The sequence below is a fragment of the Dactylosporangium sp. CA-233914 genome (assembly GCF_050942935.1).
In the GTDB taxonomy this organism is placed as follows: Bacteria; Actinomycetota; Actinomycetes; order Mycobacteriales; family Micromonosporaceae; genus Dactylosporangium.
The window spans coordinates 3,236,279-3,465,779 of sequence record NZ_CP192030.1 but is presented as its reverse complement, the minus strand read 5'-3'; the positions used below and the strand labels follow the sequence as shown (position 1 = coordinate 3,465,779).

197 protein-coding genes and 6 pseudogenes (2 of these 203 cut by a window edge) are annotated in these 229,501 nt (G+C 71.6%); 89 read left to right on the top strand and 114 right to left on the bottom strand.

The genetic code is table 11. The annotated features are described in order from the left end of the window. Both ACQPY0_RS16005 and ACQPY0_RS16000 read left to right on the top strand, forming a co-directional pair. On the top strand, positions 1–654 hold the 3' portion of the coding sequence (locus tag ACQPY0_RS16005) for a sensor histidine kinase (RefSeq protein WP_432989450.1). Its footprint begins 516 nt before the window's first position; 654 of the gene's 1,170 nt are visible here — the last part of the coding sequence; the start codon falls outside the window, past its left edge; it ends in the stop codon at positions 652–654. After that, the gene (locus ACQPY0_RS16000; protein ID WP_432989448.1) at positions 651–1,304 is read left to right on the top strand and encodes a response regulator; all 654 of its coding nucleotides are present in this window, start codon (positions 651–653) and stop codon (positions 1,302–1,304) included. The genes ACQPY0_RS16005 and ACQPY0_RS16000 overlap by 4 nt, the downstream gene beginning before the upstream one ends. 38 nt (positions 1,305–1,342) lie before the next feature. Here the strand turns inward: ACQPY0_RS16000 and ACQPY0_RS15995 are convergent, their stop codons facing one another. From ACQPY0_RS15995 to ACQPY0_RS15955, 9 genes and pseudogenes are all read right to left on the bottom strand, one after another. Next, positions 1,343–2,521 carry a glycoside hydrolase 5 family protein gene (locus ACQPY0_RS15995; protein WP_432989446.1) on the bottom strand — a complete coding sequence of 393 codons (1,179 nt, stop codon included), beginning with the start codon at positions 2,519–2,521 and terminating at the stop codon, positions 1,343–1,345. Beyond that, a complete protein-coding gene (locus ACQPY0_RS15990; protein WP_432989444.1) occupies positions 2,518–3,489 on the bottom strand; it encodes an acetylxylan esterase in 972 nt (323 codons plus the stop codon). The genes ACQPY0_RS15995 and ACQPY0_RS15990 overlap by 4 nt, the downstream gene beginning before the upstream one ends. Positions 3,490–3,563: 74 nt before the next feature. After that, positions 3,564–4,451 carry a carbohydrate ABC transporter permease gene (locus ACQPY0_RS15985; protein ID WP_432989442.1) on the bottom strand — a complete coding sequence of 296 codons (888 nt, stop codon included), beginning with the start codon at positions 4,449–4,451 and terminating at the stop codon, positions 3,564–3,566. Continuing rightward, positions 4,448–5,404 carry a carbohydrate ABC transporter permease gene (locus ACQPY0_RS15980; protein WP_432989440.1) on the bottom strand — a complete coding sequence of 319 codons (957 nt, stop codon included), beginning with the start codon at positions 5,402–5,404 and terminating at the stop codon, positions 4,448–4,450. Before ACQPY0_RS15980 ends, ACQPY0_RS15985 begins: the two co-directional genes overlap by 4 nt. A 70-nt stretch (positions 5,405–5,474) precedes the next feature. After that, a complete protein-coding gene (locus ACQPY0_RS15975) occupies positions 5,475–6,839 on the bottom strand; it encodes an ABC transporter substrate-binding protein (RefSeq protein WP_432989438.1) in 1,365 nt (454 codons plus the stop codon). 56 nt (positions 6,840–6,895) lie between these two features. Continuing rightward, a complete protein-coding gene (locus ACQPY0_RS15970; protein WP_432989436.1) occupies positions 6,896–8,167 on the bottom strand; it encodes an enolase C-terminal domain-like protein in 1,272 nt (423 codons plus the stop codon). After that, entirely contained in the window at positions 8,164–9,060 is an 897-nt protein-coding gene (locus ACQPY0_RS15965) for an NAD-dependent epimerase/dehydratase family protein (protein ID WP_432989434.1), read from the bottom strand. The genes ACQPY0_RS15970 and ACQPY0_RS15965 overlap by 4 nt, the downstream gene beginning before the upstream one ends. 173 nt (positions 9,061–9,233) lie before the next feature. Beyond that, complete coding sequence (locus ACQPY0_RS15960) at positions 9,234–9,905, bottom strand: substrate-binding domain-containing protein (protein ID WP_432995266.1); 672 nt, start codon at positions 9,903–9,905, stop codon at positions 9,234–9,236. A gap of 228 nt (positions 9,906–10,133) precedes the next feature. Continuing rightward, positions 10,134–10,229: pseudogene (locus ACQPY0_RS15955) on the bottom strand (hypothetical protein); the annotation flags it as partial. A gap of 143 nt (positions 10,230–10,372) precedes the next feature. Between ACQPY0_RS15955 and ACQPY0_RS15950 the strand changes: the two are divergent. After that, complete coding sequence (locus ACQPY0_RS15950; protein WP_432989432.1) at positions 10,373–13,906, top strand: hypothetical protein; 3,534 nt, start codon at positions 10,373–10,375, stop codon at positions 13,904–13,906. A gap of 61 nt (positions 13,907–13,967) precedes the next feature. Here the strand turns inward: ACQPY0_RS15950 and ACQPY0_RS15945 are convergent, their stop codons facing one another. From ACQPY0_RS15945 to ACQPY0_RS15925, 5 genes are all read right to left on the bottom strand, one after another. After that, the gene (locus tag ACQPY0_RS15945; RefSeq protein WP_432989431.1) at positions 13,968–15,596 is read right to left on the bottom strand and encodes an FAD-dependent oxidoreductase; all 1,629 of its coding nucleotides are present in this window, start codon (positions 15,594–15,596) and stop codon (positions 13,968–13,970) included. Positions 15,597–15,702: 106 nt separating this feature from the next. Then, positions 15,703–16,719: a LacI family DNA-binding transcriptional regulator gene (locus ACQPY0_RS15940; protein WP_432989429.1), complete on the bottom strand. Its 1,017-nt coding sequence runs from the start codon at positions 16,717–16,719 to the stop codon at positions 15,703–15,705. Positions 16,720–16,913: 194 nt separating this feature from the next. Beyond that, the gene (locus ACQPY0_RS15935) at positions 16,914–17,483 is read right to left on the bottom strand and encodes a hypothetical protein (RefSeq protein ID WP_432989427.1); all 570 of its coding nucleotides are present in this window, start codon (positions 17,481–17,483) and stop codon (positions 16,914–16,916) included. Positions 17,484–17,690: 207 nt separating this feature from the next. After that, the gene (locus ACQPY0_RS15930; protein WP_432989425.1) at positions 17,691–18,362 is read right to left on the bottom strand and encodes a response regulator; all 672 of its coding nucleotides are present in this window, start codon (positions 18,360–18,362) and stop codon (positions 17,691–17,693) included. After that, complete coding sequence (locus ACQPY0_RS15925; RefSeq protein WP_432995264.1) at positions 18,326–19,636, bottom strand: sensor histidine kinase; 1,311 nt, start codon at positions 19,634–19,636, stop codon at positions 18,326–18,328. The genes ACQPY0_RS15930 and ACQPY0_RS15925 overlap by 37 nt, the downstream gene beginning before the upstream one ends. A 143-nt stretch (positions 19,637–19,779) precedes the next feature. On the opposite strand from ACQPY0_RS15925, the gene ACQPY0_RS15920 reads away from it, so the two are divergent. Next, on the top strand, positions 19,780–20,751 hold the full coding sequence (locus ACQPY0_RS15920) for an alpha/beta fold hydrolase (RefSeq protein ID WP_432989423.1): 972 nt from the start codon (positions 19,780–19,782) through the stop codon (positions 20,749–20,751). Between the two features lie 69 nt (positions 20,752–20,820). Here the strand turns inward: ACQPY0_RS15920 and ACQPY0_RS15915 are convergent, their stop codons facing one another. Beyond that, positions 20,821–21,780 (bottom strand): NADP-dependent oxidoreductase, encoded by a 960-nt coding sequence (locus tag ACQPY0_RS15915; protein WP_432989421.1) that lies wholly within the window; start codon positions 21,778–21,780, stop codon positions 20,821–20,823. 146 nt (positions 21,781–21,926) lie between these two features. Between ACQPY0_RS15915 and ACQPY0_RS15910 the strand changes: the two genes are divergently transcribed. The 4 genes from ACQPY0_RS15910 to ACQPY0_RS15895 all read left to right on the top strand — a co-directional run bounded on the left by ACQPY0_RS15910 (position 21,927) and on the right by ACQPY0_RS15895 (position 25,233). Then, complete coding sequence (locus ACQPY0_RS15910) at positions 21,927–22,796, top strand: LysR family transcriptional regulator (protein WP_432989419.1); 870 nt, start codon at positions 21,927–21,929, stop codon at positions 22,794–22,796. Between the two features lie 78 nt (positions 22,797–22,874). Further along, complete coding sequence (locus ACQPY0_RS15905) at positions 22,875–23,810, top strand: DUF6282 family protein (protein ID WP_432989417.1); 936 nt, start codon at positions 22,875–22,877, stop codon at positions 23,808–23,810. Then, on the top strand, positions 23,807–24,376 hold the full coding sequence (locus ACQPY0_RS15900; RefSeq protein ID WP_432989415.1) for a carboxymuconolactone decarboxylase family protein: 570 nt from the start codon (positions 23,807–23,809) through the stop codon (positions 24,374–24,376). Before ACQPY0_RS15905 ends, ACQPY0_RS15900 begins: the two co-directional genes overlap by 4 nt. Next, entirely contained in the window at positions 24,373–25,233 is an 861-nt protein-coding gene (locus tag ACQPY0_RS15895; RefSeq protein ID WP_432989413.1) for an N-acyl homoserine lactonase family protein, read from the top strand. Before ACQPY0_RS15900 ends, ACQPY0_RS15895 begins: the two co-directional genes overlap by 4 nt. Here the strand turns inward: ACQPY0_RS15895 and ACQPY0_RS15890 are convergent. Genes ACQPY0_RS15890 through ACQPY0_RS15880 form a run of 3 tightly spaced genes read right to left on the bottom strand, consistent with a single transcriptional unit; the run spans position 25,202 to position 28,355 of the window. Continuing rightward, positions 25,202–26,644, bottom strand: a complete 1,443-nt coding sequence (locus ACQPY0_RS15890) for a flavin-containing monooxygenase (protein WP_432989411.1) — start codon at positions 26,642–26,644, stop codon at positions 25,202–25,204. The genes ACQPY0_RS15895 and ACQPY0_RS15890 overlap by 32 nt on opposite strands. Positions 26,645–26,661: 17 nt before the next feature. Further along, the gene (locus ACQPY0_RS15885; protein ID WP_432989409.1) at positions 26,662–27,573 is read right to left on the bottom strand and encodes a hypothetical protein; all 912 of its coding nucleotides are present in this window, start codon (positions 27,571–27,573) and stop codon (positions 26,662–26,664) included. Between the two features lie 11 nt (positions 27,574–27,584). After that, positions 27,585–28,355, bottom strand: a complete 771-nt coding sequence (locus tag ACQPY0_RS15880; protein WP_432989407.1) for an HpcH/HpaI aldolase family protein — start codon at positions 28,353–28,355, stop codon at positions 27,585–27,587. A 157-nt stretch (positions 28,356–28,512) separates the two neighbouring features. Here ACQPY0_RS15880 and ACQPY0_RS15875 point away from each other — a divergent pair, with 157 nt between their 5' ends. The 3 genes from ACQPY0_RS15875 to ACQPY0_RS15865 all read left to right on the top strand — a co-directional run bounded on the left by ACQPY0_RS15875 (position 28,513) and on the right by ACQPY0_RS15865 (position 31,397). Beyond that, the gene (locus ACQPY0_RS15875) at positions 28,513–29,178 is read left to right on the top strand and encodes a GntR family transcriptional regulator (protein ID WP_432989405.1); all 666 of its coding nucleotides are present in this window, start codon (positions 28,513–28,515) and stop codon (positions 29,176–29,178) included. Positions 29,179–29,295: 117 nt separating this feature from the next. Beyond that, entirely contained in the window at positions 29,296–29,721 is a 426-nt protein-coding gene (locus ACQPY0_RS15870; RefSeq protein ID WP_432989403.1) for a carboxymuconolactone decarboxylase family protein, read from the top strand. Continuing rightward, entirely contained in the window at positions 29,718–31,397 is a 1,680-nt protein-coding gene (locus tag ACQPY0_RS15865; protein ID WP_432989401.1) for a thiamine pyrophosphate-binding protein, read from the top strand. The genes ACQPY0_RS15870 and ACQPY0_RS15865 overlap by 4 nt, the downstream gene beginning before the upstream one ends. Before the next feature lie 22 nt (positions 31,398–31,419). Here the strand turns inward: ACQPY0_RS15865 and ACQPY0_RS15860 are convergent, their stop codons facing one another. After that, positions 31,420–32,247: an SDR family NAD(P)-dependent oxidoreductase gene (locus ACQPY0_RS15860; RefSeq protein WP_432989399.1), complete on the bottom strand. Its 828-nt coding sequence runs from the start codon at positions 32,245–32,247 to the stop codon at positions 31,420–31,422. A gap of 212 nt (positions 32,248–32,459) precedes the next feature. Here ACQPY0_RS15860 and ACQPY0_RS15855 point away from each other — a divergent pair, with 212 nt between their 5' ends. The 10 genes from ACQPY0_RS15855 to ACQPY0_RS15810 all read left to right on the top strand — a co-directional run bounded on the left by ACQPY0_RS15855 (position 32,460) and on the right by ACQPY0_RS15810 (position 41,951). Then, complete coding sequence (locus ACQPY0_RS15855; RefSeq protein ID WP_432989398.1) at positions 32,460–33,251, top strand: IclR family transcriptional regulator; 792 nt, start codon at positions 32,460–32,462, stop codon at positions 33,249–33,251. Positions 33,252–33,365: 114 nt separating this feature from the next. Continuing rightward, positions 33,366–34,418: an extracellular solute-binding protein gene (locus tag ACQPY0_RS15850; RefSeq protein ID WP_432989396.1), complete on the top strand. Its 1,053-nt coding sequence runs from the start codon at positions 33,366–33,368 to the stop codon at positions 34,416–34,418. A gap of 5 nt (positions 34,419–34,423) precedes the next feature. After that, complete coding sequence (locus tag ACQPY0_RS15845; RefSeq protein ID WP_432989394.1) at positions 34,424–36,136, top strand: ABC transporter permease subunit; 1,713 nt, start codon at positions 34,424–34,426, stop codon at positions 36,134–36,136. Further along, entirely contained in the window at positions 36,133–37,254 is a 1,122-nt protein-coding gene (locus tag ACQPY0_RS15840) for an ABC transporter ATP-binding protein (protein WP_432989392.1), read from the top strand. The genes ACQPY0_RS15845 and ACQPY0_RS15840 overlap by 4 nt, the downstream gene beginning before the upstream one ends. Positions 37,255–37,307: 53 nt before the next feature. Then, complete coding sequence (locus tag ACQPY0_RS15835) at positions 37,308–38,249, top strand: DUF6282 family protein (protein WP_432989390.1); 942 nt, start codon at positions 37,308–37,310, stop codon at positions 38,247–38,249. Beyond that, a complete protein-coding gene (locus ACQPY0_RS15830; protein ID WP_432989388.1) occupies positions 38,246–39,064 on the top strand; it encodes an N-acyl homoserine lactonase family protein in 819 nt (272 codons plus the stop codon). The genes ACQPY0_RS15835 and ACQPY0_RS15830 overlap by 4 nt, the downstream gene beginning before the upstream one ends. After that, entirely contained in the window at positions 39,061–39,960 is a 900-nt protein-coding gene (locus ACQPY0_RS15825) for an NAD(P)-dependent oxidoreductase (protein ID WP_432989386.1), read from the top strand. Before ACQPY0_RS15830 ends, ACQPY0_RS15825 begins: the two co-directional genes overlap by 4 nt. Beyond that, a complete protein-coding gene (locus tag ACQPY0_RS15820) occupies positions 39,957–40,325 on the top strand; it encodes a cupin domain-containing protein (protein ID WP_432989384.1) in 369 nt (122 codons plus the stop codon). Before ACQPY0_RS15825 ends, ACQPY0_RS15820 begins: the two co-directional genes overlap by 4 nt. Further along, positions 40,318–41,184 carry an NAD(P)-dependent oxidoreductase gene (locus tag ACQPY0_RS15815; RefSeq protein ID WP_432989382.1) on the top strand — a complete coding sequence of 289 codons (867 nt, stop codon included), beginning with the start codon at positions 40,318–40,320 and terminating at the stop codon, positions 41,182–41,184. The genes ACQPY0_RS15820 and ACQPY0_RS15815 overlap by 8 nt, the downstream gene beginning before the upstream one ends. After that, positions 41,184–41,951: a carboxymuconolactone decarboxylase family protein gene (locus ACQPY0_RS15810; protein ID WP_432995262.1), complete on the top strand. Its 768-nt coding sequence runs from the start codon at positions 41,184–41,186 to the stop codon at positions 41,949–41,951. Before ACQPY0_RS15815 ends, ACQPY0_RS15810 begins: the two co-directional genes overlap by 1 nt. 48 nt (positions 41,952–41,999) lie before the next feature. Here ACQPY0_RS15810 and ACQPY0_RS15805 read toward each other — a convergent pair whose 3' ends face one another. The 3 genes from ACQPY0_RS15805 to ACQPY0_RS15795 all read right to left on the bottom strand — a co-directional run bounded on the left by ACQPY0_RS15805 (position 42,000) and on the right by ACQPY0_RS15795 (position 45,406). Further along, positions 42,000–42,791: an SDR family NAD(P)-dependent oxidoreductase gene (locus ACQPY0_RS15805; protein ID WP_432989380.1), complete on the bottom strand. Its 792-nt coding sequence runs from the start codon at positions 42,789–42,791 to the stop codon at positions 42,000–42,002. A gap of 111 nt (positions 42,792–42,902) precedes the next feature. After that, positions 42,903–44,216 carry a glycosyltransferase gene (locus ACQPY0_RS15800; protein ID WP_432995260.1) on the bottom strand — a complete coding sequence of 438 codons (1,314 nt, stop codon included), beginning with the start codon at positions 44,214–44,216 and terminating at the stop codon, positions 42,903–42,905. Continuing rightward, positions 44,216–45,406 carry a glycosyltransferase gene (locus ACQPY0_RS15795; protein WP_432989378.1) on the bottom strand — a complete coding sequence of 397 codons (1,191 nt, stop codon included), beginning with the start codon at positions 45,404–45,406 and terminating at the stop codon, positions 44,216–44,218. Before ACQPY0_RS15795 ends, ACQPY0_RS15800 begins: the two co-directional genes overlap by 1 nt. 56 nt (positions 45,407–45,462) lie before the next feature. On the opposite strand from ACQPY0_RS15795, the gene ACQPY0_RS15790 reads away from it, so the two are divergent. Then, the gene (locus tag ACQPY0_RS15790) at positions 45,463–45,732 is read left to right on the top strand and encodes an acyl carrier protein (protein ID WP_432989376.1); all 270 of its coding nucleotides are present in this window, start codon (positions 45,463–45,465) and stop codon (positions 45,730–45,732) included. On the opposite strand, the gene ACQPY0_RS15785 is transcribed toward ACQPY0_RS15790, so the two are convergent. From ACQPY0_RS15785 to ACQPY0_RS15775, 3 genes are read right to left on the bottom strand one after another with little or no spacing between them, the layout of a single operon-like run. Next, positions 45,714–46,610 carry a 2-hydroxy-acid oxidase gene (locus tag ACQPY0_RS15785; protein ID WP_432989374.1) on the bottom strand — a complete coding sequence of 299 codons (897 nt, stop codon included), beginning with the start codon at positions 46,608–46,610 and terminating at the stop codon, positions 45,714–45,716. The two genes, ACQPY0_RS15790 and ACQPY0_RS15785, sit on opposite strands and share 19 nt — an antisense overlap. 19 nt (positions 46,611–46,629) lie before the next feature. Beyond that, the gene (locus ACQPY0_RS15780; RefSeq protein ID WP_432989372.1) at positions 46,630–47,559 is read right to left on the bottom strand and encodes a 3-oxoacyl-[acyl-carrier-protein] synthase III C-terminal domain-containing protein; all 930 of its coding nucleotides are present in this window, start codon (positions 47,557–47,559) and stop codon (positions 46,630–46,632) included. Then, positions 47,556–48,914, bottom strand: coding sequence for a condensation domain-containing protein (locus ACQPY0_RS15775; protein ID WP_432989370.1), 1,359 nt, complete (start codon positions 48,912–48,914; stop codon positions 47,556–47,558). The genes ACQPY0_RS15780 and ACQPY0_RS15775 overlap by 4 nt, the downstream gene beginning before the upstream one ends. 164 nt (positions 48,915–49,078) lie before the next feature. Here ACQPY0_RS15775 and ACQPY0_RS15770 point away from each other — a divergent pair, with 164 nt between their 5' ends. The 4 genes and pseudogenes from ACQPY0_RS15770 (at position 49,079) to ACQPY0_RS15755 (ending at position 53,164) form a co-directional block, all read left to right on the top strand. Continuing rightward, on the top strand, positions 49,079–50,740 hold the full coding sequence (locus tag ACQPY0_RS15770; RefSeq protein ID WP_432989368.1) for a class I adenylate-forming enzyme family protein: 1,662 nt from the start codon (positions 49,079–49,081) through the stop codon (positions 50,738–50,740). 432 nt (positions 50,741–51,172) lie between these two features. Further along, positions 51,173–51,793 (top strand): dihydrofolate reductase family protein, encoded by a 621-nt coding sequence (locus tag ACQPY0_RS15765; RefSeq protein WP_432989366.1) that lies wholly within the window; start codon positions 51,173–51,175, stop codon positions 51,791–51,793. Positions 51,794–51,847: 54 nt separating this feature from the next. Then, positions 51,848–51,997: a hypothetical protein gene (locus tag ACQPY0_RS15760; RefSeq protein ID WP_432989364.1), complete on the top strand. Its 150-nt coding sequence runs from the start codon at positions 51,848–51,850 to the stop codon at positions 51,995–51,997. Next, positions 51,955–53,164: pseudogene (locus tag ACQPY0_RS15755) on the top strand (RNA polymerase sigma factor). The gene ACQPY0_RS15760 and the pseudogene ACQPY0_RS15755 overlap by 43 nt, the downstream one beginning before the upstream one ends. An 87-nt stretch (positions 53,165–53,251) precedes the next feature. Here ACQPY0_RS15755 and ACQPY0_RS15750 read toward each other — a convergent pair. Beyond that, complete coding sequence (locus ACQPY0_RS15750; RefSeq protein ID WP_432989362.1) at positions 53,252–54,010, bottom strand: SDR family NAD(P)-dependent oxidoreductase; 759 nt, start codon at positions 54,008–54,010, stop codon at positions 53,252–53,254. Positions 54,011–54,205: 195 nt separating this feature from the next. Then, the gene (locus ACQPY0_RS15745) at positions 54,206–54,901 is read right to left on the bottom strand and encodes a hypothetical protein (protein ID WP_432989361.1); all 696 of its coding nucleotides are present in this window, start codon (positions 54,899–54,901) and stop codon (positions 54,206–54,208) included. Between the two features lie 54 nt (positions 54,902–54,955). Between ACQPY0_RS15745 and ACQPY0_RS15740 the strand changes: the two genes are divergently transcribed. The 3 genes from ACQPY0_RS15740 to ACQPY0_RS15730 all read left to right on the top strand — a co-directional run bounded on the left by ACQPY0_RS15740 (position 54,956) and on the right by ACQPY0_RS15730 (position 59,250). Continuing rightward, positions 54,956–55,501: a MarR family winged helix-turn-helix transcriptional regulator gene (locus ACQPY0_RS15740; RefSeq protein ID WP_432989359.1), complete on the top strand. Its 546-nt coding sequence runs from the start codon at positions 54,956–54,958 to the stop codon at positions 55,499–55,501. Between the two features lie 43 nt (positions 55,502–55,544). Continuing rightward, positions 55,545–57,761, top strand: coding sequence for an SF1B family DNA helicase RecD2 (recD2, locus tag ACQPY0_RS15735; RefSeq protein WP_432989357.1), 2,217 nt, complete (start codon positions 55,545–55,547; stop codon positions 57,759–57,761). 97 nt (positions 57,762–57,858) lie between these two features. Beyond that, positions 57,859–59,250, top strand: coding sequence for a DedA family protein (locus ACQPY0_RS15730; protein WP_432989355.1), 1,392 nt, complete (start codon positions 57,859–57,861; stop codon positions 59,248–59,250). Here the strand turns inward: ACQPY0_RS15730 and ACQPY0_RS15725 are convergent. The 3 genes from ACQPY0_RS15725 to ACQPY0_RS15715 form a co-directional block, all read right to left on the bottom strand. Further along, positions 59,156–59,878, bottom strand: coding sequence for a DedA family protein (locus tag ACQPY0_RS15725; protein ID WP_432989353.1), 723 nt, complete (start codon positions 59,876–59,878; stop codon positions 59,156–59,158). The two genes, ACQPY0_RS15730 and ACQPY0_RS15725, sit on opposite strands and share 95 nt — an antisense overlap. A gap of 116 nt (positions 59,879–59,994) precedes the next feature. Next, positions 59,995–60,630 carry a response regulator gene (locus ACQPY0_RS15720; RefSeq protein WP_432989351.1) on the bottom strand — a complete coding sequence of 212 codons (636 nt, stop codon included), beginning with the start codon at positions 60,628–60,630 and terminating at the stop codon, positions 59,995–59,997. A gap of 8 nt (positions 60,631–60,638) precedes the next feature. Further along, entirely contained in the window at positions 60,639–61,826 is a 1,188-nt protein-coding gene (locus tag ACQPY0_RS15715; RefSeq protein WP_432989349.1) for a sensor histidine kinase, read from the bottom strand. A gap of 133 nt (positions 61,827–61,959) precedes the next feature. On the opposite strand from ACQPY0_RS15715, the gene ACQPY0_RS15710 reads away from it, so the two are divergent. After that, a complete protein-coding gene (locus ACQPY0_RS15710; RefSeq protein ID WP_432989347.1) occupies positions 61,960–62,700 on the top strand; it encodes a class I SAM-dependent methyltransferase in 741 nt (246 codons plus the stop codon). Positions 62,701–62,810: 110 nt separating this feature from the next. Here the strand turns inward: ACQPY0_RS15710 and ACQPY0_RS15705 are convergent, their stop codons facing one another. From ACQPY0_RS15705 to ACQPY0_RS15695, 3 genes are all read right to left on the bottom strand, one after another. Beyond that, positions 62,811–63,446, bottom strand: coding sequence for an SIMPL domain-containing protein (locus tag ACQPY0_RS15705; protein ID WP_432989345.1), 636 nt, complete (start codon positions 63,444–63,446; stop codon positions 62,811–62,813). A 194-nt stretch (positions 63,447–63,640) separates the two neighbouring features. Continuing rightward, complete coding sequence (locus ACQPY0_RS15700) at positions 63,641–63,859, bottom strand: helix-turn-helix transcriptional regulator (RefSeq protein WP_432989343.1); 219 nt, start codon at positions 63,857–63,859, stop codon at positions 63,641–63,643. A 12-nt stretch (positions 63,860–63,871) separates the two neighbouring features. Continuing rightward, the gene (locus ACQPY0_RS15695; protein ID WP_432989341.1) at positions 63,872–64,279 is read right to left on the bottom strand and encodes a hypothetical protein; all 408 of its coding nucleotides are present in this window, start codon (positions 64,277–64,279) and stop codon (positions 63,872–63,874) included. A gap of 76 nt (positions 64,280–64,355) precedes the next feature. On the opposite strand from ACQPY0_RS15695, the gene ACQPY0_RS15690 reads away from it, so the two are divergent. Further along, positions 64,356–65,600 (top strand): alpha/beta hydrolase family protein, encoded by a 1,245-nt coding sequence (locus ACQPY0_RS15690; RefSeq protein ID WP_432989339.1) that lies wholly within the window; start codon positions 64,356–64,358, stop codon positions 65,598–65,600. Here ACQPY0_RS15690 and ACQPY0_RS15685 read toward each other — a convergent pair. Continuing rightward, the gene (locus ACQPY0_RS15685) at positions 65,565–66,149 is read right to left on the bottom strand and encodes a DUF998 domain-containing protein (protein ID WP_432989337.1); all 585 of its coding nucleotides are present in this window, start codon (positions 66,147–66,149) and stop codon (positions 65,565–65,567) included. The genes ACQPY0_RS15690 and ACQPY0_RS15685 overlap by 36 nt on opposite strands. Between ACQPY0_RS15685 and ACQPY0_RS15680 the strand changes: the two genes are divergently transcribed. The 4 genes and pseudogenes from ACQPY0_RS15680 (at position 66,150) to ACQPY0_RS15665 (ending at position 68,074) form a co-directional block, all read left to right on the top strand. Continuing rightward, positions 66,150–66,578: a sensor histidine kinase gene (locus ACQPY0_RS15680; protein ID WP_432989335.1), complete on the top strand. Its 429-nt coding sequence runs from the start codon at positions 66,150–66,152 to the stop codon at positions 66,576–66,578. A 2-nt stretch (positions 66,579–66,580) separates the two neighbouring features. Beyond that, positions 66,581–67,218, top strand: a pseudogene (locus tag ACQPY0_RS15675) (response regulator); the annotation flags it as partial. 257 nt (positions 67,219–67,475) lie between these two features. Then, positions 67,476–67,811 carry a hypothetical protein gene (locus ACQPY0_RS15670; RefSeq protein ID WP_432989333.1) on the top strand — a complete coding sequence of 112 codons (336 nt, stop codon included), beginning with the start codon at positions 67,476–67,478 and terminating at the stop codon, positions 67,809–67,811. Next, on the top strand, positions 67,808–68,074 hold the full coding sequence (locus ACQPY0_RS15665; protein ID WP_432989331.1) for a hypothetical protein: 267 nt from the start codon (positions 67,808–67,810) through the stop codon (positions 68,072–68,074). Before ACQPY0_RS15670 ends, ACQPY0_RS15665 begins: the two co-directional genes overlap by 4 nt. A gap of 42 nt (positions 68,075–68,116) precedes the next feature. On the opposite strand, the gene ACQPY0_RS15660 is transcribed toward ACQPY0_RS15665, so the two are convergent. Together ACQPY0_RS15660 and ACQPY0_RS15655 are read right to left on the bottom strand one after the other, a co-directional pair. Next, positions 68,117–68,563 carry a hemerythrin domain-containing protein gene (locus ACQPY0_RS15660; protein WP_432995257.1) on the bottom strand — a complete coding sequence of 149 codons (447 nt, stop codon included), beginning with the start codon at positions 68,561–68,563 and terminating at the stop codon, positions 68,117–68,119. Positions 68,564–68,569: 6 nt separating this feature from the next. After that, a pseudogene (locus tag ACQPY0_RS15655) lies at positions 68,570–70,450 on the bottom strand (heavy metal translocating P-type ATPase); the annotation flags it as partial. A 239-nt stretch (positions 70,451–70,689) separates the two neighbouring features. On the opposite strand from ACQPY0_RS15655, the pseudogene ACQPY0_RS15650 reads away from it, so the two are divergent. Then, positions 70,690–71,499, top strand: a pseudogene (locus tag ACQPY0_RS15650) (universal stress protein); the annotation flags it as partial. A 219-nt stretch (positions 71,500–71,718) separates the two neighbouring features. Here the strand turns inward: ACQPY0_RS15650 and ACQPY0_RS15645 are convergent. The 3 genes from ACQPY0_RS15645 to ACQPY0_RS15635 all read right to left on the bottom strand — a co-directional run bounded on the left by ACQPY0_RS15645 (position 71,719) and on the right by ACQPY0_RS15635 (position 75,158). Continuing rightward, positions 71,719–72,003 (bottom strand): hypothetical protein, encoded by a 285-nt coding sequence (locus ACQPY0_RS15645; protein ID WP_432995255.1) that lies wholly within the window; start codon positions 72,001–72,003, stop codon positions 71,719–71,721. Positions 72,004–73,362: 1,359 nt separating this feature from the next. Next, positions 73,363–74,268 carry a universal stress protein gene (locus ACQPY0_RS15640; RefSeq protein ID WP_432989329.1) on the bottom strand — a complete coding sequence of 302 codons (906 nt, stop codon included), beginning with the start codon at positions 74,266–74,268 and terminating at the stop codon, positions 73,363–73,365. Further along, entirely contained in the window at positions 74,265–75,158 is an 894-nt protein-coding gene (locus tag ACQPY0_RS15635; protein ID WP_432989327.1) for a universal stress protein, read from the bottom strand. The genes ACQPY0_RS15640 and ACQPY0_RS15635 overlap by 4 nt, the downstream gene beginning before the upstream one ends. A gap of 388 nt (positions 75,159–75,546) precedes the next feature. On the opposite strand from ACQPY0_RS15635, the gene ACQPY0_RS15630 reads away from it, so the two are divergent. Next, entirely contained in the window at positions 75,547–76,416 is an 870-nt protein-coding gene (locus ACQPY0_RS15630) for a universal stress protein (protein ID WP_432989325.1), read from the top strand. Between the two features lie 55 nt (positions 76,417–76,471). On the opposite strand, the gene ACQPY0_RS15625 is transcribed toward ACQPY0_RS15630, so the two are convergent. Then, positions 76,472–77,056 (bottom strand): CBS domain-containing protein, encoded by a 585-nt coding sequence (locus ACQPY0_RS15625; protein WP_432989323.1) that lies wholly within the window; start codon positions 77,054–77,056, stop codon positions 76,472–76,474. A 158-nt stretch (positions 77,057–77,214) separates the two neighbouring features. Between ACQPY0_RS15625 and ACQPY0_RS15620 the strand changes: the two genes are divergently transcribed. Next, complete coding sequence (locus ACQPY0_RS15620) at positions 77,215–79,542, top strand: glycoside hydrolase family 9 protein (RefSeq protein WP_432989321.1); 2,328 nt, start codon at positions 77,215–77,217, stop codon at positions 79,540–79,542. Positions 79,543–79,604: 62 nt separating this feature from the next. Here ACQPY0_RS15620 and ACQPY0_RS15615 read toward each other — a convergent pair whose 3' ends face one another. Further along, on the bottom strand, positions 79,605–79,976 hold the full coding sequence (locus ACQPY0_RS15615; protein ID WP_432989319.1) for a hypothetical protein: 372 nt from the start codon (positions 79,974–79,976) through the stop codon (positions 79,605–79,607). A 125-nt stretch (positions 79,977–80,101) separates the two neighbouring features. On the opposite strand from ACQPY0_RS15615, the gene ACQPY0_RS15610 reads away from it, so the two are divergent. Then, a complete protein-coding gene (locus ACQPY0_RS15610) occupies positions 80,102–80,944 on the top strand; it encodes a universal stress protein (protein WP_432989317.1) in 843 nt (280 codons plus the stop codon). 45 nt (positions 80,945–80,989) lie between these two features. Then, a complete protein-coding gene (locus ACQPY0_RS15605) occupies positions 80,990–81,634 on the top strand; it encodes a PhoU domain-containing protein (protein WP_432989315.1) in 645 nt (214 codons plus the stop codon). Here the strand turns inward: ACQPY0_RS15605 and ACQPY0_RS15600 are convergent. Next, positions 81,614–82,669, bottom strand: coding sequence for an NAD(P) transhydrogenase subunit alpha (locus tag ACQPY0_RS15600; protein WP_432989313.1), 1,056 nt, complete (start codon positions 82,667–82,669; stop codon positions 81,614–81,616). The genes ACQPY0_RS15605 and ACQPY0_RS15600 overlap by 21 nt on opposite strands. 91 nt (positions 82,670–82,760) lie before the next feature. Between ACQPY0_RS15600 and ACQPY0_RS15595 the strand changes: the two genes are divergently transcribed. Further along, positions 82,761–86,372 carry a hydantoinase B/oxoprolinase family protein gene (locus ACQPY0_RS15595; RefSeq protein WP_432989311.1) on the top strand — a complete coding sequence of 1,204 codons (3,612 nt, stop codon included), beginning with the start codon at positions 82,761–82,763 and terminating at the stop codon, positions 86,370–86,372. Positions 86,373–86,382: 10 nt separating this feature from the next. Here the strand turns inward: ACQPY0_RS15595 and ACQPY0_RS15590 are convergent, their stop codons facing one another. After that, positions 86,383–87,651, bottom strand: coding sequence for a Gfo/Idh/MocA family protein (locus ACQPY0_RS15590; RefSeq protein WP_432989309.1), 1,269 nt, complete (start codon positions 87,649–87,651; stop codon positions 86,383–86,385). Between the two features lie 81 nt (positions 87,652–87,732). On the opposite strand from ACQPY0_RS15590, the gene ACQPY0_RS15585 reads away from it, so the two are divergent. The 7 genes from ACQPY0_RS15585 (at position 87,733) to ACQPY0_RS15555 (ending at position 98,471) form a co-directional block, all read left to right on the top strand. Continuing rightward, positions 87,733–88,899 carry an ROK family protein gene (locus ACQPY0_RS15585; RefSeq protein ID WP_432989307.1) on the top strand — a complete coding sequence of 389 codons (1,167 nt, stop codon included), beginning with the start codon at positions 87,733–87,735 and terminating at the stop codon, positions 88,897–88,899. A 117-nt stretch (positions 88,900–89,016) separates the two neighbouring features. Further along, a complete protein-coding gene (locus ACQPY0_RS15580) occupies positions 89,017–90,279 on the top strand; it encodes an ABC transporter substrate-binding protein (RefSeq protein WP_432989305.1) in 1,263 nt (420 codons plus the stop codon). A 6-nt stretch (positions 90,280–90,285) separates the two neighbouring features. Further along, a complete protein-coding gene (locus tag ACQPY0_RS15575) occupies positions 90,286–91,266 on the top strand; it encodes a carbohydrate ABC transporter permease (protein ID WP_432989303.1) in 981 nt (326 codons plus the stop codon). After that, complete coding sequence (locus ACQPY0_RS15570) at positions 91,259–92,098, top strand: carbohydrate ABC transporter permease (protein ID WP_432989301.1); 840 nt, start codon at positions 91,259–91,261, stop codon at positions 92,096–92,098. Before ACQPY0_RS15575 ends, ACQPY0_RS15570 begins: the two co-directional genes overlap by 8 nt. A gap of 31 nt (positions 92,099–92,129) precedes the next feature. Further along, complete coding sequence (locus ACQPY0_RS15565; protein ID WP_432989299.1) at positions 92,130–93,974, top strand: spherulation-specific family 4 protein; 1,845 nt, start codon at positions 92,130–92,132, stop codon at positions 93,972–93,974. Between the two features lie 15 nt (positions 93,975–93,989). Continuing rightward, positions 93,990–96,719 carry a fibronectin type III domain-containing protein gene (locus tag ACQPY0_RS15560; RefSeq protein ID WP_432989297.1) on the top strand — a complete coding sequence of 910 codons (2,730 nt, stop codon included), beginning with the start codon at positions 93,990–93,992 and terminating at the stop codon, positions 96,717–96,719. A gap of 9 nt (positions 96,720–96,728) precedes the next feature. Beyond that, the gene (locus tag ACQPY0_RS15555) at positions 96,729–98,471 is read left to right on the top strand and encodes a DUF4832 domain-containing protein (protein WP_432989295.1); all 1,743 of its coding nucleotides are present in this window, start codon (positions 96,729–96,731) and stop codon (positions 98,469–98,471) included. Positions 98,472–98,582: 111 nt separating this feature from the next. Here the strand turns inward: ACQPY0_RS15555 and ACQPY0_RS15550 are convergent, their stop codons facing one another. The 4 genes from ACQPY0_RS15550 to ACQPY0_RS15535 form a co-directional block, all read right to left on the bottom strand. Continuing rightward, entirely contained in the window at positions 98,583–100,586 is a 2,004-nt protein-coding gene (locus ACQPY0_RS15550) for a DUF4118 domain-containing protein (RefSeq protein ID WP_432989293.1), read from the bottom strand. Between the two features lie 139 nt (positions 100,587–100,725). After that, the gene (locus tag ACQPY0_RS15545) at positions 100,726–101,334 is read right to left on the bottom strand and encodes a TetR/AcrR family transcriptional regulator (RefSeq protein WP_432989291.1); all 609 of its coding nucleotides are present in this window, start codon (positions 101,332–101,334) and stop codon (positions 100,726–100,728) included. Positions 101,335–101,501: 167 nt separating this feature from the next. After that, positions 101,502–103,316, bottom strand: a complete 1,815-nt coding sequence (locus ACQPY0_RS15540; protein WP_432989289.1) for a hypothetical protein — start codon at positions 103,314–103,316, stop codon at positions 101,502–101,504. A gap of 173 nt (positions 103,317–103,489) precedes the next feature. Next, positions 103,490–104,365 (bottom strand): helix-turn-helix domain-containing protein, encoded by an 876-nt coding sequence (locus ACQPY0_RS15535; protein ID WP_432989287.1) that lies wholly within the window; start codon positions 104,363–104,365, stop codon positions 103,490–103,492. Positions 104,366–104,519: 154 nt separating this feature from the next. On the opposite strand from ACQPY0_RS15535, the gene ACQPY0_RS15530 reads away from it, so the two are divergent. After that, a complete protein-coding gene (locus ACQPY0_RS15530) occupies positions 104,520–105,425 on the top strand; it encodes an oxidoreductase (protein WP_432989285.1) in 906 nt (301 codons plus the stop codon). Between the two features lie 158 nt (positions 105,426–105,583). Here the strand turns inward: ACQPY0_RS15530 and ACQPY0_RS15525 are convergent, their stop codons facing one another. After that, complete coding sequence (locus ACQPY0_RS15525; protein WP_432989283.1) at positions 105,584–106,927, bottom strand: UDP-N-acetylmuramoyl-tripeptide--D-alanyl-D-alanine ligase; 1,344 nt, start codon at positions 106,925–106,927, stop codon at positions 105,584–105,586. A gap of 339 nt (positions 106,928–107,266) precedes the next feature. On the opposite strand from ACQPY0_RS15525, the gene vanH reads away from it, so the two are divergent. Genes vanH through vanX form a run of 3 tightly spaced genes read left to right on the top strand, consistent with a single transcriptional unit; the run spans position 107,267 to position 109,888 of the window. Then, the gene (gene vanH, locus ACQPY0_RS15520; protein ID WP_432989281.1) at positions 107,267–108,226 is read left to right on the top strand and encodes a D-lactate dehydrogenase VanH; all 960 of its coding nucleotides are present in this window, start codon (positions 107,267–107,269) and stop codon (positions 108,224–108,226) included. After that, positions 108,219–109,259 (top strand): D-alanine--(R)-lactate ligase VanA-Sc, encoded by a 1,041-nt coding sequence (gene vanA-Sc, locus ACQPY0_RS15515; RefSeq protein ID WP_432989279.1) that lies wholly within the window; start codon positions 108,219–108,221, stop codon positions 109,257–109,259. The genes vanH and vanA-Sc overlap by 8 nt, the downstream gene beginning before the upstream one ends. Beyond that, positions 109,256–109,888 (top strand): D-Ala-D-Ala dipeptidase VanX, encoded by a 633-nt coding sequence (gene vanX / locus ACQPY0_RS15510; protein ID WP_432989277.1) that lies wholly within the window; start codon positions 109,256–109,258, stop codon positions 109,886–109,888. The genes vanA-Sc and vanX overlap by 4 nt, the downstream gene beginning before the upstream one ends. A gap of 533 nt (positions 109,889–110,421) precedes the next feature. On the opposite strand, the gene ACQPY0_RS15505 is transcribed toward vanX, so the two are convergent. Together ACQPY0_RS15505 and ACQPY0_RS15500 are read right to left on the bottom strand one after the other, a co-directional pair. Beyond that, a complete protein-coding gene (locus tag ACQPY0_RS15505) occupies positions 110,422–111,504 on the bottom strand; it encodes a sensor histidine kinase (protein ID WP_432989275.1) in 1,083 nt (360 codons plus the stop codon). Positions 111,505–111,514: 10 nt separating this feature from the next. Next, complete coding sequence (locus ACQPY0_RS15500) at positions 111,515–112,210, bottom strand: response regulator transcription factor (RefSeq protein WP_432995253.1); 696 nt, start codon at positions 112,208–112,210, stop codon at positions 111,515–111,517. Between the two features lie 276 nt (positions 112,211–112,486). On the opposite strand from ACQPY0_RS15500, the gene ACQPY0_RS15495 reads away from it, so the two are divergent. The 3 genes from ACQPY0_RS15495 (at position 112,487) to ACQPY0_RS15485 (ending at position 116,097) form a co-directional block, all read left to right on the top strand. After that, positions 112,487–112,909, top strand: coding sequence for a M15 family metallopeptidase (locus tag ACQPY0_RS15495; RefSeq protein WP_432989273.1), 423 nt, complete (start codon positions 112,487–112,489; stop codon positions 112,907–112,909). A gap of 173 nt (positions 112,910–113,082) precedes the next feature. Continuing rightward, complete coding sequence (locus tag ACQPY0_RS15490) at positions 113,083–114,168, top strand: cellulose-binding domain-containing protein (protein ID WP_432989271.1); 1,086 nt, start codon at positions 113,083–113,085, stop codon at positions 114,166–114,168. A 141-nt stretch (positions 114,169–114,309) separates the two neighbouring features. Beyond that, positions 114,310–116,097, top strand: a complete 1,788-nt coding sequence (locus ACQPY0_RS15485) for a hypothetical protein (RefSeq protein ID WP_432989269.1) — start codon at positions 114,310–114,312, stop codon at positions 116,095–116,097. Positions 116,098–116,140: 43 nt separating this feature from the next. On the opposite strand, the gene ACQPY0_RS15480 is transcribed toward ACQPY0_RS15485, so the two are convergent. The 15 genes from ACQPY0_RS15480 to ACQPY0_RS15410 all read right to left on the bottom strand — a co-directional run bounded on the left by ACQPY0_RS15480 (position 116,141) and on the right by ACQPY0_RS15410 (position 131,382). Next, positions 116,141–117,421, bottom strand: a complete 1,281-nt coding sequence (locus ACQPY0_RS15480; protein WP_432989267.1) for a pentapeptide repeat-containing protein — start codon at positions 117,419–117,421, stop codon at positions 116,141–116,143. A 104-nt stretch (positions 117,422–117,525) separates the two neighbouring features. Further along, positions 117,526–118,356 (bottom strand): carbon-nitrogen hydrolase family protein, encoded by an 831-nt coding sequence (locus tag ACQPY0_RS15475; protein WP_432989265.1) that lies wholly within the window; start codon positions 118,354–118,356, stop codon positions 117,526–117,528. Further along, positions 118,353–119,051 carry an NADPH-dependent F420 reductase gene (npdG, locus tag ACQPY0_RS15470; RefSeq protein WP_432989263.1) on the bottom strand — a complete coding sequence of 233 codons (699 nt, stop codon included), beginning with the start codon at positions 119,049–119,051 and terminating at the stop codon, positions 118,353–118,355. The genes ACQPY0_RS15475 and npdG overlap by 4 nt, the downstream gene beginning before the upstream one ends. 4 nt (positions 119,052–119,055) lie before the next feature. Continuing rightward, positions 119,056–120,063: an LLM class flavin-dependent oxidoreductase gene (locus ACQPY0_RS15465; protein WP_432989261.1), complete on the bottom strand. Its 1,008-nt coding sequence runs from the start codon at positions 120,061–120,063 to the stop codon at positions 119,056–119,058. Between the two features lie 16 nt (positions 120,064–120,079). After that, positions 120,080–121,501 (bottom strand): dihydropyrimidinase, encoded by a 1,422-nt coding sequence (gene hydA, locus ACQPY0_RS15460; protein ID WP_432989259.1) that lies wholly within the window; start codon positions 121,499–121,501, stop codon positions 120,080–120,082. A gap of 22 nt (positions 121,502–121,523) precedes the next feature. After that, on the bottom strand, positions 121,524–122,879 hold the full coding sequence (locus tag ACQPY0_RS15455) for an aminotransferase class III-fold pyridoxal phosphate-dependent enzyme (RefSeq protein WP_432989257.1): 1,356 nt from the start codon (positions 122,877–122,879) through the stop codon (positions 121,524–121,526). Further along, the gene (locus ACQPY0_RS15450; RefSeq protein ID WP_432989255.1) at positions 122,876–123,439 is read right to left on the bottom strand and encodes an amino acid synthesis family protein; all 564 of its coding nucleotides are present in this window, start codon (positions 123,437–123,439) and stop codon (positions 122,876–122,878) included. The genes ACQPY0_RS15455 and ACQPY0_RS15450 overlap by 4 nt, the downstream gene beginning before the upstream one ends. 170 nt (positions 123,440–123,609) lie before the next feature. Then, positions 123,610–124,437, bottom strand: coding sequence for a nitrilase family protein (locus tag ACQPY0_RS15445; protein WP_432989253.1), 828 nt, complete (start codon positions 124,435–124,437; stop codon positions 123,610–123,612). After that, the gene (locus ACQPY0_RS15440; protein ID WP_432989251.1) at positions 124,434–125,918 is read right to left on the bottom strand and encodes an NAD-dependent succinate-semialdehyde dehydrogenase; all 1,485 of its coding nucleotides are present in this window, start codon (positions 125,916–125,918) and stop codon (positions 124,434–124,436) included. The genes ACQPY0_RS15445 and ACQPY0_RS15440 overlap by 4 nt, the downstream gene beginning before the upstream one ends. Positions 125,919–125,966: 48 nt before the next feature. Continuing rightward, entirely contained in the window at positions 125,967–126,758 is a 792-nt protein-coding gene (locus ACQPY0_RS15435) for an IclR family transcriptional regulator (RefSeq protein ID WP_432989249.1), read from the bottom strand. 121 nt (positions 126,759–126,879) lie between these two features. Continuing rightward, positions 126,880–128,043 (bottom strand): ABC transporter substrate-binding protein, encoded by a 1,164-nt coding sequence (locus tag ACQPY0_RS15430; RefSeq protein WP_432989247.1) that lies wholly within the window; start codon positions 128,041–128,043, stop codon positions 126,880–126,882. Between the two features lie 43 nt (positions 128,044–128,086). Continuing rightward, on the bottom strand, positions 128,087–128,914 hold the full coding sequence (locus ACQPY0_RS15425) for an ABC transporter permease (RefSeq protein WP_432989246.1): 828 nt from the start codon (positions 128,912–128,914) through the stop codon (positions 128,087–128,089). Next, positions 128,914–129,702 carry an ABC transporter ATP-binding protein gene (locus tag ACQPY0_RS15420; RefSeq protein ID WP_432989244.1) on the bottom strand — a complete coding sequence of 263 codons (789 nt, stop codon included), beginning with the start codon at positions 129,700–129,702 and terminating at the stop codon, positions 128,914–128,916. The genes ACQPY0_RS15425 and ACQPY0_RS15420 overlap by 1 nt, the downstream gene beginning before the upstream one ends. A 32-nt stretch (positions 129,703–129,734) precedes the next feature. Further along, positions 129,735–130,586 (bottom strand): ABC transporter permease, encoded by an 852-nt coding sequence (locus ACQPY0_RS15415; RefSeq protein ID WP_432989242.1) that lies wholly within the window; start codon positions 130,584–130,586, stop codon positions 129,735–129,737. Between the two features lie 571 nt (positions 130,587–131,157). After that, entirely contained in the window at positions 131,158–131,382 is a 225-nt protein-coding gene (locus tag ACQPY0_RS15410; protein WP_432989240.1) for a hypothetical protein, read from the bottom strand. A gap of 92 nt (positions 131,383–131,474) precedes the next feature. Between ACQPY0_RS15410 and ACQPY0_RS15405 the strand changes: the two genes are divergently transcribed. Further along, on the top strand, positions 131,475–131,693 hold the full coding sequence (locus ACQPY0_RS15405) for a hypothetical protein (RefSeq protein WP_432989238.1): 219 nt from the start codon (positions 131,475–131,477) through the stop codon (positions 131,691–131,693). 169 nt (positions 131,694–131,862) lie between these two features. After that, a complete protein-coding gene (locus tag ACQPY0_RS15400; RefSeq protein WP_432989236.1) occupies positions 131,863–133,284 on the top strand; it encodes a DEAD/DEAH box helicase in 1,422 nt (473 codons plus the stop codon). Positions 133,285–133,427: 143 nt separating this feature from the next. On the opposite strand, the gene ACQPY0_RS15395 is transcribed toward ACQPY0_RS15400, so the two are convergent. Continuing rightward, positions 133,428–133,631 carry a cold-shock protein gene (locus tag ACQPY0_RS15395; protein WP_432989234.1) on the bottom strand — a complete coding sequence of 68 codons (204 nt, stop codon included), beginning with the start codon at positions 133,629–133,631 and terminating at the stop codon, positions 133,428–133,430. A gap of 1,187 nt (positions 133,632–134,818) precedes the next feature. Here ACQPY0_RS15395 and ACQPY0_RS15390 point away from each other — a divergent pair. Continuing rightward, positions 134,819–135,439, top strand: coding sequence for a helix-turn-helix domain-containing protein (locus tag ACQPY0_RS15390; RefSeq protein WP_432989232.1), 621 nt, complete (start codon positions 134,819–134,821; stop codon positions 135,437–135,439). 16 nt (positions 135,440–135,455) lie between these two features. Here ACQPY0_RS15390 and ACQPY0_RS15385 read toward each other — a convergent pair whose 3' ends face one another. The 24 genes from ACQPY0_RS15385 to ACQPY0_RS15270 all read right to left on the bottom strand — a co-directional run bounded on the left by ACQPY0_RS15385 (position 135,456) and on the right by ACQPY0_RS15270 (position 161,921). After that, a complete protein-coding gene (locus ACQPY0_RS15385; RefSeq protein WP_432989230.1) occupies positions 135,456–136,514 on the bottom strand; it encodes an alpha/beta hydrolase family protein in 1,059 nt (352 codons plus the stop codon). Next, the gene (locus tag ACQPY0_RS15380) at positions 136,511–137,530 is read right to left on the bottom strand and encodes an LLM class flavin-dependent oxidoreductase (RefSeq protein ID WP_432989228.1); all 1,020 of its coding nucleotides are present in this window, start codon (positions 137,528–137,530) and stop codon (positions 136,511–136,513) included. Before ACQPY0_RS15380 ends, ACQPY0_RS15385 begins: the two co-directional genes overlap by 4 nt. Before the next feature lie 29 nt (positions 137,531–137,559). Further along, entirely contained in the window at positions 137,560–137,883 is a 324-nt protein-coding gene (locus ACQPY0_RS15375; RefSeq protein WP_432989226.1) for a TIGR04076 family protein, read from the bottom strand. A gap of 3 nt (positions 137,884–137,886) precedes the next feature. Continuing rightward, entirely contained in the window at positions 137,887–138,861 is a 975-nt protein-coding gene (locus tag ACQPY0_RS15370) for an NADPH:quinone oxidoreductase family protein (protein ID WP_432989224.1), read from the bottom strand. Further along, positions 138,858–139,238 carry a nuclear transport factor 2 family protein gene (locus tag ACQPY0_RS15365; RefSeq protein ID WP_432989222.1) on the bottom strand — a complete coding sequence of 127 codons (381 nt, stop codon included), beginning with the start codon at positions 139,236–139,238 and terminating at the stop codon, positions 138,858–138,860. The genes ACQPY0_RS15370 and ACQPY0_RS15365 overlap by 4 nt, the downstream gene beginning before the upstream one ends. After that, entirely contained in the window at positions 139,235–140,452 is a 1,218-nt protein-coding gene (locus tag ACQPY0_RS15360; RefSeq protein WP_432989220.1) for an amidohydrolase family protein, read from the bottom strand. The genes ACQPY0_RS15365 and ACQPY0_RS15360 overlap by 4 nt, the downstream gene beginning before the upstream one ends. Continuing rightward, positions 140,449–142,107 carry a hydantoinase B/oxoprolinase family protein gene (locus ACQPY0_RS15355; protein WP_432989218.1) on the bottom strand — a complete coding sequence of 553 codons (1,659 nt, stop codon included), beginning with the start codon at positions 142,105–142,107 and terminating at the stop codon, positions 140,449–140,451. The genes ACQPY0_RS15360 and ACQPY0_RS15355 overlap by 4 nt, the downstream gene beginning before the upstream one ends. After that, positions 142,100–143,776 (bottom strand): hydantoinase B/oxoprolinase family protein, encoded by a 1,677-nt coding sequence (locus ACQPY0_RS15350; protein ID WP_432989216.1) that lies wholly within the window; start codon positions 143,774–143,776, stop codon positions 142,100–142,102. The genes ACQPY0_RS15355 and ACQPY0_RS15350 overlap by 8 nt, the downstream gene beginning before the upstream one ends. Beyond that, a complete protein-coding gene (locus tag ACQPY0_RS15345; RefSeq protein ID WP_432989214.1) occupies positions 143,773–145,809 on the bottom strand; it encodes a hydantoinase/oxoprolinase family protein in 2,037 nt (678 codons plus the stop codon). The genes ACQPY0_RS15350 and ACQPY0_RS15345 overlap by 4 nt, the downstream gene beginning before the upstream one ends. Next, the gene (locus tag ACQPY0_RS15340) at positions 145,806–147,698 is read right to left on the bottom strand and encodes a dipeptide ABC transporter ATP-binding protein (protein WP_432989212.1); all 1,893 of its coding nucleotides are present in this window, start codon (positions 147,696–147,698) and stop codon (positions 145,806–145,808) included. Before ACQPY0_RS15340 ends, ACQPY0_RS15345 begins: the two co-directional genes overlap by 4 nt. Before the next feature lie 10 nt (positions 147,699–147,708). Beyond that, complete coding sequence (locus ACQPY0_RS15335; RefSeq protein WP_432989210.1) at positions 147,709–148,566, bottom strand: ABC transporter permease; 858 nt, start codon at positions 148,564–148,566, stop codon at positions 147,709–147,711. Then, positions 148,566–149,576, bottom strand: a complete 1,011-nt coding sequence (locus ACQPY0_RS15330; protein WP_432989208.1) for an ABC transporter permease — start codon at positions 149,574–149,576, stop codon at positions 148,566–148,568. The genes ACQPY0_RS15335 and ACQPY0_RS15330 overlap by 1 nt, the downstream gene beginning before the upstream one ends. Beyond that, entirely contained in the window at positions 149,577–151,211 is a 1,635-nt protein-coding gene (locus tag ACQPY0_RS15325) for an ABC transporter substrate-binding protein (protein WP_432989206.1), read from the bottom strand. Positions 151,212–151,481: 270 nt separating this feature from the next. Continuing rightward, complete coding sequence (locus tag ACQPY0_RS15320; RefSeq protein ID WP_432989204.1) at positions 151,482–152,474, bottom strand: amidohydrolase family protein; 993 nt, start codon at positions 152,472–152,474, stop codon at positions 151,482–151,484. After that, positions 152,471–152,989, bottom strand: coding sequence for a 3-hydroxyanthranilate 3,4-dioxygenase (locus tag ACQPY0_RS15315; protein WP_432989202.1), 519 nt, complete (start codon positions 152,987–152,989; stop codon positions 152,471–152,473). Before ACQPY0_RS15315 ends, ACQPY0_RS15320 begins: the two co-directional genes overlap by 4 nt. Further along, on the bottom strand, positions 152,982–153,410 hold the full coding sequence (locus ACQPY0_RS15310; RefSeq protein WP_432995251.1) for a RidA family protein: 429 nt from the start codon (positions 153,408–153,410) through the stop codon (positions 152,982–152,984). The genes ACQPY0_RS15315 and ACQPY0_RS15310 overlap by 8 nt, the downstream gene beginning before the upstream one ends. Continuing rightward, entirely contained in the window at positions 153,410–154,132 is a 723-nt protein-coding gene (locus tag ACQPY0_RS15305) for a 2-keto-4-pentenoate hydratase (RefSeq protein WP_432989200.1), read from the bottom strand. The genes ACQPY0_RS15310 and ACQPY0_RS15305 overlap by 1 nt, the downstream gene beginning before the upstream one ends. After that, the gene (gene dmpG / locus ACQPY0_RS15300; protein ID WP_432989198.1) at positions 154,129–155,142 is read right to left on the bottom strand and encodes a 4-hydroxy-2-oxovalerate aldolase; all 1,014 of its coding nucleotides are present in this window, start codon (positions 155,140–155,142) and stop codon (positions 154,129–154,131) included. Before dmpG ends, ACQPY0_RS15305 begins: the two co-directional genes overlap by 4 nt. After that, positions 155,139–156,020 carry an acetaldehyde dehydrogenase (acetylating) gene (locus ACQPY0_RS15295; protein WP_432989197.1) on the bottom strand — a complete coding sequence of 294 codons (882 nt, stop codon included), beginning with the start codon at positions 156,018–156,020 and terminating at the stop codon, positions 155,139–155,141. Before ACQPY0_RS15295 ends, dmpG begins: the two co-directional genes overlap by 4 nt. Further along, positions 156,017–156,817, bottom strand: a complete 801-nt coding sequence (locus ACQPY0_RS15290) for a 2-keto-4-pentenoate hydratase (RefSeq protein ID WP_432989195.1) — start codon at positions 156,815–156,817, stop codon at positions 156,017–156,019. Before ACQPY0_RS15290 ends, ACQPY0_RS15295 begins: the two co-directional genes overlap by 4 nt. 289 nt (positions 156,818–157,106) lie before the next feature. Next, on the bottom strand, positions 157,107–158,561 hold the full coding sequence (locus tag ACQPY0_RS15285) for a 2-hydroxymuconic semialdehyde dehydrogenase (RefSeq protein WP_432989193.1): 1,455 nt from the start codon (positions 158,559–158,561) through the stop codon (positions 157,107–157,109). Next, positions 158,558–159,895: an FAD-dependent oxidoreductase gene (locus ACQPY0_RS15280; protein ID WP_432989191.1), complete on the bottom strand. Its 1,338-nt coding sequence runs from the start codon at positions 159,893–159,895 to the stop codon at positions 158,558–158,560. The genes ACQPY0_RS15285 and ACQPY0_RS15280 overlap by 4 nt, the downstream gene beginning before the upstream one ends. Next, positions 159,892–161,109 carry a kynureninase gene (kynU, locus tag ACQPY0_RS15275; RefSeq protein ID WP_432989189.1) on the bottom strand — a complete coding sequence of 406 codons (1,218 nt, stop codon included), beginning with the start codon at positions 161,107–161,109 and terminating at the stop codon, positions 159,892–159,894. The genes ACQPY0_RS15280 and kynU overlap by 4 nt, the downstream gene beginning before the upstream one ends. After that, positions 161,109–161,921 (bottom strand): tryptophan 2,3-dioxygenase, encoded by an 813-nt coding sequence (locus ACQPY0_RS15270; protein ID WP_432989187.1) that lies wholly within the window; start codon positions 161,919–161,921, stop codon positions 161,109–161,111. The genes kynU and ACQPY0_RS15270 overlap by 1 nt, the downstream gene beginning before the upstream one ends. A gap of 119 nt (positions 161,922–162,040) precedes the next feature. On the opposite strand from ACQPY0_RS15270, the gene ACQPY0_RS15265 reads away from it, so the two are divergent. The 5 genes from ACQPY0_RS15265 (at position 162,041) to ACQPY0_RS15245 (ending at position 166,823) form a co-directional block, all read left to right on the top strand. Beyond that, the gene (locus ACQPY0_RS15265; protein WP_432995249.1) at positions 162,041–162,472 is read left to right on the top strand and encodes an Lrp/AsnC family transcriptional regulator; all 432 of its coding nucleotides are present in this window, start codon (positions 162,041–162,043) and stop codon (positions 162,470–162,472) included. Between the two features lie 276 nt (positions 162,473–162,748). Further along, positions 162,749–163,795, top strand: a complete 1,047-nt coding sequence (locus ACQPY0_RS15260; RefSeq protein ID WP_432989185.1) for a lysylphosphatidylglycerol synthase domain-containing protein — start codon at positions 162,749–162,751, stop codon at positions 163,793–163,795. 47 nt (positions 163,796–163,842) lie between these two features. Beyond that, positions 163,843–164,994, top strand: a complete 1,152-nt coding sequence (locus ACQPY0_RS15255; RefSeq protein ID WP_432989183.1) for a glycosyltransferase family 4 protein — start codon at positions 163,843–163,845, stop codon at positions 164,992–164,994. Beyond that, positions 164,991–166,385, top strand: a complete 1,395-nt coding sequence (locus ACQPY0_RS15250; RefSeq protein WP_432989181.1) for a PIG-L family deacetylase — start codon at positions 164,991–164,993, stop codon at positions 166,383–166,385. Before ACQPY0_RS15255 ends, ACQPY0_RS15250 begins: the two co-directional genes overlap by 4 nt. Before the next feature lie 24 nt (positions 166,386–166,409). After that, complete coding sequence (locus tag ACQPY0_RS15245; RefSeq protein WP_432989179.1) at positions 166,410–166,823, top strand: hypothetical protein; 414 nt, start codon at positions 166,410–166,412, stop codon at positions 166,821–166,823. Positions 166,824–167,873: 1,050 nt separating this feature from the next. On the opposite strand, the gene ACQPY0_RS15240 is transcribed toward ACQPY0_RS15245, so the two are convergent. Together ACQPY0_RS15240 and ACQPY0_RS15235 are read right to left on the bottom strand one after the other, a co-directional pair. Further along, positions 167,874–168,215, bottom strand: a complete 342-nt coding sequence (locus ACQPY0_RS15240) for a phospholipase A2 (protein ID WP_432995247.1) — start codon at positions 168,213–168,215, stop codon at positions 167,874–167,876. Positions 168,216–169,063: 848 nt separating this feature from the next. Further along, positions 169,064–169,696: a phosphatase PAP2 family protein gene (locus ACQPY0_RS15235; protein WP_432989177.1), complete on the bottom strand. Its 633-nt coding sequence runs from the start codon at positions 169,694–169,696 to the stop codon at positions 169,064–169,066. Between the two features lie 114 nt (positions 169,697–169,810). Here ACQPY0_RS15235 and ACQPY0_RS15230 point away from each other — a divergent pair, with 114 nt between their 5' ends. Next, the gene (locus ACQPY0_RS15230) at positions 169,811–170,497 is read left to right on the top strand and encodes a response regulator transcription factor (protein WP_432989175.1); all 687 of its coding nucleotides are present in this window, start codon (positions 169,811–169,813) and stop codon (positions 170,495–170,497) included. A 52-nt stretch (positions 170,498–170,549) separates the two neighbouring features. Beyond that, positions 170,550–171,932 (top strand): AAA family ATPase, encoded by a 1,383-nt coding sequence (locus ACQPY0_RS15225; protein ID WP_432989173.1) that lies wholly within the window; start codon positions 170,550–170,552, stop codon positions 171,930–171,932. A 6-nt stretch (positions 171,933–171,938) separates the two neighbouring features. On the opposite strand, the gene ACQPY0_RS15220 is transcribed toward ACQPY0_RS15225, so the two are convergent. Both ACQPY0_RS15220 and murJ read right to left on the bottom strand, forming a co-directional pair. Further along, positions 171,939–172,148 (bottom strand): hypothetical protein, encoded by a 210-nt coding sequence (locus ACQPY0_RS15220; RefSeq protein ID WP_432989171.1) that lies wholly within the window; start codon positions 172,146–172,148, stop codon positions 171,939–171,941. A gap of 149 nt (positions 172,149–172,297) precedes the next feature. Further along, the gene (murJ, locus tag ACQPY0_RS15215) at positions 172,298–173,818 is read right to left on the bottom strand and encodes a murein biosynthesis integral membrane protein MurJ (protein WP_432995245.1); all 1,521 of its coding nucleotides are present in this window, start codon (positions 173,816–173,818) and stop codon (positions 172,298–172,300) included. Between the two features lie 67 nt (positions 173,819–173,885). Here murJ and ACQPY0_RS15210 point away from each other — a divergent pair, with 67 nt between their 5' ends. Next, positions 173,886–174,941 carry an alanine racemase gene (locus ACQPY0_RS15210; protein ID WP_432989169.1) on the top strand — a complete coding sequence of 352 codons (1,056 nt, stop codon included), beginning with the start codon at positions 173,886–173,888 and terminating at the stop codon, positions 174,939–174,941. Between the two features lie 7 nt (positions 174,942–174,948). Here the strand turns inward: ACQPY0_RS15210 and ACQPY0_RS15205 are convergent, their stop codons facing one another. Further along, positions 174,949–175,230, bottom strand: coding sequence for a hypothetical protein (locus ACQPY0_RS15205; protein ID WP_432989167.1), 282 nt, complete (start codon positions 175,228–175,230; stop codon positions 174,949–174,951). Positions 175,231–175,318: 88 nt separating this feature from the next. Next, entirely contained in the window at positions 175,319–176,254 is a 936-nt protein-coding gene (locus ACQPY0_RS15200; RefSeq protein WP_432989165.1) for a GNAT family N-acetyltransferase, read from the bottom strand. Positions 176,255–176,336: 82 nt separating this feature from the next. On the opposite strand from ACQPY0_RS15200, the gene ACQPY0_RS15195 reads away from it, so the two are divergent. Together ACQPY0_RS15195 and ACQPY0_RS15190 are read left to right on the top strand one after the other, a co-directional pair. Next, positions 176,337–177,788, top strand: coding sequence for a hypothetical protein (locus ACQPY0_RS15195; RefSeq protein ID WP_432989163.1), 1,452 nt, complete (start codon positions 176,337–176,339; stop codon positions 177,786–177,788). 78 nt (positions 177,789–177,866) lie between these two features. Further along, entirely contained in the window at positions 177,867–179,078 is a 1,212-nt protein-coding gene (locus ACQPY0_RS15190) for a hypothetical protein (RefSeq protein ID WP_432989161.1), read from the top strand. A gap of 5 nt (positions 179,079–179,083) precedes the next feature. On the opposite strand, the gene ACQPY0_RS15185 is transcribed toward ACQPY0_RS15190, so the two are convergent. Continuing rightward, positions 179,084–179,662 (bottom strand): TetR/AcrR family transcriptional regulator, encoded by a 579-nt coding sequence (locus ACQPY0_RS15185; protein ID WP_432989159.1) that lies wholly within the window; start codon positions 179,660–179,662, stop codon positions 179,084–179,086. A gap of 85 nt (positions 179,663–179,747) precedes the next feature. Here ACQPY0_RS15185 and ACQPY0_RS15180 point away from each other — a divergent pair, with 85 nt between their 5' ends. The 3 genes from ACQPY0_RS15180 (at position 179,748) to ACQPY0_RS15170 (ending at position 183,455) form a co-directional block, all read left to right on the top strand. Continuing rightward, on the top strand, positions 179,748–180,650 hold the full coding sequence (locus ACQPY0_RS15180; RefSeq protein WP_432989157.1) for an alpha/beta hydrolase: 903 nt from the start codon (positions 179,748–179,750) through the stop codon (positions 180,648–180,650). A 112-nt stretch (positions 180,651–180,762) separates the two neighbouring features. Beyond that, positions 180,763–181,818, top strand: a complete 1,056-nt coding sequence (locus tag ACQPY0_RS15175; protein ID WP_432989155.1) for a saccharopine dehydrogenase NADP-binding domain-containing protein — start codon at positions 180,763–180,765, stop codon at positions 181,816–181,818. Between the two features lie 197 nt (positions 181,819–182,015). Continuing rightward, the gene (locus ACQPY0_RS15170; RefSeq protein ID WP_432995243.1) at positions 182,016–183,455 is read left to right on the top strand and encodes a DUF4407 domain-containing protein; all 1,440 of its coding nucleotides are present in this window, start codon (positions 182,016–182,018) and stop codon (positions 183,453–183,455) included. A 48-nt stretch (positions 183,456–183,503) separates the two neighbouring features. Here ACQPY0_RS15170 and ACQPY0_RS15165 read toward each other — a convergent pair whose 3' ends face one another. The 6 genes from ACQPY0_RS15165 to ACQPY0_RS15140 are packed head-to-tail and all read right to left on the bottom strand — an operon-like array spanning position 183,504 to position 194,609. Beyond that, complete coding sequence (locus ACQPY0_RS15165; protein ID WP_432989153.1) at positions 183,504–186,794, bottom strand: hypothetical protein; 3,291 nt, start codon at positions 186,792–186,794, stop codon at positions 183,504–183,506. Continuing rightward, positions 186,791–188,587 (bottom strand): hypothetical protein, encoded by a 1,797-nt coding sequence (locus ACQPY0_RS15160; RefSeq protein WP_432989151.1) that lies wholly within the window; start codon positions 188,585–188,587, stop codon positions 186,791–186,793. Before ACQPY0_RS15160 ends, ACQPY0_RS15165 begins: the two co-directional genes overlap by 4 nt. Further along, positions 188,584–188,877: a hypothetical protein gene (locus tag ACQPY0_RS15155; RefSeq protein ID WP_432989149.1), complete on the bottom strand. Its 294-nt coding sequence runs from the start codon at positions 188,875–188,877 to the stop codon at positions 188,584–188,586. Before ACQPY0_RS15155 ends, ACQPY0_RS15160 begins: the two co-directional genes overlap by 4 nt. A gap of 9 nt (positions 188,878–188,886) precedes the next feature. After that, positions 188,887–190,311: a hypothetical protein gene (locus ACQPY0_RS15150; protein ID WP_432989147.1), complete on the bottom strand. Its 1,425-nt coding sequence runs from the start codon at positions 190,309–190,311 to the stop codon at positions 188,887–188,889. Beyond that, positions 190,308–191,000: a hypothetical protein gene (locus ACQPY0_RS15145; protein WP_432989146.1), complete on the bottom strand. Its 693-nt coding sequence runs from the start codon at positions 190,998–191,000 to the stop codon at positions 190,308–190,310. Before ACQPY0_RS15145 ends, ACQPY0_RS15150 begins: the two co-directional genes overlap by 4 nt. A 6-nt stretch (positions 191,001–191,006) precedes the next feature. Continuing rightward, positions 191,007–194,609 carry an FtsW/RodA/SpoVE family cell cycle protein gene (locus ACQPY0_RS15140; RefSeq protein WP_432989144.1) on the bottom strand — a complete coding sequence of 1,201 codons (3,603 nt, stop codon included), beginning with the start codon at positions 194,607–194,609 and terminating at the stop codon, positions 191,007–191,009. A gap of 455 nt (positions 194,610–195,064) precedes the next feature. Here ACQPY0_RS15140 and ACQPY0_RS15135 point away from each other — a divergent pair, with 455 nt between their 5' ends. Next, positions 195,065–196,420: a ricin-type beta-trefoil lectin domain protein gene (locus tag ACQPY0_RS15135; RefSeq protein ID WP_432989142.1), complete on the top strand. Its 1,356-nt coding sequence runs from the start codon at positions 195,065–195,067 to the stop codon at positions 196,418–196,420. Between the two features lie 125 nt (positions 196,421–196,545). Then, positions 196,546–197,901: a cellulose binding domain-containing protein gene (locus ACQPY0_RS15130; RefSeq protein ID WP_432989141.1), complete on the top strand. Its 1,356-nt coding sequence runs from the start codon at positions 196,546–196,548 to the stop codon at positions 197,899–197,901. Here the strand turns inward: ACQPY0_RS15130 and ACQPY0_RS15125 are convergent. Continuing rightward, positions 197,882–199,496, bottom strand: a pseudogene (locus ACQPY0_RS15125) (2-isopropylmalate synthase). The gene ACQPY0_RS15130 and the pseudogene ACQPY0_RS15125 sit on opposite strands and share 20 nt — an antisense overlap. Positions 199,497–199,704: 208 nt before the next feature. On the opposite strand from ACQPY0_RS15125, the gene ACQPY0_RS15120 reads away from it, so the two are divergent. Next, on the top strand, positions 199,705–199,953 hold the full coding sequence (locus ACQPY0_RS15120) for a hypothetical protein (protein ID WP_432989139.1): 249 nt from the start codon (positions 199,705–199,707) through the stop codon (positions 199,951–199,953). A gap of 53 nt (positions 199,954–200,006) precedes the next feature. Here the strand turns inward: ACQPY0_RS15120 and ACQPY0_RS15115 are convergent, their stop codons facing one another. Continuing rightward, the gene (locus tag ACQPY0_RS15115; RefSeq protein WP_432989137.1) at positions 200,007–200,621 is read right to left on the bottom strand and encodes a hypothetical protein; all 615 of its coding nucleotides are present in this window, start codon (positions 200,619–200,621) and stop codon (positions 200,007–200,009) included. Between the two features lie 185 nt (positions 200,622–200,806). On the opposite strand from ACQPY0_RS15115, the gene ACQPY0_RS15110 reads away from it, so the two are divergent. From ACQPY0_RS15110 to ACQPY0_RS15100, 3 genes are read left to right on the top strand one after another with little or no spacing between them, the layout of a single operon-like run. Continuing rightward, positions 200,807–201,946, top strand: a complete 1,140-nt coding sequence (locus tag ACQPY0_RS15110; protein ID WP_432989135.1) for a molybdopterin molybdotransferase MoeA — start codon at positions 200,807–200,809, stop codon at positions 201,944–201,946. A 41-nt stretch (positions 201,947–201,987) separates the two neighbouring features. Beyond that, positions 201,988–202,374, top strand: a complete 387-nt coding sequence (locus ACQPY0_RS15105; protein ID WP_432989133.1) for a VOC family protein — start codon at positions 201,988–201,990, stop codon at positions 202,372–202,374. Further along, positions 202,371–202,646, top strand: coding sequence for an ArsR/SmtB family transcription factor (locus tag ACQPY0_RS15100; protein ID WP_432989131.1), 276 nt, complete (start codon positions 202,371–202,373; stop codon positions 202,644–202,646). The genes ACQPY0_RS15105 and ACQPY0_RS15100 overlap by 4 nt, the downstream gene beginning before the upstream one ends. A 20-nt stretch (positions 202,647–202,666) precedes the next feature. Here ACQPY0_RS15100 and ACQPY0_RS15095 read toward each other — a convergent pair whose 3' ends face one another. Continuing rightward, the gene (locus ACQPY0_RS15095) at positions 202,667–204,127 is read right to left on the bottom strand and encodes a M1 family metallopeptidase (protein ID WP_432989129.1); all 1,461 of its coding nucleotides are present in this window, start codon (positions 204,125–204,127) and stop codon (positions 202,667–202,669) included. 235 nt (positions 204,128–204,362) lie between these two features. Here ACQPY0_RS15095 and ACQPY0_RS15090 point away from each other — a divergent pair, with 235 nt between their 5' ends. The 4 genes from ACQPY0_RS15090 to ACQPY0_RS15075 all read left to right on the top strand — a co-directional run bounded on the left by ACQPY0_RS15090 (position 204,363) and on the right by ACQPY0_RS15075 (position 206,929). Continuing rightward, positions 204,363–205,013 (top strand): HEAT repeat domain-containing protein, encoded by a 651-nt coding sequence (locus tag ACQPY0_RS15090; RefSeq protein WP_432989127.1) that lies wholly within the window; start codon positions 204,363–204,365, stop codon positions 205,011–205,013. Further along, on the top strand, positions 205,007–206,020 hold the full coding sequence (locus ACQPY0_RS15085; RefSeq protein WP_432989125.1) for a HEAT repeat domain-containing protein: 1,014 nt from the start codon (positions 205,007–205,009) through the stop codon (positions 206,018–206,020). The genes ACQPY0_RS15090 and ACQPY0_RS15085 overlap by 7 nt, the downstream gene beginning before the upstream one ends. A 61-nt stretch (positions 206,021–206,081) precedes the next feature. After that, the gene (locus ACQPY0_RS15080; RefSeq protein ID WP_432989123.1) at positions 206,082–206,441 is read left to right on the top strand and encodes an ArsR/SmtB family transcription factor; all 360 of its coding nucleotides are present in this window, start codon (positions 206,082–206,084) and stop codon (positions 206,439–206,441) included. Next, positions 206,438–206,929, top strand: coding sequence for an SRPBCC family protein (locus tag ACQPY0_RS15075; RefSeq protein ID WP_432989121.1), 492 nt, complete (start codon positions 206,438–206,440; stop codon positions 206,927–206,929). The genes ACQPY0_RS15080 and ACQPY0_RS15075 overlap by 4 nt, the downstream gene beginning before the upstream one ends. A gap of 21 nt (positions 206,930–206,950) precedes the next feature. Here the strand turns inward: ACQPY0_RS15075 and ACQPY0_RS15070 are convergent, their stop codons facing one another. Together ACQPY0_RS15070 and ACQPY0_RS15065 are read right to left on the bottom strand one after the other, a co-directional pair. After that, positions 206,951–207,436, bottom strand: coding sequence for a hypothetical protein (locus ACQPY0_RS15070; protein WP_432989119.1), 486 nt, complete (start codon positions 207,434–207,436; stop codon positions 206,951–206,953). Between the two features lie 82 nt (positions 207,437–207,518). Next, positions 207,519–207,857: an MmcQ/YjbR family DNA-binding protein gene (locus tag ACQPY0_RS15065; RefSeq protein ID WP_432989117.1), complete on the bottom strand. Its 339-nt coding sequence runs from the start codon at positions 207,855–207,857 to the stop codon at positions 207,519–207,521. Between the two features lie 94 nt (positions 207,858–207,951). Here ACQPY0_RS15065 and ACQPY0_RS15060 point away from each other — a divergent pair, with 94 nt between their 5' ends. Both ACQPY0_RS15060 and ACQPY0_RS15055 read left to right on the top strand, forming a co-directional pair. Then, the gene (locus tag ACQPY0_RS15060; protein WP_432989114.1) at positions 207,952–208,710 is read left to right on the top strand and encodes an endonuclease/exonuclease/phosphatase family protein; all 759 of its coding nucleotides are present in this window, start codon (positions 207,952–207,954) and stop codon (positions 208,708–208,710) included. Positions 208,711–208,915: 205 nt separating this feature from the next. Beyond that, on the top strand, positions 208,916–210,331 hold the full coding sequence (locus ACQPY0_RS15055) for a glycine hydroxymethyltransferase (RefSeq protein WP_432989112.1): 1,416 nt from the start codon (positions 208,916–208,918) through the stop codon (positions 210,329–210,331). Positions 210,332–210,558: 227 nt separating this feature from the next. Here ACQPY0_RS15055 and ACQPY0_RS15050 read toward each other — a convergent pair whose 3' ends face one another. Further along, positions 210,559–211,341 (bottom strand): GNAT family N-acetyltransferase, encoded by a 783-nt coding sequence (locus ACQPY0_RS15050; protein WP_432989110.1) that lies wholly within the window; start codon positions 211,339–211,341, stop codon positions 210,559–210,561. Positions 211,342–211,600: 259 nt separating this feature from the next. Next, positions 211,601–211,879, bottom strand: coding sequence for a DUF2277 domain-containing protein (locus ACQPY0_RS15045; RefSeq protein WP_432989108.1), 279 nt, complete (start codon positions 211,877–211,879; stop codon positions 211,601–211,603). Between the two features lie 142 nt (positions 211,880–212,021). On the opposite strand from ACQPY0_RS15045, the gene ACQPY0_RS15040 reads away from it, so the two are divergent. The 6 genes from ACQPY0_RS15040 (at position 212,022) to ACQPY0_RS15015 (ending at position 225,289) form a co-directional block, all read left to right on the top strand. Further along, complete coding sequence (locus tag ACQPY0_RS15040; protein ID WP_432989105.1) at positions 212,022–212,897, top strand: DUF4132 domain-containing protein; 876 nt, start codon at positions 212,022–212,024, stop codon at positions 212,895–212,897. Continuing rightward, a complete protein-coding gene (locus tag ACQPY0_RS15035) occupies positions 212,894–217,702 on the top strand; it encodes a hypothetical protein (RefSeq protein ID WP_432989103.1) in 4,809 nt (1,602 codons plus the stop codon). The genes ACQPY0_RS15040 and ACQPY0_RS15035 overlap by 4 nt, the downstream gene beginning before the upstream one ends. Positions 217,703–217,873: 171 nt before the next feature. Further along, positions 217,874–219,034, top strand: coding sequence for an ATP-binding protein (locus ACQPY0_RS15030; protein ID WP_432989100.1), 1,161 nt, complete (start codon positions 217,874–217,876; stop codon positions 219,032–219,034). Next, positions 219,018–222,680 (top strand): vWA domain-containing protein, encoded by a 3,663-nt coding sequence (locus tag ACQPY0_RS15025; RefSeq protein WP_432989098.1) that lies wholly within the window; start codon positions 219,018–219,020, stop codon positions 222,678–222,680. The genes ACQPY0_RS15030 and ACQPY0_RS15025 overlap by 17 nt, the downstream gene beginning before the upstream one ends. Next, positions 222,677–224,530 carry a hypothetical protein gene (locus ACQPY0_RS15020; RefSeq protein WP_432989095.1) on the top strand — a complete coding sequence of 618 codons (1,854 nt, stop codon included), beginning with the start codon at positions 222,677–222,679 and terminating at the stop codon, positions 224,528–224,530. Before ACQPY0_RS15025 ends, ACQPY0_RS15020 begins: the two co-directional genes overlap by 4 nt. Positions 224,531–225,001: 471 nt before the next feature. Then, positions 225,002–225,289: an aldo/keto reductase gene (locus ACQPY0_RS15015; RefSeq protein ID WP_432989093.1), complete on the top strand. Its 288-nt coding sequence runs from the start codon at positions 225,002–225,004 to the stop codon at positions 225,287–225,289. 6 nt (positions 225,290–225,295) lie between these two features. On the opposite strand, the gene murD is transcribed toward ACQPY0_RS15015, so the two are convergent. The 4 genes in view from murD to ACQPY0_RS14995 are tightly spaced (at most 11 nt apart) and all read right to left on the bottom strand, a layout consistent with a single transcriptional unit that may run on beyond the window. Then, a complete protein-coding gene (gene murD / locus ACQPY0_RS15010) occupies positions 225,296–226,645 on the bottom strand; it encodes a UDP-N-acetylmuramoyl-L-alanine--D-glutamate ligase (RefSeq protein ID WP_432989090.1) in 1,350 nt (449 codons plus the stop codon). 11 nt (positions 226,646–226,656) lie between these two features. Further along, positions 226,657–227,406 (bottom strand): succinate dehydrogenase/fumarate reductase iron-sulfur subunit, encoded by a 750-nt coding sequence (locus ACQPY0_RS15005; RefSeq protein ID WP_432989088.1) that lies wholly within the window; start codon positions 227,404–227,406, stop codon positions 226,657–226,659. Continuing rightward, positions 227,406–229,343, bottom strand: coding sequence for a fumarate reductase/succinate dehydrogenase flavoprotein subunit (locus ACQPY0_RS15000; RefSeq protein WP_432989086.1), 1,938 nt, complete (start codon positions 229,341–229,343; stop codon positions 227,406–227,408). Before ACQPY0_RS15000 ends, ACQPY0_RS15005 begins: the two co-directional genes overlap by 1 nt. Before the next feature lie 2 nt (positions 229,344–229,345). Continuing rightward, positions 229,346–229,501 carry the 3' portion of a succinate dehydrogenase cytochrome b subunit gene (locus tag ACQPY0_RS14995; protein ID WP_432995241.1) on the bottom strand. It continues 477 nt past the right edge of the window, so only the last 156 of its 633 coding nucleotides appear in the window; its start codon lies off the right edge, out of view; its stop codon occupies positions 229,346–229,348.

Here is a 229,501-nt window from a genome sequence, read left to right as displayed (position 1 = left end):
CGACGCCAATCCTATGAGGAGCGGCTGCGCATCGCACAGGAGGTGCACGACGTGGTTGGTCATGGCCTCGCGGCGATCCACATGCAGGCCGAGATCGCCCTGCACGTGCTGCCCAAACGGCCGGAGCACGCGGAGACGGCGCTGACCGCGATCAGCCGGACCAGCAAAGAGGCCCTCGACGAACTGCGGGCGACCCTCGCCGTGGTGCGCCGCGAGGATCACACCGCCGCGTCGCGCGCACCCGGGTCGGGACTGGCCCGCGTCGGCGAACTCGTCGAGCGGATGTCGGGCACCGGCGTTGCGGTGACGGTCGCCACCACAGGAACGCCGCGAGAGCTGCCGGCCGCCGTCGACCTGGCGGCGTACCGGATCGTGCAGGAGGCGTTGACCAACGTCCTGCGCCATGCCGACACCACGACCGCCTCGGTCCTGATCGGGTACCAGCCGCCGGAACTGACCATCGAGGTGACCGACAACGGCCGCGGAGCGGGCAGGCGCCCGGGCGCCACCGCCGGCGATGCGCATGGCGGGCAGGGCATACCGGGAATGGCCGCGCGGGTCACCGCGCTGGGCGGCGTCTTCGAAGCCGGCCCACGCCCCGGCGGCGGCTTCCGGGTCCACGCCCGGCTGCCGATAGCGCAGGCGCCGGCATGATCCGGGTGCTGCTCGCCGACGACCAGGACCTCATCCGCCTCGGCCTGCGCGTGCTGCTGGACAGTGAGGACGACCTGGAGGTCGTGGCAGACGCCGCGGACGGGCTGCACACGGTGACGCTGGCCCGGCAGCTGCACCCGGACGTGGTGCTCATGGACGTACGGATGCCCGGCATCGACGGCATCGAGGCGACCCGGCGCATCGTCGCCGACCAGAACCTCAGCGCCACCAAAGTCATCGTGCTGACGACCTTCGAGATCGACGAATACGTGTTCGACGCGCTGCGCGTGGGTGCCAGCGGCTTCCTCATCAAGGACACCAAACCGGCGGAACTGCTGCGCGCGATACGCCTGGTCGCCGACGGCGACGCGCTGCTGTCCCCGTCGGTCACCCGCCGGGTGGTCCGCGAGTTCGCCAACCAATCCAGCCGGGCCCTGAAACCCCACCCCCAGCTGGCCACCCTCACCGACCGGGAACGCGAGATCGTCGCGCTGGTCGCCGAAGGGCTCAGCAACGAGGAGGTCGCCGAGCGCCTGGTGATCAGCCCGGCGACCGCGCGTACCCACGTCAGCCGGGCGATGGTCAAACTCGGCGCACGTGACCGCGCCCAGCTGGTGGTCTTCGCCTACCAGTCGGGCCTGGTCCGGTAGGCAGGACCGACGCCCGACGCCGCGCCTGAGCCAACTCGTCAGCCCTGGACATCGGCGTGATCCCTGTGCCCCAGGTCAGGTGGCGTATCGGCCGTTCGCCGTACGATCCGCGGACCGCCGTCGGGGTGCACCCGGTCGAACCATTTCGCCGCGAACTCAAGATCGGGAACCGTTCCGGGTGGCAGCTCCAGCGCGGCGGTGCGGGCCGGCGGAACAGGCCGGGTCCGCAGCTCAGCGATCACGTCGCGTACGCGCTCCCCCACGGGCTTCACGCGGTTGTCCGTATCGATGAGGCCGAGCCCGTACTCCAGCTCGTCGAACCCACGCAGCCGCCGGTCGATGTCGTGGGAGGCCCACCACGTCACCGCGGTCACCTCCGGAATCGCGGCGATGCGCCGCAGCATCCGCTCCGCGAAGTCCGGCACGTTCACCCGGTCCAGCCAGAGCTCGGACACCCCCACCTCCTGCACCCACAGCGGCTTGCGGCGTCCATCGAGGACGGCGAGCGCGACCTGGGCCAGATAGTCCGGTATCGCCCAAGCGCCGCGCTCCCCCTCGCCGAAGCGCGCCAAGGCCCCGGTGAAGTACGGCCAGGCATGGATCGCAACAAGATCCGAGATGTCCACGACCGTCTCCGCGGTGAGCGCGCAGTCCCCGGTCATCCACGGCTCATGATCAACACCAACGGTCACCGGGACGCCGGGAGCACCACTGCGCGCCGCCGCTGCCATGCGTGCCGCCCAGCCATCGCCGGAACCCGGTGCGAGTCGCGCCTGCCGCATGAGGACGTTCGGCTCGTTCGCGATGTCGAGGCACCACACGGCGGGATGCTCCGCGACAGCCTTCGCGACCGAAGTCACGAGTCGCGCCGCCGCCTCGACCGCTTCCGGATCAGCGAAGGGGCTGGCATCCCGCAGCCAGGCGGGACGGAAGTCGAAGCCGCTCAGCCAGCCGTCGAGCACCGTCGGGCAGGCCGACAGCCCGCGCTCACCAGCAAGGTCGAGGAGGCGTACGAGCCGGGTCAGCATCGTCGGGGACACGTAGGCCGGGTTCGGCTGGAACAAGGGCCACAGGCACTGGAGGCGTACATGGTCGAAGCCGAGCCCCATGATGACGTCGAGGTCGCGCGCGATGACGTCCTCGTCCCAGTCCACCCACGCATACCACCAATCGCGGGAGGGCAGGTAGTTGACGCCGTACCGGGTGGGGTTGCTCATGCGCTCAGCCGATCCGCCAGGAAGGACGCCTGCAACGCCCACTGGCTCGCGGCGCCGCCTTCGTGGTCGTTGAACGGATGGACTGTGATCTCCTTCTCGCCGGCGTACGCGTTGTACGCGGCGAACACGGTGGACGGCGGGCACGTCTGGTCGAGCAGTCCGACGGAGAACAGCGCCGCCGCACGGGCACGCGCCGCGAAGGAGACACCGTCGAAGTAGGACAGCGTCTCGAAGACCTGCTCCGTCATGCCTCGCCGGACGGCGAGATACCGGACGATCTCTTGGTACGGGTCACGACCGGTGAACCCTACTGCCCGTTCGAAGTGGCACAGGAACGGAACATCGGGCAGGACCGCCACCAGATCGTCGGTCAGACCGGCGGCGGCCAGTGCGATGCCGCCACCCTGACTGCCGCCGCACACCGACACGCGAGCCGCGTCGACGAGCGGGTGTTCGCGTACCGCGTCGATCGCGCGTACCGCGTCGGTGAAGACCCGCCGGTAATAGTACGTCTCCGGGCTCTCGACGCCGCGGGTCATGAAGCCGCTCGCGGCCGGGCCGCTGCCGTGCGGATCGGACGTGTCACCGCCGACACCCCACATCGCCCCCTGCCCGCGCGTGTCCATGACGAAGAACGCGTACCCGGCGGCGACCCAAGGCAGCCACTCGTGCGGCAGCCCACGCCCCGCACCGTAACCCAGGTACTGCACGACGGTGGGCAGCGGCGCTTCGGCGTCGGCCGGGACGACAAGCCAGCCGGCGACCGTGTCGCCGGCATACCCGGGGAACCGTACATCGAATACGCTGCATGCGGTCAGCGCCGACGCGATGAGCGTGAACGTCGGTTTGCCGTCGGCGGCGCGCGCGTCGGCGATCGTACGCGCCCAGAAGTCGTCGAAGTCCGCGGGCACCCGCAGATCAGGCCGGTACGCGCGGAGTTCCTCGAGGGCGAGGTCGAAGCGGGGCATGCGGGATCCTTCGGATCAGACTGACGGTCCAACGTGGACCGCCAGTGTCGTGACGGAGGCGATGGTCTCCACGCTCATCCCTTCAGGGCTCCGGCATTGCCCGCAGCGCGCAGGAACTGCCGCTGGAACACGAGGAAGAGCACCACCGGGATGATCACGGAGATGAACAGGGCGGCCATGAACTGGGAGAAGTCGAGCGAGCCCTCCAGGCGGGGCAGCGCGACCGAGATCGGCTGATCCTGCGGGTTCGGGAAGGCCAGCAGCGGCCAGAGGAACTCCTTGTACGCACCGACGAGCGTCAGCAGGCTCACCACGCCGAGAATCGGCCGCGACAGCGGCAGGACGAGCGACACGAATACCCGGAACGGGCCTGCCCCGTCGATCCTGGCCGCCTCGAACAGCTCGGCCGGGATCGCCGCGAAGAATCGCTGCATGAGCAGGACGTTGACCGCGTTGGCCGAGGCGGGCAGCCAGACGGCCCACAAGGTGCCGAGCAGGTTGACGTGGACGAGCGGCACGTCCATCACCGTGAGGTAGAGCGAGACGAGCGAGATGACTCCGGGAAGGAACAGGGTCGCGAGGACTGCCGCGAAGACCGCCTTGGCGTACCTCGGCTTGAGCACTGCCAACCCGTAGCCGCCGGTCGTCGCGACGAACACCCCGAAGAACAGCGATCCCGCCATGAGCCAGAGAGTGTTGAAGAAGTAGCGGCCGAAATCGACCTTCGTCCACACCGCGGCGAAGCTGTCCCAGTGAACGCCGCTCGGCCACAGCGAGAAGGGTGCGGACAGCGTCTCGGTCGAGGTCGACGTCGCGGCCTTGAAGAGCCAGAACAGCGGCCCTACGCACAAGACGGCGAGGCCGGCGTAGGTCAGGACGCCCGCGACGCTGATCCCGATTCGCACGGCAGGGCGGCGCCGATCAAGACGGGACAGAATGCTGCGCTCGGATTCAGCGGTCATGACGTGCTCCAGCGCCTGGTTGACCAGAGGTAGATCCCGGACAGCGCGGACAGCGCGATCGCCAGCAGCACGCTGAGCGCCGTCGCGCGCCCGTAGTCGCCCGAGACGAAGGCGTACCGATAGATCAGCATGAGGATCGTGACGGTGCGGTTCTCCGGACCACCGTTCGTCATGATGTAGGGCTCGGTGAACACCTGGAACGTGCCGATCAGCTGGAGCAGCATCATCACGAGCAGCACGCCGCGCATCTGCGGGAGGGTGACGTGCCAGAACCGCTTGAACGCACCGGCCCCATCGGACTCCGCGGCGTCATAGAGCTCGCTCTGCACTCCCATCAGCGTCGCCAGGTAGATGATCGTCGCGGTGCCGAACGACGCCCAGGTCGCCTGCAGCACGATCGACGGCATCGCCAGGTCGCCGTCGTTGAGCCAGGCGAGCGGGCCGAGCCCGGCCCAGCCGAGCACCGTGTTGAGCACTCCGGTCGGGCTTGGATCGAAGAACGCCTTCCACAGCAGCACGGCGACGACGGGCGGGAAGATCACCGGCAGGTAGGCAAGCGCGGAGGCCAGCCCGCGCGTACGGCGCATCTCCGCTATGAAGATCGCGAGGAGCACCGGCAGCGGAAACCCGATCGCGAGCGCGAGCAGAGCGAACCACAGCGTGTTCCAGGCCGCGGTCAGCAGCAGCGGGTCGGCGAGCACCCGGGTGAAGTTGGAGAAGCCGACCCACTCTGTGGTGAGGAAATTGGTTTGCTGGACGCTCAGGGGCAGCGACCGCAGGATCGGCCACCACGAGAAGAGGCCGAACGACAGCAGGAGCGGCAGGAAGAACAGCAGCGTGGACAGCCCGCCACGGCGTACCCAGCCCACGAGCCGGCGCGCGGGGTGCTTCGCCTCGGCCTGGTGCATGCTGGACGCCGGCCGGGACGGGGCCTGGACAGTCAGGGAGATCACCTCGTCTGTTCGGGTGGGGCTCCCCGCCGCGCCGTGGCGGACGCGGCGCGGCGGGGAGCGGGAGTCGAGATCAGCCCGCGTCGATGGTCGCCTGGACCTTGCGCTGGGCGTCGTTGAGGAGCGCGTTGATGTCGGCATCCTTGCGCGTCAGTACCGCTTGGACCACCGTGTCGAGCGTCCCGTATGTTTCCTGCGTCTTCGCCGGCGGCTCGGGGACCAGCGCCATGGTCTGAGCGGAGGCGAAGTAGGCCGCATAGTTCTTCCGCGGCACGTTGACGTAGTCCTTCACCCATTCGAGATAGGTGTCGGTCGTCGCCTGGTCGAACAGCGAAAGCGTCGGTTCACCCACCGGCTGCTTGTCGGCCGCCTTGGCCTTCGCGTCCGCGACAGCCGCCTCCTGGCCGCTGTACTTGCGCAGCCAGAAGTGCTCCACCCACTTGATCGCGGCCTTCACCTGGTCCGCCGACGCACGCGGGTTGATGATCGCGACCGTCCCGCCGCCCAGCGTGCCCAGACCCCGCGCCGTCTGCGGCAGCGGGGCCAGGCCGAACGCGTCGGAGCTCATGCCGAGGTTCGACACCACCGTCTTGTACGCGTCAGCGCCCTGCACGAACATGCCGATCCGGCCGCCCGCGAACGCGTCCAGGGCGTCCTTGTATCCGATGAGGAAGTTCGAGCCGAACGTGTTGTCCTCCCACCGCAAGGCGCGGTAGAACTCCAGAACGCTGCGCGTGGCGTCATTGTCCACGCTCGCGTGCTTGCCGTCCGCCGACTCGATGGTGCTGCCGTGGGCATAGCTCATGGCGGTGAGCGCCCAGCCGCCGGTGTTGTCCTTCGTCATGCTCGCGAAGCCCTGCACGCCCGTGACGGACTGGATCGTCTTGGCGGCCGCGCGCACCTCATCCCACGTCGTGGGCGGCTTGTCGGGGTCGAGGCCCGCCTTCTTGAACAGGTCGCGGTTGTAGAGCAAACCCATGCTGTACGCCTGAACCGGCACCCCGTACGTGTGGTCGCCGGAGTCCTTGACGATCTTCTGAATGGCCGGGTTGATCCGGGCGGCCGTGGAGTCCTTGGGGATGGCAGCGGTGATATCGGCGACCTGCTTCCGAGCGATCAGCCCCTGCATCTCCGTGAAGGGGACGTAGAAGACGGTCGGGAGCTTGCCGCCGGCCAGCAGTGCTTGGAACGTGCGTACGTCGAAGACGGCTTCGTCGCCGGTGACCTTGATGCCTGGATTCGCCGCGGTGAAGTCGGTGATGTTGCGGTTGAAGTTGTTGAGCATCTCGGGCTGCTGGTTGTTCGGCATGCCCGCGACGGTGATCGAGACGGTGCCGGATGAGCCGCCGTCCGACCCGTCGCATCCGGCGACAAGGCCTGGCGCCGCGACGGCCAGGGCCGCTACCGGCGCGAGAAGCCGCATCCTTGTGCGGTTCATGAGTCTCCTTGGGGTGTCGTCGTGCTGGATCGCTCGTGGGAGCGGTGCTGTACGCGTCAGGGAGCGATGAGTCCACCGTCGCGTCCGCGGACCTGTGCGGCCCACGCGTCGTGTCCGGAAAGTCCGGCGGGGAAGCGGGCGGCGGCGGTCTCGTCGAGGTCGATCCCCCAACCGGGCGCTTCGTTGGGGCGCAGCCAGCCGCGTTCGATGCGAAGGGTTCCGGGGAAGACCTCGTGCACCGCATCGGCGTACACGTGTCCTTCTTGAATACCGAACGCCGGGCTGGTCACGTCGAGCGCGACGTTCGCGGCGGCGCCGACGGGCGATGTGTCGCCCGGACCGTGCCAGGCGGTCCGAACCCCGACAAGCTCGGCGGCGGCAGCGATCTTGCGCGCCGCGGTGAGGCCGCCGATGTCCGAGACGTGGGAGCGGATGAAGTCGACGCCGCCGCCGAGTACAAGCCGCGCGGCATCCGACAGCGACGTGGTGAGCTCCCCTACCGCGATGGGGACGGGCGAGGCGGCACGCACCTGCGGCAGGCGGTCCCAGTGCTCAGGTGCGACAACGTCCTCCAGGAAGAACAAGCGGTACGTCTCCAGCGAGCGAGCGAGCACGACGGCCTGTTTCGGCGTGAGCCTCGAGTGGACGTCGTGGAGCAGGGCGATGTCCCCGCCGAGGCGCGCGCGGGCCGCCTCGAAAAGCTCGGGAGTCCGGCGCAGGTACTCCTCGACACTCCAGCCGCCCGCATAGACGTCGTCGGTCTTCGCGGCCTGGGGCACCGCCGGGGCGCCGTAATGACCCGCGCCGGGCTGCCCCGTCTGCAGCCGGATGTGCCGCAGTCCTTCCTCGTGCAGCTTCTCGGCCTGCTCCAGCGTCTCGTCGATGGTCGCGCCGGCCGCGTGCAGGTAGGTGTCGGCGGCGGCGCGGACCTTGCCGCCGAGCAGCTCGTGGACCGGGCGTCCGGCGCGCTTGCCCGCGATGTCCCACAGCGCCTGGTCGAGCCCGGAGATGGCGTTGTTACCGACGGGGCCTTCCCGCCAGTAGGACGAGAATCGGGCGAGGCGCACGAGGTCTTCGATGTCACCCGGGTACCGCCCGATGACCAGCCGGGCGAGGTGCTCCTCCACGTAGGTCGCGACCGCGCGCCAGCGCTGCGTGAAGGTCGCGCAGCCCAGCCCGTACAGGCCGTCGTCGGTGGTCTCGACCTTCACCACGAGCAGCGGTATGCCCTCGGGCGCGGTCGCGATCGTCCGGACGCGCGTGATGCGTACGTCGTCGGGCGCGTCCCAGGGCTGGGCGAACGCTGACGCGGTCTGGGGCGTACTCATGCGGATGCCTCCATGACGGGTGCCTCGCCCTCCACGAGCGAGACGACGGGGGCCCAGCCGAGTGCGCGGCGGGCGGCGGACGTGTCGATGGGCGCCTGGCGAGCGTCGAACCGCTGCCTGCGTTCGACCCCGGCGGCGTAGCGGTCGAGAAGGTCCTCCGTGGACTCCTTCATGATCGTGTCGTCCGCAGCGACCAGGAGGGTGTGCATCCCGGAGAGCGGCTGGGTGAGCCCGCGCACGATCGCGTCGAGCGCATCGGACATCTCCAGGTAAGCCCAGCCCTCGCGGGCCAGCCGCGCCCGTTCGGCGGGAGTGTTGCGCGTCTGCTCCGCCCTGCGCCGCAGGGCGGGAAGGTCGCGGACGAGCGGGAAGCGCAGGGCCACGACGGTCATGTCCCAGCGGCTGCAGGCGAACGCGCCGATCTGTTCGTCCACCCACTTCGACAGCGAGTACGCGTCGTCGTGCGCGACGGGCGACGCCTCGTCGAGCGGGTAGTAGGCGGGCATGACGTCGTGGTGGTTCATCGGTACGCCGAAAGCGTTGATCGAGCTCGCGATGACCGCTCGCCGGACACCCGCCTCCCCGGCGCAGGCGAGGACGGTGAACGTCGCGGAGGTGTTCCCGACGAAAACGGCCCGCGGCGTGTCGAGGAGGGGATGCGCGATCGCCGCCAGATGCACGACGGCATCCACGTCCGCCAGCGCGTCTCGAACGAGCGCCTCGTCGGCGGCGTCGCCCGTCACGACGCGGTCCGCCCCCGTGGGTGCGGACCATGATCGGGACAGCGCCGTAACGGCGATGCCGCGGTCGACGAGCGCCGCGACGGTAGGGCGGCCGACGATACCGTCGGCGCCGGTGACGAGGACGCGGCCAGGTGGGGTGGACTCGGGCACGCGGATGATCCTCACTCTCAGGGAGCGGATTTGCGAAACTGGTTTCGCAGCAGACAAGCACGCCCCGCGAACGGTGTCAATACCCGGACGCGGACGGACTCGTGGGCGCGCACGATGAAGCGACCGCCCCCGCGAGGACGGTCGCCCGGTCGAGCTGGGGCCTTGTCAGGCGCTCAGGAGGAGGGACCGACCACGAGGGTCGGCTCGACGAGGTGCTCGCCCGGCGTGCGCTCGGGCGCCAGCAGGTCGGCGGCGGCCAGCCGGCCAAGCCGCTGCAGTTGCAGGTCGACGGTCGTCAGGCGCCGAATGCCCTGGTCGAGAACGACGCCTTCCCAGTTGTCCACGCCGACGACGGCGACGTCCTCGGGCACGCGCAGGCCCCGGGCGGCACAGACTTCGAGCACGCCCAGCCCGATGTGGTCGTTGCCGCAGAACACGGCGTCGAACGGGGTTCCGGAGTCCAGCAGCTCGATCATCGCCGCAGCGCCCCACCGGCTCGACCAGGACCCATGCAGCGTCTGCCCTGCTTGCACACGCCCGGCCGCCTCCAGCTCGGCGCGCATTCCCCGCTCGCGCAGGCGCACGGCGATGCTGGTGCGATCGCCGGTGATGTGGGCGATGCCCGTCCGGCCCCGTTCCAGCAGGTGGCGCGTGGCGAGGCGACCCGCGGTCTCGTTGTCGGGCAGGTAGACGACGTCCTCGGCATGGTCCGAAGCCGCGAACGCATACGTGACCGGCACGCCGAAATGGTGCGTCACCGAGGGCGAGATGCGCTCGTGACCGTCGCCGACAACGAGAAGGCCGTCGATCCGCCGGACCTGAAGCTCGCGTATGCTGTCCGTCATCTGCCGGGGCACGAGCAGGTCCTCGTCGAACACGAGCGACGCCTGCTGCAGTTCGCCGAGGCGCAGCACCGCGCCGATGAGGACCGGACCCGCGAACGTGCTGGCCGCACGGTAGGTCAGGATGCCCATCGTCCGGCTGCGCCCGAGCGCGAAAGAGCGCGCAAGCGCGTTCGGCTGGAAGTCGAGCCGCGCCGCGATCTCACGCACGCGCGCCCGGGTCTCCTCCGATATCCGGTCACCTCCATTGAGAGCCTTGGATGCGGTGGACAGCGACACTCCGGCGATGGCCGCGATGTCGCTCAACCGGACGCTACGGCTGGACATGCCGCAAGCATACCGGCGCGAGGGCGTTGACAGCGTCCGCCCGCCGAGGGGAGGATGCGGACTTGCGAAACCGGTTTTGCAACACCCCCGGACCTGTTCGCATCGTCTCGCGCATCCACCCCGACTCTCCTTGAGGAGTGCTCGTGCCCTGGACGACCCTCACCGCCACCCTCAAGACCCGACGCCGCGCGCGGCTCGCAGTGCTGGCCGCGCTCGCCGCCGTCATCGCCCTCCTGCCCGCGGCCCAGCCCGCCGCCGCCGGCACGGGACCCGTCGTGATCGGCGACTTCGAGCACGGCACCGATCCGTGGTTCCCCGTGACGACGGGTGCGGCCACGGCGACACTTACCACCACGACCGACGCGCCCGCCGGCGGCACGGCCTCGGCTCGCCTGCAGGCGAATGCGCCGAGCGGGACGGTCGAGATGGCCCGCGGCGTCCCCTCGCTCGACCTCCGGCAACTCGACCTGTCCGTGCGCAGCGCCGAGCTGACCGGCCTCGTCCTGCGCCTGGTCGACGCCACGGGTCAGGCACACCAGCAGACCCTCACGCTCAACCGCGGCACGCAGTGGCAGAAACTCTCGGTCTCCACCTTCGCGGGCGGCGCGCAGTACGTCCACTGGGGCGGCGCCAACGACGGCATATGGCACGGCCCGCTCACCCAGATCTCGCTGCTGATCGACGCGTTCCGCATCACGCCGGGGCCGGCCGTGACGCTCGACGTCGACGATGTCGTCGCGCAAGGGCCGCCACCGCCGCTGGCGATCGTGCCCACGACGCTCGGCAACGCCTTCACCGCCGGCGATCAGGTGTCCTTCGGCGTCCAGACCGCGGCGACATCGCTGCGCTGGTCGGTGCGCGACGCGCACGGCGCCGTCGTCGGCTCAGGCTCCGGCGCCCCGGCACAACTGCGGAACACCATCTCCCTCGGTGCGCTCGGCACAGGGTGGTACACGGTGGATATTGCCGCCGTGCAGCCCGACGGTACGACGGTGAACGGCGGCACGGACATCTCTGTGCTTCCCGCGAGCACGCTGCGGGAACGGCGCATCGGTGCCGCGACCCACTACGGCGGCCGGTGGCCGGGGGCGTCGGTCCCGTTGCTGGGGAAGGCCGGTCTCGGCTTCGCCCGCGATGAGGCGTACTGGTCGGAGGTCGAGCAGGTGAAGGGCGCGTACGCCTTCCCCGCGCGGGTGAACGCGTACACGGCGGGCCTGCGGGCGAACGACGTCGACTTCCTGCAAGTGCTCGATTACGGAAACGCGCTCTACCATCAGGGCGAGGCGCCTGCCACGGATGCCGGACGGGCGGGATTCGCCGGATACGCGCAGGCGTCCGTCGACCGCTTCGGCACGGATCACGCGGCGTACGAGGTCTGGAACGAGTGGAACATCCGTGACGCGAAGGGACCGGCGGGCGCGACACCGCAGAACTATGCGGCCCTGCTCGCCGCAGCGGCCGCGAAGGTGAAGGCCGCGCATCCGGACGCGGTCCTGGCGGGGCCCGCCCTCGCACCGATGAACGACTGGCAGGGCTGGCTCGACGGATTCATCGCCTCGGGCGGCCTGGAGCACATCGACGCGTTCTCAACGCACCCGTATGACTTCACGGCCGAGCCGGAGGCCTTCGAGGCCCACGTGAACGTCCTGAAGCAGAAGCTCACCGCGGCAGGACACCCGAACATGCCGATCTGGTTCACCGAACAGGGCTGGTACACGACCGCGAATCCGCCCGGAGTCGCGCCCGACGTGCAGGCGCGCGACCTGACCCGCGCGCAGTTGCTGGCACTCGGCGACGGGATCGGACGCTATACCGTGTACGACTTCAAGGACGACGGCACCGACCCGGCGGACGCCGAACACAACTTCGGGATGATCCGCAACGAGTCCGACGCCCGGGGCGCGTACACGCCCAAGCCCGCTTTCACCGCGGAAGGTGTACTCACACGTCAGACGGCACAGCGGCCCGTACGCTCGGTCCTGTCGCTGGGCAGTGGGCGCTACGGAGTCGAGTTCGGCCCGCGGTCCGGTGAATCCGCCGGCACGCGGTTGCAGGCGCTGTGGGCGCTGACACCGCAGACGTGGAGCATCCAGGCGACCGGATCGGTGACCGTCACCGACCTCTATGGCGGCAGCACGGTGCTCGCCCCGGACGCCGATGGTCGTGTGCACGTCGCCGTGGGTGTCGATCCGGTCTATGTGCAAGGTGCATTGGGCCAGGTCACGCCGTCCTCGCCGTTCTCGCTGGCGGTGACGGGGTCGGTCAGCGGGGTCGCGCCGGACGCGACATGGCACGTCGCGAACACCGGGACGTCGGCGCGGAGCCTCTCGCTCGTCTCGGACGGACTGACCACTGCGGCGTCGGTTCCGGCCGGCGCCACGCAGAACGTCCCGGCGACCCTGGCACCCGCCGGGGTCGGTCAGCGTACGTGGACAGCGGTTGTCAACGAGGGCGGCCATGCCATCGGCGTCCTCACCGCGACCGCGAAGGTCGTCCCCGCACTTCAGCTGTCCGGCACGCACGCACTGAGCAGCACCGGAGCGGACGTGCTGCGGCTGAGGGTACTCAACCGCAGCAACCACGCGGTACGCCTCGACGGCGTCTCGTGGGCCGTCGGCGCTACGAAGGGGACGGTCCTCGCCGGCGCGGATGTCGCGAGCGGCACCACCGCGGTGGCGGACGTGCCACTCACAGCCTTCGGAACCTGGTCGGCAACCGTCTCCGGCCCGTCATCCGACACCGCGAGCGGCGTTGTCGTGGCTGCGGCCTCGGTGGCGGTGGACGTTGCGTTCCACACGGTCAAGGTCGACGGCGTGGTCGATCGCGACCTGGAGAAGTTGCCCGCGCAGACGCTCGGCGAGGACGAGCAGGTGATCACCGGTTGGAAGGGGCCGCAGGACCTCAGCGGACGACTGTGGATCACGCACGATGACAGCAAGTTGTACATCACCGCCCAGATGACCGACGACGTCCGGTCGCAGCCCGCGCGCGGCGCCTCGATCTGGCAGGGCGACAGCCTCCAGCTCGGGTCCTCGCCCGGCTGGCCCGGCGAGGGCGGCCGTCCTGTCAGTGAGATCGGCACAGCGCTGACCGATGCCGGCCCGGTCGACATCACCCGATGGCTGCCGGTCAGCGGTGGCACGGACGGCGTCACAACGGCTGTGAAGCGGGACGAGAAGACGAAGACGACCACCTACGAGCTCGCCGTGACCTGGGCGGCTCTTGGAGTCGACGCCAAGGACCGCATCATGGCCGCGACCATTGCGATCAACGACAACGACGGCTCCGGACGCCGCGGCTGGAGCACATGGGGCAGGGGCGTCGCCGAGTCGAAGGACCCTGCCCTGTTCCACGCGCTGCGGCTCATGCCAAAGGGTGGCGACGAGGTCGAACTGTCCGCGCACGCGAGGCCGGCCTGCCTTTCGTCCGGCGCCGCCGTTGCGGTCGACGTGACGAATCAGGAGCGCCGGGCCGCCAGCATCCGCATCACGACTCCATGGGGTTCCCAAGAGTTCCGTGGTGTGGCGCCGGGAGCGCGGGTGTCCCACACGTTCCCGGTCGGGGCGGCTTCGCTCGCGGCCGGGAAGGTGACGGTGGACGGTTCGGTTGTCGCGGCAAACGGGAGTCCGTCGTATCAGGTACGGCAGGTGAGGTATTCGCGGATCGTCTGCTCCTGACCTCCGCCGGCCGGGCCGTGGGGCGGCTGCTTCGGCACCGTTCCACGGCCCGGCGTGCGGTTCAGTTGCGGATGGTCCGAGCCCAGACGGGCCAGTGCAGGCCGACGCCCAACTTGGCGGTCAGCACAAGCTGGTAGTCGTGCAGCAGGCCCAGGTCCGCACGGATGCCTCGGGGATCGACACCGTGATCGAGCGCGAAGGCGGCAGCGGCACCGGCGGCCTCGCCGATGTTCCACTCGACCGGATGCAACCGGTAGCAGCCGTTGGTGATGTGCGTGGTGCCGATGTTCTTGCCACCGGCCAGCAGGTTGTCCACCCGCTGCGGGATCAGCGCACCGAACGGGATCTCGAACGGGTAGCTCGACACGTCCACATAGGTGCGGGGCTTGCCGTCGGCGCCGGTCGACGGGTGCAGGTCGATGCGGTAGGAGCCCAGGCCAACGCTGTCGTGGTAACGCTCGGCCCCGTCCGGCAGTCCGGCCAGCGTACGGGCCTTGACGCCGACGTGCGCCTCGACGACCCGGGTTTCGGCGAGGATGCGACGCGATTCGCGGATGTAGGGCCGCATCGCCAGGCCGTCGGACGTTCCGGTGACGTCAGGACGCAGGCGCAGTCCGGGGTATCCGGTCGCTCCGCCCAGGGCCGGTGCCGCGGTCTGCATCCAGTACAGGAACGACAGCGCCTGCTCGCGGGACTGCGCCAGGTGCCGGTCGCGATCCGCAGCGGGGACACCGAGCAGTGGCCCGCCCCAGTAGTCGATCTGCGGCCAGTTGACCACGGTGATGTCGGAGGCGAAGGTCCCGGGCTGGTAGTGGGCCACCGACAGGATACGGCGGTAGTTCCAGCGGTCCTGGTGGACACCGCCGCGCGGCGAGTCCGGCGCGGCGAAGATCGGCTCGGTGCGCTCCTCGAGGGTCATAGGCACCACGTCGGTCCAGCTGAACAGCGGTGCCGGCCAGAAGTCCGGCTGGTACTCGCACCACGTGTCGTATGCCGCCGGCCTGTCGATCGTGTGGTCCTCGCCGGGCCTGTAGTCCAGCGCGAAGCACCAGCTGATCGCCTGCTGGTCCAGAGGCGCGGCGACCCCCTCGACGGCGTGCAGCTCACCGGTGTCCTCGCGCGACTCCGCGCCGATGACGTGTTCGACGCCGCCCAGCTCGATCAGGTCACCGAGCTCGGTCGCGTCGATGAAGTACGGCGCGGTCACGATGATCTCGCCGCCGCCGCGCTTGTCGCGCAGCGTCACCGCGGTGACGCGGTCACCGTCGGCATCCACGCTGATCGGCGCGTGGTCGGTCAGCACGACCAGCTGACCGCCCGAGGCGAACGGGGCGAGCATCTCCTCGATCACCGCCAACGCCACCCGTGGCTCGTGACACAGCGCGCTCACGGCGCCCTGCCCCGGGTTGAGCCGCACATCGGCCCGCGCGTCCGGGATGAGGGGATAACCGCGCTGGTAGTACGCACGGATCCGCTCGCGCAGGTCGGCGTAGGAGCGGGTGCGGCCGATCGCCTCCACCCACGGGTGTTCATCGGGTGGCACGATCTGCGTGGTCAGCTGGCCGCCGAGCCATGGCGACTCCTCGGACAGGATCACCCGACGGCCCAGACGCAGCGCGGCCAAGGCCGCCGCGATCCCACCAAGGCCTCCGCCGACGACGGCAACCTCCGTCTGTCGCTCCCTCACCATCACACCTCATTCACACGAAGCTCTGGATGAGACGTGATAGTAGCGCATTACGTAATGCGCGTAAATTTCCATGCAGCGAGCTACAACGATGTTTCGGCAGCCGGTGTCAGTGCGGCACACGAATCTCGCACGGCAGCGTCGAACGCACCGGCGCGGACTGCGGGTCGTCGAGAAGGCACAGCAGCAGGCGGACGGCTTCGCGGCCCATTTCGCGCCGGGGAATCGCCAGCCCGCTCAACGCGGCACCCTCTTCATCGTCGGGTGCTCCGCCCAAGCCGATCACCTGAACATCGGATCCGCTCCCGCGGACGGCACGCTCCAGACTGGACGCCGTGCGTGCGTTTTCCGCGATCAGGCAATCAACGCCGAGGCCCCGGCCGCGCTCGATCAGCTCGGCGTACTCGCTGTCGGCCGCGTCCGCCGGTAGCGCCAACATGAGCGGCTCGCGTCCCGCCGCCAGCATGGCCGCCCGAAACCCCGCCTGCCGGCCCGGCACCGACTCAATATGATCGACAACGTCGACGTATGCGGGTCGCCGGCCGTGAGTGAGTACCGCCTCGGTCAGCCGCCGGGTCGCACCCTCGTAATCCGCGGCCACGTACGACAGCTCCAGCCCGGCGATGTCGTGCCGACCGAGGTAGACGAAGGGAAAGCCCTCGTCGGCGAGCCGGCGGATCTCCTCGACCCGCTCATCCCACCCGATCAGCACTCCGCCGTCGGCCAGCTGCATCCCATTCGTGCCCTGCGGGAACAACGACCGGCGGCCGGCGGCGTCCTTGGCCGCGGTCAGCAGCAACAGGTTGTACCCGGCCTCCTCGGCCGCCTCCTCGATGCCGACCAGGAATTCGTGGAAGAAGTCCTCGTTCGCCAAGGGAAACAACCGCTGGAACGTGAATACGCCCACCAGCCGATTGGATCCGCCCGCCAGCCCTCGCGCCGCGAGATTCGGCGCGTAGCCGAGCTCCCGGACCGCCTCCATGACCCGCTGCCGGGTCGCCTCCGAGATCCGGATGTTGCCGTACTGCCGATTGTTGATCACCGACGACACGATCCCCACCGACACGCCGGCCCGCCGGGCCACGTCGGACTGCGTCGGACGCTTCCGGCGGGTGCTCGCCCCCATTCCGTCGCCTTGCCCGGAACGCGCCGCCTTAGCCAACCCTCGAACCCCTCACGTGAGCCGTCGCCGCCGCCCGGGCCCGAGCGGCTGACCCATTATCGGCCCGCGGGGTTTCCGATAGGCAGGACCGATGCCCGACGCCGCGCCTCAGCCAACTCGTCGGCCTTGGACATCGGCGTGATCCTCGTGCGTCAGATTCAGGAGGGCAGGGTCAGTGGGAGCGGGACGAGCCGGCAGCGCTGCGCCAGCGGGAAGCGGGCCAACACCTCGGCGATAAGGTCGCCCATCCGTGTGGCGGACGGTCCGTAGAGGTACAGGGCGGTCTCTCGCGGGCCTTGCCAGTACGACTGCATGCTGCCCTCTGCGCCGAGGCTGTCCAGCAGTGCGGCCACGAGGTCGTTGATGTCGCTGGTCGCGTACACCTCGTCCGGCAGGTCGGTGCCGTTGAGATACACGGCCAGTCCTTCGGTCACGCCGAACGTCACCGGCTCGCGCTCGTCGAGCCGAGCCGTCGATCCCTTCGGCGCGCCGGCCTTCTCCAGGGTGGCCGTCACCAGTTCGAGCACCGCGGGCCCGTCACCCTCGACGTCCAGATCGATGTCGCAGCACGTGGGCTCGCGGTCCGCCGTCATCAAGGTGCCGCCACCGGTGACGCAGCTGCCGGGCACCTGAACGTCGAGCACGGTCTGGAGCGGATCCTCATACAGGGCGCCGCGATCCAAGGGACGGAGTCTGGCGTTGAGGGTGATCCACAGTTGGTCCGGCACATTGAGCACGCTACCTGTAGAGATCGCTCGCCGGTGTCCGAGTCGCGCGGAGCGTCTGCCGCTGGGGCGTCGCGTCGCGGTTCGTCGCGTGCCGGCGCCGAGCGTGAGCGGCTGACCCATTATCGGCCTGCGGGGTTCCGAAGCCCGTCAGCCTGGTTGAGGCCGGGCAAGGTCAAAGCCGTCGGCGGGCCCGGCCGCTCAGGGGCATCAGTTGCGCAGATAGGCGAGGACGGCCAGCACGCGGCGGTGATCGGTGTCAGCGGGTGGCAGGTCGAGCTTGATGAAGAGGTTCCCGATGTGCTTGGTCACGGCGGCCTCGCTGACGGCCAATGCTTCGGCGATGGCACTGTTGGAGCGTCCTTGGGCGATGAGCGCGAGGACCTCACGCTCACGAGGCGAGAGACGTTCGAGCGGAGCGCTCCGTCTACCTCTGCGTATCAGCTGCCGGACGACCTCGGGATCGACGACCGCCCGGCCGGCGGCGACCTGCGCCACCGCGGCGGCGAACTCCTCGATGTCACCGATGCGGTCCTTGAGCAGATAGCCCACGCCCGCGCCGCCCGCCTCCAGCAGCTTGGCCGCGTAGGTCTGCTCGACGTACTGGCTGAGCACCAGCACTGCCAGGCCGGGCCGCCGGCGTCGGACGTCGAGCGCCGCCCGCAGCCCCTCGTCGGTGTAGCCGGGCGGCATTCTCACGTCGGTGATCACGATGTCGGGGCTGTGCTCCACGACGGCCTGTTGCAGTGCGTCGCCATCGCCGACGGCAGCGACCACCTCGTGGCCGAACCGGTGCAGCAGGCCGGTGAGACCCTCGCGGAGCAGGACACCATCCTCGGCGAGGACTACTCGCCGACTGACGTGGTCTCGGTCTGATCGCAAGGCAACTCCACGGTGAGCGTCGTCGGGCCGCCGGGCGGGCTCGTCAGGACCAGTCTGCCGCCGACCGTCGAGACCCGGTCCGCGAGCCCCACGATGCCCGTCCCCCGCTGCGGGTCGGCGCCGCCCACGCCGTCGTCCTGCACGGTGAGCATGAGCCGGCCGGAGACGACCTGCCCGGTCACCGACGCGTGCCGGGCGCGGCTGTGTCTGACGATGTTCGCCAGTGCCTCACGTACGACGAAGTACGCGGCCGCCTCGACGGCGGGCGGCAGGCGCCGCGGCACCGGTAGCTCAACGGTGACCGGAATGCCCAGCTGGTCGGCCAGCTCTTCGACAGCCGCCGGCAGACCGTGGTCGGTGAGCACTCGCGGATGGATCCCGTGGATCAGCTCCCGTAGCTCGCTGAGCGTCCGTTTCGCCTCGTCGTGCGCCCGCACGACGAGATCACGGGCCGAACTGGACAGCACACCACCCGGCTCGGGCAGCTCCGTCCGGGCCAGGCCGAGGGTCATCGTCAGGACCACGAGCCGCTGCTGGGCACCGTCGTGCAGGTCACGTTCGATGCGCCGGCGCTCGGCGTCGAACGCCTCAACCAGCCGCGAACGTGATCGGGACAGCTCGGCCACCCTCGCTCGCAGCTCCTCCTCGCGCGGTGCGAGCAGTGTCCGGGCCAGGGTGGCGTGCAGACCGGTGATGGCCAGCAGCAGGTACACCGCGACGACGGCGACCATGAGCCCGATCGGGAGGGCGGCCCAGGCTTGTGGCTCCGTGGCGATCACCCAACCCGGGTAGCCCTGGATCGTGGCGTCCGGCGGGCTGTTGACCAGCAGCGGCCAGGCCGCCACCAGCAGCAACGGCGAGACCACCGCATATACGGTGACCAGCAGTTCCACCGGCAGCAGTACCGCCACCAGCAGCGTGTACGCCAGCTCACGCCAGGTCGCCGGTTCCCGCAAGCGCGTGCCGAGCCAGCCCCGAAGCCCGGCCCGCTGCGGAACCCCATGCGGCGACGCGAGCGGCTCCCGGTCGACCAGGAGCAACCGCCGCCGCTCCACGGCCGCCACCGGCAGGCCCAGCAGCGCCAACGCGATCAGCACGGGCACACCGACCAGGGTCGGGCTCAGCACCACCCCCGTCGCGGCGAGCAGTGTCGCGGCGGCCAGCGCGACCGCCGCGCAGATCACACCGGAGAGCTGGTAGGCCAGCGCCCGCCACGGCCAACCCGACGTCAACAGACGCCACGGTGGTAGCCGCAACGCCTGCCAGGATGTCATCGGGTGCACGTCCACGATGGTACGGGCTGGACACGCCCCGCCCCGGCCGCACGGAGGAGCCCACGAGGTAGACCTGGCTCTACCGCCGGGCCTCCAGCCAGCTCCAGTGCGCCCGGCCCCGGTGCCACGGTTTGCTGATCGCCATGACGACGAGCGACGTGCCGGCCCGCCCTCCTGCAAGGCGACGGCGAATCGTACGGATCGGCATCGTCCTGCTGGCACTGATCCTGCTGGTCACGGTGGTGGGCGCCGGCTACGAGACCCTCTCGGAACGCGGTGACGACAAGCGGTACCCGATGCCGGGACGGCTGGTCGACGCCGGCGGGCACAAGCTGCATCTCAATTGCACCGGCACGGGGGGACCGACGGTCGTGCTCGAAGCCGGGCTGGGTGAATCGTCCGCGGGGTGGGCGACGATCCAGGGACAACTCAGCGGCGGCGGCCGGGTCTGCAGCTACGACCGGGCCGGCTACGCATGGAGCGAACCGGGGCCGGGCCCCCGCACCGCCGGCCGGGCCGCCGATGAACTGCACACCATGCTGCTGGCGGCCGGTGAGCCGGGGCCGTACGTCTTCGTCGCGCACTCCTACGGAGGCCACATCGTGCGACTGTTCGCCGATCGGTGGCCCGAATCCACCCGCGGCATGGTCCTGCTCGACGTGAGCGACGAGAACGCCACCACTGCCCTGAAGGCCGCCAAGACGCCGCTCACCGTGCAGTTCGCGGTCCAGCGGGGCGCCGCACGTCTTGGCGCCGTCCGGCTGTTCGGCGGCCTGCTGATCCCGGACAACGCACCGTCCCTGGCCCGCCGGGCCGCCCCGGTGGTCTACGGCCCAGGATCACTCGCCGCCGGCGGCGCCGAGGTCGCCGCGAGCCTCGACAGCGCCGGCCAGGTCCGCACGACCGTCCGCCCAACCGCCTGGGGCGACCGGCCGGTCGCCGTCATCGCCGCCGGCGGGCAGCCGGCGACGGCGCTCGACCCGCAACGCCGGCTCGCCGAACTGTCCAGCCGAGGCTGCTTCGTCATCGCTGACACCACCGACCACTACATCCACTACGCCGAACCCGACCTGGTCGTCCGGGTGACGCAAGACGTCCGCGGGGGCACCTGCTGACGGACCCGACGGCCATCCGAGCAGGAAGCGCTACCCAGGATCGCGTCAAGGCTGGCGCCTCGGCCGTACTCAGCGCATCCGCAGGACGGTCTTGCCGCGCAATCCGGTGACCTTGCCGCCGCCGGCCAGGGCTCGGGGCCCCTCCTCGAGGGCCAGATTCGTGCCGATGACGGGGCGGACGGCGCCTGCCGTGACAAGGCGCGCGAGTTCGGCGAGGCGCTCGGGCTTGCGATCAAGCCGGTAGTTGGCGGTGCGGATACGCTGGTCGGCAAGGCGTTGCTCGTCGAGGCCGAAGGCGGTCGACAACAGCATGCCGCTGTTGCGCACGGCGCCCGCCACGCCGGGCATGACCGAACGGTCGCCCACCGTATCGAGAACGGCGTCGACGCCCCCGGGCGCGAGCCTCCGCAGCGCCTGGTCGAGCGGCTCCGCGCCGCGGACGACGATCTCGTCGGCGCCGAGGCCGCGTACCTGCTCGGTGATCTGCGCGGATGCCGTCGCGATGACCCGGATCCCACCGGCTGCGGCGACCTGCACGGCGAAGGTGCCCACACCCCCCGTCGCGCCGATCACCAGCAGCGTGCCGCCCTTGGGCACCTCCATGTGATCGATCGCGCCGATCGCGGTCATACCCGCGGTCGGAAGCGCGGCGGCCTCGTGGCTCGGCAATCCGTCAGGGATAGCGGCCAGCGCACCGAACGCGGGCGCCGCCTGTACCACGCAGACCTCCGCGAAGGTGCCGAACTGCAGCGGCTGGCTCCAGAACTGGCCGAAAACGCGATCCCCCACCCGAAACTGCGTGACGCCATCGCCCACGGCGGTGATGACGCCGGCACCGTCCATCCCGAGCGTGAGCGGGAACCGGTACTCGCCAAGCGCCGCCAGCGACCCGGAGGCGATGGCCGCGTCCAGCGGATTCGTCGCCGCCGCCTCGATGGTCACCTGAATCTGGCCACTGCCGGGCTCGGGCACCGGCAGCTCGGTGAGCTTCGGGGTGTCGCCGAAACGTTCGATGGCGATTGCTCGCATGCGCTGTCTCCAATTCCACCGCCGGCCGTTTGCCGTACGCCACACCAGGGTGCGGCCAAGGCCGGCCACAGGGAATGACCGATCCGGCACCGACTATGAACGAAAAAGCACCAATCGCGCTGTCGAGCAGGTAATAGTGTGGAGGCGTGACAGTGGAGTCCCGGCCCGTACGGTACTTCGTCGCGGTGGCGGAGGAAGGCAGCTTCACCCGGGCCGCAGCACGGCTGGGGATCGCCGGCCCCGCGCTCTCACGAGCGATCCGCAACCTCGAGACCGAACTCGGCGTGCGCCTGTTCGAGCGCTCCACCCGCGTCGTGGAGCTGACCGAGCCCGGGGTGGTACTGCTGACCCACGCGCGGCCGGCCCTCGAGGCGCTCGACGCGGCGGCCCGCCGTGCCGTACGCGCATCGGCATCGCAACGCAGCCTGCTGCTCGCCGTCAAGGCCGACGCCGACGGTGGCCTGCTGGAAGACATCCTCGCCGCGGCGGCCACCGAGCCCGATGCCGGGCCGGTCGCCGTGCGCCTGTGCGGCTGGCGGGAGCACACCCGGCTGCTGCGCACGGGCGAGGCCGATGCCGCGCTCATGTTCGAGCCCTACGACCCAGCCGGCATCGACGCGGACGTCGTCGCGGTCGAGCCTCGCGTGGCGGCGCTACCCGCCGACCATCCCCTCGCCACAGCCGCGCGGGTACGGCTGACCGACCTCGGCATCGCCCCCGAGAACGTCACCGAACGGGCCGAGCGCGACATCCACCAGCTCGGCGTGCACGACCTCGCGCAACTGCTTGCGCTCGTCGGCCTCGGCACGACGATCACCGTGCTGCCGAGGTCGGTCGCGGCCAGGTACCCCCGGCAAGCGGTGGCCTACGTCCCCATCGAGGACTGCCCGCCCGCCGCCCTCGTCATCGCCTGGCCGCAGCACTCCCGCAGCCGCGGCGTGGCCGCCCTGGTGCGCGCGGCGACCGCCGTCGCCACGTCCCGCGGCATCGGTACGGCCGTCGAGGCAGAGCGGTGAACGCACGGGCCGGCGTCCAGGATTGCCACAGTCGATCTCGTCGTTGAGTTTGCTGTCGTACAGTCATACAATTCTACGGTGTTCGATCCGCGATCTGACCTGTTCGTGGCCGCCCAACCGGACGCCTTTGATCTCCTGGTGCACGGCGCGATCGACGTCCACGTCCACGGTCAGCCCGACGTGTCGGCCGGACTGCCCAATCGCGGCGCGGACGTTGCCGTGGCCCGGCTGGCGCAGGCGTACGGCATGTCGGGCCTGGTCCTCAAGTCGCACCTGTGGCCGACGATGGACCGGGCCCGGGCCGTGCAGCAGGCGATGGCCGGGACCGAGTTCCGGGTGCACGGCAGCATCACCCTCAACCCGCCGGTTGGCGGGCTGGAGCCCAGCGTGGTCGAACTGGCGGCCGCGCACGGTGCACGGGTGGTGTTCCTGCCGACCTGGGCAGCCGCCGCCGACGTCGCCCGCGGCGGATACATCTCCCGGCTACTGGGGCGGGCTGCGCCATCCTTCGACGAGTACGCCACCCGGTCGGGCGTCGCGTTGTGCGAAGCGGGCGGGACCCTGTCCGGCCGGGCACGGGCGGTTGTCGACGCCTGCCGGGCGCTCAATCTCCCGCTGGCCACCGGACACGCCTCGGCCGCGGAGAGCCGTGCGGTCGCCAGGTACTGCGCCGAGGTCGGGCAGCGCCTGCTGATCACTCATCCGCTGCACTACACCACGGATCCGGCGGAGCTGCGCGAGTTCGCCGACATGGGCGCGTATCTGGAGTTCTGCAACGCGCCGCTGGTGCACCCGGACGGGCATCTGCGCATCCGGGATGTGCACGAGGCACTGGCCGCTGCCGGTCCGCAGCGGGCCATCCTCACCACGGACGTGTTCTCCCGGTGGGTGCCGCCCGAGCCAGAGTGCCTGCGCATGTTCGTCGAGCAACTCGCCTACCTCGGTTGGACGGCCGAGCAGATCGCCACGATGGTGTCCACCAACCCACGCGCCTTCCTCGGAGAACCGGCATGAGAGTAGAGCACGTCGATCCCGCGGACATGACCGACGGCCAACGGGCCGTCTACGACCGGTACGCCACCGGGCCACGCGCCGCGCCGGACAACCCCTTCCTGCTCGTCGGCCCCGACGGGCGGCTCCAGGGCCCGCCCGCGGTCTGGATTCTCAGCCCCGCGTTCGGCCAGGCGCTACAACAGATCGGCGCCGCGGTCCGGTTCGGCTCGCGGCTGCCCGCCCGGGCCTGCGAGATCGCGGTCCTGCTCGTCGGCCACCACCACAACAGCCCCTTCGAGCTGTACGCGCACCGGCGCGCCGGCGCGGCCGCGGGTCTGAGCGAGGCCGACCTGGCGGCGCTGGCCGACGGCAAGGAACCGGCGGCGCTGTCCGAGGTGGAGTGGCGCGTCTTGCGGACGACCCGGTTGATCCTCGACCGGGGAACACTGAACGACGAGCAGTTCCGCGACGCGGCCGGGGTGCTCGGCGAGGCCGGGCTGTTCGAGCTCGTCACGATCGTCGGCTACTACACGATGGTGGCCTGGCAGCTCGCCGTCTTCGACGTCCAGCCACCGGTGGCGTCATGAGCTGGTCGATCTGGATTCTCGAATACGGCTACGTGGACCGGTTCCCGGCGAGCAACCTGTTCGCGGCGCAGCCGAACGAGGGGCACCGGCGGATGCCGTACTGCTTCGGGCTGATCCGCTCGGCGGACCGGTGCATCCTGGTCGACACCGGCTTCGCGGATCCGGCGACGTACCGGCGGCTCACCGCCAAGTACGGCGAGACCCGGTGGTGCGCGCCGGTCGACGCGCTCGCCCGGGTCGGCGTCCCACCCGAGCAGGTGGACACCATCCTGTTGACCCACAACCACTTCGACCACGCCGGCTGTGTCGACGCGTTCCCCGGCGCGCACGTCTGGATCCAGCGGCGGGAGATCGACAGCTACCTCGCCGCGGCCGCCCGGCCCGCCCGGTTCGAGTTCCTGACCCGCTCCTGCCAGGCGGACCTCCCGCAGCACCTCGCGGCTCGGCCGGCGACGCTGGTCGACGGGGAGGCCGAAGCGGCGCCGGGCATCGAACTGCGCCCGGCGCACGACACCCACACGGCCGGCTCGCAGGTGGTCGTGGTCACCAACGAGCCGGACGGCGCCTGGGTGTTCGCCGGCGACAACGTCTACAGCTACGAGAACATCGAGGGCATCCACGGCGACGGCGTCTACGCGCCGATCGGGATGAGCACCGGCAGCGCCGCCACCTGGCTCGATTTCGCCGACGCGATGCTGACCGGCGTCGGCGGGGACACCCGGCGCATCCTGCCGTTCCACGAGGCGGCGGTGTGGGACCGGTTCCCCTCCGCCACGTTCGACGACGGTCTGCACGTGGCGGAGGTTTCCCTGGCCGGTGGGCACCCTAGTGTGGTGTGCGCAGCCCGAACGGGCTGAGCAGGCGGGTTGCGAGGGCGTAGGCGAGGTGGCCGGCCGGCCACTGCGTCACGTTGTGCCCCGCCTGGTCGTGGTAGTAGTTGTGGCAGCCGGCATTCATCGCCGAGGCGCTGGTCGCCATCCGCCGGTCGATCCAGGCCAGGAAGCGCCGCGCCGCGTCCGGCGACGTGTCGACGGTGCGGGCCCCGGTGCGCTCCAGCCGCCGCACGGCCCGCACGACGACTTCGGCCTGCCGTTCGAGCTGGGCGATGACCGAAACGCCGCCGTTGGTGTTCGGACCGTACAGCATGAAGAAGTTGGGGAAGCCCGGCACCGTGATGCCCAGGAACGCGCTGGCGCGCTCCCGCCACACGTCGTGGATGCTGCGCCCGTCGACGCCCTTCACGTCCAGGCTGGACAGGAACTTCGTCGGCTGGAAACCGGTGCTGAGGATCAGCACGTCGGCGTCCCGGTGGGTCCCCGTCGCATCGAGCACACCGGTCGGCGTCACCTTGGCCACCGGGTGCGGTACCAGTTCCACGTTGCCCCGGTTCAGCGCCGGATAGAAGGTGGAGGACAGCACCGGCCGCTTGCATCCCCACGGGTAGTCCGGGGTCACCGCCGCCCGGGTCGCCGGGTCCTGGATGCTGGTGGCGATGAACCGCTCGCACAGCCCGCGCATGCGGCGCTGGTAGCGCGAGCCGACGTCGTAGCCCTTGAACCGGCGGTTGCCTTTGTGGAAGATCCACGCCCGGTTCAGCCGCTGCGCGAGCGGCACGTTGCGGAACACCCAGCGCTGGCGGGGGGTGAACTCCCGCTCGTTCTTCGGCTCGATCCAGCCCGGCTGACGCTGGAAGACGTAGACCTGGCGGGCGGCCGGGGCGATCGCGGGGACGATCTGCACCGCGGTCGACCCGGTGCCGACCACCGCCACGGACTTGCCGGTCAGGTCCTGGTCCTGCCAGCGGGAGGTGTGGAAGCACGGGCCGCTGAAGGTGTCCAGACCCGGCCAGTCCGGGTAGCGGGGCACGTTGAGCAGGCCCAGCGCGGAGATGACGACGTCGAACTCCTCGCTGTCACCGTGCTCCGTGGACAGCCGGTAGGTCTGCGTCGACTCCTCCCACACCAGGTCGGTGACCCGGGTGTTCAGCCGCAGGTGCGGGGTGAGCCCGAACCGCTCGACCACGTGTTGCACGTAGGCGAGCAGTTCGGGCTGGGTCGCGTGGGTGCGCGGCCAGTCGTACTTGAGGAAGGAGAGCGAGTAGGCGTGCGAGTGCACGTCCACCTCGCACCCCGGGTACCGGTTGTCGAACCAGGTGCCGCCGACCCCGGCGGACTGCTCATAGATGACGACCGAGGCCGAGGTACTGCGGCGCAGCTTGATCGCGGCGGCGATGCCACCCACCCCGGCGCCGATGACGGCGACCCGCATGGGTACGCGCCCGCGCTTCATCGGTCGGCCGGCGCCGGGTAGTCGCCGGCGTTGAACACCCAGCCGTCCATGGCGGAGAAGTCGGACCGCGGCGGGCAGAACACGTCGATGAGGTGGTTGGTCCCCGGCGAGACGGCTTCGCTGGTGTGCAGCGAGGGAGGCGGAATCACGGTGACCGACGGTGCCACCACCCGCTGGTGCTCGTCGTCGCGCCAGTTCGCCTTGTCGGTCGTCCAGGGCCAGCGGATGTGGTGTACGTACTCCCCGGCCAGCACGATCGAGCACTGCTCGAAGTCGTCGTGCTTGTGCGGGGACATCTTGGACGGGTCGCGCGGCCCCTGCTTGGGATCGATGAAGTTGACCATGAAGGTGGTGCACCGGTAGAGCCGGAACGGCGGGTTCGCCAGCGGCGGGACGGTCAGGTCGTAGGCGCGGATCCGGTACCCCTCCGGCGGGTCCGGCCAGGGCTGCAACGGCGGGATGTTCTCGTGCGCTTCGGCGTAGGAGCCGGCGTTGGCGGCGAGATCGGCCAGGTCGGTCGAGCGGGTGGTGACCAGCCGCAGCACCCGGCCCTGCCCGGTGACCGTGACCGTGGTGTCGCCGGGCGGCAGGACGAGCATGGTCCTGCCGGACGCGGAGACCTCCTGGCCGGGCGCCTGGGCGCGCGCCGCCAGCGAGTCGTCGGCCAGCAGGAGGACGTACTCGTCCGGCTGGCCGGTCCGGCTGAAGGTGGCGGTGCCGTCGACCTCGCTGTAGCCGACGACGAAGTTCTGCCCGCGGGCGTACCAGGTGGAGACGTCACCGGTCTTCTCCACGGGTGGCAGGTCGCGGAACTGGACGTGCTCGGAGCCGGAGAACCGCTCGGGTGTCGCGGCCGCCGCGGTGGCGGTGGGCAGGGTGGAGCGCAGATCGCTGGAGTCGTACGCCATGGAGGCTCCTTCTAGGCGGGTCGGCTGCGCAGATCGGCGACGACGGACGCCGCGGCGGACCTCAGCAGGCTGGTGTCGTTGCTGACCATCACGTACCGGTAGCCGCGGTCGGCGGCCTGCCGTGCCTGCGCGGCGGTCTGCACCGCCGTGCCGGCCGGCACTCCGCGCGCTTGCGCGGCGCTCAGCAGCCGGTCGACGAGTGTCTGGATCTGGGGGTCGGACTGCGGTAGGCCGGACGACAGTTGCAGGTCGCCCATGCCGAGAAAGACGCCGTTGAGGCCGGGGACGTCGAGGATCTCCTCGACCGAATCGATCGCGGCGCGCTCCTCCAACTGGACGGCGCGCATGACCTCCTCGTCGCCGAAGCGCAGGTATTCGTCGCGGGGTGTAGCACCCCAGCGCCCGGCCCGGGAGGTGGAGCCGAGGCCCCGGTCGCCGCGAGGGGAGAACAGCATCTGCCGGACCGCCGCGGACGCCTCGCCGACGGAGGTCACCCGCGGCACCAGGATGCCGTCGACCCCGACGTCCAGCAGTCGCTGGAGGTGGCTGCCGCTGCGGTCGGGGACACGGACCAGGACGGACAGGCCGGCGCCCTGCGCCACCACCGTCGCCTGGTACGCGAACTCGAAGGTCAGCGGCGCGTGCTCCTGGTCGATCACGATGAAGTCGAAGCCGGCGTCGGCCAGGATCTCCACCGGCTCCAACGCCGGGATCTTGACCCAGGTGCCGACCAGGCACCGGTCGGCCGAGGCCAGCCGGCGAGCGAAACCCAATCGCGCCATGGTGCTCCTCACAAGGGGATTTGGGTTCATGGATTGTAGCATCGTCATACGATCTCAAACAACGGATCGACGCTGGACCCCGCCCGCGGACCCGCCCGGAGTGGGTACGATGTCAGCTACGAACCCGTTGCCACAAGGTGGATGAGGGAGGATGACGGTGACACAGACCAATGTGTTGCGCGTTGAGCGGAACCCGGCCCTGATCCGCTCGCAGGTCGTGGCGAACCTGCGGCAGGCGATCCTCGACCGCCGGCTCGCGCCGGGGCAGCGCCTGATCGAGCGGGAACTGGTCGAGCTGACCGGCGCCTCACGCACCAGCGTCCGGGAGGCACTGCGCGAACTGGCCGCCGAGGGCCTGGTCACCGCGATCCCCAACAAGGGCATGGCGGTCAGCAGCGTCAGCGCCGAGGAGGCCCGCCAGCTCTACCAGGTACGGTCGGCGCTCGAGGCGCTGGCCGGCCGGCTCTTCGTCGAGAACGCGAGCGCCGCCCAGCGCAAGGCCCTGGTTCGGGCGCTGGAGCGGGTCGAGCGACAGGCCGCCAAGGGCGCGCCGATCCTGGCCGCGAAGGACGACTTCTACGACGTGCTCTTCGAGGGCGGCGGCAACGAGGCGCTGCGGTCGATCGTCGGCGGCCTGCACGCCCGCGTGAGCATGCTGCGGTCACTGTCCACATCGGTCCCGGGCCGGCTGGAGCACAGCATCAAGGAGTTGCACGCGATCGTCGACGCCGCGCTGGCCAACGACGCCGAGGCTGCCGCGGCGGCCTGCGCCCGGCACGTCGAGGAGGCCGGCCGCACCGGGCTGAGCGCGCTGTCCGAGTAGGACGGGGCGTAACACCCCCACCCCTCGCCATCCATCGACATCACCGTCGACCGCTTCCCAAGATTGTATGACCGTCGTACGCTGTGGCTGCCCATCGGCGTGAGACAGGAGCGGCCCATGAGTGATGACGAGAGCCGGCTCGAACGCGGCAACCGGGTCCGACGCGAGGTGCTCGGCGACGCACACGTGGACCGGTCGCTGCTGCGGGCCACGGAGTTCACCCGGGTCGTGCAGGAGTACGTGACGGCCAGTTGCTGGGGCGACATCTGGTCCCGCGCGGGGCTCGACCGGCGCACCCGCAGCCTGATCAACCTGGCGATGCTGACGGCACTGAACCGCCCGCACGAGTTCTGCGTGCACATCCGCGGCGCGCTGCGCAACGGCTGCACCGAGTCCGAGATCCAGGAGGTGTTGCTGCAGACCGCCGCGTACTGCGGCGCGCCGGCCGCGCTCGAATCGTTCCGGCTCGCCCAGCGGACCATCGACGAGGTTCGGCAGGAGGCCACCGCCGCCGGGGACTCGGTCGGGACCGTCGCCGGATGACCCGGCGCACCGGCGCCCGGGTCGTCGCGGACATGCTCGACGGCTACGGCGTGACCCACGTCTTCCTGGTCCCGGCGATCCTGCGCCGCACCCTGGCCGAACTGGAACGGCACCACCCGCACATCGACCGCGTCGTCACCCACGGCGAGAAGTCGGCCGCCTACATGGCGGACGGATACGCGCGGGTGTCCGGCCGCCCCGGCGTCGCGGCGGCGCAGGTGGTCGGGGCGCTGAACCTCGCCGCCGGGCTGCGCGAGCCGTTCCTGGCCGGGTCCCCGGTGATCGCCCTGACCGGCGGCCGCTCACCGGCCACCAAGTACCGGCACGTCTACCAGGAGATCGACGACCTGCCGGCGTTCGACCCGGTGACCAAGCTCAACGCGACCGTCGAGCACCCCGACCGGTTCCCGGACATGCTGCGGCACGCGTTCCGGCTCGCCACCACGGGCTCCCCCGGCCCGGTCCACCTGCAGATCCAGGGCAATGAGGGGCAACTCGACACGGAGCCGACCGACGCCGAGCCGATCGTGGAGCCGGCCTTCGCCCGGGTGCCCGCGGTACGCCCGGCGCCGGACGACGAGAGCGTCGCGGCGGTGCTGCGCGTGCTGGCCGCGGCCGAGCGGCCGGTCATCGTGGCCGGCGGCGGCGTGCGGTCCTCCCGCGCCGGCGCGGAACTCGTGGCGCTCGCCGACGCGCTGGGCATCCCGGTGGCCACGTCGGCGAGCGGCAAGGACACCGTCCCGGGCACCCACCCGCGCTCGGTGGGCGTGGTCGGCACGTACTCGCGGGAGTGCGCGAACCAGGTGGTCGCCCGCGCGGACCTCGTGTGTTTCATCGGCACCAGCACCGGCAGCATGACCACACACTTCTGGACCGTGCCGCCGGAGGGCACCCCGGCGGTACAGATCGACATCGAACCGTCCCGCCTCGGGCGCAACTACCCGCCGCGGGCGTCGCTGGCCGCCGACGCGAAGGCGGCCCTCACCCGGATGCTCGCCCTGGCCCCCCGGCACCGGCAGCCGGACCGCACGGCCTGGCTGTCCGAAGTGGACGATCTGCGGGCGGCCTGGCGGGCACGCTACCGCGAGGTGCTGACCAGCGACGCTGTGCCGATCCGGCCTGAGCGCATCGCCGGCGAGTTGACCGCCGGCCTGCCCGGTGACGCCGTCCTGGTGGTCGACACCGGGCACGCCGGGATGTGGATGGCCCAGTTCCACGACGTCACCACAGCCGAGCAGGGCTACCTGCGCAGCGCCGGCCACCTCGGGTGGGCGTTCTGCGCGGGTGTGGGCGCCAAGTGCGCCGCCCCGGACCGGCCGGTGGTGGTCTTCACCGGCGACGCCGGCCTCTACTACCACCTGGGGGAGATCGAGACCGCGGTGCGCCGCGGGGTGAACCTCGTAACCGTGGTGAACAACAACCATGGCGGGAACCAGAGCAGGCGCGGCTTCGACCGGGCCTACGGCGGCGCGGCCACCGAACGGGCCCGCGAACTGTGGACCTACCGCGACGTGGACTTCGCCCGGGTCGCCGAGGAGATGGGCGCGCTGGGCATCCGGGTGGACCGCCCCGGCGACCTGGCGCCGGCGCTGGAGCGGGCGCTGTCCGCCGGCCGCCCGGTCGTGCTCGACGTGCACACCGACATCGACGTCGTCGCTCCCCTGCCGGTCAACTGATCAGCGGCCGGCCGATGAGCGGTCACCCGTAGAGCGTGCGGTCGTACGCGGTGAAGTCCCAGGCGCCCGCGCCACCCGAGGGACGGACGGTGCTCACGATGCTGGCGCCGCCATCCACCGAAACCACTTCCCCGGTCATGTAGGCGGCGTCGTCGCTGAGCAGGAAGGCCACGACGCCGGCGACCTCGTTGCCGGTGCCGGCCCGGCGCAGCGGCGTGCTGCTGGCCCGCCGGCTCATGTCGTCGCGGCCGCCGGCGACGTCCGGCGTCGCGGCGAACAGCTCGGTGGGGACGATGCCCGGGGCCACCGCGTTGACCCGCACTCCCAGCGGCCCGCCGTACATGGCGGCGCCGCGCAGAATGCCGAGCACCGCGTGTTTGGAGGTCTGGTAGGCGAGCAGGTCCGCGCTGCCGCGCAGGCTGCCGATCGAGCCCGTGATGACGATACTGCCGGCCCCGGCCTGTGCGGCGTACCGGCGGAAGGCGGCCCGCACGCCGAGGAAGACACCGCGCACGTTGACCGCCATGACGCGGTCGAACTCGGCCACGGTCAACTCGGGCAGCGAGGCGAACGACCCGGGGATGCCCGCGTTGAGGTGGTGCAGGTCGATCCGGCCGAACCGCCCGACCGCGGCGTCCACGTACGCCGCCACGCCGTCCTCCGTGGACACGTCGGCGCGGACCCCGATCGCCTCGGTGGGCAGCGCCTCGGTGACCTCGCGCAGGCCGTCCTCGTCGAGGTCCACCGCTACGACGCGCGCCCCCTCGTCGGCCAGCCGGCGGACCGTGGCCGCCCCAATGCCACCGGACGCCCCGGTCACCACCGCGACCTTGCCCGCGAGCCCGCGCATGTCCACCTCCGGCTGAGCACGATCGGTATTATTCAGGATTGTAGGTTGATCATACAATGCTGTCATCCACGAAATTTAACGTCCGGGAAGCCCCATCGAAATCTTTCCAGCTCTTGACACCGAGCGGGATGGATCACCTACATTCCTCGGTACCGGATAGACGGACGCTCACCCCGAAATGCGGGACGCCGTCGGAGCGAGGGAGGCACGCCATGACCAGCGCCCTGCGAGGTCCGCGTGGCGCGGCGGACGGACTGGAGATCGCCAGCGGCGACCTTCAGGTGGTAGCCCGGGTGGTCCAACTGCTTCGCCTGCTCGCCGGCAACCAGACCATCGATCTGGTGTCGGCCGCCGAGGAGCTGGGCGTCGGCAAGTCCACCGCCCACCGGTACCTGGCCTCGATGGAGAACCACGGCCTGCTCCAGCGCCGCGACCGCAACCACTACGAGTTCGGCGTGCTGCTCGCCGAACTCGGCACGATGGCCCTGTCCCGGCTGGGCGTCCTCGACCTGGCCGGCCCGGTGATGGACGACATCAGCGCCCGGGTGCGGCACACCATCGTCCTGAGCGTGTGGAACGGCTCCTGCCCCGTCGTGGCGCAGGTGCGCGAGGACCGCAGCCGCACGGCGCACGTCTCGATCGCGGTCGGCAGCCACCTCGGGCCGAGGGCCGCCCAGACGGCCGTCTTCTGGGCCTTCCACAGCGAGTCCTCCTACCGGTTCCGCGACCAGGCACCCCCGGTCGAGGCAACCGACGACGAACTGGCGGAAATTCGCCGGACCGGGATCGCCTTCCGCAAGAGCCCCCGCGACGGCGTCAGCGCCGTGGCGACCCCGATCAGAAATCCGGCCGGCCAGGTGGTCGCGACCCTGGCCGCCGTCGACATCGCGCAATTCGTACCTGAGGAAACCGACAGCCCGGTGGCACAAGCCCTGCTGTGGGGCGCCGAAACGATCAACCGCCGCATGGTCAACCCGCTCGACGGCGGGGCGGACCACCGCTGAGCCCTCCGGCTCCGGCCGGAGCGGGCCTACCGGACGGCACTGGCCGGCAGCGCCGTCCCACCCTTCACCGTGCGGGAACGAGCCACGAGTCCCGATCAAGAAGAGGCGACGAGCATGAAGGCATTACGTACTGTCACGACGATAGCGGCCTGCGCTCTGCTGATCTCCGCCTGCGGCGTGGGCGGCGACTCCGGCGACTCGGGCGGACAGCAGTCCCTGACCTGGGCCAGCACGGGCGGGCAGTTCCAGGAGGACGAGAAGAAGGCACTCCAGGAGCCGTTCACGGCCAAGACCGGCACCAAGTTCGTCAACATCAGCCCGGCCGAGCAGGCCCAGGTGCGCACGATGGTCACGTCGGGCAAGACCATCTGGGACCTGGCGAACATGAGCTGGATCTACGCCGGCGCGTACTGCGGCGAGCTGTTCGAGAAGCTCGACGACCCGGCCATCGACCGCAGCAAGTTCCCGCCCGGCACCACCCACGACTGCTTCGTGCCGACCTACCGCTACGCCAACATCTTCAGCTACAACGCCGACATGTACCCCGGCGAGAAGCCGACCAGCATCAAGGACTTCTTCGACACCAAGAAGTTCCCCGGCAAGCGGGTCGTCTACGACTACCCGAAGGCCGGCCTGCTCGAGGCGGCCCTGGTCGCCGACGGGGTAGCGCCGGAGAAGCTCTACCCCCTCGACCTCGACCGGGCCTTCAAAAAGATCGACACCATCAAGAGCTCAATCGTGTTCGCCCCGAGCTACGGCGCGATCCAGCAGATGCTGGTGGACAAGCAGGCCAGCATGGTCCTCACCGTGACCGCGCGCACGATCGTCTCGGCGCAGAGCGGCGCCAACCTCGTGTCGGTCTGGGACTTCAACACCACCGACATCGGCGTGCTGGTCATCCCGAAGAACGCCCCGCACAAGGCCCTGGCCCAGCAGATGCTCGCGTTCGTCACCGATTCCGCGCAGGCCACGGCCTACGCCAAGCTGACCGGCACCGCGCCCGCCCGGTCCGACATCGACCTCAACTCGGTCGGCTACACCGACCAGCAGAAGAAGTTCAACGCCTTCCTGCCCGACCGCGGCACCACCGTCGAGCAGGACAAGCAGTGGTGGATCGAGAACACCGACGCGCTGATGAAGCGCTGGACGAGTTGGAAGGTTGGCTGACGCACATGGTTGCGCAGACCGCCACGGCCGAGGCACCCGTCCGGCGCCTCGGCCCCGCCTGGATCGGCAGGGCGCACGCCTCCGGGTGGCTGCTCCTGCTGCCGTCGCTGATCACGCTGGTGATCCTGTTCGTCGTGCCGCTGCTGAGCGTCGTCGTGGACAGCTTCACCGAACCGACCAGCGGCCTGGGCAACTACGCCTCGCTGTTCACGGACGGGTACACGCTGCGGGTGCTGGGCCGGACGCTGCTCGTCGCGCTGGTGGTCTCCGTCGTCGGCGCGCTGCTGGCCTTCCCGTACGCGTACGCGATGACCCTGGTCGGGCCCGTCATGCGGGCCGTGCTGGTGACCGTCGCGCTGGTCCCGTTCTGGACCAGCATGCTGGCCCGCAACTTCGCCTGGTTGGTGCTGCTGCAGGACGGCGGCGTGATCCAGCGGATGTTGCGCCCGTTCGGGCTGGGCCACGTCACCCTGCTCGGCACCACGCTGGCCGTCGGCATTTCGATGACCCAGGTGCTGCTGCCCTTCCTCGCGCTGCCGATGTACAGCGCGATGTCGCAGATCGACGGACGTCTCGTGGCGGCCGGGGAGAGCCTGGGGGCGCCCCGCCGGCGGGCCTTCCGCAAGATCTACCTGCCCCTGTCCGCCCCGGGCGTCATCGCCGGTATGTCCCTGGTGTTCGTGCTGGCGCTGGGGTTCTACGTCACTCCGGCCCTGCTCGGCTCCACCCGCAACGCGATGATCGCCCAGGTGATCAACGTACGCACCAAGGAGCTGCTCGACTTCGGCGGCGCCGGGGCGATGGGCGTGTTCCTGCTCGTCGTCACGCTGGTCGTGCTCGGGCTCAGCCGCCGGCTGGCCGGGCAGAACGTCACGGTGGCCGCGGCCGGCGCCCAACCGGCGCGCGCCGGCGCCGGGAAGGACCGGTCGGCGGCCGTGCGGCCCTGGCTCCGGGTGCACACCACGATCGTCGCGATCATCCTGGTGGTACCCACCCTGGTGGTGATCCCGATGAGCTTCTCGTCGGCGCAGACCTTTCAGTTCCCGCCCCACCAGTGGTCGCTGCGCTGGTACGAGCGGCTGTTCACCTCGCCGGAGTGGACCGCCGCAATCCTCAACACCCTCCAGGTCGGCATCTTCACCGCCCTGATCGCGACCGTGCTGGGCACCACCGCGGCCTTCGGCCTGATGCGGCTGCGGCCGCGATGGCGCGGCGCGGTCAACGGCTTCCTGCTCTCCCCGATGATCGTCCCGCACATCCTGGTCGCCCTCGTGGTCTTCGCCGCGTTCCTGCGCCGGGGCCTCAACGGCACACTCATCGGCATCATCCTGGCCCATACGGCGCTGGCCCTGCCGTTCGTGGTCATCGCGGTGACCGCGCGGTTGCAGGGCATGGACACCCGGCTGCCCAGCGTCGCGGCGAGCCTCGGCGCGAGCCCGGTGTCGGCGCTGCGGCGGGTGACCCTCCCGCTGGTGCTGCCCGGCATCCTGTCCGGCGCGGTGCTGGCCTTCGTCACCTCGCTGGACGAGGTGATCATCGCCCTGTTCCTGCAGGCGCCCGGCGCGATCACCCTGCCCGTGCAGATGTTCAACAGCGTCACCGTCCAGATCGACCCGACCATCTCCGCCGCGTCGAGCCTGATGGTCGTCCTGGTCAGCGTCCCCATCCTGGTCGCACAGGTCGCCGGCGCCCGACGCGGAAAGAGAGGCACCCGATGAGTTCATCGACGAAACAGCGGGCGGTCCCGCACACCCCGGGGACCCGCGCCGGCGGCCGGGTCGAACTGGTGGACCTGTGCAAGCGGTACGGCAGCGCCGAACCGCCCGCCGTGGACCACATCGCCCTCGACATCCAGCCGGGCGAGTTCATCACCCTGCTGGGGCCTAGCGGCTCGGGGAAGACCACCACCCTCAACATGATCGTCGGCTTCACCGAGCCGACCTCGGGCCGCATCGTGCTCAACGGCCGCGACATCTCCCGGGCCCCGGCACACAAGCGCAACTTCGGGATGGTCTTCCAGAACTACGCGCTCTTCCCCCACCTGACGGTGGCCCAGAACGTGGCCTTCCCGCTGCGCGAGCGCAAGGTGCCCGCGGCCGAGACCGCCCGTCGGGTCGGCGAGGCGCTGCGCCTGGTGGACCTGGACGGCATGGGCGAGCGCCGCCCGCACGAACTGTCCGGCGGGCAGCAGCAGCGGGTCGCCCTGGCCCGCGCCGTGGTCTTCTCCCCCAGCGTGCTGCTGCTGGATGAGCCGCTCAGCGCGCTGGACCGCAAGCTGCGGCAGTCGCTCCAGCGCGAGATCAAGCGCCTGCACAACGAACTCGGGCTCACGTTCGTGTTCGTCACGCACGACCAGGACGAGGCGATGACCTTGTCGGACCGGATCGCCATCTTCGATCGCGGCCGGATCGTCGCGCTCGGCACCCCCGCCGACCTGTACCACCGGCCCACGACCCAGTTCGTCGCGCGGTTCCTCGGCGAGTCCAACGTCTTCGCCGGCCGGTACCTGGCCGGAGACGTCTACGAGTGGCTCGACCGCAAGTGGGCCGTCCGCGGGCCAACCGCCGCCGGCACCGAGCAGCAGGCGGTGGTCGTCCGGCCGGAGCGCATGAACATCGCCTTCGACGAGGGCTCGGTGCCGGCCGGCAGCAACGCCGCTCCGGCCACGGTCACCGACATCTCCTTCTACGGCACCTACTACCGCCTCGAACTCGCCTTCGCCGACGACTCGGTCGGCTGCGCGGTGCTGCCCGTCGGCGCCCCGGCCGCCGTGGAACCGGGCACCCGGGTGGTCGCCCACTGGCGGCCCGAGAGCCAGGTCCTCGTATCCGAGTAACGCCGTTTCCGAGTCACGCCGTTTTCCGAGTCACGCTCAACCAAGGAGCCAGCATGACGGCAGTGGATTACCCGTTCAACCCCGAGGCCGACGAGGACCGCAAGGTGCCCGACCCGGAGGCCGACGCACTGCTCGCCGGCGCGGTGGACCTTCACCAGCACCCCGGCCCGAGCCCGTTCCCCCGGCGCATGAGCATCCTCGACGCGGCCCGCGACGCCGCCACGGTCGGGTTCCGCGCGATCGTGGCCAAGTCCCACCACCACAGCATGGTCACCGACATCCTGGCGCTGCGCACCGCCGGCCTGGCGGACGTGCCGACCGAGGTGTACGGCGGGATCGCGCTCAACCGGACGGTCGGCGGCCTCAACCCCTACGCGGTCGAACTCGCCCTGCGGATGGGCGGGCGGATGGTGTGGTTCCCCACGCTGTCCTCCGCCGCCCACGTCCGGCACCACGAGCACCACGACACGGGCTTCCCCACCCCGGAGGTCGAGCTGCGCCCCAACGAGATCATCTCGATCCTCGACGAGCGGGGGACGGTCCTGCCCGAGGTGCGGGACATCCTGTCGGTGATCGCCGCCGAGGACGCCGTGCTGACCTGCGGCCACCTGGGCGTCGAGGAGTCCCAGGCGCTCATCGACGCCGCCCTCGAGGCCGGCGTCCAGCGCATCGTGGTCAACCATCCCTGCTTCGTGGTCGGCGCCTCCGTGGACCAGGCGGCGGCCTGGGGCCGGCAGGGCGTCACCATCGAGCACTGCATCATCATGTACTTCGGCCGCCCGGAGCGCCGCCGGGACCTCAACGAACTGCTGACCTTCATCAAGGAGGTCGGCGTCGGGCAGACCATCCTGTCCTCCGACTCCGGGCAGAAGAACAACCCGCTGCCGGTGACCCTGTACCGCCGGGCCGTCCGCGGGCTGCTGGACGCCGGCGTCGCCGAGGTGGACATCCGGCAACTGGTCGGGACGAACGCGGGAAACCTGCTGCTGCCATGACCGCGGCCGCACCCGACCGCTACCGGGTCACGATCGTCAAGTACGGCACCCGGCAGACCGTCCGCAGCGACGTCTACCTCAACCACCACCTCTACGGCGAGCCGGACGGCCCGATCGGGATGGACTACTTCTTCTGGCTCATCCGCAACGCCGAGCGGACCATCGTCGTGGACACCGGCTTCTCCGTGACCGGCGGCGCCCGCCGCCGGCGCACCACCCTGCTCGACCCGGCGGCCGCTTTCGACGCCCTCGGGGTGGACCGGGCCGCCGGTCCACCGGTCGTGATCACGCACGCCCACTACGACCACATCGGCAACCTCGACCTGTTTCCCGCCTCGCCGCTGACCATCGCCGCGGCCGAGTACGACTTCTGGACCGGCCCCTACGCGGACCGGACGCTGCTGCACCACTCGATCGAGGACGCGGAGATCGACCACCTGCGGCAGGCCGAGCGGGACGGCCGGCTGCGGACCTTCGCCGACGAGGTGGACCTGGCACCGGGCGTGCGGGTCATCCGGATCGGCGGGCACACGCCGGGGCAGAGCGTCGTCACCGTGAACACCGACGCCGGCGTCGTCCTGCTCGGCTCGGACTCGGTCCACTACTACGAGGAGTACGAGCGCAGCATGCCGTTCACCCAGGTCGCCAACCTGGTCGACATGTACGCCGGCTTCGAACGCATCCGCGCCATGATCCGCGACGGCGAGATCCAGCACCTGGTAGCCGGCCACGACCCGGACACGCTTGCCCGGTTCACGCCGGTCACCGGGGACCTGGCCGGCCTCGCGGCCACGATCGGAGAGGAACCCCGATGAGGATCGGCTTCGTCGGACTCGGCAACATGGGCGGCCGCATCGCCGCCTGCATCGTGCGGGCCGGGCGGGAGGTGCTCGGCTACGACGTGCGCCCGGAGAACATCGCCGCCGCCGGCGCGCGGGCCGCCGGATCGGTCGGCGAGGCGGCCGACGGCAGCGACCTGCTGCTGCTGTCGCTGCCGGACAGCCACGTCGTCGAGGCGGTCATCCTCGGCGACGACGGGGTGCTCGCGCACGCGCGCCCCGGCAAGATCGTCGTGGACCTCTCCACCGCGGCGCCGGATTCGACCACCCGCCTGCACCGGCTGCTCGCGGAGCGGGGGGCGGCGTACCTCGACGCGGGCATCTCGGGCGGCGCCGCCGCGGCCGAGAAAGGGGCGCTGACCCTGATGGTCGGCGGCGACGCGGCCGTGCTCGACCGGGCCCGCCCGGTCCTGGACCTGTTCTCCGCTCACGTCTTCCACTGTGGATCGAGCGGAGCCGGGCACACGGTGAAGCTGCTGAACAACTTCCTCAACGCGATCGCGCTGTCGGCCACCGCCGAGGTGATGGTCGCCGGCAAGAAGGCCGGCCTGGAGCTGGAAACCCTGCTCGCCGTGCTGAACGCCAGTTCGGGCGTCAACTTCGCCACCCTGAACCGGTTTCCCAAGATCATTCATGGCGACTACCTCAAGGGCGGGCTCACCAACACGCTGATGCTCAAAGACGTGAACCTCTACGTCGAGCTCGCGGCCCGGCTCGGTGTGGTCAGCCCCAACTCCGCCGGCCCGTTGGCCAGCTTCGGCATGGCCCGCGCGCTGGGCTACGCCGACCAGATCAGCAACACCGTCGTCGACGCCATCGGCGACCTCTCCGGGGGCGTCCGACTGCACACGAAGGAGCAACCCGCCTCATGAAGATCGTTCACGGCCGCGCCGAGCGGGTCCCGTCCGAGCAGCGCGGCACGGTCACCGGTGAGGCATGGTTCGACCCGATCCTGCCCGCCACCGACGGAACCACCATCACCACGGTGTTCTTCGCCCCGGGCGCGCGCACGTACTGGCACAGCCACGAGAACGGCCAGATCCTCCAGGTGCTCGCCGGTCGCGGGCTGATCTGCACCGACGGCGAGCAGCCCCGGACCATCGCCGCCGGCGACGTGGTGTGGGTGCCGCCCGGCGAGCGGCACTGGCACGGCGCCGCACCCGACTCGTTCCTGACCCACACCGCCATCTCGCTCGGCGCCACCCACTGGGCGGAGGAGGTCGCCGGCGATGACTGAGCCGGTCGCCTTCATCGGGCTGGGCAACATGGGCGGCCCCATGTCCGCCCGGCTGGTCCGGGCCGGATACCAGGTGCGCGGCTACGACCTCTCCCCCACCGCCCGGCAGGCGCTCGCCGACGCCGGCGGAACGGCCGCCGGGGACCTGGCCGACACGGTCCGGGGGGCGTCCGTGGTCGTGCTGATGCTGCCCAACTCCGCCGTCGTGGCGGCCACTGTCCATGATGAACAGTTCGTTGTGGAGCCCGGCGCGGTCGTCATCGACATGAGCTCCTGCGAGCCGCTGCGCACCCGCGCGCTGGCCGCCGAACTGGCCGGCCGCGGCGCGACCCTGGTGGACGCCCCGGTCTCCGGCGGGGTCTCCCGCGCCCGCACCGGCGAGCTGACCATCATGACCGGCGGCGAACCGGCCGACCTGGAACGGGTCGAACCGCTCCTGTCCCAGCTCGGCACCACCACGCGGGTCGGCGCGGTCGGCAGCGGCCACGCCGTCAAGGCGCTGAACAACCTGCTCTCCGCCACCCACCTGCTGGTCACCTCCGAGGCGATCCTGGCCGGTGAACGGTTCGGCCTCGACCCGCAGACCATGCTGGCCATCTTCAACCGCTCCAGCGGGCGCAGCGGGTCGACCGAGAACAAGTGGCCGAACTTCATCCTCCCCGGCACCTTCGACTCCGGCTTCGAGCTGCGGCTGATGCTCAAGGACATGCGCATCGCCACCGATCTGGCCGACCAGGTCGGCGCGCCCGACCCGCTCGGGCACGCGGCCACCGACCTGTGGGCGCGGGCCGCCGAGGCGCTCGAGGACACCGCCGATCACACCGAAATCGTCACCTGGCTGCGAAAGGACCGGTCGTGATGGCGCTGACCACCCGGCAGGAAGAGATCAAACAGGAGTTCATCCGGGTCCGCGGGGCGTGGAGCGACACGTGGGAGGGCGTGCTCCGGCTCGACCCCGAGTTCCTCAAGGCCTACCTCGACCTCTCCGCCGTGCCCTGGCGCAAGAATCACCTCGACGACAAGGTCAAGGAGTTCATCTACATCGCGATCGACGCGAACGCCACCCACATGTACCTGCCGGGCGTGCGCCAGCACATCCGGGCCGCGCTCAAGCTGGGGGCCACCCCACAGGAAATCATGGAGGTGCTCGAACTCTCCGCCACCCTGGGCATCCACGCCATGAACGTCGGCGTGCCGATCCTCGTCGAGGTGCTCACGGAGAAGGGCCTGCGGACCGGCCCGGCGGCGCTGACCGAGGAGCAGGAGCGGATGAAGGCCGAGTTCACCCGGGCCCGGGGGTACTGGCACGCCTTCTGGGACGAGATGCTCGAACTCGATCCGGAGATGTTCGAGGCGTACACCGAGTTCTCCTCGGTACCGTGGCGCTGCGGCACCCTCGAACCCAAGGTCAAGGAATTCGTCTACATCGCGTTCGACACGGCCGCCACGCACCTGTACGTCAAGGGGCTCAAGCTGCACATCGAGAACGCCCTCGGCCACGGCGCCACCCCTCAGGAGATCCTGGAGGTCATGGAGATCGCGTCGGTGCTCGGCATCCACGGGGTGACCGCGGCCGCGCCCATCCTGCTGGAGGAGATGGAGGACGCCGGCCTGGGCGAGGCATGACGGCCGGACCGGGGCGGGCCCTGAGACAGCCGGTCCGGCCACCGGCGCTCAGCGGGCGATATAACCACCGTCCACGCTCAGGATCGTACCGGTGATGCCGGCCGACTCCGGCCCGGCCAGGAATACGATCGCACGGGCCACCTCATCGGGCGTCAACATGCGCCCGATCGGGTGGTTGGCCAAGGTGACCGCCAAGCTCGCCGCAGGATCCGCGTCCGCCTTGCGAGCCTCAGCCGTGAAGTCGGTATCCACCGCCCCCGGCGCCACGGCGTTGACCCGCACACCGGCACCGGCGCACTCGATCGCGAGCTGCCGCGTCAGCTGCACGATCGCGCCCTTCGTCATCGCGTAGACGCTCTGGTTCGCGATGCCGACCAGCCCCGAGATGGAGGCTGTGTTGACGATGCAACCGCGGGTCTCGACCAGATGCGGCAGGGCTGCCCGCGTGAGCCGGAACACCGACCGCACATTCACTGACAACAATGTGTCGAAGTCGTCGTCCGTCGTGGAGAGGATGGGCCGACGCAAGAACCGGCCCGCGTTGTTCACCAGCACATCAAGCCGGCCGAACTCAGCCACTACCCGGCCGACCACGGCACCCGGCGCCGCGTCCGCGGTCACATCGGCAAGCACCGGCACCACCCGGCCGTCCTCAGCCAGGTCCGACACCGCGGGCGACACGTCGACCGCGACCACCCGGTAGCCCGCGGCCCGCAGCCGCATCACGACACAGCGGCCGATACCCCGGGCAGCGCCGGTCACAACAGCGGTCAACTCCATGGCATGCACCGTCCGCCCAACTATCGCGGCGCGGGTGTTGTCGAAGGCGTCGGCCCGCATCAGCCGGCGCGTTCCGCCCGAACCGGCTCGCAACATTGTACGACAATCATACATTTGAAGCCCTCAACCCCGCAACCCCGGTCGCTGCTGCGGCGCCGGGGCGCGCCGGCCCTACCGGGCCGTGAGCACGGTGAGCCCGTCGTACGTCGCGGTTTCGACCTTGAAGTGGGAGCCCAGCATCTGGGCGACGTAGTCGACGTCAGCGACGAAGGGCAGCGGCAGCAGCGTCACCGGATCGGGCCCGCCGTGCGCCGCGACCAGGTCGATCCGGTCGGACTTGAGGAGCCCTTTGGTCACGAAGAGATTGAGGTCCTCCGGCATGAGGAAGCGCCACAGGTCGATGTTGACGATCCGGTCGAACTGCCCGGTCTTGAAGTGTTGCAGCATGAGCCCGAGCAGGTGCCAGTTGGTCTCGCCGGGCGGGGCGTCGTGGTCGAACGTGTGCGAGCCGTCGCCGAGCGCCAGCTGCGCCACGCCGAACCCGATCGCCAGCGTGCGGCCGGCGGCCAGCTCCTGCCGGATCGGCATCGGCAGGCCGGCCGCTCGCCCCAGGCCCTCGCGCCGGCAGGCGGAGATGGCATCGCCGTACAGCCGAACGCGTCCAAGGAGCTCGCCGAGGGTGCCGGGGCTGTGCATCGCCTCGAAGTCGTAGCGGCGGTGCTTGCGGGTCACATAGTTGATGTTGTCCAGGGTCGCCAGCAACGCGCGGGTCGGACGGTAGTGCGGCAGGTGGTACGCCACCGCGTCGTCGCTGAGCTCGAACAGGTCCGACGCGCCGCCGTGGTGGTGGAAGACCCGGTAGAACAGCTCGGTGTCCTCCAGGCCCCAGCGGACGATCGCCTCGTCGAAGCCGCCCACGGCGTTGAACGTGGCGCGGTCCATGGACACGTTGTGGCTGAAGCCGAGCAGCCACGGCGCGCGGTGGAAGTCGGCGAGGTGCTGCGGCAGGCAGCAGTTGATGTCGCGGGGATCCCCCCGGTACGCGTCCAGCATCGGCTCGGTCAGCGACTCGCCGCGGCGCAGCGTGTCGACGCCCACCCAGTCGATGTCGAACCGCCGGCCCAGCAGTACGCCCGGCCGGCCGGATCGACCCGCGTGGAACGCCCGGTGGTGACTGAGCAGGTCCGGATGCGCCACGGTGTCGGAGTCCAGGAAGACCAGGACGTCCGTGTTCGCCCGCGCCGCCCCGGCGTTGCGGTTGGCCGCCCGGCCCCGGTTCTGATCGGCGCGGACGCAGGTGATGTTCAGGCGGTCGGCGTACGTGTCGACGGCCGGACCGAGCGCGGTGGGCGAGCCGTCGTCGCACACGATCACCTCGAACTCGTCGGCCGGTAGGCTCTGCCGGGTGAGCGAGGCCAGCGTGACGTCCAGCAGGGGGACGTTGTCGAAGGCGGGGATGATCACGCTCAGGCGACGCCGGACCATCACTGGCTCACCGTTCCCTTCCGGTCGAGTGCTGTCCACATCGGACTGATAGCGAGCTGCTCGAGGTGCGCGGCCGCGGCCGCGGCACCGCCGGCCGCCGCGAAGGAGTCCCCGACCCGTCGCGCGCCGGCGCGGTACACCGGATCGTCCAGCACGGTGGTGACAGCCGTGCGGAGGTGCTCCGCGGTCAGGCCGATGAAGGGCACCCGTACGCCCGCCCCGGCCGCGGCGACCTGGTCGGCGACGGTGGGCTGGTCGTAGCGGATCGGCGCGATGACGAGGGGGACGCCGCCCGCCAGCGCCTCGCCGACGATGCCCATCCCGCCGTGGCTCACGACGGCGTGCAGCTGCGGCATCATCCGCAGTGTCGGCACCCGCGCGGCGACGAGGATGTGCTCCGGCGGGTCCGGCACCGCGTCCGCCGGAGCGACCAGCACCGCCTGCAGCCGCTCGCCCAGGTCGGCCAGCGCACGTACCGCGGTGGCGAAGAAGTCGCGGGCGACGCTGTCCGCCAGCGTCCCCACCGTGATCAGCACATGCTGCCGGTGCGGGTCCAGCCAGTCCCATGCGAAGCCCTCGTAGGCAGGCCCACGACCGAGCGCGGGGCCGACCAGCACGCAGGTGTCCGGCACGCGGGCAGCTCCGGTGAGGGCCGCTGTGGTGAAGGCGATCACCAGGTGCGGCGAGAACAGCACGTCGACGTCGTGACCCAGGGGCAGGCCCGCCTTCTCGCGGAGCAGGGCGAGGTGGGACCGTACAAAGGCATCCACCTCCGGGGCATCGCCCGGGCGGCGGGTCAGCTCAAGCGCGCTCGGCGCGAGGGTCGCCCAGCGCAGCCCGTGCCGACGCGCCACGAGGCCGCCCGCGAAGGCGTGCTGGTCGGCGACGAGCACATCGGGCTGGCAGGCCGCCACGGCTCGTTCGACCGCCGGGAGGGTGAACCGGGCCATCGGTACCAGATAGGAGTCCCACACGTGGCGCAGTGCCGCCGGACCGTGCCCGTCCTGCTCGGGATAGAACCGCGAGCCCGTCGGATGGACGACGGCGTCCGGCCCGACGAGCGGCCGCAGGTAGGACTCCGGCCCGCACCAGGCGACCTCGTGGCCGACCGCCAGCAGCGCGTCGCTCACCGCGAGCGGCGCGTTGATGTGCCCGGCGAGTGGCAGCACCACGAACAGGAACCGGCTCATCCGCCCACCCTCCGGTCGCGGTTGACATCCATGTGCGGCACTGCTGTCATGTGGTCATGGTGGAGGTCGATGGGTCGCTGAGGCAGCAGGTGGTGGCGACGATGTCCGACCTGCTCGTGCGGATGCTCCGGCTCGAGCAGCCGGTGACCGAGGGGTCGAACCTGGAGGACGAGCTCGGGATGAGCTCGTCGCAGGGCGTGCAGCTGATCCTGGACCTGGAGCGGGACCTGTCCATCATGGTCGACGTGGAGGATCTCGAGCAGGAGGAGCTGGTCACCGTGGGCCAGCTGGCCGACTACATCGCTGCTCACGCCACGCCCCAGTAGAAGGTCGCGGCACACAGGTAGCGCAGCGACGGCTCATAGTCGGCGAGCACGACAGCCCGCCCCGGGGCCTCGGCGGCCAGTTCCCACCACGCTGCGGTGAGCGGCTGTCCAGCCGGGCCGCGGTGAGCGCCGGCCGGCAGGTCACCCGGGTCGAAGCCGTTACCCGCGACCAGCGTCGTCGCGTCCCCGTGCCTGAGAAGCTGCTCGGCAAATTCCGTCGCGAGCAGCCCGGCCGCCTGCCCGGGCCCGACCTCGGTGCGCACCCGGACCCCGTCCAGCCGGACGGTGCCGGCCGCGCCGGGCCGCCCGGTGCACAGCAGCGCCACGCCCGCGTGCCGCGCCGGAAGTTCCACCGGCCCCGGCACCTGGTAGTGCAGTGTGGTCTGCTCGAGCACCAGCAGCAGGGCCCGCCGGCAGGCGCCTGACCCGACGTACTCGCGGACCAGCCGCAGCCCGGTGTACGCCGCCGCGACGCCCTGGTCGCAGATGGCGAAGGACTGCGGGTTGCCTGGGCAGACGTGGCTGAGGTACGTGGCCGTGGCCCGCCCGGGCCGCACGTCGGGCACATTGAACGCCACGACCAGCAGGTCGACCGGCTCGTCCGCGCCGACGACCGAGCCGACGAGCTCGGCGCCCATCTCCCCGTACGAGTGACCGGCCCCCGCCGCCAGCAGGTCCTCGTTCAGGTCCAGGCCGTGCGGCAGGAGAAGGTCCGACAGGTAGGTCCCGATGGCCGCGCGATGGTGCGGGGCACGCAGAAACTCGCAGTCCCCGTCGAAGGTGCGCCGCTCGACTCGGTTGATGTAGAGGGCGCCGGTGTGACGCGGCGGGACAGCCGCGTGCGTGCGTGGCCGCGGCGCGGCATCTTGGTCCGTCACGTCGATCCCGTATCCATGCCTAGTGTTCGAAGACCATCGCGGAGAACGTCGCGCCGAGCCCGGCCCCGGCGGCGGCGACGAGGTAGCGCTCACCCGGGCGCAGCAGGCCACGCTCCTTCGCCGTCTGGTAGTTGACGAACGCGTCGGCGCAGAACATGTGCCCGGCGCTCAGCACGTTGTCCAGCAGCACGCGGGTCAGCGGGACGCCGAGCAGCTTGCACACCCGTCGCCAGGACACCTGGTTGACGTTGTGCGGCAGGATCACGCTGATCTCGTCGAGTTTCACGCCCGCGTCGTCGAGCGCGGCGTGGATCACGTCGACCATGCCGGCCTTGTATCCTCGCTGGAACCGCGCGGAGACCTCCTCCTGTTCGCCGTCGAAGTCGCCCCGCGGCAGGCTGGCGTAGGCCAGCAGCCGGTCGCGGGGCCCGTCGAGGCTCACCAGGCACGCGGCGGAGCCCTCCGAGAAGATGGATGTGTCGGGCAGCAGCCGCGAGTCGCGGGTGAAGGCCTTCTCGCCCGCGAGGACGAGGGCCAGCGCGTCCGGCTCTGCGCACGCGGCAAGTAGCCGGCCCGCGATGTCGATGGCGAGCAGGCCCGTCGCGCACGACTGCTGGGTCACCGTGAACGCCTCGGCGTGGCCCAGCCCGCTACGGCGGCAGAGCTCGTGCAGCGGGTTGCCGGGGAACGGCACGACCACCGGGAAGGCGCGGGCGTGCAGCACGTACTTCACCCGGTGTTCGTTGCCGCGCAGCGCCGCGAGCCGGTCGGTGGCGGCCAGGAGCAGGTCCAGCAGCGAGCCGTCGGCGTCGCGGCGCACCTCCGTCAGCTTGTGGAAACGCTCGAACATCGCCACCTGGATCGGCGACAGGCCCAGCGCGCCGGCCAGCGCGCCGACCGGCACCCGCTGCTGCGGCACGTACGTGCCGACCGCCTCGATCGCGGTCACTGGTGCTCCGGCTGGACGAGTGCCGCGCCGTGCACCCTGGTCGGCTCCGCCGGGTCGAGCGCCGCCGCGACGGCGACCGCCTCCATCTCGCGCAGCACTGCCTCGAGGTCTCCCGGGGAGAGGTATCGCGTGTCGGTCCAGGCACTGAGCTCTACGACGTCAGTGGCGTCCTCGGCGTGGACGAACAGGCGCTCGTTGGGCTTGTCGGTCCGTGTCCGCCAGGTGAAGGTACTCGTCCCCAACGCCGCCGTGACGTCGGCCGCGGTCGGGACGTCGCCAGTTGTCCGGTTCATCCGGCGATCGTTGAAGAAGCAGTTGAGGTCGAGCTCCTCGCCGCGCTCGCAGGACACGCGGGCGATCAGGCCGGCGCGCTCACGCGGGTCGTAGTACGCGTGCTTGTAGGTGCTCATCGCCCGGCGCCGGCTGCGGCCCAGCGCCTCGGCGACCGTCGTGTCGGCGACGTCGAGGACCCAGAGGCCGGTCTGGTTGACCGGTGCGAAGACGTCGGCCAGGTGCGAGTGGAACCGGTTGCCGACCACGACCTGCGCCACAACTGGGTTGCTGCCGGTCACCCGAGCGAGTGCCACCGCGAACACCGTCAGCAGCGGCGCGGTCGCCCCGGCGGCGCCCGGGGCGATCACCTGCAGGGCCAGGTGCAGGGCCCGCGACCGGAACACCGCCTCCCAGTAGCGTGGGGTACGCGGATCGGCCGACGCTGCGAACCGGCGGGCCGGGATGCGCCGCAGCTGCCGTTCCCAGTACGCCATCGACGCCGTGTTCAGCTTGCGCGCGGCATCGCCGCGTTCCCACTCGGCGAGTTGCGCGGGCCGCATGGCCCCGCCGGGGACGGCACCCCGATCGCGCAGATCACGCAGCATCACCGCCCGGGCGAGGGCGTCCATCACGAGGTGGCAGTACACGCTCACGAGATGGGTCGGCGTGCCGTGGCGCAGCACGACCGCCGTGCGCGCCGGCCAGTCGTGGACGAAGTCGTGGTCCCCGGTGCGGTACTGCTCCCGGACTTCGGCGGCGACCTCGGCCGGGTCAGCGTCGCCGGCCTCGAAGACCTCGAGCACGGTCTCGCCGGCGCCGGCCACGACCTGGCGGGGTTCGCCGCCCGTCCCGAACTCCAGCCTTGTGCGCATCGAGTCGTAGCGCTGCATGCAGTAGCGCAGCTCCGCGGCGACGCCGTCGACCGTGGTGAAAGGTTCAAGCGGCTGGACAAAGAAGATCGGAAGCCAGGACTGCTGGTTCACCATCGCGGTCCAGATCTCGCGCTGGCCCCACGTCAGCTCCTCGACGCCCGAGGTTGCCGCGTGAAACGGCACGACGACCCGGCTCACCGCGCTCACCATCGGTCCGTCTCCTCGCATGCGCCGCATGTAGTGGGACTCACGTCGATGCCGCCGAAGTATGACCGCCGTTCCGGTGATGCACAAGCATATTTACATCTGTTGACCGGCGGTGGTATCAAATAGCGCGCCCGGCCCGACGTCGATAGCGAACGAGGGAGAAGACCGTGGGCACAACGACCCTTCGCACGAAACTGATCGCCGATGCGGACCTCGGCGCCGGCAACGTCCTGGCGAAGCTGCGCGAACACGGCGTCTCGCCCGACGAGCCGACCATCACCTTCGACGTCGATGTCGACGGCCATCCGGCGTGGACCGCGTTGACGCTCGGCGCCCTCGAGGACCGGGTCGCGGCACGCGCGGCATGGCTGAGTGGGCGCGGCATCGGGCGGCGCGACCCCGTCGCCGTCTACGTCGCCTCCGCCGCCGACTGTTTCGTCAGCTACCTCGCGCTCACCTGGCTCGGTGCGATTCCGGCCCTGATGAACGGCAACATGCCCGGCGACGTCGCGGTCGAGTACATCCGGCGGCTGCGGGTGGTCGGCGTGATCGTCGACGTCGCGCACCGGCCGCAGCTGACCGGCCAGAGCCTGGCCGGGCAGGACACCGGCGAACCACCGCTCTTCGACGCCGGCGAGATCGGCACCGGCGACCCGGCCCAGGCGCCCCCGCATTACCGCCACCACGCGGACGACCCGATCGCCGTCACGCACTCCTCGGGCACCACGCGGATGCCGACGCCGGTCGTACACTCGCACAGCAGCCTCTTCGCGGCCATCCGCGCCATCCGCCTGACGGAGCCGCGGTCGCACGAGCCCGTACGACACATGTCGGCACTGCCCGCCGCCCATGCCGCCGGCATCATCACCCTGAACCAGGCGCTGTGCAATCGCTACGAGCTGCTGTGCCTGTCCGCGCAGGGCGGGCCGTTCGGGCGCAACGGGTCGGCGGTCCTCGACGCGATCGAACGCTGGCGCCCCACCGGTGTGTTCGGGTTCGCCGTGACGTGGGCGGAACTCGCCGCGCTGGACCTCGCCCAGCGGGACCTCGACTCGGTGCGCGTGTGGTTCAACACCGGCGACTGCGCGCACGAGGCCCACGTGCGCCGGCTCATCGCCGTGGGCAGCCACCCCACCTGGACGTCGCAGGGCATGGTGACCGTTCCCGGCTCCCGGTTCACCGACGGCATCGGGTCGACCGAGATGGGGCACTCGGCCTTCCACGTCACCCATCGGCAGGGCACCGACCACTACGACCGCTGCGTCGGCAAACCGTACCCGTTCGCCGACGTGGTGTTGCTGGACCTCGAGACCGGTCAGCCGGTGTCCGACGGTCAGGTCGGCCACGTCGGGCTGAGGTCACCCACGCTGGCCCTCGGCTACTGGAACGACTCGGTCAACACCTACCGGACCCGTCTCGGCGGCTACTACCTGACCGGCGATCTGATGTATCGCGACGGCGCGGGCTGCTACCACCATGTCGACCGTGCGGTCGACGCGGTCGAACTGGGCGACGGCCAATGGCTCTACACCGCCCTGACCGAGGAGCGGATCCTCGCCCGCCGCCCAGACGTGCGCGACTGCACGGTCGTGGCGCGCCGCGTCGGCGACGAGGTGATCACCGACGTCCTGCTGATCCTGGCTCACGGCGCCGACCCCGACATCGACCGCACCGCGATGATCCGGGAGGCGATCGGCGGCCCGGCCGGGGAGACCGTGCGACGCGCTCCCGTGGTGAGCGAGGACGACATCGTGCTGGGCCCGACGGGCAAGGTCCGCAAGTTCCTGATGCGCCAGCGCCACCTGGCCGCAGCGCCGCAGTCACACTGATCATGATATCGACCTCGCCCATCGGGGGCCCGTCAGCTGGTACCGGGCGACGGATTTGGGGCTCCGGGCACAGCAAGCGCCGGTAAGGCTGCCTCTGTTGCCCCGTACGACCGGAGGAACGCCAGATGGCCCTCGAGGGCCTGGTCTCCTCCGAGCAGCCCGCTCGCAGCCAGTGTGGCGGCTTCGAAACCGGCGCGCGCCGCGTTCGCGGGGACGGGCATGAGGCGCTGCCGTCGACCGCGGACTGTCGGAGCCCGGCAGCCTACGCCGCCGCGAACTCCAGTTCGTGGGCCGTGGCAATCGCTGACGACCGGCGTCCCGGAAAACTCTATGAAGAAATCCGGGAGGCGGTGTCGGATCGGGACGGTGGTGTTCGTAGCAGGGGTGAGGCCGCCCACAAGGGGGCGGCGCCAAGGTAAAGGGACCGCGATCATGAAGCTGACGACCATGACCCAGGTCACTATCGATGGAGTGATGCAGGGAAACGGTGGCGCGTCGGACGAGGACCGCAGGAACGGGTTCGAGCGCGGCGGATGGGCCCTGGGCAAGGGCGACAACGAGACCAAGGCGTTCATCAACCAGACCTACCAGCGCGCCGACGCGTTCCTGTTCGGCCGGCGGACCTACGAGCTGTTCGCGGGCTCGTGGGGGTCCTTGACGGTCCAGGATGTCCCTGGTTGGGAGCCCGTCATGCGGGCATTGAACACCCGGCCCAAGTACGTGGCATCGGCCACACTCGCCGATCCGGCGTGGTCGGGCACCACCGTCCTGTCCGACGACCCGGCGACCGCCGTCGCGGACCTGAAGGCCAAGCCGGGGGGTGAGCTGCAGGTGCACGGCAGTGGCACCCTGATCCGGTGGCTGCTGAAGCACGATCTGGTTGACGAGATGACGCTGGTTGTCGTTCCCGTGGTGCTCGGCCAGGGCGCACGGTTGTTCCCGGACGCCGGCCCGGATCTCGCGCTCGACCTGGTCGAGTCGCGCGTCGACTCGAACGGCGTGACGATCCAGGTCTTCCGGCCGGCCGGGCGCCCGCAGTACGCAACGGCTTGAAGTCCCTGCCCGGTAGACCACAACTGTCTTGAAACCACCGGAGATGATCTTCAGATGCAGTACCTGATTTCCGTGATCGACGACGGCACCGGCCCGGCCACCCCGAAGGAGGCCCCCGACCTCGGCGTGGCGCTCAAGCTCGCCGCCGACGGGTCGAAGGCCTGCAACCGCAAGATCGAGGTACGGCCGTTTCTGTCCGCGTGATCGCCGCCCTGACCAGGCGTTTCGGTGACCTCGACATCGCCGAGGAGGCGGCCGCCGAGGCGTTCGCGACCGCCGTCGAGCGGTGGCCGGCCGACGGCGTGCCCCCAATCCCGGGCCTGGCTGACCACCACCGCCAACCGCAAGGCAATCGACCGGATCCGGCGCGAGCACAAACGCGACGACAAGCACAAGGAGGCTCAGATGGTGTACGACAACACCCCACCCGAGCCCCTCGGCGCCATCGACGACGACCGGCTCCGGCTGATCTTCACCTGCTGCCACCCGGCCCTCGCCATGCAAGCCCGCCTAGCGCTGACACTGCGCATGCTCGGCGGCCTGACCGTACCCGAAATCGCCCACGCCTTCCTGGTAGCCGACAGCGCCATAGGGCAGCGGATCACCCGCGCGAAAGCCAAGATCAAGGCGGCTCGCGTCCCGTATCGGGTGCCGTCCGGCGAGGACCTCCCGGCCCGCGTCGCCGGCGTACTGACCGTCCTGTTTCTCGTGTTCAACGAGGGCTACCCGGCGACCGGCCCCGACACCGACCCGGTACGTCACGACCTCATCGCCGAGGCGATCCGGCTCACCCGCCTGATCCGTGCCCTCCTGCCGCAGGACGGCGAGGTGGCCGGACTACTGGCGCTGATGCTGCTCATCGAGGCCCGCCGCCCCGCCCGAATCTCGGCCGGCGGCGAACTGGTCCCCCTCGACGAACAGGACCGCGGGGCCTGGGACACGGCGCTGATCGCCGAGGGCCACCAGCTGGTGCGGGACCGCCTGGCCGCCGGCGTGGCTCCAGGCCGCTACCAGATCCTCGCCGCGATCAACGCCGTACACACCTCCGCCCGCGACATCCGCGACACCGACTGGTCACAGGTCCTCACCCTCTACAACCAACTCGCCCGCCTCGACCCCTCCCCGATCATCGCCCTCAACTGGGCCATCGCCCTCGCCGAACTCGACGGCCCGCAGGTGGCACTCGCCACCGTCGACCGCCTCGAGCACAGACTGGCCGGCTACCACCCCTACCACGCCACCCGCGCCGACCTGCTGCGCCGACTGGGCCGCAGCCAGGACTCGCGCGCGGCCTACGACAAAGCCATCGACCTGACGGGCAACACCGCCGAGACCGCCTACCTGACCCGCCGCCGCGACCAACTGCGGTAACGCCCACGGATCCGATCGAAACCCTGCGCGCTGCGGCGACCGCCGCTGGGCCGCCCACTTCATCCACGCCGGACCGGTCTAGGCCGGTCAGGCCAGGACCGACCCGCCGGCGACGTCGAGGGTGACGCCGGTGATCCAGGCCGAGTGCCGCGAGGCGAGGAACACCGCGGCGTCGGCGACGTCCTCGGGGGTGCCGAGGCGCTGGATGGGATGAGCCTGGATGAGCTGCTGCTGGACGTGCTCGGGGATCTGCCCCCGGTTGCGTTCGGTCAGGATCGTCTCGGGCGCGATGCAGGCGGCCCGGATGCCGAAGGGACCGGCCTGCAGGGCGACCTGCCTGGTGAGTACCTCGATGCCGGCCTTGGCGGCGGGGTAGCCGGCGGGCGAGAAGGCGGTCGGGCGGCGGCTGGCCGCCGAGGAGAGGGTGAGCACGACGCCCCGGCGGCGTTGCTTCATGCCGGGCAGGAACGCCTTGACGGTCAGGAAGGTGGCCGTGAGGTTGGCGTCGATGGCCGCACGCCATCCCTGCTCGGTCATCTCCTCGATGGGGCCGGGCGGGACCGGGTTGCCCCCCGCGTTGGCGACCAGGATGTCGACCGGCCCGAGAGCGTCCTCAATGGCCGACCTCATCGCCTCGACCTGCGTGAACTCCGTCAGGTCCGCCAGGACCGTGACCGCTCGGCCCCCGTCCGCCGTGATCTGCTGCTGGACCTCCGCGGCGGCCTGCTGGTCGCGCCCGTGCACGACCACGGCGGCGCCCTCGGCGGCGAACCGTCGCGCGATCGCCGCCCCGATGCCCCGCGTGCTGCCGGTCACCAGCGCGACCTGGCCCGTGAACTCAGTCATCGATCTCCCTCTCTGTTCATTGGTGTTCAGGCCGCACCGCCGTATGCGGTCGCGGCCAGTGCCGGCCCGAAGAGCCGCGCGGCGGTCAGGGCGTGGACGGCCATGCCGGGCAGGATCGACCCGGTCCGAGCCCGCAACCCGCCCGCCGCGAGCCCGAAGAGCCGTCGCGAGCACCGCTGCGTCCGCTGGGACCGCTCACTGGCGGGCCGGGACGTCGTGGCGGGTGCGCGGCAACAGGAACCCGACCGCGGCGAGCCAGAGCAACCCGACGAAGCGGCCGATCGGCAGCAGCACGTCGAAGCCCGGCCACAGCATGCCGAGGAACGACACCTCGCTCGCCGCCGCCAGCACCAGCCCGACCCAGGCCAGCCAGCGGGGAATCAGGCGCACGATCAGCCCGGGCACGGCGATGCCGGCGATGAGCAGGCCGAGTCCACCGACGAAACCGATGCCGCCAAGCGCGAAGACGAGGTCGAGCAGGAGGTGCAGCACCGCCGCCGGTACGTCGGTGGCGGCCTCGCCGAGCGACCAGGCGAGCAGGCCCGACGTGGCGAGCAGGACAGACGCGGAGATCCCGCCGAAGAAGGCGATGTTCGGACCTGGCACCCGGACGCCGAGCCGGAGCAGCCGCGCGTAGACGGTCGCCGCGTAGATCCCGATCGGTGCCGACGCGCCGAAGGTCAGCAGGGCCCCGAGCCTCGACGCCAGCGGGTGGCCGGTGAGGTAGTCCGCAGCCTGCGCCGCCGTCGACGCCGGCGTGGGAAAGCTCGCGCGGGAGAGGGCGAGCGGAACGACGACGGCCGCGATCGACAGCCCGAGGGCGACCGCCGCGACGATGCCGGCGGGCGGGCCGTCGGGCCGGCGAGTGACGCCGCTGGAAGATTCTGTCATGCCAGTAATCATTCATCTGCTGAACGATTCAGTCAATGGTCTACCCTGAGAGGCATGTCTCAGGACCGTCCCGCCCGCATCGGCTTCCTGCTGTCGCAACTCGGCACGCATGCCGCCAAGCTGTTCGCCGACCATGTGCGGGAGCTGGGCATCACGCCCTCGGAGGCGGGAGTCGTGCGCATCATCGGCCGCAGACCCGGGATCAGCCAGCGCGAGCTCGCCGGCCAGCTCGGCGCGGTGCAGAGCCGGGTGGTGGCGCTCGTCGACCGTCTCGAGCAGGCCGGCCTGGCCCAACGGACCCGCGGCACCGACCGCCGTACGCAGCAGCTCAACCTCACCGACGCCGGGCGGGCGCTGCTCGCCTCGCTCCGGCAGGTCGCCGAGGCGCAGGAGGCCGCGCTGACCGACGGTCTGACCGCCGAGCAGAAGGCCCAGCTGTTCGACCTGCTCTCGACGCTGAGTGCGCTGCGCGGGCTGGACCCCGACGTGCACCCTGGCCACCGGCTCGAGCCCTCGCAGCCGGCACCGTCCGCAGCGCCGGCGCGGCCGAGTCGGCCCAACGGGCTGAAGTCGGGTCAGGGCGCCGCCGAAATACCGTGATCGGTCTGGCGGTCCGGGCGGGTAGGCGGGCACGATGGTCGCCGTGACCGCGACCGCTGCCTCGCCCCGCCAGTCGGGGGCTGTGCTCGAGGCGGTGCTGGAGCGGCTGACGTACGTCAACGAGGACACCGGTTACACCGTGGCCCGGGTCGCCACCGCCCGCGGCGGGGACGAGTTGCTGACCGTGGTCGGGGCGCTGCTCGGTGCCCAGCCCGGCGAGAGTCTGCGTCTGGTCGGCCGGTGGTCGAGTCATCCCAAGTACGGCCGGCAGTTCGAGGTCGAGTCCTACACCACGGTCCTGCCCGCCACGATCCAGGGCATCCAGCGGTATCTCGGTTCGGGACTGGTCAAAGGAATCGGGCCGGTGTTCGCCGAGCGGATCGTCGCGCACTTCGGCCTGGACACGTTGCGGGTCATCGAGGAGGAACCCGCCCGGCTGGTCGAGGTCCCCGGCCTGGGCCCGAAACGCACGGCGAAGATCACCGCTGCCTGGGAAGAGCAGAAGGCGATCAAGGAGGTGATGGTCTTCCTGCAGGGCGTCGGCGTGTCGACGTCCCTGGCGGTGCGGATCTTCAAGCAGTACGGCGACACGTCGATCACGGTGGTGCGCACCGAGCCGTACCAGCTCGCCGCCGACGTGTGGGGCATCGGGTTCAAGACCGCCGACACGATCGCCCAGGCGGTCGGCATCCCGCACGACAGCCCCGAGCGGGTGAAGGCCGGTCTGCAGTACACCCTGTCCGAGGCGACCGATGCCGGGCACTGCTACCTGCCGCAGGCCCAGCTGATCGCCGACGCGGTCAAGATCCTCGACGTTCCCGCCGGCCTGACCGGCGCCTGTCTGGACGCCCTCGCCGCCGATGAGGGCGTCGTCCGCGAGACGGTACCCGGGCCGGACGGGCCGGTCACCGCGGTGTATCTGGTGCCGTTCCACCGGGCCGAGACCGCCCTCGCCGGCGCGCTGACCCGGCTGCTGCGCGACCGGGCCGACCGGATGCCACACTTCACCGGCGTCGACTGGCCCAAAGCCCTCACCTGGCTGCACACCCGCACCGGCGCCACCCTCGCCCCGGAACAGGAGCAGGCGGTCCGGCTCGCGCTCACCTCGAAGGTCGCCGTGCTCACCGGCGGCCCCGGCTGTGGCAAGAGCTTCACCGTCCGCTCCATCGTCACCCTCGCCGCCGCGAAGAAGGCCAAGGTCACGCTCGTCGCGCCGACCGGCCGGGCCGCGAAACGCCTCGCCGAGCTCACCGGCCACCCCGCCGCCACCGTCCACCGCCTGCTACAACTACGGCCCGGCGGCGACCCGTCCTACGACCGGGACAACCCCCTCGACGTCGACCTGCTCGTCGTCGACGAGGCGTCCATGCTCGACCTGATCCTGGCCAACAAGCTGATCAAGGCTGTACCGCCGGGTGCGCATGTGCTGCTCGTCGGTGATGTGGACCAGCTGCCGTCCGTCGGCGCCGGCGAGGTCCTGCGCGACATCCTCGCCGCCGACAACGTCCCGCAGGTACGGCTCACCCAGGTGTTCCGGCAGGCCGCCCAGTCCGGGGTCGTCACCAACGCCCACCGCATCAACGCCGGCAAACCACCGCAGCTGCAGGGCATGACCGACTTCTTCCTGTTCCCCTGCGACGACACCGAAGCCACCGCCGCGCTGACCGTCGACGTGGCCTGCACCCGCATCCCAGCCAAGTTCGGGCTCGACCCACGCCGCGACATCCAGGTCCTCGCCCCGATGCACCGCGGCCCCGCCGGCGCCGGCGCCCTCAACGGCCTGCTCCAGCAGCGACTCACCCCCGGCCGCGACGGGCTGCCGGAACGACGCTCCGGCGGGCGGGTGTTCCGCCTCGGCGACAAAGTCACCCAGATCCGCAACAACTACGACAAAGGCCAAGCCGGGGTCTTCAACGGTACCCTCGGCGTCATCACCGCCCTGTCCACGGACGAACAGACCCTCACCGTGCGCACCGACGAGGACGAATCCATCGACTACGAGTTCGACGAACTCGACGAACTCGCCCACGCCTACGCCATGACCATCCACCGCTCCCAAGGCTCCGAGTATCCCGCCGTCGTCATCCCGCTGACCACCAGCGCCTGGACCATGCTGCAACGCAACCTGCTCTACACCGCCGTCACCCGCGCCAAGAAGCTCGTCGTCCTCGTCGGGTCCCGCCGCGCCCTCGCCGCCGCCGTACGCACCGTCGGCGCCGGCCGCCGCCACACCGCCCTCACCCACCGCCTCACCACCTGACCGGACGGGCCGCCCACGCCACTTTGCTCATCAGGGCCCCGGCAATGCCGATCTGCGGACAAGGCCGCCGTTGGCGTGGCCGGGGAGGGGCGATGCGATGGCCTGGCTGACCGAGGTGATGACCTCTGTGCCGCCGGTGCTGGTGTACGTGATCGTGGCAGCGCTGGTGTGTGCGGAGACGGCGGTGCTGGCCGGGATTCCGGTACCGACACTGTCGTCGCTGCTGCTGATGGGGTTCCTGTGCCGGGCGGGTGATCTGAACCTGTGGGTGGCACTGTCGGTGGTCGTGGCTGCCGGGGTGCTCGGGGACCATCTGGGATACTGGACGGGGCGGCGGCAGGGCGCCCGGCTGCGGAACACGGTGATCGGCCGCCGGATCGGTGAGCAGCGCTGGGATCGGGCCGACGGGTTGATTCGGCGGCAGGGCGGGCGGGCCGCGCTGGTCGGGCGATTCGTGACGGTCGTGCGCACGCTGGTGCCACAGCTGTGCGGGGTCGCCGGGATGCGGTATGGCACATTCGCGGTATGGAACGTGTTCGGAGTGATCGGCTGGGCCGCGCTGGAGGTGCTGGCCGGATTCGCGGCCGGAAAGTCGTACGAGGCGTTGAGCGCGTCGTTCGGCCACATGACGGCAGGTCTCGGCGTCCTGACGCTGGTCGGCCTGGCCGTCGTGCTGGGCGGGCGGTGGCTGGCACACAACCCGGATCCGGTCAGCCTCGGATGGCGGCTGCTGACGGGTTCGGCGCCGGTGCAGTCCTTCGCGATGCGGTACCGCCGGCTGCTGGATGCGCTGGCCGCCCGATTCGGCCCCCGGCGCACAACGGCGGTAACGCTCGGCGCCGGGTTCGTGCTGGTACTCGCCGGCGGCTGGGCGATGACCAAGCTCACGGTGCTCGCCGTGCGGCTCACTGAACTCTCCGCGCTGAACGGCAAGGTCGCCGACTGGGTCGCGGCCCGGCAGCAGTGGCACGCGGCGGGTCGGGCGATCGCGATCACGTCCATGACCGTGACCTGGCTTTTCCTAGCGGGTTCCCTGATCGCCGCCGTTGTCGTCACCCTGCGCCGGCTACGGCAGCGCACGTCGCTGCTCGAGGCGCTCGCCGCGCTCGGTCCGGTCATCCCGCTCGTCGTGCTCGACCAGGCCGTCCGGCGGGCCGAGCGTCCGGGGGCTCCGACGCAGTTCTTCAGCTTCGAAGCGGTGGTCACCGCGGCCGTCGTCGTGCTGGCGTGGTCGGTGACTCGCGGTGCCGGGAGGGTACGGGCGGCGGCGGTGTGGGCGGCGGCCACCGCGGGGCTGCTGGTCCTGGCGGCCGCGCGGATCTACATCGGATGGAGCGCGTTCAGCGACACCGTAGCGTCGGTTCTGCTGGGCGGGTTCTGGGCGGTCGCGACGATCACCGTGATTCGAATCCGGCGGGCGGCACCGCGTCCCGCGCAACCGGCTCCGGGCACAGCTCTGGCCCGCCCGATGGATGGGGCTCGCGCGTAACAGTTCTGGTCTTCCGCGTGGATCGCCGCCGTCTGACCACGACGATGACCGCGACGGCGGCGGCCAGGGCGGCAATGGCCAGCAGCGGCCCCGCGGCAGCGGAGAGCCAGTCCACGGACCGTGCGGCGGTGTAGCCGGTGCCGGCCGCCAGCAGGGTCCACGTGACCGCGGCGGTGATGCTGTACGGGGCGACGCGGCGGTACGGCACGTGGGTGGCCCCGGCGAGGTGCGGAACCAGGGTTCGCAGCAGCGGGATGAACCGGGCCGGCGCGACCCCGCGGGCACCGTGGCGGGCCATGGCCTGCTCCGCCCGGGCCCAGGCGGCGGCGGGAATCCGCCGGCCGAGGCGGCTTGTGCGCAGCCGGCCGCCCAGGATCCGACCAGTGTGGTAACTGATGAGGTCGGCCGCGATGACGGCGCCGGCCGCGACCGCGACCAGGATCGGCAGTCGCAGGTGGCCGCGACCGGCCAGGGCGCCCGCCGTCAGCATCAGGGTCAGCGTCGGCACGAGCACCCCGAACAGGAGGTTCGACTCGACGAGCAGCGCGGCGGCGACGATGCCGTACACGGCCGCGGGCGGCACCTGGCCCAGCACGCCCGTCAGCGTCTCGGTCAGCTCGCCCAGCATCGCGAATCCGGCCTGGTCCGGACGTTGGTGTTCATGATTGCGACGTTAGGGATCGGCGGCTCTGGCCGAATCCGCCGGATTGCGACGGCGTGCACCGACGAAAGTCGGTGGGCCGGTCACGACAGGCCGGCGTCGCGGGCCAGCAGCGCCGCCTGCACCCGGTTCGTGACCTCCAGGGCCGCCAGGATCCGGCTGACGTGGGCTTTCACGGTGCTCTCGCGCATGGTGAGGGCCCCGGCGATGTCGGCGTTCGTGTCGCCGCGGGCGAGGTGGGTGAGCACGTCGCGTTCGCGCGGGGTGAGCCGGTCCAGCCGGGCGTTGGCCGCGGCGGTCCGCGGGGTGCTGGTGGCGTGGTACCGGTCGATGACCCGGCGCGCCGCAGCCGGGTGCAGCATCGCGGAGCCCGCTGCGACGACGTGGACGGCGCGCACGATCTCGGTGGGGTCGATGTCCTTGAGCAGGAACCCGTCGGCGCCGGCGGCGAGCGCGTCGTAGACGTACTCGTCGAGGTCGAAGGTGGTCAGGGTGATCACCCGTGGCGGTCGCGGCAGCGCCCGGAGTTTCGCCACCGCGGTGATGCCGTCCATGCGGGGCATCCGCACGTCGACGAGCGCGACGTCGACCTGCCGGGCCGTGGCCTGTTCGAGGGCCTCGACGCCGTCGGTGGCCTGGGCGACCACCTCGATGGCTGGATCGCCGTCGAGCAGGTCGGACAGCCCCAGCCGGACGAGCGCGTCATCGTCGACGATCATGACTCGGATCACGGCGCCTGCCTGTTCTGTGCGGCCTCGGGCGGGTGCGGCATGTCGGCGGTCAACCGCCAGGAGCCGGCTTCGGCCGGGCCGGCCGTCAGGTGGCCGCCGAGGGCGGAGATGCGTTCCCGCAGACCTACCAGACCATATCCGGAACCCACGAGACTCGCCTGCGGGGCGCCCGCCGCGTTGACGACCTCGACCGTCGTCGCCGGCTGGCGATAGTGGACGCGGACCACCACCGAGGCGCCGGCGGCGTGCTTGCGTGCGTTGGTGAGTGCCTCCTGCGCGACGCGGTAGACGGCGAGCCGGTGCGTGGTGGGCGCGTCGTCGGGATCCCCGTCGATCGACAGCTCGATGCGCTGCCCGGCCGCCCGGGCCTCGGCGACGAGGTCCTGCACCTGCCCCACGGCCGGTGCCGTCGGCGCCCGGCCATCATCACGACCGCCGGCACCGTCACCGCCGCCGGTGCGGATGTCGGGGAATCGCAACGCGTCGAGGACGTCACGCAGGTCGGCCAGCGCATCGGTCGACGCGGTACGCAGCAGCCGCAGCCGATCGGTGACCCGCTCGGGCAGAACCTCGCCACGGGCGACGAGAACGCCGGTGTGCAGGGCGATGAGGCTCAGCCGGTGCGCCAGCACGTCGTGCATCTCCGCCGCGATCCGCGCCCGCTCCTTGCTGCGGGCGGCCTCCTCACGCAACACCGCCTCGGTCTTGAGATGCTCCACCTGGTCGGCCAGCAGCTGCATCATGCGCCGCCGCCCGCCGGCCCACAGGCCGGCGACGATCGCAAGCGTCATGAAGAACAGCGGCTGCGAATACTCATATACCGAGAATCCCGACGTGAGGACATCCCTGACGACGTTGACGGCGACCACGAACGCCACACAGGCCCACGCCCTCCTGGCGCGCCGGTCGGCCGCCAGATCGAACAACGCTACGCACAGCAACAGCAGCAGTTGCCACGATCCCACCAGCACCGTCAGCCCGGTCACCGCCAGCGGCGCGGCCACCGGCCACCGGACCCGGCCGACCAGCAGCGCCCCCACGGACACCACGACCGCGACACAGGCGGCGACCAGCGTCAGCCCTCGACCGGACAGCACGGCGGTGGTGACGTCGAATCCGGCCAGGATCACCACAAGCACCACACGCCCGGCGCGTCTCGCCCGCGCCGCCCAGACCGCATTCACGCTGCCGATCCTAGGCACGCCGGGCGCCCACGACCCCGTACTCCCGACCACTGCGCGCCCCGACTTTCGTCGGGGGTGCCCGTCGCACAAAAGCGGATCAGCCGGCCGGGGCAGCGACCGTAGCGTCGAAATCATGATCGGCAAAGACCTTCCGACCCCGGACACGATCACCGGCCGCTGGGCCGAACGCGGCGCGTTCCTCCGCCAGGCGATCCGTGACCCCCGTTCCATCGGCGCGGTGCTCCCCAGCGGCAACGCCCTGGCCGCCGCCCTCGCCGAACCCGTCCGAGCCGGCGGCCCCCGCCCGAAGAGCATCCTCGAGGTCGGCGCCGGCACCGGCTCGGTCACGCGGGCCCTCATCGACGCGGCCCCAAGGGCGAGCCGCCTCGACATCATCGAGGCCAACCGGGGCTTCGCCGCCCGCGTCGGCCGCCTCGTCGACGCACACCCGCTGCCGCGCGAACGAGCCGTGCAGACCACGGTGCACCAGACGCTGCTCGAACGGTACGACACCGACCACCGCTACGACGTCATCGTCTCCGGTCTGCCCTTGACGAACTTCGAACCGCTCCAGGTCGCCAAGATCATGGCGCGCCTCATGGCCCTGCTCCATCCGGGCGGAACCCTCACCTACATCGCCTACCTCGGCACTCGCACGGCCCGCCGGCTTCTCGCCTCACCGGCCGAGTCCCGCCGCCACGACGCCGTCGACCAGGTGATGCACACGTACCGGCGCGAATACGCGACCAGCTGTCGCACCATCTGGGCCAACGTGCCACCCGCCCGCGTCTGGCGCCTCCAGCGTCCCGCGCAGGACCACCGCACGCGGGCCTCGTGCACGCCGACCGGCCTGCGCACCGAACCCGTCCGCTGAACCCGGTCGGCCGCAGACCGGCCGGCCGGCCCCACCCCCTCGCGACGCGTGATCGACTGTCGACAGCGACTCGCGCACGTGACGTTGAGGTCTGGCAGTGGCTCAGACGGTCAGTCGCGGGCCACGGCGTAGCCGAGGATCACCGCGGCGGACACGACGATGTGGCCTGGGGCGAGGTCCTGGGCCGTCGTCGCGGCGGCTTCGGCGTGGCCGCGGTAGCGGGAGGCGCCCGGCTGTTCGGGGTCTACGTCCTCAACGTGCAGGACCGCGCCGATGCGAACACCGGCGGCCTCGGCGTACAGATCGGCCTTGGCGCGGGCCGCGGCAACTGCTCCGCGCCGGGCCTCGGCCCGCAGTTCGCGCTTGCCGACGACATCGAAGTCGACGCCCTCGATCTCGTTGGCGCCGGCCGCGACGATGTCGACCAGCAGCGGCTCGATGTCGTCCAGCGCGCCGGACTCGACCGCAAACGCGGCCTGGCATTGGTAGCCGACGAACTTGCGCGACCCGTCCACATACTCGGTCGCGGTCTTCAGATCCAGCCGCGAACCCTCGACCGCCGCGTCGGCGACCCCATGCTCGCGCAGCGCGCCGCGCACGGCCCGCACGGCTGCGCGAGCCGCCTCGAACGCGGCGGCCGGGGCCTGCTCCACCCGCACAACCTTGAACCGTACGCGCACAAGATCCGGCACAGCCTTCACGCTCGCGGCGCCGAACGCGGTAATCCCCCAGGGATGCTCCACCATCTGCCTGACCGCTGATCCAACCAGACCATCGAGCACGCCGTTGTCCCCGCGGGCTACCCAAGCACGCGACGACGCTGTGTAGCGGGCGCATCGCAGATGCGGAGGCCAGAGCAAGCCGACCTTGCCGGTCAGGCGGCGGGCGACGCCGTCGACTGCGATACAGATGCCGTAACTGTTGCTGAACGGACTCGATGTCAGGCCGGTTCGCCCGTATCTTCCGTCCGGTTAGGACGGAAGATCTCCTCGATAGTCAGGCCGAAGACGTCGGCGATGGTGAACGCCAGCGGCAGGCTGGGGTCGTACCGCTCGGTTTCGATGGCGTTGATGGCCTGCCGGGAGACCTGGCACCGGTCGGCCAGGTCGGCCTGGCTCCACCGGCGAGCTGCGCGCAGTTCGCGTAGCCGGTTCTTCACAGGTGCTCTCCTTCAGCGGTGGAAGCGGGTGCGCAGGTCCGCGATCAGCAGCCAGATTGCCACGCCACCGAGGAGGATCAGCTGCGCGAGCTGACGGAGCTGGATGATGCCTGCGGCATCGAGCAGGGTAGCCACTTGCAGCCCCACGAGGACGGCGGCGAACGCGATGGCCATGCTCTCCAGCTGAACCCTGCGCAGGTATTCGTCCGCGCGCCGGAATGCCCGCAGCAGCACCCAGGCCACCGCGAGGGTGAACACGATGGTGGTCGCGATCCACCAGGCCTTCTGGGCGGTGCTCTGATCGGGGTTGCTGCCCAGAGCCAGGGCGATCACCCCCAAAGCGGACACGGGTATGCCGTCGATGAGCACAGCGCGGCGGGCCGCACGCGTCACTTGATCTTTCCGTGCCTCGTCTGCCATGCGATGAATGTAAGCCACGCCTTCCATGAAGTAAAGTGACCTTGACTTCATGGAAGGCCAACCTTACATTTTGGCGGTGTTGAACGAGAGACGACTCCTGAGCCGCCGAGCGCTGCTCGGTACCGCCGCGGCGTCAGCCATCGCTTCCGTCCCGGTGGCCACCGCGGCATCCGCCCAGTCGCGACCCGCCGCGGACTCGCTGGTCGCAGCCAACCCCACGCCGACTCCGGTGCGGCTTACCCTGCCCGCACCAACCGGTCCGCATCCCCTGGGCACGGTCTCGCTTCACCTGGTCGACCGGGCACGCGTCGATCCCTGGCAGGATTCCCGCCCCGCTCGGGAACTCATGATCCAGCTCTGGTACCCGGCACTCGCCGCCCATGGCCACCCGCCCGCGCCGTGGATGTCACCCGGCGCCGTCCCCTTCTTCGAGCAGGAACAGGGCATCCCGCCCGGCACACTGCTGCTGCCGGCCACGCACGCCCACCTGGCCGCACCGGTGGACCGCAGCCGGTGCGGGAGGCCGGTCGTCCTGTACTCGCCGGGCCTGCGCAGCGACCGCAGCCTCGGCACTACTCTGATCGAGGAGTTGGCCAGCCACGGCTACCTGGTCGTGGCCATCGACCACACCTACGACGCCGACCAGGTCGAGTTTCCCGGCGGCCGGGTGGAAACCTTCGCCATGACCGGCGACATCGACGATGCCCTGATCACCAAGGCCCTCGCGGTGCGCACCGCGGACACCCGGTTCGTGCTGGACCAACTCACCGCGCTCAACTCCGGACACAACACCGACGCCGGACGGCGACACCTGCCACCCACCCTCGCCGGCGCGTTCGACCTGTCCCGCGTCGGCATGCTCGGCCACTCCCTCGGCGGCGCCACAGCCGCCGCAGCCATCCGCGCCGACCGGCGCCTGCGGGCCGGCGTCAACCTGGACGGGAGCCTCCTGCCACCCGTCACCGCAGGCACCGAGCGCCCGTTCCTTCTGTTCGGCAGCAACCCCGGCCCAGGCTCGGAGGATCCCAGCTGGGATCAGTTCTGGGCCGGCCAGTACGGCTGGAAACGGGAACTGGCCCTCATCGGCTCCACCCACATCTCGTTCACCGACCTGGAAACGCTGCTACCCCAGGCCGCGCCCATCCTGGGGTTGACGCCTATCCAGGTGACGCAAGCAATCGGCACCCTCGACCCGCACCGCGCCATCCACGCCCAACGCGACTACATACGAGCATTCTTCGACCTTCATCTACGCCACCTCGACAACCACCTGCTCCAGCGCCCCTCACCCCGCTACCCGCAGATCCGGTTCCTCCGCTGAGGCACCGGCCGTCCCCGCCCGACGGCCACCACCGAGCCGTATCCGGCGCAGTAGGAAGATTCCGATACCCCCGCACCAGACGATCAGGGTGAATACGGCTACTCGTTCCATGCCGCCCTTACCGATCCCCAGCCACGGACCGAAGAAGTGTAGGTACGACGCGACGAAGGCGACGATGCCGCAGGTTCGAGTGATCCATCGCACCTCCCACAGCGTTGAGCCGCGACGCGTGAGTCCGCTGGCCAGCAGTCCGATATTCGCCACCGGCATGACAAACAGGGCAGCGAGCAGGTGCATGCCGAGATTCACATCGGCGGGGAACGCTCCTACCAGCACGTATCCCAGGGCGGCCAGCAGGACACCAAGGCGTCCGAGAACGGCCGGTTTGCCGTTGCCCCACGCGTCCCGCACCAGGACCGCTCCGGCTGCAACGAGGCAGCCCAGCAGGATGGCGCCGATATTGAACACGCGGTGCGCCGGCGAGCAGATATCGCGGCCGTCGAAGGGACCGCACGTGACATTTCCCAGATCGCTGATGATCTCGACCACGTGCTCGGCGTGCTCCGCGAGGGCACGGCGTCACCGGATCCGCCCTACACCCTGGCCGACCTGCGGACGCTGTTTCACCGGGTGCAGCGCGCAGGCACGGTTGTCGACGCCGTGATCATCGGGGCGCCGGATCAGGTACCGGCAGCGGTGTCCCGCGAGGCGTACCGGATAGTGCAGGAGGGGCTGACCAACGCGATGCGTCATCCGGGTCCGATCACCGTGCGGGTGAGCGTCGGCTCGGACCGGCTGGAGGTGGAGCTGACCAACCCGATTGCGTCCGGCGCCGTTACCGAGCGCGGTGGACGCGGCCTGACCGGTATCGCCGAACGGGTGCACGTCCTGCGGGGTGTGGTCACCGCAGGCCCGGTCACCGACGACAACGGCCGACGCTGGCGACTTGTCGCCTCGCTTCCACTGTCCCGGTCCTGACCATGATCCGTCTGCTGATCGCCGACGACGACGAGCTGACCCGCGCTGGTCTGCGCTCATTGCTGTCCTTCGAGGATGACTTCGACGTGGTCGCCGAGGCCGCGGACGGGGGCCAGGTCCTGCCGCTGGTCGCCGACCTGCGCCCGGACGTGGTGTTGATGGATGTGCGGATGCCTGTGCTGGACGGCATCCGGGCCACTGAACTGCTCCGCTCGGAGCTGACTGAGCCACCGAAAGTATTGGTCATCACGACGTTCGAGAACGACGACTATGTGTATGACGCGCTTTGTGCAGGTGCTCACGGCTTTTTTTGAAAAGGTCCCCGCTCGCCCAGATAGCGCACGCGATCCGAGTGGTCGATGCGGGGGACTCACTCCTTTTTCCCAACACGGTACGCGCGCTCGTCGCCGCTCGTCCCGCACGTCCGGTCACCGTCCGGCACCCGGCGTTGACCATCCGGGAGACCGAAATCCTTCGACTGATGGCCGCCGGTCTGTCGAACATGGAGCTCGCCCGGACGTTGGTGATCAGTCCGGAGACGGTGAAGACCCATGTGGGCAATGTCTTTGCGAAGCTCTCCGCCACCAATCGAACGCAAGCGGTGATCATCGCCTACGAGTCGGGCATCGTCAGCCCAGGGGTGCCACCGGTCGCTGATCGCCGGCACACATTGCCGCGATGCGGGGGGGGGCGAGTCGATCGTGACGGTGCAGCCGGACTGGCCGGTGAGGTCGTTCTTGTTGAGCGGGCCACCGAAGACGTAGACGTAGTTGTTGGCGCAGCCGCCTTCGATGGGGTCGACGCTTGAATCTCTGCATGTCCACTATGGACCCTCTTGCCGGCCGCGTGGCGGGTACGATCTGGCGGCACTGGTCCGTCTTTGCCGAGGAGGCACATTTGGCGACCCCCGTCGTCGCGGATGCGGCGCTGTCCACTGTGGTGCTGCTCATCGGCCTCGTCATGCTGATCCGCCGCCGCGCGGCCCTCGGCCGGCGCGGCCGGGCCGCCATTGCCGGGGTCGTGCTGTCCCTGATCGTCGTCGTCACCGACGGTGTCCTGCGCTTCGCCAGCATCCAGGCGATCACCACGCTGCTCAACGAACGCCGGCTGGTCAACCTGGGGTGGACGGACACGGTGAGCCTGCTGGTGCTCCCGCTCGACCTGGCGGCGCTGCCGCTGCTGGCCTGGGCGATCTTCGCCGGCCGCACGCGCCGCCCGGCGGTGGCGTCGTGAACGACTTCGACGACCTCATCGGCTACCTGCGCGACGGCGCGTATGCCGCGACCGTCCTCGCCGGACTGATCCTGGCGATCGTGTGGTGGCGGCGCCTGGCCCGGGCAGCGGCGCCGGCCGTCGCCGGGTTCGTTGTCCTCCTCGTCCCGCTCCTCGTGGAGCTGACCTGGTGGGCCGCTGTTTACGCGACGGGCGTCGGGCTGCTCCTCGTGGCCGTACTCCGCGCACCTGATCGGAGCGGGCCGCAGAGGTCCGGCGAGTAGTGATGCGGCGGGCGTCCGAGAAGCCGGCCTGGGTGGACCGGCTCAGGTCGGGGTGGACGCTGCCGGCATGAGGCTGAACGCGTTCTCCTCCTCCTGGGCGTTGTGCAGCTGCATGATGGCGTACAGGCCGTAGAGGCCGGCCCGCAGGTCGATCACGTCCTCCGGCTCGGCCCGGGCGCCGGTGTCCGGCAGGATACGGCGCAGCCGGCGGATCTGGTGCTCGATCTCGGCGTGGGTGCGGCTGAGCGCCGCGATCGGGTCAGGACCGCCGAGGGCCCGCGCGACGATCGGCAGCAGCTGTGCCTCCTCGGCCCGCTCGTGCGGCAGCAGGTCGGCCTCGAGGCGGTCGAGCAGCTCACGGACGGGCCCGAGGTCGCCTCCGGTGACGGAGAGGTCGTCGGCGACGGCCCGGATCTGCTCGACGAGCGGGCGGATGGCGGTGTGCTGCGCGTACAGCTGCCGGGTCACGGCCAGGTCGGCGGTCGGCATGGTGACGGTGTGCGTGCGCTGCGGCAGCAGGACCGTCAGGGCGAGGCCGATGGCCGCGACGTCGATCGCCTCCTGCAGCAGCGCACCGGCCACCGGCGTGAGTAGCCCCGCCGCGGCCGGGACCATCGCGGCCAGCGACAGGGCCATGCCGGTCGCGGCCGAGCGACGGGCGATGCGGTGGGCGCGCCGGGCGACGAGGATCGCGTCGGCGAGGCCGTCGACGCGGTCCGCGGTGAGCACCACGTCAGCCGCCTCGGCGGCGGCCGTGACACCGCGGGCCGCCAGGGCCACGCCGACACCGGCGGCGGCGAGCGCCGGGGCATCGTTCACCCCGTCTCCCACCATGACGGTCGGTGCGGCGTGCTGCTCGGCGCCGACGATGGCGAGTTTGTCGGCGGGGTCGCGATCGGCGTACACGGCGTCGACGCCGGCGACCCGCCCGACGGTCTCCGCGATGTCCGCCCGGTCTCCGGTGATCAGGACGGTGCGTTCGATGCCGGCGTTGCGCAGCGTGCGCATCATGCGCGGCGCGTCGGGCCGGAGCGGATCGGTGAGCAGCAGGACTCCGGCGGGCCGGCCGTCCACCGCCGCGAACACGGTCAGCGACCCGTCCAGCGTGGCCCGCCGGCGGGCGCGGCGCACCCAGTCCGGTGCGGGGCCGTCGACGACCCAGGCCGCCTTGCCGAGGCGTACCAGGTGACCCTCGACCGTTCCTTCGATGCCGAAGCCGTGCCGTTCCCGCACGTTCGATGCCGCCGGCAGGCTCAGCCCGCGGTCGCGGGCGGCGGTCACGATGGGCGCGGCGAGCACGTGCGCCGACGACTGGTCGAGCGAGGCGGCCAGCCGCAGGACCTCGCCGGCCGCCAGGTCATGGCCGGTGACCACCGCGGAGAGCACCGGCCGGCCGCGGGTCAGCGTGCCGGTCTTGTCGAACAGCAGGACCCGCCCGGCGGCCAGCCGCTCGAGCGCCGCACCGCCCTTGAGGATCACGCCGTAGCGAGCCGCCCGCGATACACCCGACATGATCGCGATCGGGGCGGCCAGCAGCAGCGGGCAGGGGGTCGCCACGACCAGCACGGCCACGGCTCGCACCGCCTCACCCGAGATCGCCCAGGCGAGCCCGGCGGCCACCAGCGTCAGGGGTACGAAGGCCAGCGCGAACCGGTCAGCGAGGCGGACGAAGGGGGCGCTGCTGGCCTGGGCCCGCTCCACCAGGCGCACCACGCCCGCGTAGGTCGACGCGGCCGCGGTCTCGGTCGCCAGCATCCGCGCCGCCGCCCCGGCGTTGACGACACCGCTGCGGATGTTGTCGCCGGCCCGGCGCTCGACCGGCAGCGGCTCGCCGGACAGCGCCGACTCGTCGAACACGCCGTCGTCGAGCAGCCGGCCGTCGACCGGGACGAGCTCGCCCGCGCCGACCAGCAGCCGGTCGCCGACCGCGACCCGGTCCACCGGGATCTCGTCCACGCCGTCCGGGCCCGCACGGCGGGCGATCCGGGGCGCGCCGGCGGCCAGGCGCCCGAGTTCCCGGCGGGCCCGGGCCGACGCCCGCGTCTCCAGCACGCCTCCCGTGAACAGCATGACAGCGATCACCGCGCCCGCCAGCGGCTCGCCGACCAGCAGTGCACCCGCCAGTGCCAGCCACGCGATGACATCCACCGACGGCCGGCGGCGTGACAGCGATACGGCGATGGTGATCGTCGAGTAGGCCAGCCCGACCAGCGCCGCGCCGGCCCACAGGCCGGACGCCCAGCCGCCCGCCCCCGCGACGGCGGCCGCGACACCGGCGATGAGCAGCAGCGTCACCAGCCAGAACAGGATGGCCTCCCGGGCGGCCCACAGCCAGGAACCTCGCGGCTGCGACGCGCGGTCGCGCTGCTCGTTCATGGCGCGGTGCCGGGGGCTGGATGCGGCCGGCCGCCGAACGGCCCGTATCGAAAGGACATCGCCGCCCTCCGTTCCCAGGGGGTCGGTACAGCCGACCGACCTCATTTCATGCTCCACGCGTCCCGGCCATCGTTCCAAGGCCGAAGGTCCCGAACCGATGTGTGGATGACGTCTCGCTCCCGGAGGTGGTCCGGCCGGGACGGGACGGATGAGCCTGCCGCCGCGGCGCATGCCGGGGCATGGTGCCGATGGAAGGCCGCTCACCTGCGGCGGATCCGCCGACAACGGGAGGTGTCATGACCGCCGATCGTCGACCGGTGATCGTGGGTGTCGACGGCTCGCCGGCCGGCTTCGGCGCGGTCCGCTGGGCCGTCGACGAGGCGGTGCGCCACGGGCAGCCGCTGCGGGTCACCCACGCGATCGCCGTTCCGGGCGCCTTCGAACAGGCAGCCGACGAGCACGAGGTCGTACTGCACGCCGCGGTCGAGGCCCGCAATTGGCAACCCGGCCTGCACGTCACCACGTCCACGTGGTACGGCAGCCCGGCCCGCGTGCTCGTCGACCAGTCGCGATCCGCCGCTCTCGTCGTGGTGGGCAGCCGAGGGCTGGGTGGCTTCCGCTCGCTGCGGATCGGCTCCGTCGGGCTGCAACTGGCCGCACACGCGCGCTGTCCCGTGCTGGTCCACGCAGAGCGTTGGGCCGGCCCGGAAACGCCGCTGCCACAGCATCAGCCGGTCGTCGTCGGCGCCGACGGCTCGGCGTACGCCGAGTTCGGGGTGGAACTGGCGTTCGCGGAGGCGGTGTCGCGCGGTGTGCCACTGGTCGCGGTGCGCGCCTGGCAGGAGCCCGCCCACCGGTGGGGCCGCGCCACGGACCTCACCCGGTGCGCCACCGAGGCTCACGACGCGCTGGCCGCCGAGCTGGAGCCATGGCGGGCGAATTACCCGACCGTGCCGGTCGAGCTCCGCGCTGTCCGCGGTGCGCCGGCTGCGACGCTGCTCGACGAAGGCCGCGCCGCGCTCATGATCGTGCTCGGTCCTCGTGGAGCGGGCGGCTTCGACGACCTCAGACTCGGCTCGGTGACCCAGCAGGTGCTGGACCACGCGGACCGCTACGACCGTTCACGAGCCGCTGCATCGGCTCACCGGGGTTGCCGGTACACGCCGCCAATCGCGTGCAGCGGACTCGTCAGTCCCGCTCGATCACGTGCGCGCTCATGTCGCCGACGCGGCACAGCGGGCCGGCGGCGGCTGTCACCGTCCGTACGCCTACCCTGTGGCGCGCTCCGTAGATCGCGGCGAGGGATCGCACCGGCAGCGCAGAAGTTCGACGCTGCCGCGATGCCCGCCGATGTCGGCCCACTCAGCGGCGGCGTGCCCGCCACCGTCGTCCTCCCGCAAGTTCGGGTCAGCGCCGCCGGCCAACAACTCCCGCACCGTGGCGGCGTGCCCCCAGCAAGCAGCACCGCACAGCGGTAGCCCTTCCTCGCCCGCACCGCGTTCCAGGCTCGGATCCGCCCCGGCCGCCAGCAACACTCGGACGTTGTCCGCCATGTCCTGCACGCCGGCCCGGCACAGCGGCGTACCCCCGCCGCGGCCGGGCATGTTCGGATCGGCGCCAGCCCGCAACAGCGCAGCCAACTGCTTGGCATCGGCCCAACCCGCGCCGGGCGCAGCTTCACGCCACCCATGGTGAAGGAAACGGTCGACGCGCGCACCTCGTCCGTCGTCGTCGTTATTGAGGCGCTCGGAATTCTGGTCGGTGGTCCATTAGGATAGGGATTGACGAATTTCGTGCGTGATATTTCCCGGGAACAGTTCTCATGTGCTGGCCGGCGCTGATTTTCGCCGGTATTGCTTCGCGGTGCCGTGTCAGCGGGCCGGCGCGGATTCTCGCGGGCGTGCCCGCGCCGCACCGACGGGCCGGCGGGATGGCGCTGATGCAATGGGCTCGGGCCGATGCTGCGAGGCGGAGCCGGGTTGATCGGCGCCATGCGTGCCGCACTGCAGTGTGGTCGCCCGGGCCGGTATCGATCGCGGGGTTGTCCAGGCTGCGCGGGCGCTTCGGCCACCGGCGGCACTTCGGCCGCTGGCGGTGTTTCGTCCGCTGGCGGTGTTTCGTCCGCTGGCGTGCCGAGGCCCTGTCCTTGGCCGGCGGTGCCGAGGTCCTGGCTGGGGCCTTGGCCAGCGTCCGCGCCGAGGTCGTGGTCGTGGCTGGCGGCCGCGCCGTGGCCGTGGCCGGTGCCGGGGTTGTGGCTGGGCCATACCGGGGTCGTCCGTGGCGCCGAGGCCGTGCGTGACACCGAGGCCGGGGCCGCGCCTGGCGCCGGGGCTGGGGCCGGGGCTGGGGCCGCGCCTGGCGCTGGGGCCGGGGCCGGGGCTGGGGCCGCGCCTGGCGCTGGGCCTGGGGCTGGGGCTGGGGCCGCGCCTGGCGCTGGGGCTGGGGCTGGGGCTGGGGCTGGGGCCGGGGCTGGGGCTGGGGCCGGGGGCAGTTCGTTCACTGAGCCTTCCTGGCCGTCGGCAGTGACGCTTGCCGACGGGGTGCTCGCGCGTATTCGGCGGAGTTTCTCGGCGTGTCGTTGGGCGAGGCCCCACGCGCGATGCCGAGCATGTTCCCGACGGAACTCCTCATTCGCCGCGGAATAACGACGCGACCTGGTCCGGTCACGCATGGCAGCCAATTCAGACTTGCTAAACAATTGTAGCTGCCCCATGGATTCATTTTCCCAGAATCCAGCCGGACCCGCTGCCCCGCACAGCCGGCGGTAATGTCAAATGGTGCACGCACATGCCGCGTTGAGGCTCGCTACGCAAGATGACAAAGGCCGCTGAAGGCCGCACAGCCGTGAGCGCCGGGCAGAACGCCCGGTTCGGGCCGATGGTCCCGAACCACCGCGACGATTGCGGCCTGGGTCAGCCGTGCGGCGGGCGGACGACCGCGACCGGGCACGACGCGTGATGGATGACCGCCTGGCTGACCGAACCAAGATGGAGTCCGGGGAACCCGCCGTGGCCGCGTGCGCCGACGACGAGCAGTTCCGCACCGGTCGAGGCGTCCGTGAGCGCACCACCGGCCGTCCCCGGCACGACGTTCGGGCGGATGTCGACGTCGGGGTACTTCTCCCGCCAGCCGGCGAGCGACTCGGACAGCATGCGCCGCTCCTCGTCGCGCACCTCGTCCTGGTCGTACACGACCGCGGTGATGCCACCCGCTTCCACCGGGGCCGGCAACCAGTACGCGTGCACCGCCGTCAACCCGGCGTCGCGGAACGCGGCCTGCTCGAAGGCGAACTGCAGGGCGTGCTCGGCATCGTGGGAACCATCGACGCCGACGACGACCCGGCCGGCTTCCGGCCCGTCCGCACGGCCGCGCCGGCGCACGATCACCACCGGGCACTCGGCGTGCGCGGCGAGCTGGACGCCGGTCGAACCGACCAGCAGCGCGGCGAAGCCACCGAAACCCCGATTGCCGACGACCACCAGCGAGGCATGTCGCGACGCGTTCAGCAGGGCGGGCACCGGCCGGTCGGCGACGATCTCGGTGGTGATCCGCAGATCGACCGCGACGTCGCGGGCGTGCACCACGGCACCGGCGACGATCCGTTCGGTGGCCTGCCGGGCATCCTCCTGGTATGAGACGGGCAGCGCGAGCCCCACCGGCGGGTGGAGGTGCTGCGGCGACTCACCGGCGTAGACCAGGTGCAGGGGGCGGTGCCGGCGGGCCGCGTCGGCGGCTGCCCACTGCAGGGCATACACACCGTCGCGGGAGCCGTCGACGCCGACGACGACGGAGGCGGCGGGCATGGATGCGGCGGTCATGACGTTTCCTCCGGTCCCTGAGCGCCGTGCGGGGCGTGAGCGATCAGCACTGGGCAGTCCGCCCGGTGCAGCAGACGCAGGCCTACCGAGCCGAGCAGCAGGCCGGTGAACCCGCCCCGCCCGCGACTGCCGACGACCGCCAGCTGCGCCCGCCGCGAACGCTCGACGAGCACATCGGCGGCGTCGCCGGGAACACCGTGACACTCCCACCGCACGTCCGGGCAGCGCTTGCTCGCCTCGCTCACCTGCTCGACCGCCTGCTCGGCCAACACGCGCTGGACCTCGGCCGTGTCGTACAACACCGGGGGCGCACCGACCGGCAGTGGTGCCAGCGGTGTCTCGACGGCCCGCACCGCTACCAGGCCGCAGCCACGCTGCCGGGCCTCGTCGAACGCCAGGGCCAGCGCGAGGTCCGATGCGGGGGAACCGTCGACGCCGACGAGGATGTCACCGGTCGGGTCCGGCCGCCCGCGGACGACCACGACGGGGCACGACGCGTGGACGGCGACCTGCTGGCTGACCGATCCGAGCACAGTTCCGGTGGCGGCGTGCCGGCCCCGGGTCCCCAGGACCAGCAGCGCCGCGTCGTCGCCGGCCTTCAGCAGCACCTCGGCGGGGTGTCCCGGCAACGCCGCCGCCCGCACTTCAGCCTCAGGATCCGCGGCGGACGCCTCCCGCGCGACGTCCGCGACGAGCATGTCGGCGAACCGCCGCGCGGCCTCGGCGAGCTCACCCGACGGCGCGAACGCGGTCAACGGCGTTCTCCAGTAAAACGCGAGCAGCACGCGCAGCGGCACACCTCGCCGGGTCGCCTCCGCCGCGGCCCACCGCGCCGCCCGCAACGACGGCTCCCCGCCGTCGATGCCGACCACGACCATCCCGTCGTTCACGCCAACCTCCGCTCGACGGCTCGCGTGCCTACGGTCTCCACTCCGATCACAACCACACCCCGACCCCGACCGATTCGCCCGCCGAGGATGAGCCGACCGCCCGGCCCGCGGCACACAGGGGGCTTCCGCCCCTGCCGTTCGCCCCGGCCTCGGGCGGAGAATGACGTGTACGGGCAAGAGCGCACTCCTCCGAACGCCGCGGACCGCGGCATCACGGGCTGGAGGCAACCATGACCTACCGGGTAGGACCGCCACCGAGATCCACCCGCCGGAAGGCGGCATGGACTGTACCGCGGTCGACGTGAAGCTTCGCCTGGCGCCGGTCGGCGCCGAGCCTGACCCGTAACGGCCGACACCGGGCTGACATCAGCTGAAGGGGGCACCTGTCATGCGCACCGACACCGCGGTGATCGTCGGCGTCGACGGCTCACCGAACAGTCTCAACGCCGTCGAGTGGGCTGCCGCCGACGCGATGCGCCGGCAACGCCCGCTTCGCGTCGTGCACGCGTTTCTGTGGCCCGCGGTGTTCCCGCCGGCGCCGCCGCGGCTGTACGAGCAGGCCATGCGGGAGTCCGTCGAGGAGATCCTCGGCGCGGCGGTCTTCCGGGCCCGTGACGTCGCGCCGAACCTCGACATCAGCACCGACACGCCCGCCCAGCAGGCGGCCGCCGCGCTCGTGGCCGCCTCCCGGCACGCCGGCGCCGTCGTCGTGGGCAACCGCGGCCTCGGCGGCTTCACCGGCCTGCTCGCCGGTTCCGTGGGCGTCGAACTCGCCGCTCACGCCGCCTGCCCGGTCGTCATCGTGCGCCACACCGTTCGACCGGCCGGCCCCGAGGTTGGCCGGGTCCTCGTCGGCATCGACGGATCCCACGACGCTGAGCGCGCACTGCAGTTCGCGTTCGAACAGGCGTCGTTCCGCCGCGTCGGGCTCACCGCGGTCCTCGCGTACCTGCGGCCGGAGCCCACCGGACCGAACGACATACTGCCGCTGATCTGCGATCAGGAGGGCCTGCGCGACGACGAGCGCCGCGCGCTGGTCGAGTCGGTCGCCGGCTGGGCGGAGAAGTACCCCGACGTGGACCTGCGCACCGCCGTCGTCCGCGGCCGCCCGGCGGCCGTGCTCACCGAGCTGTCCGCCGGCGCGGAGCTGCTGGTCGTCGGCTCCCGCGGGCGTGGCGGCTTCGCCGGGCTGCTGCTGGGCTCCGTCAGCCGGGCCGTCATCCATCACGCCGCCTGTCCGGTGGCCGTCGTGCGATAGCGGACCGGGCTGAACGGTCACCTGGTCGAGGTGACCGGGCGCTCGCGAATCGCGGTCAGGCGGGCGGTTCGGCGGGGTGGACCGATGCCACGCCCGCGGTGGTGCGCACCAGCGCCTCAGCGACCGCGTGCTCGGTCTCGTCGTCGAACGTGCCGCCGATCGTCGCGTCACCGTCGTGGACGGTGACCGACCAGCGGTGACGTCCGCCCGCGTAGGCATCGAGCCGCCGCTGCGCCTCCCCCTGAGCGGAACCGTCGGTCGGCAGGATGGTCCGCAGCACGTCGCAGCGGCTGACGACGCCCACGACGTGATCGTCGACGACCACCGGGACGGTGTGCGCACCCTGCTGGACCATCGTCGCGGCGATGTCGGTGACGTTCGCCTCTGGCCAGGCCACCACCGGCAGTCCCGACATCACCTCGCCCACCCGGGGCGCGCCGGAGCCCTCACCGGCGAGCGGGCCGGCCGTCTGGTGCCGCAGAAGGTCCAGCTCGCTGATCAGCCCGATGAGCGCACCGTGCTCATCGACGACCGGCGCGGCCGTGATGGACACCTCTTCCAGCAGGGCAACCGCATCCTCCAGCGGGGCATCGGCCCGAACCGTGCGCGCCGGCGCGCTCATGATGTCCTTGGCGTGCATGACCATTCACACCTTTCGCGAAGCCGTAATGAGACCCACCGGCGGGTGTCTGCCCAGTTGAGGAGCGTTCACGCCGTCCTGATCAGCGGCGACGGAACTGAGAAGAGCCGCCGGTCGGGGTGAGGTCGCGCGGTACCGGCGCGGGCAGGGTCGGAGGCATGACAACAGATCCGCGCGAGAAGGTCTTCAACGGGGGCTTCGACAACAACGACACGGGTGGCTGGTTCGCCGCCGGTGCCGACATGTCGGCGGTGGGCGGGAAACTGCAGGTGCAGGTGCCCGGTGGCCGGCGCCAGCCGTACGACGTGATCGTCGGGCAGAACGACATCCGGCTGGAGCGCGACGCGCAGTACACGATCTCGTTCACCGCGTCGGCCGGCCGGCCGGTGACGATACGGACCCAGGTGCAGCTCAGTGACGAGCCGTACACGGCGACGTGGTCGCAGAACGTCGGGCTCGACCCGAGCCTGAAGCAGTACCGGTACTCGTTCACCTCGAATCTGGACACCGACCGGGGACAGGTGTCGTTCCAGCTGGGCGGGTCGGACGCGGCGTGGACGTGCACGCTCGACGACGTGTCCCTCGTCGGCGGCACGGCGGCGCAGCCGTACCGGCCGGACACCGGCTCGCCGATCCGGGTCAACCAGGTCGGCTACCTGCCGTCCGGCCCGAAGCACGCCACGGTGGTGAGCGATGCGCAGGGCCCGCTGTCCTGGCAGGTCGCCACCAGCACCGGTGCGGTCGCGGCGTCGGGGCACTCGACGCCCCGCGGGCTCGACGCGTCGTCCGGGCAGCAGGTCCACACGATCGACTTCAGCTCGCTGAGCACGCCCGGAACCGGCTATACCCTGCGCCTCGACGGGCAGCGCAGCTACCCGTTCGACATTGCCGGCTCGCTCTACGAACGGCTGCGCCGCGACGCGTTGCACTTCTTCTACCTGCAGCGCAGCGGCATCGCGATCGACAATGCGCTCGCTCCCGGATACTCCCGCCCGGCCGGTCATGTGGGCGTGCCACCCAACCAGGGCGACACCAGCGTGCCGTGCCAGCCCGGTGTCGGCGACTACACCCTCGACGTGCACGGCGGCTGGTACGACGCCGGCGACCAGGGCAAGTACGTCGTCAACGGCGGCATCGCCACCGCCCAGCTGCTCAGCCAGTACGAGCGCACCAAGACCGCACGCATGGTCACCAGCGCCGCGCTCGACGACGGCAGCCTGAGCATCCCCGAGCACGGCAACCACGTGCCGGACATCCTCGACGAGGCCCGCTGGGAGCTGGAATTCCTGCTGCGCATGCAGATCCCCGCCGGTAAGCCCAACGCCGGCATGGCCCACCACAAGGTCCACGACCGGGCCTGGACCGGCCTGCCGTGCCTGCCCGACCAGGACCCCCAGCCGCGGGAGCTGCACCCGCCGTCGACGGCGGCGACGCTGAACCTCGCCGCGACCGCGGCCCAGGCCGCCCGGCTGTACGGACCGTTCGACACCGCGTTCGCCGACCGCTGCCTGGCCGCCGCCCGCACCGCGTGGAAGGCCGCCCAGGACCACCCGGGCATGTTCGCCCGTCCGGATGACAGCAACGGCGGGGGTCCCTACGACGACACCGATGTCCGCGACGAGTTCTACTGGTCCGCCGCCGAGCTGTTCATCACCACCGGCGAACAGCCCTACCTCGACGCGCTGCGCTCCTCGCCGTACTGGACCGGCGACGCGTTCCACGACACCGGCCCGGACTGGAAGTTCGTCGCCGCGCTCGGCCGGATCGACCTGGCCACCGTCCCCAGCAAGCTCCCTGACGGCGACCGCGACGCCGCCCGCGCCTCGGTGAGCGCCGCCGCGGACCGTTACCTGAAGACGATCCAGGACCAGGCATACGGTGTGCCGCTCGGCGAGAACGACTACACCTGGGGCTCCAACAGCATCATCCTCAACAAGCTCGTCGTCATCGCCACCGCCTTCGACCTCACCGGCGAGCGGCGCTACCGCGACGGCGTCCTGGAAGGCCTCGACTTCATCCTCGGCCGCAACGCCCTGAACCAGTCCTACGTCACCGGCTACGGCAGCCACTTCTCGCACAACCAGCACAGTCGCATGTACGCCCACGAGCTGGACCCGAACCTGCCGCAGCCTCCGCTCGGATCGGTCGCGGGCGGGCCCAACCCCGGCCTGGAGGACCCCAAGGCGCAGAAGGCCCTCCTCGGCACCACCACCGAACGACCCAAACCGCAGTTCTGCTACCTCGACGACATCCAGTCCTGGTCCACCAACGAGGTCGCGATCAACTGGAACTCCGCCCTGTCCTGGGTGGCGTCCTTCGCCGCCGACGTGGGGGCCCACGACACGCCACCGGCGCCGGTCATCGCGGCACCACTGACCGGGCTGCCCGACGACGTCGTCATCACCATGGGCGAGGACCACCAGGTGAACGTCGTGCTTCCACCCGGCTGGTCAGTTCTCGTCCAGGCATCCACCGGCGCCCGGTAGAAGAGCAGTGCATGGTCGTCGGCGACCCCGCCAGGTACGGCTGACGCGGGCCGGCGCACCGGTCACGCCCTCGCTCCAGGCCGGGGGGCGAGGATGCCCACGATGGCGCCGAGGGCTATGCCGACGAACCCGAACACGGCGGTCTGCCCGCTACCGCTCGCGTTCAGCCCCAGCAACGTGCCCCCGACCACAACGACACTCAGCACTCCGAACACGATCAGCCACATGACGTTCGTGACCCACTTGGAGGGGCTGCCGAGGATCGACGACGCCACGTTCTCCACGACCGCCTCGCGCTGCCCCGGCGGGATCAGCTCCACCGCCGACTGCACCAGATGCTGCTGCTCGGCCGGATTCTGGACTTTACTCATGCTGTCGATCGCGTCATGCAGTTCGACGGACATAACGACCACTTCCACCAGGCTGTTTGCCATGTCAAGCCGACGCCTCTGCCAGCGACCCGTTTCCCAGAGCCGCCCGAATCAAACCGCCCGCTGGACCTCGAACTGCCGAGTCCGCCGCGGCATACCTACTACCTCCGCGGGGTACGCCATCGGCAATGAGCAGCCAACGGCCGGTGATCGTCGGCGTCGACGGTTCCCCAGCGAGCCTGGGCGCCGTCCGCTGGGCCGCGGACGAGGCGGTACGCCTCCACCGGCCGCTGCAGATCACCCACGCGCTGGGCGTTTCGGGTCAGAACGAACCGGCACCCGACGAGCACCAACTGGCCGTACAGGCGGCTGTGGAGGCGCGGACCTCGCAACCCGGCCTCCACGTCACCACCGGCACCTGGCAGGGCGGGGCCGCCCAGGTCCTCGTCGAGCAGTCCCGCCACGCGAGCCTGGTCGTGGTCGGCAGCCACGGGCCGAGTGGCTTCGTGGCGCTGCCGGTGGACTCCCTCGGCGTGCAGGTAGCGGCGCATGCCCACTGCCCGGTGCTCGTCGTGCACGACGCGCAGCGCTGGGCCGACCCGGCGGCCGCGCTTCCGCGACACGGGCCGGTGCTGGTGGGCACGGACGGTTCGGACAATGCGCAGCTTGCCATCGAGCTGGCCTTCGCTGAAGCGGCGTCACGCCGCGCCGACCTGATCGCGCTGCGAGCCTGGCAGGAACCGCCGCACCGCTGGGGGTTCGCCGCGAGCCGGGACCGGCTCGCTGACAACGCGCGCCAGGCGCTGGCAGCGGACCTGGAGCCCTGGCGAGCCAAATACCCCGGGGTCCGGGTCGAACTGCGCGCTGTCCACGGCGCGCCGGCGCCGGTCCTGCTCGCCGAGTCGCGCGACGCGCTCATGGTCGTGCTCAGCCCCCGCGGTACCGGCGGCTTCGACGAGCTGCGGCTTGGTTCGGTCACCCAGCAGGTGCTCGATCACGCGTCCGCGCCGGTGCTGGTGGCCCGCCACTGAGGCCGGGGATCTGTCCGTGAAACGACCGTCCAGCAGGAGCCTGGAGTGTGGAAACGTCAGGACCCCGGCGGGCTGAGCGGTCACCTGGTCGAGGTGATCGAGCGCTCGCGAATCTCGTTGGAGCACGTCACCAACGCTCTGTGCGACTCCGGTCCGTCCGCCGCGAGCGCTCTGCCTGACGCCGAGAAGGCTCTGTACGCGCTGCGCCAGGCCGTCGACGATCAGGCGGTGGCGATCGAGGCGACCCGGGTCGCGTCGCCTGCGGTCGCGGTGCGGACGATCGTCGCCGCCGCGCAGGTCAACGCCGACGCGGAGTGCGTCGAAGGACTGGCGAGGCAGCTGGCTGAGATCGCCGGATCGCGACCGGCACGGCCGGCGGCACCAGCCGGCGTGCGGGCCGTCGTGTGCCGCATGGGTCGGGTCTGTGTCGACATGATGGCCGCGGCGGGCAGCGCCGGAAGGTCGCCGCGGGCCGATACGGAGGCGCGGATCGAAGCGGCCGATGCCGAGGTGCGCCGGCTGCGGCAGCGGCTCTACCGCCTGCTGCTGCACGACCCGGCCCCCGTCGACGTGGATGCCGCGCTGGACGCCTCATTGGCCTGCCGGCACTACACACGCTGCGCTGAGCTCGCGGTTTCCATGGCTCGGCACGCGATCCTGGGCGGGCACTCAGGGCAGGCCCGCCAGTGAGATCTGGTCGAGGATTCGCTGCCAAACCGCGTCATTGAGGACGCCCCGGTGATGTGTCACCACCATCTCGGCCTGGTCGGGATCGGTGAGGTCGATCGACAGCGCACCGCCGCGGACGAGGTGCGTGAGCAGGGCTGCGATGCTCGTCGCGTAGGCCGTCGATGCGCCGGTGGGCGCCTTGGAGGCCAGGTTGTCGTCGCCGACGACCGTGATGCCGGGCTCCACCACCCGGGTGACGGCGGGCTGGGCGAGCTCGACAGCGCGGCCGAACGCGCCGGCCGTGGTGTCGAGGACGACGGCTCCGGGGTGCATGGTCCGGATGCTTCGCGCGGACACGAGTACGGGCGGCCGCCGGCCCGGAATCTCGGCGGTGACGATGACGATGTCGCTGCCGGGAACGCTCGCCGCGATCTCCGCGCACGATCCGGGACGAGCCTCGCAGGCGTGGACGACCGCACCCAACCGGCGCGCGGTGGCGGCGGCCTGGTAGCCCGCCGGTCCGCGGCCGACGACGAGGACCCGCGCGGGCGGGCCGGCGCCGCCGCCGGGAGAGGGTTCGCGAAGGCATCGGCCGAAGATGTCGGCGGCGGTCAGCGCCGCTTGGTAGCCGACGACCCGCTCCTGTGCGCCGAGGAAGTCCGTCGGCCCGGCGCGGCCCGGGGTGGGCGGCATCAGGTCGGCGGCGATCGTGGTGAGACCCTGATCGGCCCAGCGGCGGATCAGGTCCGGCACGTGCAGCGGTTGCAGGAGGCAGATGAGCGCCTGTCCGGCACGGAAGCGGTGGGTAGTGGCGATGTTCGGTGGCCGGACACCGATGAGGATGTCGGCTGTGTCGAACAGCTCGGCACGCGGCACGGTCCTGGCCCCGGCCCGGGTGTAGGCGGTGTCGGGGAACCAGGCCTCGCGCCCGGCCCCCGATTCGACGACAACCGCGAGCCCGAGGTCGAGGATGGGACGGACGGCCGCGGGCACGACCGCCACTCGCCGTTCGCCGGGCGCGGTCTCGCTGTAGACGCCGGCTGTCTGGTGTGTCATCGGGATGTCGCCTCACCGCTGATACGGGGTACGTTACCCCGTCCGTGGCCCAATGGGATGCGGCACCGACGCCGAGGGAGGGGGATCCGCGGTGGTAGGTGGACGGTGGCAGTTCTGGGTCGACCGTGGTGGCACGTTCACCGACATCGTCGCCAGGACGCCGGACGACGGCCGGCTGGTGACACGCAAGCTGCTGTCGGACAACCCGGCACGCTACGCGGACGCGGCGGTCGCCGGAATCCGGGCTCTGCTCGGTGTCCCCGATACGGAGCCGATCCCGGCCGACCGGATCGAGGCGGTGCGGATGGGGACCACGGTCGCCACGAACGCGCTGCTGGAGCGCAGGGGCGAACGCACCGTGCTGGTCATCACCGAAGGCTTCGGCGACGCGCTGCGGGTCGGCTACCAGAACCGGCCACGCATCTTCGACCGGCACATCGTGCCACCGGAAGTACTGTACGAGCGCGTGATCGAGGTGGATGAACGGATGTCGGCCGACGGCACCGTGCTGCGCTCGCCGGATGTCGACCGGCTGGCCGCCGACCTGCGGCGGGCACACGACAGCGGCATCCGCGCGGCCGCGGTGGTCTGCCTGCACAGCCATCTGTACCCGGCGCACGAACGGGAGATCGGGATGCTGGCGGAGCGGATCGGCTTCGGCCAGGTCTCCTGCTCCAGCGAGGTGAGCCCGTTGATGAAGCTGGTGCCGCGGGGCGACACCACGGTCGTCGACGCGTACCTGTCGCCGGTGCTGCGCCGGTACGTCGCAGCGGTGGCGGAGCAGCTGCCCGGCGTACGGCTGATGTTCATGCAGTCCAACGGTGGCCTGGCTGAGGCCGGGCACTTCCGCGGCAAGGACGCGATCCTGTCCGGTCCGGCCGGTGGCATCGTCGGCATGGCGCGCATGTCGCAGCTGGCCGGCTTCGACAAGGTGATCGGCTTCGACATGGGCGGCACCTCCACGGACGTGTCGCACTACGCGGGCGAGTACGAGCGGGTCTTCCACGCCCAGATCGCGGGGGTACGGCTGCGGGCACCCATGATCGACATTCACACCGTCGCGGCGGGAGGCGGGTCGGTCCTGCATTTCGACGGCGCCCGCTACCGCGTCGGCCCGGACTCCGCGGGTGCCGACCCCGGGCCGGCCTGCTACCGCAACGGCGGGCCGCTCACCGTCACCGACGCCAACGTGATGCTCGGCCGGATCCAGCCCGCGACGTTTCCCCGGGTCTTCGGTCCGCACGGCGACCAGCCGCTGGATGCCGGCGTGGTGCGGCGGCGGTTCGCCGACCTGACCGCGACCATCGCCGGGCAGACCGGCGACGAGCGCACGCCGGAGCAGGTCGCGGAGGGGTACCGGCAGATCGCGGTCGCGAACACAGCCAACGCGGTGAAGCGGATCTCGGTGCAGCAAGGCCGCGACGTCACCGGGTACGTGCTCACGACGTTCGGCGGCGCCGGCGGGCAACACGCGTGCTCGGTGGCCGACTCGCTGGGTATCCGCACCGTGCTCGTGCCGCCGATGGCCGGTGTGCTGTCCGCGCTCGGCATCGGCCTCGCCGACACCACCGCGATGCGCGAGCAGTCGGTGGAGTGCCGCTTGGAGCCCGCGGCGATGCGACGCCTGACCGGCGTCGCGGACGACCTGGAGGCGGCGGCGCGCTCGCAGCTGCTTTCCGAGGACGTGCCGGCCGGGCGGATCCGGGTGCACCGGCGCGTGCACCTGCGCTTCGACGGCACCGACACCGCGCTGCCGGTCGAGCTCGCCGAGCTGGACACGATGGTGGCGTCGTTCCGCACGGCGTACCGGCGCATGTACGCGTTCCTCATGGACCGGCCGCTGATCGTCGAGGCGGTCTCGGTCGAGACCGTCGGGCTGACCGAACCCCCGGACCTCTCCCGGCTGGGCGAACCCGCCGGCGCGCCGAAACGAGCCGCCGCCGGGCCCCTCGCCACGACCCGCTTGTACACCGGCGGATCCTGGCGCGAGGTGCCGCTGTACGAGCGGGAACGCCTGCGCCCCGGCGACACCGTCGGCGGCCCGGCCATCGTGGCCGAGGCGGACGCGACCACGGTGGTCGACGACGGCTGGCGGGCGGCGGTCACGAAGTTCGGCCACCTGCTCCTGGAACGGGTGCGGTCGAGCGGGCAGGCAGCCGAGGCGACCGCCCGGGTCGATCCGGTACTGCTGGAGATCTTCAACAACCTCTTCATGTCGATCGCCGAGCAGATGGGCGCCCGGCTGGAGTCGACCGCGCAGTCGGTGAACATCCGGGAGCGGCTGGACTTCTCGTGTGCGCTGTTCGACCCGCACGGCAATCTCATCGCCAACGCGCCGCACATCCCCGTCCACCTCGGCTCGATGAGCGTCAGCGTCAAGGAGGTCATCCGTCGCCGCCGAGCCGGCATGCGGCCCGGCGACGTGTACGCGATCAACGACCCGTACCACGGCGGCACCCACCTGCCCGACATCACCGTCGTCACCCCCGTCTTCGGCGCCGACCGGCCCGAAGTGCTGTTCTACGTGGCCTCCCGGGGCCACCACGCGGAGATCGGCGGACTCACGCCCGGTTCCATGCCCGCGACCAGCCGCGACATCCACGAGGAGGGCGTGCTGCTGGACACCTGGCCGCTGGTCGAGGACGGCCGGTTCCGCGAAGAGGAGACGCTCCGGCTGCTCACGGAGGCGCCGTACCCGTCCCGGAACCCGGCGACCAACCTTGCCGACCTGCGCGCCCAGATCGCCGCGAACGCCAAGGGGGTCGAAGAGGTGGGCCGGATGATCGACCATTTCGGCCTCGACGTGGTGCAGGCCTACATGCGGCACGTCCAGGACAACGCCGAGGAGGCGGTGCGGCGCGTCATCGACGCCCTCGGCGACGGCGAGTACCGCTACGAGATGGACTCGGGGGCGACGATCGCGGTGCGGATCACGGTGGACCACACCGGTCGCGGCGCGACCATCGACTTCAGCGGCACGTCACCGCAGCTGGCAACGAACTTCAACGCACCATCGTCGGTCGTCACCGCGGCGGTGCTGTACGTCTTCCGGACGCTGGTCACCGACGAGATCCCGCTCAACGACGGCTGTCTACGCCCGCTGCGTATCGTGGTGCCGGCCGGTTCGATGCTCGCGCCCGTCCACCCCGCGGCCGTCGTCGCCGGGAACGTCGAGACGTCACAGGCGATCGTCGGCGCGCTCTACGCCGCGCTCGGCGTCCAGGCCGAGGGATCCGGGACGATGAACAACGTCAGCTTCGGCAATGAGCGGCACCAGTACTACGAAACCGTCGCCTCCGGCTCCGGCGCCGGCGACGGCTTCGACGGGGCCTCGGTGGTGCAGACGCACATGACGAACTCCCGGCTGACGGACCCCGAGGTCCTCGAATGGCGCTTCCCGGTGCTCCTGGACGAGTTCGCCGTCCGGCGCGGCAGCGGCGGCGCCGGCCGGTGGCGGGGCGGCGACGGCGCGGTGCGCCGCATCCGGTTCCGCGAGCCGATGACCGTCAGCACCCTGTCGGGCCACCGGCGCGTGCCGCCGTACGGCCTGGCCGGCGGCTCGCCCGGCGCGCTCGGCGCCAACCGGGTGGAGCGCGCCGACGGCAGTGTCGTGCGCCTCGGCGGCTGCGGATCCGTCGACGTCCAGCCGGGCGACGTGCTGGTCGTCGAGACACCCGGCGGCGGCGGATACGGCCGTTCGTGAACCGCGGCGCTCACGTCTGCGGCGCCGGCACCCGGACCACCGCGCCGGTGGCACGAGCCCGTTCGGCGGCCCAGACGACGCGGTGGCTGAGCAGGCTCGAGGCTGCGTCGGAGGGGATGAGCGAAGGGTCGCCCGCGGCGACGGCCTCCAGGAAGGTGTCCATCATGGCGGCGTCGCCGCCGTTGTGACCTTCGGCGGCGGTACTGCCGGCGCCTGACTCGGTGTCGATCGTCCACTCCCGGCCGGTGCGGAAGTCGGTGATGTGCAGCAGGCTGTTGTCGCCCTCGATGGAGCCGTGCGTGCCGAACAGGCGGGTGCGGCGGCCCCCCATCGGGGTAAAGGCGGTGAGCGTGAACGAGCAGGTCGCGCCGTCCGCGAACGACATCGTGACCACCTGGTGGTCGACGACGTCGTTGGTGCTGGTGTAGACGCAGCGGCCGTACGGCCCGTCGCGCAGTGCGGCCTCGACGCCCGCGGGCGTGTGGTCGGTGGTGACCGCGGACAGCGGCCAGAACTCGCGATCCGGGTCGCCGAGGCAGGACAGGTACACGCGGGGGGCCGAGTACGGGCACGACGGCTCGGCCGGGCAGGTGAGGCACGTATCCGTGGCGTTCTCGGGCCGCTGGTCCGGGCGGAAGTGGCTGAGCCCGCCGAACGAGCTGACCTCGGTCGGCGCGGAACCGAAGAGGTGCAGCAGCCAATCGACGTCGTGGCAGGCCTTGGTGAGCAGCAGCGGTCCGGAGGTGTGGCTGTTGCTCCAATTGCCGCGGACGAAGGAGTGGGCGAAATGCCACCAGCCGATCGGCTCGAGGTGCTGGACGCTGACCAGCCGGCCGATCACGCCGTTGTCGAGCTCGCGCTTGAGCGCCTTGGAATAGGGCGTGTACCGCATGACGTGGCAGACCGCGAAGATGACCTTCGCCTTCTCCACCGCGGCGGCGATCCGCAGCGCGTCGGTCTCGGCGGTCGCCATCGGCTTCTCCAGCAGGATGTGATAGCCGAGCTCGGCGAAGGCGATGGTCGGGTCGGTGTGCATCTGGTCCTGCGTGGCGATCACCACCGCGTCACCGATCCGGCCGGCCGCGGCGAGGTCGCGCCAGTCCGGGTAGACATGCTCCGGCGGCACGCCGAACTCGGCGGCGAACTGGGCGCGCCGGCCCGGATCCGGCTCGGCCACGGCGATCACCCGAGCTCGTCCGGACGCGGTGGCGAGGCGGGCGTATCCGAGCCCCCGTAGTCCGGCACCCGCCACGACCAGCCGTACCCCGTCTACAGTCATGTGCGTGCCTTCCCTGGAGCTACTTATTAGACTCTCCATCATTAGTAGGTGTGCCAGTGGCGGACGTCAAGGGGGATGCAGGTGACCGGACAACTCGCCGGCGGTGATCTGTCGAGGTTGCGGCAGCTCAACACGCTCACGGTGGTGCACGCGCTGCGTCATCAGGCGCCACGCACCCTGACCGAGGTGTCCCGGGCGGCCGGCCTGTCCCGGGCGGCCACCGAGGAGGTCGTCCGGGAGCTCGAAGCACAGGGGTGGGTTGATCAGGTCGATCCGGCGGCGGGTTCGATGGGGCGGCCGGCCCGGCGGTACCGCTTCCGCGCCGACGCCGGCTGGGTGCTCGGCGTCGACATCGGCGGGCACACGGTCCGGGCGCTGGTGGCCGACCTCGACGGCGAGATCCGGCACTCGTCGCGCCGGCCGGTCTCGCCCGACGCCGGCCGGGCGGAGCGGCTCGCGGTGGTGGACGAGGTGGTCGCCGAGTGCCTGGCCAGTGCCGGGCGCACCGGGGCGGAGATGTGGGCGACGGCGGTGGCCACGAGTGGGCTGGCCGACGCCGAGGGCCGGGTGGTGCTGTCGGTCGCCCTGCCCGAGTGGACCGGTGTACACCTGACCGAGCACCTCAGCCGCCTGGTCGCCGGGCCGGTGCTGGTGGAGAACGACAGCCGCCTCGCCGCGCTGGCGGAGACGTGGCGCGGTGTCGCCAAATACGCGCAGAACGTCGTCTACCTGCTGGCCGGGCTGCGCACCGGCACCGGCCTGATCATCAACGGACAACTGCACCGGGGCTTCGCGGGCGCGGCCGGCGAGATCGGGGCACTGCCGGAGATGGGCTGGATCCGCGCCCAGGAGCATCTGCGCGTCTGGCCCGACGCGCCGGCCACCACCCACCCCGACGACGTGGCCGCATTGGTGTTCGCCGCCGCGCGGGACGGCGATCGCCGCGCCCTCACCCTGGTCCGCCGATACGTGAAGGACCTGGCCGTCGGCGCCTCGGCCCTGGTCCTGGCGCTCGATCCGCAGATGGTGGTCCTCGGCGGCGGGTTCTCGCGCTCGGCGGACGTGCTGCTCGAGCCGCTGCGGCGGGAGCTGGACAAGTGGTGCATCCGCACACCAGAGGTGCTCCGGTCGGCGCTCGCCGACGATGCCGTCGCCCTCGGCGCCGTCCGTCACGCCCTCGACCATCTGGAGCGGCACATCTTCGACCCGGGCAGCGGCCTGGCCGCGCCGGCGGCACCGACGCGCTGACGCGGGCGCGAGGGTGCCGGGTCCGCATCGAGGTCTCGGCCTTGACAGACTTATGAAGGAGAGTGTTAATAGTGGCGTCGTTGATGTGACCTGAGTCTCCTGGAAAGGGACCGCCACATGTCGAGACCACTACGGTTAGGCCTGACCGCGATGCTGGCCGCCGCGCTCTCCTTCTCCGTCGCCGCGTGCGGCGGCGGCAAGGAGTCCGCGGACGGCCCGGTCGCCCTGTCATACATGGTGTGGGACACCAACCAGGTGCCGGTGATGAAGGAGCTCGCCGCGGCCTTCACCAAGGAGCACCCCGACATCACGGTCGACGTCCAGATGACTCCCTGGACCGACTACTGGACCAAGCTGCGGGCCGCGGTGAGCGGAGGAGCGGCGCCGGACGTGTTCTGGATGAACGGTCCGAACATCCAGCTCTACGCCGACAACAAGGTCATCATGCCGCTGTCCGACCGGATCAGCGCGGCCAAGATCGACCTGAGTGTCTACCCCAAGGCGCTCATCGACCTGCACACCTTCGAAGGCAAGGTGTACGGCCTGCCCAAGGACTTCGACACCGTGGGTGTCTGGTACAACAAGGAGATCTTCGACGCGGCCGGGGTCGCCTACCCGAAGGACGGCTGGACCTGGGCCGACTTCAAGGCGGCGGCCGCGAAGCTCACCGATCCCGCCAAGGGCGTGTATGCGGTCGGCGCCAGCATCACGTCCGGCCAGGAGTACTACTACAACACCATCTACCAGGCCGGCGGCCAGGTGATCTCGGCCGACGGCAAGACCTCCGGCTACGACCAGCCGGCCACCATCGAGGGCCTGCGCTTCTGGACCGACCTCATCAAGGCCAAACAGTCGCCGGACCTCAAGACGATGACGGACACCCAGCCGCTGCAGCTGTTCGAGTCCGGCAAGCTCGCCATGTACTGGGGCGGATCCTGGAACGTCTCGGAGTTCTCCAAGAACGAGTACACGAAGACGCGGGTCAACGTCGGCCCACTGCCGGTCGGCGTCAAGAAGGCCACGATCATCCACGGTGTGGCGAACGTGGTCGCGACGAAGACCAAGCACCCGGAGCAGGCGTGGCAGTTCGTGCAGTTCCTCGGTTCCCGGCCGGCGGCCGAGATCCTCGGGCGCAGCGGGCCGATCCCGGCATACACGGGCACGCAGACGGCGTGGGCCAGTGCCAACGCGCGCTTCCAGGTGCAGTACCTCCTCGACGCGGTGGCGTACGCGGTGCCGTACCCCATCTCCCGCAACACGGCCGCGTGGAACGAGGCCGAGGCCAAGTACCTGACCCAGGCGTACAGCGGTGAGGTGGACGTGGAGACCGCGGCCAAGGCACTCGCCAAAGACATGAACGCACTGCTGGCGAAGGAGTAGCTCGCGATGGTGGTCACCGAGTCGGGCGCTGCGCGGGCCGAGCCCGCCGCCGCGCCCGCACCCGCCGGCCATTTCCGGCGGCGCCGGTCCTGGCGGCGCCAGCGCAGTGAGGCGCTCTGGGCGTACCTGCTCATCGCCCCGACCGGGCTCGGCCTGGGCGTGTTCTACCTGTGGCCGGTGCTGCAGACGGCGTACTTCTCCTTCACCGAGTGGGGGCCGTTCGGCGGGCACGAGTGGATCGGCCTTGCGAACTACCGGACCCTCGCGGGTGACCGCGAGGTGCTGCGGGCGCTGGGCAACACGACGCTGTACACGGTGCTGGGCCTGGCGGGCATCCCGGTGGCCATCTTCTTCGCCGCGCTGCTCAACCAGCGCCGGCTGCGGGGAGTGTCCGTCTACCGGATGCTGTTCTTCCTGCCGATGGTGACCATGCCGGTCGCCGTCGCGATGGTGTGGCGGTGGCTCTACAACGGCGACTACGGCCTGATCAACTACGCCCTGTCGCTCGTCGGCGTCGACGGTCCGCACTGGATCGCCGATCCGGCCACCGCCCTCTACGCACTGGCGGCGGTCGGCATCTGGACCAGCCTCGGCTACAACCTGGTGATCTTCCTGGCCGGCATGCAGGCGATCCCGCGGGAGTACTACGAGGCCGCCGCGATCGACGGCGCGGGGCGGGTCATGCAGTTCCGCAAGGTCACGCTGCCGCTGCTGTCGCCCTCCATCTTCTTCGTCTCGGTCCTGTCGGTGATCGGCTCGTTGCAGCTGTTCGACCTGGTGTACGTCATCGGCGGCAGCGGCCAGTCCGCCCGCAACAACCCGGCGTACCCACGCATCCAGACGGTCGTCGCGCTGTTCTACGAGAAGGCGTTCTCCAGCAACGACCGCGGCTACGCGGCGGCCATCGTGATGGCCCTGCTCCTGCTGATCGTCACGCTGACCGCGGTGCAGTTCCGGCTTCAACGGAGGTGGGTCCACTATGGCTAGGTCCACGGCCAGGTTCACGGCACGCCGCCGGCATCCCGGGACCCATGCGCTGCTCGCCGCCGGCGCGGCGGTGATGGTCCTCCCGTTCGTCTGGCAGTTCCTCACCTCGCTGAAATCCCTCTCCAGCGCGACGCGGGTGCCGCCGACGATCGAACCGGACTGGCACTGGTCCAACTACGCGCGGGTCTTCGAGCTGCTGCCCTTCGGCGAGCAGTTCCTCAACACCTTGCTCACGGCGGTCGGGCGGACCGCCGGGCAGCTGCTGTTCTGCTCGATGGCCGCGTACGCCTTCGCCCGGCTGCGGTTCCCCGGCCGCAACGTGCTCTTCGGCGTCTTCCTGTCGGTGCTCATGGTGCCGCCGCCGCTGTTCGTCATCCCGCAGTACGAGATCATGGCCAAACTCGGCTGGCTCAACTCCCTGCCGGCGCTGATCGTGCCCGGCCTGTTCAGCGCGTTCGGCGTGTTCCTGTTGCGGCAGTTCTTTCTCGGCCTGCCCAAGGAACTCGACGAGGCGGCCCGGCTGGACGGCGCGTCACCGCTGCGCATCTACTGGTCGGTGATGCTCCCGCTGGCCAAGCCCGGCCTGCTGGCACTGGCCATCCTCGCCATGCTCTGGTCGTGGAACGACCTGTTCTGGCCACTGATCGTCAACACCGACCCGGACAAGATGACCCTGTCCGCGGGGCTCGCCGCGCTGCAGGGCCAGTTCCAGACCGACTACCCGATTCTCATGGCCGGATCGTTGCTCGCCTCGCTGCCGGTCATCGCGGTCTTCTTCGTCATGCAGCGGCACTTCATCGAAGGCATCGCCCTCAGCGGCAACAAGGGCTGACGGCCCACTCAGCACCGGAATGGAGCCGACCATGTCTGACCGACATGGCCGCGGTCGGTCGCGCCTGCGTGCGCTGGCCGCAGCACTCGCACTGATGCTCGCCCCGATCGTGCCCGCGCCGGCCTTCGCCGGCGGGCCCACCACCCGCACCACGACCAGCGCGACCGCCGACGGCGTCGGACAGCGTCTGGCCGTGCCGGCCTACTTCTACCCGGGCGGGGACGGCGCAGCCCTGTGGCAGCGGCTCACCGGCCCGGGCACGGGGATCGCCGTGGCCAACCCGTTCTCCGGGCCCGGCAAGACCCGCGACCCGCTCTACGCCGCCGCGATCGCCGCGGCCCGGGCCGGCGGTGTCACCGTGCTGGGCTACGTGCCCACCGGATACCTGGGCACGACCGGCCGGACGACCCGTCTCGGGCAGACCACCCCGGCGGCCTGGTCCGCCCAGGTACAGCAGGACATCGAGACGTGGTACCGGCTCTACGGCGGCGACGGGCTCGGCGGCATCTTCTTCGACGAGGTACAGAACGTATGCGGCCCCGACGGCGCATATGCCCGTACCTACCGCGCGCTCGACGAGCACACCCGGGCCTGGCACCGTGGCGCCTTCACGGTCGTCAACCCCGGCATCGAGACCGAGCCGTGCTACGCCGACATCGGCGACGTCATCCTCACCTTCGAAGGCACGTACGACACGTACCGGCAGTGGAAGCCGCCGGCGTGGCAGCGCGCGATTGACCCGCGCCGGCTGTGGCACCTGGTGCACGGCACCGCGACGATCGAGCAGCTCGACGACGCGATGCGGCTGAGCAAGCAGCGCAACGCCGGATACGTCTACGTCACCCCGGACGTGCTGGCCAACCCCTGGGACACGCTGCCGCCGCCGGAGTACTGGGCCCGCCAGCTGGCCGCCGCCGCGGACACCGGCCGTCCCGACCGCAACCCGCCGCGGGTCCACGGCGGCCCGGTGCCGGTCCGGGTCGCCTCGACCGAGGTGACCGTCGCGTGGCTGCCGGCCACCGACCCGGGCGGCCGGGTCGCCGGCTACGACGTGCTGCTCGACGGGGCGCGGGTCGCCGGCACGACGGGTGCCGAGCCCCTGGCCACGATCCGCGGCCTGGAGCCGGGGCGTCAGTACCGGGTCGGCGTGCTCGCGCGTGACGTCGCCGGCAACACCTCCGCCCCGAGCCGCTCGACCGTGATCACCACCGCCCGGCCCGACCCGCAGCCACCGGCGGCACCGGCCGGTCTCCGGGCGGTCGAGACCGGGGTCGCGCACGCCGTACTGAGCTGGACGGCCGCACCCGAACGGGACGTCACCGGATACGAGATCAGCCTGAACGGCGCCCGCCTGCTGTCGGTGCCCGCGTGGCTGGCCGGCGCCGAGCCGAGCGTGCCGATCAGCGGGCTGGAGCCGAGCACGGCGTACACCTTCACGGTTGCCGCCCGTGACGCCAGCGGCAACGTCTCCCCCGTGGCCGGGCCGATCACGGTCACCACGGCGACCCCGTCCGGCGATCCGATCACCGCGGCCACCGGCACGATCGGCGCGACCGCGGTGACCTACGAGGCGACCTTCACCCTGCCGTACGACTTCCACCACGTCTTCATCGACGTGGACGGCGACGCGGGCACCGGGTTCGCCACCGCGGGCATCGGCGCCGACCTGCTCATCGAGAACGGCTGGTTCTACCGGCACACCGGCACCGGCTGGAGCTGGGCGCCGGTCGACGGGCCCAGCCCGCTCGTCTCGTCGGCGGACGGCCACTACGTCTGGCAGATCCCGGCGACGATGGCGCCGACCCCGCACCGGGTCGTGTTCCACGGCTCGGGCAGCTCACCGGAGTACACCACCGCGGTCGTCAACGTCACCTGACCGGAGGGAGGATCCGTGTTCGGCAAAGCCTTCCGCCTGTTCTGCGGCGTGGTCGCCCTGACCGCCGCCGTGATCGTCGCGCCGGGTACGCGGCCCGCGCATGCGGCCGCGTTCGAGATCGGCCGGACCCCGTTCTACGGCAAGGTACCCACCCTCAACCAGAACAGCCGCACCGCCTTCTGGTACGGGACTCTCGACCAGGCCAAGACGAACCAGCTCAAGGCGTACGACCTGGTCGTGCTCGAACCGACCCTGCGGGTGCTCAACGTGACCGCCGACCACTTCTACTTCGAGTCCGTCACGAGCGCGCAGGTGCAGGAGATCAAGCGCGGACTGGACGGTGTGCTGGGTACCGCCGACGACGTCATCGTGCTGGGCTACCTCTCCGTCGGCGAGATGCTGCCGAGCATCATTCCCGGCCACAGCGGGCACATGAGCATCCAGAAGGGCATCGAGCTCGGCCTGCTCCCGGCCGGCTACACCGGTCCGTCGGGCCCCCTGCACGGGCCGAATCCGTGGAACTACAACGCCGCCGGCGGCTACCTCGACGTGGAGGGCGGCGCGGCACCGGACGGCACCTACAACGACGGATACGCCGGGTACGCCGGCCTCGGCATCGCCGCCGACTACTCGTCCTGGGGCAACCGGCTCACCTGGCGCAACCGGGGCGTCATGCCGTGGTACCTCGACCAGCAGGGCACCTGGGTCAACGACAGCCGGTACCTCTACGGCGGCTACTGGCGCGACGGCGACGGCACGGTCGACGTCAACCGCACGTACGGCGGCGGCTACATCAACGGCGGCGACCCGGCCTGGCAGCGGTTCGTCACCTACCAGGTCGACAAGATCGTCCACGACGGTGACTACGACGGCGTCTTCCTCGACACCGTCGACACACCCGACCCGGTCGGCGGGGCCGGGCCGTCCGTCTCGTGGGGCCCGCGCGGCAACTTCGGCTTCACCGCCGGCGGCATGATCGATCTCGTCGAGAAGATCAAGGCCGTCGACCCGAGCAAGGTCGTCGCCGCCAACCGCGGCTACTGGTACTTCAACCCGGACGAAGGGACGTCCCGGTTCGCGGACCGCTACCGCCGAGCCATCAACGTCTTCGTCACCGAGTCGTGGTACTACAACACCTACATCCCCGGCTTCTACGACAGCAGCCCGGGCTACGAGAGCAACTGGAACACCGATCCCAGCTCCGCCGGGTACCGCAACCGGGACAACTTTGGCGGATTCTGGAAGACCTACATGAATGCCCAGGCCAACCCGGCCGACGGCTTCAACATCGTGATCATCGACTTCCGGGTGCCGGCCGCCGGCACGCAGAAGTGGATGAACGAGGTGGTGGTCAACTCCGGCTACCTCGGCTATTCGGTCTCCGGCGCCAACCACTTCAACGCCGCTGTCTACGACGACGCGAAGAACTGGCTCGACGCCAACGCAAGGGCCGCACCCGGCCAGGCCGGGGCTCACCCGACCGACCTGTTCGGCGGATTCGTCGCCGACGGCAACACCGGGGAATGGGCGGGCGAGACGCCGATCTACCAGGACCCGGCCGGGGCCAACGCCAAGGGCATCACGAAGGTGTACACCCACTTCGCCGGTGACCGGTTCTTCATGATGATCGAGGCCAAGCAGGCGATCAGCCTGGCCCAGGAGATGATCTACTTCGACTACGACCAGGACGGCCCGTCCGGCTGGCAGCCCTTCTGGCCGACCTCGCCGGACTCCCGGATCTACGTGGAGAACCTCAACCAGGCGTACCTCCTGCCGCACGTGACCGGCCAGGCCGACGTGTTCCGGTTCAGCAGCGCCAACGCGCCCGGCAACCGGGGCTGGCCGGTGCGGATCGTGCAGTCCGGCAGCCGCGCCGAGCTGGAGTTCGACCGCGGCTACATCTTCCCGCAGTCGATGGCCGGCCGGGAGATCTGGACCTGGTTCCGGGTCGCCAACTTCGGCGGCCAGGCCGTGCGGTTCCACGTCCCCGGAGGCACGCCCGCACAGCCGCCGGTCATCGGCAACATCCAGGCGACGAACGTCACGGCCACCTCCGCCACGATCACCTGGAGCACCGACGTGCCGTCCACGACGAGCGTGGAGTACGGCACCAGCGGCTCGTACGGCTCCACCGCCACCGGACCCGGCGGGGTCACCAGCCACACGGTGAACCTCACCGGGCTGGCACCCGGCACGCAGTACCACTTCCGCGTGCTGTCCGCGGCCGGCGCGGCCCCGGCCACCGGCGCCGACCGCACGTTCACCACCGCCTCCGGGCCGGTGCAGCCCGTCATCACCGTCGACGGCTCACCGAACGACTGGGCCGGCGTCGCGCCGGTGCTGACCGGCGGCACGAGCGTGCAGTCGGTGTCGGTGACCAGCAACGGCACCACCCTGTTCCTGCTGGTGCGCGGCACCGGGCTGAACACGCTCGGCCAGTTCCACCTCGACACCGACAACAACCCCGCCACCGGCTACGCCGCGACGGGCTGGAGCAACCCGTCCGGCGCCGACTACATGCTGGAGAACGCCAACCTGTATCGGCACAACGGCGCCGGCTGGTCCTGGACACCGCTCGGCGCGATGAGTTTCGCCCGCAACGACACCACCGTCGAGGCCGCCATCCCACTCGCGAGCCTCGGCCTGAGCACCGGCCGGCAGATCCGGCTCGGCTACCTGAAGAACAACTCGGCAACCGAGCGACTGCCGGCCGGCCCCAACCCCTTCCCCCTCGTCACGGTCTGAAAGGGAGCCATGTCCTCGAGACGAGTGATCGCCGCCGCCCTCGTGGGTGTGCTGGCCATGGTCACGTTCGGCGCGGCGCCGGCACACGCCGCGATCACCGGGCAGACGGCGACCAACACCGCCACCACCGTCACCTATCGCTACCAGTACAGCGGCACGCCCACGTGGCTGCGGGTCTACATCGACACCGACCGCAGCGCGGCCACCGGCTTCGCCACCACCGGCATCGGTGCCGACTACCTGCTGGAGAACGGCACGCTCTTCCGCAACGCCGGCGGCGGCTGGAGCTGGACGGCGGTCACCGCCGTCACGCACACCAGCGGCGGTGGCGTCGCCACCTGGACCGTCAACCGCGCCGACATCGGCGAGACCGCGACGCCCAACGACGCCGACCTGGTCTTCCAGACCGAGGCGCCGCTGGACACCTCGGCCCGCTACACCCACGTCTACAGCGGCTCCGGCAGCGGCGGCGGCACGGTGACCTACCAGGCGGACACCGCCGACATCGCCAACCCCGAGCGGGGCTTCTACCACCACACCGGCGACTGCGACACCAACACCTTCGACCTCGCCACCCTCCAGGGCTACCGCACCAGCCAGCAGACCACGCTCGTCATGTGCGTGTTCTACCTCGCCGCCTTCAAGAACGCGCCGATCAGCGCGGCGGCGCTCGCCCAGTTCCAGCGGCAGGCCGACACCGTGCGCGCCGCCGGGCTGAAGATGATCCTGCGGTTCGCGTACACCACGTCCACCGCCGGCGACGATGCCCCGCTCAGCCGGGTGCTGCAGCACCTCGACCAGCTCGCGCCGTATCTCAGCGCCAACAGCGACGTCATCCACGTCGTGCAGGCCGGCTTCATCGGCGCGTGGGGCGAGTGGTGGTACACCCAGAACTTCGGTGACCAGGGCAGCGTGACCCAGACGGACTGGGCCAACCGCAAGGCGGTCGTGGACAAGCTCCTCAGCGTGCTGCCGGCCAACCGCATGGTCGAGGTGCGCACCCCCAAGTTCAAGCGCACGATGTACGGCACCGGCGCGGTGACGTCCGGCCAGGCGTACGGCGGCACCGCGCTCGCCCGGATCGGGCATCACAACGACTGCTTCCTCGCCAGCGCCGACGACCTCGGCACCTACGAGAACACCGCGGTCGAGTACCCGTACCTGTCGGCGGAGACACAGTTCGTGCCGATGGGCGGCGAGACCTGCCAGCCCAACCCGCCGCGCTCACAGTGCCCGACCGCACTGCAGGAGCTCAGCCAGTTCCACTGGAACTACCTCAACACCGACTACCGGCCGGAGGTGCTCAACGGCTGGACCAGCGGCGGCTGCATGACCACCGTGCGCCGCAGCCTCGGCCACCGGCTCACCCTCACCCAGGGCACGTATCCGGCGACCGCGACGGCCGGCGGCAGCCTGGCGGTCCAGTTCACCGTGCAGAACGCCGGCTGGGCCGCGCCGTTCAACCCGCGTGGACTCACGCTCGTGCTGCGCAACACCGCCTCCGGTGCCGTCTACCTGAAGCCGCTCAACGCCGACCCGCGCCGGTGGGCCGCGGGCACATCCACGACCGTCAACCAAACCGTGTCGCTGTCGGGCGTGCCGGCCGGCAGCTACCGGCTGCTGCTCTGGCTGCCCGACCCGCAGCCCAGCCTGGCCAACCGGCCCGAGTACGCCATCCGGCTCGCCAACACCGGCGTGTGGGAGCCCGCCACCGGTTACAACGACCTGCTGCACACGGTGACCGTCAGATGAGCCACGTCAGGTAGGAGTTCAGCAGAACCGCCGATACGTCCTCCCCGGATGTGAACCCGGGGAGGACGTCCGCGTTGTGCGAGCAGTCAAGTACTTCGGCCTCCTCGCTCCTCAGGGAGCACCTCCATTGAGCGGAACGCTGAACAGGAGTGTCGTGCCACCGCCGGGCGGGCTGGTGATCTCCATTTTGCCGCGGAGTGCCTCGGTGCGGTCTTGCAGGCCGATCAGTCCTGACCCTTTGCTGGTGCTGGCTCCGCCGACGCCGTTGTCGCGGATCGTGAGCCCGAGGGTTGTGTCACCGGCTTCAGCATCGACGTACACCAGGGTGGCCTGGGCGTGTTTGGCGGCGTTGGTGAGTGCCTCGGAGACGATGTAGTACGCGGTGACCTCGACTCGTTCGGGCAGTCGCCGGTCGATGTCCACCGTGAGTTCGACCGGAACCGTGCTGCGGCGGGCAAGCGTCTTGAGCGCCGTGCTCAGCCCGCCCTTGGACAGAATCGCGGGATGGATTCCCCGGGACAGCTCCCGCAGGTCCTCGCAGACGCCGATGAGGCCGTTCACGGCTGATGACAGTTCCTCCTTGACGGTGTCCTGGCTGGGTGGGATCGACGCTTCCACGGTGCGCAGTTGGAGGGCCAGCGAGATGAGACGTTGCTGGGTGCCGTCGTGCAGGTCGCGTTCGAGCTGGCGCCGGGTGTTGTCCGCGGCGGTGACGATACGGGCGCGGGAGGCGGTGAGCTGCGTACGGCTGTGGGCATTGGCGATCGCGGTGGCCAACAGCTCGATGAACTCGACCAGGCGTGCCTCGGTGGCGGCCGGTATCGGCGTGGGCGACGTGGTCGTGACGACGGCCGCGCCCCAGAGACGGCCTTCGACGATCACCGGTACGCCGATCCCCGAGCGGATGCCCAGATCGCGCAGCATCTCGGCGGTGGGGCCGACCGCGGGGTCGTATGTCGTGCGAGCCGAGCGGCCCGTGCGCTTGATGATCCCGGACAGGCAGTCTCCTTCAAGCTGGATGCACGTCCCGGCCGGCGTCTCGGGGATGCCGGGCTCGTTTCGGCCCGAGACGAGCGTGCCGGTGCCGTCCGGCTCGTAGCAGACGAGGCCGGTGTTCTGGGGTCCGCAGATCCTGCACAGCTCCGCGGTGACGGCGTCGAACACCTCGGTCGGCGCGGCTCCGTGTGCGACCAGGGTTGCCACCCGCCGCAACGCGGCCTGCTCCGCCATCAGCCGGCCGGCCTCTTCGCGACTTGCCTGCAGCGCGTTGGTCCGGTCGCATGCCGCACTCAGCAGCGACTCCAGCGGCGGTACGACCCGTTGCCGCAGGCGCTCAAGCGTCCGTGCGGGCAGCTCGGCCGGGACCAGCAGGGTGCCCAGGCGGGCCGCACCATCCCACAACGCCACCGCAGCCCGCCGCTCGTCGCCGGCAACTGCCCCGAGCTCGATGGCTACGAACGGTAGCGCGAACACCCCGGCTATTCGCTGTGCTGCCGGACCGAGGACCGAACGCAGATCGCCGGCGTGCAGCATCTGGCGCGCGAGGTCGGCGACGAGGTCGGCCTCCTGACGTCGTTGCGATGCCTCGGCGGCGTGGAATCGGGACAGGTCTGCCAGGAAGCTGGCCAGGAGCCCGGCCGCGATGAATACCACGACGATCTGCAGGTCCCGCGGTGCGGTGTGGCTGAAATCCCGGTAGGGAGGAGCGTAGAAAGAGTTGAGGGCGGCGGCGCTGGCCACCGAGGTCACCACGGCCAGTTTGGCGCCCCACACGATTGCCACGACCAGGACGCCGCACAGATAGACGACGCTTCGCACGCCTTCGTGAAGGTCCCGGAAGGGGAACATCACGGCGGTCTCCGCGGCGATGAGCACCACGGCGAGCAGAAACCCGAGCGCGAGGGGTGGCGGCTTCGGACGAAGCAACAATGTCGTCAGACGCGCCCGCATCAGCGACGCCCTCCACCCTTGCAACACAACGCGACGGCTGCATCCAGGCGATGACCGGGCTGCTGGGCAGGCGTGGCCATCACGTCGACCACCTAATGGTAGCCCGCAAGCGGCGCCGCGGTTCGTGACGAAATCGCAGGTGGACCCGCGGACGCGCGGGATCACGGCGCGTCCTGCAGGTGGGTGCGGATGACGGTTGAGCGCCGGGATCGCCGAGCGTCCACTATGGACGCCGACCGGCCCCCGGGGCCGCGCTTCCACCGCATCGGCCGGCCCGCCGGTGTAGTTCAGTGTCGCCTGAACGTCACCTGGGATCCGCCCGGGCAGCTGCGGCTACCGGCCGCGCCGGTGTCGTGGCACGGATGCCGTCGAGGAGCACCTGCAGGTAGCGGTCGACCCGCCCGCCCGGCTCGTCGCCGATGCGCAGTGCGAAGACCGTGCCGCAGACCAGGTGGCGCAGGTCCTCGTCGGTGAGATCGGGTCGCAGCAGCCCACCGTGCCTGGCGCGCCCGAGCACGGTCCGGGCCAGTTGCTCGAACTCGTCGCGATGAGCGGTGGTGCCCGGGCTGGCGTCCAGGTCCGGCCCGGTGGAGATGACCTCGGCGAAGGTCGGCTCGGCCAGTTGCTGGGTGAGCAGCGCCCGCAGTAGCAGCTCGACGCCGGCCCAGGCGTCGTCGTGCCGGCTCGCGGCACGCGCGTCGTCGAGCAGGGCGGTGAAGGCGCCCGCGGCGAGGGCCTCGACGAGGGCCCGGCGGGCCGGGAAGTGCCGGTAGACCGTGCCGACGCCCACCCCGGCCCGGCGAGCGACGTCGTTGAGCTGCAGCGACAGATCGCCCGCGGCCACCATCAGGCGGGCCGTGGCCAGCAACCGGTCACGGTTGCGGGCGGCGTCGGCCCGAAGCGTCGCGGTCACGGCGCCAGTCTACCGAACCGGATTGACAATCCGGTTCCAGCCTCCTTCAATCGGAAAGTTGATCCGCTCAAGGCTGACCGCAACCCAGCCCGCAGGGCGTGGAGAGCCAGCTCGCGACCAACCACGCCATCAGGCGAATCGCACAGGCGTCGGGTACAACTCGGCAGTCAGCGGCGGCCCGCCGGCCAGGATCGGTGAGCACGCCAGGCGCCATCGGCGAACCCCAGTGCCGCGCCGACGTTGACGACACCGAGGCTGCGGGCGGCAGGCCGCGTGGCCCCACCTACCAGCGCGGCGAGCGCGCCGATGCCGGTGGCCGCCCGCGCCAGGACGATGCAGTCCCGGTCCACGCGGCGAGCCGCCACCACCGCCTCCACGAGCAGCGCCGCCGGGCCCAGCTCGGTTCCGATCAGCACGTGCGCGCCCCACGGCGGCGGTGAACCGCCGGTGTGGACGCCGAGCCCGCAGTCCGCCGCGGCCAACGCCCGCCGGTCGCCGGACAGCAGCATGACCACCCCGCCGGCGGCCTGGATGTCGCGCACCACGCCTGCCAGGCTCCCGCCGCGCTCCACCAGGGCGTCGGCGTAGTCGGCCCGCGGCCGCTGTTCGTCCGTGGCCAGCAATATCCGGAGCCCGGCGCGGCGGGCCGCGCCGATGACCGGGTCGAGCCGGGGTGCGATGTCCGCCTCGACGGCCAGCACCGCCTCCAAGCGACTCCGGCGGGCCAGACCCAACACCACTTCGGCGCCGGTGTCAGCCAGCCCTCGCCGCTGCCGGACCCCTGTGCGTCCGCGCAGTTCCAGCTTGTCGACCGGGGCCAGCGTCCACTCGCCGGCCTCCCGTACATCCCACGGGTTCTCGGCCGCGAACAGCGCGAAGCCGTGCTCGGCCACCTCGTCGGTGTCGGCACCGGCGAGCGGAACCAGGTCGGTCAGCGCCCAGCGACCCGAGCGCAACGCAGCGCCGTCCAGCACCAGCGTGTCCAGCCGGTCCAGGCGGCGCAGCACCGCCCGATCCATCACCAACGCACCGCTGCGGGCCAGCATCAGCCCGAGGTGCGACGCGAACGCCGCACGACCCGCCTCGGCCGCCTTGGGCAGCGTCGCGAGCCCCACCGCCGCCGCGCGCCGCAGCCCGACCAGCGGCGCAGCCGCCGCCACTACGGCCGCCCCGACGGCCAGTGCCCGTCGCTGGTAGCGCTCCACCGGACCGTCCGGCAGCGGGCGCGGGCGCTCGACCACCACCGGGTCGGCCCCGGCATCCTCCGGACCGCTGATGAGCCGCGGCTCCGCCGCACGCCACGACTGCTGATCCGCGCGGGCCTCCCGCCACCGGCCGACGCGCTCGGCGACGTCCACCACCACGCCCGACCCACCGGCCGCGAGGGCCTGTGCCAACCCGGCGGCCATGGAAACCAACGACTCCGCCCGCTCCTGCCCATGCAGCCGCCTGGCGGCGAACTCCCGTAACCGGGGATGCAGCTCAACGGCGGACACGAGGCCCGCCAACTCGGCGGGCAGCGGCGCCCACGGGGCCACCTGAGTGAGGCCGGCCAGCCCCAACGCGACCGCATCGACCACCAGGTTCGCCAACACACCGGTACGCTGCGGACCCTCGGCAGGGTGCCGCAGCTCCTCCTCGGCGATCTCCTCGTCCACGCTCGTCGGGGTGGACTCGGCGCGCGTCACCAGCGCCACCAACTCCCGGCGCGGCGGCGGCGGATCGGCCACCTCGACCACCACCCGGCACGCCGGCGCGTTCACCCTCGCCCACACCACCCCCGGATGCCGCTCCAACACCCGCTCCACCCGGCGAGCCACCCGTGCACCGTCCACCCCGTGCACCCCATGCGTCTCGATATGCAGCCGGCCAGGGCGCGCCCACACATCACGGCCCCCGCCGGTCAGCCGGCCCGCCACCCCGGTGACCAAGCCGACCGCACCGGAGACCGGAGCAGGCATCCGCAGGCCCAGCAGCACCATGGCCCTCCCCGTACCTGTCGTCCTGCGTCGGTGCCGTCCTCCCCCCATTGGCGGCCACCATGCCGGCGTACCGCCGTGACTGTCGACCACACCCGACCGATCACCCGTGGTGTCCACACCCGGTCGGACCGCTCGTCCGCAGCCGCACGCATCGGTGGCTCGGCACCGCGACGCTACGAGGAGTGCTCGTCGGCGAGCGCTGAACGGGTCGCGTGCAACGACGCCAGGAGTTGCAGCCGGTCCGCGTCGGCGCTGTCCGGCTCGGCGGTGAAGACCAGCATGACCGGGCCGGGATTGCCCGGCAACGGATAGGTGTCCCAGTCCAGAACGATGTCTCCGACCTCCCGGACCCGGAAGGTCTTGGTGCCGCTGACCGACGCGCGTACGTCGTGCCGGGCCCACAGCCTCCGGAAGTCGGCGCTGCGGATGCTCAGCTCACCGACGATCGCGATGGCGCGCGGATGGGTGGGGTCGGTGGCGACGGCGGCCCGCAGCATGCCCATGTAGTCCAGGGCCTGCCGCTCCCAGTCCGGGCAGCTCCGCTTGCCGTTCAGCGTGTTGTCGAACAGCAGCAGGAGCATGTTGAGCCGGTGGGGCGGATAGGTGTCCGGGTCGCCCAGCAGCGCCCGCGCCATCGCGTTCCAGGCGAGCACGTCGAGGTGCCGGCCGAGCACGACCGCCGGGGTGTCCATCACCCGCAGCAGCCGCCGCGTGCTGTCCGGCACCCTTTCCGGCCCGTGATCCACTCGGGCGGGCATCGGCCGGCGGGCGGCGTGGGCCAGAGTGAACAGGTGCCGGCGTTCCTCGTCGTCGAGGCCGAGCGCGGCGGCGAGCGCATCCAGAACGTCGTCGGACGGGCGTACTTCCCGTCCCTGCTCCATGCGCTGGTAGTAGTCGGTGCTCAGCCCGGCCAGCAGGGCCAGCTCCTCGCGCCGCAGCCCGGCGACCTTGCGCCGGCTGCCCGGCTCCAAGCCGACGTCGCGCGGGCGCAGCCTGTTGCGCCGGGCGCGCAGGAAATCTCCGAGCTCACGCGCGTACGGATGGCTCATGTCACGAGTGTGCCGCCTCGCTGGGCAACCAAGGTAGGTCCCGCAGACCTAGGGCAACCGGGAACGACCGAACCGGCTCCCGTTGCTCCTAGCGTCGTGGGTCTACCGCACGGATATGCCCAGAAGCAGCACAAGGTACTCCCAGGAGCAGCAGATGACCGGATGGACCGCCGACCGCATCCCCGACCAGCACGGCCGGATCGCCGTGGTGACCGGCTCGAACTCGGGCCTCGGCCTGGTCACCGCCACCGAGCTGGCCCGCCACGGCGCCCACGTCGTGCTTGCCGTGCGCAACACCGCGGCCGGCGCGGCGGCAGCCCGCCGGATCGGCGGCGACGTCGAGGTGCGCGAGCTGGACCTGGCCTCCCTCGATTCAGTACGCGCATTCGCCACGAAGCTGGCCGCCGACCACCCGGCGATCGACCTGCTGGTCAACAACGCCGGCGTGGTGTTGCTCGGTCCGCGCCGGACCTCCGCCGACGGCTTCGAGCTGCAGCTCGCCACCAACATGCTGGGCCACTTCGCGCTGACCGGCCTGCTGCTCGGCAAGCTGGCCGCGGCGAGGGAATCCCGGGTGGTCAGTCTCAGCTCGATCACCCACAAGAACGCGCACCTCGACTTCGACGACCTGATGTTCGAGCGTGACTACCAGGCCTCTACCGCCTACGGCCGGTCCAAGCTCGCCACCACGATCTTCGGCGTCGAGCTGGACCGCCGCCTGCGCGCCGCCGGGTCGCCGATCGTCAGCGTGCTCGCCCACCCCGGTCTGACCCGCACCAACCTGACTCCGCGGGCCTGGGAGCACCGTGGCCGGTTCGGGCAGGCGATCGCGCGGCTCGGTCTGCTGGCCACCCAGTCGGTGGAGCAGGGCGCGCTGCCGCAGTTGCGCGCCGCGACCGAGCCTGGCGTACGAGGCGGCCAGTTCTTCGGCCCGTCCCGCCTCTGGGAGACGCGGGGCCGGGTCACCGAGGCCCGGCTCAGCCGGGAGGCGGCCGATCCGGCCGTCGGCAAGCGACTCTGGGCCGCGGCCGAGGAACTGACCGGCGCCAGCTACCTCTGACCAGCGGTCAGAGGTAGCTGGCTCGCGACCAGCCGTCCGTCGACATGCCGCGGTCAGGTGGTGCAAGTACGTCGGCGAGTGGGACCTGCCGCTGCGGCCGTTGGTCCACCGGGCCTTCGACCCCGATGAGCCTGGATCTTCTGACTCGCCCCGCCGAACTATGCGAGCGCGGCGGCGACCTCGTCGAGGCGCGCCCCGCGGGAGGCCTTGACGAGCACCACATCGCCGGCGGCGAGGTGGCCGCGCAGCCAGTCGACGGCCGCGCCGTTGTCGGCCACGGCCACTGCCCGCGCTCCCGCGCCGACGGCGAGCGGCCGGACGGCCTCGCCGACCGCGACCACAACGTCGGCCCGGGAGGAGGCGTACTCCCCGACGGCGCGATGCTCGGCCTCGCTGTCGTCGCCGAGTTCAAGCATCTCGCCGAGGACGGCGATGCGGCGCCCGCCCTCGATCGCCGCCAGCGCGTCCAGGGCGGCGCGGGTCGAGTCGGGGTTGGCGTTGAAGGAGTCGTTGAGCAGCGTCGCGCCGCCGGCGAGGTCGCGCAGTTCCAGGCGCCACTTCGACAGCGAGGCGGTGGCCAGCGCCGCCGCGGCGACGTCGAGCGGTACGCCGGCCGCCATCCCCGCCGCCGCGGCAGCCGACGCGTTGAGCGCCTGGTGGGCGCCGACGAGCGGCAGCGCGACGGGAGCCGCGGCGTCGGCGGTCCGCAGCGTGAAGGACGGCCGGCCGAGCCGGTCCAGCGCCAGGTCGAGCACCCGTACGTCGGCGTGCTCGGCCCGGCCGAAGGTCAGCACCGGGCCGTCGGTGAGCGAGCGCATCGCGTCCACGCGGGGGTCGTCGGCGTTGAGGACGGCGGTGCCGCCGGGCGCCAGCCCCTGCACCAGCTCGCCCTTGGCCTTGGCGATGGCCTCGCGCGACCCGAACCTGCCGAGGTGGGCCTGGCCGACGTTGAGGACGACGGCGATGTCGGGCGGCACCAGGCTGGCGAGCTCGGCGATGTCGCCGATGTGGCGGGCTCCCATCTCCAGGACGAGGAACCGGGTGGCCGCGTCGGCGCGCAGCATGGTGAGCGGCACCCCGAGCTCGTTGTTGAGCGAGCCGATCGTGGCGATCGTCGGCGCGGCGCTCGACAGTACCGCCGCCAGCAGGTCCTTGGTGCTGGTCTTGCCCTGGGAGCCGGTCAGCCCGGCGACGGTCAGCCCGTCGCGCAGCCGGGCCACGACGTGGGCGGCGAGCGCCTGCAGTGCGGCCTGGGCATCCTCGACGACGACGGTGGGCAGCGGCGTGGCCCGGGAGCCGAGCACGGCGACCGCGCCGGCCCGGCCGGCCTGAACGGCGTAGTCGTGACCGTCGACGTGCTCGCCGTCGAAGGCAACGAAGAGACCGCCGGGCTCGGCCTGCCGGCTGTCGAGCACGGCCGGCGCGGTCACTGTCACGGCGCCGTCGCCCGCGGCCGTCCCGCCGACGACCGCGGCGATCTCGTCGAGGCTGAGCGGTTTCATGCCCGAACGGCGCGGGGGCCGGCGATGCGCGGCGACAGCCGGCCCATCGAGACGACGGCGAGCGGGAGCAGGCCGAGGCGGTAGACGTTGGCGGAGGCTGGTTCGCTGTGGGTCACGCCTCCAGTCAAGAAAGCGTGATGTTGCCGGCGCGTATGTGGCTTCCGATATGCCGACGATATGCTACCGGCCGGAAACCTATCGTCGGCGTATCAAAAACCACATACGGGCCGGCAACACCGCCCCGCCTTGGCTGGAGGCATGAGCCATCGCGAACCAGCACGAACAGCGGTCCGCCGCACCCGATCGCCGGTGTCCGCGGTCTCCTCGGCCGTCCCAACAATGGGAATCACGATTTATGGATGCGGGCCGGACGAGGCCGTCTTGTTCCGAGAGATGGCACCTCGCTTCGGCGTCATGCCAACCATCACCGCGGCAGCGGTATCTGAAGCCAACATTGAACTGGCATCCGGAAACCGATGCATCAGCGTCGGCCACAAGACCGAAATCCTGAACCCCACCCTTCTCGCACTTGGCCAAGCCGGCGTAAGGTATATCTCCACCAGAAGCGTCGGATGCAACCATATCGATGTAAAGTACGCGGAGAGCGTCGGCATCTCCGTTGGGAATATCGCCTATTCGCCCGACAGCGTGGCTGACTACACGCTAATGCTGATGTTGATGGCGGTACGCAATGCCAAGTCCGTCATCCGTCGTGCAGATATTTATGACTACCGGCTACATGAGGTACGCGGGAAAGAACTGCGCGACCTGACGATCGGGGTAATTGGAACAGGACGCATCGGTGCAGCGGTCATGGATCGACTGCGAGGTTTCGGCTGCCGAATATTGGCCTATGACAACCGCCCCGACACCCTCGCCGATTACGTTTCTCTCGATGAACTGTTACAGCAGAGCGACATTGTGACGCTCCACGCACCGCTGAACGCGGATACACACCATCTCTTGAATCCTCGACGTATCGAGCAGATGAAGCACGGCGCGTTCATTGTCAATACTGGACGCGGTTCACTTCTTGACACCGAGGCCCTTGTTTCAGCGCTGGAAAGCGGCAGATTGGGCGGTGCGGCGCTGGACGTCCTCGAAGGAGAGGAAGGAATATTCTACGCCGACTGCAGAAACAAGCCCATCGAAAGCAAACCGCTGCTGCGGCTGCAACAGCTCCCGAATGTGATCATCAGCCCGCACACGGCCTATTACACGGACCACGCCCTGAGCGACACCGTTGAGAACAGCCTCATCAATTGCCTGAGATTTGAAAGCGGGAAGCAGCATGGATAGGTTGAAGGTCGGAATCATCTTCGGGGGTTCGTCCGAAGAACATCCCATCTCCGTCAAATCGGCGCAAGAGGTCGCAAAACACCTCGATACCGATAAGTACGAACCGTTCTATGTCGGGATTACGAAGAGCGGCGCCTGGAAGCTCTGTGACGGCCCCGACGCGAACTGGGAAAACGGCAGTTGCCGTCCGGCCGTGCTGTCACCGGACAGCAGCGTCCACGGATTGCTTGTCCTGCAGCAGGGACAATACGAAACGATCAGTCTGGACCTGGTACTGCCCGTCCTGCACGGCAAACTGGGCGAGGACGGTGCGATGCAAGGCCTGTTGGAGCTCTCCGGCATCCCCTACGTCGGCTGCGACGTCCAAAGTTCTGCACTGTGTATGGACAAATCCCTTGCCTACATCGTCGCCAGAAGCGCGGGAATCGCCACGCCGAATTTCTGGACCGTCACGGCGAACGAGAACGTCGATCCCGACCGGCTCACCTATCCCGTCTTTGTGAAGCCGGCCCGTTCGGGGTCGTCGTTCGGCGTCAGCAAGGTATCCCGAGAAGAGGAACTGCTGAGTGCGGTGAAAACCGCACGACAGTATGACTCGAAGGTGCTGATCGAAGAGGCTGTCGTCGGCAGCGAGGTCGGTTGCGCCATCCTGGGGAACGACTCGGATCTGATCGCCGGCGAGGTAGATCGAATCGCTCTGTCCCATGGCTTTTTCAGAATCCATCAGGAGAACGAACCCGAAACCGGCTCCGAAAACTCGACGCCCATCGTTCCCGCCGACATTCCGGCAGAGTTGCGCTCACTCGTTCAAGAGACCGCAAAGGACATATATCGCGCCCTGGGATGCCGGGGACTGTCGCGAGTGGACATGTTCCTCAAGGAGGATGGGAAAGTAGTCCTCAACGAGGTTAACACACTGCCGGGCATGACCTCATACAGCCGCTATCCGAGAATGATGGCGGCCGCCGGACTGCCGCTTGCCGAAGTGATCGACCGGATGGTGTCGCTGGCATTGGCAGGACAACGCCGATGAAAGAAGACTTCGTCTTTGTGGACGAGTTTGTATCCGGAATCCGCTGGGATGCCAAGTACGCCACCTGGAACAACTTCACCGGCAAACCGGTGGACGGATACCTGGCAAATCGAATTGTCGGCACGACGGACCTGTGCGCGGCCCTGAAAAAAGCGCGAAGAAAGGCCGAGTCCCTCGGCTTCGGCCTGCTTCTTTGGGACGGTTATCGCCCTCAGCGCGCCGTAGACTGCTTCCTGCGTTGGTCAAAGCAGCCGGAGGACGGCCGGACGAAGCTGCGGCACTATCCGAACATTGACAGAGCCCAGATGTTTGAGCAGGGATATGTGGCCGCCAAGTCTGGCCACAGCCGGGGCAGCACAGTTGACCTGACGCTCTACAACTTGGCCACCGGTGAGCTCGCCCCCATGGGCGGTGACCACGATCTGATGGATTCGATCTCGCATCACGGAGCGAAAGGAATCAACCCGGTCGAAGCGAGAAACCGTCAGCACCTTTGTTCCATCATGGAGGCCTGCGGCTTTAGTCGGTACGACTGCGAGTGGTGGCACTACACACTGAAAGACGAGCCTTATCCAGACACCTATTTCGACTTCCCCATCACAGCCAAGGAGGCTGCCAGAACTTTTTGAAAGTACCGATGGTCTATAACGATGGCGACGACCACAAGGGAGGCAGGCGTGACGGCGCCGCGCGCCGTTGTCGCCGTCGGCCATTCGGCCGGGCACATCGAGCCCACGACGAACTTCGCCGACGCGCTGCGCCAGCCGGGTCCCGCAGCGGAGATCTGCTGCAGGGGCTCGGCGCAGGCAGCGCGACTCGGCGCAGGCAGCCGGGGCGGTGCTCGACCGCGTGCGGGCCGAGATCGTGGTGGCTACGGCGCCGGCCTGCCTCGTCGTCCGCTCCGCCGGCAGGGCCTGTCGATCGCGAGGCGGACGCCCGGCCCGGAGTGTCCAACCGGATGACGACGCACGTTTTGACCGCCGCGCCGAGTGGCCGAATGGCTCACGCCGGCGCCATCGGGATCCCGCTGCGGCCGGCGATCATCGGGCTTGACCGACCCGCGCTGCGCGCCGCCGCCCGGTAGCGGTTCAACCTCCGGCCCCAGGCCCGGGCGATCAACGCCGCGGTGTCGGGCACAGCCAGGTGGCAATTCCGCTGATCGTCATCTGCCCGGTGGCGCGGCCGGTAAACGCACTGTGACGCGGAGCCCTCCAGCGGCTCGGGGGGTGAGGGTGAGGGTTCCGTCGTGTGCTTGGGTGATGCTGTTGACGATCGCCAGGCCGAGGCCGACACCTGCGTGGTCGGTGCGTATGCGTTGGGTGCCGCGCTGAAACGGTTCGACAAGCGTGGAAACCAACTGTGGAGTGAGCTTCTCGCCGGTGTTCTCGACAGTGAGCTCCACAGTGTTGAGGTGAACGCTGGTCGTGACCCACACGGTGCCCTGTTCGGGCAGGTTGTGGACGATCGCGTTGTGCACAAGGTTCGTGGTCATCTGCAGCAGGAGCGTGTGTGAGCCGATGGTGGGGGTGATGTCGCCGGAGGTTTCGATGGTGAGGCCGCGCTTTTCCGCGAGGGGAAGGAGTGTTTCGGTGGCTTCTTCCGCTATGAGGGACAGGTCGACGTGTTCTCGGGTGAAGGACCGTTGGTCGGCGCGGCTGAGCAGGAGCAGTGCTTCGGTGAGGTTGATCGCTCGGGTGTTGACGGCGTAGAGGATGTCGACGAGTTCGCCGGTGTCGCGGGCCGGATCGTTGCGCGCCACGTCGAGAAGTGTCTGTGTGATCGCCAGGGGAGTGCGCAGTTCGTGGGAGGCGTTGGCTGCGAATCTCTGCTGTTCGGCAACGTGTGCTTCGAGCCGTGCGAGCATGGCGTCGAAGGCGTCGGCGAGTTCGCGGAACTCATCGCTTCGGCCCGGTAGCCAGATTCGGTGGGACAGCGATCCGTCCGCGGCCATGCGTGTGGCCTCCGTGATGCGAGTCAGCGGGGCGAGCATCCGGCCGGCGAGAAGCCACCCTCCCAGGAGACCGAACACCAGCAGGAACGCCGACGCTTGGGCTGCCCGCGGAGCGAAAGCGCGCCAGAGGTCGTAGCGGCTGGGATTCGCAGGGTAGAGGCTAGGGCCGCGGGGCTGTGGTTGTACGTCGGGCACGTATCGCAGGAGGAACACCCACACGACCGCGAGCAGCAAGGCACCTGCGAGCATGAGGAAGCCGGCGTAGCTGAGGGTCAGTTTGAGGCGAACACTCAAACCAGGGGCTCTATCCACGGTCCCCGCCCTCACGTCCGGTGCCAGGTGCGGTGTCGATGCGGTAGCCGACGCCGGCCACGGTGGCGATGATCCAGGGTTCGCCGAGCCGTTTGCGCAGCGCCGAGACGGTGATGCGCACGGCGTTGGTGAACGGGTCCGCGTTCTCATCCCACGCCCGTTGCAGCAGCGCTTCGGCGCTGACGACACCGCCTTCGGCAGCGACGAGAACTTCGAGCACGGCGAACTGCTTGCGGGTGAGCGCGACGTAGCGGCCGTCGCGGTAGACCTCGCGGCGGAACGGATCCAGACGCAAACCCGCGATCTCTCGCACCGGCGGCCTGTTGTGGGCGCGCCTGCGGTCGAGCGCTCTGAGACGGAGCACGAGTTCCCGGAGTTCGAACGGCTTCGTGAGGTAGTCATCGGCGCCGAGCTCGAACCCGGAAACCTTGTCGTCGAGCCGGTCGGCAGCAGTGAGCATCAGGATCGGTATGCCGCTGCCGGAGGCGACGATGCTTTCGGCGATCTCGTCACCGGAGGGCCCGGGAATGTCGCGGTCGAGGACGGCGATGTCGTAGGCGTTGATGCTCAACAGCTCCAGAGCGGTGTCGCCGTCACCGGCGATGTCGGCCGCGATCGCTTCCAGGCGCAGGCCATCACGGATGGCCTCGGCCATGTAGGGTTCGTCCTCGACGACCAATACACGCATGCTCTCGATGCTACGAACCGGCGCATATCGTCGGCATACCGAAAACCACATCCGGGCTGACAACACCACGCTGCCTTGACTGGCAGCATGTGTCAAACCGCATCAGCACGAGCAACGGCCCGCAGGCGTTTCGGGCCTACTACCGCCGGCCTCGTCGTCGTCACGGCTGCGATCATCGGAGCCCTCGTCTACCAGTCGGCATCGTCATCGGCGCCCTCGTTCCGCGGCGACCACGGTGGTACGACTACCGAGGCTGACGGTGCCCTCCCCGACGGCGTGACCGTCTTTGACGACCGGTATCCCGGCGTAGCCAACCTCGACCCCGATCTCCTCCGAGCCCTGCGCGAAGCGGCGACGGGTGCCGCCGCCGACGGCATCGAGTTCAACGTCAACAGCGGCTGGCGTTCCCCGCAGTACCAGCATCAGCTTCTTCGCGAGGCGGTCTCGAAGTACGGCTCGGAAGAGAAAGCTGCCCGATGGGTCGCCACTGCGGACACGTCTCCTCATGTGTCCGGGGACGCGGTCGACATCGGGTCCTTCGATGCCACGGCGTGGCTGTCCGGACACGGCGCCAAGTACGGACTGTGCCAGATCTTCCGCAACGAACCCTGGCACTATGAACTGCGGCACCAGGCGATCGATCGTGGTTGCCCTCCCATGTATGCCGACCCCACGCACGATCCGAGGATGCGGCACTGACCGGTGCTTCCGGCTGCCCCACAGGTCCGGGGCCTGGGAGCCGTCAACCACGCGGTTTGAAACTTTCGCGGTTCGCGCTCGTCATGTTTTCGGATTGTCGCGTCCACCTTGCCGAAAAGGTTTTCGGCAAACACAGTGACTTATCCGCATGCACGAATGGAAGGAGATGAGCGTTGCGCCGTCATCAGATCCGCAGCCTCGTGGCGGTCGCCGCCACCGCCAGCCTCGCCGCCGGCGGGCTGGCCGTCGCCACGATGGCCAGTGCCGCCACCGCCGGCTGCCGGGTGTCGTACACGATCAGCTCGCAGTGGCAGAACGGCTTCGGCGCCAGCGTGGCGATCACCAACCTCGGCGACCAGGTCAACGGCTGGACGCTGACCTGGAGCTTCGCCAACGGCCAGACCGTCACCCAGGCCTGGAACGCCGCGGTGGTGCAGAGCGGCGCGTCCGTGTCGGCCACGAACGTGTCGTACAACGGCGTCCTGGCCACGGGCGCGAGCACGTCCTTCGGCTTCAACGGCGCCTGGAACGGCACCAACGCGGTGCCGACCGCCTTCCGGCTCAACAACGTGGCCTGTACGGGTACTGTCAACCCCACCACGAGCGCGTCGCCCACCCGGTCCGCCACGCCGTCGCCGACCCCGAGCAGCACCGGGTCCACCGGCCCGGCGCTGAAGACCGTGCGGGTCTTCTGGCTCAAGCCGACCGATGTCGCCTTCGACCAGCGCTACCCCGACGGCATCGCGAGCGTGATGCGGGAGGCCCAGCGGTACTACAAGCAGGAGTTGGGCAAGACGTTCACGCTGAACACCACCGTCGTCGAGGTGGTCAACGGCGAGCACAACACCCAGTGGTACATCACCACGAACTGCAACACGAGCGACCACTACTGGTGCGTGGTCGAGAACATGCAGGCTGAGCTGACGCGCCGGTTCGGCATCGCGAACCAGGACAGCCGCTGGCTGTGCGTCGGCGAGATCAGCGCCGAGGAGGCCGGCAAGTCCGGCGGCGGCGGTGGCCCCGGCTGGGTCATCCTCAGCGGCCACGACGCAGACGGCGCGGCCGGCATCAACGGCGCGATGAACCGCTGGTACGGCGGCATGGTCCACGAGCTCGGTCACGGCTTCGGCCTGCCCGACTCGACGTCGACGGACGGCACCCCGATGTCGGCGTCGTTCTACAGCTACCCGAACACGCACTTCAGCCAGGCCCAGAAGAACGCGATCCTGGCCGGCCCGTACGGCAGCTTCCTCTCCTGACCCGACTCCGGCCGCGGTCATCGGGGTTGCCCGGTGACCGCGGCCACGATCGCGCCGGCCGAGCGGTCGGTCTCGGCTCACCCCCACCCCGCCTGAACCTGTATGGTCCGCCAGGTACTCTCACCCTGGAGGAGCAGCGACGTGCAGACCGACACCATCGGGGATCCCACACTGGTGTCACCGGCCGCCGGTGAGGCGGACCGGACGGCGACCAGACGCCGGGCGCACGCCTTGGCCGTGGCCGGACTGGTCGCGCTGGGTGGCCTGATCCGGCTGGTCCTGATCGCCGTGGGCTGGCCGGAGACCAACAGCGACGAGGGCTTCCTGGGCCTGATGGCATTGCGTATCGGCTACCATGGCGAGTGGCCGACCTTCTTTCCGGGCCAGACCTACATGGGGCCGCACGAGGCGTATCTGGGCGCGGTCCTCTTCCGCCTGTTCGGTTCATCCCTGTTCGTGCTCCGCCTGGGCCTCGTGCTGCTCTTCGTGCTGTTCCTGGTCAGCAGCTACCTGTTCACCCGGATCGTGTACGGGTCGCGGTGGGCGCTGATCACCCTGGCCATGCTGGCACTGGGCTCGCCCTACGTGCTCAGCCGCGAGCTGACCGCGATGGGCGGCTACGGCGAGACCCTGCTGATCTCCTCGCTGCTGTTCCTGCTGGCCGCCCGGCTGGTGCTCACCTACCAGCCGTACCGGGTGTTCCGCGAGCACCGGTGGCGCTTGGCCGGCTACGCCGCGTGGGGCGTGCTGGCCGGCACCGGCCTGTGGGCCGACCTGCTCGTCGCCCCGTTCGCGCTGACGTCCGGAGTCGTCCTGCTCATCCACTGCCGGCGCGAGTTCGTCCAGCTCGCGGCCCCGCTGGTCGCCGGCGCCGGCCTGGTGATCGGGATGTTCCCGCTGCTGTGGTTCAACCTGCACGCCGCGCCCGGCGCCGACACCCTTTCGACGCTCTCCACACTGCGCGGCGACCCGCCGGCGGACCTTGCGGCCAAGCTGCACGCCGTGTGGAACGCGGTGAGAGTCAGCGTGCCGATGATGACCGGCAATCCGGTCTGCCCGGCCGACGAGGTGCCTGCGCTCGGGCCGGTCACGTCGTGGTCCCGGCCGTGCTCGCTGGCTCGAGCCGGCTGGGGCACCGGCTACATGCTGCTCCTCGGCGTCGCGACCCTGCTGGCCGTCTGGGCCGTGTGGCAGGCCTGGCGCCGGCGGCGCACCGTGGCCGGCGACGCGCGGCCGGCGAGCCTGCACCTGGCCATGCTGGCCGGCGCCCTGATCACGTTCTACCTGTTCGCGTTCAGCGATGCCCCAGTCGACTCCCCCGGCAGCCACGCCCGCTACCTCATCGGCCTCGTGGTCGCGCTGCCGGCCGTGTTCCGCCCCTTCGGCGAGGGCATCGCCGCGACCGCCGCGCGCCGGACGAGCTTGGCGCGGGCCGTAAAACTGGGCTGTGCAACGGCCCTCGCGGCGTACACGGCGGCGCTGGCCGTCGGCACGGTGCTGGCCTTCACCGAGGTGCCGCGTACGCAGGCGGACGGGCGGCGCACCACGGTGCTCGTCGACACCCTGCTCGCGCACGACGTCAAGCACTTCTATGCCGACTACTGGACCTGCGGCCGGATCGCCTTCCGGACGCAGGAGCGGATCACCTGCGGGGCGTTGACCGAATCCCTCGACATGGCGCCCCACAACCGCTACTACGAGTACTGGACGGCCACGACGGCGGACCCGCGGGCGGCGTACGTGTTCTCCGACAACCCGTGCCGCTCCCTGCCGTTCTACAGCTGCAAGGGCACCTCGTTCCTCGACAAGAGCGATGGCACCTACCGGCTTCCGGTGGTGGCCGCGAAACTGGACAAGGCGGGCACGCCGTACCAGGTTCTGCACGTCGACGGATACGTGATCTACCTGGTCGGGGGCCAGCCGGATTAGGGGTTTCCGCGGCTTGTCACGGGTGCCGAGCAGGGCCTGGCACTCAGGTGACCGCGCCGCGGAAGACGGCGTGCTCGGGCGGGGGCGTGCCGAACACCGCGTCGCCGTGGAACGTCGCGTGGCCGAACGAGCCGTCGAGCGAGAACGACGTGTGCTTGAGGCGGCTGCCGGCGAAGCGGGTCGTGCCGTGGAACTGGGCGCCGCAGAAGTCGGCGTGGTCGGCCTCGCAGCCGCTCAGGTCCAGGTCGACAAGCGTGGCCGCGCACAGGGACACGTTCATGCCGGGCCAGTGGCGCAGACTCTCGGCGAGGACGCGTTGCGTCTGCCGGCGTGGCTCGTCGTCGCGCACGTCGGTCAGGGCGGGGACGCGCAGCAGGGCGCACAGCGCCGTGACGATCCGCTGGCGCAGATCGGGGCGGTCGTCGCCGAGCCGGGACAGCAGGGCCAGGTTCGCCGGGCCGTCGAGCGGTGGTACCGAATGATCCCGCACCACGTCGCCGCCCTCCTCCGGGACCGTCCAGCCCAGCGGCCACCCGGACTCGCCGTCCTCGGTGTTGCCGGTCCAGTGCGCACCGGTCAGGTCGGCCGTGGGGTGCTCGAGGTGGAACCGGCCGGCGAAGCGGGCTCCGGCGAAGGTGGCCGCCGCGGCGAAGCGGGCGTTGTAGAACCAGGCCGGCCCGGCGAAGCGCGCGTCGCGGAACGTCACGTCACCGGCGAACCGCGCGCCGTCGCCGCCTTCCTCCCAGTCCTGGTAGTCCTCGACGAGCACCGCGACCGGCCAGTCCGGGTCGGCCTCGTTCGGCTCGTCCCACGGCACCGGCACGATCTCCTCGAGCGTGTCCCACGCCTCGTCGTCGTCCCACCACGTTTCGGTACCGCGGCCGAACCACGCCTCGCCGCCGAACTCCACGCCGGTGAAGTCCGCGCGGCCACGGAACCCGGTCCGGCCGAACGCGGCGCCGGCGGCGAACCGAGCACCGGCGAAGGAGGCGTCACCGGCGAAGACGGACCGCTGGAAGGTGACCCCCTCGGCGAACGTGGCGCCGTCGAAGCGCGTCGTTCCCTGGAAGCGGGTGTCGGCGAACGCCGCACCCGCGAGCCGGCAGCCGGAGAAGTCGGCATCGACCAGGGTCGCGCCCGACAGGTCGACGCCGATGCCGCCCCAGCCCGCCCGGAGGCGGTCGGTGAGCAGCCGCAGCGCGTCGGGCCGGGCGGCACAGATCGCGTCGGCCACCGGCTGCCGCAGCGCCGGGTCGGCCTCGGCCCGTTCGATCAGGGACTCCACCCCGCCGGGCTCACCGGCGGCCGCCTCGAACCGATCCACCGCGACAGCCTAGCGCCTTGAAGGTTTCCCCGTCGCAGGCGGAGCCGGCCGGCGCGGCGCGGGCGGTGCGGACAGCACCGCATGCGCCGTGCCGGCCGGGAGTGTTACGCGGTCGGGCCCATCCTCGTCAGCCGGCCGTAGAGCTCGGGCCGCCGGTCGCGCAGGAACGGGCGCCGGCGCCGGGACAGTTCGACCAGGCTCAGGTCCACCTGCGCCACCGCCACGCCGTCGCCGCCGTCGGCGGCCTGGGCGAGCACGTCGCCGTCCGGCCCGTAGACGGCGCTGAGCCCGAAGTAGTCCTTGACGCCCTCCTTGCCGACGCGGTTGGAGCAGATCACGAACATGCCGTTGAACACCGCGTGGGCGCGCAGCTCGAGCTGGAACACCTCGCGCATGGGCGCGCTGGCCGAGGCCACCGGGACGCAGAGCACCGATCCGCCGCGCAGGGCCACGATCCGGCTGAGCTCGGGGAAGTGCCGCTCGTAGCAGATGATCGTGCCGACGCCGGTCTCCCCGGTGTCGACGACCTCGGGTTCCGAGCCGCCCGGCTGAAAGTAGAACTTCTCCGGGAACCCGTTCGAGAACGGCAGATGCGACTTGCGGTACACCGACCTGAGCTCACCTGCGACGAACGTGCAGGCCGTGTTGTAGTACACCCCCGGCACGTCGGCCGCCTCGAAGATCGACGAGACGATCGTCATGTCGTGCCGCCGCGACCGTTCGGCGGCCATCCGGTTCGAGGGGCCGTCGAGGCGTTCGGCCAGCTCGAAGTAGTCGAGGTCGGGCTCCGGCTGGACGAACGGCACGGCGAAGAGCTCCGGCAGCAGGAGGATCCGGGCGTCCTGGCCGGCGGCGTCGTCGATGAGCTCGGCGGCTCGCCCGATCGTCTCGGTGCGGTCGCCGGAGGCCTGTAGTTGCAGCGCTGCGAGTTTCACGCGATGACCTTCTCCTGGGAGGCCTGGGTCAGCCCGGTGATGGCCACCCCTGACCGGGTCTTGTACCGCTTGTTCACCGAGATGAGCACGGCGGTGAGCGGCTCCAGCTGGCGGGCCAGACGCAGCCGGCCGGCGTCGATCGCCCGGCCGCCGGTCACGTCGGTGGCCAGCCCCATGACGAGTTCCTTGGCCGCGCGGTCGTCGCCGCACACCAGGACGTCCTCGTGGCTCAGGTCCGCCTCCGGGTCGAGCAGGAGCGGAGCAGAGAGGTGGTGAAACGCACCCACCACCGTGGCGGCGCCGGCGATCGCAGCCGCCTCCTCCGCGGCACTGCCCGCGGGCACGTCGAGGCCGAACGGGCCGTGCTTGTCGAACCCCAGCGGGTTGACACAGCTGATGACGACCCGGCCGTCCAATGCGGCGGCCAGACCGGTGACCAGCTCGGTGTGCCCGTCGTACGGCACGGCGAGCAGCACGACGGGCGCGCCAGCGGCCGCGTCGAGGTTCGAAGCGCCGGTGATCTCGGCGACGTCGAGCTGCTGGCGCAACTCCGCGGCGGCGGCGCCGGCCCGCGCGGCGTCCCGGGAGCCGAGCACGATGGAGTGTCCGGCGCGGGCGAGGCGGTAGGCCAGCCCGCGCCCCTGCGGGCCGGTCCCGCCGATGACCGCGATCCGCGTGGGCGTCGTGTGGGTCATCGACTCAGGCCTTCGCGGCCTGGGCGAGCCGGGTGAGCGTCTGCTCCTTGTCGCCCAGGGTGGAGATGATCGGGCTGCGGACGCCGGCCTCGTGGTACGACATCAGCTTCTGGTAGGCGTCGTCCGTGGAGCCGCAGGCGGTCACGTTCTGCACCAGGCTGTTGGGGACGAGCTGCATCGCCCGCTTGATGTCCTCCGCAGTGGCGGGCCAGCCGGCGATCTCCTGGAGCCGGTCGACCAGCTCGCGCTCGACGCCGCAGTGCTCGGCGATGTGCGGCTGCTGGCACAGGTACAGCGTGAGGAAGGCCTTGCAGGCGTCGATGGCCTCCTGCGGGTCGTCGTCGTTGATGCTGCAGGAGACGATCTGGGTGAGGTCGATCTCCTGCCTGCCGTCGGTCCGCTTGGCGATGCCGCGCTCGATGGCCGCGCGGGCGCCGGCGAGGTACGACGGCGGCAGGAGGAAATCCATGTGCACGCCGTCGCTGATCTCACCGGCCAGCTCCAGCATCCTGGGGCCGACCGCGCCGATGTAGATCGGGATGTCGACGGGCTTGTTCTCGCGGTACATGCTGTCGAAGCGCACGCCCCGCATCTGCACGAACTCGCCCTCGAAGTCGACCAGCTCGTTGCGGAAGAACGACTGCAGCACGGTGATGTACTCGCGCATCGACGCGATCGGCTTGACCAGGGGCTGGCCGACCTTGGTGGCAAGGGGCTCCCACCAGGCACCGATGCCCAGGATCGCCCGGCCGGGCGCCACCTCGTCGAGCGTCTTGAACGTGACCGCCATCAGCGCGGCGTTGCGGCTCTTATTGTTGACGACGCCGGTGCCGATCTTCACGTTGCGGGTCCGGCTCGCGATGATCGCGGCCGGCACGATGCCGTCGCGGGCGAGGCGCCCCTCGGCGACCCAGACGGACTCGAACCCGTTCTGGTCGGCGAACTCGGCCTGCCAGTAGGTCTGCTCGAGGCTGAGCCGCTCGCCGACGTGGATGCCAAGAGGGATGTTCATCGTGGTGAGGCTCCGTTCAGAAGAGGTTCGGCGCACCGCGGTCGGCGAACAGGCCCCGGCCCGCCGCGCCGGCGAACGAGCCCGAGGCGTCGACCAGGTGGTCGCCGCGGGAGAGGACGTGGACCGGCTTGCCGGTCACCCGCATCCCGTCGTAGAGGTTGTAGTCGGTACGCATGTGGGTGCCCGCGGTGGTGATGACGTGGTCAGCGTTCGGGTCCCACACCACCAGGTCGGCGTCGGCCCCGACCGCGACGATCCCCTTGCGGGGAAAGAGGCCGAAGAGCTTGGCCGGCCGCGTGGACACCAGGTCCACGAACCGGCACGGGTCGATCCGGCCGCTCGCCACCCCGCCCTCCCACAGCACCATGAGCCGGTCCTCGATGCCGGGCACGCCGTTGGGCACCTTGGGGAAGTAGCCGGGGCTGCGCAGCTTCTGCGGCGGAAGGTCGTCGGGCTGGTGCAGGCAGAAGCCCGCGTGGTCGGTCGCCACCGTCGCCATCGCGCCGGTGACGAGCGCCTTCCACAGGCCTTCCTGGTTGCTGCGTTCGCGGATCGGCGGGGAGCACAGGTACGCGGCGGCCTTGTCACCGAGGCCGGCGTAGTCCTCGTAGGCGACCTGCAGGTACTGCGGGCAGGTCTCCGCCCAGACCCGGCGGCCGTCGGCGCGCGCCCGGCTGATCTCCTCGGCCGCGGCGGCGCTGGAGACGTGCACGACGTAGAGCGGCGCGCCGACGGATTCGGCGAGGACGATCGCCCGGTGCACGGCCTCGGCCTCGGAGTCGTGGCCGTGGGCCGTGGCGTGGAAGTGCTCGGCCGTCTTCCCGCTGTCGATCAGCCGCCGCGTCTCGCGGGCCACCATGTGCCCGTTCTCGGCGTGCACCATCGGCAGCGCGCCGCACTCGGCCGCGAGCTCGAACCCCTCCAGGAGCTCGCCGTCGTCGACCATCTGGGTGCCCGGGTAGGCCATGAAGAACTTCCAGCTGGCCGCCCCCGCGCCGGCGGCGAGCCGGCGGAGGTCGTCGAGCACGTCGGGTTGCTGGTCGCGGGGCGGGACGATGGCGTGCAGACCGAAGTCGACGACGCAGCGCTGCGCCGCCGCGTCGCGCCGGCGGAGGTACGTGTCGTACAGCGACCGGTCGGGCTCCTTCTTCACGAAGTCGAGGATCGTCGTCGTACCGCCGTGGGCGGCGGCGACGGTCCCGGTGTAGAAGTCGTCGGCCGTCCTGGTGGTGAACCCGTCGATCGGGTACTCCAGGTGGGTGTGCGCGTCGATCCCGCCCGGGATGACCAGCTTCCCGGTCGCGTCGATGACGTGGTCGGCGGTCCAGTCCGAACCGATACCGAGCGCGACGATCCGCCCGTCCCGCACCAGGACGTCGGCGCGGATCGCCGAGTCGGCGTTGACGACCGTACCGTTGCTGATCAGTGTCGATCCCATGTCAGTTCCCCTCGTGCCGGGCTCAGCCCTGGTAGTGGTCGTCGGCGAGGGACAGCACCTCGTCGAGCACGCCGAGCGCCAGGTCGATCTCCCCGGCGTTGATGACCAGCGGCGGCGTGAGGCGCAGGACGTTGAAGTTGGCCGTGAGATACACGCCCCGCTCCAGCGCCGCCTTGAGCAGCTTGCCCACGGGTGCCGCGGCGGCCCCCTTGGCGTTGAACGGCACGAGCGGTTCCTTCGTGGCGCGGTTCTTCACCAGCTCGACGCCGTAGAAGAGACCGCGGCCGCGGATGTCGCCGATGCTCGGGTGCCGCTCGGCCAGCGCGGCCAGACCGGCGCCGAGCCGCTCGCCCATGGCCCGCGAGTTCTGGACGACGCCCTCGTCCTCCATGATCCGCAGTGAGGCCACGCCGGACGCGCACGCGAGGGGATGACCGGCGTAGGTCAGGCCGCCCCAGAACATGTTGTCCTTGAGCCACTCGGAGATCCGCGCGGAGACCGTCATGGCGCCGAGCGGGACGTAGCCGGAGTTCAGGCCCTTGGCGGTGATGAGGATGTCGGGCACGACGTTCCAGTGGTTGCAGGCGAACCACTCACCGGTGCGGCCGAAGCCCGCCATCACCTCGTCGAAGATCAGCAGGATGCCGTGGCGGTCGCAGACCTCGCGCAGGGACTGCAGGTAACCGTCCGGCGGGTAGAGCAGGCCGTTGGTGCCGGTGACCGGTTCGACGATCACGGCGGCGACGGTCTCGGGATTCTCGTACTGCAGGATCTCCTCGAGGTGCGGGCCACCCGAGCAGACGGGGCAGGGGTCCGGGTGCCCGGCCGGGCAGCGGTAGGTGTAGGGGTCCAGCATGCGCACCACGCCGCTGATGCCCGGCTCCGCCGCCCACCGGCGCGGGTCGCCGGTGAGCGACATCGCGCCGGCGGTGGCGCCGTGGTACGAGCGGTAGCGGGCGACGATCTTGTGCCGGCCGGTCACGTGGCGGGCCAGCCGGACGGCGTTCTCGTTGGCCGCCGCGCCACCGGTGGTGAAGAAGCTCATCTTCAGGTCGCCGGGGGTCAGCCCCGCGATCATCTCGGCCAGCTCGGCGCGCGAGCGCTCCGCGAACCCCGGCCCGATGTAGCACAGCTCCTCGGCCTGGGCGCGGATCGCCTCGACGAGGCGGGGGTGCTGGTGGCCCAGGTTCAGGTTGACGAGCTGGGACTGGAAGTCGAGGTACTTGCGGCCGTCGTAGTCCCAGAACCAGGATCCCGACCCGCCGGCCACCGGGATGGGGTCCAGCGCGCCCTGCACCGACCAGGAGTGGATCACGTACTCCTTGTCGACGGCCTTGACGCGCTGCGCGGTCCAGGCCTGAGCCTCGGTGATCGTCATGAGCCGGCCTTGACCTCTGCGCCGAAGGTGGCGAGCCGGGCCAGCGGGCGTCCGGCGTTGGCCGCCACGCAGATCACGAAGATCTCGCGAGGCCGCGGCACGTCGGCGACCTGCAACGTCACCGTCTGGTGGTGGGAGCGCGTCTTGGCATCCAGCTTGTGCTTGAGCGGGATGTCGATGGGGCTTCCGGCAAGCCCGACCTTCTCGGCCGCCGGCAGCAGTTCCGTGCCCCCGGCCGCCTTGCGGAAGACGTTGCCGAAGCGCAGGTTGTGAATGAGCGCCGAGCCGTGTTCGAGCTCCCCGTCGATGCCGACAAGGGCCGCCTTGCCGAACGCCTCGACCTCCTCGCCCAGCAGCTCGACACAGGCGGGCCCGATGAGGCTGCCGATCTCCTCACCCAGCTCGTCGGCCAGGGTGACCAGATCCTGCACGTAGGTGCTGGGGTAGGGGTTCTCGATGACGACCCCGACGAACGCGACGCGGTGGCGGGGCTGCACGTCCTGACCGTTCTCCAGCCAGGTCTCCTCGAGGTGGCGAACGATCTTCCGGACCCTGATCACGATCACTCCTCCTATGGTTCACTCATCGAACCGTCGGTTCAAATACTGTAGATGCGGCGAGCCACTGTCAAGAGGCCTGAGGTTTGGACAAAGCTGAGCTGGCCTGCACCGAAAAAGGGCAGCCGGCATCGACCGGCCGCTACCGTGCCGGGCTCAGGTCAGCTCCGGGGTCAGCTCGAATACAGGTCGGTCCGCCGGTCGGCGAGGGGCTGGTTGAACGGGTTGTCCCGGCGCTCCCGGCGGGTGCCGATGAGGTCGACCTCGGCCGTCACCAGCTCTTCGCGGTCCCGGCTCGCGGGGCCGGCCAGCGGCCAGCCGTCGGGGCCCACGAGCACGGAGCGGCCGACGAACTCCTGCCCGCGCTCGACGCCGATCCGGCTGATCCCGGCGACGTAGTACTGATTGCTGTGCGCGCCGGTCATGCACATCAGGTGGGCCATCGCCGGCCCGTCGCCGGGCTGCCCCGGCACCGGCACCCAGTTCGACGGCAGGACGACGAGATCGGCGCCCTGCAGAGCCGCGCTGCGGAACGTCTCCGGGAACCAGGCGTCGTAGCAGATGCCCACCCCGATGCGCCCCAGTGGCGTGTCGAAGACCGGGAAGCCGGCCGTGTTGCGGTCGTAGATGCGTTTCTCGTCGTTCCACAGATGCGCCTTGCGGTAGGTGCCCAGGTGGCCGCCGGGCCCGAGCACCACCGCGGAGTTGTAGATCCGGTCGCCGTACCGCTCGGTCACGCCGCCGACGATCCAGATCTTCAGTTCCGCCGCGAGAGCCGCCCAGCCGGCGCTCGTGGGGCCGTCCGGCACCGGCTCCGCATGCTGCGCCGCCTCCGCCCGGTCCGTGAAGACATAGCCCGCCGACGCCGCCTCGGGCAGCACCACCAGCTTGGCCCCGCGGGCGGCCGCCTCCCGGATCCACAACGACGAGGCCGCGAGGTTCGCCCGGACGTCACCGAAGGTCGGCCGCATCTGGACGCCGGCCAGCAGGAAGCCGGTCACCAGGCCGCCCGGACGGCCGTGTACTTGATGTTCAGGTACTCGTCGATGCCGACCCGCCCGCCCTCGCGGCCCAGACCCGACTGCTTCACTCCGCCGAACGGCGCGGCCGGGTTGGAGATGATGCCCTGGTTGAGACCGACCATGCCGCTCTCGAGGCGTTCGCTGACCCGCAGGCCACGGGCCAGGTTCTCGGTGAAGACGTAGGACGCGAGGCCGTACTCCGAGGCGTTGGCCATGCGGACCGCCTCGCCCTCCTCGTCGAACGCCACGACCGGGGCCACCGGGCCGAAGATCTCTTCCCGGATCGTCCGGGCCTCGCCGGGTACACCGGAAAGGACGGTCGGCGCGAAGAAGTATCCGTCGCCGGCGATCGCCGCTCCCCCGGTCACGACCTTGGCGCCGGCCGCCGTCGCGTCGGCGACCAGCTCACCGACCGCCTTCACGGCGTTGCCGTCGATGAGCGGGCCCACCTCGGTCTCCGGGTCGAGCCCGTGGCCGACGCGGAGGCGGCCCAGCCGCTCGGCCAGGCCGCTGACGAAGCGGTCCACCACGCTGCGCTGGACGTAGAACCGGTTGGCGGCGGTGCAGGCCTCACCGACGTTGCGCATCTTCGCCTGTACCGCACCCTCGATCGCCAGGTCGAGGTCGGCGTCGTCGAAGACCAGGAACGGTGCGTTGCCGCCCAGTTCCATGGACGTCCGCAGCACCCGGTGGGCGGCCTGGCCCAGCAGCGTGCGGCCCACCTCGGTCGAACCGGTGAAGGACACCTTCCGCAGCCGCGCGTCGTCGAGCAGCGCCGAACTGGCCTCCCCCGACCGCGCCGTGGTGAACAGGTTGACCACGCCGCGCGGAACGCCGGCCTCCTCGAGGATCCCGACGAGCGCCAGCATCGACAGCGGGGTCTGCTTGGCCGGCTTGACCACAACCGTGCAGCCGGCCGCCAGCGCGGGACCGATCTTGCGGGTGCCCATCGCCATCGGGAAGTTCCACGGCGTGATGAGCAGGCACGGGCCGACCGGCTGGCGCATGACGACCACCCGTGAGCCGCCGCCCGGGGCGGCGAGGTAACCGCCGTCGATACGGACGGCCTCCTCGGCGAACCAGCGGAAGAACTCCGCCGCGTAGCTAACCTCCGCCTGCGACTCCGCGAAGGCCTTGCCCATCTCCAGGGTCATCAGCCCGGCCAGGTCGTCGCGCCGCGCGACCATCATCTCGAACGCCCGGCGCAGCACCTCCCCGCGTTCTCGCGGCGGCGTGCCGGCCCATGCCTGCTGAGCCCGATCGGCGGCGGCCAGGGCGTCGAGGGCATCGGCGACGGAGGCGTCGGCGACCTCCGCGATCACCGAGCCGGTCGCCGGGTCCTCCACCGTCAGCACCTTGCCGCCCTGGGCCGGGCGCCACTCTCCGTCGATGTACAGGCCCTTCGGCACCCGGCCGGCCGTCGCCGTCGCCGCGGCCATCGCCTCGTCAAATGCGGCCATTGCATCCTCCTCCACCGGCCGGTCGTCCGGTCCGGTCAGTCACCGGCGCTAGAGCCCGCCGAGCCCGCTCGGCAGATCGATATCGGTGTTGCTGAGCAGCTCGCTGAGTTGCCGCGCAGCCTTCATGACCGACTCCGCCACGTCGTCGATGCGATCGCGGGAGAGCCGGTAGGTGGGGCCGCCGATCCAGACGGCGTACGGTGTCGTGCCACGGATCCGCACGGGTGCGGCCACCGAGGCCGCGCCGATCTCCAGTTCGTCGTAGGCGAAGGCGAATCCCCGGGAGCGGACCGCGGCCAGTGAGCCCATGAACGACTCCAGGTCGCCGACCTCCTGCGGGGCGTGGGCGGCGAACTCCTCGGCGAAGTCGGCGCGGACCTGCGCCGGGTCGAGCGCCGCCAGCAGTACCTTGCCGGTGGACGTCGCCCACACCGGCTGGGTTCTGGGCACCGGCTTCAGGGTCTGGCCGATGAGCGAGGGTCCCGGCACCTGAGCCACGACCATCACCTTCGGTGCCAGCAGGACGTCGAAGCCCGCGGTCTCCTTCGTCTCCCCCGCCAGGCCCCGCAGGACTTCCCGCATGTGGCCGTACGCACCGCCCCCGTCGAGCAGGCCGCCCACGATGGACAGCAGCCCGAGCGACACCCGGTACCGCCGCGTCACCGGGTCGAGCGTCAGCCAGCTCTCGCGCTCGAGCACGGTCAGCACCCGGTAGCAGGTCGCCTTCGGGATGCCCGCCTCGCGGGCGACCTCACTCAGGCCGACGCCTTCGGGATGGGCCGCCACCGCCCGCAGCAGCCAGATGGTGCGCCGGACCAGCCCTGCTTCACCAGACGCCATCGACTTCCTCCGTATTCCGCTTGCCATCGTCAGCAGCAACTGTTCCGCTGCCATCCTGGCAGGCCCACCGCGTAACCGGGATGCCGGACGAGCCCGCAGGCCGCCCGGCACACCCGATCGGCTACTTCCCGCCTTCGGTGATGGTCACCGACTCCGGCTTGTAGGAGCTCCCGGTGACGTCCACGCCCGCGGCCTTGAGCTCGGCCTGCGCCCGTTCGGACAGGTCCGTGCGGAACGCGGAGCTGTCCGGCTTCTTCTTGAGAACCCCGGCGTTGACGGCGATGTCGATCGTCTGGTCCCAGGCCGCCTGGTCCATCGTCCCGACGCCCTTCGGCGAGGGCCAGACCAGCTTGTTGACCTCGTTGAGCATCCAGGTCTGGTGCCCCGTGCCCAGCGCGCTGCCGTGCGCCAGCACGATGTCGACGCAGCCCTTGAGGTCGTCGCGGCAGGAAGCCCAGCCACGGTACGACGCCTTGAGGAACTTCACGGCGGTGTCCTGGTTGGCCTGGCTGCTCAGCCAGTCGCCACGACTGTAGATGCCGTCCTCGAGGCTGGTGTACCCGGCGTCCTGCAGGCTGATCGCGGTGAAGTCGGACGGCTGGTACAGCTTGCCGGTCTTCGGGTTCTTGGTCTCCAGCAGCTGGGCGTACTCGTTGTAGGTCTTCGCCTGCGCGGCGTCGACCTCACGCTTGAGCAGCAGGGACATGTCGAACGGCTGCTGGATGATCTGCGTGTCCTTGGTCGGGTCGACACCGGCGCCGCGCATCGCCGCGTACAGCACCAGCTCGTTGCCGTAGCCCCAGCTGCCGACCTTCTTGCCCTTGAGGTCGGCCAGCGTCTTGATGCCGGAGTCGGCCCAGGCGACCTGCAGGTACGCGCCGCGCTGGAAGACCTGGCCGATGTTGACCAGGTCGGCACCCTGCTCCCGGGTCACCATCGTCTTGGTGACGTGGCTGACGGCGAACTCGGCGTTGCCGGAGGAGAGGACCTGCTGGGGGACGATGTTCACGCCCCCTTCCTGGATGGTGACGTCCAGGCACTCCGCGTCGTAGAACCCCTTGTCCTTCGCCGCGTAATAGCCGGCGAACTGGGCCTGGGCGACCCACTGGAGTACGACCCGGACCTTGGTCTTCGACGTGCAGTCCTTGCCGGCGTCGGACGCGGCCTGCGTCGATGTGTCGGACATGCCGCCACAGCCGGACGCGAGCAGCGCGGTGGCCGTGAGGGCGCTCAGCGCGGACGCGACGCGGCCCGGCCGGGCAGATAACCGGCTACGAATGAACATGCTGACTCCACAGGTTCTTGAGGGCACGACTACGGGCCATGGCCTACGGGTTCTCGTCGTGCAACGAGGCGTGCCAGGGCATGAGGAGGCGCTCCAGGAGGGACACGACACCGAACATGGCCAGGCCGAGGGCGCTTGCCACGGCGATCCCGGCCCAGGCGTACTCGAATCGGGGCAGTGCCGCCTGATAGGCGATGTAGACGCCGAGTGCGTTGCTCGGCCCGCCGAAGTACTCGGTCACGATCACGCCGATCACGGCGAGCGTGGATCCGAGCTTCAGCGCGTTGAACAGGAAGGGCAGCGCGTTGGGCAGCCGCAGCATCAACGCCACGTGTCGCGGCTTGGCCGCCAGCGACTGCATGACCTCCAGGTGCAGGGGTGAGACCTGGAGCAGCCCGCGGGTCGTGTTGACCAGGACGGGGAAGAACACCATCACGGCGGCGACGCCGGCCTTGGAGACCAGGCTCGTGACGCCGAACCAGTTGTTGAAGATCGGCGCCAGGGCCACGATCGGGGCGCAGTTGACGATGATGGCGACCGTGAGCACGGGACTGGACAGGCTCGGGAACCGGCTCAGTACCAGGGCCACCGCGACACCCCACACCACGCCCATGAACAGGCCGAGCAGCACCGCCTCGACGGTGATCCGCGAGGCCGACATGATCGTGGTGAACTGGCTGACGAACGCGGACAGGACCGCGCTCGGCGCCGGGACGATGAACGACGGCACGTCGAAGACGGTCACGGCGAGCTGCCACACGCCGAGGATCACCACGGCGGTGACGGCGACCGGGAGGTAGCGGCCGAGGTGGGTCCGCAGCCGGGTCCCGGCTCCGGACGACGGCAGCGGCGCGGCCTGGGTGACGCTCATCAGGCGGCCTGCTCTGCGGGCGCGCCGTGCAGCGCCGTGCGGACCTCGGTCACCTTGGCGAAGAACTCCTCGGTGGTACGGGTCGCCGCGGTCCGCGGGTACGGCAGGTCCACGTCGATGCTGGCGGCGATCCGGCCCGGGCGGGCGGTCATGACAACGATCCGCGAGGACAGGAAGACGGCCTCGGAGATGCTGTGGGTGACGAACACGACCGTGGTCCGCGTGTCCGCCCAGATTCGCAGCAGCTCGCCCTGCAGCCGCTCCCGGTTCATCTCGTCCAGGGCGCCCAGCGGCTCGTCCATGAACAGGATCGCGGGATCGGCGGACAACGCGCGGGCGATCGCCACCCGCTGCTGCATACCGCCGGACAGCTGCCACGGGAAGTGCTTGGCGAACTCGGCGAGCCGGACGAGCTCCAGCATCTCGTGGGCCTTGGCCCGCCGCGTCTGCTTGTCGGCCCCGGCGACCTGCAGCGGCAGCTCCACGTTGCGCTGCACGCTGCGCCAGTCGAACAGGCCGGCCTGCTGGAAGACCATCCCGTAGTCGCGGTCGGTCCGGGCCGCGCGGGGCGTCTTGCCGTTGAGCGACACCTCGCCGTTGGTCGGCTCGGTCAGGTCGGCCAGCACGCGCAGCAGCGTGCTCTTGCCGCAACCGCTCGGGCCCAGCAGCGACACGAACTCGCCGCGGGCGATCGACAGGTCGATGTCCTGCAGCGCGGTCACCGAGCGCTTGCCGCTGTTGAACTCCTTGTTGACTCCGCGCACAGAGATGATGGCGGGCTCAGACATCACGCCTCCCGGCATTGTTGAAGGGGACGGGCTCACCGCGCGTGGCGGTGCCGGAGCGCGATTCGCTCGATCAGGCCCAGCAGCTGCACGAACACGATGCCGGCGACCGCGGAGACCAGGACGGCCGCGTAGAGCTTCTCGGGACCGTTCGAGTAGTAGTAGGCGAAGGTGAGGATCGACCGCCCGATGCCGCGGCCGGTGCCCGCCGACAGCTCGCCGACGATGGCACCCACGACGCTCGCCGTGGCGGCCAGCCGCAGACCGGCGAACATGAACGGCAGGGCCGCCGGAATCCGCAGCCACCACAGCACCTGCCGGCGCTTGGCCCCGACGCTGTGCATGAGCTCCAGGTGCACCTTCTGCGGTGATTTGAGCCCGCGCAGCGTGTTGATGGTGACCGGGAAGAACGCGAGGTAGGCGGCGATGCCGGTCACGGCGACCCAGGGCGGGGCCCCGGCCTTGCCGCCCCAGATCACGATCATCGGGGCGATCGCCACCAGCGGTACCGTCTGCGAGGCCACCAGCCAGGGCATCAGGCCCTTGCTGACCGGAACCACGTGCAGGAACACGATCGCCAGGAGCAGGCCGAGCGCGGATCCGGCCAGCAGCCCGTAGAGGGCCTCGCGCAGCGTCACGGTGGTCTCGCCGATCAAGTACCCGGCCAGCGACATCGGATCGCCCCGCCGTGCGGGCTCGACCAGCGAGTGCAGGATCGCCGAGAGGTGGGGCATCGACAGGTCGTCGGTGGCCACCGGAAAGCCGATCTTCGTTCCGGGGACGACGTCGCCGACCGCTTGGCCCAGCGCCTTGTACCCTTCCCAGAGACCGGCCAGCGCCGCCACGACACCGATGGCGCCAACAGTGTTGATGGCATGTTTCTTCACTTCAGGTCCCCGTAGGGATCGGCCCGGCGTCACCCGTTCCGTGCGCTTGGCGCGACCCGTCTCTACCGGTGTCGGCGGCGGAACGATCTTTGTCGCGGTCATCTGCAGGCACTCTCCGAAACCTCTCGGGAGCCGTCGTCCGGCGGTGGAATCCACTGAGTGAACCATCGGATCGGATCACTCAGTGAACTGGCGGTTCACGATAGAGCGGTGACGCAGGCCACGTCAATGGATCCGGGAAGCCGGACATCTCGCGGTTCTCGCGCCCATTCGAGCCCGGATGACCTGCGAGTTTCCGGCTGTTGCCGACGTGTTTCGGATCATCCGTCCGGCCGGAGCAGTCTCGGACGAGAGTGCCCCACCAAGCGACCGTTCGTCCTGTACCGCCCCTGCGACCGTGCGGGACGACGGTCCGGCTGCAAGACGGCGCTGACCCAGCTGGACATGAGCGAGTTCCACGACCAGCACACCGCGTCGAGGCTCGCTCGCTGCTCGCCTGGCTACACTCTCGAGGACGGCCGGCTGCCGCCGGCAGCACGTCCGGCTGGCGTTATGGCGCGACGACGTACGGCTACAGGACCGCGCCGCGAGGTGCCATCTCCAGGGCCGCGACACCGCGCCCGTACAGAACGATCATCCGGTCGCCGTGGCGGGTGCGGATCATGCCGCAGTCGTTGGCGAGGGCGGTGATCGCGTGCTCGGCCAGGTCGTCGACGTCGGAGCTGTCGACGTCCTCATACGTGACGTCCAGATGGTCGCCGCTGATCAGCCGCACACGCAGGACGATCTGCGTCATGAGCTCAGCCTACGGCAGCCGTTCGGGATCGCCGAGAAATGGCATGATCGTCAACGTTTCCGCGTTCGGGCCGGGTGCTATACGGTCGGTGGGTGAGAGTCGAGCGTCATTGGTGGAACGGCGACAGCACCGTGCGAGGACGTCGTGACGTGTACATCCGCACCGATGGCGAGTCGTGGGAGGTCGAGGCCCGAGCCGGCGGCGGCTCCGGCCGGTCGAGGATCCACCAGTGCCCGAGCCAGCAGTCGGCAGAAATCCTGGCCGGGGCGTGGATGGGCGGGAGCAGCCGGTGGCAGGTCGTGACGCCCTGATCGGACGGCACCGGCGCGCCGTTCACCGCGCGTCGGCCGGCCGCGGGTTCGGGTAGACTGCCGTGATGGCCGCCCAGCATGGCGGGCCACGTCCGATGTCCCACGCCACGCGCCGCGGCCGACTCGGTCAGCGCCGGGCGGGATGTCCCCTTCGACGTTCGGAGCCTTTATGGCGGCACGCCGCCTGCGCCAGACCACCCCGTCCAACTCGTCCACCCCGTCCAGTTCCCTGACCTTCGCCGATTCCCTGACCTTCGCCGACCTCGGCGTGCCCGACGTGCTCAACCGCGCGCTGGCCGCGACCGGGGTGCACCGGCCGTTCCCGATCCAGGCCGCGACCCTGCCCGACGCGCTCGCCGGCCGCGATGTGCTCGGCCGGGGCCGCACCGGTTCGGGCAAGACCTACGCCTTCGTCCTGGCGGTGCTGACCCGCCTGGCCGCCGGCGCCGCGCCACGGCGGGCCGGACGGCCCCGGGCGCTGATCCTCGCGCCCACCCGCGAACTGGCCGCCCAGATCGACGGCGTGATGGCGCCGCTGGCGCGGGCGCTGAAGCTGCGCACGATGACCGTCTTCGGCGGCGTCGCCGCCGGGCCGCAGGTCGCCGGGCTCCGCGCCGGGGTCGACGTCCTGGTGGCCTGCCCGGGCCGGCTCGCCGACCACGTCGAGGCCGGCAACGCGCGCCTGGACGCTGTCGAGATCACCGTGCTCGACGAGGCCGACCACATGGCCGACCTCGGCTTCCTGCCGACCGTACGACGGCTGCTGGAGCAGACCCCGCGCGACGGGCAGCGCCTGCTGTTCTCCGCCACCCTGGACGCCGACGTCGACGTCCTGGTGCGGCGGTTCCTCACCGATCCGGTCGTGCACAGCGTGGACTCGACGCTCTCGCCGGTCGCCGCGATGACACACCACGTCCTGCACGTCGACGCCGAGGACCGCTTCGCCGTCCTGGTCGAGCTGGCCGCCGCGCCCGGCCGGACCGTCGTGTTCACCCGCACCAAGCGGGGGGCGAAATCACTCACCCGCCGGCTGGTCGCGGCCGGCGTGTCCGCCGTAGAGCTGCACGGCAACCTGGCCCAAGCCGCGCGCACCCGAAACCTGCGGGCGTTCTCCGACGGGGACGTGCGCACGCTGGTGGCCACCGACATCGCCGCCCGGGGCATCGACGTCGAGGACGTGGCCCTGGTCGTGCACGCGGATCCGCCGACGGAGCACAAGGCGTATCTGCACCGCTCGGGCCGCACCGCCCGGGCCGGCGCGGCCGGGACAGTCGTCACGCTGATGACCGACCGGCAGGCACCCGAGGTCCGGGAACTGACCCGCAAGGCCGGCATCGCGGCGACCACCACCCGGCTACGCCCCGGCGACGCGCTGCTGCGCACCCTCGCCCCGGGGGAGCGGACGCTGGTCCCGCAGCCGCCACCGGAATCGGCCGGCGCTCGGCACGAGGTGCAGACCGCCCAGGGCGGCCGGGGCCGACGCGGCGGCCCGCCGGCACAGGCTGCCTCGACACGGACCGCAGCGGCGCGATCCGGTGCGGCGGCCTTTTCCGCCCGGGCCCGTCCGAGCGCTCGCCGCGGCGGGCGCTGAGCGCTGCCCGGCGGGGTCGGGCAGCGAGGCCTCGACGAGTTCGGCGTCCTCGACGGGCATGGGCAGCGTTGGCTGTGTTGCGGACATGGCTGAGCCCGGCCGGTCGTCGACCGGCCGGGCGCCGCTCAGTGTGGCTGGGTGGCTCAGACGGTGCGGATGTTGGCCGCCTGCGGCCCCTTCTGGCCCTGGGTGATCTCGAACTCCACCCGCTGGTTCTCCTCAAGGCTGCGGAAGCCGCCCGCCGAGATCGCGGAGTAGTGGGCGAACACATCGGCGCCACCGCCATCCGGGGTGATGAAGCCGAAGCCCTTCTCCGCGTTGAACCACTTCACAGTACCGACGGTCATGTCCTGCTCCCTCGCAAGGCAAATGGAGACCACACGGTGCGGTCTCCCGCGTCGCCGCTTTGATGACCCTGCTCCGGAAACCCGGCAATACTGACCGCGCCCGTAGGTGTGATACCCACGGGCGCGGCAACGTATGTGGAAATCAAGACTGCAACAACCCGAACCGTAGCACGGATAACCCCTGCAAGACGCGTAGGACTGCGGGAGGCAGGGCGCGCTGGCCGTACTCGCGGGCAGCAGGGCGGCCAGGAGCCGGTCGGTGGCCCGCCGGACGATCTTGGTCATCGCTCCTCCATTGGCGGGAGCGGGCGCCCCGCTGTTCCGGCCCGCAGGCCGGGGTCTGTGACGGTGAGCCGGTGCAGCACGACGCCGCGGCCGGAGGCAGCGGGCCCGATTGCGGGAGGACCGTCCAACGAACCGGCGCGGAGCATGGGTCGCGACCGTAAACCGGCCCAGGCGCCAATTGGCGGGAGTCTTGGCTGAGCGCCAGGTTGTCCCCGGGGACGAGCAGGCGGCTCGCCGGCACGGTGGCGCCGGCACGGTCCCAGGGCGACGAATCGCCCGGCGGTGCGACGATGCGCCTCACCATCTGGCCGTGCAGGCCGCGCAGCACGACGAGCCGCCCCCCGCTTGAGCCGGCCGTATCGCGAGACGAGCAGCCGGTCGCCGGCCCGCAACGACGACTCCATGCCGCGTCCGACGACGGTCACGACGCCGAATAGCCCGGCGGCTGCCACGACCAGGATCACCACCACGAAGAACAGTCGCGCGTATCGCCCGTCGGTCCTCATCAGTTCGTCGTGTGTGCCGAGCCGGTGCGCTGGAGCTCTGCCGGCGGTCGTGGCGCTTCCTGCGCACCGAGCGGGGCGTGCAGCCGGGGCGGGCCCTGCGCGAGCTGCACAGCCGGATCCTGCGCGGCGGGCCGGTCCTAGGACCTCATCGACGGCCGGCGTCCGACGCCGTGACGGCGGGCCGACCGGGTAGGCCGAGGGCATACAAGCCTCGCTGATACATCGGCCCCGTGTCGGCGCTCTTCAGCCCGCCGGGCCGCACCCAATTCGAGGTACGGATGCGCGTGAGAACGCCCGGACTGTGGCGCGGATGACCGAGGATCGGGGACTTTCGGGGGTCCTCACCGCGGGAGCAAGTTCGATAGGATTGAACAAGTTTCGGCAGGAGGTTCGAAGGTGCGCACGAGGGCAGGGCAGGACCGCGTCGAGAACAACGGGCAAGCGCTGGTCGGTGCGCGGATGCGCCAGTTTCGCAAGGAGCGCGGGCTCACGCTGCGCGGCCTCGCCACCCAGTCCGGCCTGTCCATCGGGTTCCTCTCCCAGGTCGAGCGGGGCATCTCCGCGATCGGCCTGACCGCCCTCAACGGCGTCGCCGCGGCGCTGGACCGCCCGGTCGCCGAGTTCTTCCACACCGACGATCAGGTGGCCTCGCCGCCGGCGCCGACCGACGACCTGCCGGACCATTTCACGTTGACCCGCGCCCAGAACGGCGCGACGGAGTATGTCTCCGGCCAGACCACCTACCGCATGCTCTCCGACCGCGGCCCGCACCTGGTGCTCGAGCCCATGGTCGTGCACATCGCCCCCGGCGGGCGCCGCGAGGAGGCCTACGGCCACGCCGGCGAGGAGTTCGCCTACGTGGTGTCGGGCGAGCTGCTCTACGAGGTCGACGGCATCGAGCACCGGCTCTTCCCGGGCGACAGCCTGCACCTGCGCTCCAGCACCCCGCACCGGCTCTACAACGACACCGAGGCGGTCACCACCGTGGTCTCGGTGGTGACCCCGCGCCTGTTCTGAAGATCGTTGTTCACTCTCACGTCAAAATTTTGCTGACCGCGTCCATGGTGGCCGTCCAGGCCGGCGTGCGCGGGTCGATCACGTCGAAGTGGTCGGCGGCCAGCTCCAGCCGGACCACCCGGTCGCCGGCCGCCAGCGCGGCCCGGGCGTAGCGGCGGGACATGTCGACGAGGTCCAGCCCGTCGGCCCGGCCCTGCACCACGACCACCGGCACGCCCAGCGGCAGCCGCAGCAGCGGGTCCGCCGCCGCCAGCGCTTCTTCGTCGCCGCGCAGCGCCGCGGCGACCGCCCCGGTGCCGATCCCCCGCCGCTGCCCCTCGGCCAGGTCGAGCACGCCCGCCTGCGACACCACCACCGAGACCGTCTCGGGGGCGTCGGCCGCCGCCCGCACGGCGAGCTGCCCGCCGGCGGAGTGACCGAACAGCACCAGCCGCGACGGGTCGACCCGGGCGTCGGCCGCGCCCGCGAAGGCCAGGCTCGCGGCCACGTCGGCCGTCGTGGCGGCCCAGCCGTGACGGTCCGGGCGCCGGTACTCGAGGTTCCACGCCGCGAATCCGCGCTCGGCCAGGTCGATCGCCATCGCGTCCATGAGGTCGGCGCCCCAGACCGAGCGCCAGAAGCCGCCGTGCAGCAGCACCGCGACGGGCGCCGGGCCGGTGCCGGCGGGCAGCCGCAGCTCGCCCCACTGCTCCTCGTCGAGGCCGTAGGCGATGCGCCGGGCCGGGTGCCGCAGCCGGTGCACGGCCCGCCGGACGGCCCAGGTGACACCCCAGATCTCGCGGCCCTGGTAGTGCTCCGACCCGGCCGCGACGGGCCGTGGCCCGGTCGTGGTCAGGTCGAGCCACACCGTGCGCGGGGCGTGGCCGCCCGGCGCCGTCATCAGCCGCCGGGCCGGTGCCGTAGGCCCGGGCAGCGCGACGACGGCGCCGGTCGTTTCCTCCAGCGCGGCCGCGAGGTCGGGTGCCTCGCGGACGACGCCGTCCACGCCGAGCCCGGCGAACTCGGCCTCGGCCAGCTCGCGCACCAAATCGAGGTCGGCGACCAGGTCCGGGCCTACGAGCACGTCGACGTTCACGCCGCCTCCCGTCGCAGCAGGGGCAGCACCGCGCTGCCCAGCAGGTCCACGCCGCCGTCGTCGGTCAGCCCGTGAGGCGTGCCGAACTCCACCCGCCCGACGCCGGCGTCGATCAGCGCCTGCGCCTGGGCCGCGACCTGCTCCGGCGTGCCGGAGAACGCGAAGAGGTCGAGCACGTCGTCGGGCACGAGCCGGCCGGCGGCCGCGTGCTCGCCCCGGTCGACCAGCTCGGCGACGCGGCGGACCAGATCCGCCGGCACGCCCGCGGTCGGGTCGAGCGCGGCGACGACCGCGAGGTACATCGCGACCTCGGTGCGGGCCTTGGCCCGGGCGACGGTCCCGTCGCGGTCGACCACGGTCACCGCGCCGAGCACGATCCGCACGTCGCTCACCGACCGGCCGGCCGGTTCGGCGCCGGCCCGCAGCCGCTCGCGCATCACGGCGACCATCGCCGGGTTGGCGCTGCCGCCGACCTTGATCTCGGTGGCGATCCGGCCGGCGAGCGCCGCGCCCTGCGCACCCCAGGCGCCGATCAGCAGCGGCGGGTCGGGGCGCTGGACCGGATAGCGCAGGGCGACGCCCGGCGCGAGCCGGAACACCCGGCCCTCAAAGCCGTCGGTCCGCCCGCCGAGAAGGCGGTAGACGACCTCGGCCGCCTCGCCCAGCGCGGCGATCGGGCGGGGCTGGTCGATCCCGACCGCGCCGAGCCAGGTGCCCCGGGCCAGCCCGAGGTAGGCGCGGCCGGCCGAGGCGAGGTCGAGCGCGGCGACCTGGCCGGCGATCTCGTGGGGGGCCATCGAGTACGGGTTGAGGCAGGCGGCGCCGAGCCGCACCCGGGAGGTCGCGCCGGCCATCTCCAGCAGCGGGAAGATCGGTGGCTGGAACATGAGGTCGCCGAAGACGCTCAGCACGTCGAAGCCGTGCGCCTCGGCCGCCCGGGCCAGGCGGGCGTAGTCGCCGGGCCGCTTGTCGCTCTGGATGCCCAGGCCGATCTCGGCCCGCGCCGGGGCGCTCACGCCGTCACCTCCGCTCCGCTCCGGACCGCTCACGTGAGGTCGGCCGATCGCATCCCGCGCCGGCGGGTGCGCTCGACCCGCATCACCAGTCGCTCCTCCGGGTCGGGGCAGCAGAACAGGGTGTCGCGCTCCAGCCAGTCGCCGGCCGGCAGCGCGCGCTGCTTGGCCGCCAGGAACGGCAGGACGGCCGCCAGGGCGTACACGCAGAAGTGCTTGCCGTCAGGCAGCCGCAGGTGGGCGCTTTGCTCCAGCTCGAAGCAGTCACCGACCGCCATCCCGCAGACCGAGCGGCCCTCGATGTGCTCGACGGTGACCCTGAGGTCGTAGATCTCCATGTCGTTGTCTTCGGACATGCCTCACCCTCCGATCCGGATGACGATCTTGCCGGTGGTACGCCCGGCGGCCAGGTCCTGCAGCGCGGCGGGCGCCCCGTCCAGCGGCTCGACCCGGTTGACCGGCGGCCGGACGGCGCCCGAGGCACACAGCGCGAACAGGGTCTGGTAGGCGGCGGCGACCTCGTCCGGACGCCGCCAGGGGTAGGCCGAACCCCACGAGAGGCCGACGAGGGTGGCGTTGCGGGCGGTGAGGCGCATCGGGTCGACGGCCGGCGGCGGCCCGGCCGCGGCGCCGACGGCGACGATGCGCCCCTCGAAGGCGAGGCAGTCCAGCGAGCGGGCGAACACGTCGCCGCCGACGGGGTCGATCACGACGTCGACCCCCGCGCCGCCGGTGGCGGCGTCGACGGCCCGGGCGAAGTCCTCGGCGTGATAGTCGATCGCCACGTCGGCGCCGTTGACACGGCACATCTCGGTCTTCGCCGGGCCGCCGGCGGTGCAGATGACCCGCGCGCCGCGGGCGACGGCCAGCTGGGTGGCCGCGACCCCGACCCCGCCGGCCCCCGCGTGCACCAGCACGGTGTCCCCTGTGGACACTCCGGCGCGCTCCAGGCTGAACCACGCGGTCTGGTACGTCACCGGGATGCCCGCGCCGATCACCGGGTCGAGCGCGGCGGGCCGCGGCACGAGCAGGCCGGCCTCGACGGTGACGGTCTCGCCGAGGGCGCCGTGCGGCAGGGCCGGGCACCCGATCACCGCGCGGCCGGCGTCGGGCCCGGTCAGGACCCGCCCGCTGAACTCGACCCCGGGCGTGACCGGCGGTTCCGGCCGCACCGGGTAGGTACCGCGGCACAGCATCACGTCGAGGAAGTTGAGGCCGACCGCCTCGACCGCGACGGTGACCCGGCCCGGGCCGGGCTCCGGGTCGTCCGGCACGTCGGCGACGCCGAGCACGTCGAGCGGCTCGCCGTCGCGGTGGGCGACGAGGCGTTTCACGGCCGCACCAGCTCGGCGTGGTGGTGGACGATCAGCCAGCCGTCGCCGGTGCGGCGCAGCACGTCGGTGACGCGGGTGACGGACACCGCGTCCTCGGCCCGGGCGTGCAGCTCGTAGCGGGCCACTGCGACATCGCCGAAGACGTCGATCCGCTTGGCGTGGGCGGACAGCTCGGCCAGGCGCGGACGCCGGCCGGCGGAGTCCCGCCGGTCGCGGTACTCGTCCAGCTCGGCCCGAGTGCGCAGCGGACCCGGCAGATGCGTCTCCCAGGTGGTGACCTCCGCGTCGAGGTGGGCGTCGAAGCGGGCCCGGTCGCCGGCGAGAAACGCGGCGTACATGTCGTCGATCGCGGCGGCGACCTCCGCGCACGCGGTCACGGCCGCACCCCGGCCCGGTCGTCGCGCACCACGGCGCCCCCCTTCATCACCCATCGCACGCCCCGCAACGCCGAGGTGTCGGCGGATGGGTCGTCGTCCATCGCGATCAGGTCGGCGTACTTCCCCGCCTCGACCGTGCCCAGGTCGTCCTCGGCCCGCAGCCAGCGCACCGGCCCGAGCGTGCCGGCGTAGAGCGCCCGCTGCGGCCCGATGACGGCCGACATGTGCTCCAGCTCGCGGACGGTCGCGCTGGTGCCCTCGAACTGCCAGAACGGCGGCATGTCGCTGCCCAGCAGCACCTCCACCCCGGCGTCGACGGCGAGCTCATAGCTCTTGAGGTGCCGCTCGCCCGCGCCCAGCGACCGCTGCTGCATCCACTCCGGCACGCCCAGCTCGTCGAAGAACGCCTTGCACCGGGTGACGAGCAGGGTCGGCACGAGGGCGGTGCCGCGTTCGGCCATGAGCGCGGCCAGTTCCGCGGTCAGCTCGTAGCCGTGCTCGACACAGTCCAGGCCCAGCTGGACCGCCTCGGTGATGACCGGCGCCGGGCCGGCGTGCGCGGTGACCCGCCGGCCCCAGTCGTGCGCGGTCTTGAGTACCGCCGCCAGCTCGTCGGGGTGCAACTGGCGGGTGTCGATCGACTCGTGCCGGCCGGCGATGCCGCCGGAGATCATCACCTTGATCAGGTCGGCGCCGGCCTTGACCTGCTGGCGTACCCCGCGCCGGAACCCGTCGACGCCGTCGCACTCGAGGGTGTCGCTGCTCTCGTGGCCGTGGCCGCCGGTGCACACCAGGGCGCGACCGGCGGTGAAGATCCGCGGTCCGGGCGTGCGGCCGGCCTCGATCGAGCGGCGCAGCGCGAAGTCGGCGTGGTCCTTCTCAGCGACGCACCGGACCGTCGTCACTCCACAGTGGAGGGTACGCCGGGCGCCGTCGGCCATGTAGAGCGCGAGCTCGTGCGGGCCCATCTGCTTGAGCCGGTCACCGGCCGCGCCCGGCAGGGTGAGCGACAGGTGGGTGTGCATGTTGGCCAGGCCCGGGGTGAGCCAGGCGCCCTCGAGGTCGATGCGGGTCGCGTCCCCGCCGGCCTCGGCCAGCACCCGCTCGCGGGGGCCGACGGCGGCGATCCGCTCGCCCACCACCCAGACCGCGGCGTCCTTGACCGGCTCGATACGCCCGTCGACGACGGTGCAGTTCTCCAGCAGCAGGCTCATGGTTCCACTCCGTAGATCGTGCGGGCGGCGTCGGCGGAGACGTAGCCGTCGGCCACGTCCTCGCGGACCGCGTCCGGATGGCGCAGGGCGGGGTCGCCGTGCCCTCCGCCGCCGGCGGTCAGCACCGTCACCCGGTCGCCGGCCGCGACGGGCGTGCGCCTGGTGCTCACGGCGCGCTCCTGCGCGGTGCCGGGGAAGACCACGACGCGGTTGGCCTGCGGGGCCGCGCCGCCGTCGATCGCCCACGGCCGGGACTTCGTCTTCTTGATCACCGACAGGAACTCGCCCGGGGTCACGAACCGGATGTCCCGGCGCAGCCCCGGTCCGCCGCGGAACCGGCCGGCCCCGCCGGAGTCGGTACGGATCTCCATCCGCTCGAAGAACATGCCGGTCTTCGCCTCCAGCACCTCGACCGGCGTGATCCGGGCCTGGGTCTGACACGGGTGGTTGGCCGGCCCGATGCCGTCGTGACCGGGCGCCCCGCCCCAGCCGACCGGCTCGTTGTTGGACACCGCGAACAGCGATCCGGTGTCGGGGTGGACGCCGACCATCATGAACCCGGGCACGTCGCCGCCGGAGGAGGCCGGCAGCCGGCCGCCCATGCCCTGGGCCAGCGCCTTGTAGATCAGCTCCAGCGCGACGGTGCCGGTCCACTGGGTGAACGTCGCGGCCGGGTAGACGGCGTGGAAGAGCGTGCCCGGCTCGGCGCGCACGACCAGCGGCGCGAAGTGGCCGGCGTTCGTCTGCTCGGTCGGGGTGGTGATCGCCTTGAACGCCACCCGGCAGGTGGCGATCGTCGCGCCGAGGGGCAGGTTGACCGGGCCCGGCACGGCCGGCGACGAGCCGGCGAAGTCGACGGTGAACGTACCGCCGGCGATCGTCACGGTGACCCGCATCAGGATCTCCTCGTCGGTGATCCCGTCGTCGTCGAGCCAGTCCTCAGCCGTCCACGATCCCTGCGGCAGCGCGTCGACGGCCTCCCGGGCGGACTGCTCGGCGGCGGCGATGACGGCGTCGACCACCGCGCCCACCGTTTCCCGGCCGTAGGTGGTGAACAACTCGGCGACCCGCCGCTCGCCGGTGCGCAGGCACGCCACCTGGGCGTGCAGGTCGCCGAGCACCGCGTCGGGCATGCGCGAGTTGAACCGGATCAGCTCGTGGATCGCCTGGACCGGCTCGCCGCCCGCGAACACGCGGGTGCCCGGGAACAGCAGGCCCTCCTGGTGTACGTCGGTCGAGTCGAGCACGTAGCCGGGGTCCTTGGCACCGAGGTCCATCCAGTGGGCCCGGACGCAGAGGAAGGCCACGAGCGCGTCATCGACGAACACCGGCGCGAACAGCGTCGCGTCGTAGGCGTGCGCGGCGTTCCAGTACGGGTAGTTGAGCAGCACGATGTCGCCCGGCCGCAGCGTGTCCCGCCCGACGTACTCCACGCCCTTGCGGATCGAGTAGTCGTTGGCGCCGAGGAAGCGCGACAGACCCGTCGACTCGGCGACCAGGCGCAGGTCGGCGTCGTAGATCGAGATGCCGAAGTCGTGGACCTCGTAGATGACCGGGTTGAACGCGGTGCGCACGAGCGCGGCGCGCATCTCCTCGGCCGCGGCCACGAGGTAGCTGCGCACCACCTCGGCGGTGGCGCCGTCGACCTCAGGCATCCTCGACCCCGTAGACCTCACGGGCCTGCTCCGCCGACACGTACCCCTCGGCGACGTCCTCGCGCACCAGGTCCGGGTCGCGCTCGCGCGGGTCGCCGTGCCCGCCGCCACCGGCGGTCAGCAGCGTGACCCGGTCGCCGACGGCGACGACGGTGCGCTTGGTGCTGACCGGCTGCTCCCGGTCGGTACCCGGGAAGATGATCACCCGGTTCGCCTCCGGGGACAGCCCGCCGGCCAGGGCCCACGGCCGGGCCTTGGTCTTCTTGATGACCGACAGGAACTCCCCCGGCGTGACGAACCGGATGTCGCGGCGCAGGCCCGCCCCGCCGCGGAACCGGCCGGCCCCGCCGGAGTCGGTGCGGATCTCCATCCGCTCGAAGAACATGCCGGTCTTCGCCTCCAGCACCTCGATCGGCGTGATCCGCCCGGTGCTGCCGGAGACGTGGGTGGCGGCGTTCATGCCGTCGTGGCGCGCCGAGGCGCCCCAGCCGACCGGCTCGTTGTTGGAGACCGCGAACAGCGATCCGGTGTCGGGGTGGACGCCGACCATCATGAACCCGGGGACGTCGCCGCCCGACGAGGCCGGCAGCCGGTCGGGCATGCCCTGGGCGAGCGCCTTGAGGATCAGCTCGACCGCGACGATGCCGGTCCACAGCGTGAACGTCGGCTGCGGGTAGACGGCGTGGAACAGCGTGCCGGGCTCCGCCTTCACCACCAGCGGCGCGACGGTACCGGCGTTGGAGGGCTGGTCGGCCGACGTCAGCGACTTCAGGATGACCTTGCAGATCGCCTCGGTCGCGCCGTAGGGCATGTTGACCGGCCCGGCCACGGCCGGCGACGACCCGGCGAAGTCGACCGTGAACGCGCCGTCGGCGATCGTGACGGTCACCTTCATCTGGATCGGCTCGTCGGTGATGCCGTCGTCGTCGAGCACGTCCTCGGCGCTCCAGGAGCCCTGCGGCAGCGCGGCCAGGGCCGAGCGGGTGCGGGCGGCGCCGTCGGCGATCATCCGCTCGATCGTCGCCTCGACGGTCGGCCGGCCGAACTTCTCGACGATCTCCAGCAGCCGCCGCTCGCCGGTGCGCAGCGCGGCGATCTGGGCGTGCAGGTCGCCCATCACCTCGTCGGGCATGCGCGAGTTGAACCGGATCAGCTCGTGGATCTCGCGGACCGGCTCGCCGCGCGACACCACCTTGGTGCCCGGGAAGAGGATGCCTTCCTGGTGTACGTCGGTGGAGTCCAGCACGTAGCCCGGGTCCTTGGCGCCGAGGTCCATCCAGTGTGCGCGGACGCAGAGGAAGCCCAGCAGCGGCCCGCCGGGGGCGAACACCGGGGCGAACAGCGTCGCGTCGTAGGCGTGCGCGGCGTTCCAGTACGGGTAGTTGAGCAGCACGACGTCGCCCGGGTGCAGGTTCTCCCGCCCGACGTACTCCACGCCCTTGGCGAGCGAGAAGTCGTTGGCGCCGAGGAAGAACGTCAGCCCGGTCGCCTCGGCCACCAGGCGCAGGCCGGCGTCGTACAGCGAGAGCCCGAAGTCGTGGACCTCGTAGATGACCGGGTTGAACGAGGTACGGATCAGCGTGGCCCGCATCTCCTCGGCCGCGGCCAGCAGGTAGGAGCGCACGACCTCGGCGGTGGCGCCGTCCAGTGGGGTCGTCTCGGGGCTCATCGCGCACGCACCAGCAGGTAGCCGTGCCCGTCGACCGACACCCGCTGGCCCGAGTGGACCACCGTCGTCGATGTGCCCTCGTCGACCAGCGCCGGACCGTCGAACGCGTCGCCCGGCGCGAGCAGCGCCCGGTCGTAGACGTCGAACGGCACGACCGCCCGGGCACCGAAGTCGAACGCGTCCCGGCGCCCGAGCAGGGCCCGGGCCGCATCGCCGTCGCCCGGCGGCGGCTCGACCAGCGTCGGGCTCGCCGTGCGGCCCACCGCCCGCAGCCGCAGGTTCAGGATCTGCAGGCGGTTGGCCATCGCGTGGCCGTACCGGGCGGTGTGCAGCTCCTGGAACGCGGCCCGCACGCCGTCGGGGTCGAGGGCCTCGCGCCCGACCGTGACCGTGAGGCTGTGCTCCTGCCCGAGGTAGCGCAGCTCCAGCTGCCGCTGCAGGACCGCCAGCTGCGCGGGCACGCCCTGCGCGCTGAGCGAGGCCAGCGCCTCGGCCTCGACCGCGGCGAAGGTCGCCTCGACCGCGGCCGGCTCGACCTCGTCGAGCGGCCTCATCAGGGTACGGCTGAAGTTGTCCTCGATGTCGGCGCTGAGCATGCCCCACGCCGAGAAGCCCGACGGCGCGAACGGCACGATGACCTCGGCGATGCCCATCTCCCGGGCGAGCAGCGGCGCCAGCAGCGGCCCGGCGCCGCCGAAGGCGAGCAGCGAGAACTGCCGCGGGTCGCGGCCGCGCTCGACGGTGATCTGCCGGACCGCGCCGACGGTGCGCGCGAGCAGCACGTCGAAGATGCCCGCGGCCGCCGCCTCGACCGGCAGCCCGAGCGGCCCGGCCACCTGCTCGTCGAGGGCCTTGCGGGCCGCGTCGGCCTGCAGCCCCATCTCGCCGCCGAGGAACCGGTCGGGGTCGACGTAGCCGAGCGCGACGGCCGCGTCGGTGACCGTCGGGCGGGTGCCGCCGCGGCCGTAGCAGACCGGGCCCGGGTCGGCGCCGGCGCTGTGCGGGCCGACCTTGAGCAGCCCCCGGTCGAGCCAGGCGATCGAGCCGCCACCGGCGCCGATGGTGCGGATGTCGTACGTCGGGATCAGCAGCGGGAAGTGCTCCAGCTGGGCCTCGTGCGCGGCGACCGCGCTGCCCTGCTCGATGACGCACGCGTCGAGCGAGGTGCCGCCGATGTCGAAGGTGAGGAGGCTGTCGCGGCCCAGCGCGCCGGCGAGGTACGCGGCGCCGACGATGCCGCCGGCCGGTCCGCTCAGGACGGTGTGGGTCGGCGAGCGCTTGGCCGCCTCGCTGGTCATCGACCCGCCACCGGAGCGCATGATGAGGAAGCGCCCGGCGAAGCCGCCGTCGGCCAGCCCTTGCTCCAGCTCGTCGACGTAGCGCTCGAAGATCGGGCGGATGTACGCCTCCAGCACGGTGGTGCTGGTGCGCTCGTACTCGCGGTACTCCCGCGCGATGTCCGTCGACAGCGAGAGGCTGACGTCGGGGTAGCGCTCGCGGATGAGGGCCGCCGCGGCGCGCTCGTGCGACGGGTCGAGGAACGCGTGCAGGAAGCAGATGGCGATCGAGCGCACACCCTGCACCTCGACCAGCTCGCGGGCCGCGGCCAGCACCGAGTCGGCGTCGAGGTCCTCCACCACGCGGCCCTTGTAGTCCAGCCGCCCCTTCACCCCCGCCGTGTGCCGGCGCTTGACCAGGCTCGGCGGGCGCTCGTACTGGAAGTCGTACATGTGGTCGGAGGGGACGTTGCCGCGCCCGATCAGGAACACGTCGCGGAAGCCCTCGTTGGTGATGATGCCGGTCGCCGCGCCGCGGCGCTCCAGCACCGCGTTGAGGCCCAGCGTCGTACCGTGGATGAACAGCTCGACCTCGGACAGATCCGTGCCGAGCGCGGCCACCGCGGCGAGCACGCCGTCGGCCGGGCGGGCCGGGGTGGTCGACGCCTTGCGGAACCGCACCCGATTGGTCCGGGTGTCCAGCTCCATCGCGTCGACGAACGTGCCGCCGATGTCGACGGCCAGCCTGAGGCTCACACCAACTCCCCAATCTCCGGCACCCGCCAGCAGGCGGCCCGGCTCTCCCCGTACTGCTGCAACTGCTGGTCCTCGCCGCGGCACCGGTCGGTGACGAACGGGCACCGGGCCGCGAGGGCGCACCCGGTCGCCGCGTCGGCCTCCTCCAGGTCGCGGACCAGGGTCACGCCCCGCGACAGCAGGGCCCGCGTGTAGGGGTGCCGCGGCCGCGCGAAGACCTCCTCGACCGGCCCCTCCTCGACGATCCGGCCGAGATAGAGCACGACGACCCGGTCGGCGAACCCACGGACGGTGGCGAGGTCGTGCGAGATGAACACCGAGCCGTGCGAGCGGTCCGCGGCGACCTCGTCGATCACCGCGAGGATCTGCGCCTGCACGGTCACGTCCAGCGCCGACGTCGGCTCGTCGAAGACGATCAGGTCCGGCTCGGCGACGAGCGCGCGGGCGATGCCGACCCGCTGCGCCTGGCCGCCGCTGAGCTCGTGCGGGCGGCGGGCGAGGATGGAGCGGTCCAGCTCCATCCGGTCGAGCACGGCGGCCGCCCGGCCGGCCCGCTCGGCCGCGGGGACGCCGAGCGCGCGCAGCGGTTCGCCGATCGCGTCCTCGACGCTGCGGCGCGGGCTGAGCGAGCCGATCGGGTCCTGGAAGACCAGCGAGCTGCGGGCGGCCGTGACGCTGCCGCGGGTCGGCTTGGCGAGCCCCACGATGAGCCGGGCGAGGGTGGACTTGCCGCACCCGCTCTCGCCGACGACGCCGATCCGCTCGCCCTTGGCGACGGTGAGGCTGACCCCGCGCAGCGCGTGGTGCCCGCCCCGGCCGAACCGGCTCTTGTAGACCACGTGCGCGTCGTCCACGACGAGCACGGGCTCGGCGTCCGCGGTCGTGGCGGCCCGCCGGGCGGGTGTGCCGAGCGTGACGTCGGTTGCCTGCCCCGCCTCGACGGCCTCGTGCAGCGGGTGGAAACAGGCCGCCGTCCACTGCCGGCCCTGCTGCGTCAGTCGCGGGCGGGAGGCCCGGCAGTCGTCCTCGGCGTGCGCGCAGCGCGGCGCGAAGGGGCACGCGGTCGGCGCCTCGCGCAGCAGCGGCATCGCGCCCGGCGTCACCACCACGGGCCGGCCGTCGAGGTCGGGCACCGAGCGCAGCAGTGCCCGGGTGTACGGGTGCGCCGGCGCGGTCAGCACCTGCCGGGCCGGGCCGGTCTCGGCGACGGTGCCCGCGTAGAGGACCACGATGCGGTCGCACACGGCGGCGATCGCGTTGATGTCGTGGGAGACCAGCAGCACGCCGCGGCCGTCGGTGTCGGCGGCGTGGCGGAACTGGCGCAGGATCTCGGCGGTCAGCGTCACGTCGAGGCCCGTGGTCGGCTCGTCGGCGATGAGCAGGCGCGGCGCGCACCCGGTGGCGAGCGAGATCATCACCCGCTGGGCCATGCCGCCGGACAGCTCGTGCGGGTAGGCGCCGAGGCGGCGGCGGGCGCTGCGGATGCCGACCGCCTCGAACAGCTCCAGCGCCGACTCGCGGGCCCGCTCGCCGTCCATGTCCTGATGGGTCCGGAGCCGGTCGACCAACTGCCGGCCGGCGGTGCGGGTCGGGCTGAGCGCGCCGCGCGGGTTCTGGAAGCACATCGCGGCACCGTGGCCGCGGTGGTGGGCCAGCCGCTCGGCGGACATGGTCAGCACGTCGACGCCGTCGAAGCGGACCCGGCCGGTCGCCACCGAGCCGGTGGGCAGCATGCCGACGATGGCCCGGCCGACCATGCTCTTGCCGCCGCCGCTCTCCCCGACCAGCCCGACGACCTCGCCGGCGTCGACGGTGAACGAGACGTCGCTGAGCGCGGCGACGCGGCCGCCGATGACGACGGAGAGGTTGTCGATGGAAAGCAGGCTCACGTGCGGCTCCTCACCGTCGGACCCGGTCGGCGCGCTCCTGCAGGCCCTCGCCGAGCAGGCTGAAGCCCAGGACGCAGACGAGCAGTGCGATGCCGGGTGGCACCGAGGTCCACCACCGGCCGGCGACCACGTCGCCGGTGCCGAGGCTGATCATGGCGCCCCACTCGGCGTCGGGCACCGGGATGCCCAGCCCGAGGAAGGACAGGCCGGCCAGGGTGAGCATCGCCCAGCCGCAGTTGAGCGGGGCGATCACCCGCACCGGCGTGATGCTGTTGGGCAGCACGTGCCGCCACAGCAGCCCGATCGTCGAGGCACCCGAGGTACGCGCGGCGTCGACGTAGGTCAGGTCGCGGATCGTACGGACCTCGGCGCGCACCAGACGGGCGTAGGCCGGCGCGTTCACCAGCGCGATTGCCACGGTCAGGTTGAGCGGCCCGCTGCCCAGCAGGGCGGCGACGGCGAGCGCGAGGATGAACGTGGGGAACGCCTGGAAGATGTCGGTGAGGCGCATCAGCACGTCGTCGAGCCAGCCGCCGAAGTAGCCGGCGATCACGCCGAGGACACTGCCCAGCACGACGGCGACGGCGACCGCGGCGACCGCGATGCCGAGGTCGACGCGGCCCGCGTACAGCAGCCGGCTCCACACGTCCATGCCGTTGACGTCGGTGCCGAACAGGTGCGCGCCGCCGGGCTCGGCGAGGGTGAGGCCGGCCCCGTCGATCTCGTTCGGCCCCCACGAGGTGAGCAGCGGGCCGAGCAGCACGGCCAGCGCTACGACGGCCAGGATCCCGGCGCCGGTGGCCACCAGGACGGTGCCGAAGCGGCCGTCGCGGCCTTCCCGGCGGCGGCCGGTGCGCAGCAACGACATCAGATCCTCACCCTCGGGTCGAGCATGGCGTGCACGACGTCGGCGATCAGGAACACCACGACGTAGCAGAACGCGATCACCAGCACCGAGGCCTGCACCACCGGGTAGTCGCGGTAGAGCAGGCCGCGCAGCGCCCACTGACCGAAGCCCTGCCAGGAGTAGACGTACTCGATGAGCACCGTCGAGCCGATCGCGAAGCCGAAGACGAGGGCGGCCAGCGACGGCAGGCGTACCAGGGCCGCCCGCACCAGGTAGCCGCGGCGCAGCAGCCGGCCGGGCAGCCCGTGGGCCTCGGCGGCCGCGTAGGGCTCGGACCGCAGCACCTCCAGCGCCGACGCGCGCACGCTGCGCAGTAGCGGGGCCACGATCACGATGACCAGCGTGAGCACCGGCAGCGCCAGGTGCGCGAGTGCCGAGGTCAGCGCCGGCATGTTGCCGGTCAGCAGGGCGTCGAGCGCGTCAGCGCCGGTGATCGGGGTGAGGTCGGTGTCCGGGTCGACGCGGCCGCTGGGCGCCGGGAACCAGCCCAGGCCCGCATAGCCGACGAGGATCAGCACCAGGCCGAGCCAGAACTCCGGCATCGAGTTGCCGATCAGCGCGAGCACCCGGATGCCGTGGTCGCCGGCCCGGTTCGCGTGCCGGGCCGACCACAGGCCCACGACGGTGGCGATCACCACGGCGACCGCCACCGCCAGCACGACCAGCTCCATCGTGGGACCGATCCGCAGCGCCATCTCGCCGCCGACCGACTGTCCACTCTGGATCGACGTGCCGAAGTCCCCGGTGACCAGGCCGCCGAGGTAGTCGGTGAACTGCCGCCACAGCGGCCGGTCGAGGCCGAAGCGGGCCCGCGCCGCCGCCTCGTCGGCGGCGGTCGCGTTGGGCCCGAGGATGGTCCGGATCGGGTCACCGGGCAGCACCCGGACCAGCAGGAATGTCAGCACGACCACCCCGAGCAGGACCGGAATGAGCTGGAGCAGCCGGCGGGCGACGAACCGGAGGACGCGCATCTACGCCGACGCACCCAGGTAGCGCAGCCGGGCCAGGCCGTCCATCGGCTGCACCCAGCCGGACACCGACTTGCGCACCGGCAGGTTGAAGTTGGGCTGGCAGATCACGACCCACGGCACGTCCTCGGCCATGATGTCCTGCACCTGCGCCCAGAGCTGGTTGCGCGCGCTGGTGTCCACGGTGGTGTGCGACTGCTGGTAGATCTGCTCGATCTTCGGGTTGGTGTAGTTGGCGTAGTTGAGGTTGGCGCCCTGCACGAAGCTCGTCGCCAGCATGTACTCGACGTCGTTGACCCACAGCTGGCCCGAGGTGATCTGCAGCGGGATGTTCTTCTTCCCGCGCCGGTCGGCGAGCGTCGCCGGGTCGAGCGGGGTCAGCTTGAGCTCGATGCCGGCCTTGCGGGCCTCGCTCTGCACCAGCACCGCGATCTGCTGCTGCTCGTCGTTGTCGGCCTGGAAGACCAGCTCCGAGGTGATCGACGTCTTGCCCGACGCGGCGAGCGCCGCCTTGGCCTTGTCGATGTCGTACGTGTACGGGTACCCCTTCTCGGAGTACCCCGGCATGTCCAGCGGCACGATGCTCTTCGTCGGCCGGGCGTCGCCGCCGTACACATTCTTGATGATCTGCTCGTACGGCGTGGCGTAGGCCAGCGCCTTGCGCACGTTGACGTCGTTGAACGGCGCGGTGGTCGTGGACATCTGGATGGCGATCTGCGAGTTGCTGGCCGCCGAGAGCACCGTGACGCCGGCGGCGCTCTTGAGGTCCTTGATGTCGCGCGGGCTCGCGCCCAGCGCGATGTCGATGTCCCCGGCCTGCAGCTGCAGCCGCTGGTTGGCGGCGGCCGGCACGACCGAGATGCGGATCGTCTTGGTCTTGGCCGGGTCCGGGCCCGGGTAGGCGTCGTTCGCGGTGAGCTCGATCTCCTGGCCCTGGGTGGCCTTGGTGACGTTGAAGTAGCCGCCGGTGGGCGGGTTCTTGGCGAACCACTCCTTGGCCCACGGGTCCGCGTCGGTGGCGTGCTTCTTCGCCTCGACCGAGTCGAAGACGTAGAGCGAGATGGCCTGGATCTGCCTGCTCAGCGCGCTCGGGAACTCCTGGTGGAACTCGACCGTGTAGTCGTCGACCACGACGACCTGCTCGGGCTTGGTGAGGCCGATCGTGCGGTAGATGCCGGCGACGTTGGCCTTGGCGGCGAACGCCCGGTCCTTCGACCACTTCACGTCGGCGGCCTTGAGCTCGTTGCCGCTGGGGAACTTGACGCCCTTGCGCAGCTTGAGCGTCCACACCTTCTTCTCGGCGTCCGGCTCGAAGGACTCGGCGAACGTCGGCATGATGTTCTCGGTGTCGAGGATCTTGCTGCCGCCGGCGGTCTTCACGCCGTAGTCGATCATGTATGGGAAGACGTTCTTGTACAGCATCAGGGCGGTCAGGTCGAAGCCGACGAAGTCCTGGTCCCAGCTGCTGATGTAGCTGGACACCGCAATCTTCAGGGTCGACGACTTGGCGCCGCCGGAGGCCGACGACGAAGGGTTGTTCTTGCTGCCGCTCGCGCAGGCGCCGGTGGCGAGCAGAAGCGCGCCCACGCCGCCGAGCTGAAGTACGGAGCGGCGGGAGAGAAGGGGAGAGTCTGCCATGTTCACTCCTCTGTTAGCCCGACCTGCTCGATGTTCTATCAGGCGCGAGTTCGGTGAACAAGACACGTCCCGTAGTGAACAGGAAAGATACTGCTCATGGCGGCACTGTCCGGCCGTACGGGGGATGCCTCCGAGCAGGTTTGTTCACGGGATTTCACAGGCACGAAACCGCGGTCTGAGCGGCCGGGAAACAGGACCGGGCCGTGCGACGACGTCGTCGCACGGCCCGGTGTTCACCTGGCGGTGTTCGGCCCGCTCGCGGGCCCGCGCTCAGCGCCCGAGGAACCGCAGCGCGTTGTCGCCCAGCAGCTTCGCGCGCTGGGCCTCACTCAGGAAGCCGGCCCGGTCGACCACCGCACCGACGGGGCGCTCGCCCAGCGGGTACGGGTAGTCGCTGCCGACCATGACCCGGTCCTCCCCCAGCGTCTCGACCAGCAGCCGCAGGGCAGCCGGGTCGAACACGACGGAGTCGACCGAAAAGCGGTCGACGTAGTGCGACGGCGGGTGGACCGAGCGGCCCCGGACCACGTCGCCGCGGCGCTGCCAGGCGTTCTCGGCCCGGCCGAGCCAGAAGGCGAAGCTGCCGCCGCCGTGCGCGAAGCAGATCCGCAGCGACGGCGGCACGGCGTCGAAGACACCGCCGAGAATCATCGCCACGATCGACAGGTGGGTCTCGGCCGGCATACCGGTCAGCCAGCGGGCCATCCACCGGTCCAGGCGCGGACCGGCCGGCATGTCCCACGGGTGTACGAACACCGGCGCGCCGACCGCCGCGCAGTGCTGCAGAAACGACACGATGCCCGGATCGTCGAGGTCACGCTCGCCGACATGGTTGCCGATCTCGACGCCGACGTGCCCGTTGGCCAGGCAACGGTCAAGCTCGGCGCAGGCCGCGTCCGGGTCCTGCAGCGGCACCTGGCAGAACGGCACGAACCGCCCCGCGCCCTCGGCGGCCAGCTTCAGCGTCAGGTCGTTGAAGATCCGGGCGACCTTGACCGCCTGGCCGGCCGGGCGGTCGTAGGAGAAGAACACCGGCGTCGGGGAGATCACCTGCAGGTCCACGCCGTCGGCGCCCATGTCCGCCAGGCGCGTCGACGCGTCCCACGCCGACGGACCGATCGGCCGGAACTCGGTCGACCCCACCATGATCATCGCCGCGCGCTCGGAGTCGACACGCAGCCACGGCCACCCGGTGCCGCCACACTCGGCCGCGAGGTCCGGCCACCCCAACGGCACCAGATGGGTGTGGACGTCGATCCTCATCCTTTACCCGGGTGGACGGTGCCGCACTGGGTGCAGGTCCGGGCCTGCTCGTCCTCGTAGAATGCCTGGAACACCGCCGGCAGGTCGACCACGATGTCGCGCACCTGCAGTTCGACCTCGTGCACCTTGTTCCCGCACGACGGGCAGTACCACTGGAACTTCTCCAGGGTCCCCTCCTCGCGCACCCGCTCCAGCACGATGCCGATCGAGCCGGCCTCGCGCTGCGGCGAGTGGGGCATGTTGCCGGGCAGCAGCCACATCCCGCCCTCGCTGATGTGGACCGTGTCGGGGCCGTCGGGCGTGATGACGTTGAGGTGCATGTTGCCCTTGATCTGGTAGAAGAACTCCTCGTACGGGTCCACGTGGAAGTCGGTGCGCTGGTTGGGCCCGCCGACGACCATCACGATGAAATCCGACCCGGTCGGGAACAGCTGCTTGTTGCCGACCGGCGGCTTGAGCAGGTGCTGGTTCTCGGCGAGCCAGTCGGGAAAGCTCACCGGGGACATGTCAGTCATTTCCGACCTCCACTGGGGCGCTGGAACGGGGGATCAGCGCGACGGCCTGGATCTCGATCAGCAGGTGCGGGTGCGGCAGCTGGTGCACCGCCACGGTGGTGCGGGCCGGGCCGGCCTCGTCGAAGAACTCGCCGTAGACCTCGTTGTAGCCGCCGAAGTCGTTCATGTTCACGAGGTACGTCGTCACCTGCACCACGTCGGCGAGCGACGCGCCGACCGCGGCGAGGATGCCGTCGACGTTGTGCAGCACGGCCCGCGTCTGCTCGCGGATGTCGAGGCTCGTCGTGCCCATCGCGTCCACCGACGCCCCGGCGATGGTGTTGTCGGGCCGGCGCGACGACGTGCCGGAGACGAACGCGAACCCGCCCGCGACCTTCACGTGCGGGAACCGGCCGCGCGGCCGGGCCGCGCCCTCGACGATCACGACAGCGCCCGCAGGGAGGCGGTGCCCAGGCCCTCGACGACCGCGCGCACGTGCGCACCGGGCGCCAGGGGCACCGCCGCCGTCGCGGCTCCGGCGAGCAGGACCCAGCCGTCCTCCAGCGGTACACCTGCCGAGGAGGCCAGCGTGGCCGCGGCCGTGAGGGCCCGGCGGGGATCGCCCAGGATGGCGGCCGTGGATCCGACCTGGGTGACCCGCCCGTCGACCTCCAGCAGCACGCCCAGGTTGGAAAGGCCGGCCGGCAGCGGCTGCCAGGCGCCGACGACGAACCCGGCCGCCGAGGTGTTGTCGGCGATCACGTCGGGCAGCATGAACTTGAAGTCGGCGTAGCGGGAGTCGATCAGCTCCAGCGCGGGCGCGACGGCGGTGGCGGCGCCGGTCGCGTCGAGGCGGAACGCCACCTCGGGCTCGACCCGGGGGTGGATGTATCGACTGGCGTCGACCGTGCCGCCGTCCTCGATCCGCATCGCGTCGGTGAGCCGGCCCCAGATCACGTGGTCGACGCCGACCTGCGCCATCTTGGCCCGGCTGGTCAGGCCCAGCTTGAGGCCGACGAGCCGCTCGCCGCGGCTCACCCGCCGCGCCACGAGCGCCTCCTGGATGCGGTACGCCTCGTCGGCGTCGGCGCCGCTCTGCGAGACCACCTGAGGAATGGCCGTGCGGGTCCGCTGGGCCTCATCAAGCCGCTCTGCCAGGCTCATGAACGCTCCTTCACCAGATCGAGGGCGACGTCGACGATCATGTCCTCCTGGCCGCCGACCATCCGCCGGCGGCCGAGCTCCACCAGGATGTCCCGCACGTCCACGCCGAAGCGTTCCGAGGCCCGCTCGGCGTGGCGCAGGAAGCTGGAGTAGACCCCGGCGTAGCCCAGCGAGAGCGTCTCCCGGTCGACCCGCACGGGACGGTCCTGCAGCGGCCGCACCAGGTCCTCGGCCGCGTCCATGAGCGCGAACGTGTCGCAGCCGTGCTCCCAGCCCATCAGGTCGGCGACCGCGACGAACACCTCCAGCGGCGCGTTGCCGGCTCCGGCGCCCTGCCCGGCGAGGGAGGCGTCGACCCGTACGGTGCCGTGCTCGACGGCGACGACGCTGTTGGCGACGCCGAAGGACAGGTTGTGGTGGGCGTGGATGCCGATCTGGGTGGCCGGGTCGAGCACCTGGCGGTAGGCGTCGACCCGCTCGGCGACGTCATGCATGAGCAGCCGGCCGCCGGAGTCGGTGACGTAGACGCAGTGCGCGCCGTAGGACTCCATCAGCCTGGCCTGCTCGGCCAGCGCCGCCGGTGGGTTCATGTGCGACATCATCAGGAAGCCGGAGACGTCCATGCCGTTCTCCCGCGCCCAGCCGATGTGCTGGGCGGCGATGTCGGCCTCCGTGCAGTGGGTGGCGATCCGCACGCTGGTGACCCCGAGGTCCCGGGCCTGCTTGAGGTCGGCGATGGTGCCGATCCCGGGCAGCAGCAGCGTGGTCAGCCTCGCGTTGGTGATCGCCTCGGCGGCCGCCGCGATCCACTCGGCGTCGGTGGCGGCGCCGCGGCCGTAGTTGACGCTCGACCCGGCCAGGCCGTCGCCGTGCGCGACCTCGATGGCGTCGACCCCGGCCGCGTCGAGCGCGGCGGTGATCGTGCGCACCTGCTCGACGGTGTACCGGTGCGCGATGGCGTGCATGCCGTCGCGCAGCGTCACGTCCTGGATGTACAAACGCTCGCTCATGCAGCTGCCATCCTCTCGGCAACCTGGAGCGCGGCGGAGGTCATGATGTCGAGGTTGCCGGCGTAGGCGGGCAGGTAGTGCCCAGCGCCGGAGACCTCGAGGAACACGGTCACGAGCAGCCCCTCGGGGTCGGCGGAGAACTGGACCTCCTGCTTGAGGCGGTAGCCGGGCACGTAACCGGCGACCGTCTTGACCATCGCCTCGACGGACGCGGCGATCGCGGTCCGGTCGGCGTCGCGGTCCGGGCAGACGCAGTACACGGTGTCGCGCATCAGCAGCGGCGGGTCGGCCGGGTTGAGCACGATGATCGCCTTGCCCCGGGCGGCGCCGCCGACGACCTCCAGCGCGCGGGCGGTGGTGACGGTGAACTCGTCGATGTTGGCCCGGGTGCCGGGGCCGGCCGACTTCGAGGCGATCGAGGCGACGATCTCGGCGTAGGCGACCGGGCTCACCGCGCGGACCGCGGCGACGATCGGCACGGTCGCCTGCCCGCCGCACGTCACGAGGTTGACGTTGGGCGCGGCGAGGTGCTCGTCGAGGTTGACCGGGGGCACGACGTACGGCCCGATCGCGGCGGGCGTGAGGTCGACGACCCGGCGGCCGTGCGCCTGCAGCACCTCGTTGTTGTGCCGGTGGGCGCCGGCGCTGGTCGCGTCGAGGACGATCCGCACGTCGGCGAACTCGGGCATGGCGACCAGGCCGTCGACGCCGGCCGCGGTCGTGGCGACGCCGAGCCGCCGGGCCCGGGCGAGCCCGTCGGAGTCCGGGTCGATGCCCGCCATCGCGACCATCGAGAGCGACTGGGACAGCCGCAGTACCTTGATCATCAGGTCGGTGCCGATGTTGCCCGACCCGACGACCGCTACGCCGACGGTCATCGCGCGCTCCCTTCGAATACGGCTCGGACCGACCCGAGCCCTGAGACTCTCGCCTCGTACACCGGTCCCGCGGCCGTCACGGGCACCGGCACCATCGGGCCGAGCGCGCCGGAGAGCACGAGATCGCCGGCCCGCAGCGGGCGACCGGCGGCGGCCAGCGTGGTGGCCAGCCAGGCGACCGCGTGCACCGGGTTGCCCAGGCAGGCCGCGCCCGCGCCGACCGACACCGGCTCGCCGGCATGCTCCAGCACGGCCCCGCACAGCCGCAGGTCGACGTCGGCCAGGCGGCGCGGCGCGGTGCCGAGCACGAACAGGCCGCTGGAGGCGTTGTCGGCCACGGTGTCCACAATGGAGATATCCCAGCCGGCGATGCGCGAGTCGACGACCTCGATCGCCGGCAGCAGGTACTCGGTGGCCCGGATGACGTCGACGACGGTGATCTGCTCGTGCGGCAGGTCGCGGCCGAGCACGAACGCGACCTCGACCTCCACGCGCGGCTGCAGCAGCTTGCCGGCCGGGATCGGGGCGTCGTCGGGCACGGCCATGTCGGCGTACAGCACGCCGAAGTCCGGTTGGAAGACGCCGAACGAGTTCTGCACGGCGGGCGAGGTCAGGCCGATCTTCGCGCCGACCGGCCGCCGCCCGGCGGCCTCCCAGCGCTCGGCCTGGGCCCGCTGGACGGCGTACGCCGTGGCGACGTCGCCCTCCGGCAGCACCGTCCCGCGCAGCGGCGGGATCGGGGTGCCCGTCTCGTAGGCGGCCAGCAGCGCCTCGGCCGCCTTCTGCACATCGGTCATGCCCAAACCTCCGCCCAGTCTGGCTCGATAAGGCTTCGCGAGGATCGACCCAGACCAGGCGCCGCCCAGTCTGGCTCGATAAGGCTTCGCGAGGATCGACCCAGACCAGGCGCCGCTTCGCTCCGGCTCCGGCATGACTGGCACCTGAGCCCCTGATGACCAGCCCCTCCGCCCAGTCTGGCTCGATAAGGCTTCGCGGTGATCGACCCAGACCAGGCGCCGCCCAGTCTGGCTCGATAAGGCTTCGCGGTGATCGACCCAGACCAGGCGCCGCTTCGCTCCGGACTGGTCATGAAAGATCCACACAGACGTTGGTGAGCTCGGAGTAGAAGTTGAGCGAGTGGATGCCGCCCTCGCGGCCGATGCCGGAGGCCTTGACCCCGCCGAACGGCGAGCGCAGGTCGCGCAGGAACCAGGTGTTGATCCAGACCAGCCCGGCGTCCAGCGCGAGGCCGGCCCGGTGCGCCCGGCCGACGTCGCGGGTCCACACGGTCGCGGCGAGGCCGTAGTCGCTGTCGTTGGCCAGCGCGAACGCCTCCTCCTCGGTGTCGAACGGCGCGACGTGGCAGAGCGGCCCGAAGACCTCCTCGCGGTTGGTGCGGGCGTCCGGCGGGAGGCCGACGAGCACGGTCGGCTGGACGTACGCGCCACCGTCGCGGGCGTCGCCGAACTCCGGCACCCCGCCGCCGGTCACCACGGTCGCGCCCTCCTTGCGGGCGAGGTCGTAGTAGCCGAGCACCTTCTCGCGGTGCTGCTTGGAGATCAGCGGCATCGTGCCGGTGCCCTCGTCCTGCGGCCATCCCCAGGCCAGGGCGGACGCCGCCGTGCCCAGCCGGGCGACGAACTCGTCGAAGATCGGGCGCTGCACGTACAGCCGCTCGGTGCACAGGCACACCTGGCCGCCGTTGGTGAAGCTGGAGCGCACCGAGCCGGCGACGGCCGCGTCGAGGTCGGTGTCGGCGAACACCAGGCCGGCGTTCTTGCCGCCGAGCTCGAACGAGACGGCCTTCACCCCGTCGGCGGCGGCCCGCATGATCGCCGAGCCGGTCGCGGACTCGCCGGTGAACGTGATCGCGTCGACGTGCGGGTGGCGGGTGAGGAACTCCCCCGCCGAGTCCGGCCCGAAGCCGTGCACGAGGTTGAAGACGCCGTCGGGCACGCCGGCGGCGGCCATGACCTCGGCGAGTACGGTCGCCGAGGAGGGTGTCTCCTCGGAGGGTTTGACCACGACCGCGTTGCCGCAGGCGAGCGCCGGGGCCACCTTCCAGGTCAGCAGCAGCAGCGGCAGGTTCCACGGCACGACGATCGCGACCACGCCGACCGGCTTGCGCACCGCGTAGTTGAGAGCGCGCCCCCCGGCCGGGGTGACGGTGGTGAACGACTCGGCCGGGGCGGCGGCGACGATGTCGGCGAACGCCCGGAAGTTGGCCGCGCCACGCGGGATGTCCAGCGTGCGCGCCTGGCTGATCGGCTTGCCGGTGTCGGCGACCTCGGCGGCGACCAGGTCGTCGAAGCGCCGCTCCAGCTCGTCGGCGATCCGGCGCAGCACGGCGGCGCGCTCCAGTTCGCTGGTGCGCCCCCACGGGCCGCGAACGGCCGCCCGAGCCGCGGCCACCGCCGCGTCCACAGTGGACTCCTCCGCCTCGCACACCTGCGTGACGAGGTCGCCGGTGACCGGGCTGAGCTTCGGGAACGTCCGGCCGGTGGCGACGAACCGCCCGCCGACGAAGTGCCGCAGTGTCATCGCCGCCACCCCTTGACGACGGCGGCGCTGAGCGCACCGAACGCGAGCACCCCGAGCGCCCCGAGCACCTGGTGCTGCCGGCGCACCCGGTCCCGCACCTGCGCGTAGGGCGTGGTGCTGAACGAGACCAGCTCGTAGCGGGAGACGTATCGGCCGGGCAGCGCGCGTTCCAGCGCGTGCTCGATCTTCTTGCCGAGCTGGAACACCGGCGAGGCCACCTTGTCCCGCATCTCCACGAAGTTGGCCAGGGCCATCGTCGCGATCGCCTCGACGTCGTCGCGGCGGCGGGCCTCGAACAGCGGCAGCGCGGCGGCGAAGTCGTCGCCGGTCTCGTCGAGCATCCGGTCGAGCACGACACAGTCCTCGAACCCGCAGTTGGCGCCCTGCCCGTAGAACGGCACGATCGCGTGCGCCGCGTCGCCGATCAGGCCGACCAGGCCGCCCGGCGTCGCCGCCTGCCACGGCCCGCAGCGGACCGTGCCGAGCAGGCCGACCGGGTTGAGCCGGTAGTCGTCGACCAGGTTCGGCATCAGCGGTACCACGTCCGGGTAGACCGCCCGGAAGTGCCGCTCGATCGCGGCCGGGCTGCCCAGCGAGGCGAAGCTCGACGTGCCGCCGTTGGGCCAGAACAGCGTGCAGGTGAACGTCTTGTCGGGATTGGGCAGCGCGATCATCATCGACGTGCCGCGCGGCCAGATGTGCAGCGCATCCGGGTCCAGGGCGAAGTCGCCGTCCGGGCCCGGCGCGATCGTCAGCTCCTTGTAGCCGTAGTCGAGGAAGTCGACCGACTCGTCCAGCAGGCCCATGCCGAGCAGCTGGCCGCGTACGGCGCTGCCCGCCCCGTCGGCGCCGATGACGACGTCGGCGCTCGCCTGCGCCTCGCCGTCCGGCGTCGCGAACACCAGCGGGTCGAGACCGGTCAGCCGGTGCTCGAAGACGATGCTCACCCCGGGGGTGGCGGCGGCCGCGTCGAGCAGCGCGTTGTTGAGCGCGCCCCGGCTGATCGAGTTGATCGCCCGCTGCCCGTCGAGGCTGTACTGCTGGAAGTCCAGCTCGCCGGCGACCGGATGGATCATCCGCCCGCGCATCGGCAGCGCGTCGACGAGCACCCGCTCGTGCAGGCCGATCCGCCGCAGCGCGTCGATGCCCCGCTCCGACAGCGCCAGGTTGATCGACCGGCCGCGCTCCGCCCCGGTGGTGCGCGGGTCGGGGCGGCGCTCGTACACGGTCACGGTGTGCCCGCGCCGGGCCAGGAAACAGGCGAGCAGGCTGCCGGTGAGCCCGGCGCCGACCACGGCGACATGAGTGGGCTCACGGCCAGAGAGACTGCTCATACCCCCACCTCGTGCGCGAGCGCGGCGGCGGCCCGCCAGCAGTCGTGGTACGTCGAATACAGCGGCACCGGCGCGAGCCGGACGATGTCGGGCTCGCGGCTGTCGGCGATCACCCCGTGCCGGTGCCGCAGGGTCTTGCTCAGCCCGCCCGCGTCGGCGACGCGCAGCGACAGCTGGCAGCCGCGCCGGGCCGGGTCGCGCGGCGTCACGACCTCGACGCCGATCGGGTCCAGCAGCGACTGCAGGTACGCGGTGAGCCGCTCGCTGCGTGCCCGCAGCTGCGCCATGCCCACCTTGTCGAACAGCTCCAGGGACGTGCGCACCGGGCTCATCGCCAGGATCGGCGGGTTGGACACCTGCCACGCGTCGGCGGTCCGCGGCGGCCGCGACACCGGCGCCATCTCGAACCGGGTCGCCGGCTCGGTGCTCCACCAGCCCTCGAACCGCGGCAGCGCGGCGCCGGCGTGCCGCTCGTGCACGAACGCGCCCGCCACCGCCCCCGGCCCGCTGTTGAGGTACTTGTACGAGCACCACGCCGCGAAGTCGACGCCCCACTCGTGCAGCCGCAGCGGGACGTTGCCGGCCGCGTGCGCCAGGTCCCACCCGACGACCGCGCCGGCCGCGTGCCCCGCCGCCGTGATGCCGGGGATGTCCATCAGCTCGCCGGTGAGGTAGTTGACCCCGCCCAGCATGACCAGCGCGATGCGGTCGCCGTGCTCGTGGATCGTCGCCAGCGGGTCGTTCGTGCGGACCACGGTTTCGTCCGGATCGTAGCCGTGGAAGGCGGCCTGGCTGCGCACCGCGTAGCTGTCCGACGGGAACGCCGTGTCCTCCACGACGATCAGCGTCCGCGCGCCCCGTGGCCGGTAGAACGAGACCATCAGCAGGTGCAGGTTGACGGTCAGCGAGTTCATCACCACCGTCTCGGCCGGCAGCGCGCCGACCAGGCGGGCGGCCGGCTCGCGCAGCAGCTCGTGGTACGGCAGCCACGGCCGGTCGGCCTCCAGGTGGCCCTCCACGCCGAGGCGCGCCCACGCGTCGAGCTCCTCGAGCAGCTCGTGCCGCACGGCGCGGGGCTGCAGGCCGAGCGAGTTGCCGGCCAGGTACGCGGTCTCGGGGTGGTTGCCGCCCTCGGCGGGTGGCACGAGGAACAGCTCCCGATGCCCCGGGTCGCCGGCGTCGAGCCGCCGGGCCTCCTCTTCTGCGAGCTCCATCAGATCACCGTCCGGGCCGACCACAGCTCGGGGAAGACGATCCGCGTCATGCTGCGGGTCAGCCAGGCCGCGCCGGAGGAGCCGCCGCTGCCGGGCTTGTTGCCCATTGTCCGTTGTACGGCGGTCAGGTGCTTGTATCGCCAGTCGCCGAACGCCTCGGCGACGTCGGTCAGCGCCTCGCCGAGCGCGTAGAGCGGGTTGTCGCCGCGATCGTCGTGGTAGATCTGCACCCAGGCCCGCTCGACCTGCGGCGACGGCTCGTATTCGCGCGTGAAGTCGCGCTCCAGCACCTCGCCGGGGATCTCGAAGCCGCGGCGGGCGAGCGTCGCGGTGACGTCGTCCCACACGCTCGGCGCGGCCAGGGCGGCGGTCAGGTCCTGGTGCAGCTCGGCCTGCCGCTTGAACGGCCGGATCAGCGCCTCGCTCTTGAGCCCGAGCAGGAACTCCAGGTGGCGGTACATCGCCGACTGGAAGCCCGAGGCTTCGCCGAGCTGCCCGCGGAACCGGTTGAAGTCGGTCGGCGTCATCCAGCGCAGCCCGTTCCAGGCGGCGACGAGGCCTTCCAGATGCAGCTTGATGCGCCGCAGCGGGGCGAGGGCACCCCACACGTCGTCCTCACGCAGGAGCCGCTGGGTGTCGCGCAGTTCGTGGCATGCCAGCCCGAACCACAGCTCCATCACCTGGCTGACCATGAGGAACGACATTTCGCCGGGGTCCTTGGTCAGCGGCTGCTGCAGCGAGTGCAGCACGCCGGCATGGACGTACGCGTCGTACGGGACCTGTTCGGGGAAGTCGAGAATCGGACCGCTCACACCTCAATCCTGGTACGGTGACCCACCTCCGCGAAAGAGTGGATCAACGGTCGTTTACGCTGCTCACGTGCGGGATGGAAACCGTCCCGCCTGCTCGACTTTTCGAACGGAAGGTGTCCGTGGACAGCATGGACTGGGCGCTGCTGCGCGAACTGCAGGATGACGGCCGGCTTTCCTACTCCGAACTGTCCCGCCGGGTCCACCTCTCACCCCCGGCGGTCGCCGAGCGGGTTCGCCGTATGGAGACCGCCGGGGTGATCACCGGCTACCACGCACACGTCGACCCGGCCAAGGCCGGTCGGCACGTCGTCGCACTGATCACGATGTCGTGCTACGGCCCGCGTTGCGTGCTGCGCGATCCCGATGTGCTGCAGTGGCCGGAAGTGATGGAGGTCCACCGCGTGACCGGCGACGCCTGCTCGATACTGAAGGTCGTGACGGCGTCGATGGAGGACTTCGAGTCCACGATTGATCGTTTGGCCCCGTACGGTCAGCCGTCCAGCACCATGGTCCTGTCGACCCCGCTGCGCTGGCGCCCCCTGTCGCCGTAGCTTTCGGCGACCCTGCCAGTCAGAAACGGGCCGTCGGGGCGCCCGGGCCCGCCGGCATGAGGCGTAGTGGGCTTCAACGACCCATCGACAAGGCTGATCGGAAATGGCCAGATCGGAATAGGCCTGATCGAAACCGGTCACGGTCACACGGTTTCCGCCGCATACCACCCCTCCCGGGTGTCACAATCAGTCTGAGGGCGTTCTTCAGCGTCCTTTCAGCAACCGCATGCGACCTTGGGCGACTCGACAGGGGTGTGGCCGCACGGGGAGGACTGCGTGATCGGGACGGGGGACTTGCGCGAGCCGGCGCCGGCCGGTGCGTCGGGGCGCGGACGCCGCGCGGCGCTGCTGGTGGCCGGGACCGCCCTGGTGGCCTGGTCGGCGGTCCACCTCGCCGGCCTCGGCGCCTCCTGGACGCAGGCCTGGCACATGATCGCCCACCTCGGCTGGCGATGGCCGATCGGCCTGGGCGTCGTGTGGCTGCTGGGCCTGGTGGTGCACACCAGCGTGCTCACCGCCTCCCTGCCGGGCTTGAGCCACCGCCGAGCGCTCACGCTCAACCTGTCCGGCAGCGCCGTGTCGAACGTGCTGCCGCTCGGCGGGGTCGCGGGCACGGTGCTCAACCTCGGCATGGTCCGCGGCTGGGGCCACACCGGCCTGGAGTTCGCCCGGTTCGTGGTCGTGTCGAAGGCCTGGGACCTCATCGCCAAGCTGATCATGCCACTGGTCGCCGTCGCAGCCCTGCTGCTCGCCCACGCCGGCCCTTTCGGTCACCGCTTGCTGTGGCTGGTCTGCGCGGCCGTCTGCGCCGCCGCCGGCGTCCTCGTCGTCGCCGCCCTGCTCGGCCGGGCCGCCCCGCTGCTGCGCCTGGTCGCGCTGGCCGAGCGCGCGTGGGTGCGCCTGCGCCGCCGCCGTCCAGACCTCGACCCCGGCTGGAGCGCCGCCACCGCCGCGCTGCTGGAGGGCACCGACCGGCTCGTGCGCCGCCGGTGGGCCGAGCTCAGCTGGGGCATGGCCGGCTACTGGGTCCTGCAGGGCGCGCTGCTGTGGCTCAGTTTCAAGGCCATTCACGTGTACCTCCCGTGGCCGGTCATCCTCGCCGGTCTCGTCGCCGAACGCCTGCTGACCCTCGCCGCCATCACCCCTGGCGGCGCGGGTCTGGTCGAGGCGGGCACCATCGCGGTCCTCATCGCGCTCGGGGCGGACCCCACCGGGGCCCTGGCCGGCGTGCTGCTGTACCGCGCCTTCGTCTTCGTCGCCGAGATCCCGGTCGGCGGCCTCGCCACCGCGCTGTGGTTGCTCGGCCGCCGCCTCGCGACGTGAACGGCTCCGGAAGCGACCTCAGCGACGTTCAGGAGACCACCCGCCCCATGCGAATCGCCCATGTCACCGACGTGTACCTGCCCCGGCTCGGCGGCGTCGAGCTGCAGGTCCACGACCTCGCCGCCCGGCAGTACCGCGGCGGGCACGAGACGGTCGTGCTGACCACCACGGCCCCGAGCTGGCCCGCGGAGTCCGGCCCGGACGAGGTCCCCGTGCTGCGCGTCGGGCGCGACACCACCGGACTGGGTGCCGGCCCCTACCGCGCCTTCGGCGCGCGCGCCCTGGCCGAGACGCTGCGGGCGCACCGCATCGACGCCGTGCACGCCCACGTCTCGGCATTCTCGCCCCTGGCCTGGACGGCGGCCCGGCTGTCCGCCCACGGCGGCCCGCCGACCGTCGTCTCGGTGCACTCGATGTGGCACGACATCCTGCCGCTGGTACGCCGGTTCGCCCGCTGGCGTGACGCCGCCGCCTGGCCCGTGCAGTGGGCGGCGGTGAGCAGCGCCGCGGCCTGCGCGGTGCGCGACGCCCTCGACGGCACCCCGGTCGCGGTCCTGCCCAACGGCATCGATCCGGCCGCCTGGCTGCTGCCGGCCACCCAGCGCGCCGAGCTGCCCGCCACCCACGTGCCGACCCTCATCAGCGTAATGCGGATGGTCCGCCGCAAGCGCCCCCGGGCCCTGCTGCGCACCCTGCTGGCCCTGCGCGCCACGCACCCGGGCCGCTTCCGCGCCGTCCTGGTCGGCGACGGCCCCCTGCTGCCGGGCCTGCGCCGCGAGATCGCCGCCGCCGGCGCCGCGGCCGACATCCATCTCACGGGCGCCCTGGACCGCACGTCGATCCGGGCCCTGCTCGCCGCCGCGGACGTGTACGTCGCGCCGGCGCCCCGGGAGTCCTTCGGCATCGCGGCCCTGGAGGCGCGCTGTGCCGGACTGCCGGTCGTGGCCCGGGCCGGCAGCGGCGTCGCCGACTTCATCCGGCACGGTGTCGAGGGGTGGCTGGTGCACTCGGACACGGAGCTGCGCACGACGCTGGGCTCGCTGCTGGACGATCCCACGCGAGCGGCGGAGGTGGCGCGGCACAATCGGACGGTGGCACCTTGCGTACGGTGGGACACGGTGCTGGAGACCGCGGACGCCCTCTACCGGCGGGCCGGCGCCTTCTCGGACCGCCGCACGCCGCTGAGCGACGCGGCATGAGCCGGGCGCGCCGGGGTGCGGATGCCGAAATGTCCGGCGCTTCGCACCGGACATTTCACGATTTTTCTCCTGACGGGCGGAAAATCACGCTTGTGGCGTTCCACGCGCATCCGGACGACGAGACGCTGCTGACCGGCGGCACCCTGGCCCGCGCCGCCGCCGAGGGCCACCGCGTCGTGCTCGTCACCGCCACGCTCGGCGAGGCAGGCCTCGCAAACCCGGAAACCCCCACGCCCAGCGAGACACGCCCTACGAACAGTGAATCGGCCACGCCCAGGCAGACGGACCTCGCCCAGACAGCAGCCCTCACGCCCGGACAAACAGGCCCCACGAACGCGGAAGCCACCACGCCCAGGCAGACGGACCTCACCCAAACGGCAGCCCTCACACTCGGAGAAGCGGGCCTCACGAACGGAGAGGCTGACCTCACGAACACGGAATCCGCCACGCCCGGCGAGACGCGCCTCGCGAACGGGGAAGCCGCCACGCCCAAACAAACAAACCTCACCCAGACGGCAGCCCCCACGCCCGGAAAAGCGGGCCTCACGAACGGGGAAACCGCCACGCCCAGGGAAGCCGGCTCTGCAAACACGGATGCCCCTGCCCACGGCGACGGGGACGGGGACGGGGACGGGGAAACCGCCGCGACCGTGAGCAAGGTGGACGCGAGCGTGGAGAGCGGCACGGCGGACGTCAACGTGGAGAGCGGCGCGGCGAATCCGAGCGTGGAGAGCGGCGCGGCGAACCCGAGCGTGGGGAGCGGTGCGGTGGACGTCGGGGCGGACAACCGGCTTGGTGCGCGGCGGCGGCGGGAGTTGCTTGCGGCGGCTGCGGTGCTGGGGTGTGCTCGGGTTGAGACGCTCGGGTATGCCGACTCCGGGCTCGACGCCGGCGCGGTGAGTGCCCGGCAGCGCTTCGCCGACGTGCCGGTGCAAGAGGCGGCCGGGCGGCTCGCGGCGATTCTGCGTGAGGAGCGGGCCGACCTGGTGACCGGGTACGACGCGAACGGGGGCTACGGGCATCCGGACCACCTGCAGGTGCACCGGGTGGCCCGGGCCGCCGCCGCGCTCACCGGCACGCCCCTGCTCGAGGCTACCGTCGACCGGTCCGTGCTGCGCCCGGTGCTGGCCGTGCTCGGGCTCGCCGGGCGGCTCGTGCCGGGGCTGCCGCTCGGGGACGCCTCGCGCGTGTTCAGCGCGCGTGCGGAGATCACGCATGTGGTCGACGTCAGGGGGTACCAGATGCAGAAACGGGCGGCCATGAAGGCTCACGCCAGCCAGGCCGAGGGCGGCACCGGCATCCGCACCCTCGCACTGCTCGCCCGCCTGCCCGGGCCGCTGTTCCGGGCCGTGTGCGGACGCGAGTGGTTCCACCAGCCGCCTCAGCGGTGAGGGCGAACCCCTATCCTGGATAGGTTGGTCGACACTACGTTCCAAGGTACACAAAGAACCCTGGCGAACAATCACCAGAAGAACCATGACGAAAAATCCTCTTCGTCCTCCGCGCACGCGGGCGCGAGCGGCGCCGCGACGGGCACGGACGATGACGACGACGAGAAGCTCGAAGAGTCGAAGAACCCCGAAGGCGAGACGCCTGCGGACCGTTCGGCCCGGAAGCTGATCGCCTCGAAGGTCGGCGCCACCGGGGACGAGGTGCTCGCCATGGTCCGGCTGATCCGCACGGAGCGGCCGAACAAGCAGATGACGCTCATGGGGTTCGCCAGGAGCGCCATCGAGCAGAGCCTCCGGCCGTGGCTCGACCGGGTCCGCGCCGTCGACGCCGAGCTGTCGCCCGGCTGGCCGCACTTCCGCCTGGTCGCCAACGGGTGACGCGGCTCGGTGTCGTATCGGCGCCGTACGCTTGCCGAGCGGCGTACGCGGGCGTGCTCGTCGCCCCGCGGTGCCTCGGGGGTGTGGACGCAGAAATGGCCGGTCAGGCGGATTGCCTGACCGGAAGCTGCCGCACGGTCCCTATGACGGCCAAGGTAACCAATGAGCTCCCCCCGATTGGTGGACAAGCGAGGATGTGCTGGCGTATGCGCGGTCCGTGGGTGCGCCGATCAGCTGGGTGACGTGGGCGGTCCGCGTGTCGCGCGGCCAGGCGCCGGCTGCGGATCGCATGTGCGGTCGGTCGCAAGCCTGGCGGCCCGCGGCGATCACGGAGTGGCAAGCCTCGCGGCCTCGTCGCGGCTACGAAACTTGGTGTGGATTTGAAACGAACAGTTGGCCGTCCTGGGCCAAGACGTACTGGATGCGGCGGATGAACCAGTTGCGGCCAGGCGAGTCAGGTTGCGGTCGGGTCGCACCCGCGGCATCCGGACGGTTGTTCTACGAGCGTCGACGGACGATCCCAATAATAATCAGCACTACACCAGCGGCAACGAGTATATAGAAGAGGATTTGCAACATTCCTCCTCCGATGTTTGGCCCGCCCCATCGTGTTGGAAAGGCATGTCTTGCCCACAAGTTTATGATCGCTCCGACAACGCCGAGAACGCTGATGCCGATACCGAGCCTTACGAGCTGCATTGTCTACCTCTTACCGAGAGTGATACATCGACTCAACACTAGGTATACCACAGCAGATCCAGATAGTAGAGGTCTGGTGTCTCGCCTCGTCCAGCCTGAGCCCGCTAGAGAGCAGAAGCACTGAGGGACCCGCCCTAGGTCGGCAGCCAACATTCCGTGCATCAACCAGCATCAACTACAGGCGAGCCTACTGTGCACGTGAGGGAGCCACCAACTCGCGCGCACCCCTACGGCCGGAACTGCTAACTAGAACTTGGCTCATTGCAGAGGTGGCTCCGGAGGACTGCTCCGAAGCCACTCGGCCCATCTCATATAGTTCAAAGTTATGGATCCGTGTCAGGCGCGATTCCGCTAGGTGTCGTCTCCGAATGCGGTCACCGCAACCCAGTACTCTGCCGCCGTTTCCCTGCACGCGTACCTTACAGGGTTTAGGCTTCCGTACGCGTCGTCGCAGTTGCTGTTGAGATCGGCAAGTAGCGCATTGTCACATGCGGACTTGTGGTTTCCTGGCGCCTCATAGCATAGATCGTGGCGAGCGCAGGGGCCACGAAAGTCCGCGCTCAAGAACGAGTCGGGCGACGACGTACAATAATCGTGTAGATTTCCCAGCGAAGGGTTGTAGACGTAGTTCGATGGAATTGAGACGAAGGACGCTGGCAGGAACGGGCCACTGGCGCCTGTGGTTACCGGCATGTAATCGGAGAACAGAATTGTCAGCGGGAACTCCGTGTTAGCGTCAGTTTCAACGTTCTGGATCAGAGCGTTGCCCGAGATGCGATACGACGCAGGCACGAGGTGATTCTGGGAATCGATAGCAAAGGGCTCGTCATAGGCTCCCACGACTTCGCCCGCAGCGCCTTTGACTAGAACTGTACTGTGGATCTCCGTTGTACCAGCTGATGTGGGTGCAAGACTTCCGCCAGTTGGCACATTTGCGGCAATCTGATAGGAGTGGAGGTCGGATTGCGATTGGACTCTAATAGGAGCTATTCCATTAGTGGGAATTGTCGAGACAATTACAACATCGGGGCTGTCCGAGGAAGCCGCAGATGCCACGCCAGCCCCAAAGAGGGACAGCGCCACGAAGGTAGTTGCCGCAACGATTGATGCTCTCTGTCTCCACGTCCCCATGTGCAGGGTTTGTCCCTTCCGTTAGACCGAAGGCCGCCTATCCCTGGGGTGGTGGTCTTCGGTGTTTTGGGTGACTAGCGTTGCGCTATGCAGCGGATCCGCTACAACAAGCACCATAGCGATGGGCCGCTATATAGGCAATCTTCGATTTCGCGTGTGCCAAAAGCCACACCGTGGGCGGCGTTTGGCCTCTAGCCGTCACCCGTCTATCCGCTGGCCATCTCTCATGACGGGCTGATATTAATCAACACTGGTCAATATGAGCCTCTAGGGTTCAGTCGGTCGTCGGGTTATTGCCGCACCGGCAGGAGCCGTTCGAGCGGATCTCGTGCACGATCTCGAAGTAGTCCATGACCGTGGTTGAGTAGCACTGCTTGGCCTCATCGGCGGGCAGCAGCGGGGCCGAGGTGTTACTCTTTCTGGTCTCGCTCGTCCACTGCGCGCAGCGCGACGTACAGCGCCATGACGACGGTGGCGGCCAGCAGCCAGCCGCCGAGGACATCGGTGGGCCAGTGCGCGAGCAGTGCGACCCGGCTCACGCCCACCAGACCCGTCCACGCCACCGCCGCGACGACCGCCAGCCGCCGCCACGGGCCCGGGCGCAGCAGAGTGACGGCGAGCACGACCAGCACGCCGGCGGCGAGCGCGGAGGACGTGGTGTGGCCGGACGGGAAGGCGAACCCGGCGGAGGCGACCAGGCGGTGCTCCGGGCGCGGGCGGGCGATCAGGTGCAGCAGCGCCAGCCGCACGCCGGTGCCGAACAGCGCCGCGGCGGCCGCGAACGCCGCGAGGCGCCGGCGCCGCGTGACCGCCAGCGCGACCACCGCGACGGCGAGCAGGGTCTGCGCCACGCCGGGGTCGGCGGTGTGGGTGACGGCCGTCATCGCCGTACGCCACCAGCCGTGCGCCGCCGCGAACCGGCCCGCCGCGGAACTGACGGCGGCGTCGAGGCGCATCAGTGGCGGCGTGCGGGCGGCGACCAGGGCGCAGAGCAGCACCAGGGCCGACGCGGCGACGGTGAGGGCACGCAGCGGCGGACGCACACGATCATGCTCGCCCGGCGGGGCTGAAAGACGGCTGAAACACCCGTCATCCTCAGGATTGATTCAGCTTCGGCGTGTGACCGTGGGTGTCATGCGCACGGGGAGGTGGTGAACATGCGGTTACTCGTGGTCGAGGACGAGGTGAACCTCGCCGAGACGATCCGCGACGGGCTCAGGGGCGAGGGCTTCACCGTCGACCTCGTGCACACCGGCGTGGACGGGCTGTGGGCGGCGACCGAGACGCCCTACGGGGCGTACGACGCGATCGTGCTCGACATCATGCTGCCGGGGCTGAGCGGGTACGAGGTGTGCCGGCGCCTGCGCGAGGGCGAGATCTGGACGCCGGTGCTGATGCTCACGGCCAAGGACGGAGAGTACGACCAGGCCGACGCCTTCGACCTCGGCGCCGACGACTACCTCACCAAGCCGTTCTCGTTCGTGGTGCTGGTGGCCCGGCTGCGGGCACTGATCCGGCGCGGGGCCCCGCAGCGGCCGGTGGTGCTCAGCGCCGGCGACCTGCGCCTGGACCCGGTGCAGCGGCGCGTCACCCGCGGCGCGGACGAGATCGGGGTCACGGCGCGGGAGTTCGCGCTGCTGGAGTTCCTGCTGCGCCACCCCGGCGACGTGCTCAGCCGCACGGCCATCATCGAGAACGTGTGGGACGCCCACTTCGACGGCGACCCGAACATCGTCGAGGTCTACGTCGGCTACCTGCGCAAGAAGATCGACCACCCGTACGGCCGGACCGCCATCCGCACGGTCCGCGGCGCCGGCTACCGCCTCGACCCCGAGGGCGGCTGAACGATCGCGCTACGGGGCCATGCGATGATGCTCGATGGGCCATGATGGTGGCGTGGACGAACGCACCGCGGACTTCATCGCGCGCTTCCAGGTCTTCATCGACGAAGTGCTCCAGGAGCACCGCCTGCGCCGCGACAACGGCGACTCGGCGCTCGTACCGATGCTGCGGGAGCACCTCGGGACCGACCCGCAGCGGCTGGCGGTCGTCACCGAGGAGATCCCCCCGCAGATGTACGTCGACCTCGACATCGCGCTGGAGGAGGTCCAGGGCCGCGGCGAGGCGCACCGGCTGGTCGGCATCGGCGGCGGTGAGCAGCGGCGGCACCAGTCGCTGAGCGAGATCCTCGACCACGCCGGGCGCTTCGGGCAGTTCCCGGTGGCCGCGGTCGACTACGCGAGCATCGCCACCGGCCCGGACAGCTCGCGGCAGGCCGTCTCGTTCGGCCTGCGGCTGTTCACGTTCGAGGGCGCGCCGGTCGCGGTGCTGCAGCGCAGCGCCGAGCCGCGCTTCGGCCAGGCCCAGGCGCGGATGGAGATCCTCACGCCGGCCGAGGGCGTCGCGGCGGCGCTGATCACGACCGTGCGCGCGCTCATGCTGCAGCGCTCCGTCCTGCGCGGCCAGGTCCTGTCCATCGGCGGGTCGCAGTTCGACCGCGGCATCGGCGGGCTCACCTTCCACCGCCGCCCCGGCCTGGGCGCCGACGAGATCGTCCTCCCGCCCGGGGTGCTGGACCGGGTGCGCCGCCATGTCGCCGGGATCGCCGCGCACCGCGAGGTGCTGCGCGCGGCCGGGCAGCACCTCAAGCGGGGCCTGCTGCTCTACGGCCCGCCGGGGACGGGCAAGACCCACACGGTCCGCTACCTGCTCGGCGCCCTGCCCGAGCTCACGGTCGTGCTGCTGGCGGGCCCGGCGATCCAGTACGTCGCGGAGGCCGCCCGCATGGCCCGGGCGCTGCAGCCGGCCCTCGTCGTGCTGGAGGACTGCGATCTGGTCGCGGACAGCCGCGAGCACCACCACGGCCCGCAGCCGCTGCTGTTCACGGTGCTGGAGACGCTCGACGGTCTCGGCGACGACGCGGACGTCGCGTTCCTGCTCACCACCAACCGCATCGGCGTGCTGGAGCCGGCCCTGGCCCAGCGCCCGGGCCGAGTGGACCTGGCCGTCGAGATCCCGCTGCCGGACGCCGACGCCCGGCGCCGGCTGATGCGCCTGTACGCCCGCGACCTGCCCTTCAGCGCGGCCGCGCTGGACCGCGCGGCGGAGCGCAGCGGCGGCGTGACGGCGTCGTTCGCCAAGGAACTGCTGCGCCGCGCGGTCCTCGTCGCCGCCGACGCCGGCCACTCCCCCACCGACGCGGACCTCGACGAGGCCCTGGACGAGATGCTCTCGCAGGCCGAGACGGTGACCCGCTCGCTGCTGGGCACCGGCGCCTGATCGGTCCTACCAGCCGGCGGTGCGCTCGGCCTCGGCGTGCCACCACTCGGGCGGCGCCGGCCCGGCGACCTTCGACGTCGGCTGGTCAGGATGCAGCCCGAGCCGGCGCAGGGCCCCGGCGTCGACCCGCACGGCGTAGAAGCCGCGCCACCGCCCGGTCCGCGGGTCGGGCCCGCACGCGAGCCCGATCAGCACCTCGTCCGCGCCGAACGGCATCCAGTCGATGCCGCGCTCACGCAGTCAACGCCGCAGCGCCGCCTGGGGCGAGGACTGCCCCGGCAGGTTTTCGAAGGCGAGGACAAGGACCCGGTCGCCCGGCATCGTCTGCATGCCCCCATTGTGCCGCACGCTCGCCCGCCGAAGGTCTACCGGAAGCGCAGGTGCCGCAGCTCGGTGAGGCGCAGCAGTCGCACGGCGGCCAGGTAGACCCCCAGGCCGGCGGCACCGGCCAGCGCCACGACGGCCACGGTTCCGGCGGGCGCGACGGCGCGGACGGTCAGGGCCGCGACCGCCGCCGCGGCACCGGTCGCGATCAGGACCCGGACGTGGGTGCGCACGAGGCGGCGCCCGTCGAGCCGGCCGAGGCGGCGGCGCAGGACGACCGCGGTGGTGAGCAGGCCCAGGGTGTACGCCAGCGTATAGGCCAGCGGCACACCGATCACGATGCCGGCGGCGGGCAGCACCCAGGCGGCCGCCGCGCAGCCGGCGACGCCGACGGTGCTGACCGCCGCGGTGATCAGGGCCGGGGTCCGGGTGTCCTGCAGGGCGTGGAAGCCGCGCTGCAGGATCATGTACCCGGTGAACGGCAGCAGGGCCGGGCCGAACGCGGCCACGACGGCGCCCAGCACGCCGACCGTCGACGCGGCGCTGTGGCCGTGGTCGAACAGCAGCGCGGCGATCGGGCGGCCGAGGACCACCATCGCCGCGGCGACCGGTGCGAGGGCCACGACCGCGACGCGGACGGCCAGGGACAGGTCGCCGATGACGCGCTCGTGGTCGCGGCGGGCGGCGCTGCGGCTCAGGCGCGGCAGCATCGCGGTCATCACGGACAGGGCGACGACCGCGAAGGGCACCTGGAAGATCGCGTACGCGTTCTGGTACGCCGTCACGCCGCCGGGCCCGCTCAGCGACGCGGCCCGCGTGGCCGCCGCGAGCATGGCCTGCGCCGCGACGACCGACAGCAGCACCCAGCCGCCGAGGCGCCCGATGCGCCGGATGGCGATGCCCCGCGGGTCCAGGTGCAGCCGCACCGGGAAGCCGCTGCGCGCGAGCGCCCACACGACGAGGGCCGCCTGCGCGACGACCCCCGCCGTGGTTCCCAGGGCCAGCAGCGTCAGGTGTACCCTGCTGAGCCCGCCGATGCTCGTGCTGCCCCCGACCGCGAGGTACGCGAGCCCGACCGCGATCACCACGACGCTGTTCACCAGCGGCGCCCACGCCGGCGCCGCGAACCGGCCGCGGATGTTGAGCACGGCCCCGGCCGTGGCGCCGACGCCGTAGAAGAGGATCTGCGGCAGGAAGTACCAGCAGAACACCACGGCGAGGTCGTGCTGGCGGTCCGTGAAGCCGGGCGCGTACACCTCGACGAGCCACGGTGCCGCGAGAACCGCCGCGACGGTGACGGCGCCCAAGGCGTACACCATCAGCGACAGCAGCCGCTGCGCGTAGAGGACGCCGTCGTCGTCCGCGCTCAGCGCCGCCCGCGTCAGCAGCGGCACGACGACGCTCGCCATGGCCCCGCCGACGACGAGCTCGAAGACGGCGTTCGGCAGCGTGTTCGCCACGTTGTAGGTGTCCAGCAGGCGCGTGCCCAGGCCCAGCGCCGCCGTCAGCACCACGATGCGGCCGAACCCCGCGACCCGCGCCGCGAGCGTCGCCAGCGCCATCCGCCGCCCGGCGTTGCCCAGTGAAGCCACCCCGATTTCATAGCACATCCGTGGCATGATCCGGGGCATGCAGCGGAGCACGCCGTACCTGGCGGTGGACATCGACGTGCTGGAGCGCAACCTGTCGGCCATGGCCTCCACCGCGGCCGGGTGTGGTGCGGTGCTGCGCCCGCACGCCAAGGCGCACAAGTGCGTGGAGATCGCCCGGCGGCAGCTGGCGCACGGCGCGGCGGGGCTGACCGTGGCGACGGTGAGCGAGGCCGAGGTGTTCGCCGCGGCCGGCTGCGGCGACCTGTTCATCGCGTACCCGGTGTGGGCCTCCCCCGCGCGGGCGGACCGGCTGCGCGACCTGGCCGGGCGGGCGGCGCTGCGGGTGGGCGTCGACTCGGCCGAGGCCGCGGCGCTGCTGGCCGCCGCCGTGCCGGGGCTGGAGGTGCTCGTCGAGATCGACTGCGGCCACCACCGCAGCGGCGTGCTGCCCGCCGGGGCCGCCGGGGTCGCGGCCGCCGCGACCCGGGCCGGGCTACGCGTGGCCGGCGTGTTCACGTTCCCGGGCCACGGCTACGGGCCCGGGCGCCGCGAGCCGGCCGCCGCCGACGAGGCCGCCGCCCTGCACGAGGCCGCCGCGGGGCTGACGGCCGCCGGCTTCGACGCGACCGTACGCAGCGGAGGCTCCACCCCCACCGCCCCCGTCACCGCGCCGGGCGCCCTGACCGAGCTGCGCCCCGGCGTCTACGCGCTCGGCGACGCCCAGCAGGTCGAGCTCGGCACCTGCGCCTGGGCCGGCGTCGCGCTGACGGCCACGTCGACGGTGGTGAGCAGCTCGGGCCGCCGCGTCATCCTGGACGCGGGCAGCAAGGTCCTCGGCGCCGACCAGCCGCCGTGGGTGACGGGCGCCGGCCGGCTGCCCGACCACCCGGACGCCCGCCTGACGGCCCTGTCCGAGCACCACGCGACGGCCGTGTTCGCCGACGACGCGGCCGTGCCGCCCCTGGGTGCCCGGGTCCGCGTCGCGCCGAACCACGTCTGCGCCGCGGTGAACCTCGCCGACGAGCTGGTGGTGCTCACCGGCGGCCGCGAGACGGACCGCTGGCCGGTCGCCGCCCGGGGCGCCAACACCTGAGCGCGAGTCACTCGCGCTCGGCCCGGCGCAGGCCGTGCTCCGGGGTCCACCACTCGACGACGAGCCGGGTCGCCTCCGGGTTGAGGTGGGTGTGGACGACCTCGGCGACGTCGGCGGTGAAGCGGTCGCTGCCGGGATCGTCCGGGCTCGCGGCGGCGATCGCGCGGCCGGCGATCTTGGCCTCGCCCGGCCACTGGGCCTCGGCGCCCTCGATCGGGTCGACGGTGGCGCTGTGCAGCGCGAAGCGCGGCCGCTCCGCGATTCCGCATAGGCCCGCCCGATCGGCCACCTACCCACCGCATGCGAATCTCATGAGCCGCGACGGGCGGCCGGATCGGCGGTCCGGCCGACGGGTGGTGCGGGCCGGGGACTTGAGGTCAGACGGATCTGCGGTAGACGACGACGCGGTGGTCGGGGGTGAAGCCGGCCTTCGCGTAGGTGGCGGCCGCGTCGGCCGGGTTGTCGGCGTCGACGTCGAGGGCCGCCCGGGTGTAGCCCGCCCGCGCGGCTTCCCGCATGACCTCGGCGAGCAGGGCGGTCGCGACCCCGCGCCGGCGCCAGGCCTCGGCGGTGCCGACCTGGCCGATGTAGAGGCGGTCTTCGCCGGGTTCTCCGTAGGGCAGCACGTAACCGGCGATCGCCTCGCCGTCCATTGCCACCCTCGCCAGCTCGGGGCGGAACGCCTCCGAGCGCACCGTCAGCGCCGCCCAGTCCTCCAGGGTGCGTTCCTGGTAACCCCAGAGGCCCTGGAAGGCGGCGGCGTGGGCACGGTACAGCTGAAGCGTCTGCTCCTGCCGAAGCGGCACGATCCGCAGGCCCGGGACGGCCGCCACGGCGGGCGCCGGCTCCGTCGGGGCCGTCATCTCCAGGAAGTGGCGGGCGACGCTGAAGCCGGAGCGCTCGAACAGCCGGATCGCGGTCGCATCGCCGGCGCCGGCGATGACCTGCCCCGACCACGGCGTTTCCGATGCGACCTCGCGGTGGCGCGCGGCGGCCCGCTCCAGCTGCCAGGCGAGCAGTGCCCGCCCGATCCCGGCGCCGCGATGTTCAGGGTGTACGCCACCGATGAGCTCGACCCGGTCCCCGCCCGCGGGCGGCAGCGGCACGAGCGCCACCCCGGCCAGCTCCCCGCCCGGCCCCGCGACGGCGAGCGTGTCGGCGGCCAGGTCCCGCACCTCGTTGCGCAGCACGTCCTCGACCTCGGCGGCGAGGTATCCCCCGCGCCCGCCCCCGGCCTCGGCGACGACGTTGATCAGCCCGGCGATCGCCGCCGCATCACCGAAGCCGCACGCGCGCGCATGGTAACCGTCCACCTCCTCACCGTAGGCCGGACCGCAACCGGATATCCGCGGCCGGCTATTTCTCATCGGGCCGGGCCGCTGGTAAGACTTGGGCATGCAGCTGGGCCGTCGACTCTGGCCGGTCGCCGCCGCGGCGCCGGTGCTGATCATCGCCGCGATCGCGACCGCGCCGTGGTCGGCCGAGGCGGCCGAGACGTCGATCCAGGACACGGCCCAGGGCACCGGCGTAGGGCAGGTGGAGTTCTCGGCGGGCTGGAGCGGCTGCGGCGTCAACTGCGCCAAGGCCAGCGACGGCAGCTACCTGTGGACCGAGGTCACCGGGGCCGCGGCGACCATCCGGTTCACCGGGCACCAGATCAGCCTGTGGGGCGTGAAGGAGCCGTGGTCGTACATCGCGACGGCCACCATCGACGGCGGCGCCCCGGCCGACATCGACGAACACGCGGCGACCGCCACGGACACGTCGGTCAAGCTGTGGACCTCGCCGACGCTGGCCGAGGGCCCGCACACGCTCGTGCTGCGCATGACCAACCGCAAGAACCCGGCCTCGGCGGGCGGCAAGGCGTTCACGTTCGACCGCGCCGACGTGGTCAGCGGCAGCACCCCGCCGCCGTCGCCGAACAACGCGCGCGGCGCCACGGTCAGCGCCTCGCCGAGCCTCCCGCCCGGCGCGCACGCCTCCGGGCTGCCGTGGTCCGACGGCGGATACTTCATGCACGACCCGGCCCAGGCGACCGCCTTCGCGGACTGGCGCGGCCGCCCGGTCGACAACATCCTGTCGTTCGCGTCCCGGGAGAACTGGGGGCTGCTGCTGGAGGACTGGTGGGCGCGCAGCGTGCCGCCGTCGTTCAGCCCGGCCCGGGACGACTTCATCCTCGCGGTGCCGCTGTGGACCGACGACGGCGACCGGGGCTCCGAGGCCAACTGGCGGCAGCTGGCCGGCGAGATCGCCGCCGTCGACCCGGACGCGTACGTCCGCCTCGGCTGGGAGATGAACTGCTGCACGTCCCTGGCCACCGACGCGGACGCGTGGCGCACCCAGTTCTCCCGCGCCGCCACGCTGCTCAAGGCCGCCGCCCCGGGCCTGCGGATCGTGTTCAACCCGAACGAGGGCGCGAGCGAGCCCGGCCTGGTGGCCGACGCCTCGACGCTGTTCGTCGCCGGGAAGGTCGACGTCGTGGCCATCGACGCCTACGACTGGTACCCGGCCTACGACACCGCCGCCAACGCCGAGCGGCACTTCACGAAGCAGTACGGCTGGAACTGGTGGTACGACTTCGCCCAGTCCGAGGGGCTGCCGTTCGCCCTCGGCGAGTTCGGCGTCGCCGGCGGCGGCCACCCGGACTCCGGCGGCGACGATCCGGCGTACTTCACCAGCGTCTACAACTGGCTGTCGGCCAAGCACGCGGCGCGGCCGGGCTCGATCGCCTTCGTGTCGCTGTTCAACGAGAGCGACGCGTACTGCAAGTGCAACGTCTACCCCGCCGCCCCGAACCCGAACGCGGCGGCGCGGTACAAGGCCGTCATCGGCTCGCTGGCCCGGTAGCGGCGGTATCTCCCGAAAGTGCGCCAGGGGCGGGCGCGGGCGCCGCCCGGCGCCTTCGCGGCGCCTACGTTGCCTGCCATGACCCGATCCCAGCTTCCGTGGCGCGGAGCATTGCTGGCGCTGTCGGTCGCCGTGGTGACGGCGGTGGCGGTGCTGGCAACGCAGCTGCTCACCCTGAACACGGCTCCCGGCGGAACGGCGTACGCCGCGACCGCGATCGATCCACCGCTCAAGCCGGGCGAGAACCCGCTGTACGCCATCCGGGACGTGCTGGCGCGCCAATCGGCGGCGCTGCTGCGCGGCGACCGCGCGGCCTACCTGCGCACCGACCCGGGCGCCGGCGAGCGCTTCGACTCGCTCACCGCGCTGCACGTGCGCCAGTTCGCGCTGACCCCGATGGGGATCCCGTCGCAGAGCGGCGACGTCTGGAAGGTGCCGGTCGAGATCCGGTACTGCTTCGGCGCCGAGGACTGCACGCCGACCCCGCTGCTCGTGGACACCGAGTGGTCGGTTGAGCGCGGGCGGCCGAAGCTGGCGCGGTTCGAGCAGACCGACCGGCCGTGGGACGGCCCGCTGACGGTCAAGGACGGCACCCGGGTCACGGTCGCCGCCGCACCATCGGTCCCCCCGGCGATCCTCGACCGCGTGCTGAGCGCCGCCGAGACGGCCACGCGCGTCGACGACAAGGTGGCGAAGAGCTTCGACGGGCCTCCGCGACGGTACCTCGTCTACGTCGCCGGCAACCAGGAGTGGAAGCGCTGGTACGACGAGAACGCGGAGAACTCGGCCGCGTACACGATCCCGCTGCAGCCCGGCACCAGCGACGTCGTGGTCGACCAGCGCTCCGCCGACTCCGACATCCGCACGACCACCCTGCTGATCCACGAGTTCGCGCACGTGGTGACGCTGGGCGGCATCGCCCCGCCGCTGGGCGCGTGGTGGCTGTACGAGGGCATCGCGGAGTACGTCTCCAACGGCGACGGCTCGGCGCTGCGCACCGACCTGCCCTCGATCCGGGCCTACCTCGCCGCCGGCAAGTGGGACGGCACGGTCGCCCTGGGCCCGCCCCCGGCCGGCACGACGGTGCAGGACAACCTGGCCCGCTACGGCCTGGCCCTGCTGGCCGTGTCCTACCTGGCCGAGCACTACGGCGAGGCCAAGATGTTCGCCTTCTTCACCCAGGTCGTGCGCAAGCGGGCCACCCTCGAGGCCGCATCCCAGTCGGTGTTCGGCACCGACTGGCCGACGGTGTCGAAGGGCGCGGCGGCCGCGATCCGCGCCGCGGCCTGATCGACTCAAGTCGACGGCGTGTTCGTCAGGTGCCGCATCGCCGCCAGGGTCTGGCTGATGGTGGTCGGGAGGTCGGGGTCGCCGTGCTGGTTGAGCCAGCGGGTCACCGCGATCCGGAACGTGGTCACGGCGATCTCGGCCGCCAGCTGGGCGGTCAGGTCGTCGACGCCGCGGTCGCGGAAGCCCTGCTCCAGGGCCTGCGACAGCAGCGAGAACTTGCGCAGCTCGCGCTCATGCAGGGCGGGTTCGGCATCGATCGCGGCCCGCCGGCGCAGCAGGTAGTCGAGGCTGCGGCCCTCGAAGATCTCGGCCGCGGCGGGGGCCAGGCCCTCGTTGATCAGTTCCATCGGGCCGAGCGACGGCGGTACCTCGGCCATGAAGCGGGCCACCCGCTCGGGCACCAGCTCCTCGCCGGCGAACAGCACCTCACGCTTGTCGGCGAAGTGCCGGAAGAACGTCCGGGTCGTGAGCCCGGCCCGCGCCGTGATCTGCGGCACGGTGGTCTCGGTGAAGCCCTGCTCGAGGAAGAGATCGAGCGCGGCCCGCTCGAGCCGTTCTCGCGTACCCGACTGCCATCGACCCATGCGGCAAATTCTAGTGATGACATGTCGTGTCGTGCTATGCGATAGTGATGACACGACGTGCCATTGCTGATGGAGGGGTGTTCAAATGAGCGATACCGAAGCTGACGGCTCGAAACGCCGTGGCATCGAGTACGACGTGCGGGGCGTCACCGTGCGCGGATGGCTGCAAATGCCGGACGGTCCCGGCCCTCACCCGGTGGTCATCCTGGCCCACGGTTTCGGCGGACTGAAGGAGTGGACGATTCCCGCTGTCGCCGACACCCTGGTCGGGGACGGCATCGCGGCGATCGCGTTCGACTACCGCAACTTCGGCGACAGCGACGGGTACCCGCGAGAGGAGGTCGACCACTGCGGCCAGATTGACGATTTCCTAGGTGCGATCGCGTACGCGACCACCGTGCCGGGACTCGATCCCACCCGGATCGGGCTGTGGGGAACCAGTCTCGGCGGCCGCAACGCCCTCGCCGCCGCGGCGATCGACTCGCGAGTCAAGTGCGTCGTCGCCCAGGTTCCCGGCGTGTCCTTGAGCGTCCAACTGTGGGTGGACATGATGCTGCCGGGCGGCGACGTCGCAGCACTGGAAGCCGCCATCCACGAAGACCAGCGCGACCGCCTGCTCGGCAAGGAGCCGCACTACGTGTCCATGGACGCACCCCCGGACAGCGAGTCCGGAAGCTACCTGGCCACACACGGCGAGGCGGAGAAACGCAACTGGGGCAAGCGGATCTCACTGCAGTCCTTCGCGCCGACAGTCGTGGACAACCTCAGCTACCTGATGCCGAGAATCGCGCCCAAACCGCTGCTGATGATCCTCGCCAAACAGGAGCACCCGGCCCTGCTGGCCGGCCAACGCTCCGCCTACGCGGCAGCAGGGGAGCCGAAGTCGCTGCTCGAGGTGGACGGCCACCACTACACGGTGTACACGGACTGGAAAGACGCGACGATCACCGCCGCCCGCGACTGGTTCCTGGAGCATCTCACGGCCTAACCGCAAGGCCGGCCGGCGGCCGTCGACCCATGCGGCAAATTTCTCGTGATGACACGTCGTGTCGTGCTATACATAGTGATGACACGACGTGCCATGACTGACGGAGGCGAACATGACAGGTGAGATCTGGGTGCTCGGCGCGACCGGACGGGTCGGCCGGGAGGCGGTGGAGCGTCTGCAGCAGGCAGGCGCCGAGGTGGTGGTGGCCGGCCGCAACCGGGAGCGGCTGGCCCAGGTGAGTCCGGACGCCCGGGCGGTGACCGGCTCGCTCGACGAGGTCTGCGCGCGGCTGGCCACCGAGGCGCCGGCCGTCGTGATCAACACCGTGGGCCCGTTCGCGGACACGGCGCCGCAGGTCGCGCGGGCCTGCCCGCCCGGCACCCACTACGTCGACATCGCCAACGAACTGAGCGCGTTCGAGCTGCTCCACGGCATGGACCGGGAGGCGGTGGCGACCGGTCGCACGCTGGTCTCCGGGGCGGGCTTCGGCGTGCTCGCGACCGAGAGCATCCTGCTGCATCTGCTGGCGGCCGAGGAAAAGCCCTCGCGAGTACGCGTCGACGCCGTCGCGTCAGTCGCGACCGAACCCGGCGCCCTCGGCGAAGCCCTGGCCGCCACCATCGTGCGCTCGTTGCTCGACGGCGGCCGCGAGGTGCGGCAGGGCCGGATGGTACGCACCCGGGCCGGCGGTGCCGCCGAGCGATTGACCACCCCCGACGGCGACGTGGTCGCCACCGCCGCCATGGGCAGCGGCGAGCTCTTCGCGGCCTGGCAGGCCAGCGGCGCCCCGTCGGTGATCGCCGCCTCGGCCCTCGCCCCGGCCAACCCGGCCGCCCGAGCGGCTCTGCTGGCGCTCGGTGGCGTGCTGCGCCTGCCCGGCCTGGCCGGCTTCACCACTCGGCGGCTCGCCCGCATCACGACGACCACGGCCAAGGAGCGCCCGCGCCGATCGTCCTGGGGCCGCGCCCGAGTCGAATGGCCGTCCGGTCGCGTGCGTGAGGGCTGGCTGCGCACCGGCGAGGGCATGACGTTCACGGCCGGCGCCGCCACCGAGGTGGCCCTGCGCCTGGCCAAGGGCGAGGGCCGCCCCGGCGCGTTCACCCCGGCCCGGCTCTTCGGCCCCGAGGTGGCGCTGGCGGCCGGCGCCGAGTTCGTGGTCACGGACTGAGGGCGTGCGGGTCGAGGAGCGGACCCAGAATCGTTCCCACGAAAGGACAACGGCACTCCTCCGCGCACCGCGCAAGCACGTCCATCAGTCGATGCCCGGCCGGGAGCCGGCCCGGTACCTTGCGATCTGTGTCCGGTGCCGCACTGGTGCCGGACCGGTAGGTCTGGGTGCCTTGGATCGAGGAGTCCGGCGTGAGCATGCGCGATGTCAGAAACGGCACTCGGAATTCCCAGCGGCGGCCGAAGCGCCGCCGCCGCAGTTTTCTGCTGTGGCTCTCCGGCGCCGACCTCGACACGCTGTCCCGTGCACCGCGGGATCGCCGCAAGTTCATCGGCGTCGGTGGCATCGTGCTCACCACCGCCGTGCTGGCGACCATCTCCTCCAGCTTCGCGCTGACCATGGGCGCACGGGCTCCGCTCTACGCGGCGATCCCGTTCGGCCTGCTCTGGGGCCTGGCGATCATGAACCTGGACCGCTGGCTGGTGACCGCCACCCAGCGGCGGCCGAAGTGGTGGCAGAACCTGTTGACCGCTTTGCCGCGCGTGGTCATGGCGCTCGTCATCGGTGCGGTGATCTCCACCCCGCTGGTGCTGTGGCTGTTCCAGCCCGAGATCGACGCCCAGCTCAACACCATCCACCAGCGCCGCCTCGACCAGCACCAGCAGAATCTGCTCAATGACGCGCGGTTCAAGGAGATTCCAGCACTGCAGGATCGCATCGCCAAGAACCAGGCGATCGCCGACGGCAAGACCAGCACCGTCGAGGAGGACCCGGCGGTCAAGGACCTGCAGGCCCAGTACGACGCGCTGGACGCCAAGTACCAGGTGGCGCAGAAGGAGGCGACCTGCGAGTTCGACGGCACGTGCGGCTCGCACACGTTCGGCGGCGGCCCCGCGTACCAGCAGAAGAAGGCCGTCGCCGACGACCTCAAGCAGCAGCGCGACTCCGTCGGCGCCAAGCTCGACACGGCCCGCAAGAACACCGCCGACCAGCAGGCGCAGAGCGCCAGCAACGCGCGCACCACGGCCAAGGACGCGGTGGCCCACGACCAGGAGACGCTCAACCGGCTGCAGCAGCAGAAGAAGGCGGACGAGGACCAGTTCAACCTGGACACGGCCAACGACACGGGCCTGCTCGCCCGGCTGGAGGCGCTGAGCGAGCTGACCGGCAAGAACAGCACCCTGCAGGTCGCGTACCTGATGCTGCTGCTGTTCATCACCACCGTCGAGGTGCTGCCGGTCGTGGTGAAGTTCCTGATCAACCTCGCTCCGGCCACCGCGTACGACACGATCCTGGAGAAGTCCGAGGAGGCCGACGTCTACGCCGCCGAGCAGGAGCTGACCCGCCGGCAGAACCTGGCCAAGTTCGAGCAGGACGCCCGTCAGGCCCGCGAACAGGAGCTGATGGCGCAGCGCATCCAGCGGATGAACAGCTTCGACGAGGAGCGCGACGCCTACGAGGAGGGTCGCCCGGGCCGCCGCTGGGGGCGCCGCCCCCCGAAGCAGCCCGGCGGCTACGTGCCCTGGCCCGACGACGAGGCGCCGACCCGCCTGACCGGCGGCGCCGGCGCGGACAACGCCGACCGGCCGGCCGAGGGCGAGGAGCGCCTCACCGAACGCTGGACCTTCGACCGCTGACCCACCCTCGCACCAACGGGAAGGCCCCGACCGCTAACCGGTCGGGGCCTAATTCACGTCGACGGTCGCTACGCACCCCGGCGACTCGACGTTCTTGTCGAGGTCCCCGCCTTTGTTGTCCTTCTTCCAGTGCGGGCGCCCATCGACCTGGGCGCCCGGCTGCAGCTGCTGCGCCAGAGCCTCCTGCAGCCCGGCCTTGACGTTGGCCACGGCGGCTTCGGCGTTGTCCTTCTTGTTGGCGTAGCAGTCCAGCCCCAAATGGGTGATCCGCACGTTTTCGGTGCCCGTCTGACTGACGATGCCCTGGTAGATCGTCTGCACGGCCTGCGGGGTGTTCCCTCTGGTCTGCCAGTCCGCGCCGATGGGATTCAGCGTCCTGGGCTGTTCGGCCGGGGGCGGCGAGGCGGGCGGCTCCGCCGGGCTCGGGTCGGCCGGCGCCCAGCTCGTGACCGTCGGCGAGGGCGTGTTGCCGATCGGCGGCTGCGGTGCGGAGCGGGCGAGGTAGACAACGACCGCCGTCGCTCCGGCCACGATGATGCTCGCCAGGATGAGAAACGACGCCTGTTCCTGGCTGTTGGCGCGCCGGTGCTGGCGCCTCCGGTCGAACCAGCCCTGCACTCCCTCCATCGCCCCGGCGGGCTCCCGCTCCGGCACGATCGGCACGGACACGTGCGAGCCGACGGTCTGCTGCAGGCCGTGCAGTTCGGTGTTCTCCAGCGGCCGGCGGCGGTTGCGGTCGTAGAGCACCGAGGTCCCGGCGTCGAACACCCGGGCGCGCAGCGCGTCGGTGACCGTGCCCAGCGGGTAGGCCCGCACCACCGCGGACCAGTACGCGCCCTGCTCCTTCTTCGGCTGGGAGTCCAGCAGCCGGGCCGCGATGCGCTGGCGCATGTCCGTGGCGGAGCCGGTCTCGGTCATCACCTCGTCGAGCACCATCATGATCCACGCCGCCTTGCTGACGGTCGGGTGCTGCAGGCGGGTGACGGCGACGTAGAGCAGCCGCTCCGGGTCGGCGGAGCGGCGCACGCCCTGCTCGACGGAGCCCGGCGGGTTCTCCTGCTCGACGATCGCCCGGATCACCGGGGCCGGGTAGAACTGCGGATACCGGTCCTGCGTCAGCCCCAGGTCGCTGACGAACTGCTCCGCGGCCTGCAGGTCGCCCAGGTCGTGCAGCACGCCGCCCGGCTGGACCACGGTCGTGATCAGCTCCGCGCGGTCGTGCTCCTCGGTGTGGTGGCGCAGCAGCTGGCTCGAGCGCTGCGTCCACTGGGTCGCCGGGCGCCCGGCCGTCGGGATGTCGAACTGGTTCTCGCCGGGGTCGGTCACCTGCCGGTTGCGCAGCCCCTCGGTCAGGTCCGGCGCCACCGGCGACATCGGGTCGGTGCTGAGGTGTCGCCGGGCCTCCTTCGGCGCGGCCTCCGCGTACTGCGCGACCAGGTCGGCCTCGCTGTTGTGCAGGTTGGTCTGGCCCTCGCGGGTCATCATCGCGGCCGGCACGTCCTGCATCCGCATCGGCGAGAGGTTGAGCCGGTCCGCGATCTCCGACAGGAACTCGCGCAGGTCCTCGGTCTCGCTGCGGCGCAGCAGGTCGGTGAGGTCCTTGCGCGGCTTGCCCTTGTCGACGGCCCGCTCGGCCTGCTCGACGAGGAAGTCGAACGCCTCGGCCTGTTTCGTGCTCAGCGTGCCCAGCAACCGCTGCTCGGACTCCGGCAGCTTCTTCGCCGCGACCTGCTGGGCCAGCCGCTCGATCGGCTCGGAGTCGTGCAGGTCCGAAGGCACCGACCCGGCCACGTAGGCGTCGCGGACCTGGAACAGGCACGTCGACCACACCCACCGCGCCGCGAGCCGGCGCGGCAGGACGGCGAGGGCCTGCTCGATCACCAGCCAGTTCTCGGCCGGGTTGCCGGGCAGGTGGACGCGCGCCTGGCCGGAGCCGAGCGCGGCGAACAGGCGCCGCACGATGCCGCGGTTGCGCGCCGCCCACCCCTTCTGCGGCCGGCTGACCGGAGTCCATGCCGCACCCGTGCCCGAGCGCCACACCTCGATCGGCGCCAGCTGGGGCGACGCGAACCCGAACCGGATGCCGCCGGCCATGCCGAACTGCCGGTCCTTCTGCAGCTGCCCGTCCGCGCCGACCAGGTTGCCGCGGCCGCGCTCGATGAAGCACCACTGCTGGCCGATGCCCTCGACGTTGACCCGGCGCAGTGTCCATAGTGGATACTTCAACGTGTTGTCCACGCCGTTGGGCACCTTCTCGGCGTCCAGCAGCTGCTCCGCGGCCGTCCAGTAGCGGCGCAGCGGCGCCTGGGCGCTCTCCTCGCCCTGCGCCCGGAAGCCGCGGCCCATGTCCGCCCACTGGACCCACCGCAGCGGGTGGACGGCGGCCTGCATCCCCGCCTGCAGGACGGCCACGGGCAACCGCAGCGTCTCGTCCGTCGACAGGTCGCCCCCGCGCACCGCACTGCGCCCGGGCGGAATCGGCGACGCCGGTTGGGCGGGCCCGGGCGGCAGCGCCGGCGAGGGCGGCTCGGCGACCTGGGCGACGGCCCGGATCCGCGCCGGCACCGGGCGCGGCCGCCGGTCCTCCGGCTCCGGCGCGGCCGGCAGCGGCAGCCCGTCGAGGAACTCGGTCAGCTGGTCGGCCCGGCTGTTGCGCACGAGGCGCAGGGTGTTGTCGTCGACCCGGCCGAGCCGCTCGGCGAGCCAGTCGAGCGCGGGCCCGTACTGCGGCGGCAGCTGCGGCGCCGGGCCCCGGTCCTCGTCGTCGAGCCGCCCCGCGACGAACCGGTCCGCGACGCCGAACAGGTGCGTCGACCACACCCAGCCGGCCGCGACCCGGGCGGGCAGCACCGACAGCACCGCCTCGACCAGCGCGGCGTTGCTGCCCGCGGCGGCCGGCAGCCCGATCCGGTTGCGCTCCGCGGCGATCGCGGCCAGCACGTCGCGGGCCAGCCGCAGGTCCGGCTCCGTGCGGGGGGCCGCGGTCCAGGCCAGGTCCCGGCCGGCCCGCCACACGTCGGCGGGATGATGCCGGCCCAGCTTCGCGAACGACACCCGGCAGCCGCCGTCGGACGCGAACGCGCCGCCGCGACCCTGCTCCACGAAGCACCACATCGACCCGTAGGGATCGGGGTTGAGGTGCAGCAGCGTCCACACCGGCAGCTCCGGTGCGAGGACCACCTCGGCGCTGACCACCCCGCGGGAACGGAACAGCCGCTCCTCGGCGGCGCGGGCGAACGCCCGCGACTGCGCCGAGCGGTCGTCGTTGCGCAGCACGAACAGCGACCCGCGCTGCTCCCATTCGAGCTCGAAGGTGAAGTAGTCGCGCGGGGTCGTCATGCCCGGGCCTTTCGCAACGAGGCGAGCAGCAGTTGGGTCAGGGCGGCCGACTGGTCGCCCATGTACGGGAACGTGTCGTCGGCGTTCATCGGCTCGAGCCGGTAGACCTGCGCGTACCCGGGCTTGCCCTCCGCCCGGCCCACCGGGACCGTGCCCAGCGGGGAGCACAGGAAGAAGCGGATCCGCTGGGTCTCCTGCTGCATCAGGTTGAACAGCGCCGCGTCGTGGCCCAGGCCGTACGCCACGCCGCACCCGATCGCCGACATGATCAGATCGCGGATGAGCATCCGTTCCGCGGAGCCCGGCTCGGTGGACTGGTCCTGGTGCTCGCCGATGGACAGCACCTCGATGCGCCGGCCGGGCAGGGCCATGTCGCCGCCGCCGGGGATCTCCACGATGTCGCGCTGGCCGTCGTGGACGAGACCCCAGAACGCCTCCTCCTGCGAGTAGTGCTCCAGCAGGCCGTCGGCGACCTGGTTGACCCGCCGCTCGACGACGTCGAGCTGCACGGCCGCGCCCGGATACAGGTAGGTGAGCAGGTTGTGGGTGTGCTCGTCGGGCACCAGGTCGCCGGCGCGCCAGCGCCGGGTGATCGAGGCGAGGTAGGCGGCGACGCCCCGGCGCACGAGGCCGGGCCGGCCCAGCGTGTCGAGGCCGCCCTTGCGCAGCCCGGCCCGGATCAGGTCGCACTTGGTGACCGCGATGAGCATCTCCAGCGGCCGGCCGTGCGCGGCGATGTAGTCGTTGTCGATGAGCGTGAGGCTCCGGCCGATCTCGAACTGGTCCCGCTGGCGGTCGGCGCGCACCTGCCGGGTGTCCTCGACGGCGGTGGTACCGGGGCGCAGGCTGCCGTCCAGGACGCTGGCGTAGTCCGCGTCGTCGTTGATCGGGTCGCGGGCCATCTTGTCCAGCGCACCGGCGGCGACCGCCGGGTCGATGACCCAGATCAGCGCGTCGAACGCGCGCAGCATCGCCCGCTCGCTGGCGCTGCCCGGATCGGAGCTGAACAGCTCGCCCGGCAGGTCCGCGATGCCGGTCCAGGTCACCCGCTTGCTGCTGGTCGTGCGGACCACCAGCGGCTGGCGGAACCCGCGGCCCCACCGGTCGGCGCGCCGGTCGCCGTCCAGCACGGTGCGGCGGATCAGCGTGCGGATCGCGTCGACCGCCTCCGGCACCCGGGTGGTCAGCAGGAAGGCCGGCCGGGTCTCCTCGGCCGACGTGGGCTGCATCGGCCGCTGCTCCGAGACGGTCCGGTTGTACTCCGCGGAGCGCAGGTCGAGCGGGATCTGCTCCAGCGGGTTGAGCTGGTGCCGTTCGACCCGCCCGCCGTTGTGCCGCGGGAAGTTGTTCTGCGTATTGGACAGCTCCTGGTTGAGCATCCGGATCAGCAGGTACGTCTTGCCGCTGGCCAGCGCCCCGACCGCGGCGACCATGTTCCAGCGGTCGACCCGCCGGCGCACGTCGCGCTCGGCGCCGCGGCGATGGAACGCCGGTGCCGACTGCGGGAAGATGTGGCCGTCGCCGCAGAGCACGTAGACGTACTCGACCTCGCTCTCCACGAAGCGCGGAATCGTCGAGCGCGCCGGCGGGAAGTTCGCGCCGACCACGCTGGCCCGCCAGGCATGGCCCGCGGCGCCGTCGCTCGGGCCGATCTCCAGCAGGAAGCAGGGCGGGCTGTCGAACCGGCCCGTCGCGCGGTCGATCGGCACCGCCTCGCCCAGCGCCGCGCCGCACACCGGGCATCGCCCGCCGAACTGCTCGAAGATCGCGGAGAGCTCGCCGGCGCCGGTCACGTCAGCACCCCCGCGAGCACGCCGGCCGCGATGCCGAGGAGGAGACCGAGCAGCAGGCCCGCCGTGCGGCCCCACCGGCGCCCGACCGCCACCGCGTCCTGGATGTAGCGCGCCAGGTACGGCTCCACGCCCTTGACCACGGCCGGGGAGACGTAGGTCCCGCTCTCCAGCCAGGCCGCGAACTGCTGCTCGATCCGGCCGAACTTCTCCGCGGGCCCGCAGGCCGCCTCCACCCTCCACTGCAGCCGCCACCATTGCGACAGGGGCGGCTTCTGAGATACGTCGAACATGGCCTTCCCCTAACCGAGCGCGTTGATCAGCGTGAAGACGAGCGCGAACACCGGCACCGCGACCAGGGACCACAGCAGCAGGCTGCCGATCGCCGTCCGCCGCGCGGCCGACACCCCGGTTTGGGCGAGCGCCTCGTACCCCATCCGGGCCGCGTCCTCGCGCCGCACCGGGCGCCTGGCCGCCCGGCCGCGGATGTCGTCGAGCTGGGTGCGGTACTTCGCCGGGTCCGCCACCTCGAACACCCGCTCCGGCTCGGCGCCGACGACGCAGCGCTGCTCGGCCTCGATCACCCGGGCGAGCCACGCGGTCAGCCACCAGTCCGGAGCCTCGATCTCCCGGCCGAACGGCTCGGCGAGGGCGTCGATGAGCGGGTCCCACCGCCGCTGCGGGTCACGGTTCGGCCAGTGCTGGCGCAGCGCCCGCTGGACCTGCTCCCGATAGTCGGCGGTGCGCGGGCCGTCCTGGTCGGCGTCGGTGTACGTCAGGTCCGGGCTGCGCAGCAGCACCCGGTCGACCCAGTCCCGCCCGGCCAGCGCCGTGAGCACCACGACGGCGAAGCCGAACCGGTCGTGCGCGCGCAGGATCGCCGGGTCGACGCCGAGGTGGCTGACCTTCGGATTGGCGAACCAGTCCGACAGGCCGCGGTAGTGGTACGGCTTCGTCGCGCGCACCGACTTCGGCGGCGGCTCGAGCTGGGTCACCGAGTCGGTGTCGATGAGCACGTAGCCCGAGACCTGGTGGGTGTTGTACCGGCAGACGTTGTCCGGCTTGATGTCGCAGTGCGCGGTGCCCAGGCGGTGCAGCATGTCCAGGCCCGCGGCCATACCCTCGAAGTCGCGCAGGTGCTCGGTGGCCGGCCAGCCGTGGTAGGCGTCCCAGCGCAGCAGCTCCATGAAGGGCGAGATGGCCAGCAGGTACCGCTCGGGGTGCGGCCCGGCGCCGGTGAGCCACGCCGGCAGCTGCAGGCGCAGCCGGTCGGCGATCTCCTGCGGCGTGGCGGCCAGCTCCGTGCGCACCGGCCCGACGTTCTCGGCCAGGCCGTCGCAGCGCACGATGTGCACGGGCACCGCGGCCCAGGGCGGGTCGACCTGGATGCGGCTGGGGCCGGGCAGCTCGGCGTTGGCCATCTGGATGGCGGCCGACTGCTGTCCCAGATAGCGGCGCAGCAGCTCGGCGTCGTAGTTGTCGCGGCAGTGGTACACCTTGACGAACCACTTCTCCCAGCCGGTGCGCAGCCGGTTGGTGGCGGTGGTGTACCTGACCTGGGTGACGAGATGCTGGCGGTGGGCGTTCTTGCCCTGGGTCAGCGGGACGTCGAACTCGGCCGTGCGCGCCGGGCCCGGCGGCGGCGCGACGTGCAGTTCGGCGCGCCAGCCGGGGCCGTCGAGCTTGATGACGAGGGGCTGGTCGCCCGCCGGGGTGCTGGTGGTCATAGCCGCTCCATCAGGACGTAGCGAAGCTCGGCGTGGCCGCCGCCGTTGAGGAAGGCGATCCGGCCCCGGGAGCCGAGCGCGATCCGCTCGCCGGAGCGCAGCCACCGGTCCTCGACCGCGACGCGGTACTCCGGCCGGCCCTCGGTGCGGCGCAGCTCGACCCGGCCGTGCCGGTAGCACAGCTCCAGCAGCACGCCATGCGGCACGGCGCTGAGGTACTCCGGCAGCGCGATCTCGTGCCGCAGGTCGCCGGAGGGCAGCCCGCGGCGGATCGGCACCCACGCCGGCGACGCCTGCAGCCGGAAGACGAACTTGTGCGGGTGGCCGAAGGACAGCGTCAGCAGCAGTACCGGCGCGCGGGCGGCCTCGTCGTCCTCCGGGGGCGGCACCACCGGCGGGCGCTCCTCCACGCCGATCGCGTACAGCGGCTCGGACATCGAGCGGTCGACCCCGAAGAACATCTGGTCGAGCCGCGCGCCGGGCAGTCGCCGGCCGAGCACCCGGGTGGCGTGGTCGTCCAGCCGGTCCCGCAGGCCGGGGACCGGCATCGCGGTGACGACGCTGACGACGAGGACCGGCCGGCTCGCGCCGGCCGGCCGCGAGCGCAGCAGATGGTCGCAGTACTCCTGCAACTTCTGGCTGAACGCGGTCAGCACCTGGGTCTCGAATTCGGGCGTCGCCGCCTGCACCTGTGTCTAGCCTCCGATCCGGACGAGGGTTTCGATGACGGACCTGGCCCGCTGCGCGCCGGCCTGCGCGTCGCGGCACTCGACCGCCACGGCCACCGCCACCGGGCCGTACCGCTGCGTCCGCACGTAGCCGGCGAGCCAGACGGTCCGGGTGGCGAACTCGTCCGGGGCCGGGTTCTTCGCCTCGACGGTGGCCTGCATGGCCCACACGTCGCGGCCGGCCGCGTCGCGCAGGCCGGCCGCGCTGCCGTCGACGGCCGCCTGCCGCAGGGCGTCGGCGACCTGCTGCGCGGCGCGCTGGTCGAGGGCGGCGTTGCGCTGCGCCGGGGGCGCGCCGAGGGTCAGGCCCTTCTCCGGCGAGGTCGCCGACGCCACGAGCGTCGGCTGCACGCGGACTCCCCCGCCGGCCACGACCGCGAGCATGGTGGCGACCCCGAGCGGCGTGCCGGAGAAGTCGGTGCGCCCGGCGATCGCCCCGGCGATCGCGGACTCCACGTTGGTGGCGTCGCCGGGCACGCAGGTGCCGGCGGTGCCCTCGATCCGGTTGGTCAGCCAGGCGGTCGCCTCGTGGCAGTTGCCGGCGGTCAGCCCGAGCCGGCGCGCCTGGTCGACGATCTGCGTCCAGCTCAGCTGCTTGGCGATGCCGACGAACGTGGTCGCGCACGCCTGGGCGAGGGCCTTGGCCAGCGCGAGCCGGCCGTCGGCGTCCGGGCGGCAGCCGGGCGGGTTGTGCACCGGCGGCACGGACGGGACGGTCATCGTGGCCGGGGTCGCCAGCCGGTCCGTGGCGGCGTGGCCGGGCTGGGCGAGATACGCGCCGGCGACGATGAGCAGCACCGTCGCGCCCAGGCTGTAGCCGTGCCCGACAGCCCGGTCGACGGACGGGTCCGGCAGCCGCAGCGCGGGGTCTCCGCCCACGTAGCGGCGCAGCGCCGCCTCGCCCGGCACGGACAGCAGCTGCGGCTGCGGCTGGATCGACCAGCGCCAGCACGGGTCGTCCGGGGACCGCTGGGCGCAGCTGTGGTCGCCGGTCGTCCCGTCGAGCGAGCCGTCCTGGCCGACGGATCCGTATCTGGGGTACGCCTTCTGGAACTGCGCGACCGTCTCGCCGTCCTGGTCGGCGTCGCGCCGGCCGGGCGGCGGTGGCGGTGGCGCGCTCACCCCGGCGAGCACCCGCCCGGTCGCCACGTCGAGCACCACCGCGCCGGCGGGCAGTGGATCCGTGGCACCGGCGGGCTGCTCGGCGCGCAGCGTCGCGGCGAGCGCGTGCTGCAGGGCCGGGTCGATGGTCAGCGACAGGCCGCCGTCGGCCGGGTCGGTGTCGCCGGCCGGGTGGTGCGGCGCGAGCCGGTCGGCCAGGCTGATGCCGGTCGAGCCGTACACGGTGTCCGCGTAGGCCCGCTCCAGCGTGCCGGTCGGGCCGTTGCCCACCCGCAGCAGCCCCGCCAGGTCCTCGCCGGTGAGGCCGCCGAGCGCGGGGTCGGCGAGGACCCGCCACGTCTCCTGCGGCCGCACCTGGCGCAGGCCCCGCCGGTCGCCGAAGCGGATCTCGATGACGGTGCGCCGGTAGGCGAGCCGGTCGGTCGAGCACTCACTCGGCGTCGGCTGCGCGCTCACCTGCGCGCCGCGGCTGCCGGAGCGGGCGGCGCAGGCGGGCCGGCTCTCGGCGTAGGTGCCGGGCAGGCCGCCGCCGACCGGCCGCCAGGCCCAGTACGGCAGCATCGTCGTCGCGGTCACGATCGCCACCGCGGCCACCAGCGACCCGAACGCGCCGAGCCAGCCCGGGGGCCGGCCGCGGTAACGCCCGGGCGGGCCGACCGGACCGCAGACGCCGGCCGCGTCCCGGCGGGCGGCGGCGGCCAGCGACAGCACCACGACGAGGCCGATGAGCAGCGCCAGGTTCGACTGCCCGCCACGGGACAGCAGCGGCGCCGGGACACCGGAGTGCGGGATGACGTTGACGGTCGCGGCGAGCACGAACAGGAACTGCCCGACGATCATCGTGCCGAGCCCGGCGGCGAACAGCTCGGCCGCCGTCGGGCTGCGATCCTCGCCGTCACGGTCGCCGGGCATCCGGGCGGCCAGCGGCAGCGCGACGCCGAGCAGCACGGTCAGCGCGGCCGCGGCGAGCACCGCGACGGCGCCCAGCTTGTGCCAGATCACCACGAGCATGAAGTCGGTGGAGCCGGCCGGGACCACCGACGAGGACTTGTCGCGCAGGCCACGCCCCCACAGCCCACCGTCGGCGACCGCGGACAACGCCTTGGACAGCTGCGAACGGCGGCTCTCGTCGTCGGCGCCCTTGGCCCGCTGGCAGCGCGCCCAGCCGTCCGGCGCGGCCGGGCCGCGCGGCGACGCGCTCGGGCCGGGCGCCGGGGAGACGGCGCCGGCCTCGCGCACCGCGAGGGCGGTCGCCTGCGGCCCGGGCCCGACCGGCCCGGCGGGCGTCGGGTCGACCAGGACACAGCCGGAGTCCCAGCGGTACGCCCACGGGTCCTTCCACACCTTGCCGCGCTCGCCCACGTAGTCGGTGAAGAAGAACCCGACGATGAAGAGGATCGCCAGCAGCGCCACGAGGAACACCGAGAACGGCTTGAACAGCTTGAACGACCGGACGAGCCGCAGCCTTTCGGTGGCCAGCACGCCGCCCCGGGCGCGGTCGGGCAGCCGGTCCATGCCGAAGCGGACCGTGCTCCACGCCACCCCGACCGTGCCGGCCAGCGCCGACACCGCGGTGCCGAAGTCGTGGCGGGCGCAGCTGGCCGCGGCCACGGCGAGGAACAGCAGCGCCGGGGAGCGCACCCACCGCTGGCCCAGCGTGCGCCGCATCGACACCGAACGGGGCGCGGCGACCTCGAAGCTGTCGAACGTCGCCAGGACCGCGAGGGCGAGCAGGAGCACGAGCTTGCCGTACTCCGGCGTGGCCAGCCCGGCGACCGTGAGCCTGTCCCCGGACCCGATCGCCGGGAGGGCGAACAGCACGAACAGGAGCCCGGCGGCAGCCCAGGGCAGCCAGCGGGGGGAGCGCCAGCCGCGCTGATACGGCCAGGTCGCCGCGCCGCGCCGGGACCCGTCCGACAGCCAGGCGGCCAGCCACCCGCCCGGGCGGGCCAGCGCGGCGACGAGCACCAGCCCGGCCACGCCGAACAGCGGCACGCCGAGCGCCCGCAGCCCGTCGAGCGCCGGGCGCACGTGCAGGCCCGACAGCAGGGTGTCGTCCGGGTCGGGGCGGATGACCAGGCGTACCGCCAGCATCGAACCGAACTCGAGCAGCACCCCGGCGGTGACGAGCACGGCCAGCGCCGCCGCGACCGGGGGCCGCTCGCCGGCGGGGAACGGCCCGCGCACGAACCGCCGGCGGGCCAGCTCGCACAGCGCGGCCACACCGCAGCTGACCGGCACCACCCACCAGGTGTACGTGTCGAGGCCGGCGAGCATGAACCCCAGCGCGAGCAGCGTGATCGGTACGCCGTAGGCGACGATCGGCACCGCCGGCCCCGAAAGCCGCCACAGCACCGTCGAGTCGCCGCGATACACCAGCCACCCGGCGACCGCGACCGCCCACAGCAGGCCCGCCCATACCAGCACCGTGGGTGCGACGTCGATCATCGCTTCGCCTTCTCCAACGCCGTACCCGCTACCCCACTGCCCCGCGACGCGACGCCGATCCATCTTCGCGCCGGGCCGATCCGGTACGGATAGACAGGAAGGACGGCTCCTGACCCTGTTCAGTCAGTGCCGGACCGACCGGGGTAACGCCCGGACCGGACGGTCGGACAAGCGGTTCCGCGTTCGGTGGACCCCATTCCGGGGTTCTCGCGGGCGATCCGCGGGCACGGTGGGCGAGCGGAGCGTCGCCGGCAGTGGCGGCGAAGCGTCACGGTGGGTGGGCGAGCGAGCGCGATCAGCACGCACGAATGCCACCAGGGCGAACAGGCCCACCGCGCTATTGACAACAATCTTTCCAGTCGGCGAACATGCTGAGAGCGCTCTCACGTCCGCCAAGTGGGAGCTGGACAGGCATGCCCCCAACCCGCCCCCAGCTTGAGAAGGGCACAATCGCTGTGAAGATTCCACAAAAGCGCAGAGGGCGCCTGGCGTTGCTCGTCAGCGCCGCGGTCGTCGTGGTCGCGGGCGCCTCGGTCGCCGCGCTGCCCGACGCCGGCGCGTCGGTGCCGGCCACCCCGGCCGGCTGGACGCAGATCTTCGCCGACGACTTCAGCGGCGCCGCCGGCACCGGCGTCAACACCGCCAACTGGCTCTACGACCTCGGCCACGGCTACCCGGGCGGCGCCTCCAACTGGGGCACCGGCGAGATCGAGAACATGACCAACAGCACGGCCAACGTCTACAAGGACGGCAACGGCAACCTGGCCATCAAGCCGATCCGGGACGGCGCCGGCAACTGGACCAGCGGCCGCATCGAGACCCAGCGCACCGACCTCGCCGCGCCGGCGGGCGGGAAACTGCGCCTCGAGGCCCGGCTGCAGCAGCCGAACGTCAACACCGGAAACGGCGCCGGCTACTGGCCCGCGTTCTGGGCGCTGGGCGCGGCGGCGCGCGGCACCGGCGCGAGCGGCTGGCCGGGCATCGGCGAGATCGACATCATGGAGGACATCAACGGCCGTAGCTCCCAGTTCGCGACCCTGCACTGCGGGACCTCGCCGGGCGGCCCGTGCAACGAGACGACGGGCCTCGGCAGCGGCGAGCGCGCCTGCGGCGGCTGCCAGACCGGCTTCCACACCTACGCCGTGGAGCAGGACCGCAGCACGTCGCCGGAGCAGATCCGCTGGTACCTCGACGGCAACAACTTCTTCACGGTCAACGCCAACCAGGTCGACGCGAACACCTGGAACAACGCGACGCACCACGGGTTCTTCATGATCCTCAACGTGGCGATCGGCGGCGGCTTCCCGGACGCGTTCGGCGGCGGCCCCAACGGCAACACCGTGTCCGGCGTGCCGATGCTCGTCGACTACGTCGCGGCGTACACCAGCGGTGGTGGCGGTGGCGGCACCACGCCGCCTCCGACCACCGGCAAGGCCGTCAAGGGCCCCGGCGGCCTGTGCCTGGACGTCCGCGCGTCCAACAGCGCGAACGGCACCCCGGTGCAGCTCTACAACTGCAACGGCACCGGCGCGCAGCAGTGGACCTACGTCGAGGCCGGCAGCACCCTGCGGGCGCTCGGCAAGTGCCTGGACATCCCGAACGGCTCCACGGCCAACGGCGCCAAGCTGCAGCTGTGGGACTGCAACACCACCGCGGCGCAGGTGTTCATCCACCGCGCTGACAACACCTACTACAACCCGCAGGCCAACAAGTGCCTCGACGACCCGAACGGCTCGACGGTGTCGGGCACCCAGGTGCAGATCTGGGACTGCAATGGCACCGGGGCGCAGAAGTTCACGCTGCCGCAGTGACGTCGGGCAGACAGAACCTTCTGCAGTAGTTCGGGCATGCAACTTTCGCGGGTGACCGCAGGTGGCGGCCGTCCCGGGGCGCGTGAGGTTGACGCCCCGGGCGGCCGCCGCCGACGTTTCCTGCTATGAGCACACGCGTGCATCGTGGAATCTGGTGGGCCCGGCTGGCCGTCCCGGCCATCGCCGCGGCTGGCGCCGCCCTCATCGTGCTGGCCCTGCAGCCCTCCGCCCGGGCCACGGTGCCCGAGCCGACGACGCCGGTGACGGGCAACGCCACGTACTTCGACGGGCTCGGCTCGCCCTACGGCGGCTGCGGGCTGCCCCAGGCGGAGCTCGAGACACAGAACTTCGTCGCGCTCAACGTCTTCGACACCCCGGGCGACGGCACCTTTTACCCGCGCCCGCTGTCCTCGGCCGACGCGGCCAAGATGGGCATCTGGAACAACGGCCACAACTGCGGCCGCTGGGTCCGGGTGAAGATCGGCGACTACTGCACCGGCGTCAACGACGGCGCGCTCGGGCAGGCGTTCTGCCGCAGCGGGGCGTGGACGACGGACACGTACAACGACGGCACCCTCGACATGATCGTCGCGGACAGCTGCGGGGACTCCAACGCCTGGTGCCGCGACGACAAGTACCACCTGGACCTGTCGAAGGACTCGCTGAACCGGTTCGTGAAGAACGGCGCGCCGATGACGGACCTCTACCCGTCGCACTGGAACAACCGCCACGTCTCCTGGCAGTTCATCCCGGCCCCGTCCTACACCGGCGACATCAAGATCGGGTTCCTGAACGGGGCGCAGCGCTGGTGGCCGGCGATCGCCGCGTCGAAGCTGCCCAACGGCATCCACGGCGTGGAGTACTACACGGGCGGCACCTGGACGGCCGCGGCGATGAACGGCGACATGGGCCAGTCGTACATCATCGGCGGCACCACGTCCGGCGGCACCGACTTCCGCATCCGGGTCCGCGACTCCGCCGACCAGCTCATCTTCGGCGGCCGCGAGTACTCCTTCTCGCTGCCGGCGGCGTGCTCGTCGCAGTGCGGCCAGCCCTACACCCAGGTCACCTACACCACGACGAGCACGTCCACGGGCCCGTCACCGTCGGTGTCCGCCTCGGCGTCGCCCTCGGCCTCGGCCTCGCCGTCCCGGTCGGCCTCCTCCTCGCCGGCCCCCGCCGGCGGCTGCACCGCCACCTGGACCACGACCGGTTCGTGGTCGGGCGGCGGCCAGGCCGAGGTGAAGGTGACCAACACCGGCACGGCGCCGACGACGGGCTGGACGGTGCGCTTCACGCTGCCCAGCGGCGTGACGATCGCCAGCTCCTGGAACGCCGTCGTCACGCAGTCGGGCCAGAACGTCACCGCGGCGAACGCGTCCTACAACGGCACCGTCGGGGCCAACGCGAGTACCAGCTGGGGGCTGGTCTTCAACGGCCCCAACCAGCCCCCGACGAACGTCAGCTGTTCCGCCCGCTGATCCCCCTCGCCGCCGCGGCCGCTACCGCGGCGGCCAGGGCCGTCTCCGGGGAGCCGGCGATCCCGGCTCCCCACGCGGTCCAGCCGTCCCCGCGGCACTTCGCGTAGGCCGCGACCATCCCGGGCCGCCCCTCGATCGCGTGGTGCTCCTCGTGCAGCACCGCCGAGGCGTCCGGGTCCCCGGGGCGCATGAACTCGGCGCGGAAGAGCTCCCACAGCGCGTCGGCGGACAGCTCTCCGCCGGCCGCGGTCGTCTCGCTGGCCCGCTGGACCACCGCCCCGACCTCGGCCCGCAGCTCGTTCGGCAGCCGCAGCCCGTGCACGGTCCGCAGCAGGTAGGCCGCGCCGCCCTTGCCGGACTGGCTGTTGACCCGGATCAGCGCCTCGTAGGAGCGGCCCAGGTCGGCCGGGTCGATCGGCAGGTACGGGACCTCCCAGTAGCGCTCGTGCGGGGACCGGGCGGCCAGGGCCTTGGCGATGGCGTCCTGGTGGGTGCCGGAGAACGCGGTGTAGACGAGGTCGCCGCCGTAGGGGTGGCGGGGCGGCACGGCCATGCGGTTGTAGTGCTCGACGGTGCGCCGCACCTCGTCGATGTCGGAGAAGTCCAGCATCGGGTCGACGCCCTGGGTGTACAGGTTCAGCGCCAGGGTGACGAGGTCGACGTTGCCGGTGCGCTCACCGTTGCCGAACAGGCAGCCCTCGACCCGCTGGGCCCCGGCCAGCATCGCCAGCTCCGCGCAGGCGACGCCGGTGCCGCGGTCGTTGTACGGGTGGATCGACAGGATGACGTTCTCGCGGCGGTCGAGGTGCCGGCCCATCCACTCGATCTGGTCGGCGTACACGTTGGGGGTGGCGACCTCGACGGTCGCCGGCAGGTTGTGGATGACCGGCCGCTGCGGCGAGGCGTCCCACACTCCGGTGACGGCGTTGCACACGTCCAGGACGTACTCGGGCTCGGTCAGGTTGAACACCTCGGGGCTGAACTCGAACCGGGTGCGCGTCGCGGTGAGCCGGTCGGTGTGGTGCAGCACGCGCTCCGCCGCGCCCGTGATGAGACGCTTCAGCCCGGCGCGGTCCTGGCGCAGGACGACGTCGCGCCACATGGGTGCGCGCCTGGCCTGGGTCGGTTCCCGCGAAGCTCCACCGAGCCAGGCTGGGCGTTGGCTCATACATGTGCACGACCGCCTTGTCGAGGCCGTCGATGGCCTCCGCGGTGCGGGCGATCAGGTCGTCGCGGGCGGCGGTGAAGACGACCACGGTGACGTCGTCGGGGACCAGGTCCTCCTTGACGAGCAGCCGGACGAAGTCGAAGTCCAGGCCGCTGGCGGAGGGGTAGCCGACCTCGATCTCCTTGAAACCCATGGAGACCATGAGCCGGAAGCCGCGCAGCTTGCGCTCGGCGTCCATGGGCTCGGCCAGGGCCTGGTTGCCGTCGCGCAGGTCGACGGGGACCCACAGGGGCGCGGCGGTGATGCGGTTCGCGGGCCAGGTGCGCTCGCGCAGCGGTACGTCGACCCGCTCGTGGGCGGGCCGGTAGCGATGGAAGGGCATGCGGCTGGTGCGCTGCGGATTCCACTGTGGAGTGACGGCGGGCATGACGGTCTCGGCTCCTTGCCGGTCGAAGGGGTCGACCGGCGCAAGCACGAACAGCCCCCACGGCGGGGAGCCGGTCGGATCAGGCCCCGCCGTGGCGGCCGAGGAGCAGCGCCACGAACTGCGTCACGCCGGGAACGTACCACACCGGCCCGCGGCTGACGCAAAGTTATCGTTGCGCATCGACGGACGTAATAGTTAACTTTCTTACATGAAGCGATTCGTCAGCAGGGCGGCATTGATCGCAACCGTTGCGTTGGCGCTCGTCGGCGTTGGGTCGGCAGCGGCGCAGGCCGGGGCGCCCGGCTACACGCAGCAGGGCCTCTACGGCTGGCCCGACCAGTGCGTCGGCGTCGGCTACGCCGGGGCGCAGAACCACCAGTGGACGTCGTACTACTGCGAGACCATCTCCCCCGCCGGCTGGAACGGCCCGGGCCTGTACGCCCTCTGGGTCGCCTGAAACGCCCGTGGCCCGGGCTTGCCGGCAAGCCCGGGCCACGGCAACCGCCGGACCTACGGCAGCGGGGCCTTCGGCAGCGACGGCGCCGAGTTGAACGCCTGCACGCCGGCCTCGTTGTCGCCGTCGAACGGGGTCACCGGGCCGCCGCCCTCACCGAGGCAGAAGTCGTCGTCCTTCGGGTCGGCGAACCACATGCCGACGTGGTTGAGCTCCTTGCGGACGCGGTCCTTGCCCACGATCGTCGAGGAGAACGCCTCCTCCACGATGAGCTTGAGCTCGGCCTTGCCGTTGCCTTTCCTGTCGGTGTTCACGTCGCCGATGTACTCCGCGGCGCCGAACGGGCTCGCCGGCACCTCCAGCAGGAAGATCGTGAACGAGGTGTTCGGCGGGGCGCCGGTCATGTTGACGTCGAACACGTCGAAGCCCTTGGCGTCGGTCGTCAGCGCCACCGCGACGTCGACCTTGACCTTCGGCATGCACCTGGCCAGCTGGTCGCTGCTGGGCGCCAGCTTGAACCGCACGACGTTCCTGGCCGTCGAGGTGTAGTCGCCCACCTTGTCGAACTCGGGGACGCCCACCCCGCCGTCGAGGGTGCTGACGCCGGCGTAGACGGCCGCGCCCGCGAGCGCGCCGGCGGCCAGGGTCGCGATGCCCTTGATGATGCCCATGATGTGTCTCTCCTCCCGGTGACGGGGCTCCCCGCGGCTTCCTTGCGCCGCCGGACATCCAGGGACACGCCGCCGCCCTCAGCGCCGTTCACCTGCGGCGATGTCGCCAGAACGACAGCGGTGACGCTGAACCGGGCCGGCGTGCGCCCGCGCCCTTGCCCGCGCCGCCGGTACCCTCGTTGTCCGTGACCACCTGGGCCTCGGCGCACGCCCTCGCGTTCACCGCGGCCCGCCCGCTCGGCCCGGTCCCCCTCCCGCTGCCCGCCGCGACCGGCCTGGTCGCCGCCGCCGGCACGGTGGCCGCGCGGCCGTCGCCGGCGTTCGACGCCGCGGCGATGGACGGCTACGCGGTCGCCGGCCCGGGACCCTGGCGGGTCACGGCGTCCGTGCTCGCGGGACGCTCCGGACGGGCGGCGATCACCCCGGGCGAGGCCGTAGAGATCGCGACGGGTGCGGTGGTTCCGGCCGGAACCACCGCGGTCGTACCGTACGAGCGCTGTTCCCGCACCGGGGATCTCGTCACCGCCGCCGCCCCGGCCCGCGACCACATCCGCCGCGCCGGCGAGGACGTGGCCCCCGGCGAGCTCGTGCTGCCCGCCGGGCGCACGGTCACGGCGGTCGCCGCCGCCGCCCTCGCCCAGGCCGGCGTCGCCGAGGTCCTGGTCCATCCGCGCCCGCGCGTGGCGACCCTGGTCACCGGCGACGAGGTGGTTCTGACCGGGCCACTCGGCCCGGGCCAGGTCCGCGACGCGTTCTCCGGCGTCGTCGCGGCGCTCGCCGCCCGCGCCGGCGCCGAGGCGCTCCCGCCCCGGCACGTCCCCGACGACCCCGCGGCCCTCTCCGCCGCGCTCGCCGCCGCCGGGGCCGAGGTGGTCGCGGTGACGGGCGCGTCCTCGCGGGGCGCGGCCGACCATCTCCACCGGGTCCTCGGGGCGCTGCGGGCGCAGTGGCTCGTCGACGGCGTCGCGTGCCGCCCCGGCCATCCGCAGGGCCTCGCCGCGCTGCCGGACGGGCGGTGGGTGGTGAGCCTGCCCGGCAACCCGTACGCGGGGCTGGTCGCCGCCCTGACCCTGCTGGAGCCGCTGCTGCGACGGCTGTCCGGGCGCGATGCCGGGTCCGTCGACACCCGAGCGGTCGACGGGGAGGCCCGGCCCTTTCCCGGCGGGGTGCGGATCGTGCCCGTGGTGCTGACCGACGGCCGCGCGTCGATCGTCCCGGGCGCCCGCCCCGGCGGGCTGCGCGCGGCGGCGAGGGCGGACGCACTGGCGGTACTGCCGCCGCAATGGCAGTCGGGGACACCGGCGCGGCTGCTGGCGCTCCCGTGAGCGCTGGACATGCAAGCGCTGACTTGCCTATCGTGGAGCCCATGACTGCGATGAGTCCGTTTCTGATGTTCGAGGGCAACGCCGAAGCCGCGATGAACGCCTACGTCGCGCTGTTCGACGACGGGGAGGTGCTCTCCGTGGTCCGCCACCCCGAGGGGGACTTCGCCGGGAAGATCCAGCTCGCCGTGTTCCGGGCGGCCGGGCAGCGGCTGATGTGCAGCGACAGCGCCGTGCGCCACGGGTTCACGTTCACGCCCTCCCTCTCGCTGTTCGTCGAGTGCGCCGACGACGCCGAGCTCACCCGGCTGTTCGAGGCCCTGGCCGACGGCGGTGGCGTGCTCATGCCGCTGAACAACTACGGGTTCAGCACCCGCTTCGGCTGGGTCAACGACCGGTTCGGGGTGTCCTGGCAGCTCAACCTGGCGTGACCGACGTCTTCGCGGCGATCGCCGACACCACCCGCCGGGCCATCCTCGACGAGCTGGCCGAGCGGGACGGGCAGACGCTGTTCGAGATCTGTGCCCGCCTGGCCGCCAAGCACGGCGTGACCTCGTCGCGCCAGGCGATCTCCCAGCACCTCGACATCCTGGCCGAGGCGGGCCTGGTGACGGCCCGGCGCAGCGGCCGCTACAAGTTCCACCACGTGGACTTCACCCCGCTGCGCGCGATCACCGCCCGCTGGCCCGTCCCGGACACCTGACGGCCGACCCCCAGGGGCCCCTACTTCGGCGTGGTCGGCGAATCCAGCCAGGTGTTGATGAGCGCGGTGAAGTCCTTGCCGGTGTGCTGGTTCACAAAGGCGATGAACGACTCACGACCCTGCGCGGTGCCGCGGTTCTGCGCCGCCCAGTCCTTGCCGAGCGAGAAGAACGCGTCGTCGCCGATCTGCTTGTGGATCTGGTGCAGCATGAGGGCCGGGCAGATGTACACATTGGACTCCGCGAAGCTGTCGGCCCTCGGCTTGCCGGGCGGGCCGAGGCGCTGACGCAGCCGGGCGTCGGTCGTGCGGGCCCAGTCCTCCCACTGCTTCGCGGTCACCTTGTCGCGCTCGTTGGTGTAGAGGAACTGGGCGTACTCGGCCCAGCCCTCGTTGAGCCACAGGTCGTTCCAGTTCGAGGTGGTGACCGCGTCGCCGAACCACTGGTGGGCGTACTCGTGCAGCAGGTCACCGTCGAAGGCGGTCTTGAAGGCGGCGTCGCTGCCGTATTCGGGCAGCCCCATGGTGATCATCTGCTGGGTCTCCATGCCCGAGGCGGACGGGACCATGAGCACGCCGGCGCTGTCGAACGGGTACGGGCCGAAGCGTTTCGCGAGCCAGTCGAGGTACTGCGGGGACTTGCGCAGGTACGGCAGCGCCTTGTCGTCGGCGCCGGGGCGGTACCAGTAGGTGATCGGCACGTTACCGGGCCCGGTCGCGGTCTCCTGCTTGTACTTGCCGACCGCGAGCGTGGTCAGGTACGTGGCGACCGGGGTGGCGGCGGTGTAGTGGAACACGTTGCCGTCGCGGCCCTTCGGGGTGCCGTTCGCGATCGCCGACCAGCCCTCCGGCACCGTCACGTTGATGTCGTACAGCGCCTTGTCCGACGGCTGATCGTTGGACGGATACCAGGTGCTGGCCCCGTACGGCTCCTGCATCGTCCACAGTGCACCGTCGGCGGTGACGGTGAGCCCGAGCGGCTCGGCGTCGGCGCGGTGCGACGGCATCGGCACCGTGGCCGGCGTGCCGTGGTACTTCACGACGAGCTCCGCGAGCTTGTCCTTGGCGAGCTTCCCGCCCACGGTCAGTTTGGTGCCGTCGACCGTCCCGGTCACCGTCGCGCCGTCGAGGGTCGCGGCGTCGATGGTGTACGCCTTGGAGAAGTCGAGTTTCAGCTCGTTCAGCTCCGCCGCGGCGCGCAGCTGCAGCGTCGCGGTGCCGGTGAGCGTCTTCGGGCCCGGGTCCCAGGCCAGGTCGAGGCCGTAGTGGAGCACGTCGAGGCCGGGGTTGCCGTAGCCCGGGTAGACCGGGTCGGCGACCGGCACGGACCGGCCCGCCGAGTACTGCTCGAAGGACGGACTGGACGGGCCCGCCGAGGCGCTCGGCGCCGTGGTCGGGCCGGTCGTGGGCGCCGGCTTGTCGCCGGTGCAGGCGCCGGTCAGCAGGACGGCGCACAGCGCTATGGGGAGCCAGGTTCGACGCACGGCGTCGAAGGTTACCGGCACGGCGATCACCAGGATGCCCAATAATCCCTCAGGTGGGTGATCATGCCGTTCCGGACCGGGAAAGTCTGCACGATCGATACCGTGGCCGAACCGTCCGGCCGGTTGAATACCGCGTCGATCTCTGCCGCGAACACGTCGGGCCAGGTGGACGCCGGCAGACCCTTGACATTGTCACTGTGACAGGGTCTTGACTGGGTTGCCGGAGGTGGTCCGCATGAACTCGGTGATCGACGCCCTGGCGGCCGGGAACTCGTCGGTGCGGCTGAAGGCGGCCCTGGCGATCGGCACGCATCCCGAGCCCGGTTTCGTCGACGTCCTCGTGGCGCGGTGCGGGATCGAGCCGGACTTTTTCGTGCGTGACATGCTCACGTGGGCGCTGACCCGGCTCCCGCCGGACATCACGGTTGCGAAGCTGCGGGCGGAGCTGCGTTCCGGGCGTGCCCAGGCGCGTAGCCAGGCGTTGCACACCCTGTCCAAGATCGGGGACCGCGACGCGTGGCCCGCGATCACGCGGTCGTTGCTGCACGACGCCGACGACGAGGTCGCGCGGACCGCGTGGCGCGCCGCCGTCGTGCTCGTGCCCGACGAGGAGAAGGAAGCGCTGGCCGCGGAACTGGCCACGCAGTTCGGCCGCGGTGACCGGGAGGTACGGCTGAGCCTGAGCCGGGCCCTCATCGCGCTCGGCGACGTGGTCGAGCCGGTCCTGCACACGGCGATGACACATCACGACCCGGCGGTGCGTGCCCATGCTGGCGCCACGCAGCGGCTCCTGCTCGACCCGGATGCCGGCTTCGACCTCGCCGTCGAGGCAGCCAGACGGGTCGTCGCGCTCGGTCCGGACCGGCAGGAGAGCACTGCGTGCTGATCGGTGAGGTGGCGCGCCGCTCGGGGGTGAGCGCCCGGATGCTCAGGCACTACGAGTCCCTCGGGCTGGTGCGCCCGACCGGCCGCACCGTGGGTGGCTACCGGGAGTACACCGCCGAGGACATCCGGCGGATCTTCTACGTGGAGGGTCTCAAGTCCCTGGGCATGTCGCTGCGTCAGATCGCCCGCACGCTCGATGACCCCGGATTCACCCCGTCCGCGCTGGTCGGCGACCTCATCCGGGAGACCGCGGAACGACTGAACCGGGAGCAGGAGCTCCTCGATCGGCTCCGTGCGGTCGATGCGGCCGAACCCGCCGGCTGGCCGGACGTCGCGCGCATCGTCGAGCTCCTGCACGGACTGGCTTCGCCCAGTGCCGCGCGGCGGCAGCAGGCTGTCCTGGCCCCGGCCGAGCCCGCGTCGGTCCCCGCCGAACTGCTGGCCAGGGCGGTCCTCACCGAATCCGACCCGAACGTCGCCGGGGCCCTGCGGTGGGCCCTCGCGCGGGCCGGCGGTGACGGTGTGGCGGGCCTGGCATCCGGCTTGGCCTCCGACGACGCCGACGTCCGGCGGCGCGCGGTCCTGGCGCTCACCGAGCTGCCCGGCGACGAGGCGGCCGCGGTGCTCACGGATGCGCTCGCAGACGCCGACACGACGATCCGCCGGCATGCCGCTCTCGCTCTGGGCGCACGCGGCGAGACCCGAGCCGTGCCGACGCTGCTCGGGATGGTGGTCGAGGGCCCGAACGACGTCGAGGCCGCCGAGGTCCTGGGAACGCTGGCGCGGGACGCGGAGTGGGCCGACCGGATCATGAGCGCGCTGGTCGGCGAGCTAGCCGCCCACACCGGGGACTCGGCGGTGCGAATGCGACTGACCCAGGCGCTCGCGGAGCTGCCGGGGACGATCGCACTGAACACCCTGCGGCGACTGGCCCACGACGATGACCGGCCCGTGGCCCTCATCGCCTCGGCACTCGTGAACGTGCTCCAAGCCCGCGGTCAAGGCTGAGCCGGTGCTCGATGGCCGTACACGCTGGCAAACGCGTAACACATCAGTTACGCTTTCCGGCGTGGACGACGTGGCCGCGGCCGTGGCCGATCCCGTGCGGCGGCGGATTCTGGAGGCGCTCAGTGTGCGGCCGCTGCCGGCCGGGCGGATCGCCGAGGCGTTTCCGATCAGCCGGCCCGCGGTCAGCCGCCACCTGCGCGTGCTGCGGGAGTGCGGGCTGGTCCGGGACACCGTCGTCGGGCGGGAGCGGCACTACGAGCTCGACGCCGGCGCCCTCGCCGAGCTCGGCGACTGGATCGCCCGGCTGACCGCTCGCGGCACCGCCTGGCAGCGGCGGCTCGACGCGCTCGAGACCGAGGTCCACCGCGCGCGCCGCGACCGCAGGAACAACACGAGCGACCGGCAGGAGAACATCGCATGATTGGCAACCCGACTGGACAGCTGGTCCGGACCGCCGACGGATACGACCTGGTGCTGACGCGCACGTTCAAGGCCGACATCGAGGACGTCTGGGCGAGTGTCACGGAGTCCGAGCGCAGCGCGCGGTGGTTCGGGCCCTGGGAGGGCGACGCCGGGCCCGGGAAGACCATCCGGGTGCGGATGATCCAGGAGGAGGGCGCGCCCTGGATGGATCTGCGTATCGACGCCTGCGACCCGCCGCGACGGCTGGCCCTGTCGGCGACCGACGAGGCCGGGGCCTGGCGGCTCGAGCTCCTCCTGAGCCACGACGGCGGGATCACCGAGCTGCGGTTCGTCCATCACCTGGCCGACGCCGGCGGTGCCGGACAGATCGGGCCCGGCTGGGAGTACTACCTCGACCTGCTCGTCGCGGCCCGCGACGGCTCCCCGGCGAAGAGCTTCGACGACTACTATCCGGCCATGAAGGCGTACTTCGAAGCGCTCGTCTGAGATGGGGCGGCCCGCTGATCCTCAGTAGGTGCGATGGCGGCACCAGCTGCGGGCGGCGCGGGTGTTGAGCAGGATCAGGAACAGCAGCGGGAACGCCACCGACATGAGGGTCGCGAGGTACGGGGCGCCGGTGGTGTAGCCCTGCCAGACGCCGCCGGCCACGCTGAGGCCGTTGAGCAGGGTGAGCAGGATGCGGACCCAGTTGCGGCCGCGCTGGAGCTTACGGCCCAGCACCATCGCGACGAGGCCGCCGAGCGCCAGGGTGCCGATGATCGCGTACGTCGCGGTGGTGATCATTTCGGGGCGCGTGGTGAACACGTCGTTGCCGACGCGATAGTCCCAGTCCGGGGCGACCCGGGCCAGGGCGAGGGCGAGCAGCGCGGCCGAGCCGAGCAGGAGCAGGCCGCCCAGGTACTGGAAGATGGCCACGACGTGCAGGGAGATCGGGGCCGTGGTGCGCACCGGGTAGGGGTGCCACGCCTGCTGGGGCTGGTATGCGTACGCCATGCCCCCAAGCCTGGCCTGACCAGGGCGGAACGGACTCCCCGATTCATGCCACCACCGCGCCGGCACCGCGGCGACGAAGGTGTCATGCCCGGCGCATGTCCCAGGCGTCGCTGATGAGCTCCTCCAGGCGGGCCGCGTCGAGCGTATCCAGGCGGAGCATGACCAGGGGCAGGCCGTCGTACGCGGGCGTGGTGAAGAAGTGCTCGGGCTCGCCCAGCAGCAGGGCCTGCTTCTCGGCCTCGTCGCCGACGTACAACACCGCGATGTCGGTGCGGATCACGCGCTTCCGGCCGGGTTCGCGCTGCGGATACGACCATACGAAGCCCTTGTTCGCCACGCGGAAGTCGAAGCCGTCACTGTCGATCTCGACCACATCCGGCAGCGCGAGCGCGATACGGCGCACATCGTCGGCGTCGGCCATTGCCCAAGATTAGCGGCCCGCATGCAGACGGGGGGGTACAGCAGCGGCCGGTTGATCGCACTCGATATCGTAGGCGTGTGCGAGGGAGTCGGTTATGAACCTGCGCCTGCTCACCTTCAATGCGCTGTTCAAGGGCGACGTGCGCCCGCGCATGGCGGCGCTCGGGGCCCTGCTGGAGGACTCCGACTACGACGTCGTGTGCCTGCAGGAGGTCATGGCGCCCGGCGTCGCGAGGCTGCTGGCGCGGCTGGCGCCGTCGTTCGCGCACACGCAGTACACCGGAAGCACCCTGGTCAAGGGCGGCCTGGTGATCCTGTCGCGCCGGCCCATCGCCCGGCGGCGGTTCGTCCGGTTCCCCTACACCCGGCCGCTGCGCCCCGAGCTGCTCATGCGCAAGGGCGCCCAGGTCGCCGTGCTGCACACCGCGGCCGGCCCGCTCGCGGTGGTCAACACACATCTGTCGGCCAACCGCGACGACGACTGGTCGGCGCACAACCGCTGGACCGCGGTCGCCCGGGCTGAGCTGCTCGCGCTCGGCGCCGCCCTGGCCGCACTGGAGCCGGGTGTACCCGCGGTGGTCACCGGCGACTTCAACCTCCCCCGCGACTCGGCCGCCCTGGCCGAGTTCTGCGCCACCGCGGGACTGCACGACGCGATGGCCGGCGACCCGCGCCCCACGTACCGCCCGACCCCCGGCTGGCCGGACCCGCCCGCGTTCGACCACGTCCTGGTCCGCCCCGGCATCCACGCCAGCTGCGAGCTGGTCCTCACCGACGAGACGGTCACCGTCGCCGGCGGTCGCAGGGTGTACCTGTCCGACCACTACGGGGTGGCCGCCGAGCTGACGATTTGACCTAGGTCACGCTTCGACCGCCAGGCAGCTGCTGGCCTTCCTGCAGGTCGCAGCGCGGTGTGGGCCGAACGTGGGACGTCCGGGGGCCGAACGCCCGAAAGTGTCCGGGGCCAGGGTCGGTACCATGGGGCGGACCGCCACGGTGGCGACCATGCGCCGGGCCGCACCTCCTGGGAGCCGTCGCCCGGCCCGGACCGGGAGACACATGAACGCCGAATCGACTGCTTTCCGCGCCGCGCTGGAGGCCGTCCGCGCCGTTGAGCCGCGGATCGCCGACGCGATCGCGAAGGAGCTGACCGACCAGCGAGAGTCGCTGAAGCTGATCGCGAGTGAGAACTACGCCTCGCCCGCGGTACTGCTGGCCATGGGCAACTGGCTGTCGGACAAGTACGCCGAGGGCACAATCGGCCGCCGCTTCTACGCCGGCTGCCAGAACGTCGACACCGTCGAGGCCGTCGCCGTCGAGCACGCCAAGGCGCTCTTCGGCGCGCCGTACGCCTACGTGCAGCCGCACTCGGGCATCGACGCCAATCTCGTCGCATACTGGGCGATCCTGGCCGACCGGGTCGAGGTGCCGCACCTGGCGAAGTTCGGCAAGCGGCAGGTCAACGACCTCACCGACGCCGAATGGGCCGAACTGCGCGCCGCGTTCGGCAACCAGCGGATGCTGGGCATGTCGCTCGACGCCGGCGGCCACCTCACCCACGGCTTCCGCCCCAACATCTCCGGCAAGATGTTCGACCAGCGCAGCTACGGCGTCGACCCGGCCACCGGGCAGATCGACTATGCCGCCCTGCGCGACACGGCGCGCGAGTTCAAGCCCCTCGTCATCGTCGGCGGCTACTCGGCGTACCCGCGGAAGGTCAACTTCGCCACCCTGCGCGAGATCGCCGACGAGGTCGGCGCCACCCTCATGGTCGACATGGCGCACTTCGCCGGCCTCGTCGCCGGCAAGGTCTTCACCGGCGACTTCGACCCGGTCCCGCACGCCCACATCGTCACCACGACCACGCACAAGAGCCTCCGCGGCCCGCGCGGCGGCGCCGTGCTGGCCCAGCCGGAGCTCGCCGACCAGGTCGACCGCGGCTGCCCGATGGTCCTCGGCGGCCCGCTGTCGCACGTCATGGCCGCCAAGGCCATCGCGTTCGCCGAGGCGCGGCGCCCGGAGTTCGCCACCTACGCGCAGCAGATCGTCGCCAACGCCCAGGCGCTCGCCGAGGGCCTGCTCTCCCGCGGCGTCAAGCTGGTCTCCGGCGGCACCGAAAACCACCTGGTGCTCATCGACGTCCACCCGTTCGGCCTCACCGGCCGCCAGGCCGAGCAGGCGCTGCTCGACTCCGGCGTGGTCACCAACCGCAACGCGGTGCCCAACGACCCGAACGGCGCCTGGTACACCTCCGGCATCCGCGTCGGCACGCCGGCCCTGACCAGCCGCGGCCTGGGCATCGCCGAGATGGACCAGATCGCCGAGTTGATCCACACCGTGCTGGCCGGCACCTCCCCGGCCGAGGGCTCGAAGGCGAAGTACATCCTCGACCCCGCCCTCGCCGACAGCATCAGCAAGCAGTCGACCGAACTGCTCGCCCCGTTCCCGCTCTACCCCAGCGTCGACCTGGGCTGAGCGTTCAAGATCCGGCGCCGGGGCGTTCCCGGCGCCGGTTTCTTTCTGCGGTACCCCACCCGAGCGCATTCCGCCGGATCAATGCGACGCTACCGGTTCGGACGATGACGCCCGCTCATCCGGTGCCGCCGCGAAGGCCGGCGTCCCGGATCGACGCATTCGTCGCGGTCTGCCCCGCGGCTACCAGCTACCGAGTCTGCCAGCAGTGGCTCACCCGGTAGCTCCCGTCAGGGGGTCCAGACCCACGGAGTGGTCGTGGTCACCGCCCGCAGGCCCAGGCGGCGCAGGATCGGACCGCTGTCGGCGGAGGCGTCGACCCACAGGTATCGTATCCCGCGCTGAACCGCGATCCGCGCGCGCTGCGCGACCAGCGCCCGGTAGATGCCGCGGCCGCGCAGGCCCAGCAGCGTCGAGCCGCCCCACAGCGACGCGAACTCGGTGCCGGGCAGGATGACCAGCCACGCGGTCGACACGATCGTGGAGCCGGCCTCGGCGACCAGGACGACGATGTTGTCCGGGCCGGAGGCGATCCGGTCGGCGAGGTCGTCGGCGAGCCAGGACCAGTCGGCGTTCCATACCTCGGACTGCAGGTCGGCGATGCGGCGCAGGTCGTCCGGGGCGGTGGTGGCGCGGATGCGGATGCCGCCGGGGGCGACGCCGGCGTCGACGAGGTCGGCGGCCGGGCCGATGACGACCGTCTCCTCGGGGCCGGGCGCGAATCCGGTGGCGGCGAGGCGCCCGGGGAGGTCGGGGCGGTCGTGGCCGTATGTCTTCCACTCGAACGGCAGGCCCTGGTCGGCGAAGAACTCGATGGTGCGGCCGACGAGGGCGTCGAGCTCGTCGCCGGGGACGGCGTCGAGGTGCCGGGCGAAGACGATGCCGCGGGCGGGGGTGGCGACCCGCAGGACCGGGCCGTCCCAGGAGGGCTTCCAGCCGCTCGGCAGGCGGTCGGCGACGGTGCCGCGCACCTGGTCGTCGTGCAAGCCCAACAGCGCTGCGGAGTCGGTCATCGCACGGAGTCTACGACCCATGATCACCACGGCCGGTCGCGCCTCCCGCGTTGCGGGCCCGGGAGGCACGACCGGCGCGGACCCCGCCCCCTCGGCGTGCCCCCAGTGCGGGCACAGGCGGGGTAGGTGCAACGCCAATTGTCGCGGCAGCTGGTGGATCTCGGTGGCCGGATGCCCGGCCCGCTCATGCGCGCGCCGGACGTCTCCACTTCCGCCGGCGACGCGAGCGCGGACTGTCGTTCCAGCAGCGGTACGGCGGCTACTCGTCCCGGCGGCCGTAACGCTCGGCGGCGCGCGCCCGGGCCCGGGCCGCCTCGACCTCGCGGTCGCGCGGCGGGGTGCGGGTGACGAGATTGTCGAGCAGCACCCTGGTCGCCTCGGTCACGGCCCGCACCGCGGCGTCGAACGCCTCCTGGTTGACCGCGGCGGGGCGGGTCATGCCGGCGACCTTCCGCACGTATTGCAGCGCGGCGGCCTCGATCTCGTCCGGCGTCGCCGGGGGCTCGAAGTTGTTGAGCACGCGGATGTTCCTGCACATGCCCTCCACGATGCCAGGCCCGCGAAAAAATGTCGCACCCCCTCGCTAGGGTGCCGAACATCCGATGGAGCGGGCCACTGGGGCAACCCGGTGACCGTGTCTGTGCATGGCGTGACGAACGTGACGAAGCGGAGGCAAGCGCATGGCGTGGCTGGCGGCCGGCGGCGGCTATGAGGTGACGCTGGATGCGGGGCGGATAGCGTGCCGTAACCAGAAAGGCAAGGTGCTCAGGACGATGCCCTCGTCGCTGCGCGACGACCCGGTGGTGGCCGGGCTGCGGCAGCTGACCGAGTGGCTCGCCCGGCACGAGGCCGAGGTCCGCGAGCAGGTCGACCTGTGGATGATCCGCTCGCTGCCGGTGCCCGCCCCGCTGCTGGCCCGCGTGTGGCCCGACGAGACCTGGCGGGCCGCGCTCACCGACCTCGTCGTGGCCGTCCTCGACGAGGAGGGGAACTTCGACCCGGACGAGGCCGGGTTCCTGCGCGACGCCACGCCCGAGGGCATCGGCATCGTCAACCTCGACGGCGAGACCGTGCGGCTGGCCGCCGACCGGGTCGCGGTGCCGCACCCGACCCGGCTGCCCGACCTCGACGACCTGCGCGAGTTCGCCGCCGACCTCGGCGTGAAGCAGTCCGTCGACCAGCTGTTCCGCCAGACCTGGACCCGCCCCGCCGGGCTGGAGGCGGGCGCGACGAGCATCGGCGAATACGCCGGCGGACGCTTCGCCGAGCTGCGCCACCTGCTCGCCCGGGCCGCCTCCCTGGGCTACCCGGTGCGCGGCGGCTACGCCGTCTGCCGGGTCTTCGAGGACGGCCGCGCCCTGGAGGCCCGCAGCTGGGTCGGGGCCGACGACCCCTACTCGGAGGCCGAGACCGGCGACCTGGTCTTCGTCCACCCCGACGGCAAGTCGATCCCCCTCGCCGAAGTGGGGCCGGTCGCCTGGTCCGAGGGAATGCGCATGGCCGCGGCGCTCTACGCGGGCCGGGTCGTCGAGCAGAGCACGGAGGAGTCGGCATGAGCTGGGACGCATTGTTGGACGCGGGCGCGGTGCTCCCGGCGGGGACCGACGCCGACAAGGACACCGTCGACACCCTGACCACCCGGGAATACGCGCACCCGGTGCTCGGCGAGCGCCGGGTCGTGCGGCTGGTGCCGGCCACGCTGGGCCAGGCCGAGGACCTCACGATGGAGTTCCTGGGCTTCGCCGCCCCGCAGACCGTCACCGAGGTCGGCGTCGTGCGTCAGCAGGCGCTGGGCTTCCCGGCCTGGGCGCTGGTCCACGACCCCGCCAACGGCCACCACGCCCTGGCCCTGGTCAAGGACATCGAGCGGCTGGTGCGGGTGGCGAAGTCCCGCATCGGCCCGGCCCGCGACGGGTTCAACGAGCTCGGCGAGCGGCTGGCCCGCTCGGTGCCGCACTTCCTGCCGACGTTCTACGAGGAGGCGGCCCGCGCGTTCCTGGCCGCCGACAGCCAGACCTACGCGGCGAGCATGTTCGGCAAGGCCCGCGACGCCGAGCGCACCTATGCGCTGCGGATCGACGAGGAGCGCCAGCACACCGTCTTCCTCGAGTTCGCCCTCGCCGGCGCGCTGACCGCCAAGGCGCTCGCCCAGCACGCCCGCGACCTGGCCGCCCGGTGCACCCCCGCGATCGCCTACGAGCGGTTCCGCCGCCTGTGCCTGGAGCGCACGCTGGGCGGGATGCCGCCCTATGCGCAGATGCACGTCGACCTCGGGCGGCTGGCGAAGGCGGCCGGGCTCGGCGCCGAGGAGGACGAGGCGCTGCTGGCCGAGTTGCTGGCCGCGCCGTCGATCCTGCGGGCGCCCGGCGGGTTCTGGAAGGCGTATCGTCCGGCGCTGGTCCGCATCGCCGGCCGCGATGCGAAGGTCCGCGGCCAGCTGCTGGGCATGTTCCCGCGGGAGTGCCCGTTCGACACGTGGCTCGAGCTGCTCGACGAGTGCGCGGCCACCGCGGCGCTCACCGAGCCCGCCGGCGCCGGCGATCCGGACGCGCAGTCCTCGGACGGCCCGGCCGGCTGGCTGGCCCGCGCCGACCGCAGCCGCGGCTGGCGCAAGACCCGCTCGGCGCGCCTCTACGCCCTCGCCGAGCGGATGGCGGCCCGGCTGAGCGCCGACGGCGTGCCCGTGGACCTCGCCCCCGCCCACAACCGCATCGACCTCGACCTGTTCGACCAGCTGCTCGCCCTCGGGGTGCCGCTGGCCGAGGTCCACGAGAACGCCCGCTGCGACATCGCCACCTGGATGGCCGACGGCGACGAGGGCCGCCGTGACCTGGTCCAGGTCACCGCCCACGAGAAGCTGCGCCCGCTCATCGCCGAGAGCGTCGAGGGCTTCCTCAAGACGTGGTATCGCGCCGGCACCGCCCAGGTCGACGCCGAGCGGGTCGCGAAGGTCGTGGCCGTGCCTGGCCTGCGCACCGCGCTGCACTGGTGGCTCGACCGGCTCGCCACCCGCGTCGAGGCGCAGGGCCTCACCACCATCGACGCCGAGCTCGACCGGCTCACCCTGGTCGCCTGCCCCGACGGGCTCGCGGTCAACCCGGAGGCGATCGCCCGGATCACCGCCTTCGACCTCGGCCCGGTCCTCGGCCGCACCCTGCGCGCGGGCGTCGTCGACGAGTTCGGCTGGCCGGCGCTACAGGCCGCGGCCACCGCGGTGCGCGGCGACGACCGGGTGCCGCTCTCGTCGGACCTGCACGTCCTGCCGCAGTGGCCGGCGCTGGTCGTGCGCCGCGGCGAGCGGGTCGTGGTCGTCGGCGACGAGGGCATCGAGCTCGACCACACGCTGCGCATCCCGCCCGACGAGCTGCGCTACTCGTGGCACATGACGATGCGTTACGCCGGCGGCCAGCTGCTGGTGGCGTGGAACCGCGGCGGGGAGCGGGCCGGCTACTGGTCCGGCGCCCCCGACGACGTCTTCACCGCCTCCGAGGACGGGCTCAACGACAACGGCGAGCACTCGCTGGCGCTGCCCGACGGCGGGCGCACCGCGGGCGGGCGGCCGCTGCGGGTCGGCGACCGCCGGGCCCAGGAGGTCGGCACCGTCGCCGGGGACGGCCGGCACCACTGGGTGCTCGCCCAGGACACCGAGCATCACTGGCGGTGGTATGAGTACGACGCCGCCACCGGCGAGCGGGGCCGCGCCTCGCTGCCGACGTTCTTCGAGGCGGGCGCGGCCGACGGGCAGCAGCTCAGCCTCGCCGTCTGCCGGCTGCGCCCGGCCACGGCGGCCATGGCGCACAGCCCGCTCGGCCAGCACGACGGGCTCGTCGGCTGGCGGGTGCGGCGCACCGCGGACGGGCAGTCCGGCGAGAGCGTCGACGGCCGGTCGTTCGCGATGGCCGACCCGGAGCCGTCGCGCCCGGGCCGGCACGGGATGCTCGTCGGCGCGATCCGCTTCCCGGGCGCGGACACCGTGCACGGCGTGTTCCTGGAGCGGGCCTGGCGGGATTCGCGCCTGCACTTCTACACCGCCGACGGGCTGTGCTTCGCCGCCGCCGGCACCATGGGCGAGAACAACCCGTTCGCGGAGGGCACGGCGCTGGTGCCGCCGGTGCAGTACTGGCACCTGATGCGCCCCCGCGACGAGGCCGGCTCGCTGGCCCTGCGCGCGTTCGGCGACGACGACGCGGGGCGGGTGCTCGCGGCCGTGGCCGCGCTCGCCGGCCCCGAGGCGGAGAAGGCCGAGATCCCCGACGAGCCCGTGGCCGCCGCGGTCCGGCAGGTCCTGCCGCAGCTGAGCGATCCGGCACTCGTCGCCGGCGTCGGCGGCGTGGTCCGCCACGCCGCCCGCGCGGCCGTGCGCCTGGCCCGGCTCACCAGCGCCACCGCGGAGATCATCGCCACCGGCGCCGGCGCGGCCGCCGCAGCCGGGGCCGACGCTCACCTCGCCGACGACGAGGTGCTCAACGACGCGCTGGAGGGCCTGGTCCCCAACTGCTACGACCATGGCCGCGAGTGGGTGCGGCACTTCGCCGACGGCGGCGCGGCGCTCACCGGCCGCGAGCCGCGCACCCCGCTGGCGGACTGGGTGCCGCGCGGCGACCTCGACTGGTGGGACACCCTCGGCGTCCTGCCCGCGGCCATGCTGCGGGCCGCGTCGCCGGCCACGAGCGCCGAGGACCGGGGCGCGCTGCTGGACGCGCTGGAGGTCATCGCCGGCTCCGGCCTGGCCGACGGCGACGGGCGCACCCGGCGGGTCACCCTCGCCCCCGACAGCGGGCGGGCGGAGATGACGCCCGGCACCCCGTTCTCCTGCGGCCCGGGCCGGATCGTTCTGCCGTTCCAGGTCAACAGCCACGACGGGGTGGTCAGCGGCATCGAGCACGCCGCGGACGGGGTCTTCGGCCCGGTCCCGGGGCACGCGATCCGCTTCGAGCGGGAGTTCGACCGGCACGGCGTCGGCCGCGACGTCCTCACCGGGTTCGTCGCCGCCGGCCGCGCCCACGGCGGCCCGGCACCGCTGCTGGAGCCGGCCACCGTCCGGGCCGTCTCCGAGGCCTCCGGGATCAGCCTCGCCGAGGCGACAGCGCTGCTGGCCGGCACGGCCGACGCCCGGCTGTGGGCCGCGCACCGGCCCGCCGGCTGGGAGCCCGCCGGGCCGCACGTCACCGAGACGGCCATCGAGGCCGCGTTCGAATACCTGCGGCAGTCCAAGACGTTGGCGGCCAAGGGCGGCGCCCCCGCGGCGCTGCTGCCCGCCGACCCGGCGACGCTGTGGACCGGCGGGCCCGACCCGGCCCGGTTCGGAGCCTGGCGGGCCGGCGAGGTCGGCGCCCGCACCCCGATCGGCGACGACCTCATCGTCGAGTGCCGCAAGGCCGGCGTCCCCGGGCGGATGAGCGCCTCGGAGTTCCTGCACGGCGTCGCCAACCCGGAAACCTGCCACTGGCTGCACCGGGTCGGCGAGGGCGTCGCGGGCGAAGAGCTGCTGGCCGCCGTCGCCCGCGGGCTGCCGTGGCTGGTGCGCCGGCTGCCGGCGAGCGACCCGATACGGGCCAACCTGCCGCGGGTGCTGGAGCTGACCCGCAGCCTGGTGGCCGACCCGGCGTTCGAGGCGTTCATCGCCGGCGGCGAGGAGACGAGCGTCGAGAAGGCGCTCGCCGCGCTGGGTCTGGACGTGCGACGCGGCGCCGAGGAGCTCGACGCCGGCGTCTTCACCGTCGCCGCGACCGGCTACTGGCGCGGGGTCCGGCTCCGCCCGGCCCGCATGGACGGCCCCGACGACCCGCGGGTCGACGCGATCATCGCGGCGCTGGACGGCGTCCACGCCCCGGTGGTCGCGCTGCGCGCCATCCTCGGCGACCAGATCTCCCGCTGGCTGGACGTCCCGGTCGCCGACGCCCCGCACGACCCGTCGCGCTCCGACCCGCAGCTCGTCTCCGAGGTCGCCGCGCACCGCGGGCTCAGCGCCGACGCCGCCACGATCTACCTGCAGCTGCTGGCCCTGCCGGACCCGACCGACCGCAACGTCACGGCCTGGACGGGGTGGAAGCCGGCCCGGCTCAAGGCCGCACGGGCCGAGCTGCTCGCCGCCGCCCTGGTCGTGGAGGCGAAGCGGCCCCGGGCGGGGCGGTCGCTGTTCCTGCCGGGCGGGTGGCTCGCGTGGAAGGCGCCGGTGCTGCCGCTGGAGCGGTGGAAGCTGCCGCTGGTGATCGGCGCGGGCGAGGACGGCCCGACGCTGGGCGCGGTCGTGCCGGTCGCGCCCGCCCCGGCGCTGTTCCGGCTGGCGTGGGATCGGATCGTCGCCGGCGACGTGCCCCGCTTCGAGGAACTCGTCACCAACACGCGCGGGCGCCGATGACCCGCGCCGTGCTCGACGACGGCGCCGGCCAGCCCGGCCGGCGCCCCGTCGCCCATGTTGTTGCGGTTGTTGCCGCCGTTGCCGGCGGCCCGTTCCGATCTGACCCGCCTTCCGTAAGAGTCTGCCCCGCTTTCCGTAAGAGTCTGACCCGTTTCCCGTGAGAGGCCGCCGATGACCGCGACCGTTGCCCGACCCCGGCAGGTCGATCCTGCCGAACACGCCCACGCGACCGAGCTCGCGTTCCTCGCCGCGTTCGACGGCGGGGCGCGGCCACCCGGCTGGCGGCTCACGCCGCACGCCGTCGTCACGTTCATCGTCGGCAGCGACGGCGAACAGCTGGCGCTGCCCAAGGGCAAGCGGCCCGACGGCGTGCCGGCCAAACTGGAGATCCAGCGCAAGTTCGTCGGCGACCGGGCCCTCGTCGAGCGGTGCGTCGTGACCCTGGCCGGCGAGCGCGGGCTGCTGCTCGTCGGCGAGCCCGGCACCGCCAAGTCGATGCTGTCGGAGCTGCTGTCGGCGGCGGTGTGCGGCACGAGCGAGCTGGTGGTGCAGGGCACGGCCGGGACGACCGAGGACCAGCTGCGATACGGCTGGAACTACGCCCTGCTCCTCGCGCACGGCCCCAGCCCCGAGGCGTTGGTCCCGTCGCCGGTGCTGACCGCGATGCGCGCCGGGCAGGTCGCGCGGATCGAAGAGATCACGCGGTGCCTGCCCGAGGTCCAGGACGCGATGGTGTCGATCCTGTCGGACCGCCGCATCGCCGTGCCGGAGCTGTCCGGCACCGCTGGCGCCACGGTCCACGCCGCGCCCGGGTTCACGCTCATCGCCACGGCGAACCTGCGCGACCGCGGCGTCTCGGAGATGTCCGCGGCCCTCAAGCGCCGCTTCAACTTCGAGACCGTCGGCCCGATCCCGGACCTGGCCGCGGAGACCGCGCTGGTGGGCCGGCAGGCGAAGGCCGCCCTGGAGCGGGTCGAGACCCCGTTCGACGTCGACGAGGCGGTCCTGGAGGCGCTGGTCACCGCGTTCCGCGACCTGCGCGCCGGCCGCTCCGTGGAGGGCTGGGAGGTCGAGCGCCCCTCGACGGTGATGAGCACCGCGGAGGCGGTCGCGGTCGCCACGTCCCTGGGCCTGGCCGCGGCCTACTTCCCGGGCGACCGCGACATCCTGTCCCTGCTCCCCGCCCACCTGCAGGGTGTCGTGTGCAAGGACGACCCGGCGGACGGCGCCAAGCTGCTGGGCTACTGGGACGGCGCCGTGCGCCGCCGCGCCGAGTCCGGCGCCCGCCTGTGGCACCGCCTCTGGGAACTGCGCGATGTCCTCCAGCCGTAGCCTCTCCCCCGCCCCGCCCGACGCGGCGCTCGAGGCGCTGGCGGGGTCGACCGAGCCGTTCCTGATCGGGGTGCGCCACCACTCCCCGGCGCTGTCGGTCGTGATCGGGGAGCTGCTGGACCGCTTCCGGCCGGAGGTGCTGCTGCTGGAGCTGCCGGCCGAGTTCGCCCCGTGGCTGCCGTGGCTCGCCGATCCGGCCACCGCGGCGCCGGTCGCGCTCGCCGGAGTGCTCGGCGCGGACGGCGCCCCGGCGTTCTACCCGTTCGCGGACTTCTCACCGGAGCTGGTCGCGCTGCGCTGGGCGGCCCGCAACGGCGTCGAGGTCATCCCGTGCGACCTGCCGCTGTCCTCGCGCTTCTGGCACGACCGCGAGCAGACGGCGCCCGATGCCGCCGGTCCGCGCGATTCCGGCACCTCCGGGACGTCGCGGTCGCCGTTCGGGGACGCGCTGCGGCAGGCGGCGACGGGGCGGCCCGACGAGGACATGTGGGACCGGGTCGTCGAGGCCCGGGCGCCCGGAGCGGATCCGGAGGCGGTGCGGCGGGCGGCGCTGCTCGTCGGGTGGGCCATGCGCACCGATGCCGCCACCGGGGCCGGGGTCGGCGCGCTCGACCTGCGCCGCGAGGCGTGGATGCGGCGGTGCCTGGCCTCGGTGGCCGGGCGCCGGGCCGTCGCGGTCGTCGGGTCGTTCCACGCCGCGGCGCTGCTGGCCGGGGACGCCACCACGGACGGTGCTCAGCCGGCGCCGGACGGGATCGTGGGGTCGCTCCACGCCGCGCCGCTGCTGGCCGGGGACGCCACCACGGACGGTACTCAGCCGGCGCCGGACGGGATCGTGGGGTCGCTCCACGCCGCGGCGCTGGTCGCCGGGGACGGTGCGGAGCCGGCGTCGGATGGGGTCGTGACGTCGCTGGTGCCGTACAGTTTCGCGTTGCTCGACTCGCGGTCCGGATACCCGGCCGGGATTCGGGATCCGCGATGGCAGCAGGCCGTCGTCGCCGCTCGCGGGCGGGCCGGGGAGGTCGAGGCCGCGGCGCTCGCCGCCGTCGTCGAGGTCTGCTCGCGCGTCCGGGGCGCCGGGCATCCGGCCGGGCCGGCCGAGGCGCGGGAGGTCTTCCGGCTGGCCGCCGACCTCGCCCGGCTGCGGGGGCTGCCGGCGCCCGGGCGCGGGGAGCTGGTCGAGGGGCTGCAGAGCGTGCTCGCGCACGGGGAGGTGCTCGGGCGGGGGCGGGCCGTCGCCGCCGCCATGGAGGCCGTGCTCGTCGGGGACGTGCGCGGGTCGCTCGCGCCCGGGGCGCCGCGGTCCGGGCTGCGCCCGGCCGTCGAGGCGCTGCTCGCCGAGCTGCGGCTGCCGGGGCCGGGCGGGCAGGCCAAGGACCTGCGGCTCGATCCGCTGCGCTCCGAGCTCGACCGGCGGCGTGACGTCGCGCTGCGCCAGCTGTCGGCCTGCCGGATCCCCTACGCGGAGAACACCGCCGTGGAGGGGACCGCCGGCGTCGATGCGCTGACCACGCGGTGGAACGTGGAGTGGACGCCCGGGACCGAGGCCATGCTCGACGTGGCCGGGATCCGTGGCGTGACCCTCGCGCAGGCGGCCGAGGGGGCGCTGCGGGAGCGGCGGCGGCGCGAGGAGGGCGACGAGGGGCCGACCGCGGCGCAGATCATCGCCGGACTCGAGGCGGCGGCCGCCTGCGGGCTGGCCGGGCTGGCCACGCAGCGGCTGGAGGAGCTGGCAGAGCAGGTGCCGGCCAGCGCCACGCTCGAGGAGCTGATGGCGGCGCTGGCGCTGGTCGACCGGCTGCGCAGCGGGCACATTCCCGGGCTGCCGGCCGCGGTGGCCGGCGGGCTGGCCGATCTCGCGGGGCTGTCGGAGGTGCTGGAGGCGGCGGCCGTGCGGCAGGTCGACGGCCTCGCCGGCTCCGAGGACCTCGACGACGTGCGCGCGCTCGTGGCACTCGGGCGGCGGGCCGACGCGGCCGGGGTCGGGCTGCGGCTCGCCGATGCCCTGGTGCGGCTGACGGACGGCGGGACACCGGTGATGGCGGCGGGGGCCGGGGCGGTGCAGGTGCTGCTGGGTCTGGCCGAGCCCGCCGAGCTGGGGACCCGGGTCGGGTCGTGGGTCGACGCCGCCGTGTCGGACGAGGCGCGGCGGCGGCTGCTGGGGCACCTGCGGGGGCTGCTCGCGGCCGCCGAGCCGCTGCTGCAGTCCGGGCCGGACGCGCTGGACGCGCTGCTGGATCGGGTGGCGACGCTGCCGGACGAGGCGTTCCTGGCGCGGCTGCCGGCGCTGCGGGGCGGGTTCCAGACGGTGAGCCCGGCGGGGCGGGACCGGCTGCTGGCCGTGGTGCGCGACCGGCTTGGGGACGGGCACACCGCGGACCTCGGCGACACGGACTCGGCGGCGCTGCTGTGGCGGCTGCTGGCCGACCGGGCCGGGCGCGCGGCCGCCGACGCGCTCGGGCTCCTGCCGGATACCGCCACGGAACCATCCACAGTGGACGAGAACGAGTCCGCAGTGGAGACCAAGGTCGAGACGGGCGGGCGGGAGCTCGCGGTGCTCGATCGGTGGCGGCTGCTGCTCGGGCGGCAGGATCAGCAGCTCGGCGGGGCCGCGCGGCGATACGCGACGGCGCTGGACGAGCTGTATGGCAACGGGCGCGGCGAAGGGTCCGCCGCCGATGCCGCCGGGCGGGCGGGGCGGGGGGCGCCGTTCCCGGGGGTGCGCGAGTGGGCCGAGGAGCTCTCGGCGCTGTTCGGGCCCGGGATCCGCGAGGAGGTGCTGGCCCGGGCCGCCGAGGGAGGGCGCCGGGATGCGGTTCTGCTGCTGGATCCCGAGGCCGTGAACCCGTCGGTGGAACTGCTGCAGACCGTGCTGTCGCTGGCCGGCGGGATGCCCGAGAGCTCGCTGTCGAAGCTGCGGCCGCTCGTGGCGCGGATCGTCGACGAGCTCACGCGGCGGCTGGCGACCCGGCTGCGGCCGGCGCTGGCGGGGATCAGCACGCCGCGGCCGACGTACCGGCCGGGCGGACCGCTGGACCTGCCGCGCACGCTGCGGGCGAACCTGGCGACCACGCGGCGGGGCGAGGACGGGCGGGTCCAGGTGATCCCGGAGCGGCCGGTCTTCCGCACCCGGGCGCGGCGCGGGGTCGACTGGCGGCTCGTGCTCGTCGTGGACGTGTCCGGGTCGATGGAGGCATCGATCATCTGGTCGGCGCTGACCGGGGCGATCCTGGCCGGAGTGCCGGCGCTGAGCACGCACTTCGTCGCGTTCTCGACCGAGGTGGTGGACCTGACCGACCGGGTCAGCGACCCGCTGAGCCTGCTGCTGGAGGTGCAGGTCGGCGGCGGCACGCACATCGCCAAGGGGCTGCGGCACGCACGGAGCCTGGTCACGGTGCCGTCCCGGACGCTCGTGGTGCTGGTGAGCGACTTCGAGGAGGGCTACCCGATCGGCGGCCTGCTCGCCGAGGCGCGGGCCCTGGTCGAGTCGGGCGTGACCGTGCTCGGCTGCGCGAGCCTCGACGACGCGGGGCGGCCGCGATACTCGGTGCCGGTCGCCTCGCAGCTCGTCGCGGCCGGGATGCCGGTGGCCGCGCTCAGCCCGCTGGAACTGGCCCGCTGGGTCGCAGAGAAGGTGAAGCCGTGAACGGATCGCTGCCGCCGATCGAGGCGACGGTGCTGGTGGCCGCGGTCGACGGGCTGCCGGCCCGGCTGCGCAAGAAGCTCGACGACGCCGTCGGGCGGTTCGCGGCGCTGGCGGTGACGCGCGACGGGGATCAGTACACCGTCGCCGTCGACGAGGCCACGACCGTGACGCTGACCGTCGAGGGCGGGGTGGTGCGCAGCGCGGACGCGGTGACGTGCTCGTGCCTGCTCGCGCCGAACTGCCTGCACCGAGCCGGGATTCTGTCCAACGCGCCGGTGGGTTCCGCCGCCGCGGAGCCGGAACCCGCCGAGGATGCCGTTGCGGCTCTCGCCGAGGATGCGGTCAGGGCTCCCGCCGAGGATGGTGCCAGGGCACTCGCCGAGGGTGGTGCCGAGGCTCCCGCCGAGGAGGTCGTCGAGCTCAGCGTGGTCCAGCGGGCGGCCGTCGAGCAGGTGTGGCGGGCGGCCGTGGCGGTGCTCTCCGGCGGGGTCACCGGGTCCGGGACCGTGGCGCGGGCCGCGCTGCTGCGGGCGGCGCACGAGGCGCAGGCGTGCAAGGTGTACCGGGCGGCGGCCGCGGCCCGGGTCGTGGCCACGCTGCTGCAGGCGGCCCGGGGCGACGACCCGCACTACCGGCTCGCGGACCTGCGCGAGGCGCTGCGGGAGCTGCTGCATGTGACGCACCGGCTGCGCTCGGGCGGCGGCGAGGAGGGTTTGCTCGGCACCGCGCGGCGGCAGTACCACCTCGAGGGGAGCCTGCGGCTGCACGGGCTGTGCTCGGTCGCCGTGCTCGCCGGGACCGGGCACGCGGGGGTCGTCACCTACGCCGTCGACCGCGACGGGCGGATCTGGATGGTCGCCGACGTGATGCCGGGCGACGCGCGGCGGGCGGCCCGGGCCGGGGACGCCACCGTGGCGATGGGCGAGACCGCGCTGACCCACCGCCGGCTGGCACGGGCCGGGCTCGTCGTGTCGGGGGCGACCGCGGCCGGCAGCCGGCAGCTCGGGGCGGGCAAGGGCGTGCGGGCGGTCACCGCCACCGGGGCCGGCTGGCACGAGGAGCCCCTGGCGAAACTGTGGGCGCAGCCGGTGACCGAGCAGGTGCACCGGGCGTTCGCGGCGCTGGCGGTGCCGATCACCGACCGGGAGGCCGGGGCGGACCTGCTGTTCCTGCGGGTGACGGTGCGCGGCACCGACGGCGACGCCGTCTTCGCCGAGACCGACGGCGGGCTGCCGCTCACGCTGCGGGTCGCCGCCGATCATCCCGCGCTCGGATACCGGGACAACCTGCGGGTCATCGGGCGGGCCGACGGCGTGTCGATGCTCATGGTGGCGCGGCCCGACCCGGGGCGGCCGGGGACCGTCCTGCCGCTGGCGGTCGCGCCGGTCGACGGGGTGCAGTGGCGCGTCGACGGGCACGCGGATCTCGCGTACGACCGGCTGCACGGCAGTCAGCTGCCCCTCGACGCCGCCGGCTCCCCGGAAGCGGACGCCACCGAGGAGCTCTGGCGGCCGGCGGTGCACGACCCGGCGCTGTCACTGCTGGCGGCGCAGGTGGAGCGGACCGTCTCCGGCGGCCGGGTCATGCTGACGTTCCCGAACGGGCGGGGGCCCTCGGACGCGTCCCGGATGCGGCGGGCGCGGCTGGAGGCGGGGGCGGCGCTGCTCGACCGGCTGGTCACGGCCGCGAACGACCGGCCACGCAACGCGTTCGGGCGGCTGAGCGACGACGACGGGACGGCGTTCGCGCAGGCGTGGCTGGCGGCGGCGACCTACGCGGACGCGGCCGGCCGCGCTCTGGCCGAGGCGTCCTGGCTACCCTCCGAGGCGGAACACTACGTACCGTCATGATCAACGGGTGTCACGGGTTCCGGCCGACGTCGCCAGCGCGTCGGCCGAGCTCCGCAGGTTCCGGGTGACGCCCTCAGCGCGCCGGCGAGCAGGTCGAGCAGCTCGGTGACGCACTCCGCGCCGACCAAGGTCGGCGGCGCCCCGGAATCCCGGCGGCCCGCACCCGATCCGCCTGGCGCAACGGCCGGAGGAGCTGCGGGCCGCCGTGCAGGACAACCTCGCGAGCCTGGGCCGCGAGCGGATCCCGGTGGTGAACCTGCGCCGCGCCGATGCCGCTCCCGCGCCGCTGCGGCCCGAGGACGATCAGGTCATCGACCTCGACGGCGGAGCTGATCGCGCTGCGCGAGGAGGGCAAGATCGAGGCGATCGGGCTGAGCGGGGTGTCACTCGAGGTCCTGCGCCGCGCGCTGCCGGCCGGAATCGTGTGCGTGCAGAACGCCTACAGCCTCGCGGGCCCGCCAGGACGAACCGATGCTCGAGTTGTGCACTGCGGAGCGGATCGCGTGGGTGCCGTACGGCCCTCTGGGCGGCGCGGCCCCGGACCTGCCGAAGGTGACCTACCAGCCGGCCGTGATCCGGGCCGCGAAGGCGTACGACTGCACACCCGCGCAGATCGGCCTGGCCTGGCTGCTGCACCACGCCCCGAACGTGCTGCTCATTCCCGGCACCGCCGACCTGTCGCACCTGGAGGCCAACATGGCCGCCGGCACGATCGCGCTCGACGCCGCCACCGTCGCGGCGCTCAGCGGGGCCGGGTGAACGGCGTCACGCGGGGGCGCGGGTCGCCTCGATCGCGGCGATGAAGGCCTTGGCGCGCGCCTCGTAGTTGTCGTAGCGGCCGTAGCTCGGGGCGGCCGGCGAGAGCAGCACGACGCCGCCGGGCGGGACCAGCTCGCGGGCGAGCCGGACCGCGTCGGGCAGGTCGGCGGCCACCTCGCGGCGGACGCCGGGCAGGTCGCCGATGACGTCGAGGATGTGTTCGCCGCTGTCGGGGATGGCGATCAGGGTGACCGGCACGGCCTTGTCGCGCAGGTAGTCGCGCAGCGGGGTGTAGTCGATGCCGCGGTCCTGGCCGCCGAGCAGGACGGCCAGGGGGCGCCCGGCGTAGGCCTCGATGGCGTGGATCGTCGTCTGCGGCGCGGTGGAGAGGGAGTCGTTGACGAACTCGACGCCGGACGGGTCGGCGATCGGGGTGAGGCGGTGCGGCAGCGGGGTGTAGGAGCGCAGGCCGGCCTCGACCGCGGCGCGCTCGGCCACCACGTCGACGCCGGCGGCCTCCAGGGCGGCCAGGGCCACGCACAGGTTGCCGGCGTTGTGGGTGCCGCGCAGACCGAAGGCGTCGCGGGGGAAGAGCCGGGTGCCGTGGCGCACGACCCAGCCGTCGGCGATGTGGAAGGACGACTCGCCACCGACGGGGACCAGGGGCAGGCCCGGGCGGGCGGCCAGCTCCGCGGACAGGGTCGGGTCGGCGGCGTTGTAGACGACCGACTCGGGGCCGTGCATGGCGATGTTGAGCTTGTGGGCGTAGTACTGCGACGGCAGCCCGTCGCGGGTCCAGTCCAGGTGCTCCTCGAACAGCGACGTGACGACCGCGATGCGCGGGGAGTCGGTCAGGTCGGCGCACTGGTACATCGACAGTTCCAGCACATAGCGCTCGGCCGGGGGCAGGGACAGCACCGCGACGCCGATGTTGCCGCCCAGCTCGTTCGGGCGGCCGGTGGCGGTGAGCAGGTGCGAGATCAGCGTCGTGGTGGTGCTCTTGCCCTTGCTGCCGGTCACGCCGATCGTCTGCTTCGCGTGGTCGGCCATCCACAGCGCGGTACCACCAGTGATGGAAACGCCACGATCCCGCAGCCGCCTGATCCACGGGTTCGACTCGCCCACGCCGGGCGAGCGGACCAGGACCTCCACGCCGTCGAGGGCCGGGCCGACGGCGTCGCCCTCGAACAGCGCGACGGCGCGGTCCCAGGCGGTGGCGGCCAGGAAGGTGGGCTTGTCCTGCACGGCGACGAGGGAGGCGGGGCCGACGGGGGCGATCGCCTCGATCGCGGCGATGCCCTCCCGGCCCGTGCCCCACACGGCGACCCGTCGCCCGGCGAGCTCCGACAGCTGCATGGTTCGGAACTCTATCCGCGCCGTCCGGTGGCCGCCTTCCGGTAGTCGCTGTTCAGTCTCCCGATCAGGGTGAGCGGGATGCCCTTCGGGCAGACCGTGGTGCACTCCCCCGCGTTGGTGCAGCCGCCGAAGCCGGCCTCGTCCTGCGCGGCGACCATGCCCACCACGCGGGAGTCGCGCTCGGGCTGGCCCTGCGGCAGCAGGCCCAGGTGGCCGACCTTGGCCGCGGTGAACAGCATCGCCGAGCCGTTCGGGCACGCGGCCACGCAGGCGCCGCAGCCGATGCACGTGGCGGCCTCGAACGCGGCGTCGGCGTCGACCTTCGGCACCGGGGTGGCGTGCGCGTCCGGGGCGGTGCCGGTCGGGGCGGTGATGTACCCGCCGGCCTGGATGATCGAGTCGAAGGCGCTGCGGTCGACGACGAGGTCGCGCACGACCGGGAACGCCGCGGCTCGCCAGGGCTCGACGTCGATGGTGTCGCCGTCGTTGAAGTGGCGCATGTGCAGCTGGCAGGTGGTGGTCGCCTTGAGCGGGCCGTGGGCGACGCCGTTGATCATCATGCCGCACATGCCGCAGATGCCCTCGCGGCAGTCGTGGTCGAAGGCGATCGGCTCGTCGCCGTCGACGATGAGCCGCTCGTTGAGCACGTCGAGCATCTCCAGGAACGAGGCGTCCGGGGAGATGTCCTTCACGTCGTACGTCACCATGCGGCCCTTGTCCGAAGGCCCGGCCTGGCGCCACACGCGCAGCCTGATGTCCATTACTTGTAGCTCCGCTGGGTCGGGTGGACATACTCGAACTCGAGAACCTCCTTGTGCAGCACGGGCGGCTCGCCGGTACCGGCGAACTCCCAGGCGGCCACGTAGGAGAACTGCTCGTCGTGGCGAAGGGCCTCCCCGTCCGGGGTCTGGCTCTCGGCGCGGAAGTGCCCGCCGCACGACTCGGCGCGGTGCAGCGCGTCGATGCACATCAGCTCGGCGAGCTCGAAGAAGTCGGCGACGCGGCCGGCCCGTTCGAGATTCTGGTTGAGCTGCTCGCCGGTGCCGGGGACCTTGACGCGGTTCCAGAACTCCTCGCGCAGGGCGCGGATCAGCGAGACGGCCTTGGTCAGGCCCTCCTCGGTGCGCTCCATCCCGCAGTACTCCCACATGATGTGGCCGAGCTCGCGGTGGAAGGAGTCCACGGTGCGGTCACCGTCGACGGCCAGGAGCTTCGCGATGCGGTCCTCGACGGCGCTTCGGGCGGCGACGACGGCCTCGTCGGCCTCGGAGACCTTCGGGAAGGGGCCGGCGGCGAGGTAGTCGTTGATGGTGTTGGGCAGCACGAAGTACCCGTCGGCCAGGCCCTGCATCAGCGCGGACGCGCCGAGCCGGTTGGCGCCGTGGTCGGAGAAGTTCGCCTCGCCGACGACGAACAGGCCGGGGATGTTGGACTGCAGGTCGTAGTCGACCCACAGGCCACCCATGGTGTAGTGCACGGCCGGGTAGATGCGCATCGGGGTGACGTACGGGTCCTCGCCGGTGATGCGCTCGTACATCTCGAAGAGGTTGCCGTACTTCGCCTCGACCGCCGCGCGGCCCAGCCGGGCGATGGCGTCGGCGAAGTCGAGGTACACCCCGAGGCCACCCGGGCCCACGCCCCGCCCCTCGTCGCAGACGTTCTTGGCGGCGCGGGAGGCGATGTCGCGCGGCACGAGGTTGCCGAACGACGGGTAGATGCGCTCCAGGTAGTAGTCGCGCTCGTCCTCGGGGATGTCCGCGGGGGCGCGGTGGTCGCCGGCCTTCACCGGCACCCACACCCGGCCGTCGTTGCGCAACGACTCGCTCATCAGCGTGAGCTTGCTCTGGTGCGTGCCGGACTCGGGGATGCAGGTCGGGTGGATCTGCGTGTAGCAGGGGTTGGCGAACAGCGCCCCCTGCCGGTGCGCACGCCACGAGGCGGTGACGTTGCAGCCCTTGGCGTTGGTGGAGAGGAAGAAGACGTTGCCGTACCCGCCCGAGGCGAGCACCACCGCGTCGGCGAGGTCGGTGGTGATCTCGCCGGTGACGAGGTCGCGCACGACGATGCCGCGGGCCCGCCCGTCGACGACGACGAGCTCGAGCATCTCGTGGCGGGCGTTCATCTCCACGTTGCCGGCCGCGATCTGCCGCTCCAGGGCCTGGTACGCGCCGAGCAGCAGCTGCTGGCCCGTCTGGCCGCGGGCGTAGAAGGTGCGCGAGACCTGGGTGCCGCCGAAGGAGCGGTTGTCCAGCAGGCCGCCGTACTCGCGCGCGAACGGCACGCCCTGGGCGACGCACTGGTCGATGATGTTCACCGAGACCTGGGCGAGGCGGTACACGTTGGACTCGCGGGCCCGGAAGTCGCCGCCCTTGACCGTGTCGTAGAAGAGCCGGTACACGGAGTCGCCGTCGTTGCGGTAGTTCTTGGCGGCGTTGATCCCGCCCTGCGCCGCGATCGAGTGGGCGCGGCGGGGGCTGTCCTGGTAGCAGTACGAGCGGACCTTGTATCCCGCCTCGGCCAGGGTCGCCGCCGCCGAGCCGCCGGCCAGGCCGGTGCCGACGACGATGACGGTCAGCTTGCGCTTGTTGGCCGGGTTGACGAGCTTGGCGGAGAACTTCCGGCGCTCCCAGCGGGTCTCGACGGGCCCGTCGGGGGCGGCCTGGTCGGCGATCGGGTCGCCGTCGGTCCAGTAGGTCATGGTCACTTCACCAGCCCGGTGAGTACGGCGAACGGTACGCTGAGGTAGCCCACGACCAGCACCAGCGACAGCACCAGGGCGACGGCCCGGGCGATGCGCTCGCCGCGCGGGGTCCGCTGGCCGAGGGTGCGCAGCGCGGAGAAGATGCCATGGCGCAG

Excerpts from the sequence above, each read along its gene's own strand:
- ACQPY0_RS15420 (WP_432989244.1), bottom strand. The coding sequence starts at position 129,702 with ATGTCTGAGCCCGCCATCATCTCTGTGCGCGGAGTCAACAAGGAGTTC.
- ACQPY0_RS15185 (WP_432989159.1), bottom strand. The coding sequence starts at position 179,662 with ATGGGTCGATGGCAGTCGGGTACGCGAGAACGGCTCGAGCGGGCCGCG.
- ACQPY0_RS15730 (WP_432989355.1), top strand. The coding sequence starts at position 57,859 with ATGGCCTGGCTGACCGAGGTGATGACCTCTGTGCCGCCGGTGCTGGTG.
- ACQPY0_RS15530 (WP_432989285.1), top strand. The coding sequence starts at position 104,520 with ATGACCGGATGGACCGCCGACCGCATCCCCGACCAGCACGGCCGGATC.
- ACQPY0_RS15425 (WP_432989246.1), bottom strand. The coding sequence starts at position 128,914 with ATGAGCGTCACCCAGGCCGCGCCGCTGCCGTCGTCCGGAGCCGGGACC.
- ACQPY0_RS15580 (WP_432989305.1), top strand. The coding sequence starts at position 89,017 with ATGTCGAGACCACTACGGTTAGGCCTGACCGCGATGCTGGCCGCCGCG.
- ACQPY0_RS15800 (WP_432995260.1), bottom strand. The coding sequence starts at position 44,216 with ATGGTCCGGCGTCGCCTGAGCGTGATCATCCCCGCCTTCGACAACGTC.
- ACQPY0_RS15045 (WP_432989108.1), bottom strand. The coding sequence starts at position 211,879 with ATGTGCAGGAACATCCGCGTGCTCAACAACTTCGAGCCCCCGGCGACG.
- vanH (WP_432989281.1), top strand. The coding sequence starts at position 107,267 with ATGGGAATCACGATTTATGGATGCGGGCCGGACGAGGCCGTCTTGTTC.
- ACQPY0_RS15915 (WP_432989421.1), bottom strand. The coding sequence starts at position 21,780 with ATGCGAGCAATCGCCATCGAACGTTTCGGCGACACCCCGAAGCTCACC.
- ACQPY0_RS15830 (WP_432989388.1), top strand. The coding sequence starts at position 38,246 with ATGACCGCGGCCGCACCCGACCGCTACCGGGTCACGATCGTCAAGTAC.
- ACQPY0_RS15825 (WP_432989386.1), top strand. The coding sequence starts at position 39,061 with ATGAGGATCGGCTTCGTCGGACTCGGCAACATGGGCGGCCGCATCGCC.
- ACQPY0_RS15570 (WP_432989301.1), top strand. The coding sequence starts at position 91,259 with ATGGCTAGGTCCACGGCCAGGTTCACGGCACGCCGCCGGCATCCCGGG.
- ACQPY0_RS15280 (WP_432989191.1), bottom strand. The coding sequence starts at position 159,895 with ATGAGCAGTCTCTCTGGCCGTGAGCCCACTCATGTCGCCGTGGTCGGC.
- ACQPY0_RS15150 (WP_432989147.1), bottom strand. The coding sequence starts at position 190,311 with ATGACCACCAGCACCCCGGCGGGCGACCAGCCCCTCGTCATCAAGCTC.
- ACQPY0_RS15865 (WP_432989401.1), top strand. The coding sequence starts at position 29,718 with ATGACCCGGCGCACCGGCGCCCGGGTCGTCGCGGACATGCTCGACGGC.
- vanX (WP_432989277.1), top strand. The coding sequence starts at position 109,256 with ATGAAAGAAGACTTCGTCTTTGTGGACGAGTTTGTATCCGGAATCCGC.
- ACQPY0_RS15140 (WP_432989144.1), bottom strand. The coding sequence starts at position 194,609 with ATGATCGACGTCGCACCCACGGTGCTGGTATGGGCGGGCCTGCTGTGG.
- ACQPY0_RS15625 (WP_432989323.1), bottom strand. The coding sequence starts at position 77,056 with ATGCACGCCAAGGACATCATGAGCGCGCCGGCGCGCACGGTTCGGGCC.
- ACQPY0_RS15540 (WP_432989289.1), bottom strand. The coding sequence starts at position 103,316 with ATGGTGCTGCTGGGCCTGCGGATGCCTGCTCCGGTCTCCGGTGCGGTC.
- ACQPY0_RS15660 (WP_432995257.1), bottom strand. The coding sequence starts at position 68,563 with ATGCCGACCGCCGACCTGGCCGTGACCCGGCAGCTGTACGCGCAGCAC.
- ACQPY0_RS16000 (WP_432989448.1), top strand. The coding sequence starts at position 651 with ATGATCCGGGTGCTGCTCGCCGACGACCAGGACCTCATCCGCCTCGGC.
- ACQPY0_RS15725 (WP_432989353.1), bottom strand. The coding sequence starts at position 59,878 with ATGCTGGGCGAGCTGACCGAGACGCTGACGGGCGTGCTGGGCCAGGTG.
- ACQPY0_RS15065 (WP_432989117.1), bottom strand. The coding sequence starts at position 207,857 with ATGGCCGACGCCGACGATGTGCGCCGTATCGCGCTCGCGCTGCCGGAT.
- ACQPY0_RS15960 (WP_432995266.1), bottom strand. The coding sequence starts at position 9,905 with ATGACGGACAGCATACGCGAGCTTCAGGTCCGGCGGATCGACGGCCTT.
- ACQPY0_RS15350 (WP_432989216.1), bottom strand. The coding sequence starts at position 143,776 with ATGAGCCCCGAGACGACCCCACTGGACGGCGCCACCGCCGAGGTCGTG.
- ACQPY0_RS15005 (WP_432989088.1), bottom strand. The coding sequence starts at position 227,406 with ATGGACATCAGGCTGCGCGTGTGGCGCCAGGCCGGGCCTTCGGACAAG.
- ACQPY0_RS15430 (WP_432989247.1), bottom strand. The coding sequence starts at position 128,043 with ATGTTCATTCGTAGCCGGTTATCTGCCCGGCCGGGCCGCGTCGCGTCC.
- ACQPY0_RS15920 (WP_432989423.1), top strand. The coding sequence starts at position 19,780 with ATGACGACGAGCGACGTGCCGGCCCGCCCTCCTGCAAGGCGACGGCGA.
- ACQPY0_RS15120 (WP_432989139.1), top strand. The coding sequence starts at position 199,705 with ATGAAGCGATTCGTCAGCAGGGCGGCATTGATCGCAACCGTTGCGTTG.
- ACQPY0_RS15750 (WP_432989362.1), bottom strand. The coding sequence starts at position 54,010 with ATGACTGAGTTCACGGGCCAGGTCGCGCTGGTGACCGGCAGCACGCGG.
- ACQPY0_RS15355 (WP_432989218.1), bottom strand. The coding sequence starts at position 142,107 with ATGCCTGAGGTCGACGGCGCCACCGCCGAGGTGGTGCGCAGCTACCTC.
- ACQPY0_RS15565 (WP_432989299.1), top strand. The coding sequence starts at position 92,130 with ATGTCTGACCGACATGGCCGCGGTCGGTCGCGCCTGCGTGCGCTGGCC.
- kynU (WP_432989189.1), bottom strand. The coding sequence starts at position 161,109 with ATGGAGCTCGCAGAAGAGGAGGCCCGGCGGCTCGACGCCGGCGACCCG.
- ACQPY0_RS15995 (WP_432989446.1), bottom strand. The coding sequence starts at position 2,521 with ATGAGCAACCCCACCCGGTACGGCGTCAACTACCTGCCCTCCCGCGAT.
- ACQPY0_RS15465 (WP_432989261.1), bottom strand. The coding sequence starts at position 120,063 with ATGAACATCCCTCTTGGCATCCACGTCGGCGAGCGGCTCAGCCTCGAG.
- ACQPY0_RS15895 (WP_432989413.1), top strand. The coding sequence starts at position 24,373 with ATGAGCTGGTCGATCTGGATTCTCGAATACGGCTACGTGGACCGGTTC.
- ACQPY0_RS15630 (WP_432989325.1), top strand. The coding sequence starts at position 75,547 with ATGCGCACCGACACCGCGGTGATCGTCGGCGTCGACGGCTCACCGAAC.
- ACQPY0_RS15335 (WP_432989210.1), bottom strand. The coding sequence starts at position 148,566 with ATGTCGTTGCTGCGCACCGGCCGCCGCCGGGAAGGCCGCGACGGCCGC.
- ACQPY0_RS15695 (WP_432989341.1), bottom strand. The coding sequence starts at position 64,279 with ATGGCAGACGAGGCACGGAAAGATCAAGTGACGCGTGCGGCCCGCCGC.
- ACQPY0_RS15645 (WP_432995255.1), bottom strand. The coding sequence starts at position 72,003 with ATGGCGGACAACGTCCGAGTGTTGCTGGCGGCCGGGGCGGATCCGAGC.
- ACQPY0_RS15255 (WP_432989183.1), top strand. The coding sequence starts at position 163,843 with ATGCGAATCGCCCATGTCACCGACGTGTACCTGCCCCGGCTCGGCGGC.
- ACQPY0_RS15400 (WP_432989236.1), top strand. The coding sequence starts at position 131,863 with ATGGCGGCACGCCGCCTGCGCCAGACCACCCCGTCCAACTCGTCCACC.
- murD (WP_432989090.1), bottom strand. The coding sequence starts at position 226,645 with ATGCAGCTGTCGGAGCTCGCCGGGCGACGGGTCGCCGTGTGGGGCACG.
- ACQPY0_RS15885 (WP_432989409.1), bottom strand. The coding sequence starts at position 27,573 with ATGGCGTACGACTCCAGCGATCTGCGCTCCACCCTGCCCACCGCCACC.
- ACQPY0_RS15055 (WP_432989112.1), top strand. The coding sequence starts at position 208,916 with ATGAACGCCGAATCGACTGCTTTCCGCGCCGCGCTGGAGGCCGTCCGC.
- ACQPY0_RS15555 (WP_432989295.1), top strand. The coding sequence starts at position 96,729 with ATGTCCTCGAGACGAGTGATCGCCGCCGCCCTCGTGGGTGTGCTGGCC.
- ACQPY0_RS15860 (WP_432989399.1), bottom strand. The coding sequence starts at position 32,247 with ATGCGCGGGCTCGCGGGCAAGGTCGCGGTGGTGACCGGGGCGTCCGGT.
- ACQPY0_RS15535 (WP_432989287.1), bottom strand. The coding sequence starts at position 104,365 with ATGAGCCATCCGTACGCGCGTGAGCTCGGAGATTTCCTGCGCGCCCGG.
- ACQPY0_RS15455 (WP_432989257.1), bottom strand. The coding sequence starts at position 122,879 with ATGACGATCACCGAGGCTCAGGCCTGGACCGCGCAGCGCGTCAAGGCC.
- ACQPY0_RS15285 (WP_432989193.1), bottom strand. The coding sequence starts at position 158,561 with ATGACACTGCGGCACTTCGTCGGCGGGCGGTTCGTCGCCACCGGCCGG.
- ACQPY0_RS15820 (WP_432989384.1), top strand. The coding sequence starts at position 39,957 with ATGAAGATCGTTCACGGCCGCGCCGAGCGGGTCCCGTCCGAGCAGCGC.
- ACQPY0_RS15610 (WP_432989317.1), top strand. The coding sequence starts at position 80,102 with ATGAGCAGCCAACGGCCGGTGATCGTCGGCGTCGACGGTTCCCCAGCG.
- ACQPY0_RS15710 (WP_432989347.1), top strand. The coding sequence starts at position 61,960 with ATGATCGGCAAAGACCTTCCGACCCCGGACACGATCACCGGCCGCTGG.
- ACQPY0_RS15190 (WP_432989161.1), top strand. The coding sequence starts at position 177,867 with ATGACCCGATCCCAGCTTCCGTGGCGCGGAGCATTGCTGGCGCTGTCG.
- ACQPY0_RS15090 (WP_432989127.1), top strand. The coding sequence starts at position 204,363 with ATGAACTCGGTGATCGACGCCCTGGCGGCCGGGAACTCGTCGGTGCGG.
- ACQPY0_RS15740 (WP_432989359.1), top strand. The coding sequence starts at position 54,956 with ATGTCTCAGGACCGTCCCGCCCGCATCGGCTTCCTGCTGTCGCAACTC.
- ACQPY0_RS15745 (WP_432989361.1), bottom strand. The coding sequence starts at position 54,901 with ATGACAGAATCTTCCAGCGGCGTCACTCGCCGGCCCGACGGCCCGCCC.
- ACQPY0_RS15070 (WP_432989119.1), bottom strand. The coding sequence starts at position 207,436 with ATGGCGTACGCATACCAGCCCCAGCAGGCGTGGCACCCCTACCCGGTG.
- ACQPY0_RS15060 (WP_432989114.1), top strand. The coding sequence starts at position 207,952 with ATGAACCTGCGCCTGCTCACCTTCAATGCGCTGTTCAAGGGCGACGTG.
- ACQPY0_RS15500 (WP_432995253.1), bottom strand. The coding sequence starts at position 112,210 with ATGCGTGTATTGGTCGTCGAGGACGAACCCTACATGGCCGAGGCCATC.
- ACQPY0_RS15945 (WP_432989431.1), bottom strand. The coding sequence starts at position 15,596 with ATGGTGAGGGAGCGACAGACGGAGGTTGCCGTCGTCGGCGGAGGCCTT.
- ACQPY0_RS15220 (WP_432989171.1), bottom strand. The coding sequence starts at position 172,148 with ATGCCGTTCGGCGCGGACGAGGTGCTGATCGGGCTCGCGTGCGGGCCC.
- vanA-Sc (WP_432989279.1), top strand. The coding sequence starts at position 108,219 with ATGGATAGGTTGAAGGTCGGAATCATCTTCGGGGGTTCGTCCGAAGAA.
- ACQPY0_RS15435 (WP_432989249.1), bottom strand. The coding sequence starts at position 126,758 with ATGGCGTCTGGTGAAGCAGGGCTGGTCCGGCGCACCATCTGGCTGCTG.
- ACQPY0_RS15870 (WP_432989403.1), top strand. The coding sequence starts at position 29,296 with ATGAGTGATGACGAGAGCCGGCTCGAACGCGGCAACCGGGTCCGACGC.
- ACQPY0_RS15320 (WP_432989204.1), bottom strand. The coding sequence starts at position 152,474 with ATGAGGATCGACGTCCACACCCATCTGGTGCCGTTGGGGTGGCCGGAC.
- ACQPY0_RS15925 (WP_432995264.1), bottom strand. The coding sequence starts at position 19,636 with ATGACATCCTGGCAGGCGTTGCGGCTACCACCGTGGCGTCTGTTGACG.
- ACQPY0_RS15030 (WP_432989100.1), top strand. The coding sequence starts at position 217,874 with ATGACCGCGACCGTTGCCCGACCCCGGCAGGTCGATCCTGCCGAACAC.
- ACQPY0_RS15305 (WP_432989200.1), bottom strand. The coding sequence starts at position 154,132 with ATGAGCCTGGCAGAGCGGCTTGATGAGGCCCAGCGGACCCGCACGGCC.
- npdG (WP_432989263.1), bottom strand. The coding sequence starts at position 119,051 with ATGACCCACACGACGCCCACGCGGATCGCGGTCATCGGCGGGACCGGC.
- ACQPY0_RS15000 (WP_432989086.1), bottom strand. The coding sequence starts at position 229,343 with ATGACCTACTGGACCGACGGCGACCCGATCGCCGACCAGGCCGCCCCC.
- ACQPY0_RS15940 (WP_432989429.1), bottom strand. The coding sequence starts at position 16,719 with ATGGGGGCGAGCACCCGCCGGAAGCGTCCGACGCAGTCCGACGTGGCC.
- ACQPY0_RS15840 (WP_432989392.1), top strand. The coding sequence starts at position 36,133 with ATGAGTTCATCGACGAAACAGCGGGCGGTCCCGCACACCCCGGGGACC.
- ACQPY0_RS15115 (WP_432989137.1), bottom strand. The coding sequence starts at position 200,621 with ATGGGCATCATCAAGGGCATCGCGACCCTGGCCGCCGGCGCGCTCGCG.
- ACQPY0_RS15705 (WP_432989345.1), bottom strand. The coding sequence starts at position 63,446 with ATGGTGGAGCATCCCTGGGGGATTACCGCGTTCGGCGCCGCGAGCGTG.
- ACQPY0_RS15880 (WP_432989407.1), bottom strand. The coding sequence starts at position 28,355 with ATGGCGCGATTGGGTTTCGCTCGCCGGCTGGCCTCGGCCGACCGGTGC.
- ACQPY0_RS15130 (WP_432989141.1), top strand. The coding sequence starts at position 196,546 with ATGAGCACACGCGTGCATCGTGGAATCTGGTGGGCCCGGCTGGCCGTC.
- ACQPY0_RS15195 (WP_432989163.1), top strand. The coding sequence starts at position 176,337 with ATGCAGCTGGGCCGTCGACTCTGGCCGGTCGCCGCCGCGGCGCCGGTG.
- ACQPY0_RS15330 (WP_432989208.1), bottom strand. The coding sequence starts at position 149,576 with ATGCGCGTCCTCCGGTTCGTCGCCCGCCGGCTGCTCCAGCTCATTCCG.
- ACQPY0_RS15025 (WP_432989098.1), top strand. The coding sequence starts at position 219,018 with ATGTCCTCCAGCCGTAGCCTCTCCCCCGCCCCGCCCGACGCGGCGCTC.
- ACQPY0_RS15765 (WP_432989366.1), top strand. The coding sequence starts at position 51,173 with ATGAAGCTGACGACCATGACCCAGGTCACTATCGATGGAGTGATGCAG.
- ACQPY0_RS15575 (WP_432989303.1), top strand. The coding sequence starts at position 90,286 with ATGGTGGTCACCGAGTCGGGCGCTGCGCGGGCCGAGCCCGCCGCCGCG.
- ACQPY0_RS15720 (WP_432989351.1), bottom strand. The coding sequence starts at position 60,630 with ATGATCGTCGACGATGACGCGCTCGTCCGGCTGGGGCTGTCCGACCTG.
- ACQPY0_RS15775 (WP_432989370.1), bottom strand. The coding sequence starts at position 48,914 with ATGGTGAGCGCGGTGAGCCGGGTCGTCGTGCCGTTTCACGCGGCAACC.
- ACQPY0_RS15295 (WP_432989197.1), bottom strand. The coding sequence starts at position 156,020 with ATGACCGTCGGCGTAGCGGTCGTCGGGTCGGGCAACATCGGCACCGAC.
- ACQPY0_RS15975 (WP_432989438.1), bottom strand. The coding sequence starts at position 6,839 with ATGAACCGCACAAGGATGCGGCTTCTCGCGCCGGTAGCGGCCCTGGCC.
- ACQPY0_RS15845 (WP_432989394.1), top strand. The coding sequence starts at position 34,424 with ATGGTTGCGCAGACCGCCACGGCCGAGGCACCCGTCCGGCGCCTCGGC.
- ACQPY0_RS15615 (WP_432989319.1), bottom strand. The coding sequence starts at position 79,976 with ATGGCAAACAGCCTGGTGGAAGTGGTCGTTATGTCCGTCGAACTGCAT.
- ACQPY0_RS15590 (WP_432989309.1), bottom strand. The coding sequence starts at position 87,651 with ATGACTGTAGACGGGGTACGGCTGGTCGTGGCGGGTGCCGGACTACGG.
- ACQPY0_RS15315 (WP_432989202.1), bottom strand. The coding sequence starts at position 152,989 with ATGACTGACATGTCCCCGGTGAGCTTTCCCGACTGGCTCGCCGAGAAC.
- ACQPY0_RS15900 (WP_432989415.1), top strand. The coding sequence starts at position 23,807 with ATGAGAGTAGAGCACGTCGATCCCGCGGACATGACCGACGGCCAACGG.
- ACQPY0_RS15290 (WP_432989195.1), bottom strand. The coding sequence starts at position 156,817 with ATGACCGATGTGCAGAAGGCGGCCGAGGCGCTGCTGGCCGCCTACGAG.
- ACQPY0_RS15440 (WP_432989251.1), bottom strand. The coding sequence starts at position 125,918 with ATGGCCGCATTTGACGAGGCGATGGCCGCGGCGACGGCGACGGCCGGC.
- ACQPY0_RS15035 (WP_432989103.1), top strand. The coding sequence starts at position 212,894 with ATGAGCTGGGACGCATTGTTGGACGCGGGCGCGGTGCTCCCGGCGGGG.
- ACQPY0_RS15855 (WP_432989398.1), top strand. The coding sequence starts at position 32,460 with ATGACCAGCGCCCTGCGAGGTCCGCGTGGCGCGGCGGACGGACTGGAG.
- ACQPY0_RS15525 (WP_432989283.1), bottom strand. The coding sequence starts at position 106,927 with ATGAAACCGCTCAGCCTCGACGAGATCGCCGCGGTCGTCGGCGGGACG.
- ACQPY0_RS15990 (WP_432989444.1), bottom strand. The coding sequence starts at position 3,489 with ATGCCCCGCTTCGACCTCGCCCTCGAGGAACTCCGCGCGTACCGGCCT.
- ACQPY0_RS15155 (WP_432989149.1), bottom strand. The coding sequence starts at position 188,877 with ATGTTCGACGTATCTCAGAAGCCGCCCCTGTCGCAATGGTGGCGGCTG.
- ACQPY0_RS15165 (WP_432989153.1), bottom strand. The coding sequence starts at position 186,794 with ATGACGACCCCGCGCGACTACTTCACCTTCGAGCTCGAATGGGAGCAG.
- ACQPY0_RS15640 (WP_432989329.1), bottom strand. The coding sequence starts at position 74,268 with ATGACCGCCGCATCCATGCCCGCCGCCTCCGTCGTCGTCGGCGTCGAC.
- ACQPY0_RS15795 (WP_432989378.1), bottom strand. The coding sequence starts at position 45,406 with ATGAGCCGGTTCCTGTTCGTGGTGCTGCCACTCGCCGGGCACATCAAC.
- ACQPY0_RS15375 (WP_432989226.1), bottom strand. The coding sequence starts at position 137,883 with ATGTCCGAAGACAACGACATGGAGATCTACGACCTCAGGGTCACCGTC.
- ACQPY0_RS15970 (WP_432989436.1), bottom strand. The coding sequence starts at position 8,167 with ATGAGTACGCCCCAGACCGCGTCAGCGTTCGCCCAGCCCTGGGACGCG.
- ACQPY0_RS15360 (WP_432989220.1), bottom strand. The coding sequence starts at position 140,452 with ATGAGCCTGCTGCTGGAGAACTGCACCGTCGTCGACGGGCGTATCGAG.
- ACQPY0_RS15410 (WP_432989240.1), bottom strand. The coding sequence starts at position 131,382 with ATGACGCAGATCGTCCTGCGTGTGCGGCTGATCAGCGGCGACCATCTG.
- ACQPY0_RS15250 (WP_432989181.1), top strand. The coding sequence starts at position 164,991 with ATGAGCCGGGCGCGCCGGGGTGCGGATGCCGAAATGTCCGGCGCTTCG.
- ACQPY0_RS15600 (WP_432989313.1), bottom strand. The coding sequence starts at position 82,669 with ATGACACACCAGACAGCCGGCGTCTACAGCGAGACCGCGCCCGGCGAA.
- ACQPY0_RS15890 (WP_432989411.1), bottom strand. The coding sequence starts at position 26,644 with ATGCGGGTCGCCGTCATCGGCGCCGGGGTGGGTGGCATCGCCGCCGCG.
- hydA (WP_432989259.1), bottom strand. The coding sequence starts at position 121,501 with ATGGGATCGACACTGATCAGCAACGGTACGGTCGTCAACGCCGACTCG.
- ACQPY0_RS15105 (WP_432989133.1), top strand. The coding sequence starts at position 201,988 with ATGACTGCGATGAGTCCGTTTCTGATGTTCGAGGGCAACGCCGAAGCC.
- ACQPY0_RS15180 (WP_432989157.1), top strand. The coding sequence starts at position 179,748 with ATGAGCGATACCGAAGCTGACGGCTCGAAACGCCGTGGCATCGAGTAC.
- ACQPY0_RS15040 (WP_432989105.1), top strand. The coding sequence starts at position 212,022 with ATGGCGTGGCTGGCGGCCGGCGGCGGCTATGAGGTGACGCTGGATGCG.
- ACQPY0_RS15815 (WP_432989382.1), top strand. The coding sequence starts at position 40,318 with ATGACTGAGCCGGTCGCCTTCATCGGGCTGGGCAACATGGGCGGCCCC.
- ACQPY0_RS15015 (WP_432989093.1), top strand. The coding sequence starts at position 225,002 with ATGCTCGAGTTGTGCACTGCGGAGCGGATCGCGTGGGTGCCGTACGGC.
- ACQPY0_RS15835 (WP_432989390.1), top strand. The coding sequence starts at position 37,308 with ATGACGGCAGTGGATTACCCGTTCAACCCCGAGGCCGACGAGGACCGC.
- ACQPY0_RS15075 (WP_432989121.1), top strand. The coding sequence starts at position 206,438 with ATGATTGGCAACCCGACTGGACAGCTGGTCCGGACCGCCGACGGATAC.
- ACQPY0_RS15170 (WP_432995243.1), top strand. The coding sequence starts at position 182,016 with ATGCGCGATGTCAGAAACGGCACTCGGAATTCCCAGCGGCGGCCGAAG.
- ACQPY0_RS15850 (WP_432989396.1), top strand. The coding sequence starts at position 33,366 with ATGAAGGCATTACGTACTGTCACGACGATAGCGGCCTGCGCTCTGCTG.
- ACQPY0_RS15325 (WP_432989206.1), bottom strand. The coding sequence starts at position 151,211 with ATGGCAGACTCTCCCCTTCTCTCCCGCCGCTCCGTACTTCAGCTCGGC.
- ACQPY0_RS15985 (WP_432989442.1), bottom strand. The coding sequence starts at position 4,451 with ATGACCGCTGAATCCGAGCGCAGCATTCTGTCCCGTCTTGATCGGCGC.
- ACQPY0_RS15760 (WP_432989364.1), top strand. The coding sequence starts at position 51,848 with ATGCAGTACCTGATTTCCGTGATCGACGACGGCACCGGCCCGGCCACC.
- ACQPY0_RS15230 (WP_432989175.1), top strand. The coding sequence starts at position 169,811 with ATGCGGTTACTCGTGGTCGAGGACGAGGTGAACCTCGCCGAGACGATC.
- dmpG (WP_432989198.1), bottom strand. The coding sequence starts at position 155,142 with ATGAGCGAGCGTTTGTACATCCAGGACGTGACGCTGCGCGACGGCATG.
- ACQPY0_RS15810 (WP_432995262.1), top strand. The coding sequence starts at position 41,184 with ATGGCGCTGACCACCCGGCAGGAAGAGATCAAACAGGAGTTCATCCGG.
- ACQPY0_RS15175 (WP_432989155.1), top strand. The coding sequence starts at position 180,763 with ATGACAGGTGAGATCTGGGTGCTCGGCGCGACCGGACGGGTCGGCCGG.
- ACQPY0_RS15240 (WP_432995247.1), bottom strand. The coding sequence starts at position 168,215 with ATGCCGGTAACCACAGGCGCCAGTGGCCCGTTCCTGCCAGCGTCCTTC.
- ACQPY0_RS15050 (WP_432989110.1), bottom strand. The coding sequence starts at position 211,341 with ATGACCGACTCCGCAGCGCTGTTGGGCTTGCACGACGACCAGGTGCGC.
- ACQPY0_RS15210 (WP_432989169.1), top strand. The coding sequence starts at position 173,886 with ATGCAGCGGAGCACGCCGTACCTGGCGGTGGACATCGACGTGCTGGAG.
- murJ (WP_432995245.1), bottom strand. The coding sequence starts at position 173,818 with ATGGCGCTGGCGACGCTCGCGGCGCGGGTCGCGGGGTTCGGCCGCATC.
- ACQPY0_RS15790 (WP_432989376.1), top strand. The coding sequence starts at position 45,463 with ATGGTGGAGGTCGATGGGTCGCTGAGGCAGCAGGTGGTGGCGACGATG.
- ACQPY0_RS15620 (WP_432989321.1), top strand. The coding sequence starts at position 77,215 with ATGACAACAGATCCGCGCGAGAAGGTCTTCAACGGGGGCTTCGACAAC.
- ACQPY0_RS15805 (WP_432989380.1), bottom strand. The coding sequence starts at position 42,791 with ATGCGGGCCGACGCCTTCGACAACACCCGCGCCGCGATAGTTGGGCGG.
- ACQPY0_RS15395 (WP_432989234.1), bottom strand. The coding sequence starts at position 133,631 with ATGACCGTCGGTACTGTGAAGTGGTTCAACGCGGAGAAGGGCTTCGGC.